Origin of the sequence: Agromyces sp. Root1464 (assembly GCF_001427265.1) — a bacterium.
GTDB lineage: Bacteria > Actinomycetota > Actinomycetes > Actinomycetales > Microbacteriaceae > Agromyces > Agromyces fucosus.
Genome location: NZ_LMFU01000002.1, coordinates 1,487,324 through 1,716,271, shown reverse-complemented (window position 1 = coordinate 1,716,271; position 228,948 = coordinate 1,487,324). Strand labels below are relative to the sequence as shown.

General features: G+C 69.1%; 201 protein-coding genes, 4 tRNA genes and 1 pseudogene (2 of these 206 only partly in view). 130 read left to right on the top strand and 76 right to left on the bottom strand.

The features are described from left to right. Positions 1–579 carry the end of a hypothetical protein gene (locus ASD23_RS13535; RefSeq protein WP_056011537.1) on the top strand. It extends 729 nt beyond the left edge of the window, so the window shows 579 of its 1,308 coding nt (coding positions 730–1,308); its start codon lies beyond the left edge, outside the window; it ends in the stop codon at positions 577–579. A gap of 96 nt (positions 580–675) precedes the next feature. Here the strand turns inward: ASD23_RS13535 and ASD23_RS13530 are convergent, their stop codons facing one another. Continuing rightward, a complete protein-coding gene (locus ASD23_RS13530; protein ID WP_082571440.1) occupies positions 676–2,373 on the bottom strand; it encodes a DUF726 domain-containing protein in 1,698 nt (565 codons plus the stop codon). Positions 2,374–2,557: 184 nt separating this feature from the next. Here ASD23_RS13530 and ASD23_RS13525 point away from each other — a divergent pair, with 184 nt between their 5' ends. The 5 genes from ASD23_RS13525 to ASD23_RS18655 are packed head-to-tail and all read left to right on the top strand — an operon-like array spanning position 2,558 to position 13,973. Beyond that, positions 2,558–3,961: a DNA cytosine methyltransferase gene (locus tag ASD23_RS13525; RefSeq protein ID WP_157377095.1), complete on the top strand. Its 1,404-nt coding sequence runs from the start codon at positions 2,558–2,560 to the stop codon at positions 3,959–3,961. 17 nt (positions 3,962–3,978) lie between these two features. Further along, complete coding sequence (locus ASD23_RS13520) at positions 3,979–6,450, top strand: hypothetical protein (protein ID WP_157377094.1); 2,472 nt, start codon at positions 3,979–3,981, stop codon at positions 6,448–6,450. A gap of 1 nt (position 6,451) precedes the next feature. Beyond that, positions 6,452–7,891: a hypothetical protein gene (locus tag ASD23_RS13515; RefSeq protein ID WP_056011529.1), complete on the top strand. Its 1,440-nt coding sequence runs from the start codon at positions 6,452–6,454 to the stop codon at positions 7,889–7,891. 11 nt (positions 7,892–7,902) lie between these two features. Next, on the top strand, positions 7,903–13,446 hold the full coding sequence (locus ASD23_RS18905) for a hypothetical protein (protein ID WP_157377093.1): 5,544 nt from the start codon (positions 7,903–7,905) through the stop codon (positions 13,444–13,446). Between the two features lie 47 nt (positions 13,447–13,493). Beyond that, complete coding sequence (locus tag ASD23_RS18655) at positions 13,494–13,973, top strand: very short patch repair endonuclease (RefSeq protein WP_082571439.1); 480 nt, start codon at positions 13,494–13,496, stop codon at positions 13,971–13,973. Positions 13,974–14,339: 366 nt separating this feature from the next. Here ASD23_RS18655 and ASD23_RS18650 read toward each other — a convergent pair whose 3' ends face one another. Continuing rightward, a complete protein-coding gene (locus tag ASD23_RS18650) occupies positions 14,340–15,818 on the bottom strand; it encodes an HNH endonuclease (protein WP_162248752.1) in 1,479 nt (492 codons plus the stop codon). A 159-nt stretch (positions 15,819–15,977) separates the two neighbouring features. Here ASD23_RS18650 and ASD23_RS13495 point away from each other — a divergent pair, with 159 nt between their 5' ends. The 4 genes from ASD23_RS13495 (at position 15,978) to ASD23_RS13480 (ending at position 20,420) form a co-directional block, all read left to right on the top strand. Continuing rightward, a complete protein-coding gene (locus ASD23_RS13495) occupies positions 15,978–16,472 on the top strand; it encodes a hypothetical protein (protein ID WP_056011513.1) in 495 nt (164 codons plus the stop codon). 398 nt (positions 16,473–16,870) lie between these two features. Continuing rightward, positions 16,871–17,269: a hypothetical protein gene (locus tag ASD23_RS13490; protein ID WP_056011510.1), complete on the top strand. Its 399-nt coding sequence runs from the start codon at positions 16,871–16,873 to the stop codon at positions 17,267–17,269. Between the two features lie 92 nt (positions 17,270–17,361). Beyond that, entirely contained in the window at positions 17,362–18,876 is a 1,515-nt protein-coding gene (locus ASD23_RS13485; RefSeq protein ID WP_056011507.1) for a DUF2868 domain-containing protein, read from the top strand. An 83-nt stretch (positions 18,877–18,959) separates the two neighbouring features. After that, positions 18,960–20,420 (top strand): DUF3482 domain-containing protein, encoded by a 1,461-nt coding sequence (locus ASD23_RS13480; RefSeq protein WP_056011504.1) that lies wholly within the window; start codon positions 18,960–18,962, stop codon positions 20,418–20,420. On the opposite strand, the gene ASD23_RS13475 is transcribed toward ASD23_RS13480, so the two are convergent. Beyond that, positions 20,414–20,986: a YdeI/OmpD-associated family protein gene (locus ASD23_RS13475; RefSeq protein WP_056011501.1), complete on the bottom strand. Its 573-nt coding sequence runs from the start codon at positions 20,984–20,986 to the stop codon at positions 20,414–20,416. The genes ASD23_RS13480 and ASD23_RS13475 overlap by 7 nt on opposite strands. Positions 20,987–21,249: 263 nt before the next feature. On the opposite strand from ASD23_RS13475, the gene ASD23_RS19110 reads away from it, so the two are divergent. Next, positions 21,250–22,578 carry a hypothetical protein gene (locus ASD23_RS19110; protein WP_056011498.1) on the top strand — a complete coding sequence of 443 codons (1,329 nt, stop codon included), beginning with the start codon at positions 21,250–21,252 and terminating at the stop codon, positions 22,576–22,578. Between the two features lie 38 nt (positions 22,579–22,616). On the opposite strand, the gene ASD23_RS13465 is transcribed toward ASD23_RS19110, so the two are convergent. After that, the gene (locus tag ASD23_RS13465; protein WP_056011488.1) at positions 22,617–23,318 is read right to left on the bottom strand and encodes a VOC family protein; all 702 of its coding nucleotides are present in this window, start codon (positions 23,316–23,318) and stop codon (positions 22,617–22,619) included. A gap of 164 nt (positions 23,319–23,482) precedes the next feature. Here ASD23_RS13465 and ASD23_RS13460 point away from each other — a divergent pair, with 164 nt between their 5' ends. The 14 genes from ASD23_RS13460 to ASD23_RS13395 all read left to right on the top strand — a co-directional run bounded on the left by ASD23_RS13460 (position 23,483) and on the right by ASD23_RS13395 (position 36,738). Then, positions 23,483–23,824 (top strand): cupin domain-containing protein, encoded by a 342-nt coding sequence (locus ASD23_RS13460; protein WP_162248751.1) that lies wholly within the window; start codon positions 23,483–23,485, stop codon positions 23,822–23,824. Positions 23,825–23,923: 99 nt separating this feature from the next. Further along, positions 23,924–24,946 carry a C-terminal binding protein gene (locus ASD23_RS13455; protein WP_056011482.1) on the top strand — a complete coding sequence of 341 codons (1,023 nt, stop codon included), beginning with the start codon at positions 23,924–23,926 and terminating at the stop codon, positions 24,944–24,946. Then, positions 24,943–25,326, top strand: coding sequence for a cupin domain-containing protein (locus ASD23_RS13450; RefSeq protein WP_056011478.1), 384 nt, complete (start codon positions 24,943–24,945; stop codon positions 25,324–25,326). The genes ASD23_RS13455 and ASD23_RS13450 overlap by 4 nt, the downstream gene beginning before the upstream one ends. Before the next feature lie 54 nt (positions 25,327–25,380). Next, positions 25,381–27,138: an ABC transporter permease subunit gene (locus ASD23_RS13445; protein ID WP_056011475.1), complete on the top strand. Its 1,758-nt coding sequence runs from the start codon at positions 25,381–25,383 to the stop codon at positions 27,136–27,138. After that, on the top strand, positions 27,135–28,271 hold the full coding sequence (locus ASD23_RS13440) for an ABC transporter ATP-binding protein (protein WP_056011472.1): 1,137 nt from the start codon (positions 27,135–27,137) through the stop codon (positions 28,269–28,271). The genes ASD23_RS13445 and ASD23_RS13440 overlap by 4 nt, the downstream gene beginning before the upstream one ends. A 102-nt stretch (positions 28,272–28,373) precedes the next feature. After that, positions 28,374–29,468: an extracellular solute-binding protein gene (locus ASD23_RS13435; protein WP_056011468.1), complete on the top strand. Its 1,095-nt coding sequence runs from the start codon at positions 28,374–28,376 to the stop codon at positions 29,466–29,468. A 94-nt stretch (positions 29,469–29,562) separates the two neighbouring features. Then, positions 29,563–30,525, top strand: coding sequence for a 2-hydroxyacid dehydrogenase (locus tag ASD23_RS13430; RefSeq protein ID WP_056011465.1), 963 nt, complete (start codon positions 29,563–29,565; stop codon positions 30,523–30,525). 17 nt (positions 30,526–30,542) lie between these two features. Continuing rightward, a complete protein-coding gene (kduI, locus tag ASD23_RS13425) occupies positions 30,543–31,373 on the top strand; it encodes a 5-dehydro-4-deoxy-D-glucuronate isomerase (RefSeq protein ID WP_056011462.1) in 831 nt (276 codons plus the stop codon). An 84-nt stretch (positions 31,374–31,457) separates the two neighbouring features. Continuing rightward, positions 31,458–32,264, top strand: a complete 807-nt coding sequence (locus ASD23_RS13420) for an IclR family transcriptional regulator (RefSeq protein WP_056011459.1) — start codon at positions 31,458–31,460, stop codon at positions 32,262–32,264. Beyond that, entirely contained in the window at positions 32,261–33,013 is a 753-nt protein-coding gene (locus ASD23_RS13415; RefSeq protein ID WP_056011456.1) for an SDR family NAD(P)-dependent oxidoreductase, read from the top strand. The genes ASD23_RS13420 and ASD23_RS13415 overlap by 4 nt, the downstream gene beginning before the upstream one ends. A gap of 234 nt (positions 33,014–33,247) precedes the next feature. Continuing rightward, positions 33,248–33,691 (top strand): hypothetical protein, encoded by a 444-nt coding sequence (locus ASD23_RS13410; protein ID WP_056011453.1) that lies wholly within the window; start codon positions 33,248–33,250, stop codon positions 33,689–33,691. A gap of 163 nt (positions 33,692–33,854) precedes the next feature. After that, complete coding sequence (locus tag ASD23_RS18980; protein ID WP_162248750.1) at positions 33,855–34,778, top strand: hypothetical protein; 924 nt, start codon at positions 33,855–33,857, stop codon at positions 34,776–34,778. Continuing rightward, the gene (locus ASD23_RS13400) at positions 34,775–36,055 is read left to right on the top strand and encodes a sensor histidine kinase (protein ID WP_056011448.1); all 1,281 of its coding nucleotides are present in this window, start codon (positions 34,775–34,777) and stop codon (positions 36,053–36,055) included. Before ASD23_RS18980 ends, ASD23_RS13400 begins: the two co-directional genes overlap by 4 nt. Continuing rightward, a complete protein-coding gene (locus tag ASD23_RS13395) occupies positions 36,052–36,738 on the top strand; it encodes a response regulator transcription factor (RefSeq protein WP_056011445.1) in 687 nt (228 codons plus the stop codon). Before ASD23_RS13400 ends, ASD23_RS13395 begins: the two co-directional genes overlap by 4 nt. Before the next feature lie 2 nt (positions 36,739–36,740). Here the strand turns inward: ASD23_RS13395 and ASD23_RS13390 are convergent, their stop codons facing one another. After that, entirely contained in the window at positions 36,741–37,328 is a 588-nt protein-coding gene (locus tag ASD23_RS13390; protein ID WP_235507737.1) for a dihydrofolate reductase family protein, read from the bottom strand. Between the two features lie 29 nt (positions 37,329–37,357). Beyond that, complete coding sequence (locus ASD23_RS13385; RefSeq protein WP_056011439.1) at positions 37,358–38,746, bottom strand: FAD-binding oxidoreductase; 1,389 nt, start codon at positions 38,744–38,746, stop codon at positions 37,358–37,360. Between the two features lie 80 nt (positions 38,747–38,826). Here ASD23_RS13385 and ASD23_RS13380 point away from each other — a divergent pair, with 80 nt between their 5' ends. Further along, positions 38,827–39,192, top strand: coding sequence for a hypothetical protein (locus tag ASD23_RS13380; protein WP_056011436.1), 366 nt, complete (start codon positions 38,827–38,829; stop codon positions 39,190–39,192). Between the two features lie 85 nt (positions 39,193–39,277). Here ASD23_RS13380 and ASD23_RS13375 read toward each other — a convergent pair whose 3' ends face one another. After that, the gene (locus ASD23_RS13375) at positions 39,278–39,586 is read right to left on the bottom strand and encodes a HepT-like ribonuclease domain-containing protein (protein WP_162248749.1); all 309 of its coding nucleotides are present in this window, start codon (positions 39,584–39,586) and stop codon (positions 39,278–39,280) included. A gap of 26 nt (positions 39,587–39,612) precedes the next feature. Then, the gene (locus ASD23_RS18640) at positions 39,613–40,188 is read right to left on the bottom strand and encodes a nucleotidyltransferase domain-containing protein (protein WP_082571433.1); all 576 of its coding nucleotides are present in this window, start codon (positions 40,186–40,188) and stop codon (positions 39,613–39,615) included. 168 nt (positions 40,189–40,356) lie between these two features. On the opposite strand from ASD23_RS18640, the gene ASD23_RS13365 reads away from it, so the two are divergent. Beyond that, positions 40,357–41,808, top strand: a complete 1,452-nt coding sequence (locus ASD23_RS13365; RefSeq protein WP_056011430.1) for a cellulase family glycosylhydrolase — start codon at positions 40,357–40,359, stop codon at positions 41,806–41,808. Positions 41,809–41,883: 75 nt separating this feature from the next. Here ASD23_RS13365 and ASD23_RS13360 read toward each other — a convergent pair whose 3' ends face one another. Both ASD23_RS13360 and glsA read right to left on the bottom strand, forming a co-directional pair. Further along, positions 41,884–42,138 (bottom strand): hypothetical protein, encoded by a 255-nt coding sequence (locus ASD23_RS13360; RefSeq protein WP_056011426.1) that lies wholly within the window; start codon positions 42,136–42,138, stop codon positions 41,884–41,886. 154 nt (positions 42,139–42,292) lie between these two features. Then, on the bottom strand, positions 42,293–43,519 hold the full coding sequence (gene glsA / locus ASD23_RS13355; RefSeq protein ID WP_157377088.1) for a glutaminase A: 1,227 nt from the start codon (positions 43,517–43,519) through the stop codon (positions 42,293–42,295). A gap of 169 nt (positions 43,520–43,688) precedes the next feature. On the opposite strand from glsA, the gene ASD23_RS13350 reads away from it, so the two are divergent. After that, a complete protein-coding gene (locus ASD23_RS13350; protein WP_056011420.1) occupies positions 43,689–45,116 on the top strand; it encodes an HNH endonuclease signature motif containing protein in 1,428 nt (475 codons plus the stop codon). Between the two features lie 173 nt (positions 45,117–45,289). Here ASD23_RS13350 and ASD23_RS13345 read toward each other — a convergent pair whose 3' ends face one another. Further along, complete coding sequence (locus tag ASD23_RS13345) at positions 45,290–45,895, bottom strand: hypothetical protein (RefSeq protein ID WP_056011417.1); 606 nt, start codon at positions 45,893–45,895, stop codon at positions 45,290–45,292. 196 nt (positions 45,896–46,091) lie between these two features. Between ASD23_RS13345 and ASD23_RS13340 the strand changes: the two genes are divergently transcribed. Together ASD23_RS13340 and ASD23_RS13335 are read left to right on the top strand one after the other, a co-directional pair. Next, the gene (locus ASD23_RS13340; RefSeq protein ID WP_056011415.1) at positions 46,092–47,384 is read left to right on the top strand and encodes a sensor histidine kinase; all 1,293 of its coding nucleotides are present in this window, start codon (positions 46,092–46,094) and stop codon (positions 47,382–47,384) included. Beyond that, complete coding sequence (locus ASD23_RS13335; protein ID WP_056011411.1) at positions 47,381–47,992, top strand: response regulator transcription factor; 612 nt, start codon at positions 47,381–47,383, stop codon at positions 47,990–47,992. Before ASD23_RS13340 ends, ASD23_RS13335 begins: the two co-directional genes overlap by 4 nt. A gap of 4 nt (positions 47,993–47,996) precedes the next feature. Here the strand turns inward: ASD23_RS13335 and ASD23_RS13330 are convergent, their stop codons facing one another. Both ASD23_RS13330 and ASD23_RS13325 read right to left on the bottom strand, forming a co-directional pair. After that, on the bottom strand, positions 47,997–48,284 hold the full coding sequence (locus tag ASD23_RS13330; protein WP_056011408.1) for a DUF1905 domain-containing protein: 288 nt from the start codon (positions 48,282–48,284) through the stop codon (positions 47,997–47,999). Positions 48,285–48,318: 34 nt separating this feature from the next. After that, on the bottom strand, positions 48,319–48,807 hold the full coding sequence (locus ASD23_RS13325) for a DUF6326 family protein (RefSeq protein ID WP_056011405.1): 489 nt from the start codon (positions 48,805–48,807) through the stop codon (positions 48,319–48,321). Positions 48,808–48,951: 144 nt separating this feature from the next. On the opposite strand from ASD23_RS13325, the gene ASD23_RS13320 reads away from it, so the two are divergent. Then, positions 48,952–49,626, top strand: a complete 675-nt coding sequence (locus ASD23_RS13320; RefSeq protein ID WP_056013202.1) for a TetR/AcrR family transcriptional regulator — start codon at positions 48,952–48,954, stop codon at positions 49,624–49,626. A gap of 51 nt (positions 49,627–49,677) precedes the next feature. Here the strand turns inward: ASD23_RS13320 and ASD23_RS13315 are convergent, their stop codons facing one another. After that, complete coding sequence (locus ASD23_RS13315) at positions 49,678–50,262, bottom strand: TetR/AcrR family transcriptional regulator (protein WP_056011402.1); 585 nt, start codon at positions 50,260–50,262, stop codon at positions 49,678–49,680. Positions 50,263–50,358: 96 nt separating this feature from the next. Between ASD23_RS13315 and ASD23_RS13310 the strand changes: the two genes are divergently transcribed. Both ASD23_RS13310 and ASD23_RS13305 read left to right on the top strand, forming a co-directional pair. Continuing rightward, complete coding sequence (locus ASD23_RS13310) at positions 50,359–50,982, top strand: NAD(P)-dependent oxidoreductase (RefSeq protein ID WP_082571432.1); 624 nt, start codon at positions 50,359–50,361, stop codon at positions 50,980–50,982. A 312-nt stretch (positions 50,983–51,294) separates the two neighbouring features. Beyond that, positions 51,295–51,507, top strand: a complete 213-nt coding sequence (locus tag ASD23_RS13305; RefSeq protein ID WP_056011397.1) for a hypothetical protein — start codon at positions 51,295–51,297, stop codon at positions 51,505–51,507. 29 nt (positions 51,508–51,536) lie between these two features. On the opposite strand, the gene ASD23_RS13300 is transcribed toward ASD23_RS13305, so the two are convergent. Further along, entirely contained in the window at positions 51,537–52,631 is a 1,095-nt protein-coding gene (locus ASD23_RS13300; protein WP_056013199.1) for a hypothetical protein, read from the bottom strand. Between the two features lie 104 nt (positions 52,632–52,735). Here ASD23_RS13300 and ASD23_RS13295 point away from each other — a divergent pair, with 104 nt between their 5' ends. The 3 genes from ASD23_RS13295 to ASD23_RS13285 all read left to right on the top strand — a co-directional run bounded on the left by ASD23_RS13295 (position 52,736) and on the right by ASD23_RS13285 (position 55,798). After that, positions 52,736–53,383 (top strand): hemerythrin domain-containing protein, encoded by a 648-nt coding sequence (locus ASD23_RS13295; protein WP_235507736.1) that lies wholly within the window; start codon positions 52,736–52,738, stop codon positions 53,381–53,383. A gap of 263 nt (positions 53,384–53,646) precedes the next feature. Next, a complete protein-coding gene (locus ASD23_RS13290; protein WP_056011395.1) occupies positions 53,647–54,159 on the top strand; it encodes a methylated-DNA--[protein]-cysteine S-methyltransferase in 513 nt (170 codons plus the stop codon). A 109-nt stretch (positions 54,160–54,268) separates the two neighbouring features. After that, on the top strand, positions 54,269–55,798 hold the full coding sequence (locus ASD23_RS13285) for a collagen-binding domain-containing protein (RefSeq protein WP_056011392.1): 1,530 nt from the start codon (positions 54,269–54,271) through the stop codon (positions 55,796–55,798). On the opposite strand, the gene ASD23_RS13280 is transcribed toward ASD23_RS13285, so the two are convergent. Next, positions 55,795–56,598 carry an MOSC domain-containing protein gene (locus ASD23_RS13280; protein ID WP_056011389.1) on the bottom strand — a complete coding sequence of 268 codons (804 nt, stop codon included), beginning with the start codon at positions 56,596–56,598 and terminating at the stop codon, positions 55,795–55,797. The genes ASD23_RS13285 and ASD23_RS13280 overlap by 4 nt on opposite strands. A 129-nt stretch (positions 56,599–56,727) precedes the next feature. Between ASD23_RS13280 and ASD23_RS13275 the strand changes: the two genes are divergently transcribed. Continuing rightward, complete coding sequence (locus tag ASD23_RS13275) at positions 56,728–57,237, top strand: MarR family winged helix-turn-helix transcriptional regulator (protein WP_056011386.1); 510 nt, start codon at positions 56,728–56,730, stop codon at positions 57,235–57,237. Positions 57,238–57,281: 44 nt separating this feature from the next. Beyond that, complete coding sequence (locus ASD23_RS13270; RefSeq protein ID WP_056011384.1) at positions 57,282–58,148, top strand: 3-hydroxyacyl-CoA dehydrogenase; 867 nt, start codon at positions 57,282–57,284, stop codon at positions 58,146–58,148. Positions 58,149–58,206: 58 nt separating this feature from the next. Here the strand turns inward: ASD23_RS13270 and ASD23_RS13265 are convergent, their stop codons facing one another. Further along, positions 58,207–59,223: a MarR family transcriptional regulator gene (locus ASD23_RS13265; RefSeq protein ID WP_235507735.1), complete on the bottom strand. Its 1,017-nt coding sequence runs from the start codon at positions 59,221–59,223 to the stop codon at positions 58,207–58,209. Positions 59,224–59,306: 83 nt separating this feature from the next. On the opposite strand from ASD23_RS13265, the gene ASD23_RS13260 reads away from it, so the two are divergent. Then, entirely contained in the window at positions 59,307–63,212 is a 3,906-nt protein-coding gene (locus tag ASD23_RS13260) for a S8 family peptidase (protein ID WP_056011381.1), read from the top strand. A 66-nt stretch (positions 63,213–63,278) separates the two neighbouring features. Here ASD23_RS13260 and ASD23_RS13255 read toward each other — a convergent pair whose 3' ends face one another. From ASD23_RS13255 to ASD23_RS13240, 4 genes are all read right to left on the bottom strand, one after another. Further along, positions 63,279–64,571 carry an MFS transporter gene (locus tag ASD23_RS13255; RefSeq protein ID WP_082571561.1) on the bottom strand — a complete coding sequence of 431 codons (1,293 nt, stop codon included), beginning with the start codon at positions 64,569–64,571 and terminating at the stop codon, positions 63,279–63,281. 186 nt (positions 64,572–64,757) lie between these two features. Continuing rightward, a complete protein-coding gene (locus ASD23_RS13250) occupies positions 64,758–67,877 on the bottom strand; it encodes a M14 family metallopeptidase (protein ID WP_056011375.1) in 3,120 nt (1,039 codons plus the stop codon). 230 nt (positions 67,878–68,107) lie between these two features. Then, positions 68,108–70,186, bottom strand: a complete 2,079-nt coding sequence (locus tag ASD23_RS13245) for an ABC transporter ATP-binding protein (RefSeq protein ID WP_056011371.1) — start codon at positions 70,184–70,186, stop codon at positions 68,108–68,110. Further along, on the bottom strand, positions 70,183–71,916 hold the full coding sequence (locus tag ASD23_RS13240) for an ABC transporter ATP-binding protein (protein WP_056011368.1): 1,734 nt from the start codon (positions 71,914–71,916) through the stop codon (positions 70,183–70,185). Before ASD23_RS13240 ends, ASD23_RS13245 begins: the two co-directional genes overlap by 4 nt. A gap of 265 nt (positions 71,917–72,181) precedes the next feature. On the opposite strand from ASD23_RS13240, the gene ASD23_RS13235 reads away from it, so the two are divergent. The 3 genes from ASD23_RS13235 to ASD23_RS13230 all read left to right on the top strand — a co-directional run bounded on the left by ASD23_RS13235 (position 72,182) and on the right by ASD23_RS13230 (position 75,440). After that, positions 72,182–73,909, top strand: a complete 1,728-nt coding sequence (locus ASD23_RS13235) for an acyl-CoA dehydrogenase family protein (protein ID WP_200941715.1) — start codon at positions 72,182–72,184, stop codon at positions 73,907–73,909. Between the two features lie 116 nt (positions 73,910–74,025). Further along, complete coding sequence (locus ASD23_RS18895) at positions 74,026–74,607, top strand: hypothetical protein (protein WP_157377087.1); 582 nt, start codon at positions 74,026–74,028, stop codon at positions 74,605–74,607. Between the two features lie 260 nt (positions 74,608–74,867). Continuing rightward, on the top strand, positions 74,868–75,440 hold the full coding sequence (locus tag ASD23_RS13230) for a hypothetical protein (RefSeq protein WP_157377086.1): 573 nt from the start codon (positions 74,868–74,870) through the stop codon (positions 75,438–75,440). A gap of 176 nt (positions 75,441–75,616) precedes the next feature. On the opposite strand, the gene ASD23_RS13225 is transcribed toward ASD23_RS13230, so the two are convergent. Then, positions 75,617–76,738, bottom strand: a complete 1,122-nt coding sequence (locus ASD23_RS13225) for a carboxylate-amine ligase (RefSeq protein WP_056011359.1) — start codon at positions 76,736–76,738, stop codon at positions 75,617–75,619. 125 nt (positions 76,739–76,863) lie between these two features. Here ASD23_RS13225 and ASD23_RS13220 point away from each other — a divergent pair, with 125 nt between their 5' ends. Genes ASD23_RS13220 through ASD23_RS13200 form a run of 5 tightly spaced genes read left to right on the top strand, consistent with a single transcriptional unit; the run spans position 76,864 to position 81,880 of the window. Next, positions 76,864–77,280 (top strand): YciI family protein, encoded by a 417-nt coding sequence (locus tag ASD23_RS13220; RefSeq protein WP_056011357.1) that lies wholly within the window; start codon positions 76,864–76,866, stop codon positions 77,278–77,280. 15 nt (positions 77,281–77,295) lie between these two features. Then, positions 77,296–78,525: an RNA polymerase sigma factor gene (locus ASD23_RS13215; protein WP_056011352.1), complete on the top strand. Its 1,230-nt coding sequence runs from the start codon at positions 77,296–77,298 to the stop codon at positions 78,523–78,525. Then, positions 78,522–79,607, top strand: coding sequence for a permease (locus ASD23_RS13210; protein WP_082571429.1), 1,086 nt, complete (start codon positions 78,522–78,524; stop codon positions 79,605–79,607). The genes ASD23_RS13215 and ASD23_RS13210 overlap by 4 nt, the downstream gene beginning before the upstream one ends. Further along, positions 79,600–80,445: a TIGR03943 family putative permease subunit gene (locus ASD23_RS13205; RefSeq protein WP_082571428.1), complete on the top strand. Its 846-nt coding sequence runs from the start codon at positions 79,600–79,602 to the stop codon at positions 80,443–80,445. Before ASD23_RS13210 ends, ASD23_RS13205 begins: the two co-directional genes overlap by 8 nt. After that, positions 80,435–81,880 (top strand): Ig-like domain-containing protein, encoded by a 1,446-nt coding sequence (locus tag ASD23_RS13200; protein ID WP_129232016.1) that lies wholly within the window; start codon positions 80,435–80,437, stop codon positions 81,878–81,880. Before ASD23_RS13205 ends, ASD23_RS13200 begins: the two co-directional genes overlap by 11 nt. 57 nt (positions 81,881–81,937) lie before the next feature. Here ASD23_RS13200 and ASD23_RS18630 read toward each other — a convergent pair whose 3' ends face one another. From ASD23_RS18630 to ASD23_RS13185, 3 genes are read right to left on the bottom strand one after another with little or no spacing between them, the layout of a single operon-like run. Continuing rightward, positions 81,938–82,768 (bottom strand): NINE protein, encoded by an 831-nt coding sequence (locus ASD23_RS18630; protein ID WP_082571427.1) that lies wholly within the window; start codon positions 82,766–82,768, stop codon positions 81,938–81,940. Continuing rightward, positions 82,758–83,585, bottom strand: a complete 828-nt coding sequence (locus ASD23_RS13190) for a sulfite exporter TauE/SafE family protein (RefSeq protein WP_082571426.1) — start codon at positions 83,583–83,585, stop codon at positions 82,758–82,760. Before ASD23_RS13190 ends, ASD23_RS18630 begins: the two co-directional genes overlap by 11 nt. Before the next feature lie 42 nt (positions 83,586–83,627). Further along, positions 83,628–84,197 (bottom strand): VanZ family protein, encoded by a 570-nt coding sequence (locus ASD23_RS13185; RefSeq protein WP_056011341.1) that lies wholly within the window; start codon positions 84,195–84,197, stop codon positions 83,628–83,630. Positions 84,198–84,561: 364 nt separating this feature from the next. On the opposite strand from ASD23_RS13185, the gene ASD23_RS13180 reads away from it, so the two are divergent. Further along, on the top strand, positions 84,562–84,765 hold the full coding sequence (locus tag ASD23_RS13180; RefSeq protein WP_022893782.1) for a cold-shock protein: 204 nt from the start codon (positions 84,562–84,564) through the stop codon (positions 84,763–84,765). Between the two features lie 146 nt (positions 84,766–84,911). Further along, entirely contained in the window at positions 84,912–85,571 is a 660-nt protein-coding gene (locus ASD23_RS13175) for a UdgX family uracil-DNA binding protein (RefSeq protein WP_056011337.1), read from the top strand. Positions 85,572–85,732: 161 nt separating this feature from the next. Here ASD23_RS13175 and ASD23_RS19400 read toward each other — a convergent pair whose 3' ends face one another. Further along, positions 85,733–85,855 carry a hypothetical protein gene (locus tag ASD23_RS19400; RefSeq protein ID WP_268753222.1) on the bottom strand — a complete coding sequence of 41 codons (123 nt, stop codon included), beginning with the start codon at positions 85,853–85,855 and terminating at the stop codon, positions 85,733–85,735. Between the two features lie 118 nt (positions 85,856–85,973). Here ASD23_RS19400 and ASD23_RS13170 point away from each other — a divergent pair, with 118 nt between their 5' ends. The 4 genes from ASD23_RS13170 to ASD23_RS13155 all read left to right on the top strand — a co-directional run bounded on the left by ASD23_RS13170 (position 85,974) and on the right by ASD23_RS13155 (position 87,888). Next, positions 85,974–86,180, top strand: coding sequence for a cold-shock protein (locus ASD23_RS13170; protein WP_022893778.1), 207 nt, complete (start codon positions 85,974–85,976; stop codon positions 86,178–86,180). Positions 86,181–86,447: 267 nt separating this feature from the next. Next, positions 86,448–86,786, top strand: a complete 339-nt coding sequence (locus tag ASD23_RS13165; RefSeq protein WP_056011334.1) for a TFIIB-type zinc ribbon-containing protein — start codon at positions 86,448–86,450, stop codon at positions 86,784–86,786. Between the two features lie 62 nt (positions 86,787–86,848). After that, entirely contained in the window at positions 86,849–87,280 is a 432-nt protein-coding gene (locus ASD23_RS13160; protein ID WP_056011331.1) for a DUF6098 family protein, read from the top strand. 167 nt (positions 87,281–87,447) lie between these two features. Beyond that, positions 87,448–87,888, top strand: a complete 441-nt coding sequence (locus tag ASD23_RS13155) for an Hsp20/alpha crystallin family protein (protein ID WP_056011328.1) — start codon at positions 87,448–87,450, stop codon at positions 87,886–87,888. Between the two features lie 81 nt (positions 87,889–87,969). Here the strand turns inward: ASD23_RS13155 and ASD23_RS13150 are convergent, their stop codons facing one another. From ASD23_RS13150 to ASD23_RS13130, 5 genes are all read right to left on the bottom strand, one after another. Beyond that, on the bottom strand, positions 87,970–89,037 hold the full coding sequence (locus tag ASD23_RS13150; protein ID WP_056011325.1) for a glycosyltransferase: 1,068 nt from the start codon (positions 89,035–89,037) through the stop codon (positions 87,970–87,972). Between the two features lie 14 nt (positions 89,038–89,051). Then, positions 89,052–91,178: an amylo-alpha-1,6-glucosidase gene (locus ASD23_RS13145; RefSeq protein ID WP_056011322.1), complete on the bottom strand. Its 2,127-nt coding sequence runs from the start codon at positions 91,176–91,178 to the stop codon at positions 89,052–89,054. A 198-nt stretch (positions 91,179–91,376) separates the two neighbouring features. Next, positions 91,377–92,075: a type 1 glutamine amidotransferase domain-containing protein gene (locus tag ASD23_RS13140; RefSeq protein ID WP_056011319.1), complete on the bottom strand. Its 699-nt coding sequence runs from the start codon at positions 92,073–92,075 to the stop codon at positions 91,377–91,379. Positions 92,076–92,144: 69 nt separating this feature from the next. Continuing rightward, the gene (locus tag ASD23_RS13135; protein WP_056011316.1) at positions 92,145–92,987 is read right to left on the bottom strand and encodes an aldo/keto reductase; all 843 of its coding nucleotides are present in this window, start codon (positions 92,985–92,987) and stop codon (positions 92,145–92,147) included. A 32-nt stretch (positions 92,988–93,019) separates the two neighbouring features. Then, a complete protein-coding gene (locus ASD23_RS13130) occupies positions 93,020–94,231 on the bottom strand; it encodes an MFS transporter (RefSeq protein WP_056011313.1) in 1,212 nt (403 codons plus the stop codon). A gap of 120 nt (positions 94,232–94,351) precedes the next feature. Here ASD23_RS13130 and ASD23_RS13125 point away from each other — a divergent pair, with 120 nt between their 5' ends. Then, positions 94,352–94,810 (top strand): MarR family winged helix-turn-helix transcriptional regulator, encoded by a 459-nt coding sequence (locus ASD23_RS13125; RefSeq protein WP_056011310.1) that lies wholly within the window; start codon positions 94,352–94,354, stop codon positions 94,808–94,810. Between the two features lie 9 nt (positions 94,811–94,819). Here the strand turns inward: ASD23_RS13125 and ASD23_RS13120 are convergent, their stop codons facing one another. Further along, positions 94,820–95,242, bottom strand: a complete 423-nt coding sequence (locus ASD23_RS13120) for a VOC family protein (protein ID WP_056011307.1) — start codon at positions 95,240–95,242, stop codon at positions 94,820–94,822. 234 nt (positions 95,243–95,476) lie between these two features. Here ASD23_RS13120 and ASD23_RS13115 point away from each other — a divergent pair, with 234 nt between their 5' ends. Genes ASD23_RS13115 through ASD23_RS13105 form a run of 3 tightly spaced genes read left to right on the top strand, consistent with a single transcriptional unit; the run spans position 95,477 to position 96,881 of the window. After that, a complete protein-coding gene (locus tag ASD23_RS13115) occupies positions 95,477–95,914 on the top strand; it encodes an ArsR/SmtB family transcription factor (RefSeq protein WP_200941714.1) in 438 nt (145 codons plus the stop codon). Between the two features lies 1 nt (position 95,915). After that, positions 95,916–96,389: an SRPBCC family protein gene (locus ASD23_RS13110; RefSeq protein ID WP_056011304.1), complete on the top strand. Its 474-nt coding sequence runs from the start codon at positions 95,916–95,918 to the stop codon at positions 96,387–96,389. 51 nt (positions 96,390–96,440) lie between these two features. After that, positions 96,441–96,881 carry a VOC family protein gene (locus ASD23_RS13105; protein ID WP_056011299.1) on the top strand — a complete coding sequence of 147 codons (441 nt, stop codon included), beginning with the start codon at positions 96,441–96,443 and terminating at the stop codon, positions 96,879–96,881. A 116-nt stretch (positions 96,882–96,997) separates the two neighbouring features. On the opposite strand, the gene ASD23_RS13100 is transcribed toward ASD23_RS13105, so the two are convergent. Further along, positions 96,998–97,615 (bottom strand): GyrI-like domain-containing protein, encoded by a 618-nt coding sequence (locus ASD23_RS13100; RefSeq protein WP_056011296.1) that lies wholly within the window; start codon positions 97,613–97,615, stop codon positions 96,998–97,000. A gap of 180 nt (positions 97,616–97,795) precedes the next feature. Between ASD23_RS13100 and ASD23_RS13095 the strand changes: the two genes are divergently transcribed. Then, positions 97,796–98,785: an aldo/keto reductase gene (locus ASD23_RS13095; RefSeq protein WP_056011293.1), complete on the top strand. Its 990-nt coding sequence runs from the start codon at positions 97,796–97,798 to the stop codon at positions 98,783–98,785. 541 nt (positions 98,786–99,326) lie between these two features. Continuing rightward, complete coding sequence (locus ASD23_RS13090; RefSeq protein ID WP_157377083.1) at positions 99,327–100,118, top strand: hypothetical protein; 792 nt, start codon at positions 99,327–99,329, stop codon at positions 100,116–100,118. A gap of 67 nt (positions 100,119–100,185) precedes the next feature. Here ASD23_RS13090 and ASD23_RS13085 read toward each other — a convergent pair whose 3' ends face one another. Further along, positions 100,186–102,693: a phosphoketolase family protein gene (locus tag ASD23_RS13085; protein ID WP_082571425.1), complete on the bottom strand. Its 2,508-nt coding sequence runs from the start codon at positions 102,691–102,693 to the stop codon at positions 100,186–100,188. Between the two features lie 199 nt (positions 102,694–102,892). Here ASD23_RS13085 and ASD23_RS13080 point away from each other — a divergent pair, with 199 nt between their 5' ends. After that, on the top strand, positions 102,893–103,615 hold the full coding sequence (locus ASD23_RS13080) for a DUF1353 domain-containing protein (protein WP_056011284.1): 723 nt from the start codon (positions 102,893–102,895) through the stop codon (positions 103,613–103,615). A 96-nt stretch (positions 103,616–103,711) separates the two neighbouring features. Here ASD23_RS13080 and ASD23_RS13075 read toward each other — a convergent pair whose 3' ends face one another. Both ASD23_RS13075 and ASD23_RS13070 read right to left on the bottom strand, forming a co-directional pair. Continuing rightward, on the bottom strand, positions 103,712–105,913 hold the full coding sequence (locus ASD23_RS13075) for a hypothetical protein (RefSeq protein WP_056011281.1): 2,202 nt from the start codon (positions 105,911–105,913) through the stop codon (positions 103,712–103,714). An 84-nt stretch (positions 105,914–105,997) separates the two neighbouring features. After that, entirely contained in the window at positions 105,998–106,327 is a 330-nt protein-coding gene (locus tag ASD23_RS13070; protein ID WP_056011279.1) for a hypothetical protein, read from the bottom strand. A 96-nt stretch (positions 106,328–106,423) separates the two neighbouring features. Between ASD23_RS13070 and ASD23_RS13065 the strand changes: the two genes are divergently transcribed. The 3 genes from ASD23_RS13065 (at position 106,424) to ASD23_RS13055 (ending at position 110,679) form a co-directional block, all read left to right on the top strand. After that, positions 106,424–107,017 (top strand): TetR/AcrR family transcriptional regulator, encoded by a 594-nt coding sequence (locus ASD23_RS13065; RefSeq protein ID WP_056011277.1) that lies wholly within the window; start codon positions 106,424–106,426, stop codon positions 107,015–107,017. A 246-nt stretch (positions 107,018–107,263) separates the two neighbouring features. Next, the gene (locus ASD23_RS13060) at positions 107,264–108,007 is read left to right on the top strand and encodes an LGFP repeat-containing protein (protein ID WP_082571424.1); all 744 of its coding nucleotides are present in this window, start codon (positions 107,264–107,266) and stop codon (positions 108,005–108,007) included. Between the two features lie 188 nt (positions 108,008–108,195). Then, complete coding sequence (locus ASD23_RS13055) at positions 108,196–110,679, top strand: DEAD/DEAH box helicase (RefSeq protein WP_082571559.1); 2,484 nt, start codon at positions 108,196–108,198, stop codon at positions 110,677–110,679. Positions 110,680–110,719: 40 nt separating this feature from the next. Here ASD23_RS13055 and ASD23_RS13050 read toward each other — a convergent pair whose 3' ends face one another. Then, positions 110,720–111,616, bottom strand: coding sequence for an EamA family transporter (locus tag ASD23_RS13050; protein ID WP_056013181.1), 897 nt, complete (start codon positions 111,614–111,616; stop codon positions 110,720–110,722). 246 nt (positions 111,617–111,862) lie between these two features. Between ASD23_RS13050 and ASD23_RS13045 the strand changes: the two genes are divergently transcribed. From ASD23_RS13045 to ASD23_RS13000, 10 genes are all read left to right on the top strand, one after another. Next, complete coding sequence (locus ASD23_RS13045) at positions 111,863–116,170, top strand: ExeM/NucH family extracellular endonuclease (protein ID WP_162248748.1); 4,308 nt, start codon at positions 111,863–111,865, stop codon at positions 116,168–116,170. 167 nt (positions 116,171–116,337) lie between these two features. Further along, positions 116,338–118,380, top strand: coding sequence for a DNA helicase RecQ (gene recQ, locus ASD23_RS13040; RefSeq protein WP_056011267.1), 2,043 nt, complete (start codon positions 116,338–116,340; stop codon positions 118,378–118,380). A 392-nt stretch (positions 118,381–118,772) separates the two neighbouring features. Further along, entirely contained in the window at positions 118,773–119,435 is a 663-nt protein-coding gene (locus ASD23_RS13035; protein WP_235507734.1) for a PadR family transcriptional regulator, read from the top strand. A 163-nt stretch (positions 119,436–119,598) separates the two neighbouring features. Then, positions 119,599–120,630 (top strand): ATP-binding cassette domain-containing protein, encoded by a 1,032-nt coding sequence (locus ASD23_RS13030; RefSeq protein WP_056011261.1) that lies wholly within the window; start codon positions 119,599–119,601, stop codon positions 120,628–120,630. Continuing rightward, positions 120,627–121,457 carry an ABC transporter permease gene (locus ASD23_RS13025; protein WP_056011255.1) on the top strand — a complete coding sequence of 277 codons (831 nt, stop codon included), beginning with the start codon at positions 120,627–120,629 and terminating at the stop codon, positions 121,455–121,457. Before ASD23_RS13030 ends, ASD23_RS13025 begins: the two co-directional genes overlap by 4 nt. A gap of 215 nt (positions 121,458–121,672) precedes the next feature. Next, positions 121,673–123,517 (top strand): glycoside hydrolase family 3 protein, encoded by a 1,845-nt coding sequence (locus ASD23_RS13020; protein ID WP_056011253.1) that lies wholly within the window; start codon positions 121,673–121,675, stop codon positions 123,515–123,517. Between the two features lie 165 nt (positions 123,518–123,682). Further along, positions 123,683–124,099 carry a DUF7144 family membrane protein gene (locus ASD23_RS13015; RefSeq protein WP_129232037.1) on the top strand — a complete coding sequence of 139 codons (417 nt, stop codon included), beginning with the start codon at positions 123,683–123,685 and terminating at the stop codon, positions 124,097–124,099. Continuing rightward, complete coding sequence (locus ASD23_RS13010) at positions 124,100–124,498, top strand: DUF7144 family membrane protein (protein WP_082571422.1); 399 nt, start codon at positions 124,100–124,102, stop codon at positions 124,496–124,498. Between the two features lie 175 nt (positions 124,499–124,673). Beyond that, a complete protein-coding gene (locus ASD23_RS13005; protein WP_056011247.1) occupies positions 124,674–126,803 on the top strand; it encodes an acyl-CoA dehydrogenase family protein in 2,130 nt (709 codons plus the stop codon). A gap of 116 nt (positions 126,804–126,919) precedes the next feature. Then, the gene (locus ASD23_RS13000; RefSeq protein WP_056011244.1) at positions 126,920–127,681 is read left to right on the top strand and encodes a TetR/AcrR family transcriptional regulator; all 762 of its coding nucleotides are present in this window, start codon (positions 126,920–126,922) and stop codon (positions 127,679–127,681) included. A 38-nt stretch (positions 127,682–127,719) separates the two neighbouring features. On the opposite strand, the gene ASD23_RS12995 is transcribed toward ASD23_RS13000, so the two are convergent. Both ASD23_RS12995 and ASD23_RS12990 read right to left on the bottom strand, forming a co-directional pair. Beyond that, positions 127,720–127,899, bottom strand: a complete 180-nt coding sequence (locus ASD23_RS12995; RefSeq protein ID WP_056011241.1) for a hypothetical protein — start codon at positions 127,897–127,899, stop codon at positions 127,720–127,722. 30 nt (positions 127,900–127,929) lie between these two features. Beyond that, entirely contained in the window at positions 127,930–128,943 is a 1,014-nt protein-coding gene (locus ASD23_RS12990; RefSeq protein WP_056011238.1) for a malate dehydrogenase, read from the bottom strand. 116 nt (positions 128,944–129,059) lie between these two features. Here ASD23_RS12990 and pip point away from each other — a divergent pair. Beyond that, positions 129,060–130,010 (top strand): annotated as a pseudogene (pip, locus tag ASD23_RS12985) (prolyl aminopeptidase); the annotation flags it as partial. A 282-nt stretch (positions 130,011–130,292) separates the two neighbouring features. Then, complete coding sequence (gene ypfJ, locus ASD23_RS12980) at positions 130,293–131,171, top strand: KPN_02809 family neutral zinc metallopeptidase (RefSeq protein WP_056011236.1); 879 nt, start codon at positions 130,293–130,295, stop codon at positions 131,169–131,171. A gap of 497 nt (positions 131,172–131,668) precedes the next feature. Here the strand turns inward: ypfJ and ASD23_RS12975 are convergent, their stop codons facing one another. Continuing rightward, a complete protein-coding gene (locus tag ASD23_RS12975) occupies positions 131,669–132,613 on the bottom strand; it encodes an EamA family transporter (protein WP_056011233.1) in 945 nt (314 codons plus the stop codon). A 152-nt stretch (positions 132,614–132,765) separates the two neighbouring features. Here ASD23_RS12975 and ASD23_RS12970 point away from each other — a divergent pair, with 152 nt between their 5' ends. Together ASD23_RS12970 and ASD23_RS12965 are read left to right on the top strand one after the other, a co-directional pair. After that, positions 132,766–133,809, top strand: coding sequence for an alcohol dehydrogenase catalytic domain-containing protein (locus ASD23_RS12970; RefSeq protein WP_056011231.1), 1,044 nt, complete (start codon positions 132,766–132,768; stop codon positions 133,807–133,809). A 77-nt stretch (positions 133,810–133,886) separates the two neighbouring features. Beyond that, positions 133,887–134,690 (top strand): DUF2510 domain-containing protein, encoded by an 804-nt coding sequence (locus ASD23_RS12965; protein WP_056011227.1) that lies wholly within the window; start codon positions 133,887–133,889, stop codon positions 134,688–134,690. A 77-nt stretch (positions 134,691–134,767) separates the two neighbouring features. Here ASD23_RS12965 and ASD23_RS12960 read toward each other — a convergent pair whose 3' ends face one another. After that, positions 134,768–136,219: an MFS transporter gene (locus ASD23_RS12960; protein ID WP_056011224.1), complete on the bottom strand. Its 1,452-nt coding sequence runs from the start codon at positions 136,217–136,219 to the stop codon at positions 134,768–134,770. Positions 136,220–136,363: 144 nt separating this feature from the next. On the opposite strand from ASD23_RS12960, the gene ASD23_RS12955 reads away from it, so the two are divergent. The 3 genes from ASD23_RS12955 to ASD23_RS12945 all read left to right on the top strand — a co-directional run bounded on the left by ASD23_RS12955 (position 136,364) and on the right by ASD23_RS12945 (position 138,681). After that, positions 136,364–137,413: a PHP domain-containing protein gene (locus ASD23_RS12955; RefSeq protein WP_056011221.1), complete on the top strand. Its 1,050-nt coding sequence runs from the start codon at positions 136,364–136,366 to the stop codon at positions 137,411–137,413. Continuing rightward, positions 137,410–137,790: a DUF2255 family protein gene (locus tag ASD23_RS12950; protein ID WP_056011218.1), complete on the top strand. Its 381-nt coding sequence runs from the start codon at positions 137,410–137,412 to the stop codon at positions 137,788–137,790. The genes ASD23_RS12955 and ASD23_RS12950 overlap by 4 nt, the downstream gene beginning before the upstream one ends. 99 nt (positions 137,791–137,889) lie before the next feature. Next, positions 137,890–138,681 carry a CPBP family intramembrane glutamic endopeptidase gene (locus ASD23_RS12945; protein WP_056011215.1) on the top strand — a complete coding sequence of 264 codons (792 nt, stop codon included), beginning with the start codon at positions 137,890–137,892 and terminating at the stop codon, positions 138,679–138,681. Between the two features lie 16 nt (positions 138,682–138,697). Here the strand turns inward: ASD23_RS12945 and ASD23_RS12940 are convergent, their stop codons facing one another. Next, on the bottom strand, positions 138,698–139,594 hold the full coding sequence (locus ASD23_RS12940; protein WP_056011209.1) for an alpha/beta fold hydrolase: 897 nt from the start codon (positions 139,592–139,594) through the stop codon (positions 138,698–138,700). Positions 139,595–139,847: 253 nt separating this feature from the next. Between ASD23_RS12940 and ASD23_RS12935 the strand changes: the two genes are divergently transcribed. Next, the gene (locus tag ASD23_RS12935) at positions 139,848–141,779 is read left to right on the top strand and encodes a glycoside hydrolase family 5 protein (RefSeq protein WP_056011206.1); all 1,932 of its coding nucleotides are present in this window, start codon (positions 139,848–139,850) and stop codon (positions 141,777–141,779) included. A 73-nt stretch (positions 141,780–141,852) separates the two neighbouring features. Here ASD23_RS12935 and ASD23_RS12930 read toward each other — a convergent pair whose 3' ends face one another. After that, the gene (locus ASD23_RS12930) at positions 141,853–142,971 is read right to left on the bottom strand and encodes a metallophosphoesterase family protein (protein WP_056011204.1); all 1,119 of its coding nucleotides are present in this window, start codon (positions 142,969–142,971) and stop codon (positions 141,853–141,855) included. Beyond that, positions 142,968–145,097: a DUF5054 domain-containing protein gene (locus ASD23_RS12925; protein WP_056011201.1), complete on the bottom strand. Its 2,130-nt coding sequence runs from the start codon at positions 145,095–145,097 to the stop codon at positions 142,968–142,970. The genes ASD23_RS12930 and ASD23_RS12925 overlap by 4 nt, the downstream gene beginning before the upstream one ends. 293 nt (positions 145,098–145,390) lie before the next feature. Here ASD23_RS12925 and ASD23_RS12920 point away from each other — a divergent pair, with 293 nt between their 5' ends. The 4 genes from ASD23_RS12920 to ASD23_RS12905 all read left to right on the top strand — a co-directional run bounded on the left by ASD23_RS12920 (position 145,391) and on the right by ASD23_RS12905 (position 150,624). Next, entirely contained in the window at positions 145,391–146,377 is a 987-nt protein-coding gene (locus tag ASD23_RS12920; protein WP_157377082.1) for a carbohydrate ABC transporter permease, read from the top strand. After that, on the top strand, positions 146,374–147,324 hold the full coding sequence (locus ASD23_RS12915) for a carbohydrate ABC transporter permease (protein WP_082571418.1): 951 nt from the start codon (positions 146,374–146,376) through the stop codon (positions 147,322–147,324). Before ASD23_RS12920 ends, ASD23_RS12915 begins: the two co-directional genes overlap by 4 nt. Before the next feature lie 127 nt (positions 147,325–147,451). Further along, a complete protein-coding gene (locus ASD23_RS12910) occupies positions 147,452–148,783 on the top strand; it encodes an extracellular solute-binding protein (RefSeq protein WP_056011198.1) in 1,332 nt (443 codons plus the stop codon). A gap of 77 nt (positions 148,784–148,860) precedes the next feature. Further along, entirely contained in the window at positions 148,861–150,624 is a 1,764-nt protein-coding gene (locus tag ASD23_RS12905) for a glycoside hydrolase family 35 protein (protein WP_056011195.1), read from the top strand. A gap of 98 nt (positions 150,625–150,722) precedes the next feature. Here the strand turns inward: ASD23_RS12905 and ASD23_RS12900 are convergent, their stop codons facing one another. Further along, positions 150,723–151,790: a LacI family DNA-binding transcriptional regulator gene (locus tag ASD23_RS12900; protein ID WP_056011193.1), complete on the bottom strand. Its 1,068-nt coding sequence runs from the start codon at positions 151,788–151,790 to the stop codon at positions 150,723–150,725. Between the two features lie 49 nt (positions 151,791–151,839). Between ASD23_RS12900 and ASD23_RS12895 the strand changes: the two genes are divergently transcribed. From ASD23_RS12895 to ASD23_RS12885, 3 genes are all read left to right on the top strand, one after another. Continuing rightward, a complete protein-coding gene (locus ASD23_RS12895; RefSeq protein ID WP_056011190.1) occupies positions 151,840–154,068 on the top strand; it encodes an alpha-galactosidase in 2,229 nt (742 codons plus the stop codon). Further along, positions 154,065–154,928, top strand: a complete 864-nt coding sequence (locus ASD23_RS12890) for a DMT family transporter (protein WP_056011187.1) — start codon at positions 154,065–154,067, stop codon at positions 154,926–154,928. Before ASD23_RS12895 ends, ASD23_RS12890 begins: the two co-directional genes overlap by 4 nt. 276 nt (positions 154,929–155,204) lie before the next feature. Next, positions 155,205–161,552 (top strand): DUF7507 domain-containing protein, encoded by a 6,348-nt coding sequence (locus ASD23_RS12885; RefSeq protein ID WP_056011184.1) that lies wholly within the window; start codon positions 155,205–155,207, stop codon positions 161,550–161,552. Between the two features lie 376 nt (positions 161,553–161,928). Here the strand turns inward: ASD23_RS12885 and ASD23_RS12880 are convergent, their stop codons facing one another. Both ASD23_RS12880 and ASD23_RS12875 read right to left on the bottom strand, forming a co-directional pair. Then, the gene (locus tag ASD23_RS12880) at positions 161,929–162,834 is read right to left on the bottom strand and encodes a nucleotidyl transferase AbiEii/AbiGii toxin family protein (RefSeq protein WP_056011180.1); all 906 of its coding nucleotides are present in this window, start codon (positions 162,832–162,834) and stop codon (positions 161,929–161,931) included. After that, the gene (locus tag ASD23_RS12875) at positions 162,831–163,490 is read right to left on the bottom strand and encodes a type IV toxin-antitoxin system AbiEi family antitoxin domain-containing protein (protein ID WP_162248747.1); all 660 of its coding nucleotides are present in this window, start codon (positions 163,488–163,490) and stop codon (positions 162,831–162,833) included. Before ASD23_RS12875 ends, ASD23_RS12880 begins: the two co-directional genes overlap by 4 nt. Before the next feature lie 120 nt (positions 163,491–163,610). On the opposite strand from ASD23_RS12875, the gene ASD23_RS12870 reads away from it, so the two are divergent. Then, a complete protein-coding gene (locus ASD23_RS12870) occupies positions 163,611–165,977 on the top strand; it encodes an arylsulfatase (protein ID WP_200941734.1) in 2,367 nt (788 codons plus the stop codon). A gap of 97 nt (positions 165,978–166,074) precedes the next feature. Here the strand turns inward: ASD23_RS12870 and mobF are convergent, their stop codons facing one another. The 6 genes from mobF to ASD23_RS12840 form a co-directional block, all read right to left on the bottom strand. Further along, on the bottom strand, positions 166,075–168,771 hold the full coding sequence (gene mobF, locus ASD23_RS12865) for a MobF family relaxase (protein ID WP_235507733.1): 2,697 nt from the start codon (positions 168,769–168,771) through the stop codon (positions 166,075–166,077). A gap of 307 nt (positions 168,772–169,078) precedes the next feature. Further along, positions 169,079–170,287: an N-6 DNA methylase gene (locus ASD23_RS18890; protein ID WP_162248746.1), complete on the bottom strand. Its 1,209-nt coding sequence runs from the start codon at positions 170,285–170,287 to the stop codon at positions 169,079–169,081. Further along, the gene (locus ASD23_RS18975; protein ID WP_162248745.1) at positions 170,274–171,215 is read right to left on the bottom strand and encodes a hypothetical protein; all 942 of its coding nucleotides are present in this window, start codon (positions 171,213–171,215) and stop codon (positions 170,274–170,276) included. The genes ASD23_RS18890 and ASD23_RS18975 overlap by 14 nt, the downstream gene beginning before the upstream one ends. Then, positions 171,208–173,094: an ORC-CDC6 family AAA ATPase gene (locus ASD23_RS12850; protein WP_157377080.1), complete on the bottom strand. Its 1,887-nt coding sequence runs from the start codon at positions 173,092–173,094 to the stop codon at positions 171,208–171,210. Before ASD23_RS12850 ends, ASD23_RS18975 begins: the two co-directional genes overlap by 8 nt. Beyond that, positions 173,091–173,975 carry a phosphoribosyltransferase-like protein gene (locus tag ASD23_RS12845; RefSeq protein ID WP_157377079.1) on the bottom strand — a complete coding sequence of 295 codons (885 nt, stop codon included), beginning with the start codon at positions 173,973–173,975 and terminating at the stop codon, positions 173,091–173,093. Before ASD23_RS12845 ends, ASD23_RS12850 begins: the two co-directional genes overlap by 4 nt. A gap of 527 nt (positions 173,976–174,502) precedes the next feature. Then, a complete protein-coding gene (locus tag ASD23_RS12840; RefSeq protein WP_056011155.1) occupies positions 174,503–175,192 on the bottom strand; it encodes a hypothetical protein in 690 nt (229 codons plus the stop codon). Positions 175,193–175,332: 140 nt separating this feature from the next. Between ASD23_RS12840 and ASD23_RS12835 the strand changes: the two genes are divergently transcribed. Further along, a complete protein-coding gene (locus tag ASD23_RS12835) occupies positions 175,333–175,530 on the top strand; it encodes a hypothetical protein (protein WP_056011152.1) in 198 nt (65 codons plus the stop codon). 222 nt (positions 175,531–175,752) lie between these two features. Beyond that, on the top strand, positions 175,753–176,754 hold the full coding sequence (locus ASD23_RS12830) for a tyrosine-type recombinase/integrase (protein ID WP_056011149.1): 1,002 nt from the start codon (positions 175,753–175,755) through the stop codon (positions 176,752–176,754). 34 nt (positions 176,755–176,788) lie between these two features. Here the strand turns inward: ASD23_RS12830 and ASD23_RS12825 are convergent. The 3 genes from ASD23_RS12825 to ASD23_RS12815 form a co-directional block, all read right to left on the bottom strand. Further along, positions 176,789–176,864: transfer RNA gene (locus ASD23_RS12825), tRNA-Phe, on the bottom strand. A 71-nt stretch (positions 176,865–176,935) separates the two neighbouring features. Next, positions 176,936–177,009 (bottom strand) — tRNA-Asp (locus ASD23_RS12820). A gap of 68 nt (positions 177,010–177,077) precedes the next feature. Continuing rightward, a tRNA-Glu gene (locus ASD23_RS12815) sits at positions 177,078–177,150 on the bottom strand. 314 nt (positions 177,151–177,464) lie between these two features. On the opposite strand from ASD23_RS12815, the gene ASD23_RS12810 reads away from it, so the two are divergent. Both ASD23_RS12810 and ASD23_RS12805 read left to right on the top strand, forming a co-directional pair. Then, complete coding sequence (locus tag ASD23_RS12810) at positions 177,465–178,694, top strand: peptidoglycan DD-metalloendopeptidase family protein (protein ID WP_056011146.1); 1,230 nt, start codon at positions 177,465–177,467, stop codon at positions 178,692–178,694. Beyond that, the gene (locus tag ASD23_RS12805; protein WP_235507732.1) at positions 178,687–179,955 is read left to right on the top strand and encodes a C40 family peptidase; all 1,269 of its coding nucleotides are present in this window, start codon (positions 178,687–178,689) and stop codon (positions 179,953–179,955) included. Before ASD23_RS12810 ends, ASD23_RS12805 begins: the two co-directional genes overlap by 8 nt. Before the next feature lie 97 nt (positions 179,956–180,052). On the opposite strand, the gene ppa is transcribed toward ASD23_RS12805, so the two are convergent. Further along, a complete protein-coding gene (gene ppa, locus ASD23_RS12800) occupies positions 180,053–180,538 on the bottom strand; it encodes an inorganic diphosphatase (protein ID WP_056011139.1) in 486 nt (161 codons plus the stop codon). A gap of 74 nt (positions 180,539–180,612) precedes the next feature. On the opposite strand from ppa, the gene tilS reads away from it, so the two are divergent. The 17 genes from tilS to ASD23_RS12720 all read left to right on the top strand — a co-directional run bounded on the left by tilS (position 180,613) and on the right by ASD23_RS12720 (position 199,334). Beyond that, positions 180,613–181,755 carry a tRNA lysidine(34) synthetase TilS gene (gene tilS, locus ASD23_RS12795; protein WP_056011133.1) on the top strand — a complete coding sequence of 381 codons (1,143 nt, stop codon included), beginning with the start codon at positions 180,613–180,615 and terminating at the stop codon, positions 181,753–181,755. Positions 181,756–181,908: 153 nt separating this feature from the next. Next, positions 181,909–182,460: a hypoxanthine phosphoribosyltransferase gene (hpt, locus tag ASD23_RS12790; protein WP_056011130.1), complete on the top strand. Its 552-nt coding sequence runs from the start codon at positions 181,909–181,911 to the stop codon at positions 182,458–182,460. Positions 182,461–182,520: 60 nt separating this feature from the next. Further along, positions 182,521–184,215 carry an MFS transporter gene (locus ASD23_RS12785; protein ID WP_056011127.1) on the top strand — a complete coding sequence of 565 codons (1,695 nt, stop codon included), beginning with the start codon at positions 182,521–182,523 and terminating at the stop codon, positions 184,213–184,215. A 64-nt stretch (positions 184,216–184,279) separates the two neighbouring features. Beyond that, the gene (locus tag ASD23_RS12780) at positions 184,280–184,996 is read left to right on the top strand and encodes a DUF2652 domain-containing protein (protein WP_056011125.1); all 717 of its coding nucleotides are present in this window, start codon (positions 184,280–184,282) and stop codon (positions 184,994–184,996) included. 91 nt (positions 184,997–185,087) lie between these two features. Continuing rightward, on the top strand, positions 185,088–187,106 hold the full coding sequence (ftsH, locus tag ASD23_RS12775; RefSeq protein WP_056011123.1) for an ATP-dependent zinc metalloprotease FtsH: 2,019 nt from the start codon (positions 185,088–185,090) through the stop codon (positions 187,104–187,106). A 40-nt stretch (positions 187,107–187,146) separates the two neighbouring features. Beyond that, the gene (folE, locus tag ASD23_RS12770; RefSeq protein WP_056011120.1) at positions 187,147–187,743 is read left to right on the top strand and encodes a GTP cyclohydrolase I; all 597 of its coding nucleotides are present in this window, start codon (positions 187,147–187,149) and stop codon (positions 187,741–187,743) included. Then, entirely contained in the window at positions 187,736–188,548 is an 813-nt protein-coding gene (folP, locus tag ASD23_RS12765) for a dihydropteroate synthase (protein WP_056011117.1), read from the top strand. Before folE ends, folP begins: the two co-directional genes overlap by 8 nt. Beyond that, complete coding sequence (gene folB, locus ASD23_RS12760; protein WP_235507731.1) at positions 188,541–188,927, top strand: dihydroneopterin aldolase; 387 nt, start codon at positions 188,541–188,543, stop codon at positions 188,925–188,927. The genes folP and folB overlap by 8 nt, the downstream gene beginning before the upstream one ends. After that, the gene (gene folK, locus ASD23_RS12755) at positions 188,924–189,409 is read left to right on the top strand and encodes a 2-amino-4-hydroxy-6-hydroxymethyldihydropteridine diphosphokinase (RefSeq protein WP_056011114.1); all 486 of its coding nucleotides are present in this window, start codon (positions 188,924–188,926) and stop codon (positions 189,407–189,409) included. Before folB ends, folK begins: the two co-directional genes overlap by 4 nt. Beyond that, positions 189,406–189,879, top strand: coding sequence for a DUF3180 domain-containing protein (locus tag ASD23_RS12750; RefSeq protein WP_056011111.1), 474 nt, complete (start codon positions 189,406–189,408; stop codon positions 189,877–189,879). The genes folK and ASD23_RS12750 overlap by 4 nt, the downstream gene beginning before the upstream one ends. After that, positions 189,872–190,438 (top strand): PH domain-containing protein, encoded by a 567-nt coding sequence (locus tag ASD23_RS12745; protein WP_082571416.1) that lies wholly within the window; start codon positions 189,872–189,874, stop codon positions 190,436–190,438. Before ASD23_RS12750 ends, ASD23_RS12745 begins: the two co-directional genes overlap by 8 nt. Next, a complete protein-coding gene (locus ASD23_RS12740) occupies positions 190,435–192,225 on the top strand; it encodes a PH domain-containing protein (protein ID WP_157377078.1) in 1,791 nt (596 codons plus the stop codon). The genes ASD23_RS12745 and ASD23_RS12740 overlap by 4 nt, the downstream gene beginning before the upstream one ends. Next, positions 192,215–192,973: a Rossmann-like and DUF2520 domain-containing protein gene (locus ASD23_RS12735; RefSeq protein ID WP_056011105.1), complete on the top strand. Its 759-nt coding sequence runs from the start codon at positions 192,215–192,217 to the stop codon at positions 192,971–192,973. The genes ASD23_RS12740 and ASD23_RS12735 overlap by 11 nt, the downstream gene beginning before the upstream one ends. Continuing rightward, positions 192,970–193,836: a pantoate--beta-alanine ligase gene (gene panC, locus ASD23_RS12730; RefSeq protein WP_082571415.1), complete on the top strand. Its 867-nt coding sequence runs from the start codon at positions 192,970–192,972 to the stop codon at positions 193,834–193,836. The genes ASD23_RS12735 and panC overlap by 4 nt, the downstream gene beginning before the upstream one ends. 191 nt (positions 193,837–194,027) lie before the next feature. Continuing rightward, on the top strand, positions 194,028–195,560 hold the full coding sequence (lysS, locus tag ASD23_RS12725) for a lysine--tRNA ligase (RefSeq protein ID WP_056011102.1): 1,533 nt from the start codon (positions 194,028–194,030) through the stop codon (positions 195,558–195,560). A gap of 61 nt (positions 195,561–195,621) precedes the next feature. After that, positions 195,622–195,771: a hypothetical protein gene (locus ASD23_RS18885; RefSeq protein ID WP_157377077.1), complete on the top strand. Its 150-nt coding sequence runs from the start codon at positions 195,622–195,624 to the stop codon at positions 195,769–195,771. 275 nt (positions 195,772–196,046) lie between these two features. After that, positions 196,047–199,334, top strand: coding sequence for a prealbumin-like fold domain-containing protein (locus ASD23_RS12720; protein ID WP_056011099.1), 3,288 nt, complete (start codon positions 196,047–196,049; stop codon positions 199,332–199,334). Positions 199,335–199,435: 101 nt separating this feature from the next. Here the strand turns inward: ASD23_RS12720 and ASD23_RS12715 are convergent, their stop codons facing one another. Continuing rightward, a complete protein-coding gene (locus ASD23_RS12715) occupies positions 199,436–202,216 on the bottom strand; it encodes a family 20 glycosylhydrolase (protein ID WP_082571414.1) in 2,781 nt (926 codons plus the stop codon). A 108-nt stretch (positions 202,217–202,324) separates the two neighbouring features. Between ASD23_RS12715 and ASD23_RS19105 the strand changes: the two genes are divergently transcribed. Together ASD23_RS19105 and cls are read left to right on the top strand one after the other, a co-directional pair. Then, positions 202,325–202,501, top strand: coding sequence for a hypothetical protein (locus tag ASD23_RS19105; RefSeq protein WP_056011093.1), 177 nt, complete (start codon positions 202,325–202,327; stop codon positions 202,499–202,501). 5 nt (positions 202,502–202,506) lie between these two features. Continuing rightward, entirely contained in the window at positions 202,507–203,973 is a 1,467-nt protein-coding gene (gene cls, locus ASD23_RS12705) for a cardiolipin synthase (RefSeq protein ID WP_056011090.1), read from the top strand. Between the two features lie 83 nt (positions 203,974–204,056). On the opposite strand, the gene ASD23_RS12700 is transcribed toward cls, so the two are convergent. Beyond that, on the bottom strand, positions 204,057–205,106 hold the full coding sequence (locus ASD23_RS12700; RefSeq protein WP_056011087.1) for a pirin family protein: 1,050 nt from the start codon (positions 205,104–205,106) through the stop codon (positions 204,057–204,059). A gap of 60 nt (positions 205,107–205,166) precedes the next feature. Here ASD23_RS12700 and ASD23_RS12695 point away from each other — a divergent pair, with 60 nt between their 5' ends. Next, entirely contained in the window at positions 205,167–205,649 is a 483-nt protein-coding gene (locus ASD23_RS12695) for a hypothetical protein (RefSeq protein ID WP_056011084.1), read from the top strand. On the opposite strand, the gene ASD23_RS12690 is transcribed toward ASD23_RS12695, so the two are convergent. Both ASD23_RS12690 and ASD23_RS12685 read right to left on the bottom strand, forming a co-directional pair. After that, positions 205,642–205,890 (bottom strand): helix-turn-helix domain-containing protein, encoded by a 249-nt coding sequence (locus ASD23_RS12690; RefSeq protein ID WP_056011082.1) that lies wholly within the window; start codon positions 205,888–205,890, stop codon positions 205,642–205,644. The genes ASD23_RS12695 and ASD23_RS12690 overlap by 8 nt on opposite strands. Next, positions 205,890–206,513: a hypothetical protein gene (locus ASD23_RS12685; protein WP_056011079.1), complete on the bottom strand. Its 624-nt coding sequence runs from the start codon at positions 206,511–206,513 to the stop codon at positions 205,890–205,892. The genes ASD23_RS12690 and ASD23_RS12685 overlap by 1 nt, the downstream gene beginning before the upstream one ends. Positions 206,514–206,688: 175 nt before the next feature. Between ASD23_RS12685 and ASD23_RS12680 the strand changes: the two genes are divergently transcribed. From ASD23_RS12680 to ASD23_RS12670, 3 genes are all read left to right on the top strand, one after another. Then, entirely contained in the window at positions 206,689–209,217 is a 2,529-nt protein-coding gene (locus ASD23_RS12680; protein ID WP_056011076.1) for an ATP-dependent Clp protease ATP-binding subunit, read from the top strand. 77 nt (positions 209,218–209,294) lie between these two features. Next, complete coding sequence (locus tag ASD23_RS12675; protein ID WP_056013160.1) at positions 209,295–209,798, top strand: amino-acid N-acetyltransferase; 504 nt, start codon at positions 209,295–209,297, stop codon at positions 209,796–209,798. A gap of 152 nt (positions 209,799–209,950) precedes the next feature. Continuing rightward, positions 209,951–210,577, top strand: coding sequence for a hypothetical protein (locus ASD23_RS12670; RefSeq protein ID WP_056013157.1), 627 nt, complete (start codon positions 209,951–209,953; stop codon positions 210,575–210,577). On the opposite strand, the gene ASD23_RS12665 is transcribed toward ASD23_RS12670, so the two are convergent. Next, the gene (locus tag ASD23_RS12665) at positions 210,571–210,882 is read right to left on the bottom strand and encodes a hypothetical protein (protein ID WP_056011068.1); all 312 of its coding nucleotides are present in this window, start codon (positions 210,880–210,882) and stop codon (positions 210,571–210,573) included. The two genes, ASD23_RS12670 and ASD23_RS12665, sit on opposite strands and share 7 nt — an antisense overlap. A 346-nt stretch (positions 210,883–211,228) precedes the next feature. Here ASD23_RS12665 and ASD23_RS12660 point away from each other — a divergent pair, with 346 nt between their 5' ends. Further along, entirely contained in the window at positions 211,229–211,639 is a 411-nt protein-coding gene (locus tag ASD23_RS12660) for a hypothetical protein (protein ID WP_056011065.1), read from the top strand. A 42-nt stretch (positions 211,640–211,681) separates the two neighbouring features. Here the strand turns inward: ASD23_RS12660 and ASD23_RS12655 are convergent, their stop codons facing one another. Further along, positions 211,682–212,194: a DUF3237 domain-containing protein gene (locus ASD23_RS12655; protein ID WP_235507730.1), complete on the bottom strand. Its 513-nt coding sequence runs from the start codon at positions 212,192–212,194 to the stop codon at positions 211,682–211,684. Positions 212,195–212,307: 113 nt separating this feature from the next. Here ASD23_RS12655 and ASD23_RS18970 point away from each other — a divergent pair, with 113 nt between their 5' ends. Next, on the top strand, positions 212,308–212,751 hold the full coding sequence (locus ASD23_RS18970) for a hypothetical protein (protein WP_056011062.1): 444 nt from the start codon (positions 212,308–212,310) through the stop codon (positions 212,749–212,751). Further along, positions 212,703–213,125, top strand: coding sequence for a heavy metal-responsive transcriptional regulator (locus ASD23_RS18965; protein ID WP_268753216.1), 423 nt, complete (start codon positions 212,703–212,705; stop codon positions 213,123–213,125). The genes ASD23_RS18970 and ASD23_RS18965 overlap by 49 nt, the downstream gene beginning before the upstream one ends. Positions 213,126–213,198: 73 nt before the next feature. Here ASD23_RS18965 and radA read toward each other — a convergent pair whose 3' ends face one another. Together radA and ASD23_RS12635 are read right to left on the bottom strand one after the other, a co-directional pair. Next, positions 213,199–214,563 (bottom strand): DNA repair protein RadA, encoded by a 1,365-nt coding sequence (gene radA, locus ASD23_RS12640; protein WP_056011056.1) that lies wholly within the window; start codon positions 214,561–214,563, stop codon positions 213,199–213,201. Positions 214,564–214,572: 9 nt separating this feature from the next. After that, the gene (locus ASD23_RS12635) at positions 214,573–215,421 is read right to left on the bottom strand and encodes an SGNH/GDSL hydrolase family protein (RefSeq protein ID WP_082571413.1); all 849 of its coding nucleotides are present in this window, start codon (positions 215,419–215,421) and stop codon (positions 214,573–214,575) included. Between the two features lie 70 nt (positions 215,422–215,491). Here ASD23_RS12635 and ASD23_RS12630 point away from each other — a divergent pair. Beyond that, positions 215,492–215,581: transfer RNA gene (locus ASD23_RS12630), tRNA-Ser, on the top strand. 18 nt (positions 215,582–215,599) lie between these two features. Here the strand turns inward: ASD23_RS12630 and ASD23_RS12625 are convergent. From ASD23_RS12625 to ASD23_RS12605, 5 genes are all read right to left on the bottom strand, one after another. Then, positions 215,600–216,073 carry a hypothetical protein gene (locus tag ASD23_RS12625; protein ID WP_056011053.1) on the bottom strand — a complete coding sequence of 158 codons (474 nt, stop codon included), beginning with the start codon at positions 216,071–216,073 and terminating at the stop codon, positions 215,600–215,602. A gap of 64 nt (positions 216,074–216,137) precedes the next feature. Further along, positions 216,138–216,506 (bottom strand): DMT family transporter, encoded by a 369-nt coding sequence (locus ASD23_RS12620; protein WP_056011050.1) that lies wholly within the window; start codon positions 216,504–216,506, stop codon positions 216,138–216,140. A gap of 1 nt (position 216,507) precedes the next feature. Further along, positions 216,508–216,828, bottom strand: a complete 321-nt coding sequence (locus ASD23_RS12615; protein ID WP_056011047.1) for a DMT family transporter — start codon at positions 216,826–216,828, stop codon at positions 216,508–216,510. A gap of 334 nt (positions 216,829–217,162) precedes the next feature. Beyond that, positions 217,163–217,516 (bottom strand): three-helix bundle dimerization domain-containing protein, encoded by a 354-nt coding sequence (locus ASD23_RS19100; protein WP_199470674.1) that lies wholly within the window; start codon positions 217,514–217,516, stop codon positions 217,163–217,165. Positions 217,517–217,604: 88 nt separating this feature from the next. After that, complete coding sequence (locus ASD23_RS12605; protein ID WP_442854322.1) at positions 217,605–218,678, bottom strand: DNA polymerase IV; 1,074 nt, start codon at positions 218,676–218,678, stop codon at positions 217,605–217,607. A gap of 91 nt (positions 218,679–218,769) precedes the next feature. On the opposite strand from ASD23_RS12605, the gene ASD23_RS12600 reads away from it, so the two are divergent. From ASD23_RS12600 to ASD23_RS12585, 4 genes are all read left to right on the top strand, one after another. Next, a complete protein-coding gene (locus tag ASD23_RS12600) occupies positions 218,770–219,309 on the top strand; it encodes a GNAT family N-acetyltransferase (RefSeq protein ID WP_056011044.1) in 540 nt (179 codons plus the stop codon). Positions 219,310–219,369: 60 nt separating this feature from the next. Beyond that, positions 219,370–219,663: a DUF6412 domain-containing protein gene (locus tag ASD23_RS12595; RefSeq protein ID WP_056011041.1), complete on the top strand. Its 294-nt coding sequence runs from the start codon at positions 219,370–219,372 to the stop codon at positions 219,661–219,663. Between the two features lie 121 nt (positions 219,664–219,784). Beyond that, positions 219,785–220,609, top strand: a complete 825-nt coding sequence (locus ASD23_RS12590) for a YidC/Oxa1 family membrane protein insertase (RefSeq protein ID WP_056011039.1) — start codon at positions 219,785–219,787, stop codon at positions 220,607–220,609. 107 nt (positions 220,610–220,716) lie between these two features. Further along, positions 220,717–220,992, top strand: a complete 276-nt coding sequence (locus tag ASD23_RS12585) for a GlsB/YeaQ/YmgE family stress response membrane protein (protein ID WP_056011036.1) — start codon at positions 220,717–220,719, stop codon at positions 220,990–220,992. An 80-nt stretch (positions 220,993–221,072) separates the two neighbouring features. Here ASD23_RS12585 and ASD23_RS12580 read toward each other — a convergent pair whose 3' ends face one another. Then, entirely contained in the window at positions 221,073–221,822 is a 750-nt protein-coding gene (locus tag ASD23_RS12580) for a glutamine amidotransferase (protein ID WP_056011033.1), read from the bottom strand. Then, positions 221,819–222,538, bottom strand: coding sequence for a LysR family transcriptional regulator substrate-binding protein (locus ASD23_RS18625; protein WP_056011030.1), 720 nt, complete (start codon positions 222,536–222,538; stop codon positions 221,819–221,821). The genes ASD23_RS12580 and ASD23_RS18625 overlap by 4 nt, the downstream gene beginning before the upstream one ends. 133 nt (positions 222,539–222,671) lie before the next feature. On the opposite strand from ASD23_RS18625, the gene ASD23_RS18875 reads away from it, so the two are divergent. Beyond that, complete coding sequence (locus ASD23_RS18875) at positions 222,672–223,052, top strand: DUF5997 family protein (RefSeq protein ID WP_115961124.1); 381 nt, start codon at positions 222,672–222,674, stop codon at positions 223,050–223,052. A 41-nt stretch (positions 223,053–223,093) separates the two neighbouring features. Here ASD23_RS18875 and ASD23_RS12565 read toward each other — a convergent pair whose 3' ends face one another. Beyond that, positions 223,094–223,747, bottom strand: coding sequence for an alpha/beta hydrolase (locus tag ASD23_RS12565; RefSeq protein ID WP_056011025.1), 654 nt, complete (start codon positions 223,745–223,747; stop codon positions 223,094–223,096). Positions 223,748–223,783: 36 nt separating this feature from the next. Between ASD23_RS12565 and ASD23_RS12560 the strand changes: the two genes are divergently transcribed. After that, on the top strand, positions 223,784–224,365 hold the full coding sequence (locus ASD23_RS12560; protein ID WP_056011022.1) for an NUDIX hydrolase family protein: 582 nt from the start codon (positions 223,784–223,786) through the stop codon (positions 224,363–224,365). A 17-nt stretch (positions 224,366–224,382) separates the two neighbouring features. On the opposite strand, the gene ASD23_RS12555 is transcribed toward ASD23_RS12560, so the two are convergent. Next, on the bottom strand, positions 224,383–224,886 hold the full coding sequence (locus ASD23_RS12555; RefSeq protein ID WP_056011019.1) for a GNAT family N-acetyltransferase: 504 nt from the start codon (positions 224,884–224,886) through the stop codon (positions 224,383–224,385). A gap of 71 nt (positions 224,887–224,957) precedes the next feature. On the opposite strand from ASD23_RS12555, the gene ASD23_RS12550 reads away from it, so the two are divergent. From ASD23_RS12550 to ASD23_RS12535, 4 genes are all read left to right on the top strand, one after another. Then, the gene (locus ASD23_RS12550; RefSeq protein WP_056011016.1) at positions 224,958–225,398 is read left to right on the top strand and encodes a helix-turn-helix transcriptional regulator; all 441 of its coding nucleotides are present in this window, start codon (positions 224,958–224,960) and stop codon (positions 225,396–225,398) included. 9 nt (positions 225,399–225,407) lie between these two features. Further along, positions 225,408–225,815, top strand: coding sequence for a VOC family protein (locus ASD23_RS12545; RefSeq protein WP_056011011.1), 408 nt, complete (start codon positions 225,408–225,410; stop codon positions 225,813–225,815). Between the two features lie 196 nt (positions 225,816–226,011). Further along, the gene (locus ASD23_RS12540; protein ID WP_056011008.1) at positions 226,012–226,674 is read left to right on the top strand and encodes an RNA polymerase sigma factor; all 663 of its coding nucleotides are present in this window, start codon (positions 226,012–226,014) and stop codon (positions 226,672–226,674) included. Next, complete coding sequence (locus ASD23_RS12535) at positions 226,671–227,174, top strand: hypothetical protein (protein WP_056011005.1); 504 nt, start codon at positions 226,671–226,673, stop codon at positions 227,172–227,174. The genes ASD23_RS12540 and ASD23_RS12535 overlap by 4 nt, the downstream gene beginning before the upstream one ends. Here ASD23_RS12535 and ASD23_RS12530 read toward each other — a convergent pair. Together ASD23_RS12530 and ASD23_RS12525 are read right to left on the bottom strand one after the other, a co-directional pair. Continuing rightward, complete coding sequence (locus tag ASD23_RS12530) at positions 227,171–227,728, bottom strand: hypothetical protein (RefSeq protein ID WP_056011002.1); 558 nt, start codon at positions 227,726–227,728, stop codon at positions 227,171–227,173. The genes ASD23_RS12535 and ASD23_RS12530 overlap by 4 nt on opposite strands. 391 nt (positions 227,729–228,119) lie before the next feature. After that, a protein-coding gene (locus tag ASD23_RS12525; RefSeq protein WP_056010999.1) for a DEAD/DEAH box helicase crosses the window boundary here: on the bottom strand, positions 228,120–228,948 show its 3' portion. It continues 737 nt past the right edge of the window; 829 of the gene's 1,566 nt are visible here — the last part of the coding sequence; the start codon falls outside the window, past its right edge; it ends in the stop codon at positions 228,120–228,122.

The window sequence follows — 228,948 nt, the reverse complement described above, 5'->3', positions numbered from 1 at the left end:
GAGGAGTGCCGTCGGGACCTCGCGGCCGCAGTCGAAGAGCCGCGCTCTCGTCGCGTCGCGGATGTGGTCGGCGAGCTGCAGGCAGCACTCGCCGCCATCCCGCAGGCTGGGGTGAACACCGACCCGTTCGCCCACCTGAGCCGACTGCGCGAGGCGCGCGCGACGTTGGTTGCCGCCATCGCAGCGGCCCGCGAGCGCGCGACGGATCTGATTCCGCTCGTGGACAACGTGCACCATGCGATCAGGGACGCAGACCGACAGCTCGATGTCGCCCGCGATGCCATCGCCGCTCACCCGGGCTGGATCAGCGCCGAGGCGCTCACGAGATTGGCCGAGTCCGAGCACGCCCGCATCGATCTCGGCCACTTCCTCGGTGGCTCGGCGGCGGCGGCCATCACGGCGGACCAGGATCACCGCGAGCAGGTGATCGCGGTGGCCGGGCGGGTCGCGTCGCTCGCGAGCGAGTCGGTGCGCCGAGCTCGGTACGACATCGAAGCGTCGCGGCGTCATGCGCGACCGCTCGGGTCGCGTGGCCGGGCCGGATCGCTCACGGACGAACGACCGTCTCCGGATGACTGATTCGAGTGCCTCGTGGAGTTCGTGAGCGGCGCGATTGAGCGTGCCTGAGCGGAGGGTTCTCCGGTGGTGGCAGCTGTGGGGCGCGGTCATCGAAACTCACAAGAGCTGGACGTTGTCCTGATAGTCGAAGTGCGTCTTCACACTGTCGGAGACGTTTACGTTCTGCAGCTTGCTCGACACAGGCGTGAACCCAAGGAGCCCCGCAGCAGCCTCTCCTGCCTGCGCTGTCCTGTAGACGACCTTCAGGACATTGTCGTTCGTCGAGTGATAGCCATACACGACCTCGTCGACAGCGGATGTCAGCGAGTCCCAGTTGCTCTTTGCACCGATAGCAGCGCCGAGCAGGTGGGCAGACCGGATTCGAGGACCGCCTGGCTTGGTGCCGAGGGACTCAGCGGCGACGACCATCACCCGTGCTCCGAGGCTGTGACCGATGAGCACGTAAGATTCCGCGTCGGTGCGAGCCAGCAGATCACCGACGATGACGCCTGTCTTGTCCGCGCGGCTCTTGGCCACGTGCCATGGATTCTTAGCCAGGTCGGCGGCGATCATCGCCGGGCCGACGACGTTTCCGAGGAACTTCGCTCCAGCTTTGGTGCCAACAGCTGCTGCTGCCTTAGCAGTGGCGACACCTCCGGCCTTCCCCAGCGCATTGGCTCCGAGTACACCGAAGTCGCGGAGTTCCTTTGCGCCCCACCAGACGCGGTAGACCGGGGAGTCCGGATACCGCTCGTTGACGATCGTCTTCCAACTGCCCCACTTGTCACCCTTGCCGTCGGTGAGGAAGCCGTTGGCCACGAGTACGGGCACCCCGCCCTTGCCGGGTCGGAGCAGTTCGATGCGGAATGACTTGTCTTCGCGAAGGTATGCGTTCGCGACAGATGCACCGAGCGCACCACCGACAGCAGCGCCGACCGCGGTGACGACGGCAGTGCCACCGGCCATGCCGAGGCCGCCGGCGGCGAGGCTGCCCCCGCCGAGGAGCGCTAGTCCGTGAGAAGTCGCTGCGGCGCCGGAGAAGCCGCCAAACATGCCGAGCGAACCGATCGCGCCACCGATGGCTGGTGCCGCAAGGAATGCAAGTGGGATCGCAAGCCCCACCGCGAGGGCGCCTCCCACGGCGAGCTTGGATGCCTTATCGAGATCGGGCTTGTCGTACTGGAGGAACTCCTCGTAGTCGTGAAGCTCGCCGATCGTGCCCTGGGCTTTCTCGAAGCCCGGGATGTCGTGGCGATGCTCGGCGCAGAACTGCGGGACACGGATTGCGCCGCGTCCCCGCACTGCCATGTTGTCGCAGCCGACCGCGACGCACGGCAGAGTCGGAGACCCGCATCCCTGACAGACATACACAGGAAGTTGACCTGCCGGACGGTTGGATTTTCGATGCTCAGTCTGGAAGAAACACGACGAGCACCACCCATGCTCGACGTCGAGCAGCGAGACGTCGTCAGCAACGTCGGCGATCCACTGCGCAGTCTTCGCGTAGGCCTCGGCCTGTTTCTGGGCGATCCGCTTCGTCTCCTCCACCAGCTTCAACGCCGCTTTCTGCTCGGTCGGGTCGGCCAGACTGAGCGCGCCAGCATTCGACGTCGTCCGCGCGGTGTACCAGGTCTTCGCGTAAGCCCACATGTTGCTACGCAACGCAGGATTGCCCTCGAGGACGCCACCGCCGTCGACGGTCGGCTCCAAATCAGTGAGCTCTCCAACCAGCGAAAGCGTCGCTCCCTGATCCGAGACCACATCTACTTTCAGTCGTGTTCCGTCGAGGACGTGAGCATGGAGAGAGCCGGGCATGGCTAGATCGTCCCACAACCGCAGACACGAGACCGCGCACGCCGCTCGCGGTTAGAGACGAGGTCGATTTGGCTGCCACCTGGACGACAAGCCGACCAACGCTCGCGCACCTCGACCGACGCCTATGGGCGTCATAATTAGCTGGGCTGCCGACTCGTGTAATTTGCGCGAGAGACCGGCCCAAATGAGTGGAGTGCAGTTGTTTCGGTATGTCGACTTGTTCGCTGGATGCGGCGGGCTCTCGCTCGGGCTTGAGAACGCTGGCGGGAAATCGGTCCTCGCCGTCGAGAAGTCAGACATGGCGGCGCAGACTTACTACCGGAACTTTATCGACGCGGATGTCGATGCTGACGACTGGCGTCGCTATCTCGAGCAGTCCTTGTCGAAGCAAGTTCGTTCCGGGCTCGTGGTGAGCGAGCTACGGAATGTCCTCGATGCTCGAGGGCTCGACCTCTCAGATCTCGAGATTGACGTCGTCGTGGGAGGTCCGCCGTGCCAGGGCTTCTCCCTAGCCGGCCGCCGAAACCCAGCCGATATGCGCAACAAGCTCCCGTGGGAATTCCTCGAGTTCGTGGAGAGAACCAGGCCCAGGGTCGTGGTGATCGAGAACGTCGTCGGAATGTCGCGATCGTTCGCAGGCTCCCCTATGTCAACGTTCCAACAAGTCCAGATGGCGCTGCAGGACACTGAGCCGGGGTACGTCGTCCAAGGACTTGCGGTTAATGCCAAGCACTTCGGTGCACCGCAGCACCGGCCTCGCCTGATGATTCTGGGAGTTCGGAAGGACCTAGCAGAGACGTTGGGAGTCAGCGCGTCTGAGCGCCCATGGGTGTCGGGTTACATCGACGAAGTAGAGCCGATTGCTCTCTCGCCGGTGCCCACCCTCCGGAGCCAAGATGAGCGCACAGTCGGCGATGCAGTCGGTGACTTGCTCCTCCAGCAGGAACAAGTTGGAGGGAACTCGTCCTATCGTGACACCCTCGCTGGGCTTCTTGTCCCGGCCAACGGATCGACCAAATCCGACGGGATCGCAAACCATGTTCCTCGGAAGCACACAACGCAAGTCATCGGTCGGTTCCGCCTTTACCAGTGGCTCTCGCGGGAGGGGATCTCGCACCGGGTTGTCGGTACTCTCAACTACGGGACCACTGACGCGAGCGGCGCAGCGGCAGAGCAGTTGCGAAGAGCGGTGTATCCCGCCGTTGCGCCCGACGGCACAGTCCTGGCAGCGGACGCGGAAGAGATGCAATCGGTGATCCGGTCATTTGCTACCCGAAAGCACTCCCAGAAGGCGCTCCGCTGGGATGAACCCGCGAAGACCGTCGTTACCTTGCCAGACGACTACGTCCACCCAAGTGAACCTCGAATCCTGACGGTTCGTGAACTCGCCCGCTTTCAAGGGTTCCCTGATGACTTTGTGTTCATGGGTAGGGAGACAACTGGGGCGCATCGCCGCCGGTTCGAAGTGCCTCAATACTCACAGGTGGGTAATGCGGTGTCGCCATTCTTGGGGCTCGCCATTGGCAAGCTGATCGATAGGCTGGTCGACGACTCACGCGGGGGCAGCGAGCCAGAGTCAAGCGAGTAGGGGAATGGGCGACGCGCATGTCACCACTGACCGGGACTGAGCAGGGCATCGTCGATTCACTCGAGGCCCATGGGATTGACTACGCCATCCTCGAACCCACTTCCACGGGATTGCGCAAGTCAACACTTGATGCCACCAAACCAGTTCGCGCCTTCTTGGCGCGTCAGGGCCTACATGACTATTCGGTCCAGAAGCAGGGAACTGAGTTCAAGCGACATCTGCCAGCGGTATTCATCCGCGAGGACAAAACGGCGTCCCCGACTCATGCGAGCGTCGTTCGCCCGAGGAGCGGGAATGGTGACCCGCGTATCTGGTTCCCCGGACTCAAGGATCACTGTGCGCCCGGCGAGAAGGTCGGGCTCGTGAACGCCGCTGGTGAACTCCGCGTCTTCAACATCTCAAGGGGAGTCATGATCGATTTGGATGATGGTGCTGCGGGCAACGCTGACACTGATGGCGCGGGGCGATGGGCCCTGCTTGCACGCCTGTGGGAGCGATCGACAGGAGGGCGAGACGTCGCGGCCACGCCCGCCAACGCCAACGATGCGTTTCCGGCCGCTCGCCGCCCGGCTGGTGTAGCCGAAGGCATAGATTGGTTGCGCTCTACCCCGCGAGCACTTGGCACGGCGCGACTTCTCTTCTTGGTTGGAGGTCCGGGGGCGGGCAAGTCCCATGCTGCGGCCGAAGCCGTTATGGATCTCCCACGGGTAGACGCCCAGGACGACGGACTTGCCCAGCGGGCGTATCGCTACTCGTGGGGGGAGCGCGAATTCCTCCTGATCAACGATGCGACGATCACGAGCGACCGTTACCGTCGGGCTCCCCTTTCTCGTGAGATCGCAGGCATTGTCGAATCAGGTTCGCTTCTGATGGCGTGCATCAATCGTGGCGTTCTCGTCGAGGAAGCAGCCGCGCTTTCGTCATCGAACGCGACGGTCGGCTCCGATGTCGTGCGTTGGTTGCAGTCGGGCGAGTCCTATGCAGAGGCGCTCGAAGACATCGACGAGGTGGATGGCCCTGTTGTGATATCCGGTCAGGAGACCTCATACCTCCGTACCGCCACCGTTCACTTTCAAGACGAGGTCATCGCTGACATCGTGGTGGTCAACGTGGACTCGTGCTCCCTCCTTGAAGCAACGCCAAGGGTGTTGGTGGAATCAGGTCTGGGTGGCCTGCGGACGCTTGTGCCCGATAGCTACCGCATCGCGAAGACCATCAAAAGGGATGGCTTGCATGCCGACGGAACATCGGGGGGCCAGCTCTTCGAGGCCGTTGTCGCTGCCCTCATGGATGCGTCGAGCGATGATGTGCCCGAGGGCTATTTCGACCCATTTGATGCCAATATTCAGTCGATGGCGTCACGCCAGACTCAGTCCGGCGTCTTGACGTTACTTCGTGCCTCCGAGATCGTGTCCGGATCTACCTATACGTTCCGGGATCTCTGGGGAGCACTTTCGCGCTGCATCGTTGGAGCTGCATCAAGCGAGTACAGTCACGCTAGCGCCCGAGGTCTTATCCATGAACTCCAACCGGCGTCAGCCGATCCCGTGAAGCGGTTCGACGAGATTCGAAGACTGGCGCAGTACCGCTTCTCCCAGGCTCTCTTCGGGGTTGGCATGGACCTCCCCGAGAAACCCAGTGATCCCCGGAACAACCCGGTTACACGCCGTACAAGTGCCGTGGATCCCGTCATCGACACCGTGCCAGGGGAGTTCTCCGTCGAAGAGCCCAACGCCGGTTGGGCGACGCCGATTGTTGATGCATTCTCGGGGCCGTTAACGAGTGGATCGCCCTTAGAATCACTCGTTCGACTCCTCGATGACAATGATTCGTTCATCGGAGTCGTAACTGACTTCGACCGCCGGCTGGACCATGCATTTGTCGAGGCCGTCAGCGTTCCGCGCCTCTCGGATCCAGTGCGGGAAGGATTGGTCGCTTGGTATGGGCGCTACATAACTCGGCTGTTTGCGGTTGCTCACGGGATCTCGGCCTTCAGACGGGAGATCTCCATGTGGACGCTCGCATGGACGATGGCTTCTGAGCTTGCCACGGCTTCCGAGCTTCCGACGCTTCTCGAGAACCAACTCAAGACTCTCGTAAGGCCGCCCCGCGACGGTCAAGGAAGCAACCCCCTCATTCCTCTCCTTGGTAGTCGGGCGGAGCCAATCATCGGTGACGTCGTGGGGGCCAAGCTGGCGCTCGCAAGTGGACCATTCGACTTGAGATCAAGTAGGGAGGGAGAGGAGCTCTACTTCTGCGTGGTCGAAGGGGCCACGAGCTCGCCTCGCATAAGGCTGGACTTCGCGCTCGTAAGGCAGGCGCAGAGCTGCACAGGCGGTTGGATCGGTGTGACAGAGGTAGCGGATGCCACGTCGCCAAGGCTAGAGAGATTCCGATCCACTCAACTCGTCGGCGAGCGTGGGCCGTTCCGCGAGAACTTCGTTGTGGTCGCGGGTTCGGCCGAGTACAAGATCCAGGCAGGAGCTTGACATGACCTTCCACTTCGTGCTGCTCGGGCTCCGTCGCCCCCAATATGTTGCGCTCCCCGAGGCGTTCATCAGCGATCTCGCGTGGCGAGCATTTCCGTTGGACATCGCCACAAACAGCGAGAAGCCCGTGGGCTTGAGGTACAGAACCGACGATGCCGGGACGAAGGTTCTCGAATATCGTCAGACTGCACCGACCGGTGAGCTCGTGGGAAGGTTCGGTGGGGCCATCCTTCAGAACGGGATCGAGGGAGAGGCATCGTCCGAGCTCATGGGGCAGGCGGTTGCGGAGAGCGTTGATGGCCTCGCCGCATCGAAGGGGTCCTCCCGAGCCGTGAGTCCGCTGACGCCAGCGCTCGCGCTTCTCCAGAATACGAGAGGCCTCATGGGAGTTCGAAATCCCCCCGGAATCGCTGAGATCATCGAGCAGATGTACGCGATGGGGCGGGAAGACGACGTCGATGGGCCGGAGGCGATCCGGTCCGCAACGGGTGACTGGATTGCTGCGAACCAACGGCGCATGGATATCGACCCACTGCTCTTCGCGATTGATGCGGCCACGTCGAGTGTGCTGCTTCGGAAGGCATTGGGGGATCGAAGCCCAGCTCCCCTGCCCGTGCGCGCTGACTTGGGCGCATCCGATGTTATGTCGCGCCCCGGGGCAATGACGCCATTTGGTTGGTTCCGACGCGCGTGGCAGACGCTCACCAGCGATGAATGGGTCGATGCGTTGCCAGCACGAACATGGGCAGACTGGGCCACGACCGTGCTGAGGCTCGCGTACGGTCTGGGCTACCTCTGGGAGTCTGCTTGGTACGAGTCGGTCGCACGTCGCATCCTCCTGGATCGTTCGCCCATAACTCCGCAGGGGGTAATCGAGAACATGGACGACGTCGTGCCGTGGCGATCCTCTCGCCTCGGCGTAAAGGACCGGGACGTCGCTCCATTGCTGATGAAGCGGTCCTTTCGCGCAGATCGAATCCGGCAGGCTCTCCGCGAGAGGATCGCTGTACTCGGGCTCGACGAGGAGTCGTTTGCTACGACGATGTCCGGCCTTCAGGGCGACGGCGAGACGCGCCGAGTGCTCAAGGCGGTCCTCCGCACGGACGAGAGACCGTCTTCCGGCAAGAATCTCTGGGAGGCATCGCGATACGCGCTCATGACGCGTGCTACGGACGGCAGCCAGCCGGATTACTTCGGCCTGCTTCGCAGTCGGGGTCGATTCCTCGTGCCAGACCCAGGAACTGAATGGGTCGCAGTCGTGGCAAGCCTCACTTGTGGCTCGCCTGGTGGTATGGCAACTGTGGCGGAGATGCTGTGGACGCTCAGCGCCATGGGTGTCCGCCCCGAACTCTCTGACCTCGTCGAACTGCTCGAGCGGGCCGGCCTTGCTCGCGGAAGCGCCGATGCTGACCAAGCCGTGCTCATTCAGGCTGCGTACTAGAAAGGCCCGTCGTGGAACAGAATCTACTCGCAATGGCCCTAGCGGATGTCTTGTCCGATCGAGATGGCCTTACCGCAGCGTACTTGCCGGAGGGCGTTGCTCTTGATGAGGCGCGGTACATCGCTAAAGCAGCGAACGATATTCGGCCGAGCTCACCGCCATTCGCGGTTGTCGTTGCGCCGGAGGTCTCGTCGGGTGCGCCGGGCGACGTAGTCGTTGTTACGTCGCAGGACCTTGTGAAATACAGAATTGATGATCGCCTCGCGATTGTGGTCGGCCGTCATCCCGAGCTAGCCTCCATCACGACAGCGTTCAGCGAAGGACTGGCTCAGTCGTTCCCTGATGAGGACTTGAGCGGTGGAAGCAGTCTTCTCGAGAAGGTGGCGGATTCTGCGCTTCGAGCCGTCATCCAAGAATCCGGCGCTCGAGTCCCGATTGCGGGCGTTCTCGATGAGGGCGCCGCGATCTTGGCGGCGGTGCTTCGTCAACTACGGGCCCTTCATGCGGCGGTCGGAGATGCCGGTGCGCAGCGCTGGAACGCACGTTGGTTCCGACACGTCGACGCAGGATTGTCGAACCTGGCGGACGTTGTTCGGTGGCACCTCCTGAAGCTACCTTCAAGCGATCTCTCTTTGGTGCTTTCCCAGTTTGCCTTCCCGTCGTTTGGTTTGCCGACCCCGGCGAACGGTCGTGACATAGCTGGGGGCTCTGGTGACCGAGTGCTCGAAGCACTTCGGGATTGGTGGGAGAGCGAAGAGAAGGTGGACCGCTCGCTCGCCTACTTGGAGGCCGAAGCGGGTGCTCGCCACCCGGTCAATGAGATCGAGTGGGTCGGTCTGGATGAACGAGTTGCAGCGTTGGACGACGCGGTGTCGGCTTGGTTTGCCACCGTTGCGACGAGCGTGGAGTCAATTACGGCTCTTGCGCAGCTCTCTGAACGGCAGTTTCTTGCACCCGCCGGCATTCCAGCGAAAGATGCGCTTCCTTTGGTCATCGAGACTGTCGATGGCCAGACCCTGAGCACGGACAACAGCGAGGCACCTCCCTTCATCGTTGCGGCAAGCGGCAACGGCGATGCTTATCAGACGGAGGAGCTGAGAATTCGCATCCCCACAGCCGCGCCTACAGGGAATGCAGCGGCCGCTTCTGGGTTATCGATTGCGGTTTCAACAAAGGGTGCCCACTGGGACGGCGCAATTGCGCAGGACGATGATAGCGACCACCTGATAGTCCGGGGGCGATTCGTGTTGCCTTCGAAGCTCGCTGGCAAAATCACTGCCGTGCGGGCCCGCCTTGTGATCCCGCATGGGGATGCTCTGGAAGGATTGGTTCCTCCGACGACCGACGCACTCATGTACGTCATACCAGCGGAGACTCGTGGGCTATTCGCGGTGCAGCTCGATTCAAAAAAGCGTCCCGGCCGCGTCGGGGCGAACCTTGTTGTTGGCGACGGCGATGGCCCGTGGATCGCCGAGCTTGGCGCCTACTCCGCTCAGCACCGTCTGATCGCCTGGGCATCGGAATGGTCCAGGGTCGTCCTGGAAGGTCGGACAGTCGCGCCTTGCGAAGGACGGCCGTGGCTCTTCATCGCCGATTTCACTCCTCAGCCGGTCACACTCGTGCAAATTGATGGCGAGGAGCTCGAGCTTCATGCTGCGACGCCAAGCCGGCCACACGCTTCTCCACTGCTCGCGGCGATCGAGAAAGAGCAGCCGTCCAGCGATCCGCTCGATCATGCCGATACGGACTCGGTGCGCGGAAAGTACGAATCCGCCAGCCTCAACCTCGCGTCAGATCCAGATTGGCGCCGCAGTCACGGGCATGTCGTTTTGTCCTCGACTGACCCAAGTTCCATCGACAGTATGTCCCTCGAAGCAGGCGTGCTTGTACCGGACGGCGTGTGTTCCGCCTGGAAAGCACTCGTAGCGTTCTCCGTGCCTAAGGAACTCCTCGAAAGCGAGGAGGCGGAGGCGTTGATGAGCGCGTTCGATGCGTTGGACCCGTTCGGTTTCGCAGCTGACGAGGAACTCTTGCAAGCTGCCCGCTGGCCATCCCGTTACCCTCGACGCCGACTGTGGGGTGAGAATCGGCACAAGCTCGTTGGTTATCTCAGGGCGTATTCCGGCCTCATCGAGCGCGCGAAGGAGCTCGATGACCCGAGCGGCGTCTTCTGGGCCACGTACCCATTCTCGACCAGCGTTTGGTCCTTGGAGCCGGGGAATGTCCGGTGCGAGTCTGTTCTCTTGAGCCCGCTACATCCCTTGCGACTCGCATGGCTTGCAGCCGTGGAAGCGACCTTCTGGGAGACCGACGACGCGCGCCAACTCGCAGGAACCGTGCAGGGCCACGGATACCCGTTGGTCGGGCCGAACCCGTACGTGTCAGGTGGAATGCTTGCGGTACAGGCCGATGGCGGAACCGATCAGATCTTCGCCGGTTGGGCGGTTCTGCTCGCTGCATCGACAGAGGGTCCCTCGGCGCTCAAGGCGCCCGCGCGGATCGGTGGCTACCCTGCGCCGGGGACTGCTGCGAGTGGACTGAACGGTGCGGCCGTCGATGCGGCATTGCGGACATATCGGCGCATGAACCCTCACGTTTCCACCTTGACCCTCGATCTCGGGTCCGATTCCCCGGCTCCGCGTGTCGCGGAGATTGATCAGGCAGTTATCGCGGTGCTCGACGCATGGTCGAAGCAAAGCGGAGGGCGGCTACCCGGCGGCGCACGTGTGCTTGACTCCGCTCACCGCACAGGGTCTGGTCCGCGTGACGATCTGACCGCCTTAGTGCGCGCCCATCCAGGCATGCCCCTTTCCTGGGCACGGTATCTACCCATGCCCGGCAAGACCGAGCGATGCAATGTCCGGATCTTGCAGGATGCTGGGGTTCAGGTCAGGGTCACTGCGACTACCTCGGTGCGGAACGGCACGATGGGCGCCATTCCTCTTCGCAGGTTTGACGCATCCGTGGGCCTGATCGGATACGGCGGTGCGACCATTTCCAGTCCGGGTCTGGAAGCAGGAATTGGATGGGAACCGCTGACGACGGCTTTGCGACTGGTTGAAGGTTCACCGTCAATTACGTCGAGGTTGATCGGATCGTTGCTCGTGGATGATCGCGCGGACTGGACGGTCTCCGGCGAATCGATGCTCACACCTGCCGCAATCTCCGCGCTCCTCCAGCACGATGATGGCGCGCGAATGCTCTGGGAGTGGCGTCCTCCCATCTTCGAACGGAACCTTGGCAGCTCCACCATCGAGCGGAAGCCATACGTGTCTGTCGCTCGTGTGCCCCAGAGCTTCCAACAACAACTGCGGGGCATGCTCTCACTAGCGCGGGGTGAGGAGGCAACGTTGGCTCAGGTAGCCGACCTCCTCACGCGACTCGGCTCGAGAGGAGTGGGCCTGTCGTCGCTTCTGGCGATGGGCGGGACTCACGCATCAGGCGCCCTCGGCTTCTATCTGGCTTTTGCCTTGGTTGATGCAGCACCGGTCAGCGGCAAAGACAGGCTCGTTCTCCCGATCGATGCCTCTGATGCGTTCCTTCGGATTCTGGCACCAGAAGGGACCTACGCTGGCGATCGGCAGCGCGCAGATCTCCTCATCATCGACGTCACGGATGAAGACTTGACTTTCACTCCCGTCGAGATCAAGTTCTACGGTCTGGGAACTGAGGCACGCAATGCAAGCTTGCCGACCCCCGAAAGCGCAGCATTTGGCGAGCCTTTGGCGCAGCTTGCGTCGACGACCGCGCTGCTGAAGGCGATCGAACGCAGGGCACACGAGTTGCCTTCAAATGAGTCGGAAGGGGAGCAAGCGCTCTGGTCGAACGGACTTGGTTCACTCGTCGAGGCCGCGGCGAAGCTTTCCAACAATGGGGTGAACGCGGCCACATGGCCGAAGCGTCTCTCGTCCGTGATCATGGGACGCTCGCGCTTCCGAGTTGGCAAGCCGTTGGTTCTTTACTTCAACCATGGGGCGGCCTTCCCTGACGGCAGCCGGTACGAGGCGTTTCGTCGCGAGCACCTAGCCGGCGATGCACCACTCGCAGAGTTTGGCGCACTTGTTGCCGACTCGGCAACGACGCTCCTCCAGCTTGACCAAGACGACAGTGCGCTCGCCGGCGAGTGGCAGGGGCTACTTGATTGGGCGTCCGAAGCGACCGCCCCTGCACCGGTGCCAGCACCAGAGGGTGTGCCTGCCGCAGAACCCCAACCGGTTCTGCGTTCAGAGCTCACGACCCACACGGCTCCGATTCCGGGACCAATCCCTGAGCCTGATCGCCAACCGGCGCCGGAAGTGAAGCTGGATCCCGCGCAGGAGGCGAAGCCGGGTCCCGCACCGGAGCCTCGGCCCGAGCCAGACCAAGGGCTGCACCCCACGCCCTCAGCGGTCGACCTCGAAGGAATCCGATTCCCGGTTGGACGCCTGGTCGACTCGATCGGCACAGCCTCAGCTGAATTCTGGCCGAGCAATACCCAACTCAACCAGATGAACATAGGAGTAGTTGGTGACCTTGGTACGGGGAAGACCCAACTTCTGAAGTCTCTCGTTTTTCAGCTCAGGCAAGGGGCAAAGCGAACTCAAGAGAATCCGCTGTCGTTCCTGATATTCGACTACAAGCGGGATTATCAAGAGGAGCAGTTCTTAGACGCGGTCGGTGGTGAAGTACTGCGCCCATATAGGATCCCGCTGAATATCTTCGCGCTACGCGAAGGGTTCACCCCTCACTCTGCCCTGCAGCGGGCGGCAATGTTCACAGACGTCGTTACCAAGATCTATGGCGGCGTGGGACCCGTTCAAGCATCGAACCTCAAGAAGGCGATATTCGATGGGTACTCGGGCTTAGATCACGTTGCTCCGACGCTTCCGGAAGTCTTGGAGGGCTACCTTCAGCTGGCTGGCAAGCCTGACGCAGTCAGTGCAATCCTCCAGGACTTCGTATTGGCGGACATCTTCTCTTCGGACAAGGAGCAGCTGCTTCCGTTCGAAGAGCTGATCGAAGACACCGTGCTCGTGCTTGCGCTGAGCGATCTAGGCGTCGATCAGCGCGGGAAGAATGCGCTGGTGGCGTTCTTCCTGAACATGTACTACGACTACATGCTGCGATCCACGAAGTGGAAGTTCCGCGACGGAGATCCTCAACTGCGTCGGCTCAACTCGTTCCTGCTCGTGGACGAGGCAACAAACATCATGGCGTACGAGTTTCCAGTGCTCATGCAGTTGATGTTGCAAGGGCGCGAGTTCGGCTTTGGAATCATTCTGGCCTCCCAGTTCCTCTCCCATTTCAAGACGAGCAGCGTGAACTATGGTCAACCCCTTCTCACGTGGTTTATCCACAAGGTGCCGTCAGTGTCGATAAAGGAGCTAAATCAGCTTGGGGTAAAAGGTGCCGTTCCTGGCGTTGAGGACCGAATCTCGATGCTGCCGGTTCATGACGCGCTGTACTCCTCTTTGGACTACAACGGAACCTTCATACATGGGACTCCGTTCTACCAGCTTGTCCCACCGGTGAGTGAAGACGGATCTGGCATGTCGGACGGAGAGGTCGTCGACTAGCCTTCTCCTTGGCGGCTTGTATAGGCCGTAGACTGGGACTAACGGTGATGAACGATCTTCCGTCGCCGGGCACGAGTGGGCTTAGTTGGGCGAGTTCGCCGGCCCGTCGACGAATCATGCTCGGCAACCGACGCCGCGACACCGCGCCTGAGCTTCGGGTGAGAAGGCTCTTGCATAGTCTTGGGATGCGATTTCGCGTCGATTACGCACCACAGCGAGGCCTGCGTTGTCGAGCAGATATTGTCTTTACGAAAGCCAAGGTGGCTGTGTTTATCGATGGGTGCTTCTGGCATGGATGTCCTGAGCACTATCGGCCGCCAGCGACGAACCCCGACTACTGGCATCCAAAGATCGAGCTCAATCGTGTCAGGGACGCGAGGAACAACCAGGCCTTGACGGAGGCTGGATGGACTGTCCTTCGTTATTGGGAGCATGAGGATCCAGCTGTGCTAGCTATGGATGTTCGGCGCACCTATCTCGACAACCTTCGTGGAATGGAACATGGTTCGCTCGCTGGCAGCGGATAACGGTGACGTCCCGCTGAGTGGTGGAGTATCTCGACACCATGCGGGTCAGTTCAGCTTAAGCTGCGTTCAGTTCGGGGAGGGCGCTTCCTCGATCCGTCAGTTCGAGCATGGATGCTTCGCTAATGACGGCGCTCATCGAATTTCCCCAGAGTTGCTCGTCGAATTTCCCCAGATCGCGTGGGTAGGTTAGCGCAGGTTCGTGCTCGTGGTGATGCGTCGGAGTTCGTCGGCCGCGGCCATCGACGCGACGCCCAACCATCCGTTAGTGACTAACGACCACCACCATCCGCGCTCGTTGGCGCCGACCTCGATCAGTGATGGGCTCGACGTACTCAGGCGCGGGAATCGGTCCCGGCTCCGCGGGCCTTATACCCCCAAGAAGACCGACTCTCGGTGCCAAGACAGAAAATCTGGATGGGGTTGGTCCACGGCTCGTTTTGGCGAGGCGAGTGGCATTCCGATGCGGTCGTAGTACCAGTCGCCGTTTCCGAAGCGTTCCCGCAGCTGATTGCTCACCATGAGGCCACCGACGTCATCGAACGAGATGTATCCGCGGTCGTACAACGTGTGCACGTCGCTTCGAAGAAGAAGCCCGTTGTCCAGACGATGCTCGCCGCCGCTCGAATAGGCGCGTATGTGTGCCGCCTCGAGGACGGGCCGCACTCGATATCCGGTCAAGGCGCACTGATGCCCATACGCATCTGAAACCATGGCCCGGAACGCGCCCTGGCCCAAGCGCGGAATGACGGAGCGGGCGGCTGCTCGAATCGTCCCCAGGACGATCTGTGCTACCTCGTCCGCATGTGGATCCTGGCGCGGATCGAAGTACGTGATGATGGCTCGGAGAACTGGGTCTTCTGGTGCTCGGTTGGAAAGATCGAAGTAGTTGCCTTGCTCGAATGTGAAGACCGTCGGGTCGATTGCGAGATCGACGTACTCGTCCGGCGAGAAGAAGCGTACGTGGTGGAGAAGAGTCGTATCGACGTCGGGATCCTCGTTGGCGTTGAGCGGTCTCGCGACGAGTTGTTCATACGCGGTCCGTAGCTCGGCTGGCGATCTTGCTCCACTCGCAGCTCCGAACCATTCCCAGAGCTCTGAAAGGGTCATCCTCGATCGACCCGAGAAGAGCCCGCCACCGACAGCGATGCGATGCGATGAGCTACTCCCGGTCGTGGCCATGATGATCGGTTCTCCAGGCCCGACTGGGGATATGGTGCTCGAATCTCCGGCCGCTCGCCACAGGACGAACTCCTCGACCGCCGGTCCCCCAGCCAATTGGCGGGCAGCAACTTCAACGTCGATCGGAGCCACAAAGGTCCCGTATCCGGCGTCCTTCGGCCAGTCGGTAAGCGGCGTCGTCAGCGTGTCGGGGGTCGTGCCCTTCACTAGGGCGGATGTGAATGATGAATCAGGGACGACCTCGCCACCGCCCTGCTTGAGTGCTGAGAGGCGGAAGGCTTCGACGAGATCGGTTGGAAGTGCGTCGAATTCGACAGGACCGAGTTCTCTCAGGGGGGTTACATCGAACCGAAACGGGTACTTTACGGCCTGATTCGCGACCTCATCCGGCCAGTGCAGGAGTCCTTCGGTTCGAATCGATGATTCTGCGCGGAAGACCATGATTCGGGCCAAAGCCCCTTGTGCCCAGATATCGACGGACTTGCGTGGGCTGGCACCAGCTGTCGGATGGCTGAAGCCCGTCCCGATGAGCACGAGTGTTCTCGGCTCTATCTCTGCGTAATTCGGTCGCCATTTCGTGAAGCCCCATCGGCGGGTACGAACAGCGAACTCGAGATTCTGCTGACCCAGGCCGTTGCTCTGCAGATAGATCGCAATGACTGCCATGGGTGCCTCCCGTTCAACAGCGTCTGAGACGGATGCTACGGCAGGCGGCCACAGTGATGTGAAGTCCCACATGGAGTAGGCCAGCGACAACCGAATGTCGGCGGCCCCATCTAGCGTCGGAATCTTCGGCCACGGCTGAAGTCAGCTAGGGGCACGACCATGGTTTCGGACTCTTACCTTCCGGCGCTTGCGGCGCTTGCGGCGAGGCAACTCGGCATCGATGATCCGGCGGAGCAGGCCATCGAGCGGGCGCGGTTCTTCGCGAACATCAACGATCTCGAACTGAGGATCGCCATCGTCGACGATCGCTTCGAACGCTTCGCGAGCCGAGGCGACGAGCACTATCAGGACTGGCGTCGCGACACCGTCACCAAGGCGCGGGATTTCGCGATCCTGGCACGGTCCCTCGAGGATGCCGGCCGGCTCGAGGAGCACCATCGGCGCCATGTCGCGGCGGTGCTCGTCACGATCCGCGCGCGGGTCGTGGCGCTCGATGCACGGCGCAGCGCACTCCTCGACCGCCGCTCGAGGAGACACAGCACGAGTGCACGGCCGACCATGACCTCGCCGTACCCGATCGCCCCGCCGAACTGGATACGCTCCAGATTCACCGCGTCGGAATCCGAGCGTCGTCGAAAGAGGCATCATGACTGAATTCCAACTGAGCCGAGTGGAACTCCCACGGCTCGATTCCGTGAATCACGACCTGCTCGCTGCCCAGGTCGGAGGTCAATGGGAGTGGTGCTGGGCCAATGCCCTTCCCTACCGTGCGCTCGTCACACCTTCGGTCGGTGCTCCGATGCCCGCTGCGCCTCAGCGCGAGGTCGACTTCAGGCAGTACCTCGGGTACTGGGCGTCGCTCCAGAGCTTTCTCACCTACTCATTCGGCTGGACGCGCCACGACAGAGGACTGCGATGGTGGTACGACGCAGGAAAGCCCATGGATGACGCGCGCTTGGGCTTGATCGAGGCCGTCTGGGGGCGAGATGAGAAACCTGTTGCCATACGTCGAGTGGTGCCATGCCCGCCTTTCTACGTTCGAGCATCAAGCAATGGTCGAGTGGACCGACTACGACGGTGCGCCTGATCCGTTGCCGTCGGAGTGGCAGCGCCGGTTCGCCCGGGCCCGGGACGAACTCACGTTCGATGGGACGACCCCGCACGGTAAGCACCTGGAGGGTGGAAGCCATGTCGAAGGGCCGGCCGACACTGGCTATCACGCAACGCTCACCGTCTCGGGAGAACGCACGGCGGTGTACGCGGCCGAGACGGCCCTCGGTTGGTATCGAGGACTCGTCGAGCTTGGAGCGGAGCTTCCGCCGAAGACCAACGCGTCGTGGCGTGTGGATGTCTTCGTTCGCCCGATCGGATTCTTGGGTACCTATCGGAGGTCCCGGTCGACCGGGTTGTGGTTCTCGGGCCAGCACCGCTACCACGCAGTCGGCAACTGACGGGTTGTTCAGGAATCGCCATCCGAGAATCTCAGGTTCTTCGGGTCGCTCGAACGGCTTTCAGATCCCGATCCCGGAATAGGGTGGCGCATATGGACGAGTCCGCCGCCCTCGAGACGACCGCGGCGCGCGCCGTCGAGACGGCTGACCGCGATCGCATGCTGTGGTCCGATGCCGACCGGGAGTGGGCCAGCCGCGCAGCAGCGGCCATCATGGGGGAGCGGGCGAACGCTGACGAGTTCCTGAGCCGGCGCGCACAGCTCGTGCTCGAGCGCATCGGCACACGCCAGCCCGCGGTGACGCGCACGGTGCGCGGCATCCGGTGGCGGCCGTGGGTGGGCGTCGTGACGGTGGTCGCCGCGTTCCTGTTCGGGCTGCTCATCGACCGCATCGGCGGCGGGTCGAGCATCAACCTGCTCGCGCCGCCGGTGTTCGCGCTCGTCGCGTGGAACGTGCTCGTCTACGTCTGGCTGCTCGTGCGTCCGCTCGTGCTCGGGCGCGGGGCGGCTGGTCCGGTGCGGTCGCTGCTCATCCGGGTCGCGTCGGTGCGGGCATCCGGCGACAGCAACCGAGCGGATGCCTCGACCGCCGCCCGGCGCACCGTGCTCGCCGCGCTGCCCCGCGACTGGGCTCGCGTCGCCGCGCCGCTCTACACGGCGCGCGCCGCGCGCGTGCTGCACCTCGCGGCGGCGGCGACCGCGCTCGGCGTGATCGCCGGCCTCTACCTGCGCGGGCTCGCGTTCGAGTACCGCGCGTCGTGGGAGAGCACGTTTCTCGGCGCCGAACAGGTGCAGGCGCTCCTCGCCGTGACGTTCGCGCCCGGATCGTGGATCACCGGCATCACGGTGCCCGACGTCGCCGCGATCGAGGCGATCCGGGCGCCCACGAGCGAGAACGCCGCGATGTGGATGCACCTCATGGCGGCCACGGTCGCGCTCGTCGTCATCGTGCCGCGGCTCGTGCTCGCCCTCGTCGCTGGGCTCGTCGAGCGGCGCCGGGCGAAGCGCGTGGCGCTGCCGCTCGGCGAGCCGTACTACCGCCGGCTCGTCGCCGCGTGGGTGGGCGAGCCGGCGCGGGTGCGCGTCATCCCGTACAGCTACACCCTCGAGCCCGAGGCGCGGGCCGGGCTCGAGGCCGTGCTCGTGCGGGCGTTCGGCAACGCCGCGCCGAAGATCGATGCGCCCGTCGCGTGGGGCGATGACGTCGAGCAGAGCCAGGCGACGGATGCCGCGGGCAGGGGTTTCGCCGACGCCGGCGAGATTCGCCTGCCGTTGTTCAGCCTCACGGCCACGCCCGAGGAGGACGCGCATGGGGTATTTCTCACGGCGCTCAGCGGTGGCGGCGGTGCGGCCGAGCGCGGTGCCGCGGCATCCGGAACAACCGTCGCGCTCATCGACGAGTCGGGGTTCCTCGCGAGATGGGGCGATGACGCGCAGCGGCGCGACGAACGGCGCGCGGCGTGGCGCGAGCTCCTCGAGGCGCATGGGAGTGTCGCGGTGTTCGTCGACCTCCTCGACCCCGATCTGGCGGCGGCCGAGGCGGAGCTTGCTGCTGCGGCATCCGCTCATGATGGCGGGGTCGTGAACGGCGGGAGGGGGCGGGCGTGAGTGGTGATGCGGCAGCCGGCCGGGCTCGTTCTGCGGCGGGCGGGTTTCGAGACGGCGCTGGCGCGCCTCCTCAACCAGCAGAGGTGCCCGGGCTCGATGCCGGCGCCGTCTCGCTGTCGCTCATCTCGCACACGAACGCGGGCAAGACGACGCTCGCGCGCACGCTGCTCGGACGCGACGTCGGCGAGGTGCGCGACGCCCCGCACGTCACCGCCGAGGCGACGCCGTTTCCGCTCGTGCAGACATCAGAGGGCGACCTGCTCACGCTGTGGGACACGCCCGGCTTCGGCGACAGCGTGCGGCTCGCGCGCCGGCTGCGGCAGAACCGCAACCCCATCGGCTGGTTCACGTCGCAGGTGTGGGACCGCTATCAAGACCGCGCGCTGTGGCTCAGCCAGCTCGCGGTGCGCAACGTCGCCGAGCAGGCCGACGTGGTGCTCTACCTCGTGAACGCGGCCGAGGCGCCCGCCGACGCCGGCTACCTCGCCCCCGAGCTCGAGGTGCTCGAATACATCGGCAAGCCCGTGCTCGTGCTGCTCAACCAGACCGGTCCGCCGCGCGAGCGGGCAGCAGAAGAAGCGGATGCCGCGCGCTGGCGTGCCGCGCTCGGCCCCTCGACGAACCTGCGCGACGTGCTCGCCTTCGATGCCTTCGCGCGCTGCTGGGTGCAGGAGTTCACGCTGTTCGCGGCGATCGAACCGCTGGTTCCGGATGCCTCGGCGCCCGCCTTCGCCCGGTTGTCGGCTGCGTGGCGCGAACGGCGCATGGGCGAGTTCGACGCGTCGATGGCCGCGCTCGCCGGGCCGATCGCACGGGCGGCCGCCGATCGTGTGACGCTGCCGGCCGAGCCGATCACGAACCGGGTGACCGGCTCGCTCGGCCTGCCGAACGCGGCGCGTGCGAAGGCGAGATCGGATGCCACCGATGAGATGGCCGCTCGCCTCCAGGCCGATCTGCGCGCGGGTATGGAGCGGCTCATCGCGATCCACCGGCTCGAGGGGCGCGCCGCCGACGAGGTGCTCGAGCGCGTCGCCGATGGCGTGCACCTCGACGCGCCGCTCGACGGCACCCGCACCGCCGCGCTCGGCGGCGTCGTCTCGGGAGCGCTCACCGGGCTCGGCGCCGACCTCATGGCGGGCGGCCTCACGTTCGGTGCCGGCATGGTCGCGGGCGCGATCATCGGGGCGCTCGGCGGCGCGGGCATCGCGCAGGGCGTCAACGTCGTGCGGGGCCGCACCGAGTCGAGCCTGCGGTGGGAGGAGGCGTTCCTCGACGGGCTCGTCACCTCGGCGCTGCTGCGCTACCTGGCGGTCGCGCACTACGGGCGCGGGCGCGGCGCTTGGCGTGATGGCGAGTATCCGTCGCACTGGCGACCGATGGTCGTCGATGCGGTGGTGGCGTCGCAGGAGCGTCTTGCTGTGATCTGGGCGCTGCGGGGCGATGGCGGGGAAGCCGTGCTGCACTCGCTCGAGGGGCTTCTGCGCGAGCTCGCCCTCGGCCTCCTCGATGAGCTGTATCCGGGCACGCTCGACGACGGTCAGTGAAGCGTTTCGCCTCGCTTGAGCATCTCGACGAACTCGGCCACGCGTGCGGCTCGAGACGCCGGCCGCTTGAGATTCGCCACGCGGAAGGCCATCGAGAACCGGTTCTGCGCCGACTGCGCCGCGAAGGCCTCGGCGACCTGCGGGTCTGCGTCGAGGGCCTCCTGAAGCTCGACGGGCACATCGCCGTCGCTCTGCCGGTACGCGCTGTCCCATCGTCCGTCGGCCTTCGCGCGGTCGATCTCGTGCTGGCCTTGCGGGCGCATGCGGCCTTCTTCGATGAGCCGCGTCACGTGACCGATGTTGATCTTCGACCACGTGCTTCGCGGTCGTCGTGGCGTGAAGGTGTGCAGGTAGTAGTCGGCGTCGAGGGAAGACGTCTGACCATCGATCCACCCGAAGCACAGCGCGACATCGAGTGCCTCGGCGTACGTGATGCCGGGTCGAGTCGACGCCTTCTTGCGCAGTCGCAGCCGGACCCCGTTCGGATCGGGGCTCGCGTTCAACCAGGCTTCCCACTCGGCGACCGTGTCGACGTGCAGTTCGGGCTTGCTCACGCGGTCGGCCATGACGGGAGGTTAGCTCAGACGAGCGACATGACCAGGGCCGCGCGGTTTCACGCGGCCCCGGGTCGCTACGCCTCGGGCGGCGCCTCCTGCAGCGCACGCACCTCGATGCGGCCCTGCAGCGCCTGCGCTGCCTTGGTGGTCGGGTGCCGTTCGGTGGCCCCTCTACTCATGCGTCGAACGAGCGCGGCCCAGATCGACACGGGCTCGAAATCAATCGTCTGCGTCGCACGCCCGCCGCGCATCAGCAGGAGTAGCCTCCGCTCATGAAGCACTTCTTCGCTTCGGCACTGCATCAGGTCATCGCCGACCTGACTGATGCCGGCGTCGACACCGAGCAGCTCGCGGCAACCCCGGGCAGCGGTCTCAGCACGGCCATCCTGCCGCTCATCGCGCTCGCCTTATCGCTGACTGCCGCGGTCTGCGTCGGCACGCTCGTCGTCTCGTGGCTGAGACCGCCGGCACCCGGCGATGCACTGGCCATCGTCGACGCCGAGACCGCGGGAGTGCTGCCCGTCGGGTTCGTGTCGGGGGAGGCCGCGACGCGGTGGCTGCCCGCGACGGTCGTGCTGCTCGCCGTCAACGGCGTCATCGCGATCGAGGATCGCCGCGACATCCGTGAAGCCCCCGACCTTCCCGACGGCGAGCAGGCGGAGCGCGGCCGGGCGAAGGACATCCACCTGGTGTTCGACGGCGACTATCCGCTGGCGGCTCGCACCGACGTCGAGAACGAGGGCGCCGACGGCACGGTGATCGCCATGCTCGCGCCCGGGCTTGTGGGCGGGTCGCGCAGACTCGAGCGCGGCGCGAGCGTCGACGTCGACCGCGTCGTGAAGAACAACGGGCAACTGCTCGCGGTCACGCGCGACGGGTTCCGCGACGCGGCCGCCTGGTACCGAGAGAAGCGCCCCGGCTTGCGATTCCGGGTGACGACGTACGCGGGCCTCGCCGGCGTGGCCTTCGGGCTCATCAGCCTCACCCTGACCGACGCACCGTCGAGGTCGGTCGCGTGGAGCGCGATCGTGATCGGGGCGGCGGCGGTCGCGGTGCGCGTGTTCCTGCCGCGGGCGATTCCACTGAACGCGGCCGGCATGCAGTTGCGCGCGCGGGCGAACGAGCTGCGGGCGGCGATCGAGGGGGCGGATGTCCCGTCGGTCGCCGCGGGCGAGAAGCTGCTGCCGTGGGCGGTGCTGTTCGGCGAGACATCCGTCGTGCGCAACTTCGCGGAGGTCGCGGCGACCTCGGGCACCGTGCCGACCTGGTACCGCTCGACGGCGCCGCTGTCGGTCGACCGCCTCGCGTCGTGCCTGGCGATCATCGCCGTCGAGCTCGTGCAACTCATCGGCGTGGGCGGCGGGCTGCTGCAGCGCGGCGAGGACTCCCGGTTCGGCGTGCCGATGATCGCCGACACCAAGGGCTGGGGCGGCGGGTACCTCGCCGGCGGCGACAACGGCATGTTCGGTGACGGTGGAGGCGGCGGGTTCGGCGACGGGGGCGGAGGCGGCTTCGACGGCGGTGGTGGTGGCTTCGACGGTGGCGGGGGCTTCGACGGTGGAGGCGGCTTCGGCGGAGGCGATGGCGGCGGGGGCAACTGAGCCGAGCCGAAACCCGAGTCGGCAGTTGATCCTGCTCGTCATCCCTTCGTCGCGATGACTCCTCGGTTGCCGTCCTGGTCGGCGATCACCGTGAGCGAGGGCGCCTCGCTGTCGTCGACGACGGTTCCGCCCGCGGCGAGCGCGGCGGCGACCCGTTGCTCAACCGCTTCGGGCGCCACGTACACCTCGAGGTGGAAACGCTGACGCGGGGCCTCGTGCGCGTCGGCGGGCTCGTCGGCCTCCTCGAACCACAGGTTCGGCACCCGCACCGTGGCATCCCGGATCTCATCGCCAGGGGAGCCGCGGCCCTGGGACTCGGGGCTGCCGGTCAGCACCGCGGCCCAGACCGGGGCGATGGTCGCCGAGTGCGCCGTGTCGAGGCCGAGTTCGATCTCGCTGACCGAGGCCGGGTCGGCGGTGAGCCCGTGGTCGGCAGCGATCGAGGTGATGCGTCGTGCGAGGTCGACGTCTTGCTGGGTGACCCATTCGACGACGTACTCGGTGCCATCGTCGTCGCGGTAGATGGCGTCGTCGCTGACGAGCTCGAGGTCGACGTACCCGGTGCCGATCGTGACGCGTGGGTGGTGGCCGAGCGCGTCGCCCGCCTCGCCCACGGCGACGACGAACCGTGCGCCGGTACCGAAATCGTCGATCAGGTATCTGGCATGGAGCCCCTGCGCGAGCTTGCGCCAGTCGGTCAGGTTGGCAGCGGCGATCTGGTCGCCCATCAGCATGTCCATGGACGCGGAGTGTAACCCTGCGCCGGCGTAGCGGCATCAGGGGAGGCAGCTCTTCGATCCATCGACAAAAATGGAACACTGTTCCAAGAACTGTTGACAAATCTGATACGCCGTATCAATATGAGCAGGAGGACATGCCTCGGACAGATCGAACGGAGCCAATGATGGTGGTCGAGCAGCAGGAGAAGATCGAGTTCGCGGGCGTCGAGTGGGACACGTCCGGCCCGGCTGGCTGCCGACTCAGGGCGGTATCGGCGCATGACGGCACCGTGTGGAATGCCGTCGAGTACGACGCCGGTGCCAGCCGCACCGCCTGGTGCTCGCGATCCCACTACGGGGTCGTGCTCGAGGGTCAGCTCACGTTCGAGTTCGAAGACGGCGGCGAGATCTCGGCGAGTGCGTGGGAGGGCTATCTCATCCCGGGCAACCGTCCCCATCGCGGTCGTAACCGCGGAGCCGAACGGGCTCGGGCGATGATGATCGATCTTCCCGACGCGGCGTCCTAAGGCCGGATGGACCCCGGCCACGGGTCGGAACTCGACCCTGGCGGGGCCCGCAGAAGTTCAAACAGCTTTCCCGAATCACAGCAACGGAGATGTGGTCGAGTGACCGAGACATGGGAATCACAGGGCGCGAAGCTGCTGCTCGAGGTACTCGATTCATCGTACGGCGATGTCGAGACCGAGTCGGCGGCTGCAGCGCTGGCAGAGGTCGAGGTGCGTGACGCCCGGGCCGAGCACGGCAGCCTCAACGGCGGCACCCTCGCCGACGGCGTGCTCGTGCAGTACGCGAGCATCACGGCCGAGGTCATGGATGCCAACCCGGGCTGGAAGGTCATCGGCCGCTACGGCGTGGGTGTGGACACGATCGACTTGGCCGCGGCATCCGCTCGCTCGATACCTGTCGTGAACGTTCCCGACTACTGCGAGGAGGAGGTCGCGACGCACGCCGTCGCCCTCGTGCTCGACGCGAACCGTCGTATCACGGCCGCTGACTCGCTCGTGCGCCGCGGCGAGTGGGCCGATTGGGCGCAACTGCGACCCATCGCCCCGCTCTCGGCGGCCACGCTCTCACTCATCGGCGTCGGCCGCATCGGGCGGGAGGTCATTCGCCTCATGCGCCCCTTCGTCTCGCGCATCATCGCGCACGACCCCTTCGCGGGCAACCTCGAGGGCGTCGAGCTCGTCGATCTCGACACCGCGTTCGCCGAAGGCGACATCGTGAGCCTGCACCTGCCGCTCACCGCTGACACGCACCACCTCGTCGACGCCAAGGCGATCGCCCGCATGAAGGCGACCGCAACCCTCGTGAACGTCTCGCGCGGCGGCCTCGTCGACGGGGCTGCGCTCGCCGCCGCCCTGCACGACGGCCGACTCGCGATGGCCGCGCTCGACGTGCTCGAGACCGAGCCGCCCACCGCCGACGACCCGATGCTCGCCGCGCCCAACGCGATCATCACCAATCACCTCGCCTGGTATTCGGATGCCTCGGAGCAGCGCTTGCGCGCCCGCCTCGCCGAGCGCTGCGCGGCCGTCCTGCGCGGACGAGAGGTGCCGTCGATCGTCAATCGCGCCGCGCTCGATCGTGCTGCGACATCCGCCCCCGTCACCGCCCTGGAGCACTCGTGAACCTCGCCGCCGACTTCTCGCCCGCCGCTCTGCGCGATCTTGCGCTCGAACCGACCGGAGCGCCCGCCCGCGTGCTCGCGGGCGACCCGCGCACTGCCGAACGCGTGCTCGTCGCGCAGGCCGGCCTCGAGGTCGGCGTCTGGGAGGTGACGCCGGGCGAGTTCGCCTCGGCCAAGCCCGAGGCCGGCGAGGTCATGCAGTTCCTCTCGGGCGAAGGCACGATCACGCATGCCGACGGTTCGGTCACCCGGATCGCGCCGGGAACGGTGCTCGTGCTCGAGCCCGGCTGGACCGGCACCTGGCGTGTCTCAGCGACCGTTCGCAAGGTCTACACGATCTTCGATGCCCCCGAAACGCGGCGGAACACCGCCGACATCTGATCGAAATCAGAAATCGGTACGGTGTTCCAAAATCAACGAACGAGAGGAGATGACATGACCGTGACGGATGCGACGACGCCGCTGTCGATCACCGCCGACCCTGTCATCAGACGGCGCATCGGCGCGGTGGCCGCCCGCGTGGCCCTGCTCGCCCCGGTCGTGGCGATCTACGTGATCTTCTTCGTCTGGCCCGTCTTCAGCGTGCTGCTGCGCTCCCTCAGCCCCGAGGGCCGCTTCGACGCAGCGGCCCCAGTGCTCGACTTCGCGAACTACCAGCAGCTCTTCGTCGACGACTTCCTGCTGCGCATCGAATGGCGCACTGTGCTGCTGGCGGTCAACTCGACGCTGCTCACCGTGCTGCTCGCATTCCCGACCGCGTACTTCATCTCGCGACTCTCCAAGCGCACCGCCGGCCTCCTGCTCCTCCTCATCCTCGTGCCGTTCTGGGTCTCGATCGTCGTGCGGCTCTTCGCTGTCACATCGATCCTCAGCCCGAACGGCATCGTCAACCAGTTGAGCCTCGCGCTCGGGTTCGGCGAGACCTCGCTGCTCTACACCCAGGCCGGTACCCTCGTCGGCACGGTGATGTACCTGCTGCCCTACATGGTGCTCGTGCTCTACGCAGGCATGACCTCGGTCGATGACAACCTCGTGCTCGCCGCCCGCACGCTCGGCGCCTCGTCGGTGCGCACGTTCTTCACCGTCTACCTGCCCATGGTGCGGGGGTCGATCGTGAGCGGTGCACTGCTCGTGTTCATCCTCGGCCTCAGCTTCTTCCTCGTACCCGCCATCCTCGGTGGCCCGCAGGAGCAGACCATCTCGGTCTACATCCAGCAGCAGATCGACGTCTACCAGTGGGGCATCGCGAGCGCCATGGGCATCCTCCTGCTCATCGCCACGATCATCTGCTACATCGCCGTCGTGAAGGTCGCCGGGAGCTTCCAGCCGGGCGGCGTCGGGCCTGCGCAGGCGAAGGGCGTGAGCACGTCGCTGCAGTTCCGCTGGTCGCCGTGGATGGCGGTCTCGGCCGTCGTGAGCTTCATCACCATCGCCTTCCTCGTGATACCCGTGCTCTTCGTGTTCCCGCTCGCGGTCGGCGAGACCGGCACCGTGGTCTTCCCCCCGCGGGGCTTCACACTGCGCTGGTTCGGCGAGGTGTTCACCAGCCAGACCTGGCTCGGGCCCATCATGCAGAGCATCGTCGTCGCGGTCGGCACTGCGGTGCTCTCGGTCGGCATGGCGCTGATCCTCGCCCGGGTCACGAGCCGCATGACCTCGACCCTCGGCAAGGCCGTCGTCGGTGGACTCGCGTTCGCCCCCATCGTGACGCCCGCGATCCTCCTTGCGATCGGCATCTATGACGTCGAACTGAAGCTCGGACTCACGGGCACGACCATCGGGCTCATCCTGGCCCACACGATCATCGCCGCGCCGCTCAGCTATGCGCTCATCGCCTCGGCCATGAGCGCGGCCGACCGCGGCATCGAGGCCGCCGCGTGGACCCTCGGAGCCTCACGGGCACGCGCCTTCTGGACCATCGTCGTGCGAGGCATCATGCCGAGCGTCGTGGGCGCGTTCGCGATCGCCTTCGTGACCTCGTGGGACGAGGTCGTGCTCGCCCTCTTCATCCAGACCGGGCCGACGAAGACCCTGCCCGTGACCATCTACAAGTACCTCGAGAGCGGGATCGTTCCCACGGTTCCCGCCGTGGCATCGCTGCTCGTGCTCGTCGTCGTCGTGATCGTCGTCGTACGAAGCGTGACGACCCGCGCGACCAACCGCCGCACCTCGGCCCGACAGGAGACGTCATGACCCTCTCGACCGCCCGCCGCATCCCCGGCGACGACACGACGACGGGCGCTCGCCGCGGCGAAGTCCTCGTCTCGAGCATCGGCCTCGACTACAACGGAGTGCCGGCACTCGCCGACACCGACCTGCACGTGCACGCCGGCGAGTTCTTCACGCTGCTCGGCCCGAGCGGCTCGGGCAAGACCACGCTGCTCCGCATCATCGCCGGCCTCCTCGACCCTGCGCGCGGCGCACTTCACATCGACGGCATGGATGTCACGAGAACGCCCACGCAGAAGCGCGACATCGGGTTCGTCTTCCAGAACTATGCGCTGTTCCCGCACCTGACCGTCGCCGAGAACATCGAATACGGACTCAAGGTGCGGAAGATCCCCGGGGCGAAGCGTGCCGCGCGCGTCGCGGAGATGGTGGAGCTCGTGGCGCTCGGCGGATTCGCCGACCGCTACCCATCGCAGCTCAGCGGTGGCCAGCAGCAGCGCGTCGCCCTCGGCCGCGCCCTCGCGCAGAACCCGCGGGTGCTGCTGCTCGACGAGCCGCTCGGCGCCCTCGACCGCGGTCTTCGCGAAGAGCTCGGCGCCGAGGTGCGACGCATCCAGCAGGAGTCGAACACCACCGCCGTGTATGTCACGCACGACCAGGAGGAGGCGTTCATCCTCTCGGACCGCATGGGCGTCATGCGCGACGGCCGCATCTGCCAGCTCGGCACTCCCGAGCAGCTCTACCGCGAGCCGAAAGACCTCTTCGTCGCGAAGTTCCTCGGCAAGACGAACCTGTTCCCGGGACGCATCACGGGTCTCGACGGAGCGTCCGCGACCGTGCGCGTCGGCGCCCACGAACTCAGCGCCCGCGCGAACCCGGCGATCGTCGGCGACGACGTCGTCTGCTCGGTGCGGCCCGAGCAGCTGATCCTCGGCGGGACGGAAGTGCCAGCCGGCCTCCAGCGCATCAGCGAGGCCGTCGTCACCGAGGTGCGGTTCCTCGGCCAGCGCCGGAGCATCCACCTCGACGCCGAGGGCGTGGCGTGCACGGCCGACCTCGACCCCGCGGCATCCGTGCCCGTCGTGGGCGACCGCGTGTCGCTCCTCGTGCGGCCCGGCGAGATCGCACTCGTCGCCGCCGAACCCGAGCACGGCTGAGTCGCACATCTACCGGCCTGCACCGCGAAATCGCATCGCGAACCCGAATCGCATTACCCGCCAGAGCACCACCCAGCAGTCACGAGAAATCTAGGAGCAGCAATGAGAATCACCCGCCACCGCCTCCTGCTCGCAGGAGCCGCGACGATCGCCTCGGCGGTCGCCCTCACCTCGTGTTCCTCCGCCGGCGCCGGCGCTCCAGCGGAGGACGGCGCCATCAGCGGCGACATCCTCTTCTACGACACGAGCGGCGGCACTGTCTGGGAAGGGCTCGATGCGACGCTCTTCGGCGACTTCACCGACGACACGGGCGTCACTGTGACCGACGACTACAACGAAGCCGCGACGAAGTTCTTCGCCGCGGCCGATGCCGGCCAGGTGCCATGGAGCCTCGTGTTCCTGCCCACCGTCAACGACGCCGCCAAGGCGGCCGGCGACGGATTCCTCGAGAAGATCGACACCTCGATCGTCCCCGTCGACAAGCTCGTCGAGGGCACGTACGACGAGTACGGCATCGAGGTCGGCACCTTCGGCATGGTGCTGACGTGGGACGACGAGGCCTACCCCGACGTGAAGCCCACCGAGATGGCCGACCTCTGGGATCTCGAGACCTTCCCGGGCAAGCGCTGCTTCTTCAACAACCCGCAGTACGGCTGGACCCTCGAGGCGGCGCTGCTCGCCGACGGCGTGGCACCTGACGAGCTCTACCCGCTCGACGTCGATCGCGCGCTCGCCAAGCTCGACGAGATCAAGAGCGACATCACGTGGTGGACGAGCGGCGCGCAGTCGATCGAGTCCTTCGAGAACGGGTCGTGCGACATCGGCATCCTCTGGGCGAACCGCGCGTTCGTCGCGAGCTCCGAGAACGGCTTCCCGGCCTCGATCACCTGGAACCAGGCCGGCTACTCCAACTCGGTGTGGTCGATCCCGGCCGACGCTCCGAACGCGGCGGCAGCCCAGGAACTCCTCGCGAACGTGATCGAGAACACCGAGGGCCAGATCGCCTTCGCGAGCAAGGTGCCGACGCCCATCCCCGCATCGGTCATCGGCCTCGAGCCCTCGTCGTTCCCGACCGGGGTGCAGCAGTTCCTCCCGATCGGCGACAACGTCACCGACTCGATCAAGCAGGACGTCGGCTACTACTCCGAAAACATCGACGCCGTGCTCGACCAGTTCAACCGCTGGCTCGGCGAGTAACCACGCCAGCCGATGCCGTGCCTGCCGCCGGACACGACCGGCGGCAGGCACGGGCACAACACCAGAACCACCGCCGGACCGAAGGAGCCAACGGATGCGTATCGTCTGCATCGACACCGAAGACCAGTACCGCGAGATCGTCGAACGCGACGTCGTCGCGCCCCTGCGGGCGCAAGGCCACGAGTTCGCATGGGTCGACGGCGGGCGGTTCGACCGGCCGGGCGACGCCATCGCGAGCGCCACGGGCTTCGACGCCCTCTACGTGATCGGCGACCAGGGCCCGTTGCCCGCCGGGCTGCTCGAACAGACGCCGACACTGAAGCTCGTCAGCTTCGTCGGAACCGGTGCTCGCCGCTTCGTCGACATGGCCGAAGCGGAACGCGCCGGTGTCACCGTGACCAACGTGGCCGACTTCGCCAGCCAGAGCGTCGCCGAGCACGCGATCGCGCTGATGTTCGCCGTCGCGCGCCGACTGGTCGAGGGTGACGGCATCGTCCGCTCCGGCAACTGGGCCAAGCACCAGGGCGTCAAGCTCGCCGGCGAGCGCATCGGCGTGATCGGTGCGGGCGCGATCGGCTCACGAGTCATCCGTCTCGCGAAGGGGCTCGGCATGGAGCCCGTGTACTGGAGCCGCACCGAAGACGCCGAACGCACCGCCGCGCTCGGCGCCGAGTACGTGAGCCTCGACGAGCTCGTTGCGACCTCCCGCGTCGTCTCGGTGCACGTGACTCATTCGCCCGAGACCGACCGGCTCGTGAACCGGCAACTGCTCGAACGCCTGCGCCCCGACGCGATCTTCGTCAACACCGCGCGCGCCGAGGTGGTCGACACCGAAGCGCTCGACGAGTTGCTCGCCGCCGGACGCATCTTCGGTGCCGGAATCGACGTGTTCGCCGAAGAGCCGCCGAACACCGAGACGCTGCCCTCGATCGGGAGCAATGCCGTGCTCACGCCGCATATCGGATTCCACACCGACGAGGCCGACGACGTGTTCCGGCTCGCCGGCGAGAACATCCTGGCGTTCGCGTCGGGCCGACCGACCAACGTCATCCACTGAAACGGAGCACCACACCCATGCAGATCCGACATGCCTCCCACCCCGCCGACGTCAGGGGGCTGCCCAAGGCCGCGCTTCGCGAGCGATTCGTCGCCGACGCGCTCTTCGTGCCGGGCGAACAGGTGCTCGTCTACACGCACGAGGACCGTATGGTCATCGGCGGCGTCGTTCCGCTCGCGGGTTCGCCCATCGAGCTCGAGAGCCCCGCCGAGCTGCGCAGCGACCGCTTCTGCGATCGACGCGAACTCGCCGTCGTGCAGCTCGGGCAGGCCGGCACCGTCACGGTCGACGGCGTCGAGTACACGCTCGCGCACATGGACGTGCTGTACATCGGCCAGGGCACGCTCAGCGTCGTGTTCGCCGCGAACGGCGACGAGGAAGCGGCGTTCTACCTCGCCTCGGCGCTCTCGTTCAGTGGACACCCCACCCGACTCGTCCGCCTGCAGGATGCGAACACCACGCAGACCGGCGACGCGTCGACGGCGAATCGCCGTACCGTCTACAAGCACATCCACGCCGACGGTGCGCAGAGCGACCAGCTCGTGCTGGGTATCACGGCGCTCGAACCGGGCAGCGTCTGGAACAGCATGCCGCCGCACACCCACGATCGCCGCACCGAGATCTACCTGTACTTCGGGTTGCCCGAGGGCCACCGCATCCAGCACGTGATGGGCGAACCCGACGACACCCGTACGCTCGTGCTCTCCGATCGCGACGCAGTGATCTCGCCGAGCTGGTCGGTGCACTTCGGATCCGGCACCACGAACTACGCATTCGTGTGGGTGATGGCCGGTGAGAACCAGGCCTTCACCGACATGGATCAGATCGCCGTCACGGCCCTCGCCTGACCGGAGCTGCCGCTAGCGTAGGGACACCCCCTGCGACCTGCGCTCGTTCCGCACTCAACAGATCTCTCACGAAAGGGACGCCCGATGGCTGATACGTCGGAGAAACAGCGCGATGCCGGTGGCACGACCGGCACGCAGAGCGTGGACCGCGCGCTGCAGGTGCTGCTCCAGATCGCCGAGAGCCCACCGCCTGGGCTCACGCTCGCGGCGTGCAGCTCGATCCTCGGCTACTCCAAGCCCACGACCCTGCGCATCCTGCGCACACTCGAGGCGCGGCATTTCCTGCGCTTCGACGACGAGCTCGGCGTGTACACCCTCGGCGTGGCGAACGTGCAACTCGGGTCGGAGTACTTGAACCGGCTCGACCTGCGTCGCGCCGCACTCCCATCGATGCGTTCGCTCGTCGAGCAGACTCAGGAGACCGCCCACCTCGGCGTGCTGAGCGGCACCGACGTCGTCTATATCGAGCTCGTCGACAGCCCCCAGCCGGTGCGGGTATTCAGCCGAGTGGGTGCAGCCGTGCCGGCATATGCCACGGCGATCGGCAAGGCGATCCTCGCCTGGACTCCCGAGGAGATGCGCGCCGTGAGTATTCCGCGATCGCTCGAGCCCCGCACGACGCACACGCTGCGAACGGCGGCGGAGCTCGCCGACGATCTCGCGGCGACCAGGGAACGCGGATTCGCGATCGACGACCAGGAGAACCGCGAGGGCATCCGCGGCTTCGCCGCCCCGGTGTTCGACTTCCAGGGCCGGCCGATCGCGGCGGTCAGCATCGCCGGTCCCGCGACGCGGGTCAGCCCTGAATCGGCCGAGGAGCTCGGCTCGCATATCATCATGACGGCGGCCGAGATCTCCGCTTCCATGGGGGCGTCGCGGGGCGGATCGTGAACGCGGTTCGCGACCGCATCGCCGTCGTGACCGGCGCGAGCCGCGGCATCGGGCGTGCGATCGCCCTCCGGCTCGCCGCTGATGGCGCCGACATCATCGGCGTCGGCTCGTCGGTCGATGGGCTCGCGGATGTCGCGTCCGAGATCCGTGCCCTCGGGCGACGGTTCGACCCGCTCGTCGCCGACCTCGCCGACCCCGATGCAGCCCTCGAGCTCGCTGGGCGAATCCGTGAGTCGCACGGCACGCCCGACGTGCTCGTGCAGGCCGCCGGCATCAACCGCCGCGCGCCCGCAGCGGAGCATCCGATCGCCGACTGGGACGACGTCATCGGCGTCAACCTGCGATCGCCGTTCATCCTTGCACGAGAGCTCGGGCGTGGCATGGTCGAGCGCAGCAGCGGCAAGATCGTGTTCATCGCGTCGCTCCTGAGCTTCCAGGGCGGACTCACCGTGCCCGGGTACGCGGCGAGCAAGGGCGGTATCGCGCAGCTCACGAAGGCGCTCGCGAACGAATGGGCGGCGCACGGCGTGAACGTCAACGCCGTCGCGCCTGGCTACGTCGCGACCGACATGAACGTGGCCATCCAGGCCGACCCCGTACGGCACCGGCAGATCTCCGAGCGCATCCCAGCGGGTCGCTGGGCGACGCCCGACGACATCGCTGGCGCCGCGGTCTTCCTCGCGTCGAACGACGCCGCGTACATCCATGGGGTCGTGCTGCCCGTCGACGGGGGATGGCTCGGGCGCTGAGCGAGCGCCGTCAGGTGAGCGGATGCGACGCGGCATCCGCGTCAGTTCGAACGCGCGTCAGCCGGTGGTGCGCCCAGTCTGGAGCGGCGCAGAGCGCGCCAGCGCTCGACCGCTTCGGGCGCGACGTAGACCTCGAGGTGGAATCGCTGACGCGGGGCATCTCGTTCGCGAGGAGGAAGGCGCCGATACCAGCGGAGGATGGTCGAGACGCCCTCACCGGGTCAGCCTGAATGCATGGACACACCGACACGCACTCCCACGAACATCCTGAACAGAACGCACACCCCGGGCATCCGGTTCTTCCGGTCCCGCCGTCTGCTGGGTGCCATCGGTGCGCTCGCCCTGATCGGCCTGGGCGCCGCGCACACGATCACCAACGCCGTCGGTTTCGCGGCGGACCCGGATGCCTCGTGGCCGCTGTTCCTCGCCTTCGGGGTCGGCGTCAGCCTCGTGCTCTGGGCCATCGCCGTCATCGCGTGGCGCTCCTCGCGTCGCGGAGTCGGACGCGTCACGCGCGTGGTCATCGCGGTCGTGGGCCTGCTCCTCTGCCTGATGGCCGTCAACGTGCTGCGCGTGCACCCCGAGATCATCTTCTCGCCCGCCGGACCTGGGCTGTGGTCGCTCATCGGAGGCCCGGCGCTGCTGGCGGCGGCGCTGCTGCCGGTGCGGGTGAGGTGAGCCCATGGAGCAGCGCTCATCGAGAGGCTTCCGCGTTCTCCGGTCCGTCCCATGGTGGATCGCGGCCGCGTGGTCCGTCGGCTATCTCGTGGCAGGAACGGCATGGGGGCTCGGGGCATCGGGATATCCTTTCTCCGGCGGCGGGGCCGGGCCGCGTGCCTCGGTGATGGATCCGTTGCCGAGCCACGTCAGCGGCTGGATTCTCGCCGGGATGGCCGCGCTCGCCGGGGTGCTCGTCGTGCTGATCGCGCGTCGCCCGGCCGCCCGCGCTCCGGCGGCCGGCGCGGTGCTCGTCGGCATGACGCTGGCCGTCGTCCTCACCGATTTCCGGGTGCTGGTGTTCGCCGCGTACCTGCCCGTGATGGCCGTTGCGGCCCTCCTCGGCCACGTCGACCCGCATATCATGGCGACAATGCTCATCTGGCCGAACATCAACCAAATGGTCCTGATGATCGCCGGTGCCTGCCTCGCCTCCCTCGGCGTTCGCGGCCTGATGGCACGGAACCCCGCAGGCGAGACGACGGATGACGCTGCACCGGTGCTGCGCGCAGCGAGCGCGCTTCGCGTGGGCCGCTGGGCCACCGGCATTGCCGTCGTCGTTCCGGTCGGGTACGCGGTCACGCGAATCGGATGGTTCGCCGGCGTGCCGATCGGCATCAGCCCGAGCTTCATGCAGCGGCTCGTCGATGCCCACGCCGCACCCATCGGGGCCGGACTGGGCGGCGTCGCACTCCTCGGAGCCGTGCTGACCCTCGGCCTCGTCTGCCCGTGGGGTGAAGTCTGGCCGCGCTGGGTGCCGTTCCTGCGCGGGCGGGCGATTCCGCCGCGGCTTCCCGCCGCCCTCGCGATCGCCATCTCGTTGCCGATCATGTCGGCCGGCCTGATGTATGTGCGGAAGATGCTCGCGGGCGAGGAGTTCGGGGCGACCGGGGCGGAGCACGAGCCGGGAGCATGGCTGCCCGAGATGTTCTTCCCGGTGTGGGGTGCGGCGCTTGCGATCGCAGCGCTCGCCTACCTCCAGAGGCGAGCGGCCGGTCGGGAGTTGCAGAGTCGATCCGCAGGCTACCGCGGCCTGGTGGGCGCATGAACTCCACGGTCGACGCGGGGCCGCCGACCGACGGGCGGCGGGACGGTCTCTTCAGGAGGAATCCCGCGCTCACCGACCTGGTGGTGGCGGCGGCCTACGCGATCCCGCTCGGCCTCGTGTCGTTGCGCCTGCTGCAGCTCTCCGACAGCCCACTCGTGTGGCGGGTACTCGCGGGGGTCGCGGTCGTCGTGCTGCATGCCGCGACGGCGTTCCGCCGTCGTTGGCCCCGACTCGCGTTCGGCGTCGGCGCGGGAATGGCGATGGTGCTCGCGCTGCTCCCTCCATTGCAGGATGCCGCGGGCAACGCATATCCGGCGTTCGCGCTGCCGAGCATCCTCGTCTTCGGCGTGCTCGTGTACACCGCGGCACGGGTGCTCGATGCACGGGCCGGCTGGGTCTGCCTGGCTGTCGCGCTCGCCGTGGCCGCCGTCGTCGTGGTGCGGCTGTGGAACCCGCAGGTCTGGGGCAGGCCGTCATACGAGGGCGAGCTCGTCATCTGGCGCGCGGCGCTGACGCTCGGCATCACGGCGACGATCCTCTGCCTGTGGGCGCTGGGCCGGCTCGCCCGAGTGCGAGACGCCTATGTCGCAGAGCTCAGAGAGAGGGCGGAGCGGGCCGACGCCGACCGGGCGCGTGAACGTGCGGAGGCGGCTCGCGCCGAGCGGGATCGCATCAGCCGGGAACTCCACGACATCGTCTCCCACTCCTTGGCGGTCATGGTGAGTCAGGCCGAAGGCGGCCGACTCTCCGATCCGACCGCGCCCGCTGCCGCGACGTTCGCCACGATCTCGAGGATCGGCCGCGAATCCCTGCGGGACATGCGCGGACTGCTGGGCGTGCTGCGATCGGAGGTCGGAACCCAGCGAGTGCCCCAACCGGGCCTGGCAGATCTGCCGGCGCTGGTGAGCCGGGTGCGGGCGGCGGGCGTGGAGCTCGTCGACGAGGCATCCGGAGACCAGCGGCGGCTGCGCCCCGCAGCCGACCTCGCCGCGTACCGAGTCGTGCAGGAGGCACTGACCAACGTGCTCAAGCATGCAGGGCCCTCGCCGGCGGCCGGCCTCAGCCTCGACTGGCGGGAAGACGGGCTCGTCATCGGCGTCCATGACGCCGGCGTCGGCCCGCGCGACGACGACAACGACTCGGGCGGTGCCGGCCTGGAGGGCATGCGGGAGCGACTGCAGATCATCGGCGGTTCGCTCGAGACCAGTGGTCGCGCGGGAGGAGAGGGGTTCACGCTCACCGCGACCATCCCCTACGACGACGGGAGTCTGCCATGATCCGCCTGCTGATCGTCGACGATCAGGAACTCCTGCGACAGGGACTCGCGATGGTGGCCCGCTCCCAACCCGACATGGAGGTCGTCGCGGAAGCCGGTCACGGCGGCGAGGCGCTGCGGGTGCTCGAGACCGAGCAGATCGACGTCGTCGTGATGGATGTCCGCATGCCGGTCATGGACGGCATTGAGGCCACGCGCGAGATCCAGAAGCTCGACGAGCCGCCGAAGGTGCTCGTGCTCACGACCTTCGACCTCGACGAGTACGCGTTCGACGCGCTCCGTGCCGGAGCGAGCGGCTTCATCCTGAAGGATGCACCTGGCGAGGAGATCATCGCCGCGATCCGGCACGTCGCAAGCGGCGACGCCGTCATCGCCCCGGCGACCACCCGTCGCCTCATCGACCACCTCACCGCTCCGACCGGAGACCCAGACGCCGTCTTGGGCAGGCTCACCGACCGGGAGCGAGATGTCTTCCTCGGCCTCGCCCGCGGCGACTCGAACGCGGAGATCGGGGCGCAGCTGTTTCTCTCCGAGACCACGGTGAAGACCCACGTCGGGCGCATCCTGAGCAAGCTCGGCCTCCGAGACCGCATCCAGGCCGTGGTGCTGGCGTACGAGAGCGGGATCGTCGCTCGCGGCACTGCACGCGGCGACGGTGCGAGCCGAGCGGGCCGAGCGGACTGAGCTCAGCCGGCGCGGCCGTCGGCGTCCCGCGGCGCATACCGCGCCAGCGTGATGCCCGTGCCCGTCGTCATGCTGCTGACGAGCCTCAGCTCCTGATGCACCCCGTCGAACATGCGCTGTCCGGTGCCGAGCAGCAGCGGGTGGATGATCAGCACGTACTCGTCGATGAGCCCGGCGTTCGCGAGCGCGCGCACGAGCTCGCCGCTGCCGAGGATCGAGAGGTCACCGTCATCCGTCGTCTTCAGCTCGGCGACCGTCTGCACGGCGTCGCCCGCGACGACCGTGGAGTGCTGCCAGTCGAGTTCGAGTGACGGATGTCGCGTGACGACGTACTTCTCGGCGCGGTTCAGGTGCTCGGTGAACGGGTTGCCGTCGGTCTGGTGCGGCCAGTACGCGGCCATGTGATCGTAGGTGCGGTGGCCGAACAGCATCGCGCCGGTCTGCGCCATGCCCTTGGCCATCTCGGCGCCCAGCTCGGGGTCGGCGTTCGCGCCGAGCGCCCAGCCGCCGTCGGCGAAGCCGCCGCGGGTGTCTTCGTCGGGTGACATCGGCGACTGCATGACGCCGTCGAGCGAGAGGTGGTTGGTCACGGTGATCCGGCGCATGCGGTTCTTGACCTTCAGTCGGGCGGGATGTTCTGGTTGAGATGGAAGAGGTTCGTCGGGTCGTATGTGCGCTTGAGCGTCTTGAGCCGGTCGTACTTCTCAGCGCCGTAGGCCTCGCGGATGCGCGCCTCGCCCTCGTCCATGAGGAAGTTCACGTAGACGCTCGTGTGGAACGGCTTCAGCGCCGTCCAGAAGTCGCGCACCCATTCGCGTTCGGCATCGAAGCCCACGGATGTCTCGGTGGCCGCGTTGATGTTGAAGGTGTGCCCGACGCTGCGTCCGTTGAACGCCGTGTCGTTCTCGCCGACCCTTGCGACGGCACCGCCCATCTGCCAGATCGGGAAGCTCGTGAACGGCGACTGGATGCGCCGCGTGTGCTCGACGGTGATGTCGATGACCTCGTCGCTCAGCTCGGCGACGTCGCAGGAACGGAAGTAGTACCAGCGGCCGGGCGGGAAGGACGGGTCGAACATCGACTGGTGCTCGAGGTACGGCTTCGGCTCGCAGAGGTCGAGCACCGGTGAGCCGAATCGCTTCATCGGGCGGATGATCCGCTCGCCCTCTTCGATGTCGCCGGTGTAGCAGCAGACCACGCCGACGATGAGCTTGCCGTGCAGCTCGGCAGGAACGTAGGGGAGCGGCGGCGCCTTGCGATGCATCACGATCGTCATGAGCTCGTCGGGTGCGTCGGCGATCCAGTCGCGGTAGAAGCGCAGCACCTGCGGCGACTGCTCGATGGGCCAGAAGATCGGGCCGGCGACGACCGTCGGGCCGACCTCGACGAGGTTGAAGTGGAACGCGGTGACGATGCCGAAGTTGCCGCCACCGCCGCGCACGCCCCAGAACAGGTCGGCGTTCTCGGCCTCGTTCGCGACGACGCGCTCGCCCTCGGCGGTGGTGAGCTCGACCGACGCGAGCTGGTCGATGCTGAGGCCGTACTTGCGCATGATCCATCCGATGCCGCCGCCGAGCGTCAGCCCGGCCACGCCGGTGTGCGTGACGATGCCGCTCGGCACCGCGAGCCCCTCTGGCTGCGTCGCCTGGTCGAGGTCGCCGAGCAGTGCGCCCGCCTGCACGTGCACCGTGCGGGCCTCGGGGTCGACCGTGACCGCCCGCATCGGTGCGAGGTCGATCACGATGCCGTCGTCGCACACCGAGAGTCCGGGAAAGCTGTGGCCGCCGCCGCGAACGGCGACGGGCAGGCCCGTGCGGCGGGCGAAGAGGAGCGCCGCACCGATGTCGTCGGCCCCCGTGCACCGGGCGATCACGGCGGGACGGCGATCGATCGAACCGTTCCAGACCCTGCGGTGCTCGTCGAACCCGGCGTCGCCGGGCCGCACGAGTTCGCCAGCGAACCCCGATGCCAGCTCGCTGAACGCGGCTGCATCGACCGCCACGGTCATGCCGCCAAGCTACTCCTCGGGTCTCGTGCCCGCCAGCCGCGATATCGTCGTCTCGCCACCCACCAGAAGGAGCCCTACGCATGCCCGAACTCATCCTCGCCGGCAACGAGCAGCAGACCGTGCCCGTCGTGATCTCGATCGCGCAGGGCCTCGGCTACGAGGCCACGCAGCCATCGCAGGGCAGCATCAAGCTCGAGCGCGGCAACCTGTCGAAGACGCTGCTCCTCGGGGCGATGGCGGGCAAGAACTTCCACATCTCGTTCACGTTCGACATCGGCGTCGACCACTACGGCAACACGTGGCTCCGCTTCGACCAGGATGGCGCGCTCGGCGCCGTCAAGGGCGGCGCGATCGGGTACGCGAAGAGCAAGAACGCCTTCGGCGAGTTCGTCAACGCGATGCGCACCGAGACGATGCAGCGCGGGATGCTGCTGGGCGAGCGGTAGCGGTAGGGCGCGACTTCGAGCGGGCACCAGCAGGACTCGGTGCGGCCACGCGCCGACCCTCGAGCCCAACGCGCTGCTGCGGGACTCAGCTGTCGCTGAGTCGATGCACCAGTTCTCGCAGCTCGGGAAAGCTCCGGGTCGCAGTGACCCACAAGGCTGCGGCATCGACGCGGTCGTAGTGGTGCACGACGAAGTCGCGATTGCGTGCCGCCTGCGACCAGAGTGGATCGTCGAAGCGTGCAGGATCCGCGTTCGCCAAGCGCTTGGCGAGTTCCCCGACGCGGTTCGACAGCGCCTCGAAGGCGAGCGGCAACGCCGCGTCATGATCGAACGCCTCACGCCCGCGAGCGGCGAGCGCTGCGGCATCGTCGAGCGTCGCCGCCAGATCGCTCAACCATCGGTCGATCCGGTCGTCGGGCCTCACAGGTCGATCGCCGAATCGAGCACGGCGCGGTCTCGCTCGGGATCGAGTGATCGGCTCGAAACCACATCGACGGGACGTTCGAACACGGCCTCGAGGTCGAGCTCGAACTGCGCCAGGTCGAACAGTGATGCGTCATCGGCCGGCGTGACGAGGAGGTCGATGTCGCTCGATGCGGTCTCTTCGCCCCGGGCGACTGAACCGAAGACCTGCACCGAAGCGATCCGGTTGGCACGTGCCAGTCGTGCGACGAGCGTGCGGCGCCGACGGAGATCGTCGAGCACTGAGCGGCTGCTTCTGGCGGCGGCTGCCGCGCCGGCCGCCGCGGCTGCGCCGAACGCGCGGACCGATCCGCTGCCTGCCGCGGTCCTGGCGGCATCCCCTCTGGAGAGGTACTGCGCATAGGGCACCAACACCGCCTCGGGGCGCCGATGCGCCCCGATGACGATCGGCTCGGCATCGGGGCGGTCGCGGAACTCGCGGAGCAGGCTCGAGAGGCCGGCGCGCGCCTCGGCGACTGGCACCACCGGAAATGGCGCGGCCGGAACTGGCGCGGCCGGAAGCGTGCTGGTCATTCGCTGATTCTACGCCTCTTGTACGTGAATATGTACAATTTTCCGCAGCGAGGTTCGTGATGCGGACTTGCCGCGAAGCGGGGCGACTTCTCCGGTTTAACTAGGTCAATTGACCCACTTGCCCTACGCTCAGTCGCACACGGTCGAATGAAGCGCAAAGGAGCGCCCATGCCCACCCTCTTGCACCGAGCCGCCGCGGGTCTCGCCCTCGCCACGGCGGCTGCCCTCGCACTCGTTCCGACCGCCGCGGCCGCGGCCGCGCCAGCGGACATCGCGGCGAGCAGTAGCCGCTCTGCCGCGAAGCCGGGCCCTGCGGCATCCGATGATGGAAGCACCGTCACGACGCCCGACGGCCGCGTCTTCATCACCGATGAGCAGGGCCGCGCGCTGCAGCTTCGCGGCTACAACGCGGCCAAGTACGTGCACGACCGGCTGACGCCTGCCGACATCGAGTCGATGGCCGACCAGGGCTTCAACTTCCTGCGGCTCGTCGTGCAGTGGCAGTACTTCGAGCCCGAGCAGGGCGACTACGACGAGGCGTACTTCGACTACGTCGACTCGGTGCTCGACGCGGCCGACCGCGAGGGCGTGCACGTCATGCTCGACATGCACCAAGACGTCTACGGGCCCGTGTTCGGCGCCTCGGGCGCGCCCGAGTGGGCGACCCGCACCGACGGGCTTCCCTTCGTCGACGACCCGGCGAACTGGTTCAACAACTACTTCCAGCCCGCGGTCATGCGCGCATTCACGCACCTCTACGACGACGCCGACCTGCGTGCCGCGCAGCAGCAGCTCTGGGTCGAGGTCGCCGACCGCTTCGAAGGTCACGACAGCCTGCTCGGCTACGACCTGTTCAACGAGCCCTTCGGCGAGTTCAACGAAGGCGAGGACTGGGTCACCGCCTCGGCGCGCATCGAGTCGACGAAGATCAGCGACATGTACGACCGGCTGATCGACGCGGTGCGCTCGGTCGACGACGAGTCGTGGATCTTCCTCGAGCCGACGGTGCTCGTCGGCTATGGCGTGCCCACGCAGCTGCGCACCTTCGATGACCCGAAGCTCGGCTACGCCCCGCACTTCTACAACACGGGCGTCGAAGAGGGCGGCGACTGGACCGGCGACGACTTCGTCGTCAACTACGAGGCCGCGATCTCGACGTATCCGACCGCGAGCGGCATGCCGTTGATCGTCGGCGAATGGGGCGTGCCCAACTCGCGCACGCCCGGCAACACCGCGCTCGTCGCCGCACAGGTCGCGGCCATGGAGCGCTTCGCGAGCGGCTGGTCGATCTGGTACTACTGCCGCAGCGACGGCGGCGGATACTGCGCGATGGATGCCGCGGGCGGGGCCGCTCCCGGCAACGAGCCCGCGTTCGGTCCGTACGCACGGGCGATCTCGGGCGTGCCCGGCGCCGAGCACTTCGATGCCGCAACCGGCGACTACACCGTGAGCTTCACGGCCGGTGCCGGGCCGAGCGAGATCTGGGTGCCGGCTTCGACGTATGCGCAGGCGCCCGAGGTGTCGATCACTGGCGGCAAGGCGCATTACAACGCGAAGAAGCAGACGCTGCGCATCACGGCGAAGCCCGGTTCGCAGGTGACGCTGACGCTCGAGCGGTGAGGGTGACCGGCGCGCTGGTGCGCTGATCGTGCCCGCTCCCGCGCTCGCCCAGCAGGGCGGGCGCGGGAGTCGGGGCTACTCCTCGACTCCCGGGTCGCCGCCGTCGAGGCCGCCGTCGGTGGAGTCGCTGAGCGGCGCAGCCTCGTCGTCGGGCGTCTTGGTCGGGTCCCTCGTCTCGCCGTCGTCCTTGCGCGGATGCTCGGCGCCCGTCTCGTCGGCGCTGGTCTTGTCGGCGCCCATCTCATCAGGACGCAGCTCGTCATCGGTTCGTCGGGTGCCCTGAGCCTCATCGGGCTCGAAGGGTTGGCCGGAAACGGTCGAGTCGGTCATCGCTCGCTCCTTCGTGGATCGGTGCCGGCGAGCTGTTGTCGGGTCGCTCGGCACTGCCAGCCTCCCGCGATCCGCGTCGCAGCGGGAAGGGGTTGACACTCGGGGTGCGGGCGCGCCGCGGCATCCGTCGTCGTTGCTGTTGCTGCTGCTCGGCTCAGCTGTCGCTCGGGCGCAGCACGCCCTCGGGGTCGCGCACGACGACGCGGGCGCGTCCGTCGGGCGCCGTGCCCACGAGACCGGGCGCGGCCGCGAACACGCGCTTCGATCCCTCGCCGACCCGGGTCACTTCGGAGAAGTCGAGCACGAGGCATCCACTGTCGCCGACGAAGGGGGTGAGGCGCGTGAGCACCTCCTCGGCGCCGGCGAAGAAGATCTCGCCGCGGAGCACCGCGATGGTGTCGGCGCCCTCGCGCTCGAGCGAGGCGATCGGCGACAGCGGCGCGCCGTGGTGCTGCAGCATGTGCAGGCCGTGCCGCTCCGAGAGCAGTTCGAGCGTCGCGACCCCGCGGGCGCTGTTGCCGCGCGCGTCGAGGCGCGGGCTGAAGGTGCCGATGCCGAACTGGCCGGGCTGCACCGCGGCGATGCCGCCGCCGACCCCGCTCTTCGCGGGCAGCCCGACGCGCACGAGCCAGTCGCCCGACGCGTCGTACATGCCGCAGCTCGTCATGACGGCCATGGTCCAGCGGGCGGCGTCTTCGCTGATGACGCGTTCATCGGTCACGGGGTTCACTCCACCGGTCGCGAGCGTCGCCGCCATGATCGCGAGGTCGCGCGCGTTGACGGTCAACGAGCACTGGCGGAAGTACGCGGTCGTCGCGACATCCGCCGTCGAACCGAGCGTGCCGGCCGAGCGGGTCAGGTAGGCGAGGGCGCGATTGCGATCGCCGGTGGATGCCTCGGAGGAGAACACGTCTTCGTCGACCGAGAGGTCGCGGCCGGCGAACTTGCCGAGCCCCGCCTGCACGAGGGCGAACTTCTCTTCGGCCGTGTCGCCGCGCATGAGCGAGGTCGTCACGATGGCGCCGGCATTGATCATGGGGTTCAGCGGGCGACCGGTCGCCGCCTCCAGGCTGATGGCGTTGAACGGCTCGCCGCTCGGTTCGAGGCCGACATGGCGGTTCACCTCGACGAGGCCGAGCGCGTCGACCGTGAGCGCGAAGACGAAGGGCTTCGACACCGATTGGATCGTGAACGTCGCGTCGCAGTCGCCGGCCTCGTGCACCACGCCGTGTGTACTCGCGAGTGCGGCGCCGAGCCGGTCTGGATCGACGATCGCGAGTTCGGGGATGTAGCTCGCGACCTCGCCGGCGTTGAGTGGGCGCACGTCGTCGAGCACCGACTCGAGCATGCGTCGAACGGGATCCCGCAATTCCGCCGCCATGGGGTCAGCCTAGGAGGTCGAAGGGGCGGGTGGGGGAAATGGGTCGAGTTGCTTGGTTGACTTGTCCTCCACAGGTCGACGGTTGTGCAGATTATTCACAAGCTGACCTGCTCTTTTGGAGCGTTCTTTGGCTGGTTCGAATGTCGGTGGGTGGCGGCAGGATGGGCGTATGAACGGAATCGTCGAGACGCTCGGGCAGGTGCGGTCTTCGCTCCTGGGCGTCATGGGGTTCGACGATCCCGCCGGGTGGTCCGATGACGAGTTGCTTGCGGTGACAGTGGCGGTCGAGGCGGTCGGTCGGGTGGTCGATGCCGCCCGCGTCGCGTGCGCGGGCGAGGTCGGCGAGCGTTCGCGGGTCGAGCTGGGCGGTGAGCGGCTCTCGACCCGCCGCGGATGCCGCACGGTCGCCGAGCTGCTCGAGCGGGTCACGCTGGTGTCGGGCGCCGAGGCCCGGCGACGCAGTGCGCTCGGTGCGGCGACACGGTCCCGGTACGGGTTGACCGGCGAGGCGATGGAGGCGCGGTTTCCCGGCGTCGCGTCGGCGCTCGCGAGCGGTGAACTCGGCGCTGATGCCGCGGGCGTGGTCGTGCGTGAACTGGACGGCACTCGGCGGGTCGCCGACCCCGTCGCGCTTCGCGGGGCCGAGCAGGAACTCGTCGCCGCGGCGCTCGGGTCGGGCGATGCGGCCGGCGATGCGTCGGCCGGCGATGCGCCGGTGCGGTGCACGGCCGATGAGTTGCGGGTGCAGGCGCAGGTGTGGGCGGTCTACCTCGACCAAGACGGGCCGGAGCCCGACGACGAACGCGCGATGCGGCGGCGAGGCTTCAGGTTCGGGCGGGCTCGTGACGGGCTGATCCCGGTCACGGGTGAACTGCTGCCCGAGGTCGCGGCCGGACTCGGCCGCCTCTTCGATGCGCACCTGGCGCCCAGGTCGGGCGGCGGGTTCATGACCGCCGAAGAACGCGCCGACCTCGAACGTAATGGCGAGACCCGGACCGCCGACCAGCAACGCCACGACGTCGTCGCAGCGATCATCGCCACTGCCGCGCGTTCGGGTGAGCATCCCACGATCGGCGGGGCGGCACCCACCGTGCTGGTGAGCGTGCGAGCCGTCGACCTGAAGGAGGGGCGAGGGGTGGCGCATGCCGACGGGGTCGAGATCCCGGTCTCGTTGCGTGCCGCCCGGCAGTTGATGTGTACCGGCGGCATGCAACAGGTCACCTTCGACGGTGGCGGCCGCATCATGGGGCTCGGCTCACCAGAGCGCTGCTTCACCCCGCACCAGCGCCGGGCGATCACGCTGCGCGATGGCGGATGCCTGATCCCGGGGTGCCGGGTGCCCGCCAGCTGGTGCGAGATCCACCACGTCATCCCCGACGCCGACGGCGGCCCGACGCATACCGACAACGGAGTGCTGCTCTGCTGGTTCCACCACCGCACGATCGAGACATCGGGGTGGGGCATCCGCATGATCCGCGGGGCCCCGCAGGTGCGCCCGCCCGCGTGGCTCGACCCGGGCGGCGGATGGCGGAGCGCCACGACATCACCGACCAGACTCGCCGACCGCGTCGAACGAAGACCCGCCGCCGTGGCGTGAACCCACCGCGCCGGTGACTCTCCAGCACGTGCGCCGATCGATCTGCGTGTGCCGATCGACCTTCGTGCGTCGATCTACCGGCGCGTGCGCCGATTGATCAGCGTGCGCAGCTCGACCAGCGTGGGCGCCGATCGTTGAGATCGGCGCCCGCTGCTGCCTGTCGGGGTGGTCGGTCAGCGCGAGAGCGAGACCCCGAGCGTTGCGAGCACACCGAACACCGTGCCCCAGAGCACGATCGAGATGATCTGCCAGAAGATCACGGTGTTGCGATTCGCGCCGAACGAGACCATCGCGGCCGAGGTGATCTGACTCGGCAGGAACGTCTGGCCGATGAGGCTGACGCCCGCGACGCCGTACTTGTCGAACATGCGCCGCAGCTTCTCGCGGCGGGGCGACTCGGCAGTCTCGTCGGTCTCGACGGGCGCCGCGTCGACGGCCACCCCGGAGGCCGCCTGGTGGACCCCGGCGGATCCATCTGTGGCTGACCCACTCACGCCAGATCCGCCTCCGGCCCCTGCGCTGCTCACCTTGTTGCGGACCGCCTTGCCGGCGACGACCTTGCCGCGCACCCCGTGCGCCGTCATCACGAAGATGAGCATCGAGATGATGTTGCCGATCACGGCGACGCCGATCGCGAGGGCGGTCGGCAACCCTATCAGCACCCCGACGACCGAACCGAAGTACGACTCCACGAACGGGATCGCCGAGATGAGCATCACGCCGAACCACTGGAGGAACGAGGGAAGGGAAGTGGTGAAGTCCTGCAGGGCGTCGATCACGACGAGTCCTTTCGTAGGGAGGCGTTGGCCATGGTGGGAGGGCATTGGTCCTCGTGGGGCATCGGCCCCTCGGGGGAGGACGTTGGTTCAATCCTTCGCAGTCGGACCGGTCGGCGGCAGTGCCGCGGTGTCAGGCAAACCCGTGGGATTCTGCACGCCGGACCATGACAAATGTCACTGGCCTAGGCTCGAATCCATGCCTGCCGAACCCGCCCGCAGTGTGCAGACGACATGGCTGTACACGCTCGGGTCGATCGTCTTCTTCTTCGGGTTCCTCGACCTCGTCGTCGCACTGTCGATGCTCGAGGCGTACCTGCGCACCGACGACCCCGTGACCGCCGTGCTCGTCGTGCTGATGCTCGTCGCGTCGGCGACGCAACTGAGGTACTGCTGGTTCCTGCGCGTCGGGCGCGGCGGCGGCCTGCCGAACCCGTGGTGGACCGCGGCGCTCCTCGCCCCCGCCGTCATCGTCTGGGTGCTCGGCCTCTTCTCCCAGGCCGACGCGCTCGCGGCAGCAGTGCCGCTCTGGGCTGCGGCGAGCCTCATCGCCTGCCTGCTGCCGAAGCCGCAGCGCCGCCTCGTGCTGCTCGTCGCACTCGTCACGGTCATCGCGCACCCGATGCTCGCCACCGCCGTCACCGGCGAGCAGTTCGTGTTCGGCCGCACCTCGGACACCTGGATGATCGCCATCTTCGCGGCGATGCTGCCGGTCATGCTGCTCTCGAGCATGTGGTGGTGGGAGGTCGTGGTGCAGCTCGACCGGCACCGTCGCACCGCCGCCGAGCTCGCCGTGACGCAGGAGCGCCTGCGCTTCGCCTCGGACCTGCACGACATCCAGGGCCACCACCTGCAGGTCATCTCGCTGAAGTCCGAGCTCGCCGAGCGGCTGCTCGAGATCGACCCGGCCGCTGCCCGCGAGCTCGTGCACGAGACCCGCCTGATCGCGAAGCAGGCCCTCGAAGAGACGCGCTCGCTCGTCGCCGGCTACCGGCACGTCGCGTTCGACGACGAGCTCGAGAACGCCCGCGAGGTGCTGACCGCGTCGGGCGCCGAGTGCACCCTGCGACTTGGACCGTTGCCCGCCGATGCCCTCGCGCAGAGCGCGCTCGCCTCGGTCGTGCGCGAGGCGACGACCAACATCCTGCGACACAGTGAGGCGACGACGGTGACGATCGAACTGACGACCACGAGCGAACGCGTCGAGCTCGCGATCGCGAACGACGGCGTGGCGGTGCAGTCGGCGGTGACAGATGCGACGGATGCCTCGGCCGCGACGAATTCGACGGGCGCGACGGATGCCTCGGCGCCCGGTCGTACCGCCGGCCCTGCCGTCGGCCCCACGGTGACACGCGCACCGGGTTCGGGGCTCGCCGGCCTCCGCGAGCGGCTCGCCGCCGTGGGCGGCACGCTCGAGACGGCGACGGATGCCTCGGGCACCCGCTTCGAACTTCGGGCCACGGTGCCCGTCGGCGCGCGGGTGACGACGTGAGCGGCGGCATCCGCCTGCTCATCGCTGACGACGAGCACCTGATCCGCGGCGCCCTCGTGGCGCTCCTGAACCTCGAGCCCGACATCGAGGTCGTCGCGAGCGCCGACAACGGCGTGACCGCTGTCGAACAGGCGATCGCGACCGTGCCCGACGTGTGCCTCCTCGACCTCGAGATGCCCCAGGCCGACGGGCTCGAGGCGGCCGCCCGCATCCTCGCGGCGGTGCCGACGCGCGTCGTGATCGTGACCCGGCACGCGCGACCGGGCGTGCTGCGACGTGCGCTGGCGTCGAAGGTCTCGGGGTTCGTGCCGAAGTCGACGCCGGCCGAAGACCTCGCCCACGTCATCCGCGACGTCGCCGCGGGTCGCCGCTACATCGACCCCGAGATCGCCGCGACCGCGCTCACCGCGGAGCGCTGCCCGCTCACCGACCGCGAGCTCGACGCCCTGCGCTTCAGCCGCTCGACCACGAGCGTGCAGCAGATCGCCGAGCGGCTGCACCTCGCGCAGGGCACCGTCCGCAACTACCTCTCGTCGGCGATGACGAAGCTCGACGCCTCGTCTCGCCACGAGGCCGCCGAGAAGGCGTGGCAGCAGGGCTGGATCTGAGGCGTCAGCCGTCGAGCACGTCGAGCTCGACCTCGATCTCGTCGCCCTCGCCGATGTCCTCGGCCTTCAGCACCGCCCTCTTGAGCGGCAGTACATAGGTCTCGCCGAGCGGGAAGATCGAGGTGCTCCACGTCGTGCCGCCGACCGTCGCCACCACGCGAACGGAGCCGAAGCCACGAGGCATCCGCGGCTGGTCGGAGATGTCGGCGCCCAGCTCGGGCGGGACGTCGACGAAGAACCAGTTGCGCCGCGCCGTCCATTCGTAGATCTCGGCCGGGAAGCGGATGCGCATGTCGCGATCGTACGCCGCGCGGCTGCCCGGATGCCTAGCGTCGAGCGTCCTGTCGAAGCTCGGTCGCCGCGGCGCCGGTCGGCACGGCGTGTGCTCGAGGCCAGGTCCAGGCGGAGCGCAGGATGAAGATCAGGAGCACCACCTCGATGCCGATGGAGAGGCCGTAGAAGACGGCCCATTCCCAGGTCGCCCCCGCCGCGTTGAAGACCGAGTAGGGGATGAGGAGTGATGCGACGACGAGGTTCGTGGCGCGGTTCACCCGAGCGGGCAACGCCATGGAGAGCACCACCATCAGCGCGGGGATCGACACTGACGCGAGGAAGACGGTCAACAACGTCGAGCTGATGTCGAACTGCCAGATGCGGCCATCGAGGATGCCGTCGACGACGCCCGGCTTGTAGAAGTTGAAGACGTCGACGTAGACGTAGAGGAACATGAAGCTCGTCCACGCTGCGGCGATCTTGGCCTGCACGGGAACCGGCGGGTTGTCGAGCGGGTTCGCAGGTGTCGTTCGGATGGTCATCGGTTCGTCTTTCGAGAGGAGCGGTCCGTCCGTCGGGTGACGGTCGGTGGAGCGTACAGCGTACGCGTACACCGTACGCGTACGCTGTACTATGACGCGTACGCTGTACGCTTGTCAAGCCGGTCGAGAGAAGCGAGGGTGCCCGTGTCCGCCAGGGAAGAACGCCAGGTCGCGTCAGATGCGGGGCTGAGCAAGCAACGGGTGGTGGTCGAGGCGGTCCGGCTGGCCGACCGCGAGGGGGTCGCCGGGCTGAGTATGCGCCGGTTGGCCGGCGAACTCGACGCAGGCGCGATGACGCTCTACCGCTACGTCGCGAGCAAGGATGAATTGCTCGACGCCATGGTCGACCTCATGTTCGAGGAGATCGAGTTGCCGCCCGAAGAGACCGACTGGCAGTCGGCGATGCGGCGGCGGGCCCTATCCACTCGACAGGTTCTCGCCGGCCACCCGTGGGCGATCGGCCTGCTGGAGTCGCGGACATCGCCGGGGCCCGCGAATCTCCGCCACCACGAAGCGGTCACCGCCTGCCTCCGGAGGGCCGGCTTCACGGTCGTGATGGCGACGCACGCCAATTGGTTGCTCGACAGCTATGTCTACGGGTTCGCACTGCAAGAGGCCGGCCTGCCGTTCGACACCGCCGATGAGTTCGCGGATATGGGCGAGGGTGTCTACCTGCCCCAGCTTCCTCCCGACGAGTTCCCCTACCTCAACGAGTCCGCCGCGGCGCTCGTCGCCGCCGGCTACGACCCGGCCGAGGAATTCACCTTCGGCCTGGATCTCATCCTCGCCGCGCTCGAACCCCTGAGAGTCTCCGGATAGCTTGTTCACGGACCGGCGCGCGGCCCGCTGCACCGCGGTTCCGGCCGAAGCTCAGGGTGTCAGGCTCGGCAGGAGCGATGCGACGCTGCGCTCGGCGAATGCCGCGGCATCCGGCACCTCGCGCTCGCCTTCGTAGGCAGCGAGGAAGGCGCGGTGGAAGGCGACGCCGACGATGAGGCGTGCAGCCGACTCGAGGTTGGCATCGGGGCGGATGCGTCCGGCCGACTGCTCCTCGCCGAGCAGGCGCGCAACGAGGGGCACGACGCTCTCGGGGCCGTAGCCGTGCGCACGCACGCCTTCGCGATGCTCGGCCAGCAGCTCGGGTGCCCCGAAGATCGACGCCGCCATCGGAAAGGTCTGCGTGAAGAACGACAACAGCGCGGTCACGATGCGCTCGAGGGTATCGGGCAGGGCTGCGCGGCCGGATGCCTCGGGCAGCTCGATTCGCGGCATCCGCTCGGTGAGCACCGCAAGGAAGAGCTCCTGCTTGTCGGCGAAGTTCTTGTAGATGAGTGCTTCGGAGCATCCGGCGGCGCGGGCCAGCTCACGTGTCGTGGCGCCGACGACGCCGCGCTCGACGAGCACGATCGCGGCGGCGTCCAGGATGCGGTCGCGGCTGGTGGTGAGCTGGGACATCGGGCCTTCCACTTGACAGGTGAGTGTTTGCTCACCGTATCATCGAAGCAGGTGAGTAAATGCTTACTCACCCCGACTTCGACCGAAGGATCAGCCATGAGAATCGCAGTACTGGGAGCTTCGGGCCGCACGGGCGGCCTTATCGTCGACGCGGCGCGAGCGCGGGGCCATGAGGTGGTCGCGGTCGTCCGGCGTGCGGCATCCGCACCGTCGGGCGTCATCGAGCGCATCGCCGAGGGGCGCGACGTCGACGCGCTCACGGCAGCCCTCGACGGCGCCGACGCCGCGGTGTTCGCGATCGGGCCGACCGCGGCGAGCACCGACCACACCGTCATGCGCGAGAGCATGCCGGCACTCGTGAAGGCCATGCGCTCGGCCGACGTGCGACGCCTCGTGGTGGTCAGCGCGAGCGGACCGTTCACCGACGGCGACGACCCCTTCCTGAAGTTCGTGGCGAAGCCGATCGTGCAGCGCATCCTGCGCGAACCCTTCTCCGACTTCGTCGCGACCGAGCCCGTCGTGCGATCGAGCGCGCTCGACTGGACGATCGTGCGGCCGCCGCAGCTCAAGGACGGCGACGCCCGTGGCCGCTACCGCCGCGCGAACGGTGGGGGAGTGCCGTTCGGCATCTCGATCCGCCGGGCCGACCTCGCGGCAGCCGTGCTCGACGTGCTCGACGACGACGGGACGGTCGGGTCGACGATCACGGTCGCGGCGTAGCGGCGGTCGCGGCCCGGGCGCGGTGACGGCGGGCGGCGGTGCGGCGCTGCTGCGGTGCGGCGATGCTGTGCGACCGACAGCACGCTGCGCTGCGCCGGCGCGTCATCTGTCGGGCACCTCGAGGTGGGCGGCGTCTGCACGGCCGGGGTCGCGTCTAAGGTAGGGCGGTTCGCCTGAGGTGCGTGCCTCCATCTGAGGTGCCCAAGGCCGCCGAAGATGAGGCACACGCCCGATACGCGACCCCTACCTCAGCGAGGAATCTGGTCTCAGTGGCCGGAACCCGGCCCAGCAGGTCTCGAAGGGATCGGAATCATGAACCTCGCATACGGGTACGTCGCACAGACGCTGCAGATGCACGACGAGCTCGACGCGGGTCGTCTGAACGAGCGGCGACGCAACGCCGCCGACCGACGCGCGCTGGCGGGCGAGCGCGCCGACGGCCGGCACGGCCTCGCCGGCCGATTCGCCGAATGGCGCCAGGGGCGCTCGCGGCAGCGCATCCACGGTCTGCCGGTCGCGCACTGATCTCGAAGCTCGAAGAGCTGCGTGATGCGTCAGCCGGCCGCCGCGATGACCTCGCGGTGCAGCGCCAGCAGGCTCGCCGTCCGGTCGGCGGGGCCCCGGCCGAAGCCGCACTCCGTGCCGACCCCGAACGTGGCGACCCCTGCGACGGCGAACGCCTCGCGGGCGGGCGCGAGACGGGCGAGTGCGCCGTCGACGCCGTCCTCGTGGTGCACGAGGCCGAGGAACGGCGTCGTCTCCGCGGGCAGCGCCCAACCGGCGAGCGGCGCGAAGTACGCGGCATCCGTGCGCTCGATCGGCACCGGGAGGTGCACCCAGTCGATCCGACGCTCGAGCTGCGCCCCGAGCGCGTTCGCGACCGCGACCAACTTGCCCGCATCGGCCGGCTCGACGAAGTGCTTCTCGGCGACGTCGCCGTAGCAGAGGTGGAATCCGAGCTGCGCATCGGCCGGCACCCGCGCGGCGAGTTCGGCGGCGAGACCCGCGATGGCATCGACGAGCTCGGGGGCATCCGCACCACCCTCGGCGAAGAACGCCTCGAGCGGGCCGCCGCCGAGGCTCACGCCCTCGAGGTAGGCGAACTCGGTCGCCAGGTCGATCTGCACGGCGAGGTCGTCGGCGGGAATCGCGGCGACGATACGGTCGACCTCCATCGCGAGGGCCGCGGCGTACGCCGGGTACACGGCGGCGCGGTCGGCGGCAGCCACGTAGGTCGTGATCGGCGCGAGCGGTGACGGCAGGCACACCTGGAAGCGCGTGCCCGCGGGAATCACGCCCGCGTCGCGCAGGCGTGTGAAGTCCGCGTAGCTCGACGCCGCGGCATCCGCGTAGCCGAGCGATCCGAAGACGAGGTCGGATGCCGCGGCGGAACCGTCGAGCACGAGCGGGCGCAGATCGAAGCCCGCGACGACGATCGGGTCGATCGGCACGCGGCTGAGGCCGTCGACCGCATCGAACGCGGCGCCCTGGAACAGGATCCAGTGGAACCGCTCGCCGACCTCTCCATCGGGGATGCGCGCGAGGTCGCCGCCGAGCTCCTGGGCGACGACCCGGAAGGTCGCCTCCGCGGTGGGCTGGTTGATCGATCCGACGAGGTGGGCACCGGCGACGAGAGGCAATTCAGGCATCCAGCCATCGTAGATCGACACCCCTCGGCCGGGGTCTTGCCGCGGCATCCTGCTCGTCGTAGGGTCGCGTGCGACTGCGCTGCTCACCGACGATCGGAGTCGACATGCCCGCGACCGCCCTTCCGCCGAGCGGCGATCCGCTCGGCCCCGCGAACGGGCCGAAGACGTGCGATGCGAGCGGCATGGCCGAGATCCACCGCTATTTCCGCGCAGGGTTCGGCGAGGGGCGCGCGCTCGTCGAGGGGGTCGCCGAATCGGATGCCGCACATGCCGACGTCGTCGGCGATCACCTCTCGATGCACTCGGTCGGGCTGCACGGCCATCATGAGGGCGAGGACATCCTGCTGTGGGGCACGCTCGAGCAGCGCGCGCCCTCGTGCGCCGCGCATGTCGCGCGCATGCAGGAGCAGCACGCGCTCATGCTCGTGCACCTGAACGAGCTCGATGCCGCGCTGCCCGCCTGGCGCGCGAGCGGGCGATCGACGGATGCCGCGGCCGTGCTCGCCGCGCTCGACGGCATCACTGCCGCGCTCGCCGCGCACCTGCCCGATGAGGAGGCGAACATCGTGCCCGTGATGGAGGTCACGCTCACGCCGAAGGAGGTCGACGCGCTCGCCGACCACGGGCGCAAGGCGACCCCGAAGGGGAAGACATTCGAACAGCTCGGCGCGATCCTCGCGGCGCAGCCCGACGGAGGAGCCGAGTGGCAGCGCACCCACCTCCCGGCGCCGGGCGCCTCATCTGGCGGCTGATCGGCAAGCCGAAGTACCTGGCGAACCGCGCAGCGCTGGTTGGGCGGCGCTGATCTGGCAGCGCTGATCGAGTGGCGCTGATCGGTGGCGCTGATCGGTGGCGCTGATCGAACGGAACGCTCCACTCGTTATCCCCGAATCCGTATGCCAGTTCCCCCTCATCGATGAGGGGGAACTGGCATATCGATTCGCGGCAAGCTACACGTCCGATTTCCGCGACCGCGATCGGGGGACGGAAGCCGAGCAGCGACGATGATGGAGTCATGACCCGACGCCACGCCACGCTGACGACGCCGCTCGGCGAGCTGCTCGTCGTCGCCGATGGCGAGGCGCTGGTGGGCATCTACTTTCCGGGCCACTGGCACCCACCGGCATCCGGCTCGATCGGGGTCGAGGTGGAGGCTCGCGGCGACGAGCTCTTCACGCGGCTCGGCCGCGAGCTCGCCGAGTACCTCGCGGGGGAGCGGGTCGCGTTCGACCTGCCGATGGCGCCCGTGGGCGACGAGTTCCAGCAGGCCGTCTGGGCGATGCTCCGCGACGTCCCGATCGGCACGACCACCAGCTACGGCGAGCTCGCGTCGCGGCTCGGCGATCGCAACCTCGCGCGCCGCGTCGGCAACGCGGTCGGGCGCAACCCGCTCAGCATCATCGTGCCGTGCCATCGGGTGGTCGGCGCCGACGGATCCCTCACGGGCTACGCCGGCGGACTCGAGCGAAAGCGACACCTGCTCGAACTCGAAGGAGCACCGGTGGTCGCGCAGGCGCGGCTGTTCTGAGGTTCTCATCGTGACGTTCCCACTGGACGTCCGGCGCGGCGGGCATCCGCTTCGTCGCGATCCGTGGTGAGAATGGACGATGTCGCGAATCGGGTGGGATGCGAGTCGAATGTCAGCCGCCGCGCTCGTGGCGTGCCTGGCCGGTGGGGCCCTGGCCGTCGCCGGGGTCGCCGCACCGGCGCACGCCGACGTCGGGCCGGTGAATCCGGTGACCGTGGATCTCGACGGGCACCCGGCGAACAGCGGCTTCACCGTGGTCGTGCGCGGCGATGTGCACCTGGCCGCCGATGAGTCCGAGGGAACCATCGCACTCGGCGGAGATCTGAGCTTCGGGACGACGTACAACATCGGTACCGCTGCGACTCCGACCTTCACGGTGCCCGGTGAGACGAACCCGGTGCACCTCTTCGTCGGCGGTGGGATCGACTGGGCGAGCACCGCATCGGGGCAGATCCTGCGAGTCCTGAATCAGGGCTTCACCAAGATCGGCGACCCCTCCACCTTCGCGGCGTTCAACAAGAACCCCAACGACTACCAGATCACCGCACCCGGCGGGGCGATCGATCAGACGCCTCGCATCGAGGGCGTCGCGGCGCAGTCACCGGCTTCGATCGCCGCGCCGGTGCCCGCAGGGCTCATCGACATCGAGGGTGCGTTCGCGCTCTACGAACAGCTGTCGACGGATCTCGCGACCTGCCCGGCGACCGTCGTCCTCACCGATGACCAGGGGGTGCCCGTCACGAGCCCACCGAGCGCACCGTTCCGGGGGCACGTGCGGCTGCAGCCGAACCAGACCAATGTGCTCTCGATCTCGGCCGACGACCTCGCGACCCTGCAGGAGCTGCAGTTCGACGACGTGCCGACGCAGACCTCTCCGCTGCTCATCAACGTCGCCGGCGACTTCTCGGGGGCCATTCCGAACTCGCCCGGGATCAGCGGCGCCGCGGCCCACTTCATCCTGTACAACTTCGCGGATGCCACGACGGTGACCGTCACCGGTGGGGACAGCCTGCACGGCACCGTGTACGCACCGCGCGCCGTCGTCGACTGGCGCCGGACGAACAACCTCGAGGGCAACCTGATCGCGGCATCCGCGATCCACGGCGGCCCCGCGGTTCCCGTCGGCTTCCCGCGGGAATTCCACAATCGCCCGTTCGACGCCGAACTCGCATGCGCGACGAGCGCGCCCGAATCGACGCTCACGCTCCTCAAGCTCGTGCAGGGCGGCTCGGCGGTGCCGACCGATTGGACGCTCAGTGCCGTCGACGGCAGCACCGTGATCACAGGCGTCAGCGGATCCCCTGAAGTGACCGGGACCGTGACGGATCCCGGCGACTACGTGCTGAGCGAAAGCGGTGGACCGGCAGGGTACGAGCAGGGTCCCTGGAGCTGCACCGGCGCGACCGCCATGAACGGTGATGTCGTGACCCTCGACGCCGGACAGGACGTCGTGTGCACTGTGACGAACGTCTTCACCGGCACGACTCCGACCGTCCCGCCAGACCCGGCCCCGGGGCCGCCTGGCGCTGGGCTCGCCGCGTCGGGAACCGACTCGACACCGGTCATGCTCGTCGCAGCATGCGCGATCGGGCTGGGCCTGTGGTTCCGGATCGGTGCACGCAGGAGACAGTCGCGCTAACTCGGGCGCACCGCGTCGCCGACGGCGATCGAGCCCGACGACAGCGGCACCATGAGCACGCCGAACCACGTCTGGCCGTCCCAGCGGCGGTGCTTGGCGAGCGTGCGGATCGGCTCCTTGCCGCGGGTAATGGTCACGGGGTCGATCGTCGTCATCACGCAGCGGTCGCAGACCTTCGCGATGCGGAAGCGCACGTCGCCGAGGTCGACGAACGGCCAGCCGTCTTCGGCGAACGGCTCGTCACCGTCGATCACGACGTTCGGCCGGAAGCGCAGCATGTCGAGGTACGGCGTCTCCTCATCGGTCCAGTCATTGAGCTGCGCGAGGGATGCCTCGCTCGCGAGCAGCACCGGGCCGGCATCGGCAAGGGTCAGCCGGTCGTCGGGGAGGCCGCCGTTCTTCTCGTTCACCGTGCGCTCGCGCGGGTCGGGCTGCCAGACGAGCCGCGCCTCGATGCCGAGCCGGGTGCTCAGCCAGGCGTCGGCCTCGTCGCCGCCCGGCAGCGCCGTGCCCTGCCGGGTGTGGCCCACGGCGATCGGTGCGGCATCCGTGGGGCGATCGACCCGGAGCGGATCCCCGGCGCCGCCGCGCTCGCCGAGCAGGAGCCCGCCGTCGGCGAGCAGCTCGGCTGTCAGTCCGAGCATGTGGTTCTTCTCACGGGCTGTGACCGGCGAACCGGATGCGTCGACGACGCCCCAACGGCGATCGCCCGCGAGCCCCCACGGCAGTACTTCGGCCGAGTCGACGTCGACTCCGGCGAACGACTTGACGGGATGGATCCGGAGACGCGTGACCTGCATTCGAGCATGCTAGCGAACCTCACCCGGCCGAGCCCTGTCGGTGGCCGGTGGGACCGTTGCGTCGCCGCAGTGAAGTGTTGCGGAATGCAACAGACACGACTACTGTTGCAATAAGCAACAGGAGGCGGAATGGGCAGCGAATCGAACACCGGCACGACGCCTGAGCGCGGCCCGGCCACGGCCGGCATCCTGCGCGCCCTCATCGTCATCAGCCGCCGCGGCGTCGCCGACGCGCGCATCGCGAACCTCAGCCTGAGCATGACCGACCAGTCGATCCTCGGCTACATCGTCGACCACCCTGGCTGCCGCTCCACCGACATCGCGCAGGCGTTCCGCCTGAACCGCTCCACCGTCTCGCGGCAGCTCGCCGGCCTCATGAAGCTCGGCGTGGTCAGCGAGACTACGGATGCCTCGGGCCGCGGCCGCCCGCTCGAACTCACCGACTCGGGCCGGGCCGCCTACGACGAGGCCATCGGCATCCTGCAGGGCGTCGTCGACGAGACCCTCGACGACTGGACCGACGCCGAGGTCGCACGCTTCGCGCACGACCTGCAGCGATTCAACACCGGCGCCGCGGGGGAGACCCGCCCGCGGCATCCGATCGAGGCGCCGGACGCGCCTCTCGACAAGGCGCCATGAGGCACCGCGCCCCCACAAGGGACGGAAGGAAAGAAGGAACAGCAATGACCGCACTGCGCAACATCACCGTGCTCGGCACCGGAGTGCTCGGCTCGCAGATCGCGTACCAGACCGCCTATCGCGGCTTCGACGTCGTCGCATACGACATCGACGACGCCGCACTCGAAGCCGCGAAGCAGCGCTTCGCCGCACTCGCCGACACCTACGTCACCGAGGGTGTCGACGGCGCAGCCGACGGCAAGGCCCAGGAGGCGCTCGGCCGCATCACCCGCTCGGCCGACCTCGGCGAAGCCGTCGCGAAGGCCGACCTCGTGATCGAGGCGATCCCCGAGAACCTCGAGATCAAGCGCGCCACCTACGAGCAGCTCGCGACGCTCGCGCCCGAGCACACGATCTTCGCCACCAACTCGTCGACACTGCTGCCGAGCGACCTCGCGCCGTTCACCGGCCGCGCCGATCGGTTCCTCGCGCTGCACTTCGCGAACCGCGTCTGGGTGCACAACACCGCAGAGGTCATGGGCACCGAGGCGACGAGCCCCGAGGTCTTCCAGGCCGTGGCCCGGTTCGCCGGCGAGATCGGCATGGTCCCGATCGAGATCAAGAAGGAGAAGGCGGGCTACCTGCTGAACTCCCTGCTCGTACCGTTCCTGCAGGCGGCCGGCGAGCTCCTCGTCGACGGCATCGCCGAGCCCGACGCGATCGACAAGACCTGGCGCATCGGCACCGGCGCCCCGATGGGCCCGTTCCAGATCTACGACATCGTCGGCCTCACGACGGCCTACAACATCTCGATGATGGGCGGTGCGAAGCAGCAGGCGTTCGCCGCCCTCATCAAGGAGCGCTACATCGACCAGGGCAAGCTCGGCGTCGCCACGGGCGAGGGCTTCTACAGCTACCCGAAGGGCGAGTAGGCGAAGCACCACCCCGTCAGAACCGACCACGCGCCCGGGCCACGGCCCGGGCGCGTCGTCATACCCATGACCGGCGCACGGCCTCGGCGCCGAGCTGCAACCGGGTGGTGACGCCCGCCGTCTCCATGAGTTCGGCGACGCGCCGCTGCACGGTGCGCACCGAGATGCCGAGCTGCGCGCCGGCCGCGGCATCGGTGAGGCCGAGCAGCAGGAGCTTCAACAGGTCTCGATCGACCGCGTCGTGCGTGCCTGGCAGCTCGCCGGTCGAGATGAACCCGGTCGACGTCGCCCAGTACTCCTCGAAGATCGCGATGACGAGGTCGAGCAGGCCGCTCGGATGCACCAGCAGCGCGCCCGAGGAGCGATCCTCACCGCGCGACTTCATCGGCAGCAGCGCCATGTCGTCGTCGGCGATGATGAGCCGCGTGGGCAGCGTCGGCAGCACGCGGATCTCCTCGCCGTAGGGCGCCGACTCGCGCGCGGCGTCGATGAACCCGGGCCATTCGAGCACCGCCTTCTCGACGATGACGCGGTAGGTCACGCCGCGCTCGAGGGCGTCGTCTTCGGCGGTGTTCTGCTCGGCGTCGAGGAAGGCCACGTCGCTCAGCATGAAGACCCGCACCTGCTGCCGGGCGGAGGCCTGCAACTGCGCGAATCGCTGCCGCACGGCATCCGCACCGAGCACGACGTCGACGACATCGGGCGTCTCCCGCTGGGCCGCCCCGCGCCGGTAGATCTCGCTCAGCTCGACGAGCGCCTCGTGCGCCTGGGTGAGGCGTCGTTCGCGGTCGAGGAGCATCGGCTGCAGCGCGAGCGACGGAGGCGAGGCGACGACCCGGTCGGGCGCGGACGCCTGTCGCGCGAGCAGTCCGAGCCGCTCGAGTTCGGCGACGATCCCGCGCACTTCTGCGGGCGATTTCGCCACGGATGCCGCGAGCTCGCCGATGCTCGCCGACGGCGACTGCAGGATGAGCCGGTAGAGCGCGGTGTGCTCGTCGTCCAGTCCGATCGCTTCGAGCACGAAGGCCTTCCGTTCCGCGTCACGCCGATCCACCGTCTGGCGGATCGAAGCCATGGCATCTCTCCGCCACCACACTAGCCACCGGGGCGTGAGAGGTTGCTTGGCAAGTCACTCCGAACGCGTGAGAGGTATCCCTAATGCCACGAAGCATCAGACCATCCGCACATCGACGCCGATCGATCGCCGCCGCCATCAGCGGCCTCGCGATCGGCGTCGCCGGGGTCGGCGCGGCCGCACTCCCGGCCACCGCCGACCCGACCGGAGGCGGCACAGCACCACCGGCCGCCTCGCCCGCGACCCCGGCGTCAGCCGGCGGTTCGCACACCGTCACCCTCATCACCGGCGACCGGGTTACCGTGACCGACCTCGCCGACGGCACGCACACGGTCGAGGTCGATCCCGTCGATCCGGGCGAGGGGTTCCAGACGCTCGACGTCGCGGGCGAACTGCACGTGCTGCCCCGCGGCGTGATGCCCTACCTCGCGGCAGGCGTCGTCGACCGCGATCTCTTCAACGTCAGCCGCCTCATCGAGTACGGCTACGACGACGCCTCGGTCGACGCGACGCCGGTCATCCTCGAGCTCGACGGCGATGCAGCCGCCCGCCGCTCGGCGCCGGAGCCCGTGCCGGGCGTCGCGCTCGGCACCCCGCTCGCGAGCATCGGCGGTGCCGCGGCGTCGGCCGATCACGCGAGCGCCGAATCGACCTGGGCGGCCTTGACGGATGCCGCGGCATCCGATGCCCGCAGCTTCGGCGCCGGCGAGCCCGACGCGGTGAGCCTCGGCGGCGGCGTCGCGGCGATCCACCTCGACGGCAAGGTGCAGGCGACGCTCGACGAGAGCGTGCCGTACATCGGTGCGCCCGAGGCGTGGGCGGCCGGGTACACCGGCGATGGCGTCACGGTCGCCGTGCTCGACACCGGCTACGACGACACCCACCCCGACCTCGCGGGCCGCGTGCTCGCCGACTCGACGAGCTTCGTGCCCGACGAGGCCGTCTCCGACGACCCCAACGGCCACGGCACCCACGTCGCCTCGACGATCGCCGGCACCGGCGCCGCGAGCGGCGGCACCCACCGGGGCGTCGCCGACGGCGCCGACCTGCTCGTCGGCAAGGTGCTGAGCGCCGCCGGCGAGGGCCAGGACTCGTGGATCATCTCCGCCATGGAGTGGGCCGCCGACCGCGCCGATATCGTCTCGATGAGCCTCGGCACGCGCTACGGCGACGACGGCACCGACCTCATGTCGGTCGCACTGAACGAGATCTCGGCTGAGACCGACGCCCTCTTCATCGTCGCCGCGGGCAACTCGTCGGCACCCGAGACGGTCGGTTCACCGGGCTCGGCGGCGAGCGCGCTCACCATCGGCTCGGTCGACGACCCGAGCGGCGAGCTGTCGTGGTTCTCGAGCCAGGGGCCGCTCGTGCGCTCGGGAGCGATGAAGCCCGACCTCGCAGGTCCCGGCAACGACGTGACCGCCGCCCGCTCCGCAGACAGCGACGGTTCGGGGTCGTACGTCAGCATGAGCGGCACCTCGATGGCGACCCCGCACGTCGCGGGCGCCGCGGCGATCGTGAAGCAGCAGCACCCCGAGTACACGGCGGCACAACTGCGAGCGGCGCTCACGAGCACGGCGACGGATGTCGGGCTCACGCCCTACCAGGTCGGCGCGGGCGTGGTCGATGTCGCCGAGGCGATCGAGGCCGACATCGTGGCCTCCGGCTCCGGAGACTTCGGCATGCTGTCGTGGGGCGAGGACGACGCGCTCGTCACCCGAACGATCGAGTACGCCAACCGCGGCGACGCCGAGGCGACGATCGAGCTGGCCGCGGCGCTCACCGATACCACGCCGGGTGCCGGCGGCGGTCTCGAACCCGGACGCGCGGCCGTCGAGGCATCCGAGGTGCTGACGATGGATGCGACCTCGCTGACGATCCCCGCCGGTGAGACCCGCTCGGTCACCCTCACCGCCGACCCGTCGAAGGTGCCGGCCGGAGCGCAGCTCTCGGGCGCGCTCACGGCGGCGATCGACGACGGCACCGTCACCCGCACGGCGCTCGGCATCATCGCCGAAGCCGAACGCTACGACCTCACCGTCACGGCGACCGGCTTCGACGGCGAACCCCTCGCGACCTACGGATGGATCTGGAACGCCGAGACCGGCTGGTACACCTCGTTCGGTGTCGACGGCGAGACCACGCTGCGACTGCCCGCAGGCCTCTACTCGGTGATGTCGTTCATGGACGTCGCCCGGAACTCCGACACGCAGGCCATCGCGCTCGTCGGCGACCCCGACGTCGTGCTCGAGGGTGCGGCGACGGTCGCGTTCGACGCCCGTGCCACCGAGCCCGTGACCGTCGACGTCGGCGAGGACGACCTCGAGGCGACGGTGCGCCGCATGGACTACCAGGTCGACGGGTTCACGGGCAGCGCCCTCGCGCCCGTCTGGATCGACGAGCTCTACGCGCAACCGATGGAGGCGCCCGAGGCCGAGAGCTTCGACTTCACGACGCGCTGGCGCCTGCAGCAGCCGACGCTGTCGCTGAACGCGGGCAAGGAGCGGCTCGACCTCATCGCGCAAGCGGGATCCACGCTGCTCGACGGCGGGATCCGCGCACGCGCGGTCGACGTGGGCCTCGGCAGCGCCGAGGAGTTCGCCGCGGTCGATGTCGCGGGCAAGGTCGCGGTCGTGACCCGTTCCGACGTCGTCTCCGCTCCCGAGCGGTCGGCGAACGCCGTCGCCGCCGGTGCTGCGCTGCTGCTCGTCGTGAACGACGCCGATGGAGAGCTCAGCGAGTGGGTGGGCTCCGCCGACTACGGGTCGGACACGCCCATCCCGGTCGCCGCGATCAGCGGCGTCCAGGGGCGGCAGGTGCTCGAGGCGATGGCCCGGAAGAGGGTCACCGTCACCGGTGAGGGCATCGTCGACGCTGACGAGATCTGGGACATCGTCCGGTACAGCGAGGGTGCCGTGCCCGATGACCTCGACTACCAGCCGAGCGAACTCGCACGCATCGACACGACGTACCACGGCGAGCCCGAGCTCGTCGGCGAGTTCCGGTACGACTTCGTCCCGGGCGTGCAGTACGGCACGGGCTACTTGATGCGCACGACGCGCGGCATCGAGCGCACGGAATGGGTGAACACCGATCAGGTCGAGTGGTACCAGGGCGCGACGGTCGTCGACGCAGGCTGGGAGGTGCGCGACCTCAAGCGCGCATACGAACCGGGCCAGGAGGTCGAGACGAGCTACTTCGGCTCGATCGTGCGGCCGTACGTCGGGCCCGGCTACTGGGCGCCCAATCGCACCGGCGACTACGCGCAGGTCAACCTGCCGTCGTGGGCCGACGGCGCGAACGCCGACCGTACCGGCGCGTTCGACACCTACTCGGGTGCTGACGACCGCTCGCAACTCATCGAGGTCTACATCGATGGGGCGCTCGCGAAGTCGTCGAACTACCAGGGCGCGACGCTCTGGGACCTCCCCGACGGCGAGTCCGAATGGCGCATCGTCGACACGGCGACGCACGACGGCACCACCCTCGAGTCGTCCACGTCGACCCGGACGGAGTGGTCCTTCACGTCGACCGGATCGGCCGACGATCCCGGTCGCCAGTTGCTGCCGATGATGCAGGCGTACTACGACGTCGACCTCGACGAATCGGGCCTTGCCGGTGCCGGGCGAAAGCGCGGCGCCCCGGTGAACCTCGAGCTCGAACTCGGGCACATCGCCGAGGCATCCGGCATCGCGGCCATCTCGGACGCGACGCTCGAGGTGCGGGTCGACGGGGGCGAGTGGCAGCCCATCGCACTCGAGGTCACTTCGGCAGATGACACGGTGGACGAGCCGTCGGAGGACGGCCCGCCGATGTTCTCCGAGGGTCGCGACGTCGTCACGGCGTACGCCGCGAAGATCCGCGTGCCCGACGCCGGTGCATGGGTCGACCTGCGAGTGACGGCGACGGATGCCGCGGGCTCGACCTTCAGCCAGGAGATCGAGCGGGCGTTCGAGGTCGCTGCGGTGAAGAAGGGCGGCCGGCACTGAATGCAGTGTGAACCGGTGATCCAGTGATCCGGTGAACGAGCTGAGGCCCGAGCGAACGCTCGGGCCTCAGTCGTGCCGGGGCGCGTCGCGCTCGTCGTGATTGCGCGGGCCTCGGCGTCGCACCCGCGGCTCGTCGAGCCCGAGGTGCACCCGCGTGCGCTTGCGCTCGAAGACGATGAACCCCGCACCGAGCGCCCAGAGCGGCAGCTGGGTGAGGAAGGCCAGGCGGAACGCCTCGAGGCTGTAGGTGTCTGGCGTGCCCGCGCCGAGCGCGTCCATCGCGATGCCGATGAACAGGATCGCGAGGAGGGCCGCGAGGAACCCGCCGACGTTCACGATGCCCGTCGCCGTGCTGAGCCGGTGGCTCGGGTTGTGGGTGCGGGCGTGGTCGAAGCCGATCATCGACGCCGGGCCGCCCGTGCTCAGCGCGAGGGCGAGCGCGAAGAGCAGCCAGAGCGGGGCGGGGCCGGGCCACAGGATCACGGCGAGCCACGCGACGACCTGGACGGCGATGATCGGCAGCACGAGCATGCGCGAACGCCGCATCGGGTGACGACTCGAGAGCGCCCCGATGACGGGCCCGATCACCATGCCGGCGACGACGTAGACGCTGAAGACGAGCGAGGCCATCGCGGGCGTGAGGCCCTCGCCGACCGTGAGGAACGGGAACCCCCAGAGGAGCACGAACGCGGTGCCCGAGAACGGCGTCGTGAAATGCGACCAGAATGCGAGCCGCGTCGCGGGGTGCGCCCACGACTCCGTGAACCCCTGACGAAGGTCGGCCGACGACGTGACCGCGCGGATGGCGCCGGTCTTCGTGTCGACGCTCACGTCGGCGTCGCGGCCCGGCGGGCGGTTGCGGATCACGGCGAACGTCAGCACGGTGAAGAGCACGCCGAGCCCGGCGAGGGTGCCGAAGGCGACGGTCCAGCTCGTTGCGTGCAGCAGCGCCGCGATCGGCAGGATCGCGAGCAGCTGACCGGACTGCCCGACGATTCCCGTGAGCTGCACCATGAACGGCGCCTGCCGCGTGGGGAACCACACCGCGACGACGCGGAGCACGCTCGGGAAGATGGCCGCATCGCCCGCGCCGAGCAGGATCCGGGCGACGATCGCCGTGCCGACGTCGGGGGCGAAGGCCATCACGAGCTGGCCCGTCGCCATCAGGAACATGCCGATCGTGATGATGGGGCGCGCGCCGAACCGGTCGAGCAGCACCCCGACCGGGATCTGCATCGCGCCGTAGACGAAGAGCTGGATCACGGCGAACATCGACAGCGTCGAGGCATCCGCGTCGAAGCGCACCGCGGCGTCGACGCCCACCGCGGAGAGCGACGTGCGGTTCGTCACCGACAGCATGTAGGCCGCGACCCCGACACCCCACACCAGCCACAGCCGCCAGGGGCGAACTGGCGCGGGGTCGATCGTCACGGGGCCTTCACTTCGTCGGTTGCGACGACGAGGGGTGCGGGCCGTCCGTTCCAGCGTATCCCCGACGAGCGGATGCCCCGTCGCTTGTGTCACGACGAGGCATCCGTTCGACCGTCAGTCGAGCAGGTGATCCAGCGCCCGGCCCATCCAGTCGGCTCGAGTGGCGGCATCGGCGATGCCCTCGAAGCCGAAGCCGGCCATCAGCGAACCCGGGGTGGCCACCACCGCGGCCTCGGGGAACCCTGCGGCCGTCGTGATGATGAAGTTGTTCGGGTTCGGGCCGCTGCCCGGAGGCGGTCCGGCGATCGCCCATCCGCCGGTGTCGCCGTTCTCGAACGACGTCGTGCCCTGGCCCGTCGAGACCTCGATGTCGTCCACGAAGACGCCGAGACCCTGCGTGGACCAGTCGCTGATGTACGCGATCGACAGTTCGACGGAGCCGCCGGCGTACGCCGACAGGTCGACCGACCACTGCTGCCAGCCGCCCGAGTTGCCGGAGTCGGCCCACCACTCACCGGTCGTGCCGGTCGACGTGCACGTCGTCGCCGCGACGTCGAGCGTCTGGTAGTGGTCGAGCTGCGGGTGCAGGTCACGCCAGCCGGCCGGGCAGCTCTCCCCGGTGCTCTGGGTGGTGTTCCCGTTGACATCGGGCAGGGTCGTCCAGTCCTCCCCGCCGGCGGGGCGCGCCTCGACAGCGAGGTGGTCCCAGTCGGCCTCGGTGTCGTACGACGCCCAGAACGACATCGTGGCGCCGCCGGCCGGTACGGCGACCGTGTTGGTCAACCGCTTGTACGACACGTCGCCGATCTGCGAGTAGGCGTACGCGTCGCCGGTGTGCGGCTCGAACGGTCCACCCTCACGATCCCACCTGCCGGCGACCCAGCTCTCGAACTGCGGGTACACCGCCGGGTCGAGGATGCCGCTCGTCGTGATGTACGAGTTGCTGTGGTCCTGGTTGTCGGCACTGTCGGCGCCGTTGAAGCCCCACTCGAGGCCCGTGAACGGGGTGTCGACGCCGAGGACGTCGAGGAGGCCGTCTTCCGTGGTGCCGGCATCGTCGACGACGAGGTACGCGCCGAGCCAGTACTGCATGGTGTCGTTCATCGAGTCGCCCGAACCGCCGAGTGGGCGGCACCGCTCGAGGATGCCCTCGGTCGTGCGGCACGGAGCATTCGCCGCCGTGGGGTCGTAGAGCTGGTTGCCCGTGACCCCCGCCGCCGCGTACTGGCTGCCGGCGTACTTGCCGGTGTAGAGCACCTGGCCGCCCTCGTTGAGGAAATCGCGAACCTCGAGGGTGTTGTCCATCGCCAGCCGCGAGGCGTTGCCACCGGGCCAGCCGGCTTCGCGAGTGACGATGTCCTCGCCGGTGTACCAGATGACGGCGTCGTAGTGCGAGAGCACGCCAAGGGCGTCGGGTGCCGTCCGGTTGCGCGCGTCGACGTCGTAGACGTCGTATCCGGTGCCGTTGGCGTCGAGCGCGTCCTGGTAGTAGTCGAGGTAGTTCGGTCCGCCGGCCTGCGCCGGGGAGGCACCCGTGTAGTCCTCGGCCGCCATGATCAGCACGTCGTCGGTGGATTCCTCGACGGCCTTGTAGGTGAACGAGTCGCTCGACTCGCCCCCGCCTTCGAACCAGACCTCGACCTCGTCGCCCGGAGTGGTCCCCGTGACGACGCCGCGCATGGTGTGGAAGTAGACCCCGGTCTTGCCGCCGTAGCGGTCACCGCCGGTCCATTCCTCGGTCGGGGCGGCGACGGCGGGGCCGTCGTTGATGGAGTACTTCAGCGTCACGTCGCCCAGGCTGCGCTTGGCGATGACGCGCACCTCCTGCGGGTCGCCGTAGGAGTAGTCGAACGTCAGGTTCACCTGGGGCAGGCCGTCCTTGTACGTGTCGTCGCTCTGCAGGTAGAAGGGCTTCGTCTCGAGGCCCAGGTGCGACACCGGGTTGGCGGGGTCGGCCGCCGACTTCGCCACGTCGAGTGCGAAGGGCAGGGCGCGTTCGAACTCCGCCTGCACCTGCGCCTCGTCGTCGGGGAACACGAACCCGCCGCCGGCCGGCAAGCCTTCGCCGAGTTCCGGTGTCCACGCCAGGGTCCCCTCCTGCGAGTGCGCGAAGTCGGTGGTCTCACCGTTGGTCACGTACAGCACGTCCGACGACAGGCCCGGCTCGAAGTCGGGAATGGCCGGCTCGTCGCGGTTGCCCGACAGTGCGTAGTAGATCGGGTCGTCCGCAGTGGGCGTGCCGGTCTGCCATCCCTCCGCGTACAGCAGCCACTGCCCGAAGGAGTGGTAGTTGACCTGGAACGAGAGGTCGGCCCGGTCGAAGAGCGACATCATCGCCTGCGTCTCGGGCTCGGAGCCGGCCGATGGTCCACGGTAGGTGTCGCTGCTGCTCTGCGACGACGAGCCCTCCTCGTCCCAGCCGAAGTGCTCGGGGTAGTTGCGGTTGGGGTCGACGCCGTCGGCCCGTGTGACCTGGCCGTCGTTGTCGTTGTCGCGCAGGTTCTTGCGCCACAGTCGCTCGGTGTCGAACGTGTACTGGTAGCCGTCGGGGTTGGCCACGAGCACGAACCACAGTTCGTTGTTCTTGAGGAGATTCTTGATCTCCTTGTCGTTCGTCCGCCAACCGTCGATGTAGTAGTTCAACAGTCGTCGGTTGACCTCGGTGGAGATCCACTCACGGGCGTGCTGCGTCGAGCTGTACAGCACGCCGGGGCGCGTCCCGTCCGCCTGGCCCCTGGCACCCTGGGTCAGCTTCAGTGCGATGATCTCGCGGCCCTCGTAGGTGTGGCCGAGCACCTCGAGCTTCACCAGCTGGGGGTTCTGCTTCGCGAGGCGGTAGAGCTCGTCGCGGATGCCTCCCGGCTCGTCCCAGGAGCGCCACACGGTGTAGCCCTCCGCGGCCTGCTCGTCGGCCAGTTGCCGAGCGGACTTGCCGTCCTTGTTCTTCTTGACCTTGACGTCGAGGCCGTGGGCCTGGAGACCCTTCGCCTCGTCGGCGGTGAGCACCAGGTCGATGCTCACGCCCGAATCGGTGACCGTGCTCTGGGCGACGTCGAAGCCGGCGGCGGCGATCTCGGCCGCCTCCGCAGAGCTCACGTCGGCCGTGTACATGTCGAGCGCCCCGGTGTCGTCGTCGACGGCGTTCGCGCCGACGGGACCGAGCATCGAGAACGCCAGTGCAAGCGTGGCGACCCCGAAGACGAGGCGATTGGGAATGCGATGGGTTCCAGCCATGACGACTCCTTCGGTCCGTCTTCGGCCAGAACGGGAGTGACGACGTCGTCTCGGGTGCCTGATGCTCGTCACAACTCTGTGCTCACTGCGGACCCTCAGGGGTTAGCCTCCTGCGACCCGCCGCGGCTGTCAAGTCCCCCATGGGCCGACGACGTTCGCCGTGCCGGTCGCCCGCGGAGACGACGATGCCCGCCGGCACCGAGGTGCGGGCGGGCATCGTCGTGCTGGTCCTAGACGATCGCGTCGTCGGTCTCGGTCTCGGGCTCGCCGGCCGACGAGTCCGCCTCGCCGCCCGGGGCCGTCGCCGCGTCCATCGCCTCGAGCTCGGCGTCGATGTCGGTCGCCGCCTGCTCGAACTGCGAGTTGTAGAGGCGGTAGTAGGCCCCCTTCGCAGCGATGAGCTCGTCGTGGTTGCCCTTCTCGACGATGTCGCCGTGCTCCATCACGAGGATGAGATCGGCATCGCGGATGGTGGACAGGCGGTGCGCGATCACGAACGACGTGCGTCCCTCGCGGAGCGCCGCCATCGCGTGCTGCAGCAGCAGCTCCGTGCGCGTGTCGACCGAGGAGGTCGCCTCATCGAGGATGAGCACCGACGGCTGCGCCACGAACGCGCGAGCGATCGTGATGAGCTGCTTCTCGCCGGCCGACACGTTCGACGCGTCTTCGTCGAGCACGGTGTCGTACCCGTCGGGCAGCGAGTGCACGAAGCGGTCGACGTACGTCGCCTGCGCCGCGGCCAGCACCTCGTCGTCGGTCGCCGACTGGCGGCCGTAACGGATGTTGTCGCGAATCGTGCCCGCGAACAGCCACGGGTCCTGCAGCACCATGCCCGTGCGTGCACGGACGTCGTGGCGCGTGAGGTCCGCGATGTCCTGGCCGTTCACGAGGATGCGGCCGGCGTCGAGCTCGTAGAACCGCAGGATGAGGTTCACGAGCGTCGTCTTGCCGGCACCGGTCGGGCCGACGATCGCGACCGTCTGCCCCGGCTCCACCTGGAACGACAGGTCGGTGATGAGCGGACGCTCGGGCGTGTACGAGAACGCGACGTGCTCGAACGCGATCGTGCCGTCGCCATCGGCGGGCGCCGGGGCATCCGCTGCATCGGGTTCTTGCTCGTCGGCGTCGAGCAGTTCGAAGACGCGCTCGGCCGAGGCCGTGCCCGACTGCACCACGGCAGCCATGCCGCCCAGCTCCGAGAGGGGCTGGGTGAACTGCTGCGAGTACTGGATGAACGCCTGCACGTCGCCGAGACGCAACTGCCCGGTGGAGACCATGAGCCCGCCGAGCACCGCGATGCCGACGTACGTGAGGTTTCCGATGAACATCATGCCCGGCATGATGATGCCCGACAGGAACTGCGCCTTGAAGGATGCCTCGTACAGCTCCTGGTTCTCGGCCTTGAACTTCGCACGCGAGTCCTCTTCGCGGCCGAAGACCTTGACGAGGGCGTGACCCGAGAAGGACTCCTCGACGCGGGCGTTCAGTCGACCGACCTTGCGCCACTGGATGCCGAAGGCCTTCTGCGACTTCGGGCCGATGATGCCGAAGATGACCGCCATGAGCGGCAGCGAGACGAGCGCCACGAGCGCGAGCTGCCACGAGATCGTGAACATCATGATGAGCACGCCGACGACGGTGAGCACCGAGGTGACCACGGTCGAGAGGGACTGCTGCATCGCCTGCGTGATGTTGTCGATGTCGTTGGTGACCCGCGAGATCAGCTCACCGCGCTGCACCTTGTCGAAGTAGCTCAGCGGCAGGCGGTTGATCTTCGCCTCGACCGACTCCCGCAGGCGCCACATGGTCTTCACCATGATGACGTTGATGACGTAGCCCTGCACCCAGGTGAGCACGGACGCGACGATGTACAGCGCGAGCACGAGGATGATGACCTGGCTCAGGCGCACGAAGTCGACGCCCTCACCGGGCACGACGCCCGCGGTCGCGACGACGTTGGCGAGGTCGTCTTGACCCGAGGCCCTGAGTGCGTCGACGGCCTGCTCGGTCGTCGTGCCCGCGGGCAGCTGCTGGCCGATGACGCCGGCGAAGATGATGTTCGTCGCCTCGCCGAGCACCTTCGGCGCCCACACCGTGAGCACGACACCGAGGGCGCCGAGGACCGAGGCCAGGGTGAACCCGAATGCGTGCGGCTTCAGCAGTCCGATGAGACGGCCGAAGCTCTGCCCGAAGTTCTTCGCCTTGCCCGGTGCGACGGCGCCGCTCCAGTCGTCGGCGTTGATGCGCGCCTGTTCGCCGAGTTCGATCTCGATCTGCTCTTCTGCGGAGAGCGGGGTCTGTGCGGTCATCGTGCGGCCTCCACTCCGAGCTGGGATTCGACGATCTCGCGGTAGGTCTGCGAGGTCTCGAGCAATTGTTCGTGCGTGCCGAGTCCGACCATGCCGCCGTCGTCGAGCACCACGATGCGGTCGGCATCGGTGATGGTCGAGACGCGCTGCGCGACGACGATCTTCGTCACCTCGGGCAGCTCACGCCAGAGCGCCTGCCTGAGTCTCGCGTCGGTCGTGAGGTCGAGCGCCGAGAACGAGTCGTCGAAGACGAGGATGTCGGGCCGGTGCACGATCGCGCGGGCGATCGCGAGCCGCTGGCGCTGGCCACCCGAGACGTTCGTGCCGCCTTGGGAGATCTTCGCGTCGAGCTTGCCGTCCATCGCCTCGACGAAGTCGCGGCCCTGGGCGATCTCGAGCGCGTGCCACAGCTCTTCGTCGGTGGCGTCTTCACGCCCGTACCGGAGGTTCGAGCCGACCGTGCCGGTGAAGAGGAACGGACGCTGCGGCACGAGGCCGATCGACGACCAGAGGTGGTCGAGATCTGCTTCGCGCACGTCGACGCCGCCGACCTTCACGCTGCCGCCGGTCGCGTCGAAGAGACGCGGGATGAGCGAGATGAGCGTCGTCTTGCCGGCGCCCGTCGATCCGACGATCGCGACCGTCTCACCGGGCGCTGCGCCGAACGTGATGCCCGAGAGCACGGGGTGCTCGGCGCCGGGATAGGTGAACGCGGCATCCGTGAACTCGACGGCACCCGGCGTCGGGAAGACCGTCACCGGGTTCTCGGGGCGGGCCAGCGTGGAGGTCGAGTCGAGCACCTCGCCGATGCGCTCGGCCGAGACGGCGGCGCGCGGGATCATGATCGTCATGAAGCTCGCCATGAGCACACCGGTGAGGATGAGCATCACGTACTGCATGAATGCGAACAGCGTGCCGATCTGCACCTCGCCCGCGTCGACGGCGAACGCGCCGAACCAGACGACGCCGACCACCGTGACGTTCAGCACGAGCATGAACAGCGGGAAGAGCAGCACGAAGAGCGAACCGACCTTGCGGCCGACGACCATGATGTCGGTGTTCGCGCCGCGGAAGCGCTCCTCTTCGATGGGCTCGCGCACGAAGGCGCGCACGACGCGAACGCCGGTGAGCTGCTCGCGCATGATGCGGTTCACGTTGTCGAGCTTGTGCTGGTAGCTGCGGAAGAGCGGCACCATGCGGCTGATGACGATCGTCGCGATGATGAGCAGCGTGGGCACCGCGACCGCGATGATCCAGCTCAGGCCGACGTCTTGCTGCAGCGCGAAGATGACGCCGCCGATCGCGAGGATCGGCGCGGTGACGAGCATCGTGGCGCCCATCATCGCGAGCATCTGCACCTGCTGCACGTCGTTCGTGTTGCGGGTGATGAGCGAGCCGGGGCCGAACCTCGACACCTCGCGCTCCGAGAACGCCGAGACGCGCTCGAAGACGTGGTCGCGGATGTCGCGGCCGGCGCCCATCGCGGCGCGAGCCGCGAAGTAGGTGGCGATGATGGACGCCGTGATCTGCCCGAGGGAGATCAGGAGCATCAACGAGCCGGTCGACCAGATGTAGGCGGTGTCGCCCTTGCTGACGCCGTTGTCGATGATGTCGGCGTTGAGGCGGGGCAGGTAGAAGGTGGCGAGTGCCGAGATGAACTGGAAGATCAGCACCCCGAGCAGGAGCCACTTGTAGGGCTTCAGGTAGCGGACAAGGATTTTTCCGAGCATGGCGTCTCCATTGTGAGGAGTGATGAGTCGAGCGGACACCGCCTGCCGAGGCGCGTTCCTGCGCGCACGGCATCAGCCAGGGCAGCCACACCCCTCGCTCGACCTGCAGCATCGCACCCCCGTACGACATTGCAGCGATACAGCCTCACACGGTGGGCGGGGCGACGCAAGCGAGAGTGGGTCATCCGTCCCCGACGTTCACCGAGAGCGAAATTCGCGGCCATCAGCACATTGCAGAGGCGCGAGAATGGGCGCGGAGGTCGTGATGATCAACACCCATGAGGTCGAGAACCAGGTGCCCGCCCGCGAGGGTGTCGACGAGTTCACATCGAACGTGCCGCTCGTCGAGGCGGTCGCGCGATGGGGTCGCGGCGGCGCCGAGGCATCCGCTCAGGCCGAGGCATCCGCTCCCGCCGAGGCATCCGCTCAGGAGCTGGTGCGCATCGGCGCGCACGTCGGGTCTTCGGCCTTCCAGCGCGACGCCGAGCGCGCGAACACCCACCCGCCCGTGCTGCAGGCCTTCGATCGGTGGGGCCGTCGCGTCGATGAAGTCGAGTACGACGACGCCTACCACCGGGTGATCGGCGCGGCCGTCGCGGCCGGGGCGCACACGAGCGCATCTGCGGCGCCCGGCCCCGGTGCGAACGTCGACCGCGCGGCGGCGTTCCTGCTGTTCGCGCAGGTCGAGCCGGGGCACGCCTGCCCGGTGTCGATGACGCACGCGGCGGTGCCGACGCTCGAGCTCGCGGCATCCGGCCTGCGAGACGAATGGATGCCGCGGCTGCTGAGCCGAGCGTACGAGCCCGGGCTCGGCGGTGATGGCGGTGGCGGTGGCACGACGAAGCAGTCGGCGCTCGTGGGCATGGCGATGACCGAGAAGCAGGGCGGTTCCGACGTGCGGGCGAACACGACGCGCGCGGAGCGGCGGGGCGGTTCCGGCTCGAGCAGCGGCGCGGCGTCGTGGGGCGCCGAGTACGGACTGACCGGGCACAAGTGGTTCTGCAGCGCGCCCATGAGCGACGCGTTCCTCGTGCTCGCGCAGGCGCAGCACGGGCTCAGCTGCTTCTTCGTGCCGCGCGTGCTGCCCGACGGGTCGCGGAACGTGTTCCGCATCCAGCGGCTGAAGGACAAGCTCGGCAACCGGTCGAACGCCTCGAGCGAGATCGAGCTCGACGGCACGACCGGCTGGCTCATCGGCGAGGAGGGGCGGGGAGTCGCGACCATCGTGCAGATGGTGACGCGCACCCGGCTCGATTGCGTGATCGGCTCGGCGGCGGGCATGCGGCAGGCCGTCGCCGAGGCGGCGTGGCACGTGCGGCACCGCAGCGCATTCGGTGCGTTGCTCGTCGACCAGCCGGTGATGAGCGCGGTCGTCGCCGATCTCGCGGTCGAGTCAGAGGCGGCGACGCTGACCGCGATGCGGCTCGCGCGCTCGTACGACGAGGATGCGGATGGCGCCGAGCAGGCGTTCCGCCGGCTGGCGACGGCCGTCTCGAAGTACTGGGTCTGCAAGCGCGGTGCCGGTCACGCCGCCGAAGCCCTCGAGTGCCTCGGCGGCAACGGGTACACCGAGGCGTTCCCGCTCGCCCGCCGCTATCGGGAGCAGCCGCTGCTCGCGATCTGGGAGGGCTCGGGCAACGTCATCGCGCTCGACGTGCTGCGCGTGCTCGCGCGGGAGCCCGAGGCGTTCGAGGCGTTCTTCGCCGAGGTCGGGGCGGCGGCGGGGGAGTCGCTGGTCTTCGACGCCGCACTCGACGCGGCGCGATCGCTCGTGCGCGAGCTGTCGGCGACGGATGCCGCGGGCGCCCCGCTCCTCGCACGGGAGCTCACCGAGCGGCTGGCCCTCGTGCTGCAGGGCTCGCTCATGCTGCGGTACTCGCCGGGCGGTGTCGCCGATGCGTTCGTGCGCACGCGCCTCGGCGACGAGGGCGGGCGGCAGTACGGGGTGCTGCCGCGCGGGGCGGATGTCGCGGGGATCCTCGCCCGGGCGTGAGGGTGCCCTCGGCTTGTGGCGTTGTGGCGTTGTGGCCTTGCGTCCCTGTGGCTTGCGGCCCTTGCCCTGTGGATAATCCGTCGTCGGGCGCCGGATGCTCGCCTAGGGTGTTCGCCATGTCCCTCTCCCGACCGATGCGCCGATCCCGACCGCGAGTCGGCGCCGCGCTCGCCGCAGCCGGTGCCCTCGCGCTGCTGCTGAGCGGTTGCGTCGGCAATGCACCGACGCCGTCGCCGAGTCCGTCGTCGGATGCCGCGGAGCCGATCTTCGCCTCCGATGAGGAGGCACTCGCGGCGGCTGTTGAGGCGTATGAGCGCTACATCAAAGTTGCTGCGCAGATAGGTGAAGATGGAGGCGACGATCCTGAACGTCTACTTCAAGTGGTCTCTGAGGAGTACTCGATAGTTGCGATCGCAGACTATGAGGATCTCGCCGATCATGGCTATCGAGTAACCGGCCGAAACTCGATCGACACCACGTCGCTTGTTGAGTCGTCTACGCATGAAGGGCAAGCGGAAGTCACCATCTATGGATGTGTGCGAGTCGGCACGACGCGGATCGTTGACGCTGACGGAAAAGACATCACGCCAGTCGATCGCGATACCGAGGTTCCGCTTGTACTTGTGTTCGCAGGGGCGGAGCCGGACGGCCTGAAGCTGACGAAGAGTGACCTGTGGACCGGCGACGACTTCTGCTGATCGGCCTCGTTGCAACGGTGATGGCGGGTGCTATCGTCGCCGTTCCGATTCCCGCCTTGGCATGCACACTCACTCAGATTCAGGCAGGCGGGTGCGTTGCTGACTCAAGCGGAGCCATCGATGGTTCTCACGTCGACATATGGGCGGAGACCGAGGAAGGCGGTCCTTCGACCTCCTCGCCCCGGATTGAGGACGGCCAATTGGAGCAGAGTCCGCCGCAGGTCGATGAGCCGACAACAGTCAACGAAACCAAACCAACAATGCCCGAGAACTGCAGCCCATTGAACGCCCAGCTCTGCGCGGCCCCACCGACGACACCCCCAGACCCAGCTGCGCCAGCCCCGCCCGTCGTCGTCACGCTCCGCGATATCGCGTCCTTCGTCCCCGCGAAGCCGGGCAACGAGATGGAGCCCGGCGGCTGGGCGGTCGAGGACCTTCCGGCGAACTTCGTGGCCGCGGCATCCGTGCAGGTCGTCTCGGGCACCCTGCTCGGCCAGCCCGCCGACGTGCGGTTCACACCGGTCGGATACCGGTGGCGGCACAGCGACGGGGGTGTCGTCGAGAGCGGTGCGCCGGGTGCGACGTGGGCGACGCTCGGGCAGCGCGAGTTCACGACGACGGGAACGAGCCACGTGTACGCCGATTCCGGCGAATACAGCGTCGCGCTCGAGGTCGTGCTGCGTGCCGAGTACCGGTTCGCCGGTTCCGGCTGGCGCGCGATCGCCGGCACGCTGGCCGTCGCCGGAGACCCTCAGCCCGTGCTGGTCGGTGACTTCGACACCGTGCTCACCGACGGCGACTGCAACGCGAACCCGTCCGGTCCTGGCTGCTGATCCGGCGCGCCGCGGCGGCGGTGGCGCGGGCCTGCACATTTTTCAGGACGAGAGCGTGCTCGGGCCCGCCTATGGACCGGTGAGACACGATGTCCTGCAAAATGCCGCCGACTCGGCGATGGGTGAGGCGATGTGACGCAGGCGGCGGATTTTGTCGTGCCCGGTTGCCGCCCGCGTCATCCCGCAGCCGCGAATCTCTCTCCGTACAGCTTCCCCAGGCCCTGCACGCCGTCGGCGGCGAACGCCCTGCGCTGCCGGGCAGCGCCGGTGCCCTCGCGCAGCAGTCGTGCCATTCCCTCGCGTGCGAGCGCGAGGTCCCCTGCCGCCTCGAGCCCCGGCTGCAGCACGCGGATGCACCGCTCCATCACCTCTGCCGCGGGAAGCAGCTCGGCGAGCACGGGGTCGAGCACCGTGCCACTCAGCCCGGAGTGCGCCGAGTGCATGAGCGACGCGTTCAACAACTCGGGGCCGGGAGCAGCCTCCGAGGTCGGCTTCACCGCGGCCTCGCTCTCCAGCGACTCGTCGACGACGCACGCGACGAGAGCGCGGAAGAGCGCCGCGAGCAGCACCGCAGACCATGCCTCGAGCTGCGCATCGGCGACGCGAATCTCGACCGTGGGCACGTGCGACGACAGGCGGGCGTTCCACATGATGATCGCTTGGTCCTTCATGCCGCCGACGCCGATCAGTCGTTCGAGGCGCCGATCGTAGTCGGCGCCGTCGCGGAAGATCGGGGGGCAGCCGGTGGTGGTCCAGCGCCGCTGGGCGACGTTGCGCCAGCTCTCGAACCCCGTGTCGTGTCCGCGCCAGATCGGTGAGTTGCCGGTCAGCGCCGAGAAGAGCGGAAGCCAGGTCCTCGTGACGTTGAGGGCGCGGATCCCGTCATCGTGGTCGGCGACCCCCACGTGCACGTGGAGGCCCTGGATCTGATGGTCGGCGATGACGCCGCCCATGTCTTCGACGATGCGGAGGTACCGCGGCAGGTCGGTGACCGTGGGGAAGCCGTACGCGTCGGGCGGCATGCCGACGCTCGCGATGACGACGCCGAGCCGCTCAGCCTCTGCTGCGAGTTCGCGACGGAAGCCCACGAGGGCGTTGTGCGCGGCATCCGTCGAGGTGAACACCGCCGAGGCGTGCTCGACCTGGGAGGCGAGGAACTCGCGGTGCGTGATGCGGGCCAACTCCGGGCGCGCGTGGAGGTGGTCGAACGCACCCTCCGCGACATCCGCCGGGCGAAGCGTCTCGGGGTCGAGGAAGACGAACTCCTCTTCGATGCCGAACGTGGAGACTACCGCCACCGCAGTCCCCTCCCTGAGCACGATGCAGACGCTCGAACTCTCCTCAATCGTGAGAGCGGTGTCAACCCCCCTTCCGGACGGAGGGAACATGCTGTCGAAATCCGTCACACAGCCTCGACATACTGGTGGGAGCGCGGTTCAGCCTCCCAGATCGAAGGAGCGATTCCGATGAAGACCTGATCCAGATCTACAGCAACCCCGAGTCGCGCGCCGTGTGGAATGCGTTCACGCCCGAGGAGCAGGCCGAGGGCTACGGGTTCTACGAGGCGATCAGCGCCGAGCTCGCCTCGAGCGGCGAGGTCATCGCGGCAGAGGCGCTCGCCGACATCTCGCTCGCCAAGCGCGTCACGAACGGCGGCGACGGCGCGGTCGCGAGCGACGGCCCGTTCGCCGAGACGAAGGAGCTGCTCGCCGGCTTCTACCTCGTCGACTGCGAGAGCGAGGCGCGGGCGGTCGAGATCGCCGGCCGGTTCCCCGAGGCGCAGTTCGGTCTCGTCGAGGTGCGCCCGGTACTCGAGATGGCATCGGGCCCCGACGTGTGAGAGACGTGAACCCCGATGCCTGACGCCGACGCCGTTCGGGCGCTGAGAGCCGCCGCACCATCCGCGCTCGCAGTGCTCGTGCGGCGGTACGGCGACTTCGCCGCGTGCGAAGACGCCATGCAGGAGGCGCTCATCGCCGCCGCCGAGCAGTGGCCGACGGGCGGGGTGCCCGACAGCCCGCGCGCATGGCTCGTGCGCGTGGCGTCGCGGCGGTACATCGACGAAGTGCGATCGGATGTCGCCCGTCGACGACGGGAGGCGCGCGCCGTCGAGCTCGAACCCGAGCCCGCGCACGTGACCGCCGTCGACGACACGCTCGCCCTGTTCCTGCTCTGCTGCCACCCGGCGCTCGACCGGCCGGCGCAGCTCGCCCTCACGCTCCGCGCCGTCGGCGGGCTCACGACCGCCGAGATCAGCCGTGCGATCCTGCTGCCTCAGCCCACCGTCGCCCAGCGCATCTCGCGGGCGAAGGCGCGCATCAGGGCGAGCGACGAGGGCTTCCGGATGCCGCGGCCGCCCGAGCTCGAGGCCAGGCTCGCGGCGCTCCGCCAGGTGCTGTACCTGATCTTCACCGAGGGGCATACGGCGAGCTCCGGCGATGATCTCGCACGCGTGGACCTCTCGGCCGAGGCCATCCGACTCGCCAGGCAGCTGCGGGAGGCCGACGCCGATGCCTCGGGTGAGACGACCGGCCTCCTCGCCCTCATGCTGCTCACCGATGCCCGCCGGGCGGCGCGGACCGACGCCGCGGGCGCGCTCGTGCCGCTCGACGAGCAGGACCGCTCCCGCTGGGACCGAGCCATGATCGGCGAGGGCGTCGCCCTCGTGACCGAGGTGCTCGACCGGGCACCGATCGGCCCGTACCAACTGCAGGCCGCGATCGCCGCCGTGCACGACGAGGCGCCCTCCACGGCCGGCACCGACTGGATCGAGATCCTCGGTCTCTACGAGCTGCTCGGCCGGCTCAGCCCCGGACCGATGGTCTCGCTCGGGCGGATCGTGGCGCTCGCCATGGTCGAGGGCCCCCAGGCGGGTCTCGCGGCGCTCGAGGCATCCGAGTCGTCGACCGACGGCGCACTCGCCGAACACCACCGCACGTGGGCGGTGCGCGGGCACCTGCTCGAGCTGTCGGGGGCGACGGATGCCGCGTCGCTCGCGTTCACCGAAGCGGCACGCCGCACGCTGAACGGCCCGGAACAGCGCTACCTCGCGGCGAAGAGCGAACGTCTACGCTGGAGCGGATGAGTCGCCCCCAACTCCGTGACGCGCGCCGCGATCAGCGCTCGCCCGCACGACCGCACACGTCGGGGCGCCAGCACCACCACGGTGCCATCGAGCGACCGCCGCGCCGCGCCGGCCTCGGTCTCGCGCTCGGCCTCGGCCTCGTGCTGTTCTTCGTCGGCATCCGGGTCTTCGCACCCGAGGCGCTCGGCGACCTGCTCTCGAACACCGTGCAGGACTTCTTCACGCTCTCGATCAGCGTCATCATCGAGAGCGTGCCGTTCGTCTTCCTCGGCATCCTGCTCTCGATCGGTGTGCAGGTCTGGCTGCCCGACGGATTCCTGCTGCGCCATCTGCCGAAGAACGCCGTCGTGCGACGAGTGACGCTCTCGCTGCTCGGCGTGCTGCTGCCGGTCTGCGAGTGCGGCAACGTGCCCCTCACGCGCGGCCTGATCCTCCGCGGACTCACGGTGGGGGAGTCGATGACCTTCCTCCTCGCCGCCCCCATCCTGAACCCGGTCACGATCATCACGACGTACCAGGCGTTCGGCTGGTCCGACGGCATCCTCGTCTCGCGCATCCTCGGCGGCTTCGTCATCGCGAACCTCATCGGCTGGATCTACAGCCGGCACCCGAGCCCCATGAGCCTGCTCACTCCGAAGTTCCAGGCAAGCTGCGCCCACGCCCACGACGAGGTGCCCGCCTCGCGCAGCCGGCGCAGCGTCGACATGTTCGCGAAGGAGACCGCGGCGATGATGCCGGCACTCTTCGTTGGATCTGCGATCGCCGGCCTCATCCAGGTGACGGTCTCCCGAGACGTGCTCCTGACGCTCGGCCAGAACCCGATCCTGTCGGTGTTCGCGCTCATGGCGCTCGCCTTCGTCGTCGCGATCTGCTCGAACGTCGACGCGTTCTTCATCCTCGCGTTCGGCTCGACGTTCATGCCGGGCGCGATCGTCGCCTTCCTCGTGTTCGGTCCGATGATCGACGTCAAGATGCTCGCGCTCATGCGCACGACGTTCACGGCCAAGACGCTCGTGCAGGTCACCGTCGTGGTGGGGCTCGCGAGCGCTGCCCTCGGGTTGGCGGTGAACACCCTTGCGTAGACGACTCATCGCGCGGTGGCAGGGCATCGTGCTCGCCCTCGTCGGCATCGTCGCCACGGTATGGCTCGCGCTGACCGATCAGCTCGGCCTGTACATCAACCCGGCCTCGTCGTGGTTCGCGATCCTCATGGCGATCATCGGTGCCGTGTTCGTGGTCGCCGCGTTCGCCTGGCCGCCGCTCGACGACGAACATGCGAGCGAGTCGGATGTCTCGACGCCGACGCCGACGCCGACGCCGACGCCGACGCCCCACGCCCGCGCGCGCGTCCGCGGTACGCGGCCCGAACCCGCGCACGAGCACGCACCGTCGGCACCGCCCGGCAGGATCCGCACGGCGCAGACCGCGTTCATCATCGTGGGCGCGACCGTGGCACTTCTCGTGCTCCCGCCAGCGACGCTGACCTCGGCCGTCGCATCCCAGCGCAGCATCAACAGCGAGGCATCGGCGATCGATCGGGACGGCGCCGCCCTCGTCGGCGGCGACACCTCGAGCTTCACCGTGAAGGACTGGGCCGTCCTCCTCCGACAGAACCCCGATGTCGACACCTACACCGGCACCCCCGTCGACGTCAGCGGGTTCGTGCTCGCATCGACCGAGGATTCCGAGAACGTCTTCTACATCACGAGGTTCGTCGTGACGCACTGCGCCATCGATGCCCAGCCGGTCGGGGTACCGGTCTACCTTCCCGGATGGGAGGAGGAGTACGACGCGGATCAGTGGGTCGAGGCATCCGGAGCGCTGACCGCGAACCCGGCCGGGTCCGCGACCGATCCGCTCGTGCTGGTGCCCGATGAACTCGATCGCATCGAGGAACCGAGTGACCCCTATGTCTTCTGACGAGTTGCTCCCCGCTGAGCCCGGTGCTGGATCCGGAGCGCGGGGCACGAGCGCATTCGCCAGGCGGCTCGCCGGCAGCATCGCGGTGCTCGCGCTGGCGGTCGGATGGCTCGCGTTCGCGAACATCGCCCAGGGACCGCGGCTGAACGACGCGCAACTCGACGTGCAGCGCACGACCGTGCTCGCAGGCCAGAAGCTGACCCTCGAGGTGAACCAGTCCGTCGCATCGCTCGATGAGGCCGGCATCGTGATCGAACCCGAGGCGGCCGTGACCGCCGAGATCGACGATCGCACGATCACGCTCACCTTCGACGCACCGCTCGCCCACGCGACCGACTACACCGTGCGCGTTCCCGGGGTCGTCGGTGCGGTGCAGCCCACGCCGGCGACGCTCGAATACGAGTTCACGACGCCGGGGACCGACCTGTACACGCTCATCCGCCGCAGCGACCGGGGCGAGCCCGACGTCGTGCAGCGCAAGCCGCTCGACGGCGGCGAACCCGAGACCGTGTTCGAAGCGCCGCGCATCCAGGAGTTCGCGCACTCCGGCGACCTGCTGCTCGCCGTGACCATCGAGGACGACGGATCGAACCTGCTCTTCGTCACCGACATGCGCCAGGGAGAGCCGCAGCAGTTCGGAATCCCCAGGGGCGCGTCGATCCGCGATCTCGCGGTCTCGACCACGAACCCGCTCGCCGCCCTGGTGCTCAGCTCGCCCGAGATCGACGGCGTGCGCGATTTCGACCGCGAGCTCATCGCGATCGACCTCTCGACGAACGGCGGCATGGAGCTGCTGCCGGTGCTCGGCCTCGACGGCGAGAAGTCGCACGTCTCGTCGTGGATGTTCGTTCCCGGCACGACCTCCGTCGTGGTGCAGGACTTCGAGCAGTCGGTCTTCGTCGTCGACGTCATCGCGAAGCAGCAGCCGTCGCCGCTCGGCGTGCACACCGAGCTGCGCGGCTTCGTGCCGGGCACGACCCAGCTCATCGTCGCCGACCCCGATCGCGGCGTGCGCTTCGACCTGGCCGACGGAAGCTCCACGACGCTCGAGCTCGCCTCGGCCGACATCGCGGATCACGTCTACCCGGGCCCGATCACGATGCTCGATGGACGCTCGCGGTACCTCATCTCGCTCGTCGCGGCGACCGTGGAGGGCGATCGCAACGTGCGCAGCTCCGTCCTCGCCGAGGTCGACGACGACGGTGAGCTGCGAGAGGTGTTCGCGCCGGCCGATGAGGCGAGCCTGATCCGCGAGTACTGCGTCTCGCCGAACGCCCAGTTCGTGGCCGTCGCCCAGTCTCCCCAGGCGGGAACGGTCGACGGGTACCGCGAGAATCCCGGCTTCACCGAGATGATGACCACGGTGGTCGAGATCGCGACCGGCCGCACGGTGATGAGCGCGGTCGGCGGCTTCTCGGAGTGGTGCAGCGACTGAACCCCGGAGCTCGGGGAGACGACTGAAGCGGCTGGAGCTCGGTACGAGCGAGGCCGGTCAGCGCACCAGCAGGCCCGCGACGTTCGCCACGAGGCTCGAGATCACCGACAGTGCGACGAGCCCGCCCGTCACGATCCACGCGGTGCGCTTGTGCTCGTGGTACCCCTCGAGCTCGCGACCCTCGCGGTCGCGCTGCGAACCGGTCAGCACGAGCAGCAGGTCGACGAGCACCCACACGCCGAGGCCGCCGAGCGTCAGGAGCTTCGCGATCGCCGTGCCGATCTTGCCGAGGTAGAAGCGGTCGGCTCCCCAGAAGCCGAGCAGCAGCGCGAACAGCCAGGTCGCGACGAAGGTGCGACCCGTGGTGCGGTACGGCTCGTACGAGAACTGCGGCCCGGGCGCCGCGGCGTACCCGGGCGGGAGCGGCGCGGTCGTCTGCTCCTGCAGGGGGGCGTAGCCCGGAGGGGCGGGCAGCGTGTAGGACGGGAACTCCGACGGCGCGGCGGGCGGCGGCGGGAACGCGCCCGGGGCGGCGATGGGATACGCAGGAGCGGCCGGAGGCGCAGCGGCTGCGGGGGGCTGCGGTGCCGGGGAGCCCATCGGCCGAGCCGTCGTCGACTCGTCGATGTCGTCGAAGGCGGGGGCCGCACCGAAAGCGGGGATCGGAGGTCCGCCGAGCGGGGTCGACGCGGTCGAGGGGGCGAACGGGGCGCCCGGTGCTGCGGGCGGCGTCAGGGCCGCGCCGGGCGAGGGCGAGGGCGCGGGCAAGGGGTTCGGCGCGGCATCCGCAGCTTTCGCGGCAGTGTGGGGAGTCCAGGCGGTGCCGTCCCAGTAGCGCAGCAGCGCGGTATCGGATTCGTCGTCGTACCAACCGGCTTCAAGCGACACGTTCGCTCCTCTCCTTCTTCTGCTGTCGAATGGCGCGCACCGAGAGCTGCACCGCGGCGATCACGACGAGGGCCGCGAACAGCCAGGTCGACACCGCCGGCGACATCAAGTGCGCGAGGGCCACGCCACCGAACGATGCCGCCGTCGCCGCGACGCCGGCGATGACGCCCGCGCGCAGGTCGACGATGCCCCCGCGGGCGTTCGTGATGGTGCCGCTGATCGCGGTGGGGATCATCACGGCGAGCGACGTGCCCTTTGCGACGAGGTCGCTCATGCCGAAGAAGAGCATGAACGCGGGCACCATGACGAGACCGCCGCCGATGCCGAAGAGACCGGATGCCACGCCGATGACGAGTCCGATCGCGACCATGCCGATGATCGTGAGCGCGTCGAGCTCGAGCTGCATCGCGGCGCGCTCGGGCACGAAGAGCAGCATGCGCACCGCGACGGCGACGAGAAGGGCGATGAACATCCAGCGCAGCCAGCCGAGCGGGAGACGACGCAGCAGTCGCGCGCCGACCCACGAGCCGATGATGCCGCCCGCGGCGACGAAGAGTGCGGGGATCAGGGCGACCTCGCCGTTGAGGAAGTAGGTGATGGCACCCACGATGGCCGTCGGCACGATCGCAGCCAGCGACGTGGCCGAGGCGCGGCGCTGGTCCATGCCGGCGAACATCACGAACAACGGAACCATGAGGATGCCGCCGCCGACGCCGAAGGCACCCGAGAGCAGGCCGCCGACCGCGCCGATGACGGCGAGACGCACCCATCCGGCGCGCCGATCGGTCTCGGCAGGAGCGGAGTCGGCGGAAGTCACCCGCCTACTGTACTGGCGCGACCGCGGCCGATACCGGCGCGACTACGCCGCGCGGTCGACCTGTGCCGTGGCCAGGGCGGGCTCGGGTGCGTGCGCGACGGGGTCGTGCCGGGCGACGACGGGCGCCGCGGCATCCGCCAAGCGTTCGGGGACCAGCTCGACCAAGCGTTCGGGGACGAGTTCGACCAGCGCCGCCGCGACGAGCCCGGCCCGCCGGACACCGCGGGCGAGCACGACGACGAGCACGCCGAGCACCGCGCCGGCCGTGTTCATCACGAGGTCGCGAGGATCGGAGATGCGCGTGGGCTCCGGCACCTGCACGAGCTCGATGACGACGGTGAACGCGAAGCCCGCGAGCATCGCGAGCACCCAGCGCCGGCGGGGGATGAGGAGCGCCGCCAGCACGCCGACCGGCAGGAAGATCGCCACGTTGAAGGCGATCTCGGAGAGGTAGCCGGTGGTCCACGTGACGGGAGCCGTCCAGGCATCGGGATTCAGGATGCCGCCCTCGAGCTGATGCCCGGCCGTGCGCCACGGCGCGGGACCGATCGTCGCCCAGAGCACCGCTGCTGCGTACGCAGCAGCGACGAGACCGAGGGGGCGGCGGTTCATGCCCCGATTCTCCACCCATTTGCTGCGAGCACTCTGACATCTCGCCGGGTTTCCTCGATGGCGATGAATTTCGGCACAAGGACTTCCAATGTCACGATTCGGTCGCGTAGCCTGTGAACCTGAACGTCACCCGATAGGGTATGTTCACTGATTCCTCCATCAAGCGGGCACTCGCCCGTGCCTCCACCCGATTGCCCGGAGGCGGACCGATCCGCGTGGCATGACCCGATACGAGACGGCGGATGCCTGAGCGCACTCCCGCCCCTCGCCCCCCGCTCCGTCGGCAACCCGCCGCGCGGGGCAGCGATCGACCGTCGATCGCATCGGGCCGCACCAGCAGCCCATAGGACAGAAGGACAGCAGTATGGCAACCGGAACCGTCAAGTGGTTCAACGCCGAAAAGGGCTTCGGCTTCATCGCTCCCGACGACGGCTCGGCCGACGTCTTCGCGCACTTCAGCGCCATCTCGGGCAACGGCTACCGTTCGCTCGAAGAGGGCCAGAAGGTCGAATTCGAGGTCGCACAGGGCCCGAAGGGTCTGCAGGCCGAGAACATCCGCGGCCTCTAGGCCGAGGCGCACCACTCGAACGCCCCCGCAGCGCAGGCTGCGGGGGCGTTCGTCATGCCCGGCGCGCGTCGTGCCGGGTCCGGGCGCGGCGCGGCCCAGTGCGCAACCCCTCGCCGCATCGGCCGAGCGTGCGTACCGTGTTGCGCATGGGTGCTGACGACGTCGAGCGGCCGGGTGCCGAAGAGTGGGTGCCGGCCGAGGGCGGACTCGACGAACTCCGGGTCGCCGCAGCATCCTGTCGCGGCTGCGAGCTCTGGCGGGACGCCACGCAGGTCGTCTTCTCGCGCGGACGCGACACCGCGTCGATGATGATCGTCGGTGAGCAACCGGGCGATCGCGAGGATGTCGAGGGCGAGCCCTTCGTCGGTCCGGCCGGACGGGTGCTCGCCGATGCCGTCGACGCTGCCGGCATCCCTCGTGATCGCGTGTACGTGACGAACGCCGTCAAGCACTTCCGGTTCGAGCGTCGCGGCAAGCGACGCATCCACGAGAAGCCGGCCGTCGCCCACATCGTCGCGTGCCATCCCTGGCTCGAGGCGGAGTTCGAGGCGGTGGACCCGGCCGTCGTCGTGGCGCTCGGCGCGACGGCCGCTCGAGCGGTGCTCGGACGAACGGTGCGCATCGGGCAGGTACGGGGCCGGGTGCTGCCGCCCGACCCCACGGCGCCGCCGTCGGCGCTCCCCGCCCCGACCGTCGTCACGACGCACCCGTCGGCGCTGCTCCGCATCGATGATGCCGCCGACCGCGAGGCGGCATTCGCACGCCTCGTCGAGGACCTCCGCACCGCGGCATCCGTGGCCTGGTGAAGTGGCTCGGCCGACGGATCTGGGCACGACTTCGAACGCATCTGGAGATTTCCCAGCGCTTGCACATGAGAAGCGACTAGGGTGGAGTCATCTGCAGTGGGGTTCTCTCCCACGTGACACGGCTGGGAAGCCGATGACCAGTCGGGACGAAGCAACATCTCTCACGCCGAAGCACTCGGTGCGATGACGGCGACGAAGCCCCGCACCGGTTCCTCCCGCAGGTCACTGATCGCGGCGTCTCGCACGCCGGGCCGTTTCGTCTCGTACCCGGGCACGAACTCCATGCGACTTGCTCGCACCACCAACTTCCGGCGGCGGACGTCGCCGTCGGAACCCTGCACGGCCTGAGGCCGTGCACGTCGCAGCCGCTTCGGCGGCTCGGCTTTACAGAAGGAAAAGAATATGGCTACCGGAACCGTCAAGTGGTTCAACGCCGACAAGGGCTTCGGCTTCATCGCTCCTGACGACGGCTCGGCCGACGTCTTCGCGCACTTCAGCGCGATCGCATCGGGCGGCTACCGCTCGCTCGAGGAGAACCAGAAGGTCGAATTCGAGACCGCCCGCGGCCCCAAGGGCCTGCAGGCTGAGAACATCACGGTCATTTCGTAAGTTCTCGCATCCCTTTCGATCGGGTGCCGGTGCGCTGAGCGCGCTGGCACCCGATCCACGAGCGGATGTCGCGGCAGCCGCCTCTTCGTGAGGCAGGCGCCGCGGCATCCGCTCTGTGCATTTCCGGGGGTTCGTGCTCTGCCGGTCGACTCGGCACTCCTGCCTCTTTCGACACCCGTCCGGAGCTTCTTCAAAGCTTGGATCCCTAGGCTCGACTCGTCGAACAACCCCGATCGATCCCGGTCGGCCCCGAAGAAGGAGCCCCCAATGCAGTGCCCCACCGACGGAACCGTGCTCGTGATGAGCGAACGCAGCGGCATCGAGATCGACTACTGCCCGACGTGTCGCGGCGTGTGGCTCGACCGGGGCGAACTCGACAAGATCGTCGAGCGCGCGGCGCGCGAGTTCTCGGCTCCCACCCAGGCCGCACCTGCTCCGCCCGCTCCGCCGACGCAGCCGCAGGCGCCGGCCTACGGCCAGCCGTCGTACCAGCAGTCCGGGTACGACAACCGCGGTGACAACCGGGGGTACGACAACCGCGGGTACGGCGACCAGGGCTACCGCAAGAAGAAGAAGGAGAGCTGGCTCTCCGAGCTCTTCGACTGATCCCGGCGGACCGACTCGTCAACCCGCTGTCGGCCGCGAACGGCCGGCATTAGCATCGCGCCATGAACGCGCTCGACGCGGAGCTCCCGGAGCTCGACTCGCTCGACGAACTCGATGCGCTCGTCGGGCGGATGCCCGGACTCCACGTGCGGTATTCCGAGGGATTCGAGCATGATCGCGACGAGGCGAGCATCGACACCGAGAGCGGACTCGAGCTGCCAGGGCTGTCGGTGAATCCGCTCGACCCGCAGCCGTGGTGGACTCGCGAGCGCGCCGACTGGCTCGCGAGGCAGCTCTGCCAGTACAAGCACCTGCGTGAGCGGAACCCCGAGCGGTTCGCCTGGGTGCTGCGCGGGCGCATCGTCGGCAGGGGCCCGGACTCGGAGCCGCTGCTCGCCGACGTCGAGCCCGTCGTGCGGCTGTCCGACGCGTTGCTCGACGAGGCGAAGGCGAGATATCGCACTCGGTTCGATGCGGGCCGGGGGCCGGAATAGGGCGCGCGGTCCGCGAGTGCTCGCGCGTGTTCGCGCCTCAATCGCGCCGGATTCGACTCGCGACAGTCTTGGCACTCGCAAGAGGAGAGTGCTAATCTGGACGTAGTTGAGTCGAAGGGGCTCAACTCCAGAATCTGCCGCTTCGGCGGCGACAGGGAGGAGAAGTCATGGCCATGATGTGGGACCCGTTCCGTGAGCTCGACCGCCTCGCTGCGGACATGCTCGATTCGCGACAGGGGCCGCGGGTGATGCCGATCGACCTGCACCGCGATGGCGACCACTACGTGCTCGCCGCAGACCTGCCGGGCGTCGACCCCGGCTCGGTCGACGTGGACGTCGACGGTCAGCTGCTCACGATCCGCGCCGAGCGCACGCTGCGCGCCAACGGCGAGGTCAAGTGGCTCGCGCACGAGCGACCGAGCGGTTCGTTCCTTCGCCAGATCACCCTCGGCGAGGGCATCGACACCGCCGGCATCAGCGCGCACTACGACAACGGCGTGCTGAGCGTGATCATCCCGATGAGCGAGCGCGCGAAGCCCCGCAAGGTCGAGGTGATGAGCTCGCCGAACTCCGAGCAGCAACAGGTGACCGCGGGCTCGTCGAGCTGACGCTCGCGAGGAGCCGACACGGCACCACGGGAGGCCCGCTCGCCGAATGGCGGGCGGGCCTCCGTCGTGCGCGCGCCGGATTCACGCCGTCCGGCGGATCGGTCGGTCGGCCGTGAGCGCGCCGGCCGTGGGCACGTCGGCCGTGAGCATGTCGGCGAAGAGATCGAGGTAGTCGCGGGCCATCCGGGCGTCGGTGAAGCGGGCCTGCGCCCGCGCCCGGCACACCGTCCGGTCGAGCGCGGCGGCGTCGACGAGTGCGGACGCGAGTTCGTCGATCCCGGATCGGACGAAGCCGGTCGCGCCGTCGTCGACGAGTTCGGGAACCGAGCCGCGCGGCGTCGCCACCACGGGAGTGCCGGTGGCCAGCGATTCGATCATCACGAGGCCGAAGGGCTCGTCCCATTGGATCGGGTTGACGAGCGCGCACGACTCGCCCATGAGCGCGCACGTCTCGGCGGTCGACAGCTCGCCGATGTACTCCGCGTTCCGGCCGAGCAGTGGGCGCACGGCCTCGGCGAAGTACGCCTGCTCGGCCGGCTCCCGCATCTTCGCGGCGATGCGGAGCGGAATGCCGGCGCGCTCCGCCACGCGGATCGCCTCGACGACGCCCTTCGTGGGGTTCATCCGGCCGACGAAGCAGGCGCTGCTGCCGCCCGGCCCCATCGGCACGTCGGTGACGCGGATGCCGTGGTGGATGACGCGCGCGATGCGCACCGAGCCGGCGGTCGAGGCGTGGTGGTGGGAGATGGCGACGAACGCCATGTCGGGCGACGCGGCGCCGTACAGCTCCTGCACGAGCGGGATGAACGGTCCGTGCGCGATCGTGACGACCGGTGCCATGGCGGCCGTGCGGGCCAGGATCGGGCCCGCGAGCGTGTTGTCGACGATGACGTCGACGTCGTCCAACTGCGCGTAGGCGCGAATGAGGTGCCGCATCTCGTGCGTCGTGAGGCCCATCGTGTCGGAGCCCGAGGGAGGGAAGCCGGGCAGGCGCTCGACCGGCGAGGTGCTGTCACCGGATGCCGCGAGCACGACGTCGTGGCCGGTGCGAACGATCGCCCGGGCCAGTGTGTCGATGAACGACTCGATGCCGCCGTACGCCGGTGGCGGCACGGGGATCCACGGTGGGGCGATGATGCCGATTCGCATGGGACACCTCCAGTTCAGGCGCGGGAGGGACCGCGCGGGGCCGTATGCAGGGTGATGTGGTCGGGCAGCCCCGTCACCGAGGTGTCGTCGCCGCCGAAATCGAGGGACACCCGTGTACCGGCGAACGGCACGTTCACGAGGTGGACGTCGCCGAACTCGGGCGGGATCGCCGGAGCGAGCCAGAGCTCGCCCGTGGGCACGGAGGGATCGAGCCGCAGCATGCTGCGCAGCAGGAGGAACGGCGCGGCGGCGGCCCACGCCTGCGGCGAGCACGACGCCGGGTAGACGACGGGCTCCGCGTACTGCCCGCGATCGAACCCGCAGAAGAGCTCGGGCAGTCGGCCGCCGAAGTGGGTCGCCGCGTCGAGCAGCCCGACGATGACGCGGTGCGCCTCCTCGACGAAGCCGTAGCGCATGAGGCCGGCGGCGACGATCGCGCTGTCGTGCGGCCAGACCGAGCCGTTGTGATAGCTCGCGGGGTTGTAGGCGCCCATGTCGGAGGCGAGCGTGCGCACGCCCCAGCCGGTGAACATCGTGTCCGACAGCAGCAGCTCGGCCACCGCCGCGGCCTTGTCGTCGTCGACGATGCCGCTCCACAGGCAGTGGCCCATGTTCGAGGTGCAGGCGTCGACCGGTCGCTTGTCGCGGTCGAGCGCGACGGCGAAGCACCGGCGTTCCGGGATCCAGAACCGCTCGTTGAAGCGCGCCTTCAGCTCGGTGGCCTTCGCGTTCCACCGGTCGCTGCCGGCGTCGTCGCCACGCGCTGCGGCGATCGTCGCCCGGGCGCGGTAAGCGGCGTACACGTAGCCCTGCACCTCGCAGAGCGCGATCGGCGCCGTCGCGAGGGTGCCGTCGGCGAAGTTGATGCCGTCCCACGAGTCCTTCCAGCCCTGGTTGATCAGGCCGAAGTCGTTGAGCCGTGCGTACTCGACGAATCCGTCGCCGTCGCGATCGCCGTCACGTTCGATCCACTCGAGGGCACGGTCGGCCGCCGCGATGAGTTCTTCGGTGTCGTCGTCGTCGGGCAGTGCGCCCCAGGCCGCGAGCTCGCCGAGCAGGAAGACGAACAGCGGCGTGGCGTCGATCGAGCCGTAGTAGACCGATTCGCCGCCGAGGGCGAGGTTCGTGGTGGCGCCGAGGCGCACCTCGTGCAGGATCCGGCCGGGTTGCTCCTCGGACGCCGGGTCGGACTTCGAGCCCTGGAGCTCTGCGAGGGTCTGCAGCGTGCCGACGGCGAGCGTCGGGTCGAGGCCGAGCGTCATGTACGAGGCGAGCAGCGAGTCGCGCCCGAACAGCGCCATGAACCACGGCACGCCGGCGGCGACCACCGCCCGCTCGGGATGACGGGGATCGAAGATCCGGAGGGAACCGAGGTCTCGTTGACTCTGCAGCATGATGCGCTCGACGTCGTCGTCGCCGAACGTCGGCACCCACATCGACGACTGCCACTGGGTGAGCCGGCGGGCCGGACTCGACTCGTGCAGGGGAGCCCCGACGGGGTCGAGTTCGACCTCTTCTCCGTGGAGCGTCGGCGTGATCGTGATGCGCTGGGTCCAGGATCCGTGCGGAGGCAGGCCGACCTCGAACACGAGTCGAGGGGCGTCGACGGATGCCTCGGCGGCGGTGACGACCACCCCGAGTCGATCGGGTGCGTTCGCCGACTCGGCGCGCAGCCGGCCGTCCGGGCCGGCGGCGAGCGGGTGGGCGGCGCCGCCGGCCCGTTCCTCCTTCACCTCGAAGATGTCGGCGAAGTCGGCCTCGAGGGCGAGTTCCACCCGGCAGGTCATCGGCACGCGCGAGTAGTTGCGGATGGTGATCTCCTCGCGGAGCCCGCAGTCGATCCGGCGGTCGCGCTCGACGGTGAGCGGGGTGTCGGCTCGACCGGGGAGGTGCCCGGCGCGTCCGACGACGAGCGCCCGGAAGGGCTCGGGCGTCATCGCCGAGAGGGGTTCGATGGGAGCGCCGTCGATGAGGAGAGTCGAGCGCGACACGAGCCGGGTGTCGCGGAAGAACATCCCATGCGGGAGTTCGGGAACGATGTCGCCGTTCGCGTGCGAGACGCAGAACGACGAGCCCTCGACGATCGTGATGGCGCCGGCTCCCGCCGGCTGAGCAAGCGTGTCCGTGTTCCAGCCCGTCATGAGACCGCCCTTCGGGTGAGCGACTGACCGGCGCCATGCTCGCAACGGCGCCGGTCGCATGGATTCTCACCGTACGCACGGACGGACCCGGCCACGAGGGGATTGACAGCGGCGCCGTGATGCGTGAGCGCGCGACGGCGGAGCGCGGTCGAGGACCACGCTCCGCCGCTCCGTCCGGCGGATCAGCCCGTCAGTTGCTCAGGCGAGCGCCTCGATCACCTGCTGCGCCACCGATGCGCTCGACTGCGGGTTCTGCCCGCTGACCAGGTTGCCGTCGACGACCACGTGATCGCTCCAGGGCGCGGCCGAGTCGATGACGAGGCCCGCATCGCGCAGCGCGGACTCGACCCACCAAGGCGTGTTCTCGCCGGTGCCGCCGGTTCGCTCCTCCTCGTCGGTGAAGACCGTGAGGCGCCGGCCCGCGAACGCGTTCGAGCCGTCGGCGCGCTTCGCCGAGAGCAGGGCGGCGGGCCCGTGGCAGAACGGGGCGATGATGGTGCCCGCGTCGTTCGCAGCGACGAGCACGCGGCCGACGTTCGCGTCGAACGCGAGGTCGGTCATGGGGCCATGGCCGCCGGGCAGCACGATCGCGGCGTAGTCGGACGCATCGACGTCGGCGACGGGAATCGCCGCCGCGAGGTCTGCGGCGATGGCGTCGAGGTAGGCCGAGAGTTCGGCGGCCTGGGCCTCGCCGCCGGTCTGCGCGGGGTCGAGGCTGCCGGCGTCGACCGGTGGGGTGACGCCGCCCGGCGTGGCGATCGTGACCTCGTGGCCGGCGGCCACGAGGTCGCGATGGGCGGTCACGAGCTCTTCGGCCCAGAATCCGGTCGGATACTGCGTGCCGTCCTTCATCGTGAGCGAATTCGCGCCGGTGACGATCATGAGGATGCTGCTCATCGGGGGTTCCCTTTCGGTGCTGGTGCTGGTGCTGGTGCTGGTGCTTGTATTGGTGTTTGGTGCCGCGCCTCAGGCGGCGTGGAACTCGGCGGGGTGCGGGCCCGTGCGGCCGTCGCGCTCGAGCATGTCGATCACCGCGAGTTCGTCGGCCGCCAGCTCGAAGCCGAAGACGTCGAGGTTCTCGGCGATGCGGCTCGGCGTCACGGACTTCGGGATCACGACGCGCCCCTGCTGCAGATGCCAGCGCAGCACGACCTGCGCGGGCGTCACCCCGTGACGTGCGGCGACGTCGACGACGGATGCCTCGCCGAGCACGGCGCCCTGCGCGAGCGGGCTCCAGGCCTCGGTGACGATGCCGTGCCGCTCGTTCGCCGCGACCGTTGCCCGGTTCTGGAGTGCGGGATGCAGCTCGACCTGGTTCACCGCGGGCACGACGGTGCTCGAGGCGAGGAGGCGGTCGAGGTGCTCGGGTTCGAAGTTCGAGACGCCGATCGCCCGCACACGTCCGTCGGCGTAGAGCCGCTCGAGTGCTCGCCAGGTGTCGAGGTAGAGCCCGCGCTCCGGCGTCGGCCAGTGGATCAGCGAGAGGTCGAGCTGCTCGAGCCCGAGCTTCGCGAGGCTGTCGTCGAACGCGCGCAGCGCCCGGTCGTAGCCCTGGTCGGAGTTCCAGATCTTCGTCGTGATGAAGAGGTCGTCACGGGCGATGCCGGCATCGGCGATGGCCCGGCCGACGCCCGCCTCGTTGCCGTAGATCGCGGCAGTGTCGATGCTGCGGTATCCGGCGTCGAGCGCGGTGGCGACCGCGGACGTCGTCTCGTCGTCGGGCACCTGGTAGACGCCGAAGCCGAGCTGCGGCATCCGCACGCCGTTGTTGAGGGTGATGGCGGGCACGGCGGTGGTGAGGTCGGTCATGGTCTCGCTTTCGGTGTTCGGAGAGTGGGGGTTCAGGCCGCGGTTGCCGCGGTGGATCCGGTGTCGAGGAGCACGGGGCCCGAGGCATCCGCTCGGGGGAGTCGCCGCGCGGTCACGGCGGCGACGACCATGACGGCGAGCGCCACGGCGGTGATGATCGCGCCCACCCAGATGGGCGAGGTGTAGCCGAGGCCTGCGGCGATCGTGAGTCCGCCGGTCCAGGCGCCGAGCGCGTTGCCGAGGTTGAAGGCGGCGATGTTCGCCCCCGATGCGAGCGTCGGAGCGCCCTCGGCGAAGCGCATCACGCGGCTCTGCAGGGCGGGCACCGTGCCGAAACCGAAGCCGCCCATCGCGGTCAGGAGCACCACCGTGGCGACGGGGTTCGGAGCGAGCCAGGCGAAGAGCACGAGCACGACGAGCAGCGCCGAGATGAAGCCCAGCAGGGTGCCGTCGATCGAGCGATCGGCGAGGCGTCCGCCGATCCAGTTGCCGACGACGAGGCCGGCACCGAAGAGCACGAGGAGCCACGGCACGGCGCTCGAGGCGAATCCGCTCACCTCGGTGAGCGTGTACGCGATGTAGGTGAACGCGCCGAACATGCCGCCGAAACCGAGCACGGTCACGGCGAGCGAGAGCCACACTTGACCCGAGCGGAACGCCGTGAGTTCACGGCGGAGGCTCGGTGCCGGGCCGTCGGTGCGGAGGTTCGGCACGAGCGTCGCGATGCCGATGAGCGCGATCACGCCGATGGCCGAGATCGCCCAGAAGGTCGATCGCCAGCCGAACTCCTGGCCGAGGAACGTGCCGAACGGCACGCCGAGCACGTTGGCCGCGGTGAGGCCGGTGAACATGATCGCGATCGCGCCGGCCGCCTTCTCGGGGGCGACGAGGCCTGCGGCGACCACCGAACCGATGCCGAAGAAGGCGCCGTGGCAGAGCGCCGCGATGACGCGGCCGGTCATCATGAGTTCGTAGGTGGGCGCCATGGCCGAGATCGCGTTGCCCGCGATGAAGAGCACGAGGAGGCCCGCGAGCACCGGCTTGCGGGGGAGGCGGGTCGTGGCGGCCGTCAGGCCGAGGGCGCCGACCACGACCGCGAGCGCGTAGCCCGAGATCAGCCAGCCGGCGGCGGCCTCGGTGACGCCGAAGTCGGCTGCGACCTCGGGCAGCAGGCCCATGATCACGAACTCGGTGAGCCCGATGCCGAAGCCCCCGATGGCGAGGGCGATGAGACCGAGGGGCATTGGTAGTTCTCCTGTTAGACTCGGACGAATAGTTGCAGACGCGCTCTATTGCGCGGCAAGGATTAATACTTGCATGCGCAATTAGAAAGCGCAAGCAACTATCTGAGTCGAGGAGGAGACATGGGCATCGCCGACGACGCCGTCGAGGTGCGCGCGCAGGGCTGGCGCACGCTCGCCGCACTGCACGGACTCATCGAGGCCGAGCTCGAGCGGGCGCTCGCGGCATCCGTCGACCTCTCCGTCGTGGAGTACACAGTGCTCGACGCACTCAATCGCCAAGACGGCTGGCACATGCGCATGCAGCAGCTCGCCCGCGCCGCGGCGCTCAGCCCGAGCGCGACGACGCGGCTCGTGAACCGCCTCGAAGACCGGGCGCTGCTCACGCGCATCCTCTGCGCCGACGACCGGCGCGGCATCTACACCGAGCTCACTGCTGCGGGCCGAGCGCTCTACGAGCAGGCGCGGCCGATCCACGACGAGACGCTCGAGCGGGTGCTCGCCGAAGCGGGGGAGCAGCCCGAGCTCTCACCTGTCGTGGAGGCGCTGCACGGCGTGGCGCTGCCGGCTGTGCACTCCTGAGCTGAGCGGTCAGGCTGCGTTCGCCGAGATGTTCACCAGCCAGGTCACGCCGTAGCCGTCGGTGCACATGCCGAACGCGTCGCCCCAGGGCGCCACCTCCAGTGGCACGATCTCACTGCCGCTCGCGAGCAGCTTCTCCCAGTAGCCGCGGAGCACGGCGTCGTCGTCGGGCCCGCCCGAGAGCGAGATCGAGATCGGCCCGCCGGTTCCGGGGTCGCCCATCGAACTGGGCGTGTCCGCGCCCATCAGCACGATGCCGCCGTCGCCTTCGAGCTGGCCGTGCATGAGCTTGTCGGCGTCGGCCGGATCGTCGGCCTGGCCGAACTCGGCGAAGGTGCTCGTCGTGAGCTCGCCGCCGAAGACCGAATGATAGAACTCCAGCGCTTCCCTCGCGTTGCCGGCGAAGTTGACGTACGGGTTGAGCGTGACCATGATCCGAACCCTTTCGATCTGTCGAGGCTGTCGAAGCCGATACTGGTCGCTCGTGCGATCGACGGCAACCCCCTGCGGGTGGTGGTGCAGCCACGCGACCGGCTGTGCTGCTCACGCCCCAGCTGGAGCCGGCCGCTGCGTCTTGGCCGCGGCGGGGTCTTGACAGCCGCTGCAGGGCGTCGTATCTTTTAATCAATCAAATGGTTGATCAACGAATGAGTTGGGAATAGGCGAATGATCATCGATCCGGGTGCAGACGATCGGCTCGACCGTGCCTTCATGGCGCTGGCCGACCCGGTGCGCCGCGGCATCATCGCGCGCCTCAGCCGAGGGCCGGCCACGGTCAACGAGCTCGCCGAACCGTTCGCGATCACCAAGCAGGCCGTCTCGAAGCACATCCAGGTGCTCGAGCACGCGGGGCTCGTCACGCGTACGCGTGACGCGCAGCGCCGCCCAGTGCACCTCGACCCGGCCCAGCTCGAAGCGCTCACCGCGTGGATCGACCGCTACCGGCTGATCCACGAGCAGCAGTTCCGTTCACTGGACGCGCTGCTCGCCCAAGACCCCGGCGCCCACGCCGAGGCATCCGTCGCCCTCCATGCGCCGAGCGCGCATGCCGGCGACCCCGCTGAGCCCGGCGCGGCAGCCGGGCACGCCAGAGAAGAGAACTGAAATGACGAACCCCGTCACCATCACCGCACCCGAAGGCCTGCCCTTCATCGAGATCGAGCGAGAGTTCGATGCCCCCGTCGCCACCGTCTTCAACGCGCACCGCGACCCCGAGCTCGTCAAGCGCTGGCTCGGACCCAACGGCTACGACATGCAGGTCGAGCGCTGGGACTTCGTGCCGCAGGGCGGATACCGCTACGTGCACGTCGACGCCGACGGCGAGAAATACGCCTTCAACGGCACCTTCCACTCGGTGCGCGAGAACGAGTTCGCGGTGCAGACCTTCGAGTACGAGGGCTTCCCCGATGTCGTCGCCGTCGAGTCGATCGCGTTCGAAGACCTCGGCGGCGGGCGCACGCTGCTCCGCATCCACTCCACCTACCCGAGCCTCGAGGCCCGCGACGGCATGGTCCAGAGCAACATGGAGCTGGGTGTCCGCGAGGGCTACGAGCGCCTCGACGGTGTGCTCGCCGCCTGACGGCTCCACCGACTCCGCCACCACGAACACCGCACCGAACGGAGCATCCTCATGGACTGGACACTGGAAGTCGTCATCGTCCCGGTGAGCGACCTCGACCGCTCGATCGCGTTCTATCGCGACCAGGTCGGATTCGACCTCGACCACGACACGCGCAACGGCGACATGCACATCGCGCAGCTGACGCCCCGCGGCTCGGGCTGCTCGATCGTGATCGGCTCGCTGCCCTCGCAGAACGCCATGGCGCCCGGGTCGCTCCACGGCGTGCAGCTCGTCGTCGCCGACGCAGCGGCAGCTCGCGACGAGTTGATCTCGCGCGGCGTCGAGGCGAGTGAGATCACCGTCTTCGACGAGCGCGACGGCGGTACCTTCTTCGGCTTCGCCGACCCCGACGGCAACACCTGGGCGGTGCAGCAGATCAAGGCCCGCGGCGAGCAGCCACTCATCCCGGTGGAGGCGCGCCAGCGCTTCGGCGCCGAGCAGGAGGCCTGAGGCGGCGTGCATTCGTCGATCGGATGCCGCGGGGCGGCCCTCATCGAGGGCGGCACCCCGCGGCATCCGCACGCCTGACCCGCACTCGCGGTCAGGGGCCCGCAGCGTCCTGCGGGTCAGGCCGGCGCAACCGGCTGTCTGAGGATCGTTCGCAGCTTCTCGGGGGCGGTGCGCCGGGGGTCGCCGAGGTACACCTCGTGGTGGCGCCCGTTGAACCGAAGGCCCTCGCCGGGCATGAACTCGTCGTGCAGGCGTGCGAGGGTCGGGCCCTCGTCGTCGTACGAGCCGAGGTGCAGCGTCTGCACCGAGCGGCCCTCCGCGAGCCGCTCGAAGCGCACGAGACTCGCGGCCGGTGCCTTCGCGGTCGCCTTCGAGATCGACTCGGCGACGAGCTCGGGGGTCAGCCAGTCGGGCTGCCAGATCATCATCGTCCACGACCAGTCCGACTTCTCGCGCGTGACGAAGGACGCGGGGTCGTCGGCGCTCCAGAGCCCCTCGAGCGGCCCGACGACGTAGTCGCGATCGAGTTCGTGCTTGCTCTGGAACTTGGCGGCGTACGACACGGCGTACAGCGCCTCGACGGCGGCGACGTACTCGGGCGCGCTGTTGGGGTCGCCGTGCCCGTCGACCATGCAGTACGCGAGCTCCGGCACCTCGATGACCTCGAATCGGCCACGGGGAGCGGAGTAGCAGGGGAGTTCGCGCTTCACGTCGTACTTGCCGGTCTGAGCCATGCCGACAGCCTCACGTGCACCACCGACATGGCGCCCGGGCGCCGCGTCGGGCCGGGCGGTGTCACCCGCAGCGCGTGCGGTGGGCGCGCGCTCATGACACGATCGACGCAGACCAGCCGGCGTCAGCCCGCCCTCGGCGTCCGTCCTCGGCGATCGTCCCCCGACCAGCACTGGAGCATCATGCAGACTCGCACCCTCGGCCGCACCGCCCGAACGGTCTCGGTCATCGGCCTCGGCACCTGGCAGCTCGGCGCCGACTGGGGCGAGGTCGCCGAGGGCGACGCCTTCGCCGTGCTCGACGCGGCGCACGACGCCGGCGTCACGTTCTTCGACACGGCCGATGTCTACGGCGACGGGCGGAGCGAATCGCTCATCGGCGCGTGGCTCCGAGCGAATCCGGGCTCGGGCGTCACCGTCGCCACGAAGATGGGTCGTCGGATGCCGCAGGAGCACGCCAACTACTCGGCCGAGCACTTCCGGGGCTGGGTCGACCGCTCACGCGCGAACCTCGGCGTCGAGACGCTCGACCTCGTGCAACTGCACTGCCCGCCGACGACCGTCTACGACGACGACCGGGTTTTCGGCGCCCTCGACGCCCTCGTCGACGAGGGCTCGATCGCCGCCTACGGCGTGAGCGTCGAACGCGTCGACGAGGCGCTCGCCGCAATCGCACGGCCGAATGTCGCGACCGTGCAGATCATCCTCAACGCGTTCCGGCTGAAGCCGCTCGACGAGGTGCTGCCGGCCGCCGTCGCGGCGGGCGTGGGCATCATCGCCCGGGTACCGCTCGCGAGCGGGCTGCTCTCCGGCCGGTACACGAGCGACACGATCTTCGCCGCGAACGACCACCGCAGCTTCAACCGGCACGGCGAGGCCTTCGACGTCGGCGAGACCTTCTCGGGGGTCGACTACGAGACGGGCGTGCGCGCGGCATCCGAATTCACCGGGCTCGCTCGCGACGCCGCCCCGACTGCGACGCCCGCGCAGGTCGCCCTCGCCTGGATCGCGTCGCAGCCGGGCGTGAGCTCGGTGATCCCCGGTGCGCGCTCGCCGCAGCAGGCCCGTGCGAACGCAGAGGCCGGGTCGCTGCAGTTGCCGCCGTCGTTCGACGGGGCGGTGCACGAGCTCTACGATCGCGAGATCCGGGCCGCCGTGCACGAGCGCTGGTAGCGGCCTCGGCACCCCGTCACCCCGGCGCAGCCGCGCCGCCGCGCCCCGGCGCGCCGTCCGTTCCCGCCGCCGCGCCATGGGCTGGGGACCACTCGTGTCGCACCGGACCACTCGTGTCGCACGGGACCCTGGATGTCACGGGTCCCGTGCGACACGAGTGGTCCTGAGTTCTCCCGGCTGGGGCAGTCCCAAACGCCAGCCCGCCCCAGTGCAGCCTCCAAGCACGTCAGCACGTCAGCACGTCAGCCCGTCAGCCCGTCAGCCCGTCACCCAGCCCGCCCCAGTCCACGCACCCGCCCACCCGCCCGCCCGCGACACCGCACCGAGAAATCGGCGGAAATGCCCCCATTTCGGGTCACAACGTCGATACGCTGCACAGGTGTGGTGTTAGCGGGGGGCTGACAGTGACGATTTCGGGTGCATCGCGCGGCGACTCATCGCCGTGCCCTGCGAACAGGCCCGGCGTTGCCGCGAACCTCCTTCGACCCGTCGAGCAGACGGGCAGATCCGAACACTCGGTCCGTACGAAGGAAGGAATCGAATGATCACCAAACGAGTCATGGCGTTCGAGCACAGCGGGGCCTCGGGCGGGCAGCTCGAGGCGGGCCGGGGCAGGTTCCGGGTCGACCGGATGCTCGGTCTCGCGCTCACCGGCCTCATCGTGGCCACGATCGGCATCGCCGGACAGGCGCAGAGCGCCGAGGCGGCCGCCGACCTCTCCCGTTCGAAGCAACTCGCGATCGCCGAGGTCGGCGGTCAGGTCGGCATCGGCGCGACGGGGCTCGATGTCACGGCCCTCCGGGGGGCCGCGGCAGCGCGTTCGGCGACTGAGGCGCTACGCGGTGCACAACCGCTCGTCGCCGAGGCGGGCGCCGAACTCGGCGCAGCGGGGGTCGCCGGGCTCGTGTCCTTGAGCACCGCCGTGATCGCCCAGCTCGGAGCCGGGAGTTCGGCTGCCGCGGTCGTGACGACCGCCGCCGAGCTCCGCGCCGAACAGGGCGCGGTGGGCGCAGCACTCGCGGCGCACCGGCAGGCGGTCGCCGCGCAGCTCGCCGCAGAGGCGGCGGCGGCCCAGGCGGCGGCCGACGCCGCGGCCCAGCAGGTCGCCGACGAGGGCGACGACTGGTCGGGCGGGTCGGATGCCGCGGCATCCGCTTCCGGTGAGGCGACGGGCGAGGCCGCTGCGGCCGCCCCCGCCGCGAACCCGTACACGTCCGAGTTCTACCCGGGCCTTCCGGCTGCACCTCGCGATGAGGACTGCGGGCCGTGCACCGGCAAGGAGATGGTGCCCGTGTACTACAACGGCAAGTACGTCTGGGGCTGCGACGCCTGACCCGACGGTATTCGCGGCGGGCGCTCGGGAGACCGGGCGCCCGCCGTCGTCGTGAGACGGCGGATGGCTACGCCGGAGGAGACGGCGCGAAGCGCCAGCCCGTGATCCAGTCGGGATCCTCGCCGTGCTCGTACGCGTACTCGCGGGCGGCACTTCGAGCCGCGTGCCATTCGTCGGCGATCTCCGCGATGCCGGTGGCACCCTCGAGGCCCGGCACGCGGTGCAGCACGTCGAGCGCGAGTCGGTACCGGTCGAGGTCGTTCAGGTGCAGCATGTCGAACGGCGTCGTCGTCGTGCCGCGCTCGACGAAGCCGCGCACGTGGATGTTCGCGTGGTTCGTGCGCCGGTAGGTCAGCTGGTGGATGAGCGACGGGTAGCCGTGGAACGCGAAGATCACGGGTGCCGAGCGGGTGAAGATCGCATCGAACGCCGCGCCGGGCAGGCCGTGCGGGTGGTGCTGCGGGTCCTGCAGCCGCATGAGGTCGACGACGTTCACGAGGCGCACGCGAAGGTCGGGCAGTCGATCGCGCAGGAGCAGCGCCGCCGCGATCGCCTCGGTCGTCGGCACGTCGCCGGCGCACGCGATGACGACGTCGGGCTCGGATGCCGCGGCATCCGCTCGATCGGAACCCGGCTCGTTGCCCGCCCACTCCCACACGCCGAGACCCGCCTCGACGTGCGCCGCCGCCTCGGCCGGATCGAGCCACTGCGGTTGCGGCTGCTTGCCGGCCACGACCACGTTGACCCGGTTCTGCGTGTCGAAGGCGTGCCGCATCACCTCGAGCAGCGTGTTCGCGTCGGGCGGCAGGTAGACGCGCACGGTGTCCGCCTGCTTGTTGACGACGACGTTCAGGAACCCCGGGTCCTGGTGGGAGAAGCCGTTGTGGTCCTGCCGCCAGACGTGCGATGAGAGCAGGTAGGTGAGGCTCGCGACGTCGCCCCGCCAGGGCACCTGCTTCGCGGACTCGAGCCACTTCGCGTGCTGGTTGAACATCGAGTCGACGATGTGGATGAACGCCTCGTAGCTCGTGATGAGCCCGTGCCGACCCGTCAGGAGGTACCCCTCGAGCATGCCCTGCATGAGGTGCTCGCTGAGCGCCTCGATGACGCGGCCCTCGCGCGCGAGGTGTTCGTCGAGCGGATGCATCGCCTCCGCCCAGACCCGATCGGTGACCTCGAACACGGCGCCGAGGCGGTTCGAGGCCACTTCGTCTGGGCCGAAGAGGCGGAAGTCGTCGGGGTTCACGCGCATCACCTCGGCGAGCCACTCGCCGAGCACGCGGGTGGCCTCGGCGGAGCCGCCGCGCTCGCCGGGGTCGACGGCGACGGCATGCCTGTCCAGCGGCGGGAGTGTGAGCGGGCGGGCGATGCCGCCGTTGACATGGGCGCTCTGGTTCGCGCTCATGCGCAGCTCGCCGTCGGGGCGCAGGGCGTCGAGCGCCTGCGCCGGGCGCCCCTCGCCGTCGAAGAGCTCCTCGGGGCGGTACGAGCGGAGCCACCCCTCGAGCATCGCGAGGTGCTCGGGATTCTCGCGCACACCGGCGAGGGGCACCTGGTGCGCGTGGAACGTGCCCTCGACCTGCACGCCGTCGACGACGCCCGGGCCGGTCCAGCCCTTCGGGGTGCGCAGCACGATCGCGGGCCAGCGCGGTGCGGTCTCGGCGAACGCGCCGGCCGCGGCATCCGCTCGGATCGCGGCGATGCGCTCGTAGGCGACGTCGATCGCGTCGGCCATGCGACCGTGTACGGCCATCGGGTCCTCGCCGTCGAACCCGCCCGTCACGAGCAGCGGCTCGTAGCCGTTGCCGCGGAAGAAGTCGACGAGCTCCGCTTCGGGGATGCGGGCGAGCAGCGTCGGGTTCGCGATCTTGAACCCGTTCAGGTGCAGGATCGGCAGCACCGCGCCATCCGTCACGGGGTTCAGGAAGGAGTGGCAGCGCCAACTCGCCGCGAGCGGACCGGTCTCGGCCTCGCCGTCGCCGATGACGCACGCGACCACGAGGCCCGGGTTGTCGAGTGCCGCGCCGTAGGCGTGCATGAGCGAGTAGCCGAGCTCGCCGCCCTCGTTGATCGAGCCGGGGGTCTCGGGTGCCGCGTGCGACGGGATGCCGCCGGGGAACGAGAACTGGCGGAACAGCCGATGCATGCCGTCGCGGTCGGCGGTCACGGCTGGGAACAGCTCGGAGTAGGTGCCGTCGAGCCAGGTGTTCGCGACCATCGCCGGCCCGCCGTGACCGGGTCCGCAGACGTAGATCGTCGGCGTGCCGCGTTCGACGATCGCCCGATTGAGGTGGGCGTAGACGAGGTTCAGTCCGGGGGAGGTGCCCCAGTGGCCGAGCAGCCGCGGCTTGATGTCGCCGGGCTCGAGCGGGCGGGCGAGCAGCGGGTTCGCCATCAGGTAGATCTGACCGACGCTCAGGTAGTTCGCTGCGCGCCACCAGGCGTCGACGACCTCGAGCGGCACGGATGCCCCGCGCTGATGCCGTTCGCGTCCGCGCTCTCCCGGTTCGCGACCGGGTTCGTGTTCGCGCTGCCGGTGCTCTTGGTGCTCGTCGTGCTCGCCGTCCTCGGACATGGCTTCCCCTGTCGACTCGAGTGCACTTCGAGCCTAGGTCGGTCGTGGTGCCGGCACCACCGAGAGTCTCGAGCGGCTCGTGCGGCGCCGGCGCCGGCGCGCTTCGCGGCGGCGCTCCTGCTCGGCTGAGCCCCGACCGCGGTGGTCGGGAGCAGGATGGGCGGTGGGGGAGCGCCCGCCCGAAAGAAGGAGACCCGCGATGCCATTCCTCACCGACGACGATCGGCCGCTCGGCGAACTGCTGCTCGCCCAGCGCCCCGCCGACGGGCATCGCTTCCAGGTGCGCGCGCCGTTCGCCTACGTCGACCCGGTGAGCGGGCTGCGCTACGAGGTGCCGGTGCAGGATGCCGCGGGCGACGACTCCGACCTCGCGTCCGTGCCGAGCGTGCTCTGGGGGCTCATCGCGAGCTACGGTCGCCAGTCGGCGCCGGCTCTGCTGCACGACCGCCAGTCGGTGCTCGCCGCACGGCTCGGCGATCGTCAGGCCGCCCTCGCGCAGCGTCGCGTCGACGACCGGGTGTTCCGGACGGCGCTGCGGGAGCAGCGGGTTCCATTGCTCAGGGCCGCGGTGATGTGGGCGTGGGTCTCCGCGGATCGAGAGCGGCAGTTCGGCGGTGCCGCCGGCGCGGTGTTCGTCGGGCAGGCGGTGCTCGGCGGCATCGTCGTGGCCGGGGCATCCGTCGCCGCGTTCTGGAATCCGCTGTGGCTCGCGCTGCTCGCCGTCGTCGCCGTCGCCGCGCTCGCGTGGGGCCGGCTCGCGGCGCCGCAGCTCGTGCTGGCGTTCTCGATCGGGTGGCTTGGGCCCTTCGTGCTCGTGCAGGTCGCGGCGGTCGTGCCGTTCCGGCTCGTGGAGGCCGCGGTCGAACTCGTCACGGGCGGCGACCCCGCCGGTGTGTTCCGGCCGACGGTGCGCGGGCGCTGAGTCGCCGTACCCTCGCCCCCAAGCGTTCTGACGACGGTTTGCGCCACGGAGGACGGCGAGCGCGTGTCCTCCCACACGCAAGAGGTCGCGTGAGTCCTACTCGGTGGTCGCGGTGCCCACGGCCTCGGCCGACTGCGGCCAGTGGTGGAACCATCCGGCCCAGATCTCCGCGCGCCGGCCCTTCGGGCGGAGGAGCGCTCGGCGCGCAGCGAGGTCCTTCGTGAACTCCTCGGTGGCGACCGCGTCGCGGAGCTTCATCGGCGCGGGAACTCGGGCCGCCGCCAGCGTGTTCGCTTCGGGGTTGTCGGTCCGCGCTGCCACGATCACGGGAACCGGCGCGTAGAGCGGCTCGACGAAGACGAAGATCGCGATGATCAGGAGCGCCACGGCACTCACCAGCAGCCATTCGAGCGGCGGCCGGCTCCACGCGGCGATCGCGAGCCACACGCAGGCGAAGGCGCCGAAGACGTAGGCCGCCCGCGGGATCGAACTCAGCACGAGCCAGTGGCGGGGCTCGATCGGGCAGCGGTCCCACTCGCGCGAGCGCCGCGTGACCGTCGAGAGGCGCTGGTTCAGCCAGATGAGCACGGCGAGCGTGAAGCCCGAGGCGACGAGCCAGCTCCACGGGTTCAGGCCCTCGGGATCGGTCACGAACGAGGCCGCTGCGATCGTGGCGGGCACGGCCTCCGCGACATCCCGACCGCCCGGGAAGATGCCGATCAGGAAGCCGATCGCACCGGCGATCCAGCTCGCGAGCGTCGCGAACGCTGCGTAGACGCCCGGCAGGCCGGGCAGGATCGCGGCGATCACGACGGCCGCGAGCATGTTGATGCCGAGCGACTTCTTGTCGATGACCGAGAGCAGGTTCTCGACCTGCGCGACCGCGACCGGGGCCTGCGGGAAGTCGGGTCCGAGCAGGTGCCGTGCGGTGGGCTCGACGACCTGGATCGTGTTCTGGAAGTAGACGGAGTGGTCGAGGAAGGGCTGGCTCGTGTTGTGCACGGCGTGCTCCTCGGGCCCCGTCGAGGTGGAGTCTCCGGGGAAGTAGGCGTTCCGCCACCGTTCGCGACGCCCCGGTGCGGTATCGGCGATGGGGCCTGCGGAGAACGGGTCCCAGATCGCCCAGTAGTTCGCCCAGTCCACCCTGCCGTCAGCGCCGGCGGCCCGGTTGCGAGCGAGCCAGTCCGACACCGGCGCGTACTCGTCGGAGCGGCCGAGCCAACGGTCGCGCCCGAGCAGCACCACCGCGGCCCCGACGGTGGAGAGGCGGCTGACGTTGAAGTCGCTCGGGGTCAGCTCCTCGAAGAGCGCGAGCGTCGCGACCGCGGCGCCCTGCGAGTGCGCGAAGAGCTGCACGTCGCCGTCGTCGCCGACGAGTTCCTTGGCGCGGGCGAGGGCGTCGCGCACGACGAGCCTCATGGCCGAGGCGCGCACGGGACGCTCCTTCCACGCGGCGACATCCCCGATCGACTCGATGATGCCGTCGATGAATCCCTGGGCCACCTTCTTGAACCACGGGATGAGCAGGAGCGGGCTGATGAGCGGCAGGATCGGGGTCAGCACCGTGGCGAGCAGCACGAGGAACAGCCAGATGACGGCGAAGGCGATCGTGCAGACCACGAGACGCACGCTGTCGATCGCGAGATCGACGAGCCTCGGGAGCTTGCGGGACGCCCCCGGCGCCTTCTTCCAGTGCTGCACGAGGGTGTACCAGGGCACGAGCACCATGGTGCCGACGAAGAGGTCGAGGATGCGCCAGATCATGCGCCACATGAAGACGACGGCCCACTGGAAGATCTGGCCGCGACTCATCGGCACGAAGGATTCCGACCAGCGAGCCTCGATGATGGCGATCCTCTGCACGACGTCGTCGGCCTCGCCGGCGGGTCTGCCCGATGCCTGCGCGAGTGGTCCGGGGGAGCGCACCGTCGCCGTGATGATCGGCAGGTCGCCCGAGAGGTCGGACTCGAGGATCGCGACGCCGTGCCGCTCGTCGGCGCCGATCACCCGGTCGCGGGCCAGCCAGTCCATGCGGGCGAGCAGCGGCTCGGCCCACTCGAGCAGGATCTGGCTTCGATACGCGTTGCCCATGCCGTGCACGACGACGAGCGCGCGGTCGAAGGCAACGGCTCCGGATGGCGCGGCACGGCGTCCGGCCGTCGAATCGGCGGTGCCGGGCGCTCGGTCGGGGGTGCCGTCGGCGCTGGAGTCGTCAGCGTCGTCGACGGCGTCGAGGTCGGCGTCCGTCGGCGGCGGGGCTGCTGACTCGTCGGGCGTGGGGCTGGGTGCGATCCGCATGGATTCTCCTCGAGCGAGTGCGTCTCAGCGAACGCTAGCGGCTCGACCGGCCCCGTGTCGCCTGTGCCGTCGCGGAGGTGCAGGTCAGTGCGGGCCCTGAGCCTCCTGGGTCTCCCGGGCCGCCAGTACCTGCACCCGGCGCCGGCGCATCGCGGTGTAGGCGCCGAGCAGGCGCGGCACCACGACGTACACGGCGAGCGGCACGACCACCAGGGTCAGTGCGAACGCGCGGAGCACGGGATGCCACGACTCGGAGACCGGTCCGATGAGGATCATGCCGATGGCGACGAGAGGGAAGATCGCGAGCCAGGTGATGACGGCGCGCACGTGGATCGACGGCGGGGCGAGGGGAACGGCCGGGGCCGATGCGGTCGTGGCGGGAATGGGGCCGCTGCTACCGACGCTGTTGCTCATGGTGATTCCTCCGTGTTTCCAACTGAATGGTTGCAATTGAATCACACGAGATCAGTATCCACAACTGTTCAGTTGGAAATTTGCTAGAGTGGCAACATGGCCTGGGACGTCGAGCGCACGAAACGGCTCCTGCTCGACGCCGCGACCGCGGAGTTCAGCGAGCACGGGTTCGCCGGTGCACGCATCGATCGCATCGCGGCGAACGCCGGCGTCAACAAGGAGCGGATCTACCAGTACTTCGGCAAGAAGCACGAGCTCTTCGCCACCGTGCTCGCCACGCAGTTGCGCAGCACGATGGACGCCGTGCCGATGAGCGGCGAGGGCCCGGCCGCGGCGGGCGACTACGCGGGGCGGCTCTTCGATCACCACGTCGCCGAGGCGACGATCCCGCGCCTGGTCTTCTGGGAGGGTCTCGAGCGTGGCGAGAGCGCGGCCGTCGATGCCGCCCGCGCCGAGTACCACCGCGTGAAGGTCGAGGGGTTTCAGCGGCTCCTGCCCGGCCTCGATCGGACCCAGGCGGCCGAGCTCCTCCTCACGATCGTCACGCTCGTGAACGCCTGGCCCGTGCTCGGCCACCTCGACGAGCTGCTCGTCGGAGTCGGCGAGGCATCGGCGGCCCGACGCGCGGCGCGCCGCGCCTCGATCGTGCAGACGGTCGAACTCCTCGCCGAGGCGGCGCAGCGGGCGTAGACCGTGCGGGCACGGGCCGCCGAGATCAGGGCGGAGTTCAGGGATAACCCTGATCCGCGGCATCCGGTGCCGCTCGTACTGTGACTAGCGATCGCCGCTCCGCGAACCGCAGGGGGAACTGTCACCGCGGAGTGGTCGATCGGATAGCCGGTCAGCACCGAGTCCCGAACACGACGTGCAGGCCGGCTTCCCCCGTTTCGGGGCACGGGTGGGTTGCGAAGGCAGCCGGCAGAGAAGGGCAGGGCGATGACCGAACGGATGATGCACCTCAGCCGGCATCGCGACGCCGCACCCGCGCGGGGCGAGGTGCGCTCCGCGCACGTCGACCGTGCGCTGAGCTGGAGCGACTTCCGCACCGCGGTGCGCTACGACCCGGCGAACCAGCTCCTCCTCGCCGTGCCGGCGATCAGCGCGAAGCGCGCCGAGCACGCCTGGCTCGGCGAGGCGACGGCGCCGCACACGCGCCTCGGCGAGGGCGAGATGTACCGACGCGAATTCGAGCGCGGCTCCGTCTACTGGTCGGCGCGAACCGGCGCCCACGAGGTGCACGGGCCGATCGCCGAGCACTGGCAGGGCGTGGGCGGCGAGACGTCGTTCCTCGGCTTCCCGACGACCGACGAGCAGCCGCTCGCCGCCTCGGAGTTCGGCGGACGACTCCCCGGAGGGTTCGCGCACTTCGAGGGCGGGTCGATCTACTGGACCCCGGCCCACGGGCCCGCGATCGTGTTCGGCATGGTGCGCGACATCTGGGCACTGCTCGGGTGGGAGCGTTCGGCGCTCGGCCTGCCCGTGCAGGACGTCGACCTCGTGCCCGAGACCGGCGTGCTCCGCGGCGTCTTCGAGCACGGCACCGTGGAGTGGTCGTCGTCGACCGGACCGGTCGTGGTCATCGATCCGTCGGGCGACGATCCCGATGCGGCCGGCGCACTCGACGCCGTCGACGAGGACACGCTCGACCGGCTCCGCTCGGACTTCGCGCCCGAGGCCTGACCGCCCGTGGCCCGGCAGGGCGCGGCATCCGCGGACCACTCGTGTCGCACGGGACCATGGATATCCGGGGTCCCGTGCGACACGAGGGGTCCCGACCGGCCACGGGTGCGTCCTCGGCGACGTGACAGACTCGACGGGTGACCCCGACCCTGCCTGAGCTCGCGCCGAGCCCGTACGACGCCGACGAGATGTACCTCGCCTTCGTCGACTGGGCAGAGGGCCGGGACCTCTCGCTCTATCCCGCGCAGGACGAGGCGATCATCGAGATCGTCTCGGGAGCGAACGTCATCCTCTCCACCCCGACGGGCACCGGCAAGTCGCTCGTGGCCGTCGCGGCCCACGCGGCATCCCTCGCCCGCGGCGGGCGCAGCTACTACACGGCGCCCATCAAGGCCCTCGTCTCCGAGAAGTTCTTCCAGCTCGTCGAGGTCTTCGGCGCGATGAACGTCGGCATGGTGACCGGCGACAGCTCGGTCAACCCGGATGCCCCGATCATCTGCTGCACCGCCGAGATCCTCGCGAACCTCGCGCTGCGGCACGGGCCCGACGCCGACGTCGACCAGGTCGTCATGGACGAGTTCCACTACTACGGCGACCCCGACCGCGGCTGGGCCTGGCAGGTGCCGCTGCTCACGCTGCACCGGGCGCAGTTCGTGCTCATGTCGGCGACGCTCGGCGACGTCACCGCGATCGCCGTCGACCTGAAGCGGCGCACGGGCCGTGAGACCGCACTCGTCACCGGCGTCGACCGCCCGGTGCCCCTGCACTTCTCGTACGCGAAGACCCCTGTGCAGGAGACGGTCGAGGAGCTCATCGAGACGCGCCAGGCCCCCGTCTACATCGTGCACTTCTCGCAGGCCGCGGCGATGGAGCGGGCGCAGGCTCTCTCGTCGATCCGCGTGGTCACGCGCGAGCAGCGCGACGAGATCGCCGAGGCGCTCGGCGGGTTCCGCTTCAACACCGCCTTCGGCAAGACCCTCTCGCGCCTCGTGCGCGCGGGTATCGGCGTGCACCACGCCGGCATGCTGCCGCGGTACCGGCGGCTCGTCGAGACGCTCGCGCAGCGTGGGCTGCTGCGCGTCATCTGCGGCACCGACACGCTCGGCGTCGGCATCAACGTGCCGATCCGCACGGTGCTCATCACCGCGCTCGCCAAGTTCGACGGACAGCGGATGCGCCAGCTCACGGCGCGCGAATTCCACCAGGTCGCGGGGCGGGCGGGGCGGGCCGGCTATGACACCGCCGGCACGGTCGTCGTGCTCGCGCCCGAGCACGAGATCGAGAACGAGGCATCCGTCCGCAAGGCGGGCGACGACCCGAAGAAGCTCAAGAAGATCGTGCGCAAGAAGGCGCCGGCGGGTCAGATCACGTGGGGCGAGGCCTCGTACGAGCGACTCGTCGCGGCGGAGCCCGAGCCGCTCGTGCCGCAACTGAAGCTCACCGCGGCGATGCTGATCAACGTGATCGCCCGCGGGGGAGATGTGATCGGCGACATCCGCTCGCTCGTCTTCGACAACCACGAACCGCGTGCGCGGAAGTTCGAGCTCGCACGCCGCGCGCTCGAGATCTTCCGCACCCTGGGCGACGCCGGCGTCGCCGAGCTGCTGCCGCCGACGGGTGGGGGACTGCCGATCGTGCGACTCACGGTCGACCTGCAGCCGAACTTCGCGCTGAATCAGCCGCTGTCGCCGTTCGCGCTCGCCGCGATCGAGCTGCTCGATCCCGAGGCCACTGCAGAGAACGGCGTCGGCACCGGCCACTACGCGCTCGATGTCGTGAGCGTCATCGAGTCGACCCTCGACGACCCGCGCCCGATCCTGTCCCAGCAGCAGTTCAAGGCGCGCGGCGAGGCGATCGGCCGCATGAAGCAGGACGGCATCGAGTACGACGAGCGCATGGAGCTCGTCGAGCTCGTCACCTGGCCGAAGCCGCTCGACGAACTGCTCGCCCAGTCGTTCGAGGTCTTCGCGTCCAGCCAGCCGTGGGTGCGCGACTTCGAGCTCTCGCCGAAGTCGATCGTGCGCGACATGTTCGAACGCAGCATGTCGTTCGGAGAATACGTCGGCTTCTACCAGCTCGCGCGCAGCGAGGGCCTCGTGCTGCGCTACCTCTCCGACGCATTCAGGGCGATCCGCCAGACGGTGCCGACCGAGGCGAAGAACGAGGAACTGCTCGACATCATCGAGTGGCTCGGCGAACTCGTGCGCCAGGTCGACTCGAGCCTCGTCGACGAGTGGAACGAACTCATCGACCCCACCGCGCACCTCCCTGAAGACGAGGTCGCGGTCGTGCCGCCGGCCCCGCCGTCGGTCGTGACCAATCGCCGAGCCTTCACGGTGCTCGTGCGCAACGAGCTCTTCCGCCGCGTGCAGCTCGCGGCCCTCGAGCGCGACGACGACCTCGCCGAGCTCGACCCCGAGGCGGGCTGGCCCGACGCCCTCGACCGGTACTACGCCGAGCACGACGAGATCGGCACCGGACCCGCGGCCCGATCGCCGCGACTGGTCGCGATCGACGAGTCGGATGCCGCGGGCGGCACGTGGCGCGTCGAGCAGACGATCGACGACCCCGCCGGCGACCACGACTGGCGCATCCGCGCCGAGGTCGACCTCGACGCCTCGGCCGAGGAGGGCGCGGCCGTCGTGCGCGTCACCGAGGTCGTGCGGCTCTAGCGCCGCGTCGTCCTCCGCCGGGTCACGCTCCTCCGCCGGGTCACGCCACCGCGAGCATGGCCGCCGAGGCCAGCGCGAGCACGAGGCCGGCCCATTGCACGGGCGCGATGCGCTCCTTCAGCACGATCGCCGCGAGCAGGATCGTGCCGGCCGGGTACATCGCGCCGAGCACGGCGGCGATCGCGAGCTCGCCGGCGCGGATGCCGAAGAGGATGAGGGCGTTCGCGGCCGCGTTCACGAGTCCGCCGACGACGGCGAGACGGATGCCGCGTGCCCGGTCCCGAGCGACGATGGCGGTGTCCGCCGGTTCGTCGGCCCGCGGCATCCGGGGCCGCTTCGCCCGCATGCGGAGTGCCAGCCCGCCGACCAGGGCGAACATGACGGCCGCGGTGACGGCGCTGTTGACCGTGAGGGGCGCGAGGCCGCTCTCATCGGAGGTCCGGTCGATGAGGATGAAGAACGCGCCGATCGCGGTGCCCGACCCGACGCCCATGACGATGCCCGTGATGCTCGGCCTGACGGCGCCGCGCTCGGGCACGAAGCCGACGAGCACGACCGCGACGAGCGCGAGGCCGAGCGCCCACGGCGCGAGCGGGCCGAGGCGTGCACCGGTCGCGAGTCCCCAGAGCATCGGAACGATGGCGGAGACGACGGCGGTGAGCGGCGAGAGGATCGACATCGGGCCGATCGCGAGGCAGGCGTACAGGAGGCCGATGGCGACCGCTCCCGCGACACCGGCCGCAGCGCCCCACCAGAGGTCGGCGACGGTCCACGCCCCACCCGACAGCGGGGTCGCGACGGCCAGGCCGATGAATCCGGCGAGCGCGGCGACCGCGGTGGCGAGCACGGCGCCGATGCGCTTCGCGGCGATCCCGCCGAGGAAGTCCGCCGCCCCGAACACGAATGCTCCGGTGAGCGAGAGGACAGCGGTGAGCATGGTGCTGCCCAGCGTATCCGGCATGAGCGGGAGGCCCGATCTGCTCATGCGTGCGACTGCCGTCCGGTGATCTGCTCATTTGAGCAGCGCGTGTGAATTCCGCGTGAAATCAGGGCGAGCGGGTGAGGTGAACCCCTTGGCAGCGGCACCGCACAGTCTTATGCTTCGGAACAATCGTCCCGCCGCCGGCGTGCTCGCAGCAGCGTCGAATCCGAGGTGGGGTGTGGTCGTTCGATGAGGAGAGTCATGCAACGTCGCACCAGAAACTGCTTGTCCGGGGTGGCGCTCGCCGCCGCGGGCACGCTCGTCGCCGGGTTCCTCGGCGCCGTGCCCGCGTTCGCCGCGGTCGACGCCTCGGGCGTCGTGATCAACGAGGTCTACGCCCGCGGAGGCAGCGCGAACCAGCCGTTCCAGAACAAGTTCGTCGAGCTCTACAACCCGACGAACGCCGACGTCTCCCTCGCGGGCTGGTCGATCCAGTACCGCTCGGCAACGAGCACGGCCCCCGCGAGCGGCGTCGGCGCGTTGAGCGGCACGATCAAGTCGGGCGGCTACTACCTCATCGGCCTCAACAGCAACGGCGGCAACGGTGCGGCGCTGCCCACCGCCGACGCCTCCTTCTCCGTGGCGCCGAGCGGCACGAACGGCTCGCTGTTCCTCGCCAAGGTGCCCGGTGCGATCAACCCGGGCAACGGATCGGTCGTCAACAACCCGCAGGTGGCCGACTACGTCGGCTACGGAACGTCGACGAACTTCGAGACCGCGGCCGCCGCGTACCCGGGCGACAACGCCGTGCCCGGCAGCATCGTGCGCACCGGCTTCAAGGACACCGACGACAACTCGAAGGACTTCACGTTCGTCTCGGCGCCGACCCCGCAGAACTCGGGCAGCGCCGGCGGACCGGTCCTGCCGGTCGCCAAGACGATCGCGCAGATCCAGGGCACCGACGTCGCCGCGAGCCCGCTCGTCGGCCAGGCGGTCGTCACCGAGGGCATCGTCACGGCCGACCACCGCATCGGTGGCTACGACGGCATCTACATCCAGACAGCCGGTTCGGGTGGGGCGACGGATGCCACGCCCAAGGCGTCCGACGGCGTCTTCGTGTACCTCCACGGCGAGAACCCCGCCGTCTCGATCGGCGACAAGGTGCGCGTCACAGGCCTCGTCGAGGAATTCAATGGTCTGACCCAGCTCCGCCCCGAGAAGGCCGCCAACGTCGAGCTCGTGCAGTCGGCGGCAGGACTGCCCGCGCTGACGCCGCTGCCTGCCGCTGCCGTGGGCAACGCGGCCCGCGAGGCGTTCGAGGGCATGCTCGTGGCGCCGAGCGGCACGTACAAGGTCGTCTCGAGCCACAACCTCAACCGCTTCGGCGAGCTCTGGCTGAACGCCGGTGCCGCGATGCCGGTGAAGTCGACCGAGACGCAGCTGCCCGGCACCAAGGCGGCGAGCGACATCGCGGCCGCGAACAAGGCGAGCCGCATCCTGCTCGACGACGGGTACAGCATCGCCGTCCGCAACTCGAACGGCACCGACAACCCCGCCCACCCGGGTGACCAGCCCTACTTCACGAAGGCCACGGTCGTCCGCAACGGCGACGTCGCGGCGTTCCCGGCCTCGGGCTACGTGCTCGGCTTCGGATTCAACGAGTGGCGCCTGCAGCCGTCTCAGCCGATCAACGACGCGAGCCCCGCTTCGGTGAAGCCGACGTTCGCGAGCCTCGACGCCGCAGGCAAGGTCATCGGCAACCCGCGGCCGACCGCGGCACCAGCCGTCGGCGGCGACATCACGGTCGCGGCGTTCAACGTGCTCAACTACTTCACGACGTTGACGTCGGAGAACCCCGAGGCCCGCGGCGCCGACACCGCCGAAGAGTTCGCGGTGCAGAAGGCGAAGATCGTGAAGGCGATCAACGGCCTCGACGCCGACGTCGTCGCGCTCCAGGAGATCGAGAACTCGGTCGCACTCGGGGAGAAGCCCGACGAAGCGCTCGCCGACCTCGTCGCGGGACTCAACGCCGCGGCCGGTGCCGGCACGTGGAAGTACGTGAAGACGCCCGAGTCACTCCACGACCCCGCGATCACCGATGTCATCACGAACGCGATCATCTACAAGCCCGCATCGGTGAAGCCGAGCGGCGAGGCGCAGACGATCATCGACGAGACCGTGTGGGACATCGCTCGGGAGCCGATCGCGCAGACCTTCAAGTACAACAAGCAGTTCGTGACCGTGGTGGCGAACCACTTCAAGTCGAAGAGCGGCACCGACCCGTCGCCGCAGCCCGGACAGGACGCTTTCAACGACGAGCGCACGGCGCAGGCCGAGTCGCTGCTCGCCTTCGCGAACGAGCTCTCCGAGGGGCGCAAGAACGCGGTGTACCTCGTCGGCGACTTCAACTCCTACGCCAAGGAGGACCCGATCAAGGTGTTCATCGACGCGGGCTGGAGCGACCTCGTCTTCAGCAAGGCGCGCGGCCAGTACACCTACACCTTCGACGGTGAGCTCGGCTCGCTCGATCACGTCATCGCGTCGCCCGCGGCGAACAGCCGCGTCACGAAGACCGCGGTCTGGTCGATCAACTCTCCCGAGTGGGCGGGCCGCGAGTACTGGGGTCCCGCCGCCGAGACGGTGGCGGAGGCGACGCCGTTCCGTTCGAGCGACCACGACCCGATCCTCGTCGGCGTCGGTTCGGAGTCGGTGCCCGGCAAGGTCGACATCGACCTCGTCACGGTCAACGACTTCCACGGGCGCATCGAGCAGTCCGCCCCGTCGGGTGGCATCGCGGCGCTCTCCACGGCCGTGAAGCAGATCCGTGCCGGCAACCCGAACACGGTGTTCGCCGCAGCTGGCGACATGATCGGGGCATCGACGTTCACGTCGTTCATCCAGAACGACGTGCCGACGATCGAGGCGCTCAACGCGGCCGGTCTCGACGTGAGCGCGGTCGGCAATCACGAGTTCGACCAGGGCTTCGCCGACCTCACCGATCGGGTGATGCCGATGGCCGACTGGGAGTACCTCGGCGCGAACATCCGCGACAAGGACACCGGAGCGGCTGCGCTGCCGGAGTACTTCACCCAGGAGTTCGACGGAGTGACCATCGGCTTCGTCGGTGCGGTCACCGACGAGCTGTCGTCCCTCGTGAGCCCGGCGGGCATTGCCGACATCACGGTGGAGGATCCGACCGAGGCGATCAACCGGGTCGCCGACCAGCTGAGTGACGGCAATCGCGAGAACGGTGAGGCCGACATCATCGTGGCGCTCGTGCACGAGGGTGCCGCGACGACCGACAAGTCGTCGGCGGTCGACGCGGATTCGCGCTTCGGCGAGATCGTGCTCGGTGTCGACGCCAACGTCGATGCGATCGTCTCGGGTCACACCCACCTCGCGTACAACCACGTGGTGACGAGCGCGGACTCGGAGCTGTTCGATCACGCCCCGATGCCCGTCATCTCGAGCGGCCAGTACGGTGAGCGGTTCAGCAAGATGGACATCCAGTGGGACCGCAAGACGAAGACCTTCACCATGAAGAACGAGATCTACAGCCTCATGGACGGCACGACGGCGCTCTTCCCCGACGATGTCGCCGTGAAGCCGATCGTCGATGATGCGGTCGCAGTCGCGAACGAGCTCGGCAGTGTCGTGCTCGGCGAGGCGGAGGCCGACTTCGGTCGCGCGGTGGCCTCCGATCCGGCTGGCGCGTCGTCCTTCCCCGAGAACCGGGGCGGTGAGTCGACGCTCGGCAACCTCGTCGCCGACGTGCAGCGGTGGGCGCTCAATGTCGACGGCACCCGCGCGGTGGACATCACCTTCATGAACCCAGGCGGCCTGCGGGCCGACCTGGCCTCGGGCGAGGTCACCTACCGCGAAGCCGCCAACGTGCAGCCCTTCGCGAACACTCTCGTGACGGTGAACCTCACCGGCGCACAGGTGAAAAAGGTGCTGGAGGAGCAGTGGCAGCCCGCGGGAGCGTCGCGTCCGTTCCTCAAGCTCGGCGTCAACAAGGAGCTCACCTACACGTACGACCCGACCGCACCGGCCGGATCGCACATCACCGAGATCCTGCTGAACGGCGAGCCGATCGACCCTGCCTCGAACTACCTCGTGGGTGCGAACTCGTTCCTCGCTGCGGGTGGCGACAACTTCACCACTCTGGGCCTCGGCACGGGACGCGCCGACACCGGCAAGATCGACCTCGAATCGATGGTCGACTACTTCGGGGTGAACCCTGAGATCGCGCCTGACAACGCCCAGCGCGCGGTCGGTGTCGATGTCGAGGGCGACGGCGTGTACGCGCCGGGCGAGTCGGTCAGCGTGAAGCTGTCGTCGCTCGACTTCAGCCGCACGGAACCTGCCGCCGGCACCGTCGTGGTGTCGTTCGGCGGAGCGCAGCTCGACACCTCGCCGGTCGATCGCGCGTACACGGCGACGCTCGATGAGATCGGCAAGGCGACGATGCAGTTCGTCGTTCCGGCCGGTACGAGCGGGCCGACGCGATTCGACATCACGGTGCCGTCGACCGGTACGACGAGTTCGTTCGTGCTCAACGTCGGCTGAGCCGAGAACCGCACGCGAACGGCCCCGGGCGATCCGCCCGGGGCCGTTCGCCATGCTGCGGGTGCGCGTCATCATCGACTCCTCCTCGACAGTCCCAGGTGCGAGCACGGCGCGTGCCCACTCGCCTCGCGGCGGAGCGGGTCGGCGGCGCTCGTTAGACTCGACGGATGAGCTGGAACGCGGAACCCGCCTGGACCGACGAGGTCCCGTGGGACCCCGACGAGCTCGCCCCGCCGCCCGACGACGAGTGGATTCCGCCCGTCGACGACGCGCGATCCGGTGCCGGGCGAGGGGCTGCTCCGCACGGCGCGAGGGGTGGAGCCGGCGCATCGGCCGACCGACCCTCGAACGCCGCCGCCGCCGGCCGACGTGCTGCCGCGCCCGCCCGCTTCGACTCGGCGGGCGAAGCCCTCCACACCGTCTTCGGGTACGACAGCTTCCGCGGCGAGCAGGCCGAGATCATCGCGCAGGTGGCGGGCGGCGGCGACGCGGTCGTGCTCATGCCGACAGGTGGCGGCAAGAGCCTCTGCTACCAGATCCCGTCGCTCCTTCGAGAGGGCACGGGCATCGTGGTCTCGCCCCTCATCGCCCTCATGCACGACCAGGTCGACGCGCTCGTGCGCAACGGCGTTCGCGCCGCCTACCTGAACTCGAGCCAGCAGTCGCACGAGCGGGCCGAGGTCGAACGGGCCTACCTCGCCGGAGAGCTCGACCTGCTCTACGTCGCTCCGGAGCGGCTCGGCAATGAGGCGACCAAGCGCTTCCTCGAGCAGGGCACGATCGCGCTCTTCGCGATCGACGAGGCCCACTGCGTCGCGCAGTGGGGGCACGACTTCCGGCCCGACTACCTCGCGCTCTCCGAGCTCGCCGAGCGCTGGCCCGAGGTGCCGCGCATCGCCCTCACCGCGACGGCGACCGAGGCGACCCACCGCGAGATCACCGAGCGCCTCAGCCTCGGGGGAGCCGAGCACTTCGTCTCGAGCTTCGACCGGCCGAACATCCAGTACCGCATCGACGGCAAGCTCGAGGTGCGCAAGCAGCTGCTGGAGTTCATCCGCAGCGAGGGTCGCGACGCGGCCGGCAACCCCGTCGCGGGCATCGTCTATGCGCTCTCGCGGGCGAGCACCGAGAAGATCGCCGCGTACCTCGCAGAGCACGGCGTCAACGCGATGCCGTATCACGCGGGTCTCGACGCTGGCGTACGCCGTCGCACGCAGGAGCGCTTCCTTCGCGAAGAGGGCGTCGTCGTCGTCGCGACGATCGCGTTCGGCATGGGCATCGACAAGCCCGACGTGCGCTTCGTCGCCCACGTCGACCTGCCGAAGTCGGTCGAGGGCTACTACCAGGAGACCGGTCGTGCCGGGCGCGACGGTGCGCCGGCCACCGCGTGGCTCGCCTACGGGCTGCAAGACGTCGTGCAGCAGCGCCGCATGATCGACGAGAGCCCGGGCGACCTCGCCCACCGGCGCCGTCTCGCCCAGCACCTCGACGCGATGCTCGCGCTCTGCGAGACGGTGCAGTGCCGACGCCAGAACCTGCTCGGCTACTTCGGTCAGCCCAGCGAGCCGTGCGGCAACTGCGACACCTGCCTCGAGCCGCCCGCCTCATGGGACGGCACGGTGCCGGCGCAGAAGCTCATGTCGACGATCGTGCGCCTGCAGCGCGAGCGCCGGCAGAAGTTCGGCGCCGGCCACCTCGTCGACATCCTGCGCGGAAAGGCGACGCCGCGCGTGCGCCAGTACGGCCACGACGCGCTCGCCACCTGGAGCATCGGCCAAGACCTCAGCGACCAGCAGTGGCGCGGCGTTGTACGGCAACTGCTCGCCCAAGGCCTCCTCGCCACGCATGGCGAGTACGGCACCCTGACGGTGACGGATGCCGCGGCCGACGTGCTCTCGGGCAAGCGGGTCGTGAAGCTCCGCACCGAAGTCGATCGCCCATCGCGCTCACGCAGCACACGGGCGACCACCGCTGCGGCCGACCTCGAGCCGGCACAGGCCGAGCTCTTCGAACAACTCCGAGCTTGGCGCGCCGGTGAGGCGAAAGAGCAGGGCGTGCCGGCGTACATCGTCTTCGGCGATGCGACCCTCCGTGCCGTGGCGGTCGCGAAGCCCGCGAGCCTCACCGACCTCGACGGCATCACGGGCATCGGCGCCAAGAAGCGCGAGGCCTACGGCGAGGCGCTCCTCGAGGTCGTCGCCTCGGCCTGAGCCGCCGTTCCTGTCTCCGAGGCGCGTCACGCCGTGACGCCCTCACGCCGTCACGGTCTCACGCCGTTACGGTCTCACGCCCTCACGCCCTCACGCCTTGCCTGTCGCCCGTCGCGTTCACGAGGAGATCTGCGATTCCGAGGAGGGAACTCGCGAAATCCCTCCTCGGAATCGCAGATGTCCTCTCGATCTGAACGAGCGCGCGCCTCGCGGCTCTGCGAGCAGGTGCCTCCAGGCCTCAACGAGCGCGCGTCGGTCTCGGCCTCCACCAGCACGCGCCTCCCGGCCTCGACGAGCACGCGCGCCGCAGCGGCATCCCAAGCCCTTGACGCGCGCTCACTCGCGATATACTCTGAACAAAGTATTTGGAGGTGAGTATGTCGCGTCGACCGGTGAGCAACCCGCTCGCACTCGCAGTGCTGGCGAGCCTGTGGGAGCGCCCGATGTACCCCTACGAGATCACGACGACCCTGCGCGAGCGCGGCAAGGAAGACAGCATCAAGCTGAACTTCGGCTCGCTCTACGCGATCATCAAGTCGCTCGAGAAGCACGGCCTCATCGAAGAGGCACGCGTCGAGCGCGAGGGCAATCGCCCCGAGCGCATCGTGTACGCGATCACTGATGCCGGCCGCGCCGAGGCGCACGACTGGATGCGCGAGCTGATCGCGGTGCCGGTCAAGGAGTACCCGGCCTTCGAGTCGGGCCTCTCGCTCATCGCACTGCTCGCGCCCGACGAGGCAATCCAGCTCCTGCGCGAGCGGCTCGGGCGCCTCGACGCCGAGCTGGCGTCGCGAGCGCAGCTCGCCGAGCAGTCCGATGACCTCGGCCTGCCCGAGCTGTTCCTCGTCGAGTTCCACTACCGCGTCGCCATGACCCGTGCCGAGCGCGAGTTCGTCGCGGGCATGCTCGAGCGCCTCGAAGCGGGCGAGCTCGGCGGACTCGACGCGTGGAGGACCATGCACGAGCTGATCGAGTCCGGCGCGAGCGCCGAGGAGCTCGAGGCGAAGCTCGCGCAGTACCTGGCGGAAGGAGCCGCAGACCAGCAGCAGCCCTGACCAGCAGCATCGAACAGTACACAGATCGATGGCCCGGATGCGGCAACACCCGAGCCATCTCGCAACCGAGTCGTTCAACGTGAATCGAATCCACCCCAGTGCGTGCCTCCATTCTACCGGCGCGCCATCACGACCGAACGGCTCCCCACCGAAGGAGAGCCTCATGGCTGCATCACCCGACGGGATGGCCCTCGTGGCCGCCGATCTCGTCAAGACCTATTCGCAGGGGCGCGGCAAGCCCCCGCTCCGAGCCCTCGACGGGCTCACGTTCCAGGCAGAGGAGGGCACGGTCTTCGGCCTGCTGGGGCCGAATGGCGCCGGCAAGTCGACGACCGTCAAGATCCTCTCGACCCTCTCGCGTGCCGACTCCGGCATCGCGACCGTCGCCGGCATCGACGTGGCGAAGCACCCCGGCCGTGCACGCAGCGCGATCGGCTTCGTCGCCCAGAAGCAGGTCTCGGACCCCATGGACACGGGCGTCGAGAACCTCGTGCTGGCCGGCCAGCTGCACGGCATGTCGACCCGCGCCGCACGGAGCCGAGCGGGCGAGCTGCTCGAACGGTTCGCACTCACGAGCGCGGCCCGACGTCAGGTGAAGACCTACTCCGGCGGCATGGCTCGCAAGCTCGACGTCGCGATCGGCCTCATGCACCGCCCGCAGGTGCTGTTCCTCGACGAGCCGACGACCGGTCTCGACCCCGAGGCGCGTGCCGAGATGTGGGCCGAGATCGAGCGGATGTCGCGTGAGGAGCGCATGACCGTGCTGCTGACCACGCATTACCTCGAGGAGGCCGATCGGCTCGCGAGCCGGCTGGCGATCGTCGATGCAGGGCGCGTCGTGACGGAGGGTACGCCCCATCAGCTGAAGAGCGAGCTGCGCGGCGATGCCGTGGTGATCGAGCTGCACGAGGCATCCGTCATCGCACAGGTGCTCGAATCGCTCGACCGTCTCGGCGGGTTCCGGGAGGTGGCGGCCGAGGGTCGTGCCGTGCGGGCCCGCGTCGACGGCGGAGGCGCCGCATTGCCTCTCGTGCTCGCGGCGCTCGACGCCGAGGGTGTCTCCGTGGCATCGGCGACCGTGTCGCGGCCGAGCCTCGACGACGTCTACCTGGCCCACACCGGGCATTCCTTCGCCGCGGTGCACGCCGGTTCGTCGGCCGATGCCCGCACCGATCTCGAGGAGGCGGCAGCATGACCGCGCTCACGAACCGGCTCACGGTCGCAGCGGCTCCCGCGTACGCGCGCCCGAGCTTCTTCCGGCACACCGCCTACCTGACGCTCCGGCAACTACGCGCGGTGGTGCGCATTCCGGCGTTCATCGTCATGAACGTCGTGCAGCCGCTCATCTGGTTGCTGCTGTTCGGACAGCTCTTCACCTCGGTCGTCGACATCCCCGGCTTCACGGGTGGTGACAACTACCTGGAGTTCCTGACGCCCGGCATCGTCATGATGATGGCGCTGTTCGGCAGCGCCTGGGCGGGCACGAGCTACATCCAGGACATGGACCGCGGCGTCATGGACCGCTTCCTCACCTCGCCGACCAGTCGCGGAGCCATGATGGTGGCGACGCTGGTCTACCAAGCGCTCCTGACGCTCGTGCAGTCGCTCATCGTGCTCGGCGTCGCCTGGCTCGGCGGCGCGCGGTTCGACGGCGGGCTCGGCGGCATCCTGATCCTGCTGCTCGCGGCCATGCTGCTCACGGCGTCGTTCTCGGCGCTGTCGAACGCGGCGGCGCTGCTCGCCCGCAACCAGAACGTGCTGATCGGCATCTCGCAGCTCATCACGATTCCGCTCATGTTCCTGAGCTCGGCGCTCATGGACACGAGCCTGTCGGCCGACTGGGTCGCCGAGGTCGCCCGCTTCAATCCGTTCGAGTGGGCCGTCGTGGCGGGCCGCGAGGCGCTCGGCGCAAGCCCCGACTGGGCAAGCGTGTGGGGGCACCTCGGCCTGCTCGCCGTGTTCACCGCGGTGCTCGCGTGGGTGGCGACGCGCGCCTTCCGCGTCTACCAGCGGAGCGCGTAGCCGACCGCTCGCCGGCCGATGACCGGCTGACGCGGTGCGTATCGGGACCCGTCGCGGGATCTCGATACGCACCGCGGCCGGTGCTCCTCGATCGGCAGCGGGGCGGATCTCGAAGCTGTGCGTTTCCGCCGCGGGTCGAAAACCAAGCGACATTCGGTTTATGATGAACCGGATGCCGCGAAGCGGCCGATTTCGAAGCATGAAGGAGTGCTGGCATGACCGATCAGCTGAACCACGAGACGGATGCCGCGGCAGTCGTCGACACCGCCGGTGAACTCGACCTGCGCTACCGCGACGCGAGCCTGCCCGTCGCCGAGCGCGTCGAGATCCTCCTGTCGCAGATGACGCTCGACGAGAAGGCGGGCCTCTTCTTCCAGACGATGATCGCCGCCGGAGCCGACGGCACGCTCTCGCAGGGCGACGACATGTTCGGCCTGCCGGCCACCGACGACTACGTCGGGCGCCGCCTCATGAACCACTTCAACGTGCTGCAGACCCCGCCCACGGCCGAGCTCATCGCCGAGTGGCACAACCGCCTCCAGGAGGCCGCGGCGGCGACCCGCCTCGGCATCCCCGTCACGGTCTCGACCGACCCGCGGCACTCGTACACCGACAATCCGCTCTCGGGCATGCTCACCGGGTCGTTCTCGGTCTGGCCCGAGACCATGGGCCTCGCGGCCGTCGGCGACGAGGCGCTCGTCGAGCAGTTCGGCGACATCGCCCGTCAGGAGTACACGGCGGTCGGCATCCGCGTGGCGCTGCACCCGCAGATCGACCTCGCCACCGAGCCGCGCTGGTCGCGCGCCCTCCAGACGTTCGGCGAAGATCCCGAACTCGCCGGTCGCATGGGCGCCGCCTACATCCGCGGCTTCCAGGGCGCCGAGCTGGGCCCCGACTCCGTCGCGACGATGACGAAGCACTTCCCGGGCGGCGGCCCCCAGAAGGACGGTGAAGACCCGCACTTCGCGCACGGCCGCGAGCAGGTCTACCCGGGCGGCGAGTTCGAGACCCATCTGAAGCCCTTCGAGGCCGCGTTCGAGGCGGGCACGAGCCAGATCATGCCGTACTACGGCATGCCCGTCGGCACCGAGTACGAAGAGGTCGGCTTCGGCTTCAACAAGTCCGTCATCACCGGGTTGCTCCGCGAACGCTACGGCTTCGACGGCATCGTCTGCACCGACTGGGGACTCATCAACGACTCCTCGATCTTCGGCGAGCCCTTCCCGGCCCGTGCGTGGGGCGTCGAGCACCTCACCCCGCGCGAGCGCATGAAGAAGGTCATCGACGCGGGCGTCGACCAGTTCGGCGGCGAGGCCGACCCCGAAATGCTCGTCGACCTCGTGAACTCGGGCGAGATCACCGAGGATCGCCTCGATGTCTCGGCGCGGCGCCTCCTGCGCGAGAAGTTCGTGCTCGGCCTCTTCGAGCGGCCCTTCGTCGACGTCGAGCGAGCGGCACGCGTCGTCGGCTCGGCCGAGTTCGTCGCCGCCGGCGAGGCGGCGCAGCGTGCCGCGATCACCCTGCTGGTGAACCGCGAGCGACCGGATGCCTCGGGCGCCGTGCGCCCCGCCCTGCCGATCGCACGAGGCCTCCGCCTCTACGTCGAGGGCATCGCCCCCGAGATCGCGGCGGAGTACGGCCAGGTCGTCGAGACGCCCGCGGAAGCGGATGTCGCGATCCTGCGACCGCAGGCGCCGTTCGAGGAGCGCCCGACGATGTTCGAGAACTTCTTCCACTCGGGTTCGCTCGACTACACGGCCGAGCAGATCGCGCACGTGCGCGAGATCGCGGCGGCGGTGCCGACCTTGGTCGACGTCTTCCTCGACCGGCCGGCGATCCTCACGCCGTTCGTGGGCGAGCTCGCGGCCCTCACCGCCAACTGGGGCGCGAGCCCGCGTGCGTTGCTCGACGTGCTCGTCGGCGATGCCTCGCCCAAGGGCAAGATGCCATTCGACCTGCCGTCGAGCATGGCCGCCGTCGAGGCGAGCCGCTCCGACGTGCCGTTCGACACGGCCGACCCCCTGTTCCGTTTCGGGCACGGCCTCCGCTACCCCGCCTGATCCACGCCGGTCGGCCCTGCCACCTGCTCGAGGCCCCCGCCGATCGGCGGGGGCCTTTCGGTTTCCGGGCGCGCCTCGGCCGAAATCGAGACATGCATGCCCCGACGGCGCTAGCATCAGCCCAGGGGCGCCGCGTCGACGGTGCATGGGGCAAGGGGGTTCGGCATGTCCGATCAGATGGCTCGACCGATGGGCGTCACCGTCGTCGCGATCCTCGCGTGGATCGCAGGAGCGCTCGACATCGTGTCGGGCACCATCCTGCTGTTCCAGGCGGGCGTCGAATCCGTGGCCGACGGGCTCGGTGGCACCGGCCCGCTCTACGTGGCCGCGATCGGCTCGATCGTGCTCGGCCTCATCGTCGTCGCCGTCGCCGCGGGACTGCTCACCGGCAACTGGGTGTCGCGGATGATCATCACGGTCCTCGAGGTGCTCTCCATCATCGGCTCGCTCTTCCTCGCCTTCGCCTATCTCGGCGGTGCGGTGGGCGAGTGGCTCGGCATCGTCGTCTCCCTCGTCGTGCTGTTCCTGCTCTGGGGGCACAAGTCGAGCGTGTTCTTCGGCAGCCGGATGCCGGAGGCCTGAGTGAACTCGATCGGCCGCCCCGGGGGCGTCACGTTCATCGCGGTGCTCGCATGGATCTCGGGCGCCCTCGACGTCCTCGGCGGCACCATCCTCCTCTTCCAGACGAGCGTGGCCGCGACCGTGGAGCAGTTCGGGGGCGCGAGCCAGATGATCGCCTCGGCGATCTTCTCGATCCTCGTCGGCGTCGTCGTCATCGCCGTGGCGGGCGGGTTGCTGCGCGGCAGTTCCGGAGCCCGCCTGTTCATCACGATCCTCCAGGTGATCTCGATCGGGGCCTCGATCTTCCTCGCGATCGCCTACCCGGCAGGCGCGATCGGCGAGTACTTCAGTGTGCTCGTCTCGGTGATCGTGCTCGCCTTCCTCTGGTCGGGCCGGGCGAACGCCTTCTTCCGCGACTGAGGTCGTTGTCGGTATCCCATCGGTGCCGCGAGGAGCTTTTGTAGAGTCTTCACAGTGCTGTTCAAGGCGCCGCCACGCCGGTTTGTAGGGCACGGACGCAGGGTTTCCCCGCGACATCCGCTCGACCTACCGTGGAGGCAAGCCCAGATCGCACACGAAGGACGAGACACCGACGATGGTTGACACGGCACCCCGCACCGCCTCGAAGCAGCAGAAGACCGCCCCCGAGCGCCCGGCCGACACGGCGCCGCCGAAGTCCGCGCGCACCGCGGCATCCGCCCCGCAGCCCGCATCGCCCGCGCAGCCCTCGATCGACGTGGCGACGCTGGGCCGGCAGCTGCTCGGCACCTGGGCCGACCTCCGGCTGGCCGCTCGCGAGCGGGCCGCCCATCCCGACCTCCAGCGCATCGAGGGCCAGTCGATGGCCGAGCACCGGGAGCGCGTGCTCGGGCAGCTGAAGATCCTCGTCGACCAGAAGGCCGTGCACCGCGCCTTCCCGACGTCGCTCGGCGGGTTCGACGACCACGGCGGCAACATCGCCCAGTTCGAAGAGCTCGTGATCGCCGACCCCAGCCTGCAGATCAAGGCGGGCGTGCAGTGGGGCCTCTTCGGCGCCGCCGTGCTGCACCTCGGCACCGAGTTCCACCACGAGACGTTCCTGCCCGACATCATGTCGCTGAAGGTGCCCGGCGCGTTCGCCATGACCGAGACCGGGCACGGTTCGGATGTCGCGGCCATCGGCACGACCGCGACGTACGACGAGGCGAAGCAGCAGTTCGTGATCAACACGCCGTTCCGCGGCGCGTGGAAGGACTACCTCGGCAATGCCGCCGTGCACGGCACCGCCGCCGTGGTCTTCGCGCAGCTCATCACGAAGGGCGTCAATCACGGCGTGCACGCCTTCTACGTGCCGATCCGGGGCGCGAAGGGCGGCTTCCTCAAGGGCATCGGCGGTGAGGACGACGGCCTCAAGGGCGGCCTCAACGGCATCGACAACGGGCGCCTGCACTTCACGAACGTGCGCGTCCCGCGCGAGAACCTGCTGAACCGCTACGGCTCCGTCGCTGAAGACGGCACCTACTCGAGCCCCATCTCGAGCCCCGGTCGCCGCTTCTTCACGATGCTCGGCACCCTCGTGCAGGGTCGCGTCTCCCTCGACGGCGCTGCCACGACCGCGGCAGCCATGGCGCTGACGATCGCGATCACCTACGGCAACCAGCGTCGCCAGTTCAACGCGGCGAGCGACACCGACGAGGAGGTGCTGCTCGACTACCAGCGTCACCAGCGCCGGCTGCTGCCGAAGCTCGCCACGACGTACGCGCAGATCTTCGCGCACGACGAGTTCCTCGTGAAGTTCGACGCCGTGTTCTCGGGCGCCGCCGACACCGACGACGACCGCCAAGACCTCGAGACGATCGCCGCGGCCCTGAAGCCGCTGTCGACATGGCACGCGCTCGAGACGCTGCAGGAGGCTCGCGAGGCCGCCGGCGGCTCGGGCTTCCTCGCCGAGAACCGCATGGTGGGGCTCCGCCAGGACCTCGACGTCTACGTGACGTTCGAGGGCGACAACAACGTGCTCCTGCAGCTCGTCGCCAAGCGCCTGCTGACGGACTTCTCGAAGCAGTTCGCGAAGGCGGATGCCGGTGCGATGGCGCGCTACGTCGTCGCGCAGACGGCCGACCGGGCCTACCACGGCACCGGCCTCCGTAGCCTCGCGCAGACCATCGCCGACTTCGGTTCGACGGCGCGCTCGGTCTCCGAGCTCCGCGACGAGCAGACCCAGCGCGAGCTCCTCACCGACCGGGTTGAGGCCATGATCTCCGAGATCGCCGGGCGCCTGCGCGATGCACGGAAGCTCCCGAAGGCCGACGCGGCCGCGGCGTTCAACCGCAACCAGAACGAGCTCATCGAGGCGGCGCGCGCACACGGCGAGCTGTTGCAGTGGGAGGCGTTCACCCGGGCGCTCGCGAAGACGACCGACCCCGGCACGAAGCAGGTGCTCACGTGGGTGCGCGACCTCTTCGGCCTCGGCCTCGTCGAGAAGCACCTCGCCTGGTACCTCATCAACGGCCGGCTCTCGCCGAAGCGCGCGCAGGCCGTCACCGCCTACATCGACCGCCTGCTCGAGCGTCTGCGTCCGCACGCGCAAGACCTGGTCGACGCGTTCGGTTACGGCCCCGAGCACCTGCGGGCGAAGATCGCCTCGGGTGCCGAGCAGGAGCGGCAGGACGAGGCCCGCGCCTACTACGCCGCGCAGCGAGCCTCCGGCACGCTGCCCGTGCCGGAGAAGTCGAAGAAGAAGTAGCAGCGATCGAAGGCCGGGCGTCAGCCGACGCCCGGCCTTCGTCGTGCTCGGTGCACACTCACCCGAGCCTCGGGCCGGGTGACCGTATGGTGTACGGAGAATATAGGCTGTCCGGCATGGCGGGAGAATCCACAGGCAGCGAACCCGACCGCACGCTCCGGCTCCTGTGGCGGTCGCATTTCGGGGAGCCCGTCGGATCCCGTGGGCCCAAGCAGCGGTCGAGCGTCGACGAGGTCGTCGCGACGGCCGTGCAGCTTGCCGACGTCGACGGCATCGACGCCGTGTCGATGCGCCGCATCGCCGATCGCCTCGGACTGAAGCCGATGTCGGTCTACACCTACGTGCCGGGCAAGGCCGAGCTCGTCGACCTCATGGTCGACCGGGTCGCGGGCGAGATGGAGCTGCCGCGACTCGATGGCGAGCTGCCCGAGCGGCTCGCGCGGATCGCGCGCCTGCAGTGGGAGGAGTACCTGCGGCACCCGTGGCTGCTCTCGATCGACACCAGCCGGCCGCCGCTCGGGCCGAACGTCTCCGACCACTGGGAGTGGTGCCTGCGGGCGATCGACGGCCTGGGGCTCTCCGACCTCGACATGGACCGCATCGTCACCCTGCTGCTCGGCTTCGTGACGGGGCCGGCGCGTGCGCACCTCGACGCCGAGCGTCACCGCGCCGTCGACCAGGAATCGGCCGTCGACTGGTGGGAGCGCAACGAGCCGCTGCTCGACGAGATCCTCGACGCGAAACGCTACCCGGTGTCGGCGCGGGTCGGCCAGGCTGCCGGCGCCGTGGAGCAGGCCGGGCCGTCGGACGTGTTCGAGTTCGGGCTCGCGCGCCTGATCGACGGCATCGTCGACTACATCGGGGTGTCGGCCCGCTAGCGGAATCGGCCCGCCGGCGCGATCGCTCGAGCGTTCGGTCAGTCCTTCGACGGCGGCCGCATGAGCAGGCCGGTGACGATGCCGACCACGATGCCGGCGGCCAGCCACAGCCAGAATCCGGTCCAGAGGCTCACGCCCACACCGACGATCACGCCCACGATGAGCCCGACGATCAGCTGACTGCGACGGGCATTGCGTGCGGGGGTCTGCTCGGCCATGCCTTCAGCCTACGTCGGCGCCGGGCGCCGTCAGAGCAGCCCGAGCGCGCGCACCGCGTCGCGCTCCTCGACGAGTTCGGCGACCGATGCCTCGATGCCGCGCCGTGCGAAGTCGTCGACCTCGAGGCCCTGGCGGATGCGCCAGGCGCCGTCGACGGAGTCGACCGGGAACGAGGAGACGAGCCCCTCGGGTACGCCGTACGAACCGTCGGAGACCACCGCGGCGCTCGTCCATCCGTCGGGAGTGCCGAGCACCCAGTCGTGCACGTGGTCGATCGTGGCGCTCGCGGCCGATCCGACCGACGACGATCCGCGCACCTCGATGATCTCGGCGCCGCGCTTCGCCACCCGAGGGATGAACTGCTCGGCCAGCCATCGTCGGGCACCCTCGGGCCCGCCGAGGCGGTGGGCGAGCAGCGCGGGCACGGAGTCGCCGGCCGCCGTGGCGTGCGCCACATCGGGGAACTGCGTCGCCGAGTGATTGCCCCAGATGGTCACGCCGCGGATGTCTCCGACGGGCGTGTCGACGGTGGCCGCGAGCTGTCCGAGGGCCCGGTTGTGGTCGAGCCGGGTGAGCGCGGTGAATCGTTCGGCCGGGACATCCGGTGCATGGGCCGACGCGATGAGCGCGTTCGTGTTCGCGGGGTTGCCGACCACGACGACGCGGATGTCGTCGGCGGCGACCGCATTGATCGCGGCGCCCTGCGGGCCGAAGATGCCGCCGTTCGCAGTGAGGAGGTCCCCGCGCTCCATGCCTGCGGTGCGCGGGCGGGCGCCGACGAGGAGTGCCACGTTCGCGCCGGCGAACGCCGAGTTCGCGTCGTCGTAGACCTCGACGTGCGAGAGCAGCGGGAAGGCGGAATCCTGCAGTTCGAGGGCTGCGCCCTCGGCGGCGCGAACGCCCTGCGGGATCTCGAGCAGGTTCAGGCGTACCGGGGTGTCGGGCCCGAGCATGGCGCCCGAGGCGATGCGGAACAGGAGTGCGTACCCGATCTGGCCGCCCGCGCCCGTGAGCGTGACGGTGATCGGCTTCTTCGCGGCCATGCTCCGAGCCTAGCCGCGACGACGGGTCGCGCCGCCCGGCCCCGAACGTCCCGGACTCGATCCGCGGATGAGCGTGGCACCCCGCCGCGGCATCCGCTGGTCGGTACCGTGACGCTATGAGAGAGATGTATCCGGAGATCGAGCCGCTGGAGACCGGCATGCTCGACGTGGGGGACGGCCAGCACATCTATTGGGAGGTGTCGGGCAATCGGCAGGGGAAGCCGGTCGTGTTCCTGCACGGTGGGCCCGGTGCCGGAACCTCGCCCGACCACCGCCGGCTCTTCGACCCGGAGCGGTACCGCATCGTGCTCTTCGACCAGCGCGGCTGCGGCCTCTCGATCCCGCACGCGAGCGAACCCGGAGCGAGCCTCGCAGCCAACACCACGTGGCACCTCATCGCCGACATGGAGCGGCTCCGCGGGCACCTCAGCATCGACACCTGGCAGGTCTTCGGCGGCTCATGGGGGAGTGCGCTCGCGCTCGCGTACGCGCAGACCCACCCCGAGCGCGTCACCGAGCTCGTACTGCGCGGCATCTTCACGCTGCGCCGGCAGGAACTCGACTGGTTCTACGAGGGCGGGGCCTCAGCCGTGTTCCCCGACCTCTGGGAGGACTTCATCGCGCCGATCCCCGTGCTCGAGCGAACGCACCTGGTGGAGGCGTACGCGCGGCTGCTCGCCGACCCGAATCCCGAGGTGCACGAGCCCGCCGCCATCGCCTGGGCGCGCTGGGAGTCCTCGACGATCACGTTGCTCCCGCAGGCCGCGAACGTCGCGCGCTACACGGCGCCCGAGTACGCCACCGCCTTCGCACGCATCGAGAACCACTACTTCCGGCACGGCGGCTGGTGGGACGAGGGGCAGTTGATCCGGGATGCCTCGCGCCTCCGCGACATCCCGGCCGTGATCATCCAGGGCCGCTACGACATGTGCACGCCAGCGATGACCGCGTGGGATCTGCACCGCGCGTGGCCCGAGGCCGAGCTCACGATCATCGACGACGCCGGGCACGCCTTCGACGAACCCGGGATCCTCGACGCGCTCATCACCGCGACCGACCGGTTCGCCGGCGGCGACGGGTTCGGCGGGGACGCCGTCGTGTACGAGCGTCACGAGGTCGGCGACGACGACGATGACGACGATGACGATGACGACAATGACGATGACGACGACGACACCGACGACGACGACGACAACGACACCGACGACGACGGCCCAGATGGCGGCGACGACGACGATGACGACGACGACGATGACGACGACGATGACGATGACGACGATGACGATGACGACGAGAACGACGACGCGCAACCCGGTGACGACCGACCCCGCACCCGGTAGCGTCTCATCATGACGTTCAATCCCGACGCCGACATCAGCAAGGGCAGGGCCTCGAAGCGCGGCCGCAACACCGGCATCGCCCTCGGTGGCGGCGGCCTCGGCGTGCTCGCGATCTTCCTGATCTCTCAGTTCCTCGGCGTCGACCTCAGCGGGCTCGTCGGCGGCGGAGCCCAGCCGGAGGCGAGCGACTCCACGCTCGAGCACTGCCTCACCGGCGAGGACGCGAACGAGGACGTCGAGTGCCGCATGAAGGGCGCTTCGGCGTCGCTCGAGGCGTACTGGGCCGAGGAGGCGCCGGCACTGGGCGTGAACTACAACGCCCCGCAGGACTTCGCGCTCTTCGACCAGGCCGTGTCGACGGGATGCGGCAGTGCCTCGTCGGCGACCGGTCCGTTCTACTGCCCGCCCGACCAGACGATCTACATCGACGTGACGTTCTACGACGAACTGCGCAGCAGGTTCGGCGCCAGCGGCGGCCCGCTCGCCGAGATGTACGTCATCGCGCACGAGTGGGGCCACCACGTGCAGAACCTCGCCGGCGTGCTCGAGCGCTCGCAAGACGGGCAGACCGGGCCGGCGTCGAGCGCCGTTCGGGTCGAACTGCAGGCCGATTGCTTCGCGGGCGCCTGGGTGGCCAATGCGTCCACGGTGCCCGATGACAGTGGCGTGCCGTTCCTGCAGCCGATCACGGCGGCGCAGCGCAGGGACGCCCTCGACGCGGCAGCGGCGGTCGGCGACGACCACATCCAGCAGGCGACGCAGGGACAGGTGAATCCGCACACGTTCACGCACGGCACGAGCGAGCAGCGGATGAACTGGTTCGAGACCGGCTACGAGCAGGGTGCCGGGGCCTGCGACACGTTCTCGGTCAGCCCCGACGCGCTCTGACGGATCGGTGCGCGGCCGGTCGGGCCGATCGGCGCACCCCCTTCAACGCCCCATGTTGCTCGACTCGCGTCATGATCGAGCGTGATCGCCGTCTCTTCAGTAAGCGCACCGCGACGTGCGCAGATTGGAGCACGAGCCATGGGCCGACGACGACGCGAGATCCCGACTCCCCACCGCGAGTTCTTCCGTGCGGTGACGATCGACGAGACGGTGGCGCTCTCGTGCACCTGCAGCCGGGGCGCCGACCACTGGTACGCGGAACCGATGGGGGAGGCGCCGCGCGGCGGCGCGCCCCGCCCCAGCACGCGGACCGGGACGACCGCGACGCCCGAGGCGGAGGGGCCGAGGCTCAGCCTTCGAGCGCCGCGACGATCGCCTGACCGAGCCGGACTGGCTTGGTGAACTGCGGCCAGTGCCCGGGCAGGTCGAAGGAGCACGTCGGACGCCGTCCTCAGACATCGCGGCGCTCCATGGGAAGCGCCGGCGGAGCCGGGCGATCAGCCCAGTGCGACCTTCGGCCTCCGGCCGGCGTTCGCGGTCGCGAGCACGACGATCCCTGCGGCCAGCACGAGCAGCCCGAGCAGTGCGCCGGGGGTGAGTGCCTCCCCGAGGACTGCCACGCCGAGGATGCCGGCGGTCAATGGTTCGGCGAGCGTCAGTGTCGAGACGGTCGCGGGTGCGAGTCCGCCGAGGCCGTAGCCGAACAGCAGGTAGGCGACGGTCGTCGTCACGAGGCCGAGCCAGAGGGCCATCGCGAGACCGGGCCCGGTCGCGAGCCACGAGGCATCCGTCATCGCAAGCAGGGGGATGCTGCAGACCGCCGCGACGCCGAACAGCGCGCCCATGCTCGCGGATCCGTTCCACCCGCGGTCGAGCAGCGCCTTCGCGGCGAGCGTGTAGACGGCGTACGAGGCGCCCGCGCCGAGTGACGCGACCAGCCCGAGCGGATCGGCTCCCGTGGCGCCGCCGCCCCCACCCGTCGCCGCGGCCAGGATGCCGACGCCGATGGTCGCGATCGCGGTCGCGACGGCCCAGCGGTGCCCGGGATAGCGGCGGCGCAGCGCCCAGTCGAGGCCGCCGGTGATGACGGGTGCCGAGCCGAGTGCCACGACCGTGCCGACGGCGACGCCGTTCGCGGCGGTGCCGGCGAAGAAGGCCGGCTGATAGGCGAGCACTCCCACCGCGCCGATCGCGACGAGCAGCCAGGCGGGCAGCGGATGCCCCGGGCCGACGCCGGCCGCCGGGACGGCGGGTGTCCCGACCGCACCGTGCCGGCGACCGGCGAAGATCGTGATCACGGCGGCGATGCCGAGGGCGCCGCCGCCGATCAGGATTCGCGCCGCGCCGACCGAGGCCGCGCTCGCCTCGGGGCCGAGCGCCTGCGCGGTGCCCGTCGTGCCGAAGCAGACGGCCGCGAGCAGCACGGCGGTCACGAATCGCATGGCACATTGTTACACAATCACGCCACCGCCGCTGGACCGCCCGTACGAGCGGGCGCTCGCGGGCCGATAAGCTCGCGGATGTCGCGCGCGCGATCCGGCGACGATGCCGTGACTGCCGCCGACATCCGTGACCCGATACGGAAAGGACTCCTGTGCGCGCCGTGCTCTTCAACGCCTTCGGTGTGAACCCCGAACTCGTCGACGTGCCGGAGCCCGAGTGCCCGCCCCGCGGCGCCGTGATCCGGGTTCGCGCGACCGGCGTCTGCCGCAGCGACTGGCATGCCTGGATGGGCCACGACGACACCGTGTCGCTTCCGCATGTTCCCGGCCACGAGTTCGCCGGTGAGATCGCCGTGCTCGGCACGGACGTCGACCCCGACGCCGGCTGGGCGGTCGGCGACCGCGTCACCGCCCCCTTCATCTGCGCGTGCGGGCGCTGCCACGAGTGCCTCACCGGCAACGAGCAGGTCTGCGACCACCAGTCCCAGCCCGGCTTCACGCACTGGGGCTCGTTCGCTGAGTTCGTGGCGATCGACGAGGCCGAGCTGAACCTCATCCGCCTGCCCGAGTCGCTCGGCTTCGTCGAGGCCGCATCGCTCGGCTGCCGCTTCGCGACCGCCTACCGTGCCATCGTCTCGCGCTCCCGGCTCGCCCCCGGCGAGCAGATCGCGGTGCACGGATGCGGCGGGGTCGGCCTCTCCGCGATCATGATCGCCGTCGCGGCAGGCGTGAAGGTCTACGGCGTCGACGTCTCCGACGCCGCGCTCGCCGCGGCCGAGGGGCTCGGCGCGGTACCGCTGCAGGGCGGCGAGGGCGCCGCGGAGCGCATCCTCGAAGCCTCGGGCGGGGGCGTCGACGTCTCGGTCGACGCCTTCGGCTCGACGGAGACCTCGTTCGCGTCGGTGCGGAGCCTGAAGAAACGAGGCCGACACGTGCAGATCGGGCTCATGGTCGGCGACTCCGCGCTCGCCGCCATGCCGATGGATGCCGTGATCGCCGGCGAACTCGAGATCCTCGGCAGCCACGGCATGGCGGCGCACGAGTACCCCTCGATGCTCGGCGCCGTCGCCTCCGGCGACTTCCGTCCGATCGAGCTCGTCGGCCGGCGCATCACGCTCGACGAGGTTCCCGCGGCGCTCGCCGCGATGGGCACCGCCGGCGGCGGGGGCTCGGGCATGACGGTCGTCGAGCTGTAGCGGCATCCGCTCGCCGTGTTCCGGAGCGTGGACGCCGTCGTGCCCGTAGCATGTCCGAGAACCCTCAGGAGGAACCGATGAGCGATGGTCGTGCGGCACCCGCAGGCTGGTATCCCGACCCGAGCGATGCCACCGCGCAGCGCTGGTGGAACGGCGCGCAATGGACCGAGCACGTCGCGCCGGCGGCGCCGGTCGCGCCCGTCGAGCAGGCCGCCCCGGCACCGTCGGTCCCGCCGGTCGTGGCTCCCGCCGTCGAACCCCCGGTGGCCGCTCCCGCGTACGTCGCGCCGGTGACTCCGGCGTATGCGCCGGCCTACACCTCCGCACCCGCGTACGCGGCGACCCCGGTGTACGGCGCCGGGCAGCCGGCTCCGTACAGCGGCGCCGCGGTGACGGCTCGCGTGCCAGAGGGCACCCCGGTCGACACGCTCTGGATCTGGCTGATCGTGGCGATGCCGGTGCTCGCCGCACTGCCCATCTTCCTCTGGGACTTCGAGGGCTACATGGAGCAGTCGATGTACCCGTCGTCGAACTCGATGATCACGGCCCTCGGCCCGTACACCGACCCGTGGTATCTCGCCGCGACGTTCGGCGGATGGATCGTCTACGGTCTCTCGGTCTGGTTCGCCGCCCTCGACAGTGCCAAGCTCGCGAAGCTCGGCTACCAGCGCCGGTTCCACTGGGCCTGGGCGTTCCTCTCGTCGCTCGTGTACGTCATCGGCCGCTCGGTCGTGGTGCGGCGTCAGGCCGGTCGCGGGTACCTGCCGATGGCCGCCGCGATCGCGCTCACCGTCGTGCTCACGATCGGCGTGATCGCGTGGGTCGTCGTGATGATGGTGAACGTCGTCAACACGTCGATGGAGATGTACCCCTCGTACTGATCGGCACGACCGGTCGGCGCGCCTGACGGCGCGTGCCCGTGGACGCCGTTGCCGGCGTCCACGAGCACGCGGTCCGTTCAGGCGTCCACCAGCTCCTCGGCGGGCGCGCTCGCCGAGCGGGGCGCCGCACGCAGGAGCACGGCGGAGGCCACGAGCCCGATGACGGCCAGCACGGCGGCGCCGATGAAGGCCGATGAGAACCCGGCCGTGAGCGCCGCGGCATCCGCAGCACCGCCGGTCGCCTCACTCGAGACGGCGGCGGTCACCGCCGCACCGACGGCCGTCAGCACGGCAAGGCCGATCGCCGAGCGGATCTGGTAGCTCGTGTTCACGAGGCCCGACGCGACGCCCGTCTCCTCGGGGCGTGCGGCGCCGATCGCCGTGCCGAGCGACGGCACGAACGCGAGCGCCATGCCGAGCGCTGCGACGAGCGAGGCGGGCAGCACGTCGACGGCGTAGCTGCCGTCGGGCCGGGCGAGTGCGAGCCAGCCGAGGCCGACCGCGAGCAGGGCGAATCCGCCGACGATGAGCGGCTTCGCCCCGAACCGCGCCTGCAGTCGTGGCGCCACGGCGACCATGCCGACCACGATGAGCGCGGTCATCGGCAGGAGCGCGGCACCCGAGGCGAACGCGCCCGCACCGAGCACCTGCTGCAGGTAGAGGTTCAGGAAGAACCACATGGAGACCCAGGCGGCGCCGAGCAGCAGCTGCGCGAGGTTCGCGGCGCCGAGCTGCGGGGCCCGGAAGATGCCGAGGCGCAGCAGCGGCGTGCGGCGGCGGGCTTGGATCGCGAAGAACGCGATGAGCAGGGCGGCACCGGAGACCAGGGCGACGATCGTCTCGACCGAGGCCCAGCCCGCCTCGGGTGCGCGCACGACGCCGTAGACGATCGCGGCGAGTCCCGCGGTCGCGGTGAGCGCACCGGCGAGGTCGACGCGACCGCGGCCGCCCGCGACGCGGGGGAGTGCGAACGGCGTCAGGATGATGACGACCAGCGCGATCGGCACGGTCGCGTAGAACACCCACGGCCAGCTCGCGTATTCGGTGAGCACGCCGCCGAGGAAGACGCCGGCCGTACCCCCGATGGGTGCGGCGGCGCCGTAGACCGCGAAGGCGCGCGGCAGGTCGGCGGTGCCGCCGAACAGCGTCATCAGCAGGGTGAGCGCGGCCGGGGCGATGAGCGCGGCGCCCGCGCCCTGGACGGCGCGGCCGGCGATCTCGAGGCCGACGTTGCTCGCGGCGCCCGCGAGCACGCTGCCGATGAGCAGCGTGAGCCAGCCGGCGATGAACACCCGGCGTGCTCCGAACACGTCGGAGAGGCGTCCCCCGAGCAGCAGGAGGCCGCCGAAGGCGATGACGTAGGCGTTGAACACCCATGACAGGGACTCGGGGGTGAACCCGAGTTCGGCCTGGATGTCGGGCAGGGCGACGCCGATGATCGACGTGTCCATGATGACGACGAACTGGGCGGCCGCGATGAGCGCGAGGCCGAACCACCGACGTCTCGTCGGCGGAGAGGATGCTGGCATGAGAACTCCTTCTGTGAATACCCCTAGGGGGTATAGATATACCGACAATGGAGCGCCCGTGTCAAGCGGCGGGCACCGCGTGACGAGGCCGGGGCCCCGGCGGGTGCACTGGCCGGTCGCCCCGCGACGCGCCAGAATGGGGCGATGGACCCCGTGGCGGCACTCGAGGAGATCGCGTTCCTGCTCGAGCGCGATCGGGCATCGGCGTTCAAGTCGAAGGCGTTCCGTCGGGCGGCCGACGTCATCCGGCCGCTCGACCCCGACGAGGTCGCCGCTCGCGTCGCCGACGGTCGCCTGCAGCGCACGAAGGGCATCGGCGACACGACGTTCGCGGTCATCGCGCAGGCGAGCGACGGTGCGGTGCCCGACTACCTCGCCGACCTCCGCACGCGCGCCGGGCTCTCACCCGAGGGCGCGCACACCGGCCTCAGGGCGCAGCTCCACGGCGACCTGCACAGCCACACCGACTGGTCAGACGGCACCACGAGCCTCGAGACGATGGCGCGCGCCGCCGAGGCGCTCGGGCTCGAGTACCTCACGATCACCGACCACTCGCCGAGTCTCCGGGTGGCCAACGGACTCAGCGCCGAGCGGCTCACCGCCCAGCAGCAGGCGATCGCCGACGTGCAGGCAGGGGCCCGCGGCATCCGCCTGCTTCGCGGCATCGAGGTCGACATCCTGCTCGACGGCGCCCTCGACCAGACCCCCGAGATGCTCGATCGCCTCGACGTCGTGGTCGCGAGCGTGCACTCGAAGCTCCGCACCGAAGCGCCCGAGATGACGAAGCGGATGCTGCGCGCCATCGCCGACCCGCACACGAACGTGCTCGGGCACTGCACCGGCCGGCTCGTCGAGGGGTCGCGGGGCACCCGGCCGCAGTCGACCTTCGACGCCCACGCGGTCTTCGAGGCGTGCGCCGAGCACGGAGTCGCCGTGGAGATCAACTCGCGGCCCGAGCGGCAGGACCCGCCCGACGAGCTCATCACGATCGCCCTCGAGGCCGGCTGCCTGTTCTCGATCGACAGCGACGCCCATGCGCCAGGGCACCTCACGTTCCTCGAGCTCGGGGCCGCGCGCGCGACGGCGAACGGCGTGCCGGCCGAGCGCATCGTGACGACCTGGCCCGTCGAACGACTGCTCGAATGGAGTCGCGACCGCGGAGTGCGCACCGCACGCGAGGAAGGACGACCATGACCACCTGGACCGCCGAGGAACTCGACCGGGTCGGCGCAGCCGACGAACTGCAGATCGCCTCTCGCCGTGCCGACGGATCGCTGCGACCGTTCGTGACCATCTGGGTCGCACGGGTAGGCGATGAGCTGTTCGTCCGTTCCGCCTACGGGCCGGGCAATCCGTGGTTCCGCAGGGCCCAGGCGAGCGGCGCGGGTCGCATCCGTGCCGGCGGCGTGGAGCGCGACGTCGCGTTCGTCGAGCCGCCGGCCGATGTGCACGAGGCCGTCGACGCCGCGTACCACGTGAAGTACGACCGATACGGGCCGAAGATCGTCGGTACCGTGGTCGGGCCGCAGGTCATCGCCACGACGCTCCGGCTGGAGCCGGCCGCCGTCTGACTCGCGGCCACCCGAGCGGGGTCCGTGCCTGGTGGGCTGACGCCCTGGCGAGCGGGGCCCCCGGCGGCGACCGGTCCCTCGTCGTGACATGATTTCTGCATGCCCAATGCGCTGCGCGTCACCCCTCGGGTCTGGATCGGCTTCGCGATCTGGGTCGGCTACCTCGTCGTGATCTTCGCCATGCAGAGGGTGACGGGCGTGCCCTACACCGAGCTCGGCGAGAGCGGCGAGAACCTGTTCTTCGGCGTCGGACTCTCACTCATCGTCGGCACCGTGCTGCTCGCGATCACGACGTCGCTGCTCGGTTGGTGGCGCCCGGTGCTGTTCGATGCGGCGCGGAGCCGTCACCGGTGGCCGCTCATCGCACCGTTCGCGATGGCGGTGCTGCTGGTCGTGAACCTCGCAGTGACCGATTGGGCGGCCTACGACGCGGCCTTCTTCGGCGCGTCGATCGTGCTGCTGCTCGTCGGCTTCACCGAGGAGCTCACGACTCGAGGCTTGCTGCTCGTGGGTCTCCGTAGCCGCCTGTCGGAGCCGTGGGTCTGGTTCCTCACCACACTCGCTTTCGCGCTCATGCACTACGTGAACGTGCTGACCGGCCAGGACTTCCTGCCGACGACCCTGCAGGTCGGATACGCCTTCCTCGGCGGCACGATCTTCTACATCCTGCGACGCACGACCGGCTCGCTCGTGTGGGCGATGGTGCTGCACGGCTTCTGGGACTTCTCGACGTTCTCGTCGGGCTACGGCGAGACGTCACCGCTGGTCGGGCTGACCGCCACCCTCTACGGCGTCGTCGGGTTGTTCGCCCTCGTGGCGGTGTGGTGGACCTTCCGCAGCGCCGCGCAGTCGGATGTCCCGAACGTGATGGCCGCGCGCCCGGCCGTGTAGCGGCGGCGAGCGTCGCCTAGCGGCCGATCCCGCGATCGTCGGCCGGCGGCAGATGCGTGCCACGGTGGATCTCGTACAGGCGCGCGTGGCCGGGTGAGCCGGGGTCGTCGACGATCGGCTTGTCGGCCATGAACAGCCGGATCAGGTGGGCGAGCTCGCCCGAGTGGCTGAAGTTGATGGCGTGCGCCGCGCCCTCGATCTTGACGAGCAGCACGTGGTTGTCGGTCGCCGCCGCGACCTCTTGCACCCGGCTCGCGCCGGGCATGAGCGGATCCCGATCGCCGATCACGACGAGCGTGGGGATGCGCAGTTGGAGGAGCCGCTCGAGGGTCGGGTACTGCGTGAGCGAGCGGAACATCTTGAACGTGCTGGGCACGCCGAACCGGAAGTAGTCGGGAACGGCCACCTTCATCATGCGGGGAGGCTCCCGGCTGCCGTCGCGGGTGAGCTGCCCGACGGCGCGGCGAAGCGGCTGGTTGTACAGGCCGCCGGCCGGCGAGACGAGCACGGCGCGGTCGATGCGCTCGGGGTAGTGGTGTGCGTACTCGAGGATGACGGGACATCCCATCGAATTGCCGACGAGGGTGGCCTTCTCGATGCCGCGATCGTCGAGGAAGCGAGCCGCGGCGTGCGCGAGGTCGGGCACGTCGAGCGCGTCGCCCGCCTTGCCGCTGCGGCCGAAGCCGGGCAGGTCGGGCACGAGGGTGTGGAACTCGTCGGCGAGTCGTTCGGCGGTCGGCAGCAGGTACCGCCCGGAGAGGCCGAAGCCGTGCAGGTGCATCATCGCCGGGGCGTCGGGCGGCACGGGCGACTCGCGGTAGAACAGGTTGATGCCGTCGACCGTCGTCCAGCGCTCGGCAAGGCTCGACTCCGGTCGCCGCGGAGCACGCCGAGGTGTCGCTTTCGTCCCCATGCGTCGATCATCCTCGTCGGCGGAGGGCACGTCAACGCGCCGTCCCGCCGGCGCGCCATCCCGACGGGCGGCCTCGCCGGGACGTCGAGCACCCAGCGCCGGCACGACAGAATGTTTGCGATAGCAGAATCTGCCCTGTTTGCGTTGACATCGTGATGATCCCGCCTCTAGCCTGACCGAGTCAGGGCCGGTTCGCGTCAGTCTCGCAACAGGGCGGGGCCGCCTCGATCGGCAGAACAGAGAGGTTCGCAGAATGCATCGTCGTACCCTACGGGTCGCGGTCGGAGTCACGACCGCAGCACTCGCGATATCGGTCGCGAGTCCCGTGTACGCAGCAGCACCCGAGGATCCGATCGAGGTCCTCACGGGTCCCGAACTCGCGGCGTCCTGGACGGCGCCGCTGCACACCGTCGGCCGCTACATCGTCGACGCCGACGGTGATCGCTTCAAGCTGGAGTCCGCCAACTGGGACGGCGCGCAGGGCCACTGGAGCGGCAGCGGCGACAAGAACGATCCCGCCAACCACAACAGCGGCATGAGCTACGACATCCCCATGGGCCTCGACCGGGTGCCGATGTCGACCCTCATGAGCGACTTCCACGGGGTCGGCATCAACAGCATCCGCCTGTCGTTCTCGAACGAGATGCTCGGCATGACGGCGCCGGTTCCGGATGTCGCGGTGGCCGCGAATCCTCAGCTGAAGGGCAAGACCCCGCTGCAGGTCTTCGACGCGGTCGTCGCCGCGCTCACCGCCGACGGCTTCGCGGTGATCCTGAACAACCACACGACCACCTCGCACTGGTGCTGCGGCACGAACGACGGCAACGAGCGCTGGAACAGCAGTCAGACCACCGAGAAGTGGATCAGCGACTGGGTCATGCTGACGACGCGCTACCAGGACAACGCGCGCGTGGTCGGCATGGACCTGCGCAACGAGGTGCGCCGCGACATCCTGAACGACGCGAACTGGGGCTGGGGCGACGACCACGACCTCTACAAGGCCTATCAGCAGGCGGGCATCGCGATCCAGCAGGCGAACCCCGAGGTGCTCGTCATCATGGAGGGCATCAACTGGCAGGGCATCCCGACCGACCTGACCTCGCACGAGCGGCCGCACCTGAAGCCGGTGCGGAACACCTCGAACACGCTGCCGTATCCCGACAAGCTCGTCTACGCGGCGCACATCTACGGCTTCACCGGACCGAACCACACCGGAGCGACCGGCCTCGGGGAGACGACCGACCCTCGCTACCGCGACATGACGGCGGCCGAGCTGAAGGCCTCGGTCACCGAGGGAGCGCTCTTCGTCAACACGGCGAACCAGCACTACACGGCACCCGTGTGGTTCAGCGAGTTCGGCACCACCGGTGCCGGCCAGACGAACGACAAGGAGAAGGCCTGGTGGACGAACTTCACCGACCTCCTCATCGAGAACGACAGCGACTTCGCGGCCTGGCCGCTCGTCGCCCAGGCTCGCGATGACGGATCCTTCGTCGACACCTTCTCGCTGCTCGCCTACAAGGCCGACGGCACGAAGCTGAGCATCGCCGACGACTGGCGCTACCCGCAATGGAAGAAGCTCGTGAACTCGGACGGCAAGACCGGCCCCGTGGCATCCGTGCCGCGCTGGAACATGCTCGGCAGTGGCAGCACCTCGCCCGACACCAACGCGTCCGCGCTCATGAACACGCGCCCCGATTGGGACCCGGGCCAGTGGAAGGGCAACTGTCCTGACAGCCAGCGACTCGTCGGCGTGGCACGTGGCGCGAACCGCGCCCTCTGCACCGACAACCTGCAGCCGGCGCTCACCACCACCCGCACGGTCGTGAAGGACGAGTCGACCGTCCAGTCCGACTGGGCGAGCGGCTACGACAAGCTGCAGTGCCCGGCCGGCCAGATGGCCGTCGGCTACAGCCTCCGGACCAGCACGATCAACAAGTGGTCCACGTCGAAGCTGCTCTGCGCACCGGGCCAGACGACCCTGCCGTCGAGCCAGGGCCGCAAGGTCTGGTTCGACAACGGCGACAACCGGCCGGCCGGCGGGGGCTCGGTCCAGAGCGACTGGGCACCCGGCAACTACAAGGGCCAGTGCGCCGACGGCGAGTACCTCTCTGGCATCGCCTTCACCTGGCGCTGGAACCACGGCGGCGTTCCCGACATGCTGCTCTGCAAGCCGCTGAGCTGATCGGCGGATGACGGAAGGGGCCGGGTCGCGACTGCGACCCGGCCCCTTCCTCGTCCGTCGGGCGAGCGACGCGTCAGGCGAGCGGCGGGAGCCGGACCTCGTGCACGACCTCGCCGCCGAGATCCCGCATCGTGAGCACGAGCTCCTCCGCGGTGGCGACACCGTCGATCCACGTGGCCGCCTCGTCGGAGGTCGTCTCGGCGTCGGGCCCGCCGCTGATGAGCTGCGCATACGGGAACTCCTCGGTCGCCGGCAACGAGGTGCGATGGTGCGTGTGCCCCGACACCACGATCTGGGCGCCCCAGGAGACGAGGCTCTCGTGCCACGCATCGCGGCTCATGCGGCTGAACCAGTCGTACCCGTCGGCGTCGTAGTCGACGACGGTCTCGTCGATCCACCGCAGCGGGATGTGGCAGAACACGACGCGGTACGGGGCATCTGCGAACTCGGGTCGCGCCGTGACCTCGCGGAGCCACTCGGCCTGCTCGGCGCGGAGCGGCTCGAACGCCACGCGCCCCTCGAAGCTCGGGTGGGCGTCGGGCTTGTCCTCGCCGGTGTGCAGCACGATGCACGCGACCGGGCCGATGCGGAACGCCGTGAACGGGCGCCCCTCGGGCGTCGCCACGAAGTCCTCGAGCTGGTAGGCCCAGGCGCCGCGGACGTCGTGGTTGCCGATCACGATCGAAAGCGGCCGGCCGTCGCTCACGTCGAGGCCCGCCGGGTTCAGCACCGTCGAGGTGAACCACGACGGATCCTTCCAGTCGTTGCAGAGGTCGCCGTTCCAGACGAGCACGTCGACGTCGGGGGTCGCGTCGTGCAGCGCCCGCAGGGTGTCGTCGCGCTGATGCGTGTCGTTCCAGACGGCGAAGTGCGCGGTGTCGGATGCCGCGTCGAGCGTGCGCACCGTCTTCCACTCGCTCTCGTGGCGGACGCGGCGCCGGTCGACCGCCTCGGTGATCGCGCGCACGCGCACGGCGGTGGCCGACGGCAGTCCGTCGACCCGCACCCGAAGCACCCGGTGGTCCTGCGGCACCATGCCGAAGGCGTCGCTCGTCACGGTGCCGCTCGTGCCGTCGGCGGCGTCCCACTCGATCCAGCCGCGGCTCAGGCCGCGCACGCCCCAGACGACCTCGAAGCCGTCGGAGCGCGGCGCCATCACGACCGGGGGACTCGTCACGATCGACGCGCTCACCGCGTGGCTCCGCGGTCGAGGCGGCGACCGGCGTCGGCGCCCGCGTCGAGGTCGAGCTCGAAGCGGAACCGCAGGTCGTCGTCGAACCACATCGTGAAGTTCGTGCCCCACATGTTGTTGTGCAGGTTCACGTGCAGGCCGTCATCGGGATCGGGCACCGCGTTGTCGAACCGGTACAGCGCGGGGCGGCCGACTGCGACGAGGGCGGCGTCGAGGGGCCGCAGCGCGAAGTCCCGCGACGCCGTGTGCGTGACCGCGGCGACCGCGTGCAGGCTGCGGTTGCCGTTGCGGACCACCGACTGCGGGTCGACCGGCGTCTCGATCTTCGTGAGTCGCCAGTCGCCGGGCCCGGTGAGCGGGCGGAAGCCGAGCCAGCTCGCCTCGGGGAGCCGCGAGGCGTCCTTGCCGCGGAGGTCGAGCGTGACGGTGATCGGTCCGGGCGCGGACGGGAACCGGTAGGCGAGCCGGATGTCGCGCGGCCCGCCCCATGCCTCGCTCGCCGCAGCGGGCAGCGCGAGTCGCAGCACCGCGACCGTGTCGGCGCCGTCGTCGAAGCGCTCGGCGGACACCACCCGAGGCGCGAACGTCGTTGCGGGCAACGTCTCGGCGATCGCGAGACCGGGCTTCGACTGGTCGGGCACGGCCCAGAAGGCGGTCGCCTCGAGGTCGCGGCAGTACTCCTGCACCCATCTGGCCTCGTCGCGTTCGTCGAACGTCTCGTAGCGGTAGGCGGCGAGCGGATGCTCCGGACCCGCCCACTGCGTGCCGTCGCCGTCGATCAGCGAGACGAGGGACCCGTCGTCGCCGAAGCGCACCCGGTAGGCGCCGAGGGCCTGCTCGTCGTCGAGGTCGATCGTCGTCGTCGTGCTCCCCGTCGCACTGCTGCTCGGCGCGTCGCCCGGCTGCGTCTCGGCGATCGCCGTCTCGGCCTCGGCGCGGCGTTCGGGCGAGAGGGCCGCGAGCGCGCGATCGAGATGGGCGCGCTGCTCGGCCCACGACCGTTCGAACGCCGAGTAGCGCAGCCCCTGCGAGCTCGGGTGCTCGCTGTACGCCCAGGCGTAGCGGTCGAACTCGCTGGGGTTCAGCGCGGGGTCGATGACGTCGGCCGCACGAGCACGCTGGAAGTCGGCCTTCTCGTAGTTCACGTAGTCGGGCAGGTAGGTCTTCAGGTCCTCGCCCCACGTGTGCTCGGGCACGAGCAGCAGGCCGTCGCTGAACGCGTCGCACTCCTCGGTGCCCGGCACGAGCACGCCGGCGTCGACCCACGCGGTGCGCAGGCGAAGCAGTGCGCGGAGTCGCGCGGTCTGCACGGGGTCGCTGCCGATGCCGTGGATCCAGGAGTCGCCGATCTCCTGCGTGACGACCGGCAGGCCCGCGCGGGCCGCGACGGCCTCGCGGCTGAAGGCGTCGAGCGTCGAGGCGATCACCGTCGCCCCCGGGTAGGCGGCCTGGAGCTCGGCGAACAGCGACTCGACGTCGGCCGCCGAGGGAGGGCCGAAGTTGTCGCCCGTGTGCGCGAGGTGGAGGGCATCGGTACCACCGGGCACGACGGCGACGCCGAGTTCGGTGGCGCCGTAGCTCCGCGCGTAGTTGACGACCACCTCGCTGCCGTCGGGCGCGCGCCAGACGAAGAACTCCGGCACGTCGGGCACGGCGGATGCCCCGTTGACCCCGAGGTGCAGGAAGTCGAGGCCGCCCCGGGCGAGCAGCGGCACGAGGCCGATCGTGTGGCCCGGGACATCCGTCATCTTCGCTGCCTGCGTACGATGGCCGAACCGGGCGTCGAGCCTGCGGCCGATCGCGATGCCGTGCTCGACGAGACCGGCATCCATGAGCTCGGTGTGCGTCGTCATCGGCAGGCCGTGCCAGGTCACGTGGCCGGCGCGGATCGCCCTTTCGAGCGCCGCCCGCTCGTCGGCGTCGCCGAGTCGGAGCGCCTCGTGGATCAGCCAGGATCCCGTGGTCCAGACGAAGCGGGCGGGTCCGTCTCGGCGCTCGAGCTCCTCGGCCAGCGCGATCGCGCGGGGGAGGTACTCGTGCACGTACCGGCCGGTGACGTTCGCGGCGGTGTCGGTGAAACCGAGGTCGAGGTGCGTCTTGAAGACGACGTGGACGGTGGTGATCATGCATGCATCCAAACGGCGGTGTCGGGGGTGTGTCTACGGGCTGCTGTGCCGGGCCGGAGGAGGCTCGCCACTCGTCATTCAAGCGCACGGCGAGGTTCGAGGGACACCCGCGGATCCCCGGAATCATGCGGTTCTCACGCCGATCGGCAGATCGCGATCTCCCGGTTCCGAATCTCTGTTTGCGCAAACATCATTCTCGCCTATACTCCGATGGGAACGCAAACATTTCACGAAGGAGTGCGTACGCGCATGACGAAGACGTCGCCGATCCGAGGCGCGGAACGGGGCCACCGATGACCGTGGCCCACGTTCACGCGCAACCCCCTGCAGGTGTCTCGACCGAGACGTACGCGACGGTCGCCGCGACCGGGACCCGGGCTGCCGGTGCCACCGGCGGTCGCCGGAGACGAGCGCGCCGCGACTGGGCGGGCTGGTGGTTCGTCGGCCCCTTCATGCTCGTCTTCGGGCTCGTGTTCGTCGCCCCGCTCGTCTACGCGATCTTCCTCTCGCTCTTCCGCGAGACGCTCATCGGCGGCAACTCCTTCGTCGGGCTCGAGAACTACGCCAAGGCGCTCGTCGACCCGAAGTTCTGGGAGGCGATGCTCCGGGTCTCGATCTTCCTGCTCGTGCAGGTGCCGATCATGCTCGGGCTCGGCCTGTTCGCGGCACTGGCGCTCGACAGCGCGCGGCTCCGCTGGGTGCCGTTCTACCGGCTGTCGATCTTCCTGCCCTACGCAGTGCCCGGTGTCGTCGCGGTGATGATCTGGGGCTACATGTACGGCTCGCAGTTCGGTCTCGTGGCCGACATCAACCGGTTCTTCGGCGTCGAACTGCCGTCGCCGCTCGCCGAGAACCTCATCCTGCTCTCGATCGGCAACATCGTGACGTGGGAGTTCGTGGGCTACAACATGCTCATCTTCTTCTCCGCGCTGAAGGCCGTGCCGCAGGAGCTCTACGAGGCGGCCGAGATCGACGGCGCCGGTGCCTTCCGCACGATCTTCTCGATCAAGCTGCCTTCGATCCGCGGCGCGATCGTCATCGCCACGATCTTCTCGGTGATCGGCAGCTTCCAGCTCTTCAACGAGCCGTCGATCCTGCAGACCATCGCACCGAACTCGATCACCACGTACTTCACGCCGAACCTCTACGCCTTCAACCTGTCGTTCGCCGGCTCGCAATTCAACTACGCCGCCGCGATCGCGATCGTCTCGGGAGTCATCACCATGGTCGTCGCCTACCTCGTGCAGCTCGCGGGCGAGAAGAACGAGGCGACGTCATGAGCGCCGTCGACGCGGCGGCCCGGTCGGGCCGCACGCCGAGCCGCCTCGCAAGCGGCAAGGTCGCGCGCACGGAGCCCAAGCAGGCGAAGAAGCCGGTGACACCCCGCCACAAGCGCGCCTCCGTCACCCTCGGCATCCTCATGACGCTCATGCTGCTCTACTGCCTGGTGCCGCTGTGGTGGCTCGTCGTGAACTCGACGAAGACGATGGACTCGCTCTACAACTCCTTCGCCTTCTGGTTCAGCGGCGAGTTCTCGCTCTTCCAGAACATCGTCGACACGTTCACCTATCAAGACGGCATCTTCCTGCGCTGGCTCGGCAACACGCTCGTGTACGTCGTCATCGGGGCCGGCGGGGCCACCCTGCTCGCGACTCTGGCCGGGTACGGCCTGGCGAAGTACGCCTTCCCGGGCCGCAAGTGGGTGTTCGCGATCATCCTCGGCGCCATGGCCATCCCGGCCTCGGCGCTCGCCGTGCCGCAGTTCCTGCTCTTCAGCGGGCTCGGCATCACGAACACGCCCTGGTCGGTCATCATCCCGTCCATGGTGAGCGCCTTCGGCCTCTACCTCGTGTGGGTCTACGCCCGCGAGGCGATCCCCGACGAACTGCTCGAGGCCGCTCGACTCGACGGTGCCGGCGAGATCCGCATCTTCTTCGTGATCGCGCTGCGCCAACTCGCGCCGGCACTCATCACGGTGCTCATGTTCACGGTCGTCGCGACCTGGAACAACTACTTCCTGCCGCTCATCATGCTGAGCGACGCGCAGTGGTACCCGCTGCCGGTCGGCCTCGCCCAGTGGTCGGCCCAGTCGAGCGCGATCGGAGGCCAGGCCGTGCCGAACCTCGTCATCACGGGCTCGCTGCTCACCGTCATCCCGATCTCGGCGGCATTCCTCTATCTCCAGCGCTACTGGCAGTCGGGTCTGACCGCCGGAAGCGTCAAGTAGTCCGGCTCGGCAGGTCTCACCGGCCCGATCCGGTACACCGGCACGTCCGGCGCACCATCCGCACCATCAGCACCATCAGCACCACCCGCACCACCCGTACACACCCAAGCGAAAGGGAATCACAGCAATGGAACAGATCACCACCCGCCGATGGGCGCGACTCGGAGCCGTCGTCGGCACCGGCGCACTGCTCGTCGGAGTGCTCGCAGGCTGCAGTGCCGCAGCTCCGGGCGCCGACAGCGGCTCGACCGACACCGACGCGGCGCTCGAAGAAGACGTCACGCTCACCTGGTGGACCTGGAGCGACAGCACCCAGGAGCAGGCCGACGCCATCTCGGAGAAGTACCCGAACGTCACGTTCGACGTCGTCAAGCTCGAGAACCCCGACGCCGTCGTCACGAAGCTGCAGAACGCGATCAAGGCAGGCAAGGGCGCGCCCGACATCGTGCCGGTCGAGTACCAGACCATGCCGCAGCTCACCCTCGGCGGCGCGCTCGCCGACCTCACGCCCTACGGTCTCGACGAGTACGAAGACGCCTTCACCGCGTCGACGTGGAACTCCGTCAACGTGCAGGACCAGCTCGTGGGCCTGCCCGGCGACTCGGGCCCCATGGTCATGATCTACAACACAGCCCTGTACGAGAAGGCGGGCATCACCGAGGCGCCCACGACGTGGGACGAGTTCGCGACGGCGTCGGCGGCGATCCACGCCGCCGACCCCGAGGCCTACATCGCGAACAGCGGCGACGCGGGCTTCTTCACCAGCATGATCTGGGCGTCGGGCGGTCAGCCGTTCACGACCGACGGCGAGAACGTCACGATCGACCTGCAGGACGAGGGCACCAAGAAGTTCTCCGACTTCTGGAGCGAGCGACTGAACAACGGCGAACTCTCAGGCCTCGCGACCTGGTCGGACGAGTGGACGAAGGCACTCACGCAGGACAAGCTCGGCACCCTGCTGATGGGCTCGTGGATGATCAGCGGCGGCATGGAGGACTACGGCCCCGCGGGCCGGTTCAAGGTCGCTCCGATGCCGACGTGGGACGGTCAGCCGGCTTCGGCCGAGAACGGCGGCAGCGGTCTCTCCGTCACCTCGCAGAGCGAGCACAAGGCGGCCGCGGCCGGCATCCTCAAGTACCTCGCCGAGGGCGAGGGCCGTGAGCTGCTGAACGCGAACGGATTCCCGTCGACCATCGCCGACCTCGAGAACCCCGAGTGGCTCGACTACCCGTTCCCCGGGTACAGCGACCAGCCCGCCAACCAGGTCGGTGCCGCTTCGGCCGCCTCGGTCATCTCGGGATGGCAGTACCTGCCCTACCAGGGCTACGCCAACAACGTCTTCTCCGACTCGGTCGGCAAGGCGCTCGGCTCCGGAGGCGACCTGAACGAGGCGCTCCTCGCCTGGCAGGACACCCTCGTCGAGTACGGCAACGAGCAGGGCTTCTCGGTCAACGAGTAGCACCGACGCACCACTCCGCGGGGCAGTCGCCGTCACGGCGACTGCCCCGCGGTCCGATCTCGACACAGGACCAGGCAATGCCCACCTTCTCCATCGGCGACACCGACTTCCTCCTCGACGGCGCCCGGCATCGCGTGCTCGCCGGAGCGCTGCACTACTTCCGGGTGCACCCCGACCAGTGGAGCGATCGCATCCGCAAGGCCCGCCTCATGGGCCTCAACACCATCGAGACCTACGTGCCGTGGAACGAGCACTCCCCGACTCGGGGCGAGTTCCAGACCTCCGGCCGGCTCGACCTGGCACGCTTCCTCGACCTCGTGCACGCCGAGGGCATGCACGCGATCGTGCGCCCCGGGCCCTACATCTGCGCCGAATGGCATGACGGCGGCCTGCCCTCCTGGCTCGTGGCCGACGAGGGCGTGGTGCTGCGTTCGCACGACGCCGGCTACCTGGAGGCCGTGAACGAATACCTCGAGGCCGTGTACGAGATCGTGCGCCCGCGGCAGGTGCAGCACGACGGGCCCGTGATCCTCGTGCAGATCGAGAACGAGTACGGTGCGTACGGCGCCGACAAGGACTACCTGCGCCACCTCACCCGGCTGACGCGCGAACGCGGCATCGACGTGCCGCTGACGACGGTCGACCAGCCGCTCGAGCAGATGCTCGAGCGCGGCAGCCTCGACGAGCTGCATCGCACCGGGTCCTTCGGCTCGCGCGTGGGGGAGCGGCTCTCGACCCTGCGGCGCCACCAGCCGACCGGTCCGCTCATGTGCTCCGAGTTCTGGTGCGGATGGTTCGACAGCTGGGGCGAGATCCACCACACGACCTCGGCGGAGGAGTCGGCTCGCGAGCTCGACGAGCTGCTCGCGGCCGGGGCATCCGTCAACGTCTACATGTTCCACGGCGGCACGAACTTCGGGTTCACCGCGGGTGCGAACGACAAGGGCACCTACCGCCCGATCGCGACGTCGTACGACTACGACGCCCCGCTCGCCGAAGACGGCACCCCCACCGAGAAGTTCTGGCGGTTCCGCGAGGTCATCGCGAAGTACGCACCGGTTCCCGATGAGGTGCCGGCAGCGCGAGCGGATGCCCCGGCGCTCGAGGTCCGGCTCGACCGGAGTGCCTCGCTGTGGTCGGTCCCGATCGTCGCCGCGCACGCGTTCGAACATCTCCCCACCGCCGCGGAGTTCGGGTCGACGCGCGGCTTCACGTGCTACTCCACCCGCATCGAGCACGGGGGCCTCCTCTCGTTCGGCCACGTGCGCGATCGCGCGCTGGTGTACCTCGACGGAGCACTGGTCGGCACGCTCGACCGCGAACTCCACGAGCGGATGCTGCCGCTGCCCGAGGACGCGCGGGGCGAGCTCACCGTGCTCGTCGAGAACCTCGGCGGCGTCAACTACGGAACGCGGCTCGGCGAGGCGAAGGGGCTCATCGCGCCCGCGACGCTCGACGGCGCGCCGCTGACCAAGTGGTCGGCCGGATCCGTCGTGCTCGACGATCTCGCGCCGATCCGTGCCGTGCTCGCGGCCGGGAGGCCGGATATCTCGAGCGTGCCCATGCCGCTGTCGGGCCCGGTGTTCGCGAGCGGCACCTTCACGCTCGACCGGGCGACGGACCTGCAGCTCGCGCTGCCGGGCTGGTCGAAGGGCGTCGTGTGGGTGAACGGCACGAACCTCGGCCGGTACTGGAACCGCGGTCCGCAGCTCACCCTGTTCGTGCCCGCGCCGGTCGTGCGGGCCGGCGAGAACGAGCTCATCGTGTTCGAGACGCTCGGCGCGGCCTCGGCGACGGTGCGGTTCGTCGAGCGGCCCGAGCTCGGCCAGACCGAAGCGTGATCACGCTCGCGAGCGATCGGCTGCGGACGGCTCGGCCGCGGTGCCCGCGCGAGGCGTCCCGGTGGCGGCCGTGGTCGCCCTGGTCGCCGCGTTCGGCGTCAGGCGCTCGGCGCCGGCCCGCTGCGCACCGGCCCGGTGCTGTCGCGCACCACGAGGTGCGTCGGAATGAGGAGCTTCTTCCTCGTGTCGGGCGCGCCGTCGATGAGCGAGAGCAGCAGCGAGGTGGCATTGCGGCCGACCTGGTCGAAGTTCTGGTGCACGGTCGTGAGGGCGGGCCAGGACACGGCGGCCTCCTCGGCGTCGTCGAAGCCGACCACGCTGACGTCCTCGGGCACGCGCAATCCGCGTTCGCGGATCGCATGGATCACGCCGAGCGCCATCTGGTCGTTGCCGGCGAAGACGGCGGTGGGCGGCGGTCCGTCAGCGAAGAGCTCGCGGGTCAGGGCGAGTGCCGACTGCGCGCTCCAGTCGCCGACGAGCACGGGGCGGGCCTCGAGGCCGGCCTCGGCCATCGTCGTGCGATACGTCTCGGCACGCCGTCGCGCCGAGAAGGAGATCTCAGGGCCAGAGACGTGCACGATGTCACGATGGCCGAGATCCAGCAGATGCCGCACGGCGAGCCCGGCGCCCTGCTCCTGGTCGGTGTCGACGATCGTGTACGGCAGCATGGCGTCGGAGTCGACGATCACGAGCGGCAGCCCCAGCGTGACCTTGAGCTCGTCGAGCGAGCCGACTTCGGCCGACATGACGAGGATGATGCCGTCGACGGCCTGCTCCTCGAGACGGCTGAAGGCACCCGCGACGTCGAGCTTGGTCGGGTCGGTGACGGGCAGCAGCGTGGTCGTGTACCCGGCCTTCTCGGATGCCTCGGCGACGGCGTTGAGCGTCTGCTCGTTGCCGAGCGTCGCCAGGTTGAACGTGACGAATCCGATACTGCGGAACTTGCCCGACTTGAGGTTCCGCGCCGCGCTGTTCGGGCGGTACCCGAGCGCCTGGATCGATTCGAGCACGCGATCGCGAGTCGTCGGTCGCACGTTCGTCTGGCCGTTCGCGACGCGCGAGACGGTCTGCGCGGAGACGCCGGCGTGCGCGGCGACGTCGTAGATCGAGGCGCGGCCCCTGGGCTGCGACCCGGGTTCGGACGGAGTGTTCGATGCCGGCGTCATGGTAACGCAAACAATACCCCGTAGCATCCGTTGGAAGGAATCTTGAGACATGACTGACACCCCCGACTTCGGCGTGGTGATGCGGGCCGGCGGCGTCTCCCTCGTGCTCGACCTCGGCGATCACGGACTGCCGGCGGTCGTGCACTGGGGTGCCGACTCCGGAGACCTCGATGCTCGCGGGTTCGCCGGGCTCGCGGCGACGGGCGTGCTGCCGGTCGCGGCCAGTGAGGTGGACGTTCCCGTGCGCATCTCGATGCTCCCTGAGCACGCGCGAGGCTGGATGGGACGCCCGGGCCTCAGCGGTTCGCGCGCCGGCGCGGCCTGGTCTCCGCTCTGGCGCACCGTGGCGGTGGCGCTCGACGGGGTGCCGCTCGGGGTGCCCCTCGACGGGGCATCCGATGGCGGTGTCGTGAACCGTGGCGCGGGCACCCTCGTCGTCGATGCCATCGACGAGGCCGCCGAGCTCGCGCTCACCCTCACCGTCGAGCTCGGCCTGTCGGGCATCGTCCGCACCCGCGCCGCGGTGCGGAACCTCGGCGCCGAGGCCTACCAGCTCGACGACCTGATGCTCTGCCTGCCGACGCCGGCGATCGCGAGCGAGGTGCTCGACTTCGCCGGCCGCTGGGGCGGCGAACGATCTCCGCAGCGGCGTTCGGTCAACGTCGGTGCGCACCGGCGTGAGAGTCGCCGCGGCCGCACCGGACTCGACGCGGCGATGATCCTCTCGGTCGGCACGCCGGGCTTCGGCTTCGCCGACGGCGAGGTCTGGGGCATCCACACGGCATGGTCGGGCAACCACGTGCACCAGGTCGAGCGGGTGCTGAGCGGCGAGCAGCTGCTCGGCGGCGGCGAACTGCTGCTGCCGGGCGAGGTTCGCCTCGCGCAGGGGGAGTCGTACGAGAGCCCCTGGGTGTACGGCATCTACGGCGCAGGTCTCGACGATTCGGCCCGGCGGATGCATCGCAATCTGCGTGCCCGCCCGCAGCACCCGCGCTCGCCGCGACCGGTCACGCTCAACGTGTGGGAGGCGGTGTACTTCGACCACGACCTCGACACGCTCCTCGAGCTCGCCGAGCGTGCGGCCGGCGTCGGCATCGAACGCTTCGTGCTCGACGACGGATGGTTCGGCGGTCGCCGCGGCGATCGCGCGGGTCTCGGCGACTGGACCGTCTCGGGCGCGGTCTGGCCCGACGGGCTGCACCCCCTCGTCGACCGCGTACGCGGGCTCGGAATGCAGTTCGGGCTGTGGTTCGAGCCCGAGATGGTGAGCATGGACTCCGACCTCGCGCGGGCCCACCCCGACTGGATCATGGCGACGGGCGAGCGGCTGCCCGTGGAGTCGCGCCACCAGCAGGTGCTGAACCTCGGCATCCCCGAGGCGTACGAGCACGTCCGCGACGCCATGTGCGCAATCCTCGACGAGTACGACATCGCCTACCTCAAGTGGGATCACAACCGCGACCTCGTCGACGCCGGCACGCAGCCGCTCGGCCGCCCCGGGGTGCATGAGCAGACGCTCGCGTACTACCGGCTCGTCGACGAGCTGAAGGCGCGCTACCCCGAGCTCGAGATCGAGTCGTGCTCGTCGGGCGGCGGTCGCGTCGACCTCGCCGCGCTCGAGCGCACCGACCGCGTCTGGGTCTCCGACAACAACGACCCGATCGACCGCCAGCAGATCAACCGGTGGACGACCCAGCTCGTGCCGCCCGAGCTGATGGGCAACCACATCGCCTCGGGCGCCTCGCACACGACGAACCGGCTTCACGCGCTCTCCTTCCGCGCGATCACGGCGCTGTTCGGGCACCTCGGGGTGGAGTGGGACCTGCGGCGCGCGAGCGAGGCCGAGCTCGCCGAGCTCAGCGGATGGATCGAACTGCACCGGGCGAACCGCGAGCTGCTGCACGGCGGCGAACTCGTGCGCCTCGACCACCCCGACGGGTCGCTCTCGCTCAACGGCGTCGTGGCGGCCGACGGGTCCGCCGGCCTCTTCTCGTTCGTGTCGCTGTCGCGGGCGCCGGTGGCGAGCCCCGGACGCATCCGGCTTCCGGGCCTGCTCCCGTCGGCACGGTACCGGATCGAGCCCCTGCTCGTCGGCGGGCTCCCGCACGGGGCCGACACCGCGCCGTGGTGGGAGCTCGGACCGGTCGAGCTGAGCGGAGCGGTGCTCGGCTCCGTCGGCCTGGTGATGCCGGCGCTTCGGCCCGAGCAGGCGGTGCTGCTCCGCGCCGAGCGGGTCGACGAGATCGACGGGGGCACCAGCGGCAGCCGCACCGCGTGAGCAGCGGCATCCTGCTCGCCGTCCTCGGTGCCGCGCTGCTGCACGGCAGCTGGAACGCGATCGCCAAGGCGATCCCGGCCCGGCTCGTCTCGTCGGCGCTGATCGGACTCGTCTACCTGGCGGTGGGGGCGGTCGGATGCATCGTCTTCCCGTTCCCGCCGGAGGAGGTCTGGCCGTACCTGCTCGTCTCGGCCGCCGTGCAGACGCTCTACCTCGTGCTCCTGACGGCGGCCTACGCGAAGTCGGAGTTCGGCCGCACGTATCCGCTGACCCGCGGCATCGCCGTGCTCGGCATCACGCTGATCTCCACGACATTCCTCGGCGAGCGCATGACCCCGGCCCAGATCGCCGGGGTCGCGGTCGTTGCGATCGCGCTGTTCGCGCTGTCGTGGTCGCCGAAGTCGCGCGGCGGTGCGGGCGGAAGCGGAGGTGCGGCTGGAACCCTGATGGCGGTCGCCGTCGGCATCACGATCACCGCCTACTCGGTGATCGACGGTATCGGCGTCCGCCTCTCGGGGGAGCCCTTCGGCTACGCGTCGTGGCTGTTCCTCATGCAGGGGGTCTCGATCCCGCTCGTCTGCTTCCTCCTGGAACGCGATCGGCGCGGGATGCTCCGGGGCATGCGCGAGCACGCGCCGATGGGTGCGCTCGGCGGCATCCTCTCGCTCGCCGCGTACACGATCGTCGTCTGGGCGCAGTCGCTCGCGCCGCTCGCGATGGTCTCGGCCCTGCGCGAGACCGGAGTGCTCGCAGCCGGGGTGATCGGCTACTTCGTGTTCCGCGAGCCGTTCAGCAGGTGGCGGCTCACGGCCACCGTGTGCGCGGTCTCGGGGATCGTCGCGATCCGGCTCGGCGGGTGACACGGCGTCGTTCGCCGGGGTCGGGTGGCGCCGCGCTGCGGCCGGTGGCCGCGCGGCGTGATCGCCCGCCGGCGGGGTGGCGGCGACAGATCACTCAGATCGCGTGAGGGACGGATCGGGGGACACCGTAGATTCTGGATCGCACGTGGGGTGCCTCCGGGTACACCTCGTCGGACTCGTCGCGGGGGCGGCGAGGACATCCAGGTCGAAGGGGAACCGATGTCACGGGTAGGCACGCAGCTGGACACGCCAAGTTCTTCGTCGCGTTCAGGCTTGATGGTCGTGTTCGCGACGGTGCTCACGCTCGTCGCCGGACTGGCGCTCGCGCCACAAGCGGCGTTCGCCGGCCCGGGAAGCCTGGTCGGCGGTGTCGTATGGGCCGACACGAACCGGGACGGCGTGCGGGATGCCGGAGAGCCGGTCCAGTCCGGGGTCGCCGTCGAGCTGCTCAGCTCGCCTGGTGGGGTGGTCGTGGCCACCACTACGACGAGCGCGGTCGGCGCGTATTCCTTCGCGAGCAGCGCCGACGGCAGCTATATCGCGCGCGTCACGGCGCCCGGTGCCTTCATCCTCCCCGCAGCGGCGACAGGGGCCAACGACTTCGTCCGGGCCGGCCAGCCGGCGGCCGGTCAGCCCGAACGGGGTGTCTCCGCGCCGTTCGCCATCGCGGGTGCCACCCAGGTCACCGCGCTGGATGCAGGCCTGCAGCCGATCGCGAGTCTCGTGGTCGAACGGCTTCCTCTGGCCAACGCCTGCGACGGCTTTGCGCTGACGGGGGCGCCTCCGTTCGATGCCACCGACGCGCCCGGCAAGGACACCGGCACGAGCAACTGCGTCGTGCGCACCGAGAACACCGTCATGCAGCAGTACGCGGCGTCGCTCACGGGGCTGCCCAGCGGGGCATCGGTGCCGAATGTGATCATCGAGTTCACCATCGCCTCGTCGGATGGCGCGAAGCTGAAGCTGGTGGGGCCAGGCCTCGACGGCATGCCCGCGGGTTGCCTCGACGCGGCCAACGGAGCCAATCCCCCCTCATCGCGCACGCTCAACCCCGACGGGTCGATCACCGTGCGCTGCAACTTCGGCACGATGTCGTCCAACGTCGGGGCGTTGCAGGTCTCCTACCAGTTCGCGGGGGACACGCCGATCCCGTCGCACGCGAGCATTTCGGCGCGTGCGTACGCGGCCGGCGGGCAAGCAGCTGCTTCGAACACGGTGCAGGGTCCGGTGGTCGAGGTCACAGGAACGGCGCAGTGGGATCTGAAGAAGACGGTGTACACCGGCAATGGCACGTTCAGCACGGGGCCGTCCTTCACCACGCGCACCATTGGCGGAACGCAGGTCCCGGGCTACATCATGCGGTACCAGTTCACCATCACCGATCTGCTGGCCGGAGCCGGCGGCAGCCACCTGGTGTGGCCGGTGTCATTCGTCGATGTGATGCCTGAGTTCCCGAATGCACGGATCGACGCGTGCCGTCCGACGTTCGCCCCGTGGGACCCCGTGGGCGGAACGTCAGCGTGGACACTCACCTGCCCCCCTCTGACCGAGGTGCAGGGCGCTGACGGATGGAACCTCAGCATCAAGCCCAACAACGCTGCGGCTGCCGACAGTGGTGTGGGGAACATGGTGATGGACGTGTTCATCCCCCTGGACGACATGAACCGGGCGATCGACCCGGCCTGGCAGCCGGGCGACGACACCCCCACAGGTACCTTCGACTTCGCGAACCGGGCGCAGGACACGGATCACTGGGCGATCAACGGTGGCGCGCTGAACTACGGCGACGGACGCGAGCCCGGCTGGAACGGCACCGGCAACAATCTCGCCGTGCGCCAATCGAACGCGGCGCCGCCGCAGTGGGACCTGCTGAAGTACTTCGGTGGCAACCTCGTGTTCAGCACGGAGACGGTCGCAGGCGTGCGCACTGACGGGTACTTCATGGACTACATGTTCAGAGTCACCGACCTGGCCGGTGCTGAGAACGTGGCTCCCTGGCTGGATCTTCCCGTCACATTCAAAGACCGCCTCGTCAGCCACCCCGGCGCGATGCTTCTGAGCTGCCGTGACCTGCAACCCGACGCCAACGTCGCCAGCGTGGTCTGCCCGACGAACCAGGTTCAGCCCGCCGACGGCTGGACGATCTCGGCGACGCCGAATCGGCGGGGCTTCGAGGGGCGGCGGATGGACTTCATCGCCCGGATCTTCATCCCGCTCGCCGAGATGCCCAGCGACCCGTGCACCAGCAACATCACCATCGACCTCCGCAACGAGGCGGTCGGCTCCGAGAACTGGACGGTCGGCGGCCAGCCGAACAACCCGACGGGCCTCAATGGTGCACAGCCTGGCTTCGAGCCCGGGTGGGATGGCACCACCGCCACTGGCAACAACCTCGACGCGAGCAAAGTGCGGCCCGCGGCAGGCCAGTGCGGCTCGCTCGCCGGCAACAAGCAGTTCATTCGGAACGGGCATGATTTCAGCGGTAGCGCGACCTGGGGTGGCGACACCATCCTGTCGTTCGTCTCCCTTAGCGCGAACAACAACCGCGTCAAGGTCGACGCCACCAAGATGATGCTGTGCGACGTGTTCGACGTGTCGGTGTTCGAGCTTTCAGACACTCTGCTGCCGCAGATGGGGTCCTACCCCTCCGGGGTCAACGTCAACCCGGCGAACTACGTGATCGAGTACTCGGTCGGGCCCAACAATGTGAACACGCAGGCCGGGCCCCGCGTGAGCGGTTATTACCCGATCGAGAGGACCTCCCTCACGGCCGCGGCGACAGACTGCCGCAACGCCGCGGGACCGTGGTCGACCAATCCGGCCGCGGACTTCGGACCGGACTGGAAGGACCACGTCAACATGGTGCGGGCCCGTCCGATCGACCCCGCCCATGTTGAGGTCGGGCCGTTCGCGGCTCACCTGTTGTTCAACCTCCAGACCCGCACGTTCTACAACGGCGGCCCGAACGCAGGTGAGGCGATTCCATCGGGTGTTCGCCTGACCAACATCGGCGGCTGGCCGGCAGGTGTGACCGGAGCCATCTGGGGCACGGTCCCGAAGGAGATGTTCTTCACGGGCATGCAGCTCGGCGTGCAGAAGACGGTGCCGCAGGCGACGTACCTTCCGGGTGCCTCGGTGGTGTGGGATCTGAATACCTGGATCGGCCGCACAACCGTGGGCGCCACGCTGCGTAATCTGCGGGTCGTCGATACCGTGCCCGTCGGGCTGAATTTCGATCCGGCGTGCACGCAGAACCTGTTGCCCACCGGGGTGACGGTGAACTACGACTCGCAGACGCGAAAAGCGACATTCACCGTCGGTGACGTGCTCATCACGACGGCACCGCAGCACAATGTCGGCCTGCTGAAGATCTGCACGACCGTGGACACGTTGGCACAGCCTGGCGACCCCTACGTCAACACGGTGCAGGCGATGGCCGACAACGCGGAGAACCAGCCCACCGAGGATGCGGCCATCACGATCGTCGGGTCCGGGCAGCTCGGCATCACCAAGAGCGTCGACAAGCCGTTCGTGGCCTCTGGTGAGACGTACACCTGGACGGTCGACTGGGGGAACACCTCGACCGAGATCGCGTTCCAGGCGCCGGACATCATCGACGTGCTGCCATGGAACGGCGACGGCGACGCGGCATCCGGATCGGCACGAACACAATACGAGTCGGACTACACCGGCCAGGTCGAGCTGACGGGCCCGCTCGGAGCGCCCACCTACGTCCGCGGCGGCACGGGAGTCGGCAACGACGTGGCGGGAACCTGGTACTACTCGACGGCGGATCCGTCGACGCTGAACCACGATGCGCGGCACGCCTCGAATGCGGACCCGGCGGCGCCAGGCGGACGCTGGCGGACGGCGGTCGAGATCGCCGACTTCGACGACGTGACCGCGGTGCGCTTCGTGTCGAACGAGCCCTTGCCGCAATCCTCACGCGTGCGATCGTCGATCCCCATGGTCTCGACCAGCAACGGCCTCGACAACGTCTACGTGAACAAGGCCATGATCTTCTCCGCGACGTTCCCCGACCAGCCGCTGCTCTCGACCGAGCCGTACGTGCTGATGCCCGGGTTCACGCTCGGTGACCTGGTGTGGGCGGATCTCAACGGCAACGGCAGGTTCGACGGCACCGAGCACGGCGTACCCGGCGTGACGGTGCAGGTGAAGGATGCGGACGGCGATGTCGTCGCGACCGTCGTCACCGACGCGGTCGGCCGCTGGTCGGCCGCCCCCCTGCCCGCGGGCACGTACACCGTGCACCTCCCCGCGGCGATGTTCGACGCGGGAGGCCCGCTCGCGGACTACGTGGTGCGGACGGTCGGGTCGAGCGGTGCCGACGGCCCGAACGAGAACGCCGACAACAACAACACCGCAGCGGCCGACCCGGCGGTGACGGGCCTCACGAGCACCCCGGTCACCATGTCGTACGACTACGTCGGCGACGACCTGGTCGGCGGCAACGGCCCCGCGGGTGACGACGTGGCCGGGCTCGCCGGCGAGGTCATCCCCGACTCGTTCACCACCTTCACCGTCGACCTCGCCGTCATGCCGGCACCCTCGGTCGACATCGAGAAGGCGACGAACGGTCAGGACGCCGACGACCCGGCCGGCCCGACCGTCACGGTCGGCGGGCAGGTGCGGTGGACCTATGTGGTCACGAACACCGGCGGCGTCGACCTGACGAACGTGACCGTCACCGACGACCTCGTCGATGCGGACGACATCGATTGCGACGGCACCGGCAGCAACGTCATCCCGGGGCCGTTGGCACCGGATGCATCGTTCACGTGTATCGCGACCGGCACGGCCACCGCGGGTCGGTACGAGAATCTGGGCACGGTCACCGGCCTCGATCCGACGCAGGTCGAGGTGACCGATGACGACCCGTCGCACTACTTCGGGGTGCAGCCGTCGATCGACATCGAGAAGGCGACGAACGGCCAGGACGCCGACGACGCGCCCGGCCCGAACGTCACGGTCGGCGGCGCGGTGCGCTGGACCTATGTCGTCACGAACACGGGCAACGCAACGCTCACGAACCTGATCGTCACCGACGACCTGGTGATGGCCGCTGACATCCACTGCGACGGCACCGGCGGCAACGTCGTCGCGGGCCCGTTGGCACCGGATGACTCGTTCACCTGTGTCGCGACCGGCACCGCGACCGTGGGGCAGTACGAGAACACCGGCACCGTGACCGGCGCCGGCCCGGAGACGACCGACATCGACGGCAACCCGGTCGTCGGGGCAACGGTGACCGATGTGGATCTCTCGCACTACTTCGGCATCCAGTCCGCTATCGACATCGAGAAGGCCACCAACGGCCAGGATGCCGACGAGGCGCCCGGGCCGAACGTGGCTGCAGGCGGCGATGTGCGCTGGACGTACGTGGTGACGAACACCGGCGACACGTCGTTGACGAACGTGACGGTGATCGACGACGTGGTCGCTGCAACCGAGATCGACTGCGATGGCACGGGCGGCAACGTCGTTGCCGGTCCGTTGGCTCCGGATGCATCCTTCACCTGTGTCGCGAACGGAACGGCGACGGCCGGGCAGTACGAGAACCTCGGCACGGTGATCGGCACCGGTCCGGAGACGACCGACGTCGACGGAGATCCGGTCGTGGGGACGGTGACCGACGAGGATCTGTCGCACTACTTCGGCATCCAGCCGTCGGTCGACATCGAGAAGGCGACGAACGGCCAGGACGCCGACGAGCCTATGGGTCCGAACGTCACGGTGGGCGGCGACGTGCGCTGGACCTACGTCGTCACCAACATCGGCAACGCACCGTTGACGAACGTCACAGTGACGGATGACCTGGTGGCCGCGGCAGACATCGATTGCGATGCCACGGGTGGCAATGTCATCGCCGGGCCGCTCGCTCCGGATGCCTCGTTCGTCTGTGTCGCGAACGGAACGGCGACCCCCGGGCAGTACGAGAACCTCGGCACCGTGACGGGCGTCGGCCCCGAGACGACTGATGTCGATGGCGACTCCGTCGGTGGAGTGACGGTCGACGACGAGGATCTGTCGCACTACTTCGGCATCGTCCCGTCCGTGGACATCGAGAAGGCCACCAACGGTCAGGACGCCGACGAGGCGCCCGGCCCGAGCGTCACGGTCGGGGGCGCGGTGGAGTGGACGTACGTCGTCACCAACACCGGCAATGCTCCGGTCGCGAACGTGACCGTCACGGATGACGTGGTGGCCGCGGACGACATCGATTGCGACGCCACTGGCAGCAATGTCATCACCGGACCCTTGGAGCCCGGTGACTCGATCGAGTGCACGGCACATGGCACGGCAACCGCCGGTCAATACGCCAACCTCGGCACGGTGGCAGCGACAGGCCCGGTGACGACCGATGCCGACGGCGCTGAAGTCGACGGCGCGGTCGTGACCGATGAGGACTGGTCGCACTACGTCGGGGCCGTGCCGCCGCAGAACCCGCCGAAGAGCCCGCCGGCCGCCGGCTCCGGCGCCGATCTCGCAGGCACCGGTGTGGTGATCGGCCTCCCGATCGCGGCAGGAGCACTCCTCCTCGGCGGCGGCCTGGTGTTCATGCTGGTGGCGCGACGGCGCAGGGCTGATCGCTCGATCGGCTGAAAGGTCGACTGAGCGCAGAGAGAAGCCCCGGCACCCGATCATGGGTGCCGGGGCTTCGTGCATCCGAGCGTCCCGCTCGGCCCCAGGCTTCAGCGGCTCAGGTCGACGTTCGACGCCGCCCGCTGAAACCAGAAAAGCCCCCGGCGAACCGGGGGCTTTCGATGGTGGCTCCGACGGGCGTCGATCCCGTGACCTCACGATTTTCAGTGAGCCTGGGCCGTTTTCGCTCAATTCTTATGGACATGATATCGCTCTTATGGACATGATATCGCGTTGATCAGGGATTCTTCCGAATGCTCTCAGTTGGTTTCAGTTCGTTTTCGCGCAGTTAATGGCACATTAATGGCACAGATTTGGCACAAGAGCGGCTCGGGAATCAGCTCCAGGTGAGCGACTCGGGTGACCAGACGAGGCCGGACGTCTCGCCTCGCAGCACCGGGTCGATGAAGGTGCGCATGAGCTCTGCCGCGAGGTCGACCGTCCGGAAGTCGGCACAATACGGGACATTCTTCGCATCCCTCGAATACGCGCGTCCCCAGTTCGGCGGGATGGTCAGTTCGGTGAATGGCGGGAGAGAGCGCGTGCGGGCCTCCGCGCGGATCGCGCGTCCGAGCGCCTCGGCATTCACGGTCTGCGTCGCCGCGAGGACAACGAGATCCACGAGGTCTTTCTCGCGGCTCGATGGTCGACCGCTGTAGTCGGCCATCGTCGCGCACACCTTGTCGGCGATCTGATCGACGACCGGGTAGAGACGGTAGTCGTTGCTCGGAAGTCGCGGTAGGTCCAGGCGGTTCGCCGGCTCCGAGACGGTGGCCTCATCGGTGACGAGAACACCGACGACGAGGTCGACGTGCAGCGGTTCCTTTCGGTCGGCGCCGATGTAGACATCGAAGTCGACGCAATAGCCCTCGGTGTAGAGCTGCTGGTCGCCGCCCACGACCGCGCGGTGCTTCATGTAGACGAAGCGGAAGTGGTCGCCGAGATCGATGCTCGCCAGACGGATCAGCTCTGCGAGTGCACCATCGAGGGTGTTGTTCGCTCGGTACAGGTCGATGTCGGTGGTGCGTCGGCCCGAGGCGACCCGGGCGAGCACCCCGGTGGCCCCCTTGAGAAGCCACTCGGACTCGTCGTGCTCGGAGAACACCCGGCTGAGGAAGCGGCGAAAATATTCCTGGCGGATTCGGTCCTGAGTGGACATGGACTCGTCGACGGCGAAGGCGCGGCGGGCGGCATCACGGATCGCAGCTTCGACTCCGGCGGCGCTCTTGTACGGTTCGGTCATGCCTCGCGATCCATTCCGGCGATCGCGAGCAGCTGATTGAGCAGTGCCGCGCCGTCGCCCTTGCGGTGGCCGTTGCGCGCTGCCAGCGGGGCGAGACTTGTTTCGAGCTGTCCGAGGTCGAGTTCGTACTTCCGGCTCGCGTCACGCAGTGCGTTGGCGACGATCGACAGGTCCGTTCGGTCCTCGACCAAATCGGAGATCGTACGCTCCGGCGTCGTCACCGGCAGCCCGTCGCGGATCGTGACGTCCTTTTCGGACAGATCGCGTTGACGGTAGTGGACGTCGGGGCGCTGCGTCTGGCGGCGGACCAGTGTGGTCAGCTCGGTCCGGTTCGAGCGAAGGTCACCGATATCGTGCAGCCACGCTGCGGTCTGGCCGGAGACCACCACTCCGCGGTGGCCGTCGCTCAGTCGCTCGCCCGCCAGGCGCTTCGGGTCGCTGCTGAGCCATGCCGCGCGCACGTCGAGGTAGGAGCCGGCCGGAGCGCCCGCGATCTTGTAGACACCTTGAGAGATCCGCTCGAGGTCGCCGGCGTCGGCGAGTCGCGACAGGTCGAGCCTGGTCACTCCGCGCGCGTCCGCCTGGGCCGAGGTGACCATGCCCCATTGGGAGGCCGAAATCTCGGCCAATTCACGCATGGCCGCTCGCGTCTTCATGCTTGGATTGTATCGCCTAGAACTATACAAACCAAGCATTGCTCCGATTTGCAAGATGGAACTGCGAGGGTGGGTGAAGCGAGGCCAGGGTGGCGGCGAATCGATGGTCGGAGGATGCACATGGGGAAACCGATTCAGCGGCAGGTGCTGCCGATCCCGAATCAGGGGGTCGGCTTCGCGGCGACGTACGACGCGAAGGACCCTGACACGGTGTTCCCGCCGATCGAGCCGCTGCTGCCGCCTGATGGCGCACCCAATGTGTTGGTCGTGTTGATCGACGATTGCGGGTTCGGTGCCTCGAGCGCGTTCGGCGGTCCGATCGAGACGCCGAACTTCGAGCGGCTCGCCGCGCAGGGTTTGAAGTACACGCGGTTCCACAACACGGCGTTATGTTCGCCGTCCCGGGCGGCGTTGCTCTCGGGCCGCAATCATCACACCGTCGGCATGGGCGGCATCACTGAGATCGCCACCTCTGCACCGGGATACAGTTCGGTTCGTCCCAACGATTGCGCGCCGCTGGCCGAGACGTTGAAGCTGAACGGTTATTCCACGGCGCAGTTCGGCAAGTGCCATGAAGTTCCGGTGTGGCAGACCAGCCCGATGGGGCCCTTCGACAGTTGGCCGTCCGGGGGCGGCGGCTTCGAGTACTTCTACGGGTTCATCGGCGGCGAGACCAACCAGTACGCACCGGCGCTGTACCACAACACCACCCCGGTGGAACCGGACCGCACGCCCGAAGAGGGGTACCACCTCACCGAGGACATCACCGATCGTGCCATCGGCTGGGTGCGTCAGCAGAAGGCGTTGATGCCGACCAAGCCCTTCTTCACCTACTTCGCCCCCGGAGCGACGCACGCCCCGCACCACGTGCCCCCGGAGTGGTCCGACAAGTACCGCGGCCGGTTCGACGATGGTTGGGACGTACTGCGAGAGCAGACCTTCGCACGGCAGAAGGATCTCGGAGTGCTGCCCGACTCGGCTGAGCTGACCGCGCGGCACGAGCAGATCCCGGCGTGGAACGACATGCCCGATGAGCTGAAGCCGGTCCTCGCCCGCCAGATGGAGGTCTACGCCGGATTCCTCGAACACACCGATCACCACGTCGGCCGGCTCGTCGACGCACTGGAAGAGCTGGGAGTCCTCGACGACACGCTCGTGTACGTCATCATCGGCGACAACGGCGCCTCCGCCGAGGGCGACGTGAACGGCTGCTTCAACGAGCTGATCAACCTCAACGGCGCCGCGGAGATGCAAACCGCCGAGTTCATGGCCTCCCGCATCGACGATTTCGGCACCCCGGCCGCGTACAACCACTACGCGGTGGGCTGGGCGCACGCCATGAACACCCCGTACCAGTGGACCAAGCAGGTCGCCTCGCATTGGGGCGGCACCCGCACCGGCACCATCGTGCGCTGGCCGCACGGCATCGAAGCCACCGGCGAGATCCGCCACCAGTTCCACCACGTCATCGACGTCGCCCCAACGGTGCTCGAGGCGGCCGGCATCCCGGAGCCCACCTTCGTGCACGGCGTGCAGCAGCATCCGTATGAGGGCGTGAGCATGGCGTACACGTTCGACGAAGCGGATGCCGCGGACCGCCGTCGGACGCAGTACTTCGAGATGTTCGTCAACCGCGGCATCTACCACCAGGGCTGGACGGCGGTGACTCGCCACTCCATCCCGTGGGACCAAGGCAAGCCGCTGCCACCGATCGACGATGACGTCTGGGAACTCTACGGCCCCGACGATTGGACTCAGGCCCACGACCTCGCCGCGGAGGATCCGAAGCGGCTGGCGCACCTGCAACAGAAGTTCCTCCTCGAGGCGTCCAAGTACAAGGTCTTCCCCCTCGACGACCGGCGGATCGAACGCTTCAACTCCGACCTCGCCGGCCGGCCGACATTGATCCACGGCAACAGCCAGGTGTTGTTCGGCGGGATGGGCAGACTGACGGAGAACGTCGTGCTCAACGTCAAGAACAAGTCACACGCGGTCACCGCCGATCTCACCGTGCCCGACGACGGCCAGGCAGAAGGCGTGATCATCGCGCAGGGCGGGGCCTTCGGTGGTTGGTCCATCTACCTGCACGACGGCCGCCCGACGTACTGCTACAACCTGTTCGGCATGCAGCACACCTACATACGCGCGGACGAGGTGGTGCCCGCGGGTGATCACCAAGTACGACTCGAGTTCACCTATGACGGAGGCGGGCTCGGGAAGGGCGCCACGGCCGACCTGTACCTCGACGGCACTCAGATCGCTTCAGGACGCATTGAAGCGACCGTGCCACTCGCGTTCTCCGGCGACGAGACGATGGACGTCGGCTCCGATACGGCGACCCCGGTCAGCGAGGACTACGACAGTCCCGGCAGCGTCTTCACCGGCCGCATCCACCGCGTCCAGATCGACCTCGGCGACGACGCGAACGACAATGACCACCTCATCAGCGCCGAAGAACGCATGCGAATCATCACCACACGACAGTAGGCGCGCACCCTACTGACTCAGTCAGAGCTCATTGTCCGACGTCCGTAAGCGGAGGTGCTTCGCGCCACAAGCGCCAAGGTAGCGTGGAACCGCAGCCTCAGCGGCTCAGGCCCAGGCCGGCTCCTGGCGTGCTCCGAGTTGATGTATCCCTACTGAAGCTGGTCCCGTCCGGAAGACGTGCTCCGCGACGCTGCTTATCTGCGTCGGCCGTAAGGCCACGCACGGACTCCTTCGCGAAGGCAGTGGCTTCGGCGAGCCCGCGATCGGCGCGGTCGCGTTCAGTTGCCAGGATGAACTGCGCCCGTGCATCATCCAGGTCAGCCGCGACGACATGCAGGCGATTGGAGTCATGCCCACGCGTCATACCCACGTACACGCCGGCCGCATCCATGGCGTCGCTGACCACCGTGTGCGACTCGGGCACGGTGGCGCCCTGCATACCGTAGGCGGTCGACGCGTACGCCAGATGCGTGTGCTCAGCGACGTACGCGGCCGGCAGTCGCACGGTGCGTTGTCTCCGACTCGAAGAGTGTTCCCTGGCCCAGACCGCGCCGTCGTCGCCCACGCTCTGGACGATCCACGTCTGCCGATTCGCCACGCGCACCGCCGAGGCGTTCCGCCGGGTCTGGATCACATCGCCGCGTCCGATGCTCAGGCCGTCGCTGCCGGTCGCAGTGCAATCGTCGTCGACCACCCCGGCATGCACTCGTTCGTCGCGGATGCGCGCGTTCAGCCCGCGCGCTTCATCGTTCGTCGCGACGGTGACCGCATCGTCATCGCGCCACTCGCGCGCGAGCGCCTCCTGCAACGCATCAGTGCTTTCATGCATCACAACGAGCCCGAGCGCATGCATGCGATCGAACAACGCCTCCGGATGCTCCCCGCGCCGCATCTGCACGGTGAGCGCGGCGTACGCGGGGTCAATGAACCGGTGCACGGTCGTCATGCGGTGCACGCGGGGGAGGAGTTGCGCGGCCATGTTGAGCACGCCGCCGCGGCCGATCGCCGCGAGTTGCGCACGGTCGCCGACCAGGGCGACGGTGGCGCCGTGCTCATCGGCGACGGTCAGCAGCGCGAGCGCCGTGTCCTGGTCGAGCATGCCGGCTTCATCGACCACGATCCGCTCACCACGAGCAAGACGAGTGGATGCCGCGGGGCCGGTGTACGAGGCATCCGTATCGGGGTCGATGTCGCCAACGCTGAGCCGGCTCCAGACGCCGTCGCGATTCCAGCGCCAGCCGTGCTCGTGCACGAGCTTCGCGACGCTGTCGGTTGCAACGCCGAGTTCCTGGTGTGCAACTTCGGCGGCCTTCTTCGTCGGCGTGACCACGCGGGTCACGCGGCCATGCGCGGTGGCGGCCTCGATCGCGGCGGCGAGCATCGTCGTCTTGCCAGCGCCGGCCGCGCCCTCCACGACGACGAGCGGGTCGGTGGATGCCACGGCCGAGGCCGTTCGCACCTGCGCAGCGTCGAGCCGGTGCCTGCGCGCCACGTGCGTCAGGTCTGGTGCACGTCGGCGACCCGCATGCGCGGCGCGTGCCGTGAAGAGGTCGCGCAGTCGGGTCTCGGAGGCGATCACGTGCAGGCTCGTGAGGTGCGCGATGTGCTCGGGATGCGGGCTGTCGGGTGGCAACACCGACAGGCAATCATCCGCCGCAAACCGGGTCGTGAGCATGACGAGCTGGCGCAGCGGCTCTGGGTTGGCGCGGACGCCGGCTTCCGTGATGATGCGAGTGACCTGGTCCTGGATGGCGTGCACCGTCCACGTCGACGCCGCAGCCGCGCACCGGTCGAGCGCGCGCGACGCGACATCCCGAACACTCACGTCATCGAGCGACACCGGCGGGTGCGCCGGAGCGCGCTCGAGGTCGGGGCGGTAGCCGGCGTCCTCGAGCTCCGCACGCCATGCCGCCTCGCTGCCGAGAGAGGTTGGCCGTTTGTGCGGACGTTCGTGATCCCACGCCATCGTGATCAGCCGCGACATCGCGGCCGGGCCAGGCTCCCGGTTGGGATGCGTCGTGCGCCACTCCTTCTCGAAGTGCGCAAGGTTGCGCGCCACCTGCTCAGATCGCTTGCTCATCGCGGCGTTGAAGGGCTGCAGCTCCGCGACTTCGCCGGTCACAGGATCGAGCGTGAGACCGTGGGCGTCGAGGGTAGCCGCGAGTCGCGGGTGCGCCGCGATGACGGCCGTGCCCAGCGAACGGATCGCGCCCTGCTGTCGGAACAGCGCCGCGGTGTCGAGACCGCGCCATGCGTCGGCTGCCCACACCCGCGTTCCAATCTGGAAGTGGATGTGCCGGTGAGGGTCGCCGGCGCGCGATGTCTTGTGCGAGACGCCGACGGTCTCCAGTTGCTCGATCGGCACCACCCGCTGGCTTCCGCGCGGGCCGACGCGCGTGACGGAATGCTGGCCGAGCCAGGCGCGGATCGTGGCGACCGCGTCGCTTTGCGCGGTGTCGAGAGCGACGGATACCTCGGGGTGCAAGGCCGCTGCGATCGACAGCGACTTCGGCGCGTTCACGACCATCTCCGCGAACCGCGGCGATCCTTGCCGGCCGTCGCCCGGCAGGCGGGGCTTGCCCATCGACTCGCCGGTGAGCGGGTTGATCCAATCCACCCATTGCGCGTATTGGTCTGCGGTGAGCGCGCCTTCGCCGATCACCTCGCCATCGCCGCCGACGACCGAGAACTCAGCGAGGGATGTCCCGCCCTCGAGGTAGTACTCGTCGGCGCGCGACCGATCCGACTCCAGGTAGCGGCGCGCGTCTGCCCCGGAACCCCGGAACAGGATCACGCCGCCTTTCATCGCCGCCCTCCGAGCTAGCTCAGGTTCTTGCAACTACCTATGGTAGCATACGTCCATTCGGATTCGGGGTGACGTAGGGGTGTAAGGACGGGTGCACTCCGGGCTGTTCGCATAGGCACTCTTCGCGGAGCCTGGTTGTAGAGGTCAGCAGCATGCGAGGGATGCGCGATTGGATCGTTGCGTTGGCGTCGTAAGCTTCGGCTGGACTCCTTCAGCCGCCCTGCCGCTCGAGAGCTAGCCTCGGATGCCCCGTCGGGCTGGCTATCTTCGTCTGATCCGTGAGGCCTCGCCGCTGTTAGAGGCCTGAAGGCCCTGCTTCGAGCATTTGCGGCTGAGGGCTTGCACCACAGTCCAGGATGGAGCTGTCGCAGCAGCAGTCACCTGGTGTGCCGCTCGCCTTGATGATGTGTACGTGCCATCCGGCGTCGCGTAGTACGGAGGTCACATCGGCAAGCGTCAGATACGGCGCGCCCGTGCCGCGCATTCGCCGCTCAAGATCTGAGGCGAGAGTCGGCAAGGTGGTGATCAAGTCGCCGAGGGTCGCGTTGTCCCTTGGCCGGATTCCAAAGAGACAATCGCTCAATACGATGTGGCCCACCTCAATAAGGCGAGGCGTGCGCCACTTGCCTACGCGGCTGATAAGGAGCAGTGGCGCAATATCCGCTAGACGTTCGGGGGCCGACCGAACCAAGGTGGTCGACTCAAGCTCAGTGGTATGGATGAAAGGTACGGTCGTGCCGGTTCCAGCCAGTGAGGGCAACGAGTGCAATGGAACTCGACCTCGCACAACCTCGATGCAGCGACAGTAAGACATCGGCTGCGGTTTGGGAGGCGGTGAAACGTTCGCGAACGCAGCGATTGGAGCGGTCGCGACGGTAGGCGGATTCCGCCGAGGCTGGAGTCGCACGATCGACGTCGATACCCGCGCTCCTCGGAAGGAGGAGTTGCTGAGACGGAGCAGCCGCTCAACGTCGTAATCGAGCATCAACTGCTGCCATAGATCCTGATGGCGCTCTGCATCGAGCGCGCCGTCCGGCATGATGGCAAAGAATCCTTCGCTCGGGTTCAGCGATCGCACGACCTCCGTCAAAAAGTGCATTGACGGCGCGACACGACCTCGGAATCCGAGGTACTCGATTATCGCCCCACCGTTTCCCCGGTAAGAGAACGGCGGATTCATGACGACTGCGGCGAGGTCATCTCGTCGTGCAGCACGCCAAACGCGACTTGCCGCACGAGAAGACGCGCGGAGCAAGTCTGCCGTGCTGACCGACCACTCGGAGTGTGCATTGCGGAGCTGGCGCACGGCGTCTTCGCTGACATCGATGCCGAGAAGCGAAACTTCGCCCCCGAAGCGCATCTCCACCGCTTCGAGCAGAGCGCCGCCTCCCACGGCGGGGTCGAGCACCGCGCCAGCGAGCGATGCCGGCAAGACGTTGGCGAGCGCCTCGGCGGCCCATACTGGGGTGTAGTAGTCGTCGACCCGGACTCTATCGCGCTGCATGACTACTGAGATCTGCCAAGAAGCCGCTGACTTCGTAGACGTAAACACCCCGTGTTCCTCGAGTTCTACCGCGGGAGCGTTCCGGGTGGTCGTAGACAATCTCTGTGCCTGCGGGATGCTCGATCGCATAGAGGATTGCACCGAGAGCATGCGGTTTTGTGCCAATCGGCGCAATGCGCAAATGCTGGTCGCCGATTCGCGAGTGTATTCGTGCGAGCGCGCGATATGCCTCGAACGGACAGCTTGCTTGAGCGAACTCAACACGCTGATCCATGTGCTCCAGCTCCAGGACACTCTGATTGGCAACGTATGTCGTAGTCGGGTACTCCACGCGGAATCCAGGCGACCCGACAACCGGATAGGAGCGGGCTATTTCAACCTCCTCCTGATCGATGATGTGGCTTAGCCGTGCTCCTTCGAAGCCCAGGAGTGGGGCAAAGTGACCTTCATCGTTGCTGCGACGAGAGACTTGAGCGAAGCCTGGAAGCGGCTCGATTCCCCGCCCCACACTCAGGTCATATACGAACCCGGGCAAATCGCCCTTGCGGTAGTCATCGGGCTCCGCGTACAAGGCAAGGAAGTCTGCGCTATGCCTGACCAAAGCGCGAACGAGAGGGGCCCAGACACGGTTCTCGAGACTGGTCAGGTCGACAGCGAGGGTGCCTGTAAGGCCGCTCAGGAGGTCGTCAAGTTGGGATGCTTCGAAAAGGTTCACACGCTCGTCGTAAGCATGGAACAGGCAGACCGCCTCATCCAGCTCCTCCACTCGGCAGGCGACCGTAGGCGACCCCGCTGGAAAAGCGCTGGCCATGATCGAAGCGCGCTCCTCTTCAATGTCCGCTCCGAAGAAGAGGTGTGAGATTCCGAATTCGGCGAGGTGTTCCAGCTCGACCCGACGCGTAAATGTCGGGTCCTGAAGATCAATCACGGATGGCATCCGAAAACAGAGTGATCTCGTCGGGGAGATTCCTGGCCGCTGCTCCTCGTGTGGCGAGAACTTTCCTCACCGTGGGGCCTGCCGTTTCTCGCTTTGTAAGCGAAACGACCTGGTCGGCTTGGAGCGTCATTCGACGTTTACTTCTGGGGCTGTATACGAAGAAGGGGGAAAGGACTGGGTGCAACTGATAGTCCATCTCCGGAGTGGCTCCGGAGCGGCGCGCATTCTTGTCTCCCTCAAAGCCAATCAGGACTCCCTGCCCGACCGCTTCGCCCAGGAGTCGCTCTACCTCGAGCGATGAGGCCATGCTGCCCGAGTAGCCGACGCGGAACTGGTTCACCTCAGGCGTTGACAGAGCGGCCTCGCGGGCAAGACTCCCGAAGATGCTCCCCAAGCCAAGCGTTAGTCGGGTGAGATCAGCACCCTGACGCGACCATCCTTGGAGATCACGTACCGTTGTCTCTCCCACGCGTGTTGCGGCGTCTGTCTGATCCACTATCGAGACAGCCTCGTCAAGTGGGTTGTCCGAGAGGACATGCAGCCGCAGCGCCTCATGCACCAGGCGAATCATGTACCGGATGTTTCCGTCGGCCATCTGACAATAAGTCTTCCAGCCCGCGTAATATTTGCGTGGGCCTACACGATTAGTCCTGATTGTGAAGAGCGCCGCGTAGCTGTAGTTGACAATACGGGTTTGCCATTTCGCAGGGTGCTTGACTGCCCACTGAACCAATTCAGACACGGGCTCACCATGGCTCTCGGCCCAGCGCACTGCTAGAGCGGACTCGAGTGGTGTCGCGGCGTCAACAAACTGGAGGTCTGCCGCCGTGTGCGCAGCGGAGTTCAGTACCTCTTGTCGGAGATGCTTCTTGAGCTCATCGGCTCCCAAGAGCACCGCTTCATCATCAGCGGAGATGGCGGGCAGAAGCTCGCTGGGAGCGAGCACGGGTTCGGATACGAGATCGAGTCGTTGAGTCACAACTGTCGCCGCGAACTGCTCGAAGGATTCATCTTTGAGATCTGCGACGATGTCAATCTTTGTGAAGTCTGCCGGATCCTGTATCGGCTGGCCGTCCACCAATGTCGATGGGTCGATCGCGATGGTGTTTCGCACGCCGATCTTGAAGGTAAAGGGCCCCGACCCGACCTGCTTGATGAGCGTGTTTACTATCTTCTTCTGATACGGAACGAGGTTCTCGAACTCGTCCAAACAGAACATGAAGGGGCGCTCGCGGGTCACGCCCGTGGGCCCGATTGCGTCAAACAAGTGTTCGAGCGGGCGCCCCAGCAGGGAAAGTGGGCTCCCCGATAGCGCGGAGATGCTGCCATTCAGCTTCGATTCAATATCGACGAGGGCGAGATCGATCTCGTTTGCTAACTCCTCGATATCTTCAACTTGGCGCAAGTGCAGCGCGCGGGTGAAGAGCGTGACGCGGTGCTTATCGAAAGTAATGGGTCTGTGGTTGTCGTGAGCCCAGCGAGCAAAGTCCACAACGAGTGCGCTGAGCCGGAGGTTCAGATAATGGGAGAACACGCGTGTCCATGTGTCCTCGTCGACGCCTCGGCCCTTGAACGCGGTCACCACGCTCGGTTCGACCTTCCAATAGGCGCCGATCACCGGCCACAATCCCGGATCGGACGATTTGGACACCTTGGCTTGGCCCCTATACGACATGGATCGGAGAGTCGTCGTCTTTCCCGTTCCTCGTCCACCAATGAGGAACGCCGGCGTTAAACCCAGCAGCTTGTGGAAGTACAGCGGTGCCGAAAAGCGCCGATAGAGGTCATCGTCGTTCTCATACTCTGCGCGAACCTGCCCCATTGCGCGGGTGATCGATTCGAGCAGAGCTGTTTGGGATGTGGGACTCATGAGACGAGTGGGGTCCAATCCGTTGTCTTCGGCGCCCATTGGAGGACGGGGACGGTGTTGTTTGGACAGCCGTGGTGAAATGAGAGCGCCAACCCAAGATCGCCATAGCCGGCGTTCCCGTACTGGTCGCATCCCGTCCTAGGGCTGTACCGCGAAAGGAAGTCGCCAACGAGGGGGCGAAGATCGGCGCGTACCAGTCTGGTCTCGGCATCAACCACGCTGTAGTCAGGGGTCAACAGGTAGGTAGGAACCACTTGAACAGCACAGGCTGATTCGATTGAAGACTTGGCGTGGGCCGTTGCCACCACCGGTAGGTAGTAGGCAGTGGAGATCTTCCCGCTCGCCTCCATGTCGGCAAGGCTGAATCGGCCCCGCGAGGTTTGCGTTCTTCGGTTCCACGACCGGCCGAACTGCGTCCCCGAGGCTGTGATGTCGTCCAACATCAGCAGGTCGATGGGTTCTTCGCTGGAGGTGAGCCCGCGAATCAGCTGCTCGGGGGTCTGTACCTGGCGTTCTGGAAAGCCCAGCTTCTCGCTGGCGAGGCGGGCAAATATGTAGCCAGAACCCGTAGGATCGCCGTCCTGCGCGAGTGGGAACGAGACGATCACACGGCTAAGGTATTCCTTCCACTCAGCCCTCCGGTGGTTAGCCGTGCCAAATCGTGGCAGTGTCGACAACGAGCGGATGGTCGCGGCTACTGCGTGTGTGATTTGCTCCTCGTTGAGGTGAACATGTGCTTCGAGCAACTCGTCTGCGATCTCTACGTCAGGGCCGTTTTCGAAGTTCGCCCGCCATCCCTCGATGTCGAGTTCGCGAGCGCTCGGCCATAGCCCAACATGCGACAGGTATTGCCGCGACTGGATCAGCTCAGAGGTGTTCATGTATGCGCCAGGTTAGGTCGTACGCTCTGTCGCGCCGCGAGCGGCACGCTGGCCTCAGGGATTGAACGCGCCGCAGTGGAGGCTTCCCCGCGAGCCTGCGGCCGAAGGCCAGTCTCGAATGAGTAGAGCAGTCTCACCTGTCCTCCATATTCTGCGACTTCGTGAGCAGCGCCCGGAACCTCGAATTCGGCACCGTGATAGATCGCGCGCACTCCAATTATGTCGACGTCACCCTCCCCGTGAGCCATCTGCGGGAGGTTGTCGTCCCGTGATTGCGAACCTTCCACCTGGTCGCGCGCGTCGGAAAGGGTCCTCAGCTGCCGGTCGATCGACCTCGACCACCTTCGTCGGTGTGCGAGTAGTCGCGATCGTTTGCCTCGCCCTGTGAAGATGCCCGCAGGGATAGGGCAACTGCAACGGTGGCCCCGTCCGGAAGCGGCAACCGGCGGGTGCCCACGGGCTGTATGCGCTGCCGCTCGCTTCGGGGCCAGTCACCGAGCGCGCGGGCCTCCGGCGTCGTCGTGAAGTTATCCCGCGCGCCCGCGTCGCCCAGGCGGGAGGAGCCCACGGTCGCGGGCCTTCGTGATCCAACCTTGAGCAGTGGATAGGGCGACTCTGTTGACCTGCGCCATCGTCGCGCTTGGGTTCGCGTCGCCCTGCTGCGTGAGCCGGCCGTGCTGCAGCGCGACCATCTCGTAGAAATCGGGCACCTTCTTCGGATCACCCAACGGCTTGAGCAAGTCCCGCTCGCTGACCTTTCGACCGGAGGGGAGGAGGATCTTCCCGCCGGTGATCGTCTCGGTGCGCTTCATCGCGAAGAGGCGCTTGTTGATCGCGGCCTCGATGCGGGCGGTGGGCAGCTCGCGGAGGAGTTGGCTCGTGATCGGGTCGCCTGGCTGCCATGGCAGGTAGATCACGCCCGTGATGCGCACCTCCTCCGGTACGGCGAAGAGCTGCCGCTGCAGGCGGATCATCACGCGAGTGTGGGTGGCCTCGTGTTCGAGGTAGCGCCAGCGACCGCCGGTGGTCTCGTTCTGATCTGATTCGGCTGGCGCGCCCTGGTCGTCGTACCCGAGAACCAGGTCGATCTGCTCGCTCGCGTCGTCGTCGCGCTCGCCGGGGAATCGGTTGGGCAGGTACCAGCCCTCGGGCAGGTCGTCTGTGACGAGCAGGCCGTCGTACGACTGGTCACCGGGGCGGGGCGTCGGAGCGGGCATGCGTCGAGTCTAACCACTCAACTCATATACTTGCCAAAATGCGCGACGTGGTGATATTCTCAGGTACTTGCAAATAGCCGCGCTTGTGTCGGCGTGCACCAGATGCCAGCACGGAGGCGGAGTAGCCGAAAGGATGCATCATGGTCGACGTCGCGCTGAGGGTCGAGTATCTGAGCCGAATCGAAGCGGCCGAGCGGTGTCGCATCCCGGTCTCGAGCTTCGACAAGCTGCGTCACGACGGGTTGATCCCGGAGCCTGACGCGCACATGGGCAAGCATCTGCTCTGGAGCGCCGACACGATCGATGACCTGCTCGCCCGGGGTGGAACGGAACACTGATGGCCGGGCGGCCGAACCGGGATACACCGAGCCGCGTCGATCCGAGAACGGGCCGTCCGCTCCCCGAGGGCATCCGCTGGCGCGCCGACCGGCAGCGATACCAGATCCGCGTCGTCGGCCCGAGCGTTGAAGGTGGCGCGGCTGAGCGGTCCCGCACGTTCCTCACACTGGCCGAGGCCAAGCGCGAGCTCGCGAAGATGGTTGCAGGCCGCAACCCGGACGATGACGCTCGAGCAGTGGTACGAGAAGTACTGGCCGGCGATCGAATCCTCGGTGCGACCGGCGACCGCGCGCAGTTACGGCGTGGGATGGCGGCTCCGCGTGAAGCCGAGTTTGGGCCGGCAAAGGCTCGACGACATCACCTCGCCGATGATCGAGTCGGCGATGGTGGCGTGGCCGGGCGGGGCATCCGCGAAGAACGATGCGCTCGCGGTGCTCTCACGCCTGCTTGATGGCGCCCGGCGCTCCCGGTTCATCGACCACAACCCGGCGCGCGAGGTGAAGCGGCCGAGCATGCGCGAGTCCATCTCGCCAGTCTCTCGCGCGCTCACGCTCGACCAGATCGGAACGCTCCTCGACCTCGTGCCCGAGGGCGCCTACCGCGGCTACGTTGCCGCGCTCGTCTACACCGGCATGCGGGCGGGGGAGGCGACCGCGCTGCGGGTCGGCGACGTCGACTTCGCGCGAGGTGTCATCCACGTCAGCCGATCGCTGAGTCCTGGTCGGCACGGTGAGCTGATCGAGCAGTCGCCCAAGAGCCACAAGTCTCGCGACGTTCCATTGATCGACGCGCTACGCCCGTACGCCGAGGTCGCCGCGAGAGGCAAGCAGGCGAACGACCTGCTGTTCGCCGGACCCGACGGCGGCCGGCTCACCAACCACAACGCGCGGCGCGGCGTCGACTGGGAGACGCTTCGCGAGGCGATCGGCCGGCCCGACCTGCGCATCCACGACCTCCGGCACACATTCGCGACGATCTTGTTCGACGCCGGCGCCAGCGCTCCTGACGTGCAGGCGACGCTCGGCCACTCGAGCCTGCAAGTCACCGAGCGCTACTCGCGTGCCCGCGAGGGCGTCGCGCTCCGTGCCGGCGCTGCCCTGAACGACGCGCTCAAGAACGCAGCCATCGAACCATCGAAACGAACCAGACGGCAGGCCCCCGCCGACCTTAATGGCACATTAATGGCACAACCTCACCGGCGTACCGGCGAGATCGCCCGCTGAAACCAGAAAACCCCCGGTAAACCGGGGGTTTCGATGGTGGCTCCGACGGGCGTCGATCCCGTGACCTCACGATTTTCAGTCGTGCGCTCTACCAACTGAGCTACAGAGCCTCGAGATGAAGAATCACCCCGAGTAAGGAGAAAGCCCCTTCTCTCGTAAGGGAAAGGGCTTGTCGCCTGAGCGACCCTGACGGGACTTGAACCCGCGACCTCCGCCGTGACAGGGCGGCACGCTAACCAACTGCGCTACAGGGCCTCGTGATGCCTTTCGGCACCGAGATGTGTTCAGTTATATCTTGCCAATTATACGTACTGGTCGTGCAGTGACCCCAACGGGATTCGAACCCGTGCTGCCGCCGTGAAAGGGCGGTGTCCTAGGCCACTAAACGATGGGGCCGGAGGGCGTTACCTGGGTCACGCCCGCCGACAGCCAAGCATACGTGCAGTCGGCGCAGATGGCAAAACGAGGGTCGCGGATGCCTCGGCGCCCGCCATGCGGCATCCGCGGACATGCGCTCGAAATGCCCGGAATGCGCCGAACTCCCGCCTATCGTGGGGCTGCCAGTGCCCGAACCGAGAGTTGAGGAGCGCGGGGACCCGAGCCCGCGTGGACGGGGAATGATGTACCGCACCGCAGACCGAACGCCCGCAGACCGAGCTCGAACGAGCCCGGTTCCCGGGGGAGCCCGGGCCGCAGCACGACCGCGGACGATGCAGCGTCTGGTCGCCGTCGTCGCGATCCTCGCCGCGGCGCTCGTCGTGCCGATCGTCGCGCCACCGCAGTCCGCGTTCGCCGCGACCTATCCGACCTGGGATGAGCTGCAGGCGGCGAAGGCCAACACCGCGGCGGGCGCCGCGGCGGTCGAGCAGGTAACCGCGCTCATCGCGCAGCTCGAGGTCAACGTCGAGGTCACCCGTGCCGAGGCCGAGCGCCGCACCGACGAGCTCTTCGTGGCCCAGCAGAAGTACGACGAGGCCGTGCTCCGGGCCGATCAGATCCAGGCGCAGGCCGATGCCTCCGAAGCGGAGGCGGTGACGGCCGAGACGAACGCCGGCCAGGTCGCCGCGCAGCTCTACCGGTCCGGTGGCAGTGACGTCGGCGTCAACCTCTTCCTCGACGCCGGCGACGCGCAGGCGACCGACGCCCTCCTCTCCAAGCTCGGCAACATGGAGAAGATGGTCGAGCGCACCTCGAGCATCTACGACCGGGCGCAGGAGAAGAAGAACACGGCCGAGGCGCTGAGCGGCCAGGCCGAAGTCGCGCAGGCCGAACGCGAGAAGCTGCGCATCGCCGCCGAGGCCGCACTCGTGGCGGCGCAGGAGGCGCAGGCCGCAGCCGAGGCCGCGCTCGCCGAGTCGCAGGCGAAGAAGATCGAGCTCGACGCGCAGCTCGCGTTCCTCAAAGACACGGAGGCGAAGACCACTGCCGCCTATCAGGAGGGCGAGCGGATCCGCCAGGAGGAGGAGCGGAAGCGGAAGGAAGAGGCAGCGCGTTCAGGATCGCCCGGCGGCGTTGCGTCGTCCGGGTGGGCGAAGCCCGCCGCCGGCCGCATCACGGGCGACTTCGGCCCGCGATCGCCGATCTGCTCGGGCGGTGGGTGCTCCGGCTCCTTCCACTACGCCGTCGACCTCGGCACCGGGTGCTCGTCGCCGATCTACGCCGCGAACAGCGGGGTGGTGACGTTCTCGGGCTACTCGGGCACCTACGGCAACTTCATCAAGATCGACCACGGCGGCGGCATCTCGACCGGCTACGCCCACATCCGCGACGGCGGGCGCTTCGTCGGCGTCGGCGCGTGGGTCGATGCCGGGCAGAACATCGCGTCGAGCGGCACGACCGGCGCATCCGACGGATGCCATCTGCATTTCGAGGTCTACAGCGGCGGGAGTCGTATCGATCCGCAGCCGTTCATGGCCGATCGGGGGATCTACTTTGGCTGAGAATCGCACCAGGCCGGTGTCGCGCGTGAAGCCGGCGACCGTCTTCTCCGCGGTCGCCGTGGGCGCCGTGACCGCATCGGTCGTCGCAGCCGGCGGGCCGGCGATGGCCGAACCCGACTACCCCTCGTGGAGCGAGATCGAGCAGGCCAAGGGCAACGAGGCCACGAAGCAGGCCGAGATCGCGCGCGTCGGCGAGCTGCTGGCCGGCCTGCAGCAGGTGGCGGATGCCGCGGTGCAGGCGTCGCAGATGGCGGCCGAGTCGTATCGCATCGCCGTCGACCAGCGCGATCGCGCGGCCGAACGCGAGACCACGCTCGCCCAGCAGGCCGACGAGGCCGACGCCGTCGCGGAGATCTCCAAGATGCGGGCGGGCCTCCTCGCCGCACACCTCGCGAAGACCGCGGGCAACGACCTGACCTCCGAGCTCGTCTTCTCGGGCGAGGACACCGACGGCCTGCTGAAGCAGCTCGGCATGGCGTCGAAGCTCGGCGAGCAGTCGCACGCCGTCTACGAGCAGGCCGTCGCCGATCGCAACACGGCCGACGCGCTGCGCGCACAGGCGGCGGAGGCGGCCGCGGAGCGCACCCGTCTCGCGGCGCTGGCCGAGACGAAGGCGAACGAGGCGCACGCCGCGGCGGAGGCCGCGATGGCGGCCGTGGCCGTGCAGGAGCAGCGTTCGGCCGAGCTCTACGCGCAGCTCGCGACGCTGAAGGACACGACGGCCGAGCTCGAGCGGGAGCGAGTCGAGGGACAGGCGCAGGAGGCCGCGCAGGCGGCGCTCGAGGCGAGCCGCCCGCCGGCACCGACCCCGCCGTCCGGCGGCGGTGGTGGCGGTGGGAACAGCGGCGGCGGCGCACCCGCCCCGAATCCCGATCCCGCCCCGCCGAACGCGAGCGCTGTCGAGACGGCCATCTGGTTCGCGAGCCAGCAGCTCGGCGAGCGATACGAGCTCGGCGGTGCCGGCCCCGACGTCTGGGACTGCTCGGGCCTCACGCGGGCGGCGTACGCCGCGGCGGGCATCGGCATCGGCACGCACTCGGCGACGAACCAGTACTACACGCTCGCCGGACGAGGGAAGGCGGTCTCGCTCGGCAGCGTGCAGCGCGGCGACCTGCTCTTCTGGGGCGGGGGCGGAAGCTACTACCACGTCGCGATCTACCTCGGCGGCGGACGCATCCTCGAGGCCCCCGACTACGGCAAGCCCGTGCGCGAGTGGCCGATCTGGGGGAGCCCCTCGGCCGCGGCGCGGCCGGCCGGCTGAGTCGGACCAGACGCACAGAAGGGGCGGGCCACTCGGCCCGCCCCTTCTGCGTACGGATGTCGCGAGCCCGCGACATCCGCTTCGTTCATGTCCGGTCTCAGTGACCGGGGAACGCCTCGATCGCCTTCTGGATGAGCGACTCCGCCTCGGCCGCGTCGGCCCAGCCCTCGGTCTTGACCCACTTGCCCGGCTCGAGGTCCTTGTAGTGCTCGAAGAAGTGCTCGATCTCCTTGCGCGTGAACTCGGGGATGTCGTTCACGTCCTGGATGTGGTTCCAGCGGGGGTCGCCGGCCGGCACCGCGATGACCTTGGCGTCGCCGCCGCCGTCGTCGGTCATGTGGAAGACGCCGACGGGGCGCACCTTCACGCCGACACCGGGGAAGAGCGGGAACTCGAGCAGCACGAGCACGTCGAGCGGGTCGCCGTCGTCGCCGAGGGTGTTCTCGAAGAAGCCGTAGTCGGTCGGGTAGACGAAGGTCGTGTAGAGCACCCGGTCGAGGAAGACCCGGCCGGTCTCGTGGTCGACCTCGTACTTGTTGCGGCTCCCCTTCGGGATCTCGATGACGGCGGCGTACTCGCCCATGTGGTTCTCCTTGATCGTGGAAGCACTGTCTGGAAGCTTCGTCGCCCGCGCGGGGCGCGGAATAAGGTTACTTGATGCCTTCTGACCAGCAGACGGATGCCGCGGCTCCCCGCCGCCCGCGCCTGACCCCGCCGATCGCCGACGTGCGCCGCGCGGTCCGTGCCGTGCTTCCCCCGGGAACGGATCCGGTGCGCCGAGTCGAAGGAACAGACGCACAACACGCCGATCCCGACTCCGGCGTGTCTCCCGATCTTCCTGCGACTCAGCGTGAGCTCGTGCTCGTGGCCCTCTCGGGCGGCGCCGACTCCCTCGCGCTCGCCGCGGCCACGGCGTTCGAGGCGCCACGCGCCGGATGGCGCGTGGGCGCCGTCGTCGTCGACCACGGGTTGCAACCGGGGTCGGCCGAGGTGGCCGAGGCCGCAGCGGCGACCGCGCGGGCACTCGGTCTCGACCCGGTCGTCGTGCGACGCGTCGAGGTCGCTTCGACCGGCTCAGCGAGCAAGGGCGGGCCCGAGGCATCCGCTCGCGACGCCCGCTACGCCGCGCTCGACGCGGCAGCCGTCGAGACCGGCGCGGCGCTCGTGCTGCTCGGTCACACGCTCGACGACCAGGCCGAGACCGTGCTGCTCGGACTCGCTCGCGGTTCGGGTGCGGCGAGCCTCTCCGGCATGCCGGCGCGCGCCGGCCGCTACGCCCGCCCGCTCCTCGGCATCCGGCGGGCGGACACCCGGCAGGCCTGCTTCGACGCCGGCCTGACCCCGTGGGACGATCCCCACAACCTCGACCCCGCCTATGCCCGCGTACGAGTGCGCGAGCGCGTGCTGCCCGTGCTCGAGGCCGAGCTCGGGCCGGGCGTCGCCGAGGCCCTCGCGCGCACGGCCGAGCAGCTCCGCGAAGACGAGGCCGCCTTCTCAGAGCAGATCGAGGAGTTCATCGAGGAGATCTGCGAACCCGCCGAGGCCGGCATCGCGATCTCGGTCGGCGCCCTCGCGGCGAACCCGGCGGCGCTGCGGCAGCGCATCATCCGCCACGTCGTCGGCAGCGAGTTCGGCGTCTCGCTCTCGCGGGCGCAGACGCTCGAGGTCGCGCGCCTCGTGACCGACTGGCACGGGCAGGGGCCGCTCGACCTGCCGGGCGGCGTGCTCGCCACGCGAGCCGGGCGGCACGTCGTGCTGAGCACCACCGGGTCGACCGAGATCCTTCCCCACGACCACTGAGCGGTCCGACTGCGGGTTGAGCGTGTCGAAACCGCCCCTGCTGCCGGTTCCGGCAGGCTCAACCCACAGGGACCGACGGCGTAGGCTCGGTGCATCCGTTCGCCGCGCACCCACGGCGAACGCGCCACGATCGCCCCCACAGGAGAGCAGGCCATGTACGCGAACGAGATCGAAGCCGACCTGACCGAGGTGCTCGTCACCGAAGCCGAGATCCACGCGAAGCTCGCCGAGCTCGCTCGTCGCATCGAGGCCGACTACGAGGGTGAAGACCTCCTGCTCGTCGGCGTGCTGAAGGGCGCGGTCATGGTCATGGCCGACCTCGCCCGCGAACTGCGCCCGCATATCAACATGGACTGGATGGCGGTCTCCTCCTACGGCGCCGGCACGCAGTCGTCGGGTGTCGTCCGCATCGTGAAGGACCTCGACACCGACCTCACGGGCCGCCACGTGCTGATCGTCGAGGACATCATCGACTCCGGCCTGACGCTCAGCTGGCTGCTCGGCAACCTCGAGTCGCGCGGCGCGAAGTCGGTCGAGATCTGCGCGCTGCTCCGCAAGCCCGACGCCGCGAAGGTCGCGGTCGACGTCAAGTACCTCGGCTTCGACATCCCGAACCAGTTCGTCGTCGGCTACGGCCTCGACTTCGCCGAGAACTACCGCAACCTCCGGGATGTCGCGATCCTCGCGCCGCACGTCTACAGCTGACCTCGCCGGGGTCCCGACGTCGCCTGCACGCTGACGTGGGAGAGGCCCTAGAGTCATCGCATGGGCCAGGGCCAGGGCCGGCGCCGCGACAGGGTACGCGACGCTGCCGCTGCGTTCACGAGCAACTGGCGCAATCCCAACCTGCGCCGCGCCCAGCTGAGCTTCCTCGGGGCATGGACCGCCGAGTGGGCCTTCACGGTCGCGCTCGGCATCGTCGCCTACCGCGACGGCGGCGCGGTGGCGCTCGGTCTCGTCGGGCTGCTCCGCATGGTGCCGTCGGCGATCCTCGCCCCGTTGCTGTCGCCCATCGCCGACCGGGGGCGTCGCGAGCGGGTGCTCGTGCTGGTGTCGATCGTGCGCGGACTCGCGACGGCCGGCGCCGCCGTGGTGGCCGCGGTCGCCGGGCCTCCGGCCGTCATCTACGCGCTCGCCGTGCTCTCGACGATCGCCGCGACGCTCTACCGCCCGGCGCACTCCGCCCTGCTCCCGTCGCTCTGCCGGACCGGGCACGAACTCGCGAGCGCCAATGTCGTGCGGGGACTGCTCGACTCCGCGGCCACGCTCGTCGGCCCGCTGCTCGCCGCCGTGCTACTGCAGTTCACCGGGGTCGACATCGTGTTCGCGGTTGCCGCTGCCGCCTCGTTCTGGGCCGCGGCCCTGCTCGCCCGACTGAAGTACGACGCACCGCCGCGCCCTCCGGCGCCGAGCCGTCCGAACCTCGCGAGGGAGGCGGCCGAGGGCATCCGCGCGGTCACGGCCAACCGAGACCTGATGCTCATCCTCGGGCTCGCCGCGGCCCAGGCCCTCACGAGGGGCGCCCTCACGGTGCTCTCGGTGGTGGTCGCGATCGAGCTGCTCGGCACGGGGGAGCCCGGGGTCGGTGCGTTGATGACCGCGGTCGGCGTCGGTGCGGTGCTCGGCTCGCTCGCGGCATCCCTGCTCGTCGGCACTGGTCGGCTCGGCGTCTGGTTCGCCGTCGGGGTGGGGCTCTGGGGCCTGCCGTTCACCCTCGTCGGCCTCGCCCCCGCCGAGGCGCCGACGCTGGTGCTCCTCGCGTTCGTCGGCGTCGGCAACGCCCTCGTCGACGTCGCCGGCTTCACGCTCATCGCCCGCATGGCTCCCGACGAGGTGCTCGCGCGCGTCTTCGGGGTACTCGAGAGCCTCGTCGCGATCTCCATCGGCATCGGCGCCGTCGTCGCCTCGTTCCTCGTCGAGTGGTTCGGCGTGCCGGCCGCGCTCATCGCGATCGGACTCGTGTGCCCGGTGCTCGCGATCCTCTCGCTGCGGCGGCTGCGGGGCATGGACCGCACGGTCGACGTGCTCGACGACGACATCGAGCTGCTGCAGCGGGTGCCGATGTTCCGCACCCTGCCGCTGCCCTCGATCGAGCAGCTCGCGCGCGGACTCGAGCCGGTCGGGGTCGCCGCCGGTGCCGCCGTGTTCACGCAGGGCGACGTCGGCGAGCGGTACTACGTGATCGAGTCCGGTGAGGCCGACGTGGTCGGCGACGGCCGGGTCGTCGCGACGCTCGGCCCGGGCGAGGGCTTCGGCGAGATCGCGCTGCTGCGCCGCACCCGCCGTACGGCCTCGGTCGTCGCGAGGAGCGCCCTCGGTCTGCGGGCGCTCGGCTCCGATCGATTCCTCCCCGTCGTCCTCGGCTACACGGCGAGCGCGCAGGCGGCGGCGGTCGTCGTCGACGAGCAGCTCGACCGGTACTCGCCAGGCGAACGAACGGATGACGACCCGGCGTCCTGACGACCCGGGCAGACGACCCGAACAGGGGTGTTGAGAACTCCTCGACTCGGTGGGATCGTGAGGCATGGACTCCGGCCGTGCCGCGCTGCTGATCGCCGACATCGGTGGCTACACCGACTACATGAGCTCCCATCGCATGAGCCTCGCCCACGCCGAGGTCAACACGGGCCGCATGCTCGAGCGCATGATCGACGCGGCCCCGGGATTCGACCTCATCGAGATCGAGGGCGACGCCGCCTTCCTCTCGCGGCGGGTCGACGACGAGCATGCGGATGCCTCGATCCCCGAGATCCTCGACGCCGCCGTCGCGATGCACCGCGCCTTCCACCTCGAACGCCGGTACGTCACGGCGAACCTGTGCCCGTGCAAGGGGTGCAAGGGCGCCGCCGACCTCAAGCTGAAGTTCGTGGCGCATGTCGGCGAGGTCGCGATCCAGACGATCCGCGACCGCATCAAGCTCGTGGGCATCGATGTCATCCAGGTGCACCGAATGCTGAAGAACCCGGTCGACATCCCCGAGTACGTGCTGCTCTCCGAGGAGCTCTACCTCACCGGAGAGGACTCGGTGCCGAAGCCGGTGCGCGAGGTGGCGCCCGAACTCGAGGGCTTCGGCACCGTGCGCGCGTACTTCGTCGACGTGGGCGACCTCGATCGGACCCCCGAGCCGATGCCGTCGCCCTCGTGGCCGAAGCGCATCGGGCAGACGTTCGCCGCAGTGGGCCCGGGGCTCCCGTACATGCTCGGAATGCGCGACACCCGCCGCGCGGCATCCGCTCTGTGAGTCGTCGGCAGTCGCCGCTCGGGCGGGCCGTGACCGCCCTCAGCGAACACTCGGCCGCCTTTCGGCAAGCGCGATGTAGCCTGTGAGCACCATGAACATCAAGAAGATCCTGCGCGGGCCGATCGTCTACATTCTGCTCGCCATCGTCGCCGTGTGGATCGGGTCGAGCCTCATCACCGCATCGGGTTTCAAAGAGGTGTCGACGCAAGAGGGACTCGACCTCCTGAACGACGGCAAGGTCGCCGCGGTCAAGATCGTCGACGGTGAGAACCGCGTCGACCTGACCCTCGCCAAAGAGGACGACAAGCTCGGCAAGCAGGTGCAGTTCTACTACGTGACGCCGCGCGGTGCCGACATCGTCGCCGCCGTCGACGCGGCCGACCCGGCAGACGGCTTCAACGACGAGGTCCCGCAGCCGAACTGGTTCCTCTCGATGCTCGGCATCCTGCTGCCGCTCGTGCTCATCGGCCTCTTCTTCTGGATCATGCTCTCGGGCATGCAGGGCGGCGGCAACAAGGTCATGCAGTTCGGCAAGTCCAAGGCGAAGCTCGTCTCGAAGGAGAGCCCGAAGGTCACCTTCGACGACGTCGCCGGCGCCGAGGAGGCGATCGAGGAGCTCCACGAGATCAAGGAGTTCCTGAAGGAGCCTGCGAAGTTCCAGGCCGTCGGCGCGCGCATCCCCAAGGGCGTGCTGCTCTACGGCCCTCCCGGCACCGGCAAGACGCTGCTTGCCCGCGCGGTCGCGGGTGAGGCCGGCGTGCCGTTCTACTCGATCTCGGGTTCCGACTTCGTCGAGATGTTCGTCGGCGTCGGCGCATCCCGAGTGCGCGACCTCTTCGACCAGGCGAAGCAGAACGCTCCCGCCATCATCTTCGTCGACGAGATCGACGCGGTCGGCCGCCACCGCGGCGCCGGCCTCGGCGGTGGGCACGACGAACGCGAGCAGACCCTCAACCAGCTCCTCGTCGAGATGGACGGCTTCGACCCGAAGACCAACGTGATCCTCATCGCGGCGACGAACCGTCCCGACATCCTCGACCCCGCGCTGCTGCGCCCCGGCCGCTTCGACCGCCAGATCGGCGTCGACGCCCCCGACCACAAGGGCCGGCAGAAGATCCTCGAGGTGCACTCGAAGGGAAAGCCCCTCGCCAACGGCGTCGACCTCGAGGTGCTCGCTCGGAAGACCCCCGGCTTCACCGGTGCCGACCTCGCGAACGTGCTGAACGAAGCCGCGCTGCTCACGGCGCGCTCGAACGCGCAGCTCATCGACAACCGCGCCCTCGACGAGGCCGTCGACCGCGTCATCGCCGGCCCGCAGCGTCGCTCCCGCGTCATGAAGGACAAGGAGAAGCTCATCACGGCCTACCACGAGGGCGGACACGCACTCGCGGCGGCGGCGATGAACTACACCGACCCCGTGACGAAGATCACGATCCTGCCGCGCGGCCGCGCACTCGGCTACACGATGGTGATGCCGCTCGAAGACCGGTACTCGGTCAGCCGAAACGAGCTGCTCGACCAGCTGACCTATGCGATGGGCGGGCGCGTCGCTGAAGAGATCGTGTTCCACGACCCGTCGACCGGCGCCTCCAACGACATCGAGAAGGCCACCTCGACGGCCCGCAAGATGGTCACCGAATTCGGCATGAGCTCGAGCGTCGGTGCGATCAAGCTCGGCCAGTCTGGCGGTGAGGTCTTCCTGGGCCGCGACATGGGCCACCAGCGCGACTACTCCGAGCGGCTCGCCGAACGGGTCGACACCGAGGTGCGCTCGCTCATCGAGCAGGCGCATGACGAGGCGTGGCAGGTGCTGAACGACAACCGCGACATCCTCGACAAGCTCGCGGCCGAGCTCCTCGAGCAGGAGACGCTCGACCACACGCAGATCGCCGAGATCTTCAAGGACGTGAAGAAGCTGCCCGAGCGTCCGCTGTGGCTCTCGAGCGACAAGCGCCCGGTCTCCGACCAGCCGCCGATCTCGTTCCCGACCGAGAAGATGCCGATCGATCAGGGTGCCGTCGACGGAGGGGTCGACTCCGACCAGCTGCCCGTCGAAGACGAGGCGCCGGCGCGCGCACCGAAGTCGAACCCGCGGCCCGCGACCGCCTAGTCACGGGCACGGCGAGTCCGTCGACCCGAAGAAGGGGAACATGGCCGGAGTGGACGCCGAGCGCATCCAGCGTGCAGTGCACGAGATCCTGCTCGCGATCGGTGAAGACCCGTCGCGACCAGGGCTGGAGCGTACGCCCCAGCGCGTTGCAGAGGCCTACGCCGACTTCTTCGGCGGACTCGACGTCGATCCGCTGAGTCACCTCGCAGACTCGGTTCCGATCGGGGCGACGGACGCCGGCGTGCCCGCGACCTCCGACGCGGTCGTGCTCCGCGACCTCGCGTTCCGGTCCGTCTGCGAGCACCACCTGCTCCCGTTCGTCGGCACCGCGCACGTGGCGTACCTGCCGGGCGACCGGGTGGTCGGGCTCGGTCGCATCCCCGCGGTCGTCGACACCCTCGCCCGCCGGCCCCAGCTGCAGGAGCGGCTCGCCGAGGAGATCGCCGACGCGCTCGTGGCCGGACTCGACCCGAAAGGAGTCCTCGTCGTGCTCGATGCCCAGCACCGCTGCGTGACCACGCGGGGCTCCCGGCAGGAGCGGAGCTCCACGGTGACGATCGCGAGCCGCGGTGCGCTGTCGGAGCCCGCCGCCCGGAGCGAGATCATCACGCTCATCGGGGCCCAGACGAATGCCTGATCGCACGCTCGTCATGGGCGTGGTGAACGTGACGCCCGATTCGTTCAGCGACGGGGGCCGCTGGTTCGACGCCGATGCCGCGATCGCGCACGGGCTCGAGCTCGTGGCCGACGGCGCCGACATCCTCGACGTCGGGGGAGAGTCCACGCGTCCGGGGGCCGCCCGGGTCGAGCCCGAAGAGGAGCTGCGCCGCGTCGTGCCCGTCATCAGGGAGCTCGCCGGCCGCGGCATCCGGGTCAGCGTCGACACGATGCGCGCCGCCACGGCGCAGGCCGCGGTCGAGGCGGGCGCCGAGATCATCAACGACGTCTCGGCGGGCCTCGCCGACGCGGCGATGGGCCCGATCGCAGCCGAGACTGGTGCACGCTACGTCGCCATGCACTGGCGCGGCCACTCCGACCGCATGGACTCGCTCGCCGAGTACGCCGACGTCGCCGTCGAGGTGCGCGACGAACTCGCCCAGCGGGTCGACGCGCTCGTGGCGGCCGGGGTCGACCATGACCGGCTCATCCTCGACCCCGGGCTCGGCTTCGCCAAGCGCGGCGACCAGAACTGGGAGCTGCTCGGCCGGCTCGACGTGCTCGCCGGTCTCGGGCTGCCGATGCTCGTCGGTGCGTCGCGCAAGCGGTTCCTCGGCGCGATGCTGCCAGATGAGGCATCCGTCGCCGACCGCGACCTGCCGACGGCGGTCGTGAGCGTGCTCGCCGCGCAGGCCGGCGCATGGGCCGTGCGAGTGCACGACGTGCAGGGCACGCGCCGAGCCCTCGACGTCCTCGGCGCATGGCAGAGTGGACGACGTGACTGAACTGCGCAATCCCGGGCGAGGCGACCGGATCACCCTCACCGGGCTTCGTGTACGCGCCCATCACGGCGTGTTCGACTTCGAACGCGTCGAGGGGCAGGAGTTCGTGATCGACGTCTCGGTCGCCGTCGACCTCGCGGCAGCAGCGGCATCCGACGAACTCGACCGCACCGTGCACTACGGCGAGCTCGCCGAGGCCGTCGTCGCCGCAGTCGAGCGCGATCCCGTCGACCTCATCGAGACCGTCGCCGAGCGGGTCGCCGCGGTGGCGCTCGGCTTCGCCGCTGTCGACGAGGTCGAGGTCACGGTGCACAAGCCGCAGGCGCCCATCACCGTGCCGTTCGGCGACGTCGCCGTCACGATCGTGCGGGGCCGGGCATGACGCGCGCCGTCATCGCGTTCGGGGCGAACCTCGACGACCGCGAGGCGACGATCGCCGCCGCGGTGCGGGAGATCGCCGAGGCATCCGGCGTCGAGCTCGTGGCCGTGTCGCCGGTGTACGAGACCGCTGCCATCAAAGACAGCGGTGTCGACGTCGACGCCCCCCGTTACCTGAACGGCGTCGTCGTCGTCGAGACGCTGCTCGAGCCGCACGCCCTGCTCGAGCTGCTGCAGCGCATCGAGCTCGAGCACGGCCGCGTGCGCACCGAGCACTGGGGCGACCGCACGCTCGACCTCGACCTCATCGACGTCGCGGGCGTCGTGCTCGACGACGAGCGCCTGACGCTGCCGCACCCCCGGGCCTGGCAACGGGCGTTCGTGCTGGCGCCGTGGCTCGATGTCGACCCCCACGCCGAGCTCGCGGGTCGCGGACCGATCGCCGCCCTGCGCGTCGCCGCCACCGACGAGGTGGTGCGCCGGTGAAGCGCACGCATCCGTCGACCATCATCGCGTTCGTGCTCGCGGGCATCGTCGCCGGGTATCTCATCGACCTCGGGATCGTCTCGAACGGGTCGAAGGCGATCGTGCCCCCGCTCTCGCTCCCGATCACCCTCGCCGGCGTCGCGGCGCTCGTCGTGGCCTTCGCCTGGCCGATCCGCCGCGCCGTGAAGGGCAAGGCGACCAAGCACCTCGACCCGTTCCGGGCCATGCGCACCGCCGTGCTCGCGAAGGCCTGCAGCCTGAGCGGGGCGCTCATGCTCGGCTTCGGTCTCGGCATCACCCTGTTCCTGGTGACCCGCAGCGTCGTGCCGTCGCCGGCCACGATCTGGCTCGCGATCGCCACCGCGATCGGCGCAGCACTCCTCATGGCCGGCGGCCTCATCGCCGAGTTCTTCTGCACGCTGCCGCCCGACGACACCGACACCGAGAAGGAAGAGCACGCACATGCCTGAGGCGCCCGGCCTCCAACCCGATGAGACCGTGCACGACGAGGCGCAGCCGCAGGACGAGCCGCAGCCTCTCGGCGATGCGCAGCCGCCCGAGGCATCCGATACCGGCTGGCTTCGGGTCTCGCCCAAGTACGTGCTCGTCGAGGTGGTCGGATCGATCATCGGCATGCTCGTCTTCGTCGGGCTCGCGCTCGGTGCCTACTTCCTGCTGCACTGGCAGTGGGCGCTGTGGGTCGCCGGGGCGATCGCCGTGGTCTCGCTCGTCGGCATCGCGTTCGAGCCGCGCCGCGTGCGGTCGATCCAATACCGCCTGCGCGCGGACGACCTGCTCTTCCGCCGCGGCATCATGTTCCAGCGACAGGTCGCGGTGCCTTACGGTCGCATGCAGCTCGTCGACATCACCCGGGGTCCCGTCGCGCGCGCACTCGGCCTGGCCGACCTCAAGTTCGTGACCGCGGCCGCATCGAGCGCCGTCACGGTGCCCGGACTGCCGATGGCGGAGGCCGACCGACTGCGCGACGAACTCGTCGCCCTCGCCGAGTCGCGCCGGGCGGGACTGTGAGCGGTCCGGTCCGCCCGCAGGGAGTGGTGAACCTCGCCGACGGCGAGTGGCACCGGCTCCACCCGGCGAGTCCGCTGCTGCGCGGCGGCCTCGTGTTCATCGCGGTGATCGGCTTCATCATCGCGAACCTGCGCGAGCGGGTCATCGAGATCTTCCTGGCGATCTTCGCGCCCGAGTCGACCGCGCCGATCGACGCCGAGTACGGCGAATGGCAGCAGGACTGGGCCAACGACCCGGTCGGCGGCATCGTGGTGAACGGGCTCGTGGGCTGGGCGCTGCTCGCCCTCGCCGCGGTCATCATCGCGGTCGTCATCGGCTTCTGGCTGTCGTGGCGCATGCACACGTTCCGGGTCACGCCCGAGGCGGTGGAAGTTCGCAGCGGCATCCTCTTCCGCTCGCACCGCAGCGCCAGGCTCGATCGCATCCAGGGCATCAACGTCAACCGTCCGCTCTTCGCGCGGCTCTTCGGTACCGCGAAGCTCGAGATCTCGGTCGCCGGGCAGTCGGCGAACGTGCAGCTCGCCTACCTCGGTTCGGCCCTCGCCGACGCGCTGCGCGCCGACGTGCTGCGCCTCGCATCGGGCGCGCGCGCCGAGCGGGCGCAGGGTGCGGTCGCTCCGGCTGCAGGAGCGGTCGACGGCCGAGCGGATGCATCGTCGGTCGTCGCTCCCGGAGTCGTGGCGGTTCCCGGCACGGCGCAGGAGCCCGGCGCTCCCGCTGCGGCGGCCGATGCTCCTGCTGCCGACGGTACCGGCGCAGGCGTTCCTGCGGCCGGTGCCGCAGGCCAGCGCACCCCGGTGAGCGCCCGGGCCGGCGCACTCGTGACCCAGCGCGTCGACGAGTTCCTGGCCCCCGAGCTCGATCCCGACCTCGCGCCGCCCGAGTCGGTCGTGCACCTGCCGCTCGGCAGGGTCATCGGCTCGACGCTGCTCGGCGGGTCGACGATCTGGGCGATCATCCTCGTCGCGATCATCGTCGTCGGCGTCACGACCGGCCAGATGTGGGTGCTCTTCAGCTTCGTTCCCGCGGCCATCGGTCTCGTCAGCTACACGTGGTCGCGCATCACGAAGTCCCTGCGCTACTCGATCGCGGGCACGCCCGACGGCGTGCGCATCGGGCATGGACTGCTCTCGACCGGCAACCAGACGATCCCGCCGGGGCGCGTGCACGCCGTCGAGGCCACCCAGTGGGTGTTCTGGCGGCCGTTCGGCTGGTGGTCGGTCCGCATCAACGTCGCGGGCCAGTCGGTCTCCGCCTCGGGCGAGGCGGCGCAGCGCACGATCGTGCTCCCGGTCGGCACCGCGGCCGATGTCCACCGGGTGCTCGCCCTGCTCCTGCCCGATGCCGCAGCAGAGGTCGAAGCCCTCGTCGACGCCGGTCTCGTGGGCCGCGGCGACGCCGGCGGATTCTCCGTCACCCCGAAGCGCGCCGCATGGTTGCGACCGTTCTCGTGGAAGCGCATCGGCCTCGCCGAAACGGCGGGCGTCGCCGTCATCCGTCGCGGCGCACTCATCCGCAGCCTCAGCCTCGTGCCGCTCGCACGCATGCAGTCGGTCGCCGTGTCGGTCGGCCCGATCGAACGCGCGCTCGACCTCGCGACGCTGCGGCTGCACACGGTGACCGGCCCGGTCAGCGCGCTGCTGCCCGTCGCCGATCGCACCGTCGCGGCCGCGCTCTTCGACCGACTCGCGCACGAGGCGATCGAACGTGCGGCGATCGACACCTCCCACCATTGGGGGGCCTCGCCGGCCGCTGCCAACGAGACGGAGTCCCTCCATGTCGACTGATCGACCCGGACGGCTCGGCGTCGGCACGATCGGCGCCGGCCGCGTGGGCGCCGTGCTCGCCTCGGCGCTCGCCGGGGCCGGACACGCCCTCACCGGCATCGCGGCGGTCTCCGAGGCGAGCCGGGAGCGGGCGGCGACGATGCTGCCCTCGGTCCCCGTGCTGCCGATCCCCGAGATCATCGAGCGCAGCGAACTCGTGCTGCTCGCCGTGCCTGAGTCCGAGCTCGGCCCGCTCGTGGCCGGCCTCGCCGACGCCGGCGTTTGGCAGCCGGGTCAGCTCGTGCTGCACACCGTCGCCCGGTTCGGCACCGGAGTGCTCGACCCGGCGCGGCTCGCCGGCGCCATCCCGTTGGCCGTGCACCCGGCGATGAGCTTCACAGGCACGAGCATCGATCTCGCGCGACTGCCGGGCACCTGGTTCGCGGTCACCGCGCCGGCGCCCGTGCTCCCGATCGGCCAGGCGCTCGTCGTCGAGATGGGCGGGGAGCCCGTGATCGTGGCCGAGCGAGATCGCGCCGCCTACGGCGAGGCGATCGACACCGCCGTCTCGTTCTCGAGCGCGATCGTCGACCAGGCCAGCGGCATCCTCTCCGGCATCGGCATGACCCGGCCGGGCGCGGTGCTCGCCCCGCTCGTGCGCAGCACCGTCGAGAACGCGCTCGCGCGGCATGACAGCGGCGCATACGTCGAGGGTGCCGATACGATCGACGAGGCCGATTCCGACTGGCCGCTGGGGGGTGGCGCGTGACCGGGTCCGCATCGGGCGCACGTGTCGTGCCCACCATCGCCGAACTGCGCGAGCGCCTCGCCGAGCGACGCGCGGCGGGGGCATCCGTCGCGCTCGTCCCGACCATGGGCGCGCTGCACGCGGGCCATCTGGCACTCGTCTCGCACGCTCGGGAGCTCGCCGACGTCGTCGTGGTGTCGATCTTCGTGAACCCGCTGCAGTTCGGCCCGAGCGAAGACCTCGACCGCTACCCGCGCACGCTCGACGCCGACGTCCAGGCGCTCGACGGGCTCGGGGTCGAGTTCGTCTTCGCACCGACGGTCGCCGAGATGTACCCGAACGGCCCCGTCGGCACGATGCTCACCGCGGGCCGGGTCGGTTCGCTCTACGAGGGGGCCTCCCGCCCGGGCCACTTCGACGGCATGCTGACCGTGGTCGGCAAGCTGCTCAACATCGTGCGTCCCGACGTCGCGATCTTCGGCCAGAAGGACGCGCAGCAGGTGTTCCTCGTGCGCCGCATGGTCGACGACCTCGACGTGGCGACCTCGATCGAGGTCGTGCCGACCGTGCGCGAGACCGACGGCCTCGCGCTCTCGAGTCGCAATCGCTTCCTCGATCCCGAGCACCGCGCCGCAGCGCTCACCCTGAGCGAAGCGCTGCGCGCAGCGGATGCCGCGGCGCCCGACGGCCTCGCCGAGGTGCTCGCCGAGGGTGCCGCCGCGTTCGGCGATCACGACGACGTCACCCTCGACTACCTCGTGGTCGTCGACCCCGAGACCTTCCTGCCCGTCGCCGATGACGCGCGCGGACCGGCCGTCGTGCTCGTCGCCGCTCGCGTCGGTGCGACCCGCCTCATCGACAACGCCGCCATCACGCTCGGCTGACCTCGCGCCTGCGCACGCCGCCCGCCAGTGTTTCGGACAACTGCGCAGAACCGGAGCGGAGGGCGATGTCTCGCCGACGTCGCGCAGATCTCCGCGGTCACGGTCACGGTCACGGTCACGGTCGAGAGACGGCCGCGGCGTTCGCCCAAGTAGGCTGGTGCACGCACCTTTTCGCATGACGAGAGAGAACGATGGCCGAGAATCAGACGGATGCCGCGCCCGAGCCCACTGCCGAGGAGATCAGCGCTGCTGAGATCTCCGAGCAGAAGGCCGTGCGCCTCGCCAAGCGCGAGCGGCTGATCGCGGCATCCGACGACCGCGCCTTCGGCGCGTACCCCGTGCGCCTGCCGATCACGGCGACGATCCCCGAGGTGCGCGACCGCTTCGTCGGGCTCGGCGTCGACGAGGCGAGCGGCGAGCAGGTCGGCGTCGCCGGCCGCGTCGTGCACTCGCGCAACACGGGCAAGCTGTGCTTCGCCACGCTGCAGGCCGGCGACGGCAGCCGCATCCAGGCGATGGTCTCCCTCGCCGAGGTCGGCGAGGAGTCGCTCGCCGAGTGGAAGGACCTCGTCGACCTGGGCGACCACGTCTTCGTCGCCGGCGAGGTCATCACGAGCCGCCGCGGCGAGCTGTCGATCATGGTGAAGGAATGGCGCATCGCCTCGAAGGCGATCCTGCCGCTGCCGAACCTGCACAACGAGCTCTCCGAAGAGATGCGCGTGCGCAGCCGCTACCTCGACCTGATCTCCCGCGACCAGGCCCGCAAGAACGTCATCGACCGTGCGAAGGTCAACGCGAGCCTGCGACGCACCTTCGACGGCCTCGGCTTCATCGAGGTCGAGACGCCGATGCTGCAGGTGATGCACGGCGGGGCATCCGCTCGCCCGTTCGTCACGCAGTCGAACGCGTTCGACACCGAGCTGTACCTGCGCATCGCTCCCGAGCTCTACCTCAAGCGCGCCGTCGTCGGCGGCATCGAGCGCGTGTACGAGATCAACCGCAACTTCCGCAACGAGGGCGCCGACTCGACGCACTCGCCCGAGTTCGCGATGCTCGAGGCCTACGAGGCGTACGGCGACTACAACACGATCGCCGATCTCACGCAGCAGCTCATCCAGGACGCCGCGCTCGCGACGTCGGGCTCGCACGTCGTCACCTGGGCCGACGGCACCGACTTCGACCTCGGTGGCGACTGGGCTCGCATCTCGATGTACGACTCGCTGTCCGAGGCGATCGGCGAGACGATCACCTCCTCGACCCCGGTCGAGCGGCTGAAGCAGCTCGCCGACGACGCGGGCGTCGAGGTCGACCACCCGCTGCCCGGCAAGTACGTGGAAGAGCTCTGGGAGCACCACGTGAAGTCGGGCCTCGTTCGGCCGACGTTCGTCATGGACTTCCCGCTCGACACCTCGCCCCTCGTGCGCGAGCACCGCTCGATCCCTGGCGTGGTCGAGAAGTGGGACCTCTACATCCGCGGCTTCGAGCTCGCGACCGGCTACTCCGAGCTCGTCGACCCTGTCGTGCAGCGCGAGCGCTTCGTCGAGCAGGCGAAGCTCGCGGCCGGCGGTGACCCCGAGGCGATGCGCCTCGACGAGGAGTTCCTCCGCGCGCTCGAGTTCGGCATGCCGCCGTCGGGCGGCATGGGCATGGGCATCGACCGCCTGCTGATGGCCCTCACCGGCCTCGGCATCCGCGAGACGATCCTCTTCCCCCTGGTCAAGTGAGTCGAACCGGTCACGTGAGTCGAACCGGTCACGTGAGTCGACGAGAGAGCGGATGCCGCGCATGAACGACTACCTGCCGAAGGGCGAACTCGAGCCCGACAAGGACCCGAAGCGTCCGTCGAACATGCGGCTCGGCATCTGGATCGTGGTGGGAGCGATCGGCCTCTACCTGCTCGGATCCGGCGTCTGGGGCATCATCACCGGCGGCTGAGCCGGATTTCTGTAACGATTCGGACTCGATTCGCGGAAAACCCGTGTCCCCCATGTGGGCCGCTCCGGAAGCGGCGGCCTGCGTCGACCGCGGGTCCGTCGAGCGGGGTGTACCCCGATTCGTCGAGCCCGTGAAACGACGGCCGTCGATCGCCGCCGCACCGCCGCCCGCGTGGCCCGTTCGGGGGGCGCGAGGAATCCTCGAGAAGCGCTACTTTCGCCTCATGTGACCACCCGGCTTCGGTGCCGGGTGAACCCGAACACAGGAGTCCGACCGTGGTTCAACAACGCCCCCGCACCGCGCTGCTCGCGACTGGAGCACTGCTCGTCGCGCTCATCGCACCCGTCGCCTTTGCGACGTCCGCCGCCAACGCGGCCGACGTCGGCGGTCTCGCGACCGGGTTCCAGATCGACGGCAACAAGAACGGCGGCTCGCCGCCCGACACCTTCGACTGGGACTCCTTTCTGACTGCGCCGGTACCCGACGGCAGCTACACCTTCACGCCCACCGGCACGTATACGACTGCCGACGGCAATGAGTCGACCGGCATCGTCGACGCGAGCTTCTCCTGGGACAACGATTCCGACGGCTGCGAGGCCGACGACGCGACCGGCCTGCCGGGCAGTCAGGTGGCCGACGACAACCCCTGGGACATCGCGCCCGCCAACGTCAACGCGAAGGCCAACGGCTGCAGCTCGGCGTCCGCCTACGAGATCATCGACGTCGCGGGCGTCGATCACTACGTGCTCTACCAGTACTGGACGCGGCTCGAGGGCAACGGCGACATGAGCACGTACCAGTTGCTCCAAGGCCCCGTCCCCGGGCGATGCGACGACATCCTCGTCGAGTTCAACTACGACTCCGCGGGCGACACCACCGAGGTGAACATCCTCGGCTGGGTGGGTGAATGCGCCGAAGGCGGGGTCGGCACCTGGGAGATCCTCCAGGCCGACTTCCCGCATGACGCGGCGGTCGGCGCCCGCGTCGAGGGCCCCGACCTTCCCGGTGAGCCCGCGACCTTCGGCGAGATCGCCGTGGACCTGACCGCTGCCGGGCTGTTCGACGGCGAAGGCTGCACCGGATTCCGGGCGGTCGGCTACGTGACCCGTACGGGCAACAGCGAGAATGCACAGCTCATCGACTTCGTCGGTCCCGGCTCCGACCCGCTCGTCATCGCGACCTGCGGCACGATCTCGGTCGCCAAGGCGAGCAACCCTCCGGGTGTCGAGTCCGGCGAGATCTTCGACTACGACGTCACCCGTTCCGGCGGTGGCGACGTGCACGGCGAGACGATCGTCGGCACCAACCTCCTCGGCCAGCCCCTCGTCGACGCGGACCCGACCCTTCAGGGCATCTCGGGCACCATCGGGGTCGGCGACTCGCACGCATGGGGGCCGATCAACGCGGGCGACGACTACGAGCTCACCGAGACGTTCGACGCCGCCGAGCCGTGGGCGCTCGAATCCATCATCTGCACCGTGACCAATCCGGGCACGGGGCTGCAGGAGGTCTACACGCTCGTCGACGACGGCGAGCCGACGGGGGAGGAGTTCGCGGTCTACCCGAACGTCAACACCGGTTGCGTGATGACCAACTCGACCTCGTTCGTCGAGGTCGAGAAGATCACCCTGCCTGACGGCTCGGCCGAACTGTTCGATTTCACGATCGACGGGCAGGGGTTCGACCTGGCCGACGGTGAGACCGAGACCTTCCAGTTCGCTCCCGGGGCCGAGGTCGACGTCGTGGAGACCGTCCCCGACGGATGGGACCTCGTCGACGTGACCTGCGATCCGGCAGGCGACGCCATCGAGTTCGGCGAGACCGTGACCACGACGGCCGGCGCGACGGTGCACTGCGCGTTCACGAACGAGCAGGCCGGCAGGATCATCATCAACAAGGTCGTCGAGGGCCTCGACGACGCCGAGTTCCTCTTCGCGAGCGAGACGCTCGGCGACTTCTCGATCACCACGGCCGGCGGCGTCGGGTCGGAGGACTTCCCCGACCTCGTCCCCGGCGCCTACGCGGTCGCCGAGACGCCGATCGACGGATACGACACGACGAACCTCGTCTGCACCGATCCCGATGGCGGCACGGTCGTCGACCTCACCGACTTCTCGGTCGACATCGACCTCGACCCGGGCGAGACGGTGGAGTGCACCTTCACCAACACCGAGCGCGGGATCATCCTCGTCGACAAGGAGACGATCCCCAACGAGTACGACCAGGACTTCGACTTCGTCTTCGACGGCGGTGACTCGCACGAGGAGTTCACGCTCAATGACGCGAACGACGACGAGGTCGACCCGTGGGACTCGGGGCTCATCGTTCCGGGCACCTACACCGTCGATGAGACGGTGCCCGAGGACTGGACGCTCGAGGGCATCTCCTGCGGCACCGTCGAGGGCGACGGCACGACGATCGAGCTCGCGCCCGGTCAGGTCGTAACCTGCGTGTTCACGAACGCGGCGGTCCCGGGTTCGGTCGAGCTGGTCAAGTCGGTCGAAGGCGTCTCCGACGACTTCGCGTGGAGCTTCGACTTCACCCTCACCGAGGAGCCCGATGGGGCGCCCGTCACGCAGACGGTCGACAGCTCGGCACTGCCGGACTCGGCGGTCGCGCTGTGGGAGGACCTCACGGTCGGCTCCACGTACACGCTGGTCGAAGACGAGCTGCCGTTCGGCTGGACCGCAGATGACATCGTCTGCACCGGTCTCGAGGACGCCGACACCGAGACGGCCGGATTCCAGTTCGAGGTGACGCCCGGGCTCGAGCTCGAGTGCACCGCGCTGAACACGGCCATCCCGACCGAGGTCGATCTCCTGAAGACCGTGACCGGGCTCCCCGATGGGGCGGCGTGGTCGTTCGACTTCACGCTGACCGGGCCCGACCAGGCGGGAGACGTGCGCACCGCCACGAACGCCGAACCGGTCGTCGGCTGGGACGGGCTCATCCCCGGCCTGAGCTACACGATCGTGGAGAGCGCGACGCCGGGGTGGGTGAACGGTGACATCACCTGCACAGCGGGCGAGGGGCCGTACGGCGATCTCGATCCCGAGGCCGATGGGTTCCAGTTCATGGCGATGCCGGGACTCGTCCTCCTCTGCGATGCCGACAACGAGGCGCTTCCGGGCATCATCACGGTCACCAAGTCGACGGTCGGCGGAGACGGCACCTTCGGCTTCGTGCTCACCCAACTCGGCTCCGACGGCGACCCGCGAACGCGTGAGGTGACCACGGTCAGCGGAACGGCGGAGGCGGTCTTCGAGCTCGTCGATGCCGGGTTGCGCTACTCGATCGCTGAGACGCCGGTCGAGGGGGGCTGGTCCGCCGGGCCGATGATGTGCGAGGTCACTCCGGCGGGCGGCGGCGACGCCGTCGCGATCGACGCAGCCGACTTCGAGGTGGCGCCCGGTGACGAGATCGCGTGCGCCATCACCAACACGTTCCACCCGCCGATGCCCGTGACGGGCGTCAACCTCGCGGCCGGTGGGGGGATCGCGCTCCTCCTCCTGCTGGGTGGTGGACTGCTGTTCCTGCTCCGTCGGCGCCAGGCCGCCGAGTAGATCGTCTCCGGCGGACTCGAACTCGAGCCCGCCGGACAAGCTGAAGGCGAAGGCCCGGTCGATCCCGAGGATCGACCGGGCCTTCGCCCGTCTCATTCCATCTACCCGCAGCTGCGCGCGTCGTACCCGATGGTCTTCGCGGCCGAGACCGTCGCGCCATCGGCGGTACGGGTCGCCGTGACGGTCACGTCACCGGCGGGCACGCTCGCCGAGCGCACCGCGAACGAGTTGGTCGCGTTCTTGCCGGCCGCGACGGCCGAGAACGACTTCTCGCCGAAGGCGGTCTGCATCGTCAGGTCGATCGGTGCCGTCTCGCCGTTCGTTGCACGAACCACGACGTACGCCTTCGACCCGAGGCAGCGGGTCTCCGCGGTCGCCTCGAACGCGACGGTCTCCTCTGCCCCGACCTGCACGGTGAACTCGGCGACGACCCGGCCGTCGGAGCCGACGACCCGACCGCTGCGCGAGCCGCCCGCGTCGTACGCGTGCGAGCCCGAGATCACGTAGGCCCCCGAGGAGTTCAGCACACCCCGCACCTGCTCCGCGGTGAACGTCGCCGGAGAGGTGGCGCCGTCGCCCCACTCGATCGTCGCGCCGAACGCGCCGTCGAACTCGCTCTTGCTGATGCCGTCGGCGTCGTTGACGAGATCGGCCGCGATCGTCGCGCCGCCGGCCGCTACCTTGGTGCCCGGCGCGAAGAACCGTGCGACCTGGAGCGTCGTCGGCGCCGCGACATCCGCTTCGGCATGCAGGCCTGCGCCCTGGGCGAACCAGGTCGCCTGGGAGGTGTCGTAGTAGTTGACGCCGGCCGCGGTCAGGCGCGCGCCCACCACGCCCACGCGCTGCGTGAAGTCGGTGACGTCGCGCTTGGCCTGCGGCGACCATCCCATCTCGGCGTGGGCGATCGCCCTCGGGAACATCATGAACTCGGCCTGTTCGCCGCCCCGGATGGTCTCGCTCCACATCGGCGCCTCGGGCCCGGCGACCTGCGCCTCGGTGAGCCCGCTGACGAAGGTGCCGGGGTTCCACGAGTAGTACTGCGTGAGGTCGCAGATGCCCGAGCACGCCCAGGTGAGCCCGATCGGCGTCTTCGCGTTGTACTTCATGTCGAGGTACGAGCTCGAGCCGCGGGAGGCGACGATCTTGGCACCGGCCGCTGCGGCAGCGGGAAGCTCCGCGGTCGAGCCGGCCCAGTACTGCACCTTGTCGCCGGCCTGCAGCGCCGACGTGGTGCGAGCGATCTCGTTCCAGCCGTTGGCGCTCTTGCCGAGACCGTGCACGATGCCGAGCACGCGTGCCACGAAGGCGTTGAACTTCGCCTGGCCGTAGCGCGCCACCATGTCGTGCGACTCGTCACCGCCGACGTGGATCAGGTCGCCGGTGGTCAGGCCCGAGAGCTGGCCGAGCACGTGCTGGATGAAGGTGAAGGTCACCTCGCTGTCCGGGTCGAGGTAGGAGTATCCGACGGCACCCGAGCCGTTGTGCGGTGCGGTCGGCTGCGTCGCCGTCGCGGGGTGCGAGGAGCCGGGGGTGTTCAGCTGCGGGATCGCCCCGAGCGCCGCGTTGGTGTGACCCGGCAGGTCGATCTCGGGCACGATCTGCACGAACCGCTCGTCGGCGTAAGCGACCAGTTCCTGGTAGTCGGCCTGCGTGTAGAAGCCGGTTCGACCGGCTTCGCCGCCGTAGCCGCCCTGCGTCATCGCCCTGGCGCCCGAGACCGTGGTCAGCAGCGAGTAGTCGATCGTGTCGCCTGCGGCGCGGCCCTCGTTCGTGATCTCGATCCGCCAGCCCTGGTCGTCGGCGAGGTGCAGGTGCAGCACGTTCATCTTGAACGACGCGATCGCGTCGATGATCTCCTTGACCTCGTCGACGGTCTGGAACGAACGTGCCACGTCGAGCATGACGCCCCGGTAGCCGAAGCGCGGGGAGTCCTCGATCTCGAGGGCGGGCGTCGTCCACGCGGCCTGCACGACCGTCGGCGACTCCACGGCGGCCGGGAACAGTTGCCGCAGCGTCTGCGCACCGTTGAACGCGCCGTGCGCGTCGGCCGCGGCGATGCGCGCTCCGCTCGCGGTGGCGCTGAGCTCGTACGCCTCGGCGTTGCCGCCGCCGACCGCGGCGTCGGAGGCGAGCACGATGTCGGATGCCGCGGGCTCACCGGTCTCGACCACCGGCAGCTCGTACCCGGTCGAGGCGCGGAGCACCTCGGCGAGACGGGCGGCCGATTCGCCGAACGCGGGAGCCGTGATGATGCGGGATGCCGCCGAGAGGGAGAAGCCGGCGCCGTCCTGCGGGGTCACGGTGGCCGGGATCGGCACGAGTCCGAGCGGCGCGACCGCCTTCGGCTCTGCGCCGGTCCACGCCTCGAGCTCCCACAGGGACATGCCGTAGAAGCTGGAGCCGATCGGGGTGCGCTTGATGCCCTGCATGCGCACGTAGGAGACCTCGCCGGCCGCGGTCAGCGTTACTCGGTCGATGCCGTCGCAGGTGCCGTTCAGCACGCCGCTCGCATCGGTCCATGCGGTGCCGTCGTCGGACACCTGGATCTTGTACTGCGCGGCGCAGGCCGCCTCCCACCGGAGCGTCACGTGATCGAGCGTGGTGGGCGCGGCGAGCTGCACCTGGAGCCAGGCGCTGTCGCTGTAGTTCGAGGACCAGCGCGACTGCTCGCCGTTCGGCAGCAGGCCGCGCACGCCGTCGTTGGCCATGGGCGCCGCCCATTTCGCGAGCTCGGCGCCCGACGCGGTGGCGACGCCGCCGTTGGTGGATAGGGCCACGTTCGTCGAAACGGGTTCGGCGTTCGCCGCGGGCACGGCGATCAGGCTTCCGGCCAGCAGCGCACCTCCCAGTATCGCCATGGTCCGGTGCAGTGAAATCGTCATCGATCCTCCTTGTTCGCCCCACGGGCTGGAACCTGGGGCGAGCTTAGTATGTTAGGGAAACTAAGCAAAGGGGTCATCACGAGATATCGCGGGTAGTCTGGTGGTCCTATGGACGAATTCTGGGCGAATGCGATCTGGTCGCTCGCGCCGACCGTGCTCATCGGGCTGATCTTCTGGTTCGTCATGCGCGCTGTCATCCACGCCGACCGCAACGAGCGCAAGGCCTACTCCCGCATCGAGGCTGAGGAGCGGGCCAAGCTCGCCGAGCACCGACCGGCAGCCTGACCGGCATGACGTCGGAGCAGACGGCGCTCCTCTTCGCCGGCATCGTCGTCGTCATCGACCTGATCATCCGTGTCACCGCGATCATCGTGGTGCCGCGAAACCGCCGCCCGACCGCTGGCATGGCCTGGCTCCTCGCGATCTTCTTCCTCCCGTTCATCGGGGTGTTCTTCTTCCTCCTCATCGGGAATCCGAAGCTGCCCAAGCATCGTCGGCAGAAGCAGGCCGAGGTCGACCGCTACATCCGCGAGTCCACGCACGGCGTCGAACGCGTCAGCGACCCGGGGCACTGGCCCGGCTGGTTCGAGGGCGTGGTCCGGCTGAACCGCAACCTCGGCTCGATGCCGCTCATCGGCTCCAACAGCGCGAGCCTCATCGGCGACTACCAGGGCTCGCTCGACGCCATGACCGACGCGGTGCGGGGTGCCAGGCGCTACGTGCACGTCGAGTTCTACATCCTCGCGCTCGACGCGACGACGACGCCGTTCTTCGACGCCCTCGGCGAGGCGGTCGCCCGCGGCGTCGACGTGCGCCTCATGCTCGACCACGTGGCGTCGCTGCGGGTGAAGGGCTATCGCCGGACCCTCAAGCGCCTCACGGACATGGGCGTGCGGTGGCAGCTCATGCTCCCGGTGCAGCCGCTCAAGGGCAAGTACCAGCGACCCGACCTCCGCAACCACCGCAAGATCCTCGTCGTCGACGGGGAGGTCGGCTTCATGGGCTCGCAGAACATCATCGACCGGAGCTACAACAAGCGCAGCAACATCCGTCGCGGCCTGAAGTGGAAAGAACTCGTGGCGCGCGTCGAAGGGCCGATCGTGGCGGGCCTCGACGCCATCTTCGCCACCGACTGGTACCTCGAGACCGGCGAGGAGCCCGTGCGCGACCTCTCGGAATCGCTCGACCAGCCGGGCGAGGCCCAAGACCTCGACTGCCAGGTCGTACCGAGCGGCCCGGGGTACTCGAACGAGAACAACCTCAAGCTCTTCCTCGCGCTGCTCTACGCGGCTGAAGAGCGCATCATCCTCACGAGCCCGTACTTCGTGCCCGACGAGGCGATGCTGCGCGCGATCAGCGGCGCCACGCAGCGGGGGATCCACGTCGAGCTCTTCGTCTCTGAGATCGGCGACCAGGCGCTCGTCTACCACGCGCAGCGTTCGTACTACGAGGCGCTGCTGCGTGCCGGCGTGAAGATCTACATGTACCAGGAGCCGTACATCCTGCACTCCAAGCACTTCACGATCGACGACGACGTCGCCGTGATCGGGTCGAGCAACATGGACATCCGCTCCTTCGAGCTCAACATGGAGGTGTCGCTCCTCGTGCGCGGAGCGTCGTTCGTGCGCGAGATGCGGGCCGTCGAAGACGGGTATCGCCGGCACAGCCGCGAGCTGACCCTCGACGAGTGGATGAGGCAGCCGCTCCGCTCGACGGTGCTCGACAACCTCGCGCGACTCTCCTCGGCGCTGCAGTAGTCCGAGCGGAGCCCGGGAAGCACCCGAGCGGATGCCGCGGCGCTCGTCCATCCGTCGGTCCGTCGGGCCGCAGGGGACTCTTGCTAGTTGCGCGGCTTCAGGTGCACGGTCGGCAGTTCGGGCGCGGGCAACGGCGCACCGTCGTACCCGGCGACGTCGCCGAATCGTCCGTCTGGGTTGTCGCGGCCGACGACATCGGCCTGCCACTGCCGTCGGAACTCGACGATCTCGTCGTGGTCGCGGCCGATGAAGTTCCACCACATGACGAGCGCTTCCTCGAACGGCACGCCGCCGAGGAGGATCACGCGCACCGGGGCGTCCGCTGCTCGAAGCCGCACGCCCTCGTGGCCGACCGGCAGGTAGCCGAGCTCGCTCCGCTCGAGCACGCCCGTGCGGCCGGTCTCGGCGAGCGGGACGAGGCGGTGCGAGTCGTCGACCTCGCCGTCGAGCGCCGCCACGGTCACTCCGACCGGGCCGAGGTCGACGAGCAGCCCGTGCTCGAACGACGGGTCGAGTTCGATCCAGGCCTCGCCGCCCGCAGGCAGTTCGATCTGCGCGCCGACGAGGGGCGAGAAGAGCGAGACGGATGACTCGGCCGCAACGCCAGGCAGCGACCCGGCGAACACGCGCACGAGGGCATCGTCGACCGGCACCTCGTCGATCTCCGCGTGCTCGAAGAACGGCGCGACGTGGCGGGCCGCGTCGGGCAGCGCGACCCAGAGCTGCACGCCGTGCAGGCGGGTCGTCTGCGGGGTCGAGACCTCGGAGTGCGAGATGCCCCGCCCGGCGGTCATCAGGTTCACCGCGCCGGGGCGCACCATCTCGTGGCTGCCGGTGCTGTCGCGGTGCTCGATCTCGCCCTCGAAGAGCCAGCTGACCGTCTGCAGGCCCGTGTGCGGATGCGGCGGCACGACCATGCCGCCGGAGACCGTGACGTCGTCGGGGCCGTAGTGGTCGGCGAAGCACCAGGCGCCGATCGTCGTGCGGCCACGCTGGGGGAGCGTGCGGCGCACGTTCATCGCCCGCGGGCCGCCGAGCGGCACGTCTCGCGGCTGGAGCACGGCGATCGCCGGGGCAGCTGCGCCCTCGGGCGGACAGAGCAGTTCAGCCGGGTCGCGCTCGAGGTTGCTCATGCCGAAAATACTACGCGCGGCACCCGCCCGCGGAACGGGGCCGACCGTTAGCATGACCGTATGGCTCCTTCGCAGCGTCTTCGTCGTGCCGGTCTCCTCGCCCTGGCGGTCTCGTCGGTGTTCCTCCTCTCGGGGTGCAACCCGCCGTCGACGGCTGCCGAGAACTTCCCCGGCGTGCCGACCGAGGCCGACGCCGACGTGGTCGACGTCGACTCGGGCACCGACGCAGCCGGAGACACCGAAGAAGCCCCGTCGTCCGAAGACGGCCCGGTGGTCGTGTGGTGGGCCGACGGCGGCCAGCTCGCGCTCACCATCTCGGGCAGCTCGACGTGCCCCGTCATCGGTGATCAGATCCGCGTGCTCGAGCCTGCCGGCGAGGGCAATCGCGTCGCGATCGACCTCGTCGAGCGGCCCGCCGATGAGATCTGCACGATGGACTTCGTGCCGCACACGACCCTCTTCTGGACCCCGACGACCGTGACCACCACGGAGCCCCTCGTCGTCGAGGTCGCCGACACCGAGGTCACGGTTCCGGTCAAGTAATCGGGCCCCGTCCGGGTCGGAGCACCAGCAGCTCGCCGATCTCGCAGTCGAGCACCTCGCAGACCGCTTGCAGCGTCGAGAAGCGGATGGCGCGGGCGCGGTCGTTCTTCAGCACGCTGAGGTTCACGACGCTCACGCCGACGAGCTCGGCGAGGCGGGTGAGCGTCATGCCCCGGTCGGCGAGCAGCTCGTCGAGCCGGCAATGCACGTCGGATGCCTCGTCGGGCTCCGCCGGTGCCATCAGACGAGCCCCTCGGTGTCGCGGCGCAGCCGATCGCCGACCGTGAAGACGGTCGCCGCCGTCGCCGCGATGAACGTCAGCAGGATGAGCGGGAACAGCTCGACCGACATCACCACGTTGTCGAAGGTGCGGTCGCTGAGCACGGCGAATGCGCCGTTCGCTGCCATGTTGCCGAAGAACGGCACCGCGAAGTACCCCACGATCCCGATGAATCCCGCGGTCGTGACGAGCACCGTGTTGGCGCGGCTGAAGACGATGCTCCGGCTCACGTTCCAGGCGAGCCAGACGAGGCAGGCCACCACGCTGACGACGACGACGGCCAGGACGAGCTGCTGGATGACGAGCGCGGCGAGCGATGCGGCCGGCAGCGAGGGCGCGGTGATGATCGCGCTGTCGAGCTCGATCGCGACGGGCGCCCCGTCGACGCCGATCGGCGCATCGGCCGTCGTGCCCGCGAACTCGGCCTGCACCGCGACATCCTGATTCGGCAGCACCTCGATGATGCGCGCGACGGCCGACCAGACCGCCCAGGCGGCGATGCCGACGCCGGCGGCCATGAAGGCCCACAGGGCCACGGCATCACTGCGCTTGACGGCTGGGGCGAGGGTGGTGGTCGCGCTCATGATCTCCCTAACGAATATCGATAACAACGATAAACGATATGTTAGGGCTGTCGATCCGGGTTCGTCAACCGTCGAACGTGATGCGCCCACGGCGAACAGCGCCCCACGAGGCATCCGCCTTGTTTACGCTCGATGTATCGGCGCCCCTTCCCAGCGGGGTCGTGAGGAGTAGAGCATGTTCGAGAGATTCACCGACCGAGCCCGTCGTGTCGTCGTCCTGGCCCAAGAAGAGGCCAAGATGCTCAACCACAACTACATCGGCACCGAGCACATCCTGCTCGGGCTGATCCACGAGGGTGAGGGCGTCGCCGCCAAGGCGCTCGAGTCGCTCGGCATCTCGCTCGACGCCGTGCGCGAGCAGGTGCAAGACATCATCGGCCAGGGCCAGCAGCAGCCGACCGGGCACATCCCGTTCACGCCGCGCGCCAAGAAGGTGCTCGAGCTCTCGCTCCGCGAGGCCCTGCAGCTCGGCCACAACTACATCGGCACCGAGCACATCCTGCTCGGGCTCATCCGCGAGGGCGAGGGCGTCGCAGCCCAGGTGCTCGTGAAGCTGGGCGCCGACCTCAACCGCGTGCGCCAGCAGGTCATCCAGCTGCTCTCGGGCTACCAGGGCAAGGAGCAGGTGCAGGTCGGCGCGAACGAGCAGCAGACCCCGCAGGGCGGCTCGCAGATCCTCGACCAGTTCGGCCGCAACCTCACGCAGGCCGCTCGCGAGTCGAAGCTCGACCCCGTGATCGGGCGCGAGAAGGAGATCGAGCGGGTCATGCAGATCCTCTCGCGTCGCTCCAAGAACAACCCCGTGCTGATCGGCGAGCCCGGCGTCGGCAAGACCGCCGTCGTCGAGGGCCTCGCCCAGGCCATCGTCAAGGGCGAGGTGCCCGAGACGCTCAAAGACAAGCAGCTCTACTCGCTCGACCTCGGCTCGCTCATCGCCGGCTCCCGCTACCGCGGTGACTTCGAGGAGCGCCTGAAGAAGGTCACGAAGGAGATCCGCACGCGCGGCGACATCATCGTCTTCATCGACGAGATCCACACCTTGGTGGGCGCCGGTGCGGCCGAGGGCGCAATAGACGCCGCCTCGATCCTGAAGCCGCTCCTCGCGCGCGGCGAGCTGCAGACCATCGGCGCCACGACGCTCGACGAGTACCGCAAGCACTTCGAGAAGGACGCGGCGCTCGAGCGTCGTTTCCAGCCGATCCAGGTCGCCGAGCCGTCGCTGCCCCACGCGATCAACATCCTCAAGGGGCTGCGCGACCGCTACGAGGCGCACCACAAGGTCTCGATCACCGACGGCGCGATCGTCGCCGCGGCGAACCTCGCCGACCGCTACATCTCCGACCGGTTCCTGCCCGACAAGGCGATCGACCTGATCGACGAGGCCGGAGCCCGCCTCCGCCTCTCGATCCTCTCGAGCCCGCCCGAGCTGCGCGAGTTCGACGAGAAGATCGCCGTCGTCCGCGCCGCCAAGGAGACCGCGATCGAGGAGCAGGACTTCGAGAAGGCCGCGTCCCTCCGCGACGAGGAGAAGAACCTCCTCGGCGAGCGCCTCCGTCTCGAGAAGCAGTGGAAGTCGGGCGACGTCAAGACGACCGCGGTCGTCGACGAGGGCCTGATCGCCGAAGTGCTCGCGCAGGCCACCGGCATCCCCGTCTTCAAGCTCACCGAAGAGGAGTCCTCGCGACTCGTCTTCATGGAGAAGGCCCTGCACGAGCGCGTCATCGGTCAGGAGGAGGCCATCTCGGCCCTCGCCAAGACCATCCGCCGCACCCGTGCCGGCCTGAAGGACCCGAAGCGACCCTCGGGCTCGTTCATCTTCGCCGGCCCCACGGGCGTCGGCAAGACCGAGCTCGCCAAGGCGCTCGCCGAGTTCCTCTTCGACGACGAGGCGGCGATGATCTCGCTCGACATGTCGGAGTACGGCGAGAAGCACACGGTCTCGCGCCTGTTCGGCGCCCCTCCCGGGTTCGTCGGCTTCGAAGAGGGCGGCCAGCTCACCGAGAAGGTGCGCCGCAAGCCGTTCAGCGTCGTGCTCTTCGACGAGATCGAGAAGGCGCACCCCGACATCTTCAACTCGCTCCTCCAGATCCTCGAAGAGGGCCGGTTGACCGATGGACAGGGCCGCGTCGTCGACTTCAAGAACACGGTCATCATCATGACGACCAACCTCGGCACGAAGGACATCTCGGGCGGCCCCGTCGGCTTCCAGCTCGAGGGCGACTCCCGCACGGGTTACGACCTCATGAGCGGCAAGGTGAAGGAGGAGCTGAAGAAGCACTTCAAGCCCGAGTTCCTGAACCGCGTCGACGAGATCATCGTCTTCCCGCAGCTCTCCAAGCCCGAGCTCCTGCAGATCGTCGACCTGTTCATCAAGCGGCTCAGCGAGCGCATGCTCGACCGCGACATGACGATCGAGCTCACGCAGTCGGCCAAGGAGCGGCTCATCGAGGTCGGGTTCGACCCGTCGCTCGGTGCCCGTCCGCTGCGGCGCGCGGTGCAGCACGAGGTCGAAGACCGTCTCTCCGAGAAGATCCTGCACGGCGAGCTCAACGCGGGCGACCACGTGCACGTCGACTTCAAGGACGGCGAGTTCCTCTTCACCACGACGCAGCGCGAGCTGCCCGTGGCGGTCGGCGTGAACACCGCCGCTGCGATCGGCACCGGTCCGGTGAGCCCCGACCTGGCGGCCGCGTCCGGCGAGTAGCCACAGGAGACGAAGGGCGGATGCTGCGGCATCCGCCCTTCGTCGTTCCCGCCGTCGTGCGGGAATACGATGGCAGGATGACCGAGTTCCACGTGCGCCGCGCGCGCACGAACGATGTGCCGAAGATCATCGAGCTGGTGGAGCCACTCGTGCAGCGACGCATCCTGCTCGGCAAGGAGCGCGTCGACCTCTACGGCGCCGTGCAGGAGTTCCGCGTGGCGGAGGCCCCCGACGGCCGTCTCGTCGGCGCCGGCGCGCTGCACGTCATGTGGGAGGACCTCGGCGAGGTGCGCACGCTCGCCGTCGACGATGCGTGGCTCGGCCACGGCGTCGGCCATGCCCTGCTCGCGGCACTCGAGCAGGAGGCCCGTGAGCTCGGCCTCTCGCGGCTGTTCTGCCTGACCTTCGAGACCGGGTTCTTCGGCCGCCACGGCTTCGTCGACATGGGCTCCGAGACGGTCGACCCCTCGGTGTACGCCGAGCTCGTACGGTCGAACGACGAGGGCGTCGCCGAGTTCCTCGATCTCGCGCGGGTGAAGCAGAACACGCTCGGCAACACGCGCATGCTGAAGCATCTCTGACGAGCGGCGACCCCGAGATCCGAGGATCCGCGTCACGGCCGGTCCGAGACGGTCCGACGCGAGCTGAGCGAGCGCTGGGACGTCGCTGAGACGAGATGCGGCACGCCGGGCGGATGCCGGGGGCGCGCCCATCCCGGCCGTACCCTGTGTGCATGTCGACGAACACACCGACCGGGCGGCAGTCACCGCAGGTGTACCGTCGTCGCCGCATCGTCGTACTCATCGGCCTGCTCGCGGTGATCATCGCGATCGTGCTCGTCATCGTTCGGCCGGGGGCGAGTCAGGGCGAGGAGCCCGTCGCCTCGCCGAGCATCGAGCCGTCGTCGGTGCCCGAGACGACCTCGATCCCGACGGAACCGACTGCGGCAGACGGGGACCCGTGCGCCCCCGAGAAGATCCTGGTCGAGGCCGTCACCGACAAGTCGTCGTACGAGCCGGGGGAGTCGCCGCAACTCTCGGTCACGATCACCAACACCGGCAAGAACGTGTGCGTGCTGAACGCCGGCACGAAGGCGCAGGTCTTCACCGTCACGAGCGGTTCCGAGCAGTACTGGACGTCGACGGACTGCCAGGTCGACGCGATCGACGCCGAGGTCTCGTTGACGCCCGGCACCCCGGTCAGCTCGAGCGTGCCCATCATCTGGGATCGCACGTACTCGACCCCGGACACCTGCACCGGAGCTCGGGAGACGGTGCCGGCGGGCGGCGCCTCGTACCACCTCGCGGTGACGGTCGACGGCTTCGCCTCGGCCGAGCAGAAGCAGTTCCTGCTCTACTGAGCGGCGCCCGTGCCGCTGCGCGGAGGGCCTCCGCCCTGCCGGCCGTGCGGGTAGCCGGCGAACGCCTGCGTCGAGCCCGCGGGCGGGTCGAAGCGCACGAGCGCGTTGGCCGCCTCGAGTGATGGCGCCGACGACATGAGCTGCTGGTCGGCCGGGTCGAGCGCCCACTTCACGACGAGGTAGACATCGCCGCGCTTCACGTCGCGGTAGCGGCGGATGATCGCCTTCGGCACGGCCGGGTCGTTGCGCATGCACAACCAGGTGTCGCCGTCGAACCGGATCGGTTTCGGGAGGCTGCTGGTCACTTGGCTCCTTCGGAGAGGAGCGCGCCGGCCCGCGCGGGATTGCTGATGGTACGAGCGCCGGCGACGTGGTCGCAGGCGGGAGTGCTTCGATGGTACGAGCGCCCGGCGACACGGTCGCAGAGCAGGAAATCGGGTGAATGCGCCGGCGCCGTGGGGTCTACGAGAACGCCGTCGTCTTCGTCGACACCTCGGACCCTCACGGTCCGGCACAGACATCATAGGCCGCTTTCCCCGGAACTCCGCATCCGGATTCGGCGGTGCCCTGAAGTCGTTGAACGGATGCCCCGGAGTGCGCCCTCGGCGGACGGAGGCGGGGCGCGAGGCATCCGCTCGGTACCCTTGAGGAATGGCAGGAAAGGCACGACGGAAGCAGGCGGCGGAGCCCCTCGAGTTCCGCTCGCAGGCGCTCGCGGAGGCGCTCGAACGGCAGGACATCGCGGCGGTCGCGCTGGCGCTGCGCCACGGCAACACCGTGGTGCCGCTCGTGAAGCCGGGGCCCCGCGACAAGCCGCTCGACGGCGGCGAGGTGTGGACCTACCGCGACGCGAAGACCGGCGATGTCGCGCTGTTGCTCTTCAGCGACGCCGCCAACAAGCCCGAGAACCTGCCGCCTGCAGTGGGGTTGCAGAGCCCTGCGTGGCTGCGCAGCTTCCTGAAGCGGCACGAGTCGACGATCACCACGGTGTTCCTCGACATCGCGGGGCCGCATCCGATGCAGGCGCCGCCGGCCGAGCTGCTCAAGGCACTCGAGGCGTAGCCCGCGCCGGAGTCCGCCTCGGCACCGCTCGACCGCACGCGCTCAGCGCAACTCGAACACGCGGATGCAGACCATGCCGGGCTCCGGCCTCGCCATGCCGATGAACTGACGTTCGGCGAGCCAGCGGTGTGCCGCGGCATCCGTCTGGAAGACCGGCGCGGTCCGGTAGTAGAGCTCCTGCTCGGTGACCGGTTCACCGGCCGCCAGCCGCTGCTCGAGGTCGTCGGAGGCGACGTAGTACCCGCGATTCACGACGTCGATCACCGTGCCGTCGTCGGCTTCGAGGAGGTACCGCGCATCGAGCTGCGTGACGTCGCCGCGCGCGATCCACCAGTCGCCGCCGCCGGGCAGCACGCGGCCGTTCAGCCGGGGGCCGACGACGGTTCCGCCCGTGATGGGCGTGAAGCCCAGCGCTTCGGATGTCCCGTGGCCGATGCGGCGCTCGAGGTCGACCTCGACGCGCAGCTCGAAGACGAACTCGAGACTCGGCTCGAGCAGCGTGCTCATCGGGTCGCTCCGCGGGTGTCCGCTCGTGCGTTCGGCATGGTCGTTCATGGCGCTCCTTCGCGTCGCAGGCAACGCTCCACCGTATCGGCAGGGCGGGACTCCGAGCACCGATCGCGCGACCGCTTGACCCTGCACCATGGTTCACCGTCGACACTGACGTGATGACCACCACTTCAGTTCGCACACGCGCCACCATCGACGATTCCTACACCCCCGTTCGATGGGGCCGGGCGGGCGCCGTCTACGACCTCATCGTCACCGTCGGGTTCGCAACGCCGTTCACCGCGCCCCTGCTGCTCGCGTTGACACGCCCCCTGCACGATGCGCTGGACCTGCCGGGTGCGCAAGTGCCAGAGCTGGACCCCGCCGCGCTCATGTTCACGAGCATGTTCGGAGCAGCCGTCACGATGTGGGCGATCGCACGCATCCTGCGGCCCGAAGCCCGATTCATCGCGATCGACACGGTCGGGCGCGCGGTGTTCTCGCTCTGGATGATCTGGGCACTGTTGAATGGGCAGAGCGCGACGATCGTCGTGTTCCTGATCGGGGAGGTGACATGGTTCATCCTGCAGCTCAGCGGTCTGCTCCGACTGCGTCGCCACTGACGACCGGCCCGCTCGCGGGCGCCTCCGGCGTCGCGGTGAGCACCCTGCGGTTCTACGAACGGCAGGGGCTCCTCTCGCCCGAGGGGCGCTCGAGTGGCGGCTATCGCCAGTACTCGCCCGACTCGGTGCGGAGGGTGCGGTTCATCCGCCGCGCCCAGGAGCTCGGGTTCACCCTGCGCGAGGTGCGCGAGGTGCTGGCGCTCTCCGATCAGCCAGAGCGCATCGTGCTCGACGACGTCGCGGATCAGGTCGCCGACAAGCTCACCGAGCTCGACCAGCGCATCGCCGATCTGCAGGGCGTGCGTGCAGCGCTCGCCCTGCTGGTCGAGTCGCCGGTGCACCCGACGTGCCCGGTGATCGACGCCATCGCCTGACTGCGATGGTGGCCTGGCGGGCCGGAGGGGTCGCGGGGGTCGCCGGGCGGCCGCCAGACGGGCCACGGTCCGCTCAGAAGGCGGCGTCGAGCTCCCGCTCGCGCGGACCGGTTGCGGCCATCATGGCGCGCTGCACGGCCGCGTGCACGCTGCCGGCTTCGACATCGAGGATCGTCGTATAACCGAGCCGCTTGGCCTCGGCGCCGCGCTGCTTGGCCGCCGTGACGGGGCGCACCTCGCCGGCGAGGCTGATCTCGCCGAACGCCGCGAGCTCGTGCGGCACCGCACGGTCGCGCATGGCCGAGGCGATGGCGACGGCGATGGCGAGGTCGGCGCCGGGCTCGGCGAGCCGCACGCCGCCCACGGTCGAGACGTAGACGTCGTGCTCGCCGAGCATCTTGAGCCCGGCCCGACGCTCGAGCACGGCGATGATCATGGCGACGCGTGACGGGTCGACCCCGTTCACGACGCGCCGCGGCTGCGGCGCCTTCGTGGAGACCACGAGCGCCTGCACCTCGACCGGCAGCGCGCGCCGCCCCTCGAGGGCCACGGTGACGCACGTGCCGCTCACGGCACTGCGGCCGCTCGACAGGAAGAGACCGGAGGGGTCGGGCACCTCGGCGATGCCCTCGCCGGTCATCTCGAAGCAGCCGACCTCATCGGTCGGGCCGAAGCGGTTCTTGAGAGCACGTACGAAGCGCAGGGCGGTCTGGCGGTCGCCCTCGAACTGGCACACGACGTCGACGAGGTGCTCGAGCAGGCGGGGGCCGGCGATCGAACCGTCTTTCGTGACGTGGCCGACGAGCAGCACCGGCAGTTGCCGTTCTTTCGCGACGCGGATGAGCGTCGACGCGACCTCGCGCACCTGGCTCGGCTGCCCGGGCAGGCCGTCGGAGAGCGACGACGAGACGGTCTGCACCGAGTCGACGATGAGCAGGGCCGGGCGGATCGCATCGACCTGCCCGAGGATCGTCGCGAGGTCGGTCTCGGCTGCCAGGAAGAGCTCACTCTGCAGCGCGCCGGTGCGCCCAGCGCGAAGGCGGACCTGGGCGACCGATTCCTCGGCCGTGACGTAGAGCACCCGCCGGCCACCGGCGGCGACGCGCGCTGCTACCTCGAGGAGGAGCGTGGACTTGCCCACGCCGGGCTCGCCCGAGAGGAGGATCGCGGCGCCCGCGACGATGCCGCCGCCGAGCACGCGGTCGAACTCGCCGATGCCGCTCGGCCGATGCGCGGCATCTTCGGTCTGCACGTCGACGATCGATCGCGCCATGCGCGCCTCGCCGAGTTGCACGGCCTGCACCGCACGCACGATGCCCGTGGCCTCGGCCACGTCGACGACGGTGCCCCACTGCTGGCACTCACCGCACCGCCCGGCCCACTTGAGGGTGCTCCAGCCGCACTCGGAACAGCGGAACGTGGAGGTGGAGCGGGCCATGCCCCGAGACTAGCCGCGGCCGCCGACAGTGAGCGCTCCGGCGCGCTCGCCGGCGCGCGACACGACGCGGGCGAGCCCGGGGCGGAAGGCCTCGGCCCACACCGCGTAGCCGTGATCGTTCGGGTGGAACATGTCGCGCGCGAACTGCGTCAGGATGCCGCGGAGCCCCTGGCGCCGGGTTGCCTCGTGGAGCGGCGCCACGACGAGTCCGTGCTCGCGGGCGGCGACGCGCAGCATCCGGTTCGCCTCGGCGACCTTGCGCTCGTTCTGCGGGAAGTAGAAGCACGGCAGGTCGGCGACGACGGCGTGCAGCGGCAGCTCGGCGAAGATCGAGCGGATGTTGCGATCGAATCGCACCGGGTCCCACTCGGCGATGTCATTCGCGCCGATCGAGACCGTGACCACGTCGGGCCGGAGGCTGCGGAGCTCGCGGAACCGCGGCAGCTGGTCGCGCACCGCGAGCGAGGTCGTCGCACCAGAGACGCTGAGGTTCACGACGCGGATGCTGCGACCGGTCGTCTCGCGCAGCTCGTCGGCGATCTGGCCGACGTAGCTGCGGTCGGGGCGGGAGGCGCCGATGCCCTGGGCGGAGCTGTCGCCGATCGCGACGTAGAGCAGCTCGCCGTCGGCCTTCGCGTGGTCGCGCCACCACTTCGAGTGCACGGGCAGGGTCTCGTTCAGGGTCGAACGGTTCTCGCGCACCCGCTCGCGGAACGGACGCACGCCGAACGAGCCGAGCACGGTCGACGCGGCGAGCCGGGCGCCGGCGGTGAGGCTCTGGCGCGGGGCGTCAGCACGGGAGATGGGGGAGACGGTCACGAGCAGAACGTATTCCTGCACGCTTCGCGTGAGCTGCATGCCGGCTGAGCGTCGGCTGAGGCATCCGCTCGTTTTTGTTCTTGCGGCCTCGTCGTCTACGATTGTCCTCGGTACCGTGTCCGAGCGGCCGAAGGTGCAACTCTCGAAAAGTTGTGTGGGTGAAAGCCCACCGTGGGTTCAAATCCCACCGGTACCGCCATGGAAAGCCCCTGACTCGTCAGGGGCTTTCTGTTTTCTTGAGTTCAGCTGAAGGCATCTCGCTGCCCGCCGCGCCGTCCTGCCAGACGATGGCGCTGATCCGCCAGCCGGCCGAGGTGCGCACGAAGTGCGTCGCCTTGCGGCCCCAGCCGTCTGCAGGCCCGCCGTCGAGGGTGCCCGATTTGCCGTACAGGCTCCAACGCTGCGCGATGTCCCCGAAGATCTGCGTGTCGGCGGTGACCTCCCGCTCGGAGAATCCCAGCAGCCGCCCGCCGTTCAGGAGCGCCTCTCGAGGTTCGATGAAGCCCTCCACGTCGTACCGATTGATCGCCCCGTCCACGCCGACCGCGACGATGGTGGCACCGGGAAGGAACAGCTGCCGAAGCTCTGCGAGATCGACCGGCTTCAAATCCGACGAGGAGAACGCGGAGAAGAAGGCGAACGCGATCGAGTCGAGCTCGGTCTGATCCTGCGCCGGTTGTTGGATGGGCATTCGGCCTCCGATGTCGACGCGGCATTCTCGCGGAGCAGTCGCTCAACGCGCGATCAGTAGCATATTACCCGTCCGACGTCGGCAGGGCGCCCGCCTCCGCCTCTTCGCGCTCTTCGCGGGAATGCACGAGCTTCAGCCCGATGACGCACGCGATGATGCCGGCGAGGAAGAGCACCTTCAGCACACTCGCCGACTCGCCGCCGAAGGTGATCGCGTAGGTCACGGTGAGCGCGGCGCCGAGACCGGTCCAGACGGCGTAGGCGGTGCCGATCGGGATGCCGCGCATCGCGAAGGCGAGGCCCGCCATGCTCCCGACGAGTGCGACGAAGAAGACGATGGTGGGAACGAGGTTCGAGAACCCGTCCGAGTAGCCGAGGGCGGTCGCCCACACGGCCTCGAGCACGGCGCTGACGATGAGGACCGGCCAGTACATCTCAGGCCTCCCCGACGATCTTCAGCCCGATGACGCATCCGATGATGCCGACGAGGAGCAGCACCTTCACGACGCTCGCGCGCTCGCCGCCGAAGATCATCGCGTACGCGACGGTGAGGACGGCGCCGATGCCGACCCAGACCGCGTAGGCGGTGCCGACCGGGATGGTGGTCATCGCGAAGGCGAGCCCGGCCATGCTGAGCACGAGCGCGACGGCGAAGAGCGCCGTCGGCCAGGGGCGCCGGAAGTTCTTTGATGCGCCGAGCGCGGTTGCCCACACCGCCTCGAGCACGCCCGAGGCGATCAGGATCACCCAGTCCATCGCGGTCCCTCCCCGTCGTCCCGCAGTGCGCCACGGCGCCGTGCCCGAGAGCCTAGACCTTCCGCTGCGCCGCGGACAGGAGATCCGATCGCTGAGAGTGCGCGTCGCGACGGCGGGCGATTGGGGGCTCAGCCGGGCCGTCGCGACGCGCGGAACCGCAGGGGGAACGGCTCGGCAACAGTCTGGCGCTCGTCATGAACTGCGGCAATGATTCGAGACGGATGTCCCCGGTGCCCCCGCTCTCATGACGCAAGATGACGCGAGGCGGAGGAAACCCTCCGGGACCAGCCGTTCCCTCGCGGTCGATTCGGTCCGGGCGGCTCCGTGCCGCGGTTCAGGCGGGTCCGCCGCCGAGATCGCCGAAGAGGAAGCCCGACTCCCGTTCGCGCGCACGGCGCTCGATCTCCATGGGATCCAGCTCGACGACCTCGGCCTCAACGTCGGGCCCGCCGAGCTCGGTCGGCGCCGCGGCGGTCGGTACCGGCGCGAGCGTCGCCTCCTGCTTCAGGCGTTGCTTCGCGGTGCGCTCGACGAGCACGGGTACGAAGTCCCGCACGGGGTTGCCCTCGAGTTCGAGGTGGGCCGTCTCGACGACGGAGGCGATGTGGTCCCGGGAGAGATCGGGGAACCGGTCGACGAGTCGGTCGATCACCTCGTCGACGGCGCGTGCTTCTTCCGTGTGATCCATGTCGCAAGTCTCGCCGCCGCGGGGCGCGGCATCAATACCCGGGGCATCAATACCCGCGACATCGATACCCGCGTGCGTCCCGCCGGGCTCACCATCCGCCGCGGGTCGGCGTGTGCCCCTCGCGCGCATCGTCCGGCATCGGCATCTCGGCGCGCAGGCCCAGCAGGCGGATCGGCCGGTCGGGATCCATGCGGCCGACGAGCTCGAGGGCGCGTTCGACCACGACCGCACGATCGCTCGTCGGCGGGATCTTCTTCGTGAAGACCTTGGTGACGAACGGCGCGTAGCGCACCTTGAGGGTCAGGCCGATGACCGGACGGCCCTCTGCGGCGACGTCGTCGAGCACGTGGGCGGCCAGCTCGCGCACGGCGGCTTCGATCTGCGAGGGCTCGGTGAGGTCCTGCTGGTAGGTCGTCTCCCGGCTGTGGCCCCGAGCGACCCATGGGGTGTCGTCGACGACGGCCGAGCCGTCGCCACGACCGAGTTCGGCGTACCAGGGCCCCATGCGCGGGCCGAACTCGGCGACCAGCGCGTCGGGGTCGGCTTCGGCCAGCTCGGCGACCGTCGTGACACCGAGACCGGCCAGCCGCCGCGAGATCTTCGAGCCGACGCCCCAGAGCTCGATCGTCGGCCGGTCGCCCATGACCTCGAGCCAGTTCTCGGCCGTGAGCCGGTACACGCCGCGCGGCTTGCCGAACCCCGTCGCGACCTTCGCCCGCACGAGCGAGTCGCCGATGCCGACGCTGCAGTGCAGCCGGGTCCGGTCGAGCACCGCCTGCTGGATCCCCCTGGCATAGGCCTCCGGGTCGGTGGTCTCGACGCCCACGAACGCCTCGTCCCAGCCCAGCACCTGCACGATCGCGCCCGGCTGCACGCGCAGGGTCGCCATCACGGCAGCGGATGCCTCGGCGTACGCCTCCGCGTCGACCGGCAGGATCACGGCATCGGGCGCCTTTCGAGCGGCGATGCGCAGCGGCATCCCGGAGCCGACGCCGAACTCGCGCGCCTCGTAGGAGGCCGTCGAGACCACTGCTCGTTCGCTCGGGTCGCCGCGCCCGCCGACGATGACCGGCTTGCCGACGAGCTCGGGGCGCCGCAGCACCTCGACGGCCGCGACGAACTGGTCGAGGTCGACATGCAGCACCCATGACGTGCGGGTCACGACACCAGTCTGCACCGGATCGCGCGGTGTTAGCGTGGTTGACCGGCCCGGGAGGGCGGGCCGTACAGGATCGCAGCGAAGGAGCAGGCACGTGCAGCAACCGGTCGAACTCGGCGACGGGCTCGTCTTCCGCGAGCTCGCGCCCGGCGACGGCCCCGCGCTCGCCGCAGCGTACGTGCGCAATCGCGAGCACCTGGCACCCTGGGAGCCGGCCCGCAGCGAGGCGTTCTTCGACGTCGAGACCCATCGCCGCGACGTCGAGGCGTCGATCCTCCGGTTCGAGGCGGGGCTCGCGGTGCCCTTCGTGATCGTCGACGGCGACGCGATCGTGGGCCGCATCAACCTCTCCGATATCGTGCGGGGCGCATTCCAGAACGCCCACCTCGGCTACTGGATCGACGCGGAGTACAACGGGCGCGGGCTCGCGACGATGTCCGTCGGCCTCGCCGTGCACGCGGCTCGGGGCATCGGCCTGCATCGAGTACAGGCGGGAACGCTCGTGCACAACGCCGCGTCGCAGGCGGTGCTCGCGCACAACGGCTTCGAGCGCTTCGGCCTCGCCCGTCGCTACCTGCGCATCGCGGGGGAGTGGCAGGATCACGTGCTCTTCGAGCGGCTCCTCGACGAGTGACCGCGCACCGGTGTTAGCGTTGACGCACCGAGACCGGCACGCCCGACGAGAGGAGTCGACATGATCGAGCTCCTCGTCGCGCTGTTCCGCGTCGCGCAGGCCTCGCTCGAGATCGCGCTCGCGTCGAACGCGCAGATGTCGGTCGTGCTCGTCGGCGTCGTCGGCGCCGCGGCCGTCGCCGTGGTCGTCGTCGCCTGCCAGTCGCTGCCCGCGCTGGTCGCGGCCGATGCGAGCGGCGCCGCCACCAGGTTCCGCCAGACGGCCGACCCGTGGCGTCTTCTCGCGCAGAGCGATCCCGACGCGCCCGGGCGTGCGCGTCCCCGGGCGCCGACACGCGGCCTCGTGGCCGCGTAGCGACACTCGACCGACCCCGCACGGCGCTCATCGAGCCCCGTGCACCGCCCATTCAGGCGTGCCCTCGGCGTTCCCTCGCGGCCAGACGGATCCAGTCATCCATCGACCGCAAGGAAACCTCTTGGACCTCTACGCCTTCCCACCCATCGCGGCCCTGCTCGACGGCGCCCACGCCGTGCTCATGGCCCTCGCCGCACTCCTCGAACCCGTCATCGGCATCGCGAGCGCCGCGGCGGCCGTCGTGCTCGTCACGCTGCTCGTACGCACGGCGCTGATCCCCGTCGGCTTCTCGCAGGCCAAGGCCGAGCAGACCCGCTCCCGCCTCGCCCCGAAGCTCGCCGCGCTGCAGAAACGGCACAAGGGCGACCCCGAACGCCTGCAGCGCGAGACGATGCAGCTCTACGGCGACGAGGGCACGACGCCGTTCGCCGGCTGCCTCCCCATGCTCGTGCAGGCGCCGATCGTGGGCGTGATCTACGCGCTCTTCATCCTCCCGACGATCGCCGGGCACCCGAACGCGCTGCTCGAGCAGACGTTCTTCGGCGTGCCGCTCGGCTCGAGCCTCGCCGGACAGATCGCCTCCGGCTCCCTGACCCCGAGCGCGCTCCTCGTCTTCGGCGTCGTGATCGCCGGCATCGCCGTCGTCGGCGAGCTCACGCGACGGGTCTTCCAGCCGAAGCCGGCCACCGGCGCAGTCGCCGCCACGAGCCGAGCGGATGCCCCGGCGCCGACCGATGCCGCCGCGGCATCCGCTGCCCTGCTCGCCGGGCCGGGCATGACCCGGGCGCTCGGCGCACTGCAGTTCATCACCGCCGTGATCGCGGTCTTCGTGCCGCTCGCGGCAGCGCTCTACCTGTTCGTCACGGTCTCCTGGACGCTCGTGCAGCGCGTGCTGCTGCGGCGCCGGTACCCGCTCTTCGAGGCGGGAACGCCCCGAACGGCCTGATCGATGGCGGGACCGGCGCGATATCGCATCGACGCCACGCGGGGCAAGGGGCTTGCACCGGCCGATCCGCGGTGGTTTCGTTGGGGTATCGAACGAAGGAGCACAACATGAGTTTCCTCGCGTTTCTGATCCTCGGCCTCATCGCCGGGGCGATCGCCAAGCTGATCCTGCCGGGCAACCAGGGTGGCGGATGGTTCGTCACACTGCTGCTCGGCGTCGTCGGGGCCCTCCTCGGCGGCTGGATCGGCAGTGCCATCTTCGGCATCGGCATGGACCAGTTCTGGGATCTCGGGACGTGGCTCCTCGCCATCGCCGGATCGATCATCGTGCTGCTCATCTGGGGGCTCATCACCCGCGGCCGCAGCAAGAGCACGGCCGCCTAGCTCCCACTGCACGAGGGACCGCCGCGGGTCGGTCGGGTGCGATCAGTCGCACCCGGCCGACGCGCGGCTCGGTCGTGCGTTCAGACGGCCGCCCGGTCGTCGGCGAGTTCGGCGAAGCGGCGGAGCATCCGCTGCGGTTCCGTGACGGATGCCGCGGCGAGCCGCTCGCCGACCTCGCGCAGTTCGCTCGCCGGGAAGTAGCCGTGATGGCGGTACACCTGGGCGCGGGCGATGAAGTCGCTCGTCGAGACCTCGGGGTGGAACTGCGTCGCGTAGACGCGGGCGCCGACGCGGTAGATCTGCACGGGGCACGCAGCCGATGAGGCGAGCAGCACGGCGTCGTCGGGCAGGCGGTCGGTGGCCTCCTTGTGCCCGACGAGCGCGTCGAATCGGGTGGGGAGCCCGCCGACGAGGGGATCGACCGTGCCGTCGGCCGTGAGCCGGATCTCGACGGCCTGCGCGTCTTCGCCGTACATCGTGCCGACCTCGCCGCCGAGCAGCCGTGTGAGGACGCCGATGCCGTAGCACGTGAAGAGGAGCGGGAAGTCGGCGGAGAGCGACTGCTCGGCAAGGCGGGTGAGATCGGCCTCGACCCGGCGCTGCACCTCGTGCTTGCCGGTCTCGGGCGTGGTCACGTTGAACGGGCTGCCGCCGACGACGATGCCCGCATAGGCGTCGATCGCGAGATCGCCGAGCGGATCGACGTCGAGCCGCACGTGGTCGAGCCGGTCGGCGTCGACGCCCATCGCGCGGCGCACGGATTCGTATTCGGGGCCGACGGCCTCGACCTCGGGGCGTGCTGAGAGGAAGAGGAAGGGCTTGCCGCTCATCGACCTCTCCTGCGGCTGCGCTGTTTTGCACCCGCCCCGGTGCGCGGTGCCGGGCGACCGCTCTTCGCGCCGCCCTTCTTGCCCTTGCCCTTGCCCTCGGCGGACTTCGCCGCAGCGGCCCGGCGCTCGGCCGCAGCGAGCTTCGCGGCCTTCGCCGGCTTCATGGGGGGCGGGTCGTCGGCCGAGCCGCGGGAGCTCTTGGCGCCCCGGCCGCGCACGACCGCGACGAACTGCTGGATGTCGGCGTCGTCGCGCTCGCGTGGCCAGAGGAGGGAGATCTGCGTCGGCGGGGCATCCGTCACCGGAATCGCGACGACGTCCTTGCGCCGGTGGAGGCGTGCGACCGAGTGCGGCAGGATGGCGTGCCCGGTGCCAGCGGCGACGAGTTCGATGGTCATCGCGGGGTCGGGCTGCACGGGCGCGAGGGTCTCGCCCTCGAGGTCGGCGAGCGTGAGCGACTCCGCGTCGGCGAGCGGATGCTCCTTCGGCAGCACGACGACCGCGAGCTCCTCCCAGAGCGCGACGGCGTGCATGCCCTCGGTCTCGACCGGAAGACGGACGAACGCGATGTCGGCCTCGCCGGCGACGACGGCGTCGAGCTGAGCGGACTCCTCGACGACGATCGCCTCGAGGGGCAGGTCGGGGCGCAGATCGTTCCACACCCGCAACCACTTCGACGGGCTCACCCCGGCGACGTAGCGGAGTCGCAGTGTCACCTCGGCCCCCGTTCCAATGCGGCCGTGTTCAGCCTGTTCCCAGCGTAGACGATGGCCGACGGGCCTCCCGGTGGGCGGAAGGGGCGAGACGGGATACGGTGAGGGAGTGAGCAAGTCGAAGAACTCCCAGACCATGAAGGCGGAGACCGCAGCCAAGAAGCTCGGCATCCTCCTCGAGGCCGCCCCCGAGGAGTTCCGCGAGGGGCCGATCACGCGCGACGAGCTCGCTGCGCTCATGGCCGAGCCGCCCGAGTGGCTCGAGAAGCTGCGCCGCGAGGGCCCCCACCCGCGCACCGTCATCGCCGCGAAGCTCGGCATCTCGAACTCCGGACTCGCCCGGAGCGGCGTGACCGACCCGCTCACGACGGCCGAGATCAAGGCGCTGCTCGAGGCCCCGCCGGCATGGCTCGTCACCGAGCGGGCCACGCAGGCCGAGGTGCGCGCCGAGAAGATCCGCGTGTCCGACCGCGACAAGGAGCGCGCCGCGCGCCGCAGCGGCGGCTCGGGCGTCTAGGTCTCGATCCGCTTCACGCCTCGACGACCGGGTCGTGGTCGTTACTCGACCGGTGGGGCCGCGTAGCGCGCGGCGAGGAACGCCGCGGCATCGGCGAGCTCGAGTTCGGACACCGAGTGCCCGAGGCCCTCGTAGATGCGCTCGTCGAGCGATGAGTGCCCGGGCAGCCAGTCCTGCGTGCGAGCGACGGATGCCTCGGGGATGACCTGGTCGACCGTGCCGCGTCCCCAGAAGACGGGCGGCAGGAGCTGCGACATCCGCTCGTCGCCCTCGCGATCGCCCGGGAGTGCGAATCCGGCGAGACTCACGGCGAATGCGAAGCGCTCGGGTGCCCGGCGCAGGAGTTCGAGCGCCATCGCGCCACCCTGCGAGAAGCCGAGGAGGCCCACCGAGGTCGCGTCGGGAGCGGCTCGATCGAGCCACTCGATGATCGCGGTGACCGCGGCATCCGCGCCCTCGATCGAGAACTCGACGCCCTCGTTCATGAGCGGGAACCACGCGTGCCCGTACCCCGTGTACGTCGGAGCGCGCAGCGACGCGACCGCCGGCGAGAGCGGCAGGTAGGGCGCGAGGCCGAACAGATCCCCCTCGTTCGAGTTGTAGCCGTGCAGCAGGAGGAGGAGCGGGCGACCCTCCCGATCGGCCGCGGAGGCCGACCACAGCACCGCCTCGTCATCGATCTGCACGCTCGTCATGAGGTCAACGCTAGCGGTGTGGGGCAGAATCGAGGCATGAGCGTACGCACCCCCGACCCGGACTGGAACCCCGACGACGAACCCGTCGTCAGGCCGCCGGCGAACCCGGGGTGGCTGACCGACCTCGAACTCGCCGAGGTGCGGGGCAGGCTGCCGCTGCTGTACGTCGAGGCGGTGCCCGTGCGCGTCGACGGGCTCGGGCAGGTGACCGAGGTCGGCGTGCTGTTGCGAGCGAACGCCGTGGGCGAGATGACCCGCACCCTCGTCTCGGGCCGCGTCATGTACGGCGAGACCATCCGCGACGCGCTCTTCCGGCATCTCGAGAAGGACCTCGGACCGATGGCGTTCCCGCTGCTGCCCGCGAGCTCGGTGCCGTTCAGCGTCGCCGAGTACTTCCCCATGCCCGGCATCACGCCGTACAGCGACGAGCGGCAGCACGCCGTGTCGCTCGCCTTCGTGGTGCCGGTAACGGGCACCTGCGAACCGCGCCAGGACGCCCTCGAGGTCACCTGGATGACGCCGGCCGAGGCCGTCAGCCCGAGCATCGCCGCCGAGATGGAGGGCGGCCGGGGCACGCTCGTCAAGCAGGCGCTCGCGTCGGTGGGCGCACTGCGCTGAGGCGCTGAGGCGCTGAGTCAGCGGACCAGTCGGACCTCGTGGATCTCCTCGCCGAGGAACGGCACGTCCTGCGCCGCTCCGTCGGGCGTGAAGCCGTTGCGGGCGTAGAAGCGGTGGGCGCGCGGGTTGTCCTCGGCGACCCACAGGTAGCCGGGACGGTCGCCGCACGCGGCATCGAAGAGCTTCTGGCCGATGCCCGTGCCGTGGTACGCGTCGAGCAGGTAGATGAAGTAGAGCTCGCGCTCCCGCGGCGGGTTCTCGTCGCGCGCCGGGCCCGAGCCGACGAATCCGACGATCTCGCCGTCGACGAGTGCCGCGAACTGCGAGTACTCCTCGCCTCGCTCGGCGTAGTGGTTCCACAGCTCGGCCATGCGGCGCGGGGAGAGGTGCTCGAACGCCGCGGCGCTGATCAGGTGGTCGTAGGTCTCGTGCCAGCAGGTCGCGTGAACGCGGCCCAGGGCTTCCACATCGGAGTCCCGGATGGGGCGGACGACGACTTCGGCAACGACTTCGGTGCTCATGCCCCGAGACTAAGCCAGCTCGCGCGTCGCGCGAAATCGAGCGGCCGTGGCCCCGGTGCTACCGTGGCAGCATGACTCCGCAGGAGCTCGAGAACCTCGCACACCTGCGCCGTGCTCGAGATCTGATCGACCGCGAGTACGCGAAGCCGCTCGACGTGCCGACCATGGCCGCGAAGGCCCTCATGTCGCCGGCGCACTTCTCGCGCCGGTTCCGCGCCGCCTACGGCGAGACGCCGTACAGCCACCTGATGACCCGCAGGATCGAGCGCGCGATGGCGCTGCTGCGGGCCGGCGTGAGCGTCACCGATGCGTGCATGCAGGTCGGCTGTACCTCGCTCGGCTCGTTCAGCTCGAAATTCACCGAGATCGTCGGCGAGACGCCGACCGAGTACCGGCGTCACGAGCACGAAGCGGTCAAGGCGATGCCGCCGTTCGTCGCGAAGACCCTCACCCGACCGGCCCGGCCGGCATCGAGCAGGAACGGAGAAGCGACCGACGGCACGGCCGCATAACGTCGAGACATGACCATCGCACTCCAGTACACCAACATCACCGTCAACGACGTCGACGAGTCGCTCGGCTTCTATCGCGACGCGCTCGGCCTCGAGGTGCAGAACGACGTCACCTCCGGCGAGTATCGCTGGGTCACGCTCGGCAGCGACGCGCAGCCCGGCCTCGGCATCGTGCTCTCGGTGCCGCATGCCGGTCGCTCGCAGGCCGACGGCGACACGCTGCAGGAGCTGCTCACCAAGGGCGTGCTTCCGCTGTTCGTCTTCAGCTCCGACGACGTCGACGCCACGTTCGAGACCGTGCGCGCGTCAGGTGCCGAGGTGCTGCAGGAGCCGATCGACCAGGGTTGGGGTCCGCGCGACTGCGCGTTCCGCGACCCGTCGGGCAACACGGTGCGCATCTCCCAGGCTCCCGCCTGACGACGATCGCGCACCGGCGGCGGAACCCGCCGGCGGCATCCGGACATTCCCCTGTGAGCGAGGCGGTCCCCATCGGCCCCGGGCTCGGAGGGGAGCGTCGATTGGTCGACCACGATGCCGCGCGAGATGCCGGCCGCCATTCGGGCGACGCTGCGCACTCCGGGGTCACGCGAAGCCCGGTTAGGCTGGCTCGACCATGGTTGACGACGCCCGATCCGACGCGGCGCTCTGGCTCGAGGCCACCTCGGGCACGGAGTCGTCGTTCGGCGTCGTCTACGACCGGTACCGCGCGCGCATCTTCCGCAAGGCGTACTCCCGCGTGCTCGATCGCACGGACGCGGAAGACGTCGTCGCCGTCGTCTTCCTCGAGGCGTGGCGCCGACGGCGCGATGTGCGCTTCGTCGACGGCTCCCTCCTGCCGTGGCTCCTCGTCGTGACCACCAACGTGTCGCTCAACACCGAGCGATCGGGGCGCCGCTACCGGCGCCTGCTCGCGAAGCTGCCGGCGGCCGAGCATGCGGTCGACCCGAGCCACGAGGTCGGCGACCGTCTCGACAGCGAGCGGATGTCGCAGCAGCTCACCGCCGCACTGCAACGTCTCGGCGCGAGCGACCGCCGCATCGTCGACCTCTGCCTCGTCGACCAGCTGCCGATGGCCGCCGTCGCGAGCGTGCTCGACCTGCCGGTCGGCACCGTGAAGTCCCGGCTGTCGAGGGCCCGCGCGAAGCTCCAGGCCGAGCTCGGCTCGCTCCGCGAACCGGGTGAGGCGCCCGCGCCGTCGGCTGCAGCGACGTCGACCGACACGCCCTCGACCGAGGCGCCGTCCTCCGACGACCTCGGCATGGAGGTGACGCGATGACCCCGCCGGAGATGCGCCCCGAACGCGACGCGGCGATCCGCGCGATGCTCATCGACCACGTGCGCACCGAGCCGGTCGCGCAGGCGAAGCGCCGCCGCCGCCGAGTGCTCGGTTGGAGCGGCATCGGCGTGCTCGCGATCGGCGTGGCGGCGACCGCCGGCGCGGTGCTGCTGCAGCCGGCTGCGGTGTCGAACACCGAGCTGGTGCTCTGCATGAGCGGGGCCGAGCGGGCCGCCGACGGCAGCTACCCCGGCTCGTCGGCCACGATCGCCTCACCGAGCGGCGCCGGTCGCGTCGCCGACGCGGTCGGGCTCTGCTCGCTCATGTGGGAGCAGGGCGTCTTCGACGAGGGGTTCGACCCGACGTCGGCGAGCAACCCGCCGGGCCGTGTGCCCGACGAGCTGCAGGCCTGCGTGATGGCCGACGGAACAGCAGCAGTGGTGCCGTCGTCGAATGCGTCGATCTGCGCGGCGCTCGGACTCGCGCCCCTCGACGACTAGCCGAAGGTGCCGGTCGGACGGAACACGATCGACTTCACCTGATCGTTGAGTCCGCCGACGCCGCCGCACCACGGCGTGCAGTTCAGGCGCGATCCGCCGTACCCCGTCGTGCCGTAGACGGTCACCCAGCACCCGTTGGAGCCGCCGGCGGAGCTGACGTTGCTGCTCCACCCCGAGGGCATGCTCGAGAAGCCGAACAGGACGCCGTAGCATCCGCTCGATCCCCAGAACGTGAGACTGGAGCCGCCGCCGTTGCTGTTGGCGTACACGGTGCCGAGCGCGGTCGAGGAGGCGGCGACGGCGCGTCCGGATGCATCAGCGGTGCCGATCGCGTCGAGGTATCGCTCGACGCCCTCAGGCTCGCTGAAGCAGACGGGGGCGGACGGTGCGGCCCGTTCGCCGACGGCCCGCACCTCCACGGCGCAGTGCTCGGCTGCGGCCGGCTTCGAGCCGGTGCCGAGCGTCTCTGACGCGGTCGCGGGCGCGACGGCACCGAGACCGGCGAAGGCGAGTGAGGCCGCGAGCGCGGCGCTGATGACGATGATGCGAGGCATCGGGTCTCCTCTTCACGCCCGCCCGGGCGGCGGTCGTGCACGGATATGTCCGACACGGCCCGCGGAGTTCCCTCGAATCCGATGGAACCGCCGCGTGCGAGCCGGACATTCCCTTCTGAGCGATGGAGGCTGCGGATGCGACGGGTGACGATGCTGACGACCACGATGATCGCTGCGGCAATGGCTGCGGCGGTCGTCATCGCGCTCGTGGTCGGCGGCGACATCGGGAGGGTGATGTCGTCGGGCAGCTGACGTTCGCGCCGCCATGTCGCCGGTGCCGGCCCGTCGGGGGACTCTGGCCGGCATCGCCGGGATGGCGGCGCGAACGCGAACGGCCCCGACGAGCGAGCTCGTCGGGGCCGTTCGGCGTCTGTGCCGTGGAGCGTCGGGGCTAGCCCTGCGCGCGACGGTTGCCGCGCGAGTTGCCCGAGGGCGAGACGAGGCTGCCGACGCGCAGGGGCGCCTTGCCGCCGGAGGAGCGGTTGGAGGTCGAGCGCTGCGCACCCGTCGTCTGCGCGCCGCGGCCCTGGCCGCCGCCCTGCTTGGGGGCGTTCGCACGAGCCTCGGCCGGGCGACCCGAACGGTCGCGACGGGGCGCGCCGGCGACATCCGACTGACCGGCGTTGCCGCCGCGGCCGCGACCGCGACCCTGACCGGCGCCCGTGCGCGCCTCGCCGCCGCGCTCGTCGCGAGCGGCGCGCTTGCGCTGGGCGTTGGCGCCCTGCGAGCGACCGCCGCCGCCCTGGTGCTGGGCCTCGGAGCGGGGAGCGGGCTTGACGTACGGTGCCACGTCGCCCACGAGGGCGGTGACGGCCGGGGAGGTCGCGGTGACCTGCTGCGGCGTGACGGTGATCGCGGCCTTGCGGAGCAGGGTCTTCAGGTCCTGCTTCTGCGCGGGCAGGCTGATCGTGACGACGTCGCCCTCGCTGCCGGCGCGAGCCGTGCGGCCCGAGCGGTGCAGGTACGCCTTGTGCTCCATGGGCGGGTCGACGTGGATGACGAGCTCGATGGCATCGACGTGCACGCCGCGGGCCGCGACATCCGTGGCGACCATGACGTTGGCCGAACCGTCGGAGAACGCGGCGAGGTTGCGGTCGCGCTGCGGCTGCGACAGGTTGCCGTGCAGGTCGACCGCGGGGATGCCCTGCTCGGTGAGCTTCTTCGCGAGCTTCTTGGCGTGGTGCTTCGTGCGCATGAAGAGGATGCGGCGGCCGGTGCCC

What these genes read in the sequence shown, in the direction of transcription:
- ASD23_RS13440 (WP_056011472.1), top strand. Translation starts at nt 27,135, where the DNA reads ATGACCCTCTCGACCGCCCGCCGCATCCCCGGCGACGACACGACGACG.
- ASD23_RS13310 (WP_082571432.1), top strand. Translation starts at nt 50,359, where the DNA reads ATGAGAATCGCAGTACTGGGAGCTTCGGGCCGCACGGGCGGCCTTATC.
- ASD23_RS13020 (WP_056011253.1), top strand. Translation starts at nt 121,673, where the DNA reads ATGACCGATCAGCTGAACCACGAGACGGATGCCGCGGCAGTCGTCGAC.
- ASD23_RS12840 (WP_056011155.1), bottom strand. Translation starts at nt 175,192, where the DNA reads ATGCCCGCTCCGACGCCCCGCCCCGGTGACCAGTCGTACGACGGCCTG.
- ASD23_RS13330 (WP_056011408.1), bottom strand. Translation starts at nt 48,284, where the DNA reads ATGCGCATCCGCTTCCCGGCCGAGATCTACGAATGGACGGCGCGGCGC.
- ASD23_RS12835 (WP_056011152.1), top strand. Translation starts at nt 175,333, where the DNA reads ATGGTCGACGTCGCGCTGAGGGTCGAGTATCTGAGCCGAATCGAAGCG.
- ASD23_RS13115 (WP_200941714.1), top strand. Translation starts at nt 95,477, where the DNA reads ATGATCATCGATCCGGGTGCAGACGATCGGCTCGACCGTGCCTTCATG.
- ASD23_RS13100 (WP_056011296.1), bottom strand. Translation starts at nt 97,615, where the DNA reads ATGGCTCAGACCGGCAAGTACGACGTGAAGCGCGAACTCCCCTGCTAC.
- ASD23_RS13410 (WP_056011453.1), top strand. Translation starts at nt 33,248, where the DNA reads ATGGACACACCGACACGCACTCCCACGAACATCCTGAACAGAACGCAC.
- ASD23_RS12680 (WP_056011076.1), top strand. Translation starts at nt 206,689, where the DNA reads ATGTTCGAGAGATTCACCGACCGAGCCCGTCGTGTCGTCGTCCTGGCC.
- ASD23_RS13175 (WP_056011337.1), top strand. Translation starts at nt 84,912, where the DNA reads ATGGGTGCTGACGACGTCGAGCGGCCGGGTGCCGAAGAGTGGGTGCCG.
- ASD23_RS13395 (WP_056011445.1), top strand. Translation starts at nt 36,052, where the DNA reads ATGATCCGCCTGCTGATCGTCGACGATCAGGAACTCCTGCGACAGGGA.
- ASD23_RS13445 (WP_056011475.1), top strand. Translation starts at nt 25,381, where the DNA reads ATGACCGTGACGGATGCGACGACGCCGCTGTCGATCACCGCCGACCCT.
- ASD23_RS13300 (WP_056013199.1), bottom strand. Translation starts at nt 52,631, where the DNA reads ATGCCTGAATTGCCTCTCGTCGCCGGTGCCCACCTCGTCGGATCGATC.
- folE (WP_056011120.1), top strand. Translation starts at nt 187,147, where the DNA reads ATGGCCGGAGTGGACGCCGAGCGCATCCAGCGTGCAGTGCACGAGATC.
- ASD23_RS13485 (WP_056011507.1), top strand. Translation starts at nt 17,362, where the DNA reads ATGGACGAGTCCGCCGCCCTCGAGACGACCGCGGCGCGCGCCGTCGAG.
- ASD23_RS13230 (WP_157377086.1), top strand. Translation starts at nt 74,868, where the DNA reads ATGCCCGAGAACTGCAGCCCATTGAACGCCCAGCTCTGCGCGGCCCCA.
- ASD23_RS12695 (WP_056011084.1), top strand. Translation starts at nt 205,167, where the DNA reads ATGGCTCCTTCGCAGCGTCTTCGTCGTGCCGGTCTCCTCGCCCTGGCG.
- ypfJ (WP_056011236.1), top strand. Translation starts at nt 130,293, where the DNA reads ATGACGTTCAATCCCGACGCCGACATCAGCAAGGGCAGGGCCTCGAAG.
- ASD23_RS12910 (WP_056011198.1), top strand. Translation starts at nt 147,452, where the DNA reads ATGGAACAGATCACCACCCGCCGATGGGCGCGACTCGGAGCCGTCGTC.
- ASD23_RS12995 (WP_056011241.1), bottom strand. Translation starts at nt 127,899, where the DNA reads ATGGCCGAGCAGACCCCCGCACGCAATGCCCGTCGCAGTCAGCTGATC.
- ASD23_RS13110 (WP_056011304.1), top strand. Translation starts at nt 95,916, where the DNA reads ATGACGAACCCCGTCACCATCACCGCACCCGAAGGCCTGCCCTTCATC.
- ASD23_RS13350 (WP_056011420.1), top strand. Translation starts at nt 43,689, where the DNA reads ATGAACGGAATCGTCGAGACGCTCGGGCAGGTGCGGTCTTCGCTCCTG.
- ASD23_RS13025 (WP_056011255.1), top strand. Translation starts at nt 120,627, where the DNA reads ATGACCGCGCTCACGAACCGGCTCACGGTCGCAGCGGCTCCCGCGTAC.
- ASD23_RS12950 (WP_056011218.1), top strand. Translation starts at nt 137,410, where the DNA reads ATGACCACCTGGACCGCCGAGGAACTCGACCGGGTCGGCGCAGCCGAC.
- ASD23_RS12655 (WP_235507730.1), bottom strand. Translation starts at nt 212,194, where the DNA reads ATGAACGACCATGCCGAACGCACGAGCGGACACCCGCGGAGCGACCCG.
- ASD23_RS13245 (WP_056011371.1), bottom strand. Translation starts at nt 70,186, where the DNA reads ATGACCGCACAGACCCCGCTCTCCGCAGAAGAGCAGATCGAGATCGAA.
- ASD23_RS12635 (WP_082571413.1), bottom strand. Translation starts at nt 215,421, where the DNA reads ATGCAGCTCACGCGAAGCGTGCAGGAATACGTTCTGCTCGTGACCGTC.
- ASD23_RS13475 (WP_056011501.1), bottom strand. Translation starts at nt 20,986, where the DNA reads ATGGCCGACCGCGTGAGCAAGCCCGAACTGCACGTCGACACGGTCGCC.
- ASD23_RS12595 (WP_056011041.1), top strand. Translation starts at nt 219,370, where the DNA reads ATGATCGAGCTCCTCGTCGCGCTGTTCCGCGTCGCGCAGGCCTCGCTC.
- ASD23_RS18970 (WP_056011062.1), top strand. Translation starts at nt 212,308, where the DNA reads ATGACCACCACTTCAGTTCGCACACGCGCCACCATCGACGATTCCTAC.
- ASD23_RS13240 (WP_056011368.1), bottom strand. Translation starts at nt 71,916, where the DNA reads ATGCTCGGAAAAATCCTTGTCCGCTACCTGAAGCCCTACAAGTGGCTC.
- ASD23_RS13280 (WP_056011389.1), bottom strand. Translation starts at nt 56,598, where the DNA reads ATGCAGGTCACGCGTCTCCGGATCCATCCCGTCAAGTCGTTCGCCGGA.
- ftsH (WP_056011123.1), top strand. Translation starts at nt 185,088, where the DNA reads ATGAACATCAAGAAGATCCTGCGCGGGCCGATCGTCTACATTCTGCTC.
- ASD23_RS13465 (WP_056011488.1), bottom strand. Translation starts at nt 23,318, where the DNA reads ATGGACATGCTGATGGGCGACCAGATCGCCGCTGCCAACCTGACCGAC.
- ASD23_RS12915 (WP_082571418.1), top strand. Translation starts at nt 146,374, where the DNA reads ATGAGCGCCGTCGACGCGGCGGCCCGGTCGGGCCGCACGCCGAGCCGC.
- ASD23_RS13090 (WP_157377083.1), top strand. Translation starts at nt 99,327, where the DNA reads ATGATCACCAAACGAGTCATGGCGTTCGAGCACAGCGGGGCCTCGGGC.
- radA (WP_056011056.1), bottom strand. Translation starts at nt 214,563, where the DNA reads ATGGCCCGCTCCACCTCCACGTTCCGCTGTTCCGAGTGCGGCTGGAGC.
- ASD23_RS13000 (WP_056011244.1), top strand. Translation starts at nt 126,920, where the DNA reads ATGGCGGGAGAATCCACAGGCAGCGAACCCGACCGCACGCTCCGGCTC.
- ASD23_RS13490 (WP_056011510.1), top strand. Translation starts at nt 16,871, where the DNA reads ATGGTCGAGTGGACCGACTACGACGGTGCGCCTGATCCGTTGCCGTCG.
- ASD23_RS12870 (WP_200941734.1), top strand. Translation starts at nt 163,611, where the DNA reads ATGGGGAAACCGATTCAGCGGCAGGTGCTGCCGATCCCGAATCAGGGG.
- ASD23_RS12875 (WP_162248747.1), bottom strand. Translation starts at nt 163,490, where the DNA reads ATGAAGACGCGAGCGGCCATGCGTGAATTGGCCGAGATTTCGGCCTCC.
- ASD23_RS13525 (WP_157377095.1), top strand. Translation starts at nt 2,558, where the DNA reads ATGAGTGGAGTGCAGTTGTTTCGGTATGTCGACTTGTTCGCTGGATGC.
- ASD23_RS18640 (WP_082571433.1), bottom strand. Translation starts at nt 40,188, where the DNA reads ATGACCAGCACGCTTCCGGCCGCGCCAGTTCCGGCCGCGCCATTTCCG.
- ASD23_RS13140 (WP_056011319.1), bottom strand. Translation starts at nt 92,075, where the DNA reads ATGAGCAGCATCCTCATGATCGTCACCGGCGCGAATTCGCTCACGATG.
- ppa (WP_056011139.1), bottom strand. Translation starts at nt 180,538, where the DNA reads ATGGGCGAGTACGCCGCCGTCATCGAGATCCCGAAGGGGAGCCGCAAC.
- ASD23_RS13380 (WP_056011436.1), top strand. Translation starts at nt 38,827, where the DNA reads ATGCCCGAACTCATCCTCGCCGGCAACGAGCAGCAGACCGTGCCCGTC.
- ASD23_RS18890 (WP_162248746.1), bottom strand. Translation starts at nt 170,287, where the DNA reads ATGCAGCGCGATAGAGTCCGGGTCGACGACTACTACACCCCAGTATGG.
- ASD23_RS13385 (WP_056011439.1), bottom strand. Translation starts at nt 38,746, where the DNA reads ATGACCGTGGCGGTCGATGCAGCCGCGTTCAGCGAGCTGGCATCGGGG.
- ASD23_RS13125 (WP_056011310.1), top strand. Translation starts at nt 94,352, where the DNA reads ATGGGCATCGCCGACGACGCCGTCGAGGTGCGCGCGCAGGGCTGGCGC.
- lysS (WP_056011102.1), top strand. Translation starts at nt 194,028, where the DNA reads ATGGCCGAGAATCAGACGGATGCCGCGCCCGAGCCCACTGCCGAGGAG.
- ASD23_RS18895 (WP_157377087.1), top strand. Translation starts at nt 74,026, where the DNA reads ATGTCCCTCTCCCGACCGATGCGCCGATCCCGACCGCGAGTCGGCGCC.
- ASD23_RS13165 (WP_056011334.1), top strand. Translation starts at nt 86,448, where the DNA reads ATGCAGTGCCCCACCGACGGAACCGTGCTCGTGATGAGCGAACGCAGC.
- ASD23_RS18885 (WP_157377077.1), top strand. Translation starts at nt 195,622, where the DNA reads ATGAACGACTACCTGCCGAAGGGCGAACTCGAGCCCGACAAGGACCCG.
- ASD23_RS13290 (WP_056011395.1), top strand. Translation starts at nt 53,647, where the DNA reads ATGACCCGACGCCACGCCACGCTGACGACGCCGCTCGGCGAGCTGCTC.
- ASD23_RS12540 (WP_056011008.1), top strand. Translation starts at nt 226,012, where the DNA reads ATGGTTGACGACGCCCGATCCGACGCGGCGCTCTGGCTCGAGGCCACC.
- ASD23_RS13495 (WP_056011513.1), top strand. Translation starts at nt 15,978, where the DNA reads ATGGTTTCGGACTCTTACCTTCCGGCGCTTGCGGCGCTTGCGGCGAGG.
- ASD23_RS13135 (WP_056011316.1), bottom strand. Translation starts at nt 92,987, where the DNA reads ATGACCGACCTCACCACCGCCGTGCCCGCCATCACCCTCAACAACGGC.
- ASD23_RS13325 (WP_056011405.1), bottom strand. Translation starts at nt 48,807, where the DNA reads ATGACCATCCGAACGACACCTGCGAACCCGCTCGACAACCCGCCGGTT.
- ASD23_RS12830 (WP_056011149.1), top strand. Translation starts at nt 175,753, where the DNA reads ATGACGCTCGAGCAGTGGTACGAGAAGTACTGGCCGGCGATCGAATCC.
- ASD23_RS12895 (WP_056011190.1), top strand. Translation starts at nt 151,840, where the DNA reads ATGACTGACACCCCCGACTTCGGCGTGGTGATGCGGGCCGGCGGCGTC.
- ASD23_RS18965 (WP_268753216.1), top strand. Translation starts at nt 212,703, where the DNA reads ATGGTTCATCCTGCAGCTCAGCGGTCTGCTCCGACTGCGTCGCCACTG.
- ASD23_RS12745 (WP_082571416.1), top strand. Translation starts at nt 189,872, where the DNA reads ATGCCTGAGGCGCCCGGCCTCCAACCCGATGAGACCGTGCACGACGAG.
- ASD23_RS12785 (WP_056011127.1), top strand. Translation starts at nt 182,521, where the DNA reads ATGGGCCAGGGCCAGGGCCGGCGCCGCGACAGGGTACGCGACGCTGCC.
- ASD23_RS18875 (WP_115961124.1), top strand. Translation starts at nt 222,672, where the DNA reads ATGAAGGCGGAGACCGCAGCCAAGAAGCTCGGCATCCTCCTCGAGGCC.
- ASD23_RS12975 (WP_056011233.1), bottom strand. Translation starts at nt 132,613, where the DNA reads ATGCGATTCGTGACCGCCGTGCTGCTCGCGGCCGTCTGCTTCGGCACG.
- ASD23_RS13295 (WP_235507736.1), top strand. Translation starts at nt 52,736, where the DNA reads ATGCCCGCGACCGCCCTTCCGCCGAGCGGCGATCCGCTCGGCCCCGCG.
- ASD23_RS12585 (WP_056011036.1), top strand. Translation starts at nt 220,717, where the DNA reads ATGAGTTTCCTCGCGTTTCTGATCCTCGGCCTCATCGCCGGGGCGATC.
- ASD23_RS13045 (WP_162248748.1), top strand. Translation starts at nt 111,863, where the DNA reads ATGCAACGTCGCACCAGAAACTGCTTGTCCGGGGTGGCGCTCGCCGCC.
- ASD23_RS13305 (WP_056011397.1), top strand. Translation starts at nt 51,295, where the DNA reads ATGAACCTCGCATACGGGTACGTCGCACAGACGCTGCAGATGCACGAC.
- recQ (WP_056011267.1), top strand. Translation starts at nt 116,338, where the DNA reads ATGAGCTGGAACGCGGAACCCGCCTGGACCGACGAGGTCCCGTGGGAC.
- ASD23_RS12670 (WP_056013157.1), top strand. Translation starts at nt 209,951, where the DNA reads ATGTCGACGAACACACCGACCGGGCGGCAGTCACCGCAGGTGTACCGT.
- ASD23_RS12700 (WP_056011087.1), bottom strand. Translation starts at nt 205,106, where the DNA reads ATGAGCAACCTCGAGCGCGACCCGGCTGAACTGCTCTGTCCGCCCGAG.
- ASD23_RS12620 (WP_056011050.1), bottom strand. Translation starts at nt 216,506, where the DNA reads ATGTACTGGCCGGTCCTCATCGTCAGCGCCGTGCTCGAGGCCGTGTGG.
- ASD23_RS13215 (WP_056011352.1), top strand. Translation starts at nt 77,296, where the DNA reads ATGCCTGACGCCGACGCCGTTCGGGCGCTGAGAGCCGCCGCACCATCC.
- kduI (WP_056011462.1), top strand. Translation starts at nt 30,543, where the DNA reads ATGCAGATCCGACATGCCTCCCACCCCGCCGACGTCAGGGGGCTGCCC.
- ASD23_RS13270 (WP_056011384.1), top strand. Translation starts at nt 57,282, where the DNA reads ATGACCGCACTGCGCAACATCACCGTGCTCGGCACCGGAGTGCTCGGC.
- ASD23_RS13365 (WP_056011430.1), top strand. Translation starts at nt 40,357, where the DNA reads ATGCCCACCCTCTTGCACCGAGCCGCCGCGGGTCTCGCCCTCGCCACG.
- ASD23_RS13015 (WP_129232037.1), top strand. Translation starts at nt 123,683, where the DNA reads ATGTCCGATCAGATGGCTCGACCGATGGGCGTCACCGTCGTCGCGATC.
- ASD23_RS12945 (WP_056011215.1), top strand. Translation starts at nt 137,890, where the DNA reads ATGCCCAATGCGCTGCGCGTCACCCCTCGGGTCTGGATCGGCTTCGCG.
- ASD23_RS12690 (WP_056011082.1), bottom strand. Translation starts at nt 205,890, where the DNA reads ATGGCACCGGCGGAGCCCGACGAGGCATCCGACGTGCATTGCCGGCTC.
- ASD23_RS12685 (WP_056011079.1), bottom strand. Translation starts at nt 206,513, where the DNA reads ATGAGCGCGACCACCACCCTCGCCCCAGCCGTCAAGCGCAGTGATGCC.
- ASD23_RS12925 (WP_056011201.1), bottom strand. Translation starts at nt 145,097, where the DNA reads ATGATCACCACCGTCCACGTCGTCTTCAAGACGCACCTCGACCTCGGT.
- ASD23_RS13460 (WP_162248751.1), top strand. Translation starts at nt 23,483, where the DNA reads ATGGTGGTCGAGCAGCAGGAGAAGATCGAGTTCGCGGGCGTCGAGTGG.
- ASD23_RS13105 (WP_056011299.1), top strand. Translation starts at nt 96,441, where the DNA reads ATGGACTGGACACTGGAAGTCGTCATCGTCCCGGTGAGCGACCTCGAC.
- ASD23_RS13055 (WP_082571559.1), top strand. Translation starts at nt 108,196, where the DNA reads ATGTACCTCGCCTTCGTCGACTGGGCAGAGGGCCGGGACCTCTCGCTC.
- ASD23_RS12990 (WP_056011238.1), bottom strand. Translation starts at nt 128,943, where the DNA reads ATGGCCGCGAAGAAGCCGATCACCGTCACGCTCACGGGCGCGGGCGGC.
- ASD23_RS12625 (WP_056011053.1), bottom strand. Translation starts at nt 216,073, where the DNA reads ATGCCCATCCAACAACCGGCGCAGGATCAGACCGAGCTCGACTCGATC.
- folP (WP_056011117.1), top strand. Translation starts at nt 187,736, where the DNA reads ATGCCTGATCGCACGCTCGTCATGGGCGTGGTGAACGTGACGCCCGAT.
- ASD23_RS12675 (WP_056013160.1), top strand. Translation starts at nt 209,295, where the DNA reads ATGACCGAGTTCCACGTGCGCCGCGCGCGCACGAACGATGTGCCGAAG.
- ASD23_RS13265 (WP_235507735.1), bottom strand. Translation starts at nt 59,223, where the DNA reads ATGGCTTCGATCCGCCAGACGGTGGATCGGCGTGACGCGGAACGGAAG.
- ASD23_RS12550 (WP_056011016.1), top strand. Translation starts at nt 224,958, where the DNA reads ATGACTCCGCAGGAGCTCGAGAACCTCGCACACCTGCGCCGTGCTCGA.
- ASD23_RS13065 (WP_056011277.1), top strand. Translation starts at nt 106,424, where the DNA reads ATGGCCTGGGACGTCGAGCGCACGAAACGGCTCCTGCTCGACGCCGCG.
- ASD23_RS12920 (WP_157377082.1), top strand. Translation starts at nt 145,391, where the DNA reads ATGACCGTGGCCCACGTTCACGCGCAACCCCCTGCAGGTGTCTCGACC.
- ASD23_RS13185 (WP_056011341.1), bottom strand. Translation starts at nt 84,197, where the DNA reads ATGAACCGCCGCCCCCTCGGTCTCGTCGCTGCTGCGTACGCAGCAGCG.
- hpt (WP_056011130.1), top strand. Translation starts at nt 181,909, where the DNA reads ATGTACGCGAACGAGATCGAAGCCGACCTGACCGAGGTGCTCGTCACC.
- ASD23_RS13200 (WP_129232016.1), top strand. Translation starts at nt 80,435, where the DNA reads ATGTCTTCTGACGAGTTGCTCCCCGCTGAGCCCGGTGCTGGATCCGGA.
- cls (WP_056011090.1), top strand. Translation starts at nt 202,507, where the DNA reads ATGACGTCGGAGCAGACGGCGCTCCTCTTCGCCGGCATCGTCGTCGTC.
- ASD23_RS12850 (WP_157377080.1), bottom strand. Translation starts at nt 173,094, where the DNA reads ATGAGTCCCACATCCCAAACAGCTCTGCTCGAATCGATCACCCGCGCA.
- tilS (WP_056011133.1), top strand. Translation starts at nt 180,613, where the DNA reads ATGCCTTCTGACCAGCAGACGGATGCCGCGGCTCCCCGCCGCCCGCGC.
- ASD23_RS12580 (WP_056011033.1), bottom strand. Translation starts at nt 221,822, where the DNA reads ATGAGCGGCAAGCCCTTCCTCTTCCTCTCAGCACGCCCCGAGGTCGAG.
- ASD23_RS13360 (WP_056011426.1), bottom strand. Translation starts at nt 42,138, where the DNA reads ATGACCGACTCGACCGTTTCCGGCCAACCCTTCGAGCCCGATGAGGCT.
- ASD23_RS19400 (WP_268753222.1), bottom strand. Translation starts at nt 85,855, where the DNA reads ATGGAGTTCGTGCCCGGGTACGAGACGAAACGGCCCGGCGTGCGAGAC.
- ASD23_RS12780 (WP_056011125.1), top strand. Translation starts at nt 184,280, where the DNA reads ATGGACTCCGGCCGTGCCGCGCTGCTGATCGCCGACATCGGTGGCTAC.
- ASD23_RS13435 (WP_056011468.1), top strand. Translation starts at nt 28,374, where the DNA reads ATGAGAATCACCCGCCACCGCCTCCTGCTCGCAGGAGCCGCGACGATC.
- ASD23_RS13180 (WP_022893782.1), top strand. Translation starts at nt 84,562, where the DNA reads ATGGCAACCGGAACCGTCAAGTGGTTCAACGCCGAAAAGGGCTTCGGC.
- ASD23_RS13340 (WP_056011415.1), top strand. Translation starts at nt 46,092, where the DNA reads ATGCCTGCCGAACCCGCCCGCAGTGTGCAGACGACATGGCTGTACACG.
- ASD23_RS13030 (WP_056011261.1), top strand. Translation starts at nt 119,599, where the DNA reads ATGGCTGCATCACCCGACGGGATGGCCCTCGTGGCCGCCGATCTCGTC.
- ASD23_RS18650 (WP_162248752.1), bottom strand. Translation starts at nt 15,818, where the DNA reads ATGGCAGTCATTGCGATCTATCTGCAGAGCAACGGCCTGGGTCAGCAG.
- folK (WP_056011114.1), top strand. Translation starts at nt 188,924, where the DNA reads ATGACGCGCGCCGTCATCGCGTTCGGGGCGAACCTCGACGACCGCGAG.
- ASD23_RS12940 (WP_056011209.1), bottom strand. Translation starts at nt 139,594, where the DNA reads ATGGGGACGAAAGCGACACCTCGGCGTGCTCCGCGGCGACCGGAGTCG.
- ASD23_RS13150 (WP_056011325.1), bottom strand. Translation starts at nt 89,037, where the DNA reads ATGCGAATCGGCATCATCGCCCCACCGTGGATCCCCGTGCCGCCACCG.
- ASD23_RS13070 (WP_056011279.1), bottom strand. Translation starts at nt 106,327, where the DNA reads ATGAGCAACAGCGTCGGTAGCAGCGGCCCCATTCCCGCCACGACCGCA.
- ASD23_RS18655 (WP_082571439.1), top strand. Translation starts at nt 13,494, where the DNA reads ATGAACGATCTTCCGTCGCCGGGCACGAGTGGGCTTAGTTGGGCGAGT.
- ASD23_RS13315 (WP_056011402.1), bottom strand. Translation starts at nt 50,262, where the DNA reads ATGTCCCAGCTCACCACCAGCCGCGACCGCATCCTGGACGCCGCCGCG.
- ASD23_RS13260 (WP_056011381.1), top strand. Translation starts at nt 59,307, where the DNA reads ATGCCACGAAGCATCAGACCATCCGCACATCGACGCCGATCGATCGCC.
- ASD23_RS12715 (WP_082571414.1), bottom strand. Translation starts at nt 202,216, where the DNA reads ATGACGATTTCACTGCACCGGACCATGGCGATACTGGGAGGTGCGCTG.
- ASD23_RS13420 (WP_056011459.1), top strand. Translation starts at nt 31,458, where the DNA reads ATGGCTGATACGTCGGAGAAACAGCGCGATGCCGGTGGCACGACCGGC.
- ASD23_RS13285 (WP_056011392.1), top strand. Translation starts at nt 54,269, where the DNA reads ATGTCAGCCGCCGCGCTCGTGGCGTGCCTGGCCGGTGGGGCCCTGGCC.
- ASD23_RS12965 (WP_056011227.1), top strand. Translation starts at nt 133,887, where the DNA reads ATGAGCGATGGTCGTGCGGCACCCGCAGGCTGGTATCCCGACCCGAGC.
- ASD23_RS13080 (WP_056011284.1), top strand. Translation starts at nt 102,893, where the DNA reads ATGCCATTCCTCACCGACGACGATCGGCCGCTCGGCGAACTGCTGCTC.
- ASD23_RS13005 (WP_056011247.1), top strand. Translation starts at nt 124,674, where the DNA reads ATGGTTGACACGGCACCCCGCACCGCCTCGAAGCAGCAGAAGACCGCC.
- ASD23_RS12735 (WP_056011105.1), top strand. Translation starts at nt 192,215, where the DNA reads ATGTCGACTGATCGACCCGGACGGCTCGGCGTCGGCACGATCGGCGCC.
- ASD23_RS12660 (WP_056011065.1), top strand. Translation starts at nt 211,229, where the DNA reads ATGGCAGGAAAGGCACGACGGAAGCAGGCGGCGGAGCCCCTCGAGTTC.
- ASD23_RS13160 (WP_056011331.1), top strand. Translation starts at nt 86,849, where the DNA reads ATGAACGCGCTCGACGCGGAGCTCCCGGAGCTCGACTCGCTCGACGAA.
- ASD23_RS13095 (WP_056011293.1), top strand. Translation starts at nt 97,796, where the DNA reads ATGCAGACTCGCACCCTCGGCCGCACCGCCCGAACGGTCTCGGTCATC.
- ASD23_RS19105 (WP_056011093.1), top strand. Translation starts at nt 202,325, where the DNA reads ATGGACGAATTCTGGGCGAATGCGATCTGGTCGCTCGCGCCGACCGTG.
- ASD23_RS13430 (WP_056011465.1), top strand. Translation starts at nt 29,563, where the DNA reads ATGCGTATCGTCTGCATCGACACCGAAGACCAGTACCGCGAGATCGTC.
- ASD23_RS13275 (WP_056011386.1), top strand. Translation starts at nt 56,728, where the DNA reads ATGGGCAGCGAATCGAACACCGGCACGACGCCTGAGCGCGGCCCGGCC.
- ASD23_RS12565 (WP_056011025.1), bottom strand. Translation starts at nt 223,747, where the DNA reads ATGACGAGCGTGCAGATCGATGACGAGGCGGTGCTGTGGTCGGCCTCC.
- ASD23_RS12530 (WP_056011002.1), bottom strand. Translation starts at nt 227,728, where the DNA reads ATGCCTCGCATCATCGTCATCAGCGCCGCGCTCGCGGCCTCACTCGCC.
- ASD23_RS12615 (WP_056011047.1), bottom strand. Translation starts at nt 216,828, where the DNA reads ATGGACTGGGTGATCCTGATCGCCTCGGGCGTGCTCGAGGCGGTGTGG.
- ASD23_RS13255 (WP_082571561.1), bottom strand. Translation starts at nt 64,571, where the DNA reads ATGCTGTCGGTGACGAACCGCACGTCGCTCTCCGCGGTGGGCGTCGAC.
- ASD23_RS12960 (WP_056011224.1), bottom strand. Translation starts at nt 136,219, where the DNA reads ATGCCAGCATCCTCTCCGCCGACGAGACGTCGGTGGTTCGGCCTCGCG.
- ASD23_RS13170 (WP_022893778.1), top strand. Translation starts at nt 85,974, where the DNA reads ATGGCTACCGGAACCGTCAAGTGGTTCAACGCCGACAAGGGCTTCGGC.
- ASD23_RS13515 (WP_056011529.1), top strand. Translation starts at nt 6,452, where the DNA reads ATGACCTTCCACTTCGTGCTGCTCGGGCTCCGTCGCCCCCAATATGTT.
- ASD23_RS12545 (WP_056011011.1), top strand. Translation starts at nt 225,408, where the DNA reads ATGACCATCGCACTCCAGTACACCAACATCACCGTCAACGACGTCGAC.
- glsA (WP_157377088.1), bottom strand. Translation starts at nt 43,519, where the DNA reads ATGGCGGCGGAATTGCGGGATCCCGTTCGACGCATGCTCGAGTCGGTG.
- ASD23_RS13155 (WP_056011328.1), top strand. Translation starts at nt 87,448, where the DNA reads ATGGCCATGATGTGGGACCCGTTCCGTGAGCTCGACCGCCTCGCTGCG.
- ASD23_RS13235 (WP_200941715.1), top strand. Translation starts at nt 72,182, where the DNA reads ATGATCAACACCCATGAGGTCGAGAACCAGGTGCCCGCCCGCGAGGGT.
- ASD23_RS12885 (WP_056011184.1), top strand. Translation starts at nt 155,205, where the DNA reads ATGGTCGTGTTCGCGACGGTGCTCACGCTCGTCGCCGGACTGGCGCTC.
- ASD23_RS12560 (WP_056011022.1), top strand. Translation starts at nt 223,784, where the DNA reads ATGAGCGTACGCACCCCCGACCCGGACTGGAACCCCGACGACGAACCC.
- ASD23_RS13250 (WP_056011375.1), bottom strand. Translation starts at nt 67,877, where the DNA reads ATGGCTGGAACCCATCGCATTCCCAATCGCCTCGTCTTCGGGGTCGCC.
- ASD23_RS12900 (WP_056011193.1), bottom strand. Translation starts at nt 151,790, where the DNA reads ATGACGCCGGCATCGAACACTCCGTCCGAACCCGGGTCGCAGCCCAGG.
- ASD23_RS12845 (WP_157377079.1), bottom strand. Translation starts at nt 173,975, where the DNA reads ATGAACACCTCTGAGCTGATCCAGTCGCGGCAATACCTGTCGCATGTT.
- ASD23_RS12535 (WP_056011005.1), top strand. Translation starts at nt 226,671, where the DNA reads ATGACCCCGCCGGAGATGCGCCCCGAACGCGACGCGGCGATCCGCGCG.
- ASD23_RS19110 (WP_056011498.1), top strand. Translation starts at nt 21,250, where the DNA reads ATGAAGCACTTCTTCGCTTCGGCACTGCATCAGGTCATCGCCGACCTG.
- ASD23_RS12810 (WP_056011146.1), top strand. Translation starts at nt 177,465, where the DNA reads ATGCAGCGTCTGGTCGCCGTCGTCGCGATCCTCGCCGCGGCGCTCGTC.
- ASD23_RS12555 (WP_056011019.1), bottom strand. Translation starts at nt 224,886, where the DNA reads ATGAGCACCGAAGTCGTTGCCGAAGTCGTCGTCCGCCCCATCCGGGAC.
- ASD23_RS13145 (WP_056011322.1), bottom strand. Translation starts at nt 91,178, where the DNA reads ATGACGGGCTGGAACACGGACACGCTTGCTCAGCCGGCGGGAGCCGGC.
- ASD23_RS13530 (WP_082571440.1), bottom strand. Translation starts at nt 2,373, where the DNA reads ATGCCCGGCTCTCTCCATGCTCACGTCCTCGACGGAACACGACTGAAA.
- ASD23_RS19100 (WP_199470674.1), bottom strand. Translation starts at nt 217,516, where the DNA reads ATGGATCACACGGAAGAAGCACGCGCCGTCGACGAGGTGATCGACCGA.
- ASD23_RS12935 (WP_056011206.1), top strand. Translation starts at nt 139,848, where the DNA reads ATGCATCGTCGTACCCTACGGGTCGCGGTCGGAGTCACGACCGCAGCA.
- ASD23_RS12880 (WP_056011180.1), bottom strand. Translation starts at nt 162,834, where the DNA reads ATGACCGAACCGTACAAGAGCGCCGCCGGAGTCGAAGCTGCGATCCGT.
- ASD23_RS13120 (WP_056011307.1), bottom strand. Translation starts at nt 95,242, where the DNA reads ATGGTCACGCTCAACCCGTACGTCAACTTCGCCGGCAACGCGAGGGAA.
- ASD23_RS12955 (WP_056011221.1), top strand. Translation starts at nt 136,364, where the DNA reads ATGGACCCCGTGGCGGCACTCGAGGAGATCGCGTTCCTGCTCGAGCGC.
- ASD23_RS13520 (WP_157377094.1), top strand. Translation starts at nt 3,979, where the DNA reads ATGTCACCACTGACCGGGACTGAGCAGGGCATCGTCGATTCACTCGAG.
- ASD23_RS13060 (WP_082571424.1), top strand. Translation starts at nt 107,264, where the DNA reads ATGACCGAACGGATGATGCACCTCAGCCGGCATCGCGACGCCGCACCC.
- ASD23_RS13210 (WP_082571429.1), top strand. Translation starts at nt 78,522, where the DNA reads ATGAGTCGCCCCCAACTCCGTGACGCGCGCCGCGATCAGCGCTCGCCC.
- ASD23_RS13075 (WP_056011281.1), bottom strand. Translation starts at nt 105,913, where the DNA reads ATGCGGATCGCACCCAGCCCCACGCCCGACGAGTCAGCAGCCCCGCCG.
- ASD23_RS13130 (WP_056011313.1), bottom strand. Translation starts at nt 94,231, where the DNA reads ATGCCCCTCGGTCTCATCGCCCTCGCCATCGGGGGCTTCGGCATCGGG.
- ASD23_RS13085 (WP_082571425.1), bottom strand. Translation starts at nt 102,693, where the DNA reads ATGTCCGAGGACGGCGAGCACGACGAGCACCAAGAGCACCGGCAGCGC.
- ASD23_RS13050 (WP_056013181.1), bottom strand. Translation starts at nt 111,616, where the DNA reads ATGCTCACCGCTGTCCTCTCGCTCACCGGAGCATTCGTGTTCGGGGCG.
- ASD23_RS13400 (WP_056011448.1), top strand. Translation starts at nt 34,775, where the DNA reads ATGAACTCCACGGTCGACGCGGGGCCGCCGACCGACGGGCGGCGGGAC.
- ASD23_RS12905 (WP_056011195.1), top strand. Translation starts at nt 148,861, where the DNA reads ATGCCCACCTTCTCCATCGGCGACACCGACTTCCTCCTCGACGGCGCC.